This window comes from Paenibacillus nitricinens, from assembly GCF_052056485.1.
Lineage (GTDB): Bacteria > Bacillota > Bacilli > Paenibacillales > Paenibacillaceae > Paenibacillus_AQ > Paenibacillus_AQ nitricinens.
Genome location: NZ_CP183948.1, coordinates 5,248,111 through 5,478,796 on the forward strand (window position 1 = coordinate 5,248,111; position 230,686 = coordinate 5,478,796).

The 230,686-nt window shown below is 44.4% G+C and carries 190 protein-coding genes, 10 tRNA genes, 3 rRNA genes and 2 other annotated features (2 of these 205 running past the window's edge); of the genes, 28 read left to right on the forward strand and 175 right to left on the reverse strand.

Annotation, left to right across the window (positions count from 1 at the left end):
• Together ACN6KS_RS23460 and ACN6KS_RS23465 are read right to left on the reverse strand one after the other, a co-directional pair.
• Positions 1–255, reverse strand: the 5' end (the start) of a protein-coding gene (locus tag ACN6KS_RS23460) for a DUF4179 domain-containing protein (RefSeq protein WP_440960617.1). Its footprint begins 1,428 nt before the window's first position; 255 of the gene's 1,683 nt are visible here — the first part of the coding sequence; the start codon lies at positions 253–255; its stop codon lies beyond the left edge, outside the window.
• Positions 215–775 carry an RNA polymerase sigma factor gene (locus ACN6KS_RS23465; RefSeq protein ID WP_094872728.1) on the reverse strand — a complete coding sequence of 187 codons (561 nt, stop codon included), beginning with the start codon at positions 773–775 and terminating at the stop codon, positions 215–217. Before ACN6KS_RS23465 ends, ACN6KS_RS23460 begins: the two co-directional genes overlap by 41 nt.
• Before the next feature lie 303 nt (positions 776–1,078).
• Here ACN6KS_RS23465 and ACN6KS_RS23470 point away from each other — a divergent pair, with 303 nt between their 5' ends.
• Positions 1,079–1,552: a hypothetical protein gene (locus ACN6KS_RS23470; protein WP_094872726.1), complete on the forward strand. Its 474-nt coding sequence runs from the start codon at positions 1,079–1,081 to the stop codon at positions 1,550–1,552.
• Positions 1,553–1,597: 45 nt separating this feature from the next.
• Here the strand turns inward: ACN6KS_RS23470 and ACN6KS_RS23475 are convergent, their stop codons facing one another.
• The 4 genes from ACN6KS_RS23475 to ACN6KS_RS23490 form a co-directional block, all read right to left on the reverse strand.
• Entirely contained in the window at positions 1,598–2,509 is a 912-nt protein-coding gene (locus ACN6KS_RS23475; protein ID WP_094872724.1) for a methyl-accepting chemotaxis protein, read from the reverse strand.
• A 342-nt stretch (positions 2,510–2,851) separates the two neighbouring features.
• Entirely contained in the window at positions 2,852–3,226 is a 375-nt protein-coding gene (locus ACN6KS_RS23480; protein ID WP_094872723.1) for a hypothetical protein, read from the reverse strand.
• A gap of 92 nt (positions 3,227–3,318) precedes the next feature.
• Positions 3,319–3,498 carry a YfhD family protein gene (locus ACN6KS_RS23485; protein ID WP_042130382.1) on the reverse strand — a complete coding sequence of 60 codons (180 nt, stop codon included), beginning with the start codon at positions 3,496–3,498 and terminating at the stop codon, positions 3,319–3,321.
• Positions 3,499–3,537: 39 nt separating this feature from the next.
• Positions 3,538–3,897 carry a hypothetical protein gene (locus ACN6KS_RS23490; protein WP_094872721.1) on the reverse strand — a complete coding sequence of 120 codons (360 nt, stop codon included), beginning with the start codon at positions 3,895–3,897 and terminating at the stop codon, positions 3,538–3,540.
• 285 nt (positions 3,898–4,182) lie between these two features.
• Here ACN6KS_RS23490 and ACN6KS_RS23495 point away from each other — a divergent pair, with 285 nt between their 5' ends.
• Entirely contained in the window at positions 4,183–8,700 is a 4,518-nt protein-coding gene (locus ACN6KS_RS23495) for a S8 family serine peptidase (protein ID WP_440960618.1), read from the forward strand.
• Between the two features lie 489 nt (positions 8,701–9,189).
• Here ACN6KS_RS23495 and dnaJ read toward each other — a convergent pair whose 3' ends face one another.
• The 19 genes from dnaJ to gpr all read right to left on the reverse strand — a co-directional run bounded on the left by dnaJ (position 9,190) and on the right by gpr (position 31,598).
• The gene (gene dnaJ, locus ACN6KS_RS23500) at positions 9,190–10,314 is read right to left on the reverse strand and encodes a molecular chaperone DnaJ (RefSeq protein WP_094872718.1); all 1,125 of its coding nucleotides are present in this window, start codon (positions 10,312–10,314) and stop codon (positions 9,190–9,192) included.
• Between the two features lie 257 nt (positions 10,315–10,571).
• Positions 10,572–12,419 carry a molecular chaperone DnaK gene (dnaK, locus tag ACN6KS_RS23505; protein ID WP_440960619.1) on the reverse strand — a complete coding sequence of 616 codons (1,848 nt, stop codon included), beginning with the start codon at positions 12,417–12,419 and terminating at the stop codon, positions 10,572–10,574.
• A 115-nt stretch (positions 12,420–12,534) separates the two neighbouring features.
• Positions 12,535–13,116 (reverse strand): nucleotide exchange factor GrpE, encoded by a 582-nt coding sequence (grpE, locus tag ACN6KS_RS23510; RefSeq protein ID WP_094872714.1) that lies wholly within the window; start codon positions 13,114–13,116, stop codon positions 12,535–12,537.
• Positions 13,117–13,165: 49 nt separating this feature from the next.
• A complete protein-coding gene (gene hrcA / locus ACN6KS_RS23515) occupies positions 13,166–14,197 on the reverse strand; it encodes a heat-inducible transcriptional repressor HrcA (RefSeq protein ID WP_042191003.1) in 1,032 nt (343 codons plus the stop codon).
• 152 nt (positions 14,198–14,349) lie between these two features.
• Positions 14,350–14,805, reverse strand: a complete 456-nt coding sequence (locus tag ACN6KS_RS23520; RefSeq protein ID WP_179281691.1) for a copper amine oxidase N-terminal domain-containing protein — start codon at positions 14,803–14,805, stop codon at positions 14,350–14,352.
• Between the two features lie 205 nt (positions 14,806–15,010).
• Positions 15,011–15,502, reverse strand: coding sequence for an N-acetyltransferase (locus ACN6KS_RS23525; RefSeq protein WP_094872736.1), 492 nt, complete (start codon positions 15,500–15,502; stop codon positions 15,011–15,013).
• A gap of 93 nt (positions 15,503–15,595) precedes the next feature.
• The gene (gene hemW, locus ACN6KS_RS23530) at positions 15,596–16,768 is read right to left on the reverse strand and encodes a radical SAM family heme chaperone HemW (RefSeq protein ID WP_341135508.1); all 1,173 of its coding nucleotides are present in this window, start codon (positions 16,766–16,768) and stop codon (positions 15,596–15,598) included.
• Positions 16,769–16,977: 209 nt separating this feature from the next.
• Complete coding sequence (locus ACN6KS_RS23535) at positions 16,978–19,227, reverse strand: FAD-dependent oxidoreductase (RefSeq protein WP_440960620.1); 2,250 nt, start codon at positions 19,225–19,227, stop codon at positions 16,978–16,980.
• Positions 19,228–19,247: 20 nt separating this feature from the next.
• Positions 19,248–20,075, reverse strand: coding sequence for a carbohydrate ABC transporter permease (locus ACN6KS_RS23540; RefSeq protein ID WP_094872704.1), 828 nt, complete (start codon positions 20,073–20,075; stop codon positions 19,248–19,250).
• A gap of 62 nt (positions 20,076–20,137) precedes the next feature.
• Complete coding sequence (locus ACN6KS_RS23545; RefSeq protein WP_440960621.1) at positions 20,138–21,022, reverse strand: carbohydrate ABC transporter permease; 885 nt, start codon at positions 21,020–21,022, stop codon at positions 20,138–20,140.
• A 91-nt stretch (positions 21,023–21,113) separates the two neighbouring features.
• Positions 21,114–22,418, reverse strand: coding sequence for an ABC transporter substrate-binding protein (locus tag ACN6KS_RS23550; RefSeq protein WP_440960622.1), 1,305 nt, complete (start codon positions 22,416–22,418; stop codon positions 21,114–21,116).
• A gap of 95 nt (positions 22,419–22,513) precedes the next feature.
• Complete coding sequence (locus tag ACN6KS_RS23555; RefSeq protein ID WP_094872699.1) at positions 22,514–23,281, reverse strand: response regulator transcription factor; 768 nt, start codon at positions 23,279–23,281, stop codon at positions 22,514–22,516.
• On the reverse strand, positions 23,266–25,071 hold the full coding sequence (locus ACN6KS_RS23560; RefSeq protein ID WP_440960623.1) for a cache domain-containing sensor histidine kinase: 1,806 nt from the start codon (positions 25,069–25,071) through the stop codon (positions 23,266–23,268). Before ACN6KS_RS23560 ends, ACN6KS_RS23555 begins: the two co-directional genes overlap by 16 nt.
• Before the next feature lie 183 nt (positions 25,072–25,254).
• Positions 25,255–25,896 carry a nitroreductase family protein gene (locus ACN6KS_RS23565; RefSeq protein WP_341135513.1) on the reverse strand — a complete coding sequence of 214 codons (642 nt, stop codon included), beginning with the start codon at positions 25,894–25,896 and terminating at the stop codon, positions 25,255–25,257.
• 110 nt (positions 25,897–26,006) lie between these two features.
• On the reverse strand, positions 26,007–26,468 hold the full coding sequence (locus ACN6KS_RS23570; RefSeq protein ID WP_094872696.1) for an Rrf2 family transcriptional regulator: 462 nt from the start codon (positions 26,466–26,468) through the stop codon (positions 26,007–26,009).
• A 155-nt stretch (positions 26,469–26,623) separates the two neighbouring features.
• Complete coding sequence (gene lepA / locus ACN6KS_RS23575; protein ID WP_036677511.1) at positions 26,624–28,438, reverse strand: translation elongation factor 4; 1,815 nt, start codon at positions 28,436–28,438, stop codon at positions 26,624–26,626.
• 134 nt (positions 28,439–28,572) lie between these two features.
• Positions 28,573–29,058, reverse strand: a complete 486-nt coding sequence (locus ACN6KS_RS23580) for a hypothetical protein (RefSeq protein WP_094872694.1) — start codon at positions 29,056–29,058, stop codon at positions 28,573–28,575.
• 63 nt (positions 29,059–29,121) lie between these two features.
• Entirely contained in the window at positions 29,122–30,438 is a 1,317-nt protein-coding gene (locus tag ACN6KS_RS23585; RefSeq protein ID WP_094877372.1) for a stage II sporulation protein P, read from the reverse strand.
• 158 nt (positions 30,439–30,596) lie between these two features.
• The gene (gpr, locus tag ACN6KS_RS23590) at positions 30,597–31,598 is read right to left on the reverse strand and encodes a GPR endopeptidase (RefSeq protein WP_094872691.1); all 1,002 of its coding nucleotides are present in this window, start codon (positions 31,596–31,598) and stop codon (positions 30,597–30,599) included.
• A 311-nt stretch (positions 31,599–31,909) separates the two neighbouring features.
• On the opposite strand from gpr, the gene rpsT reads away from it, so the two are divergent.
• Positions 31,910–32,182: a 30S ribosomal protein S20 gene (gene rpsT, locus ACN6KS_RS23595; RefSeq protein WP_042130412.1), complete on the forward strand. Its 273-nt coding sequence runs from the start codon at positions 31,910–31,912 to the stop codon at positions 32,180–32,182.
• A gap of 222 nt (positions 32,183–32,404) precedes the next feature.
• Here the strand turns inward: rpsT and holA are convergent, their stop codons facing one another.
• The 5 genes from holA to ACN6KS_RS23620 form a co-directional block, all read right to left on the reverse strand.
• Entirely contained in the window at positions 32,405–33,424 is a 1,020-nt protein-coding gene (gene holA / locus ACN6KS_RS23600) for a DNA polymerase III subunit delta (protein ID WP_094872689.1), read from the reverse strand.
• Positions 33,425–33,702: 278 nt separating this feature from the next.
• On the reverse strand, positions 33,703–34,956 hold the full coding sequence (locus ACN6KS_RS23605; protein ID WP_341135514.1) for an anti-sigma factor family protein: 1,254 nt from the start codon (positions 34,954–34,956) through the stop codon (positions 33,703–33,705).
• Positions 34,953–35,501, reverse strand: a complete 549-nt coding sequence (locus ACN6KS_RS23610; RefSeq protein WP_036677530.1) for an RNA polymerase sigma factor — start codon at positions 35,499–35,501, stop codon at positions 34,953–34,955. Before ACN6KS_RS23610 ends, ACN6KS_RS23605 begins: the two co-directional genes overlap by 4 nt.
• Positions 35,502–35,885: 384 nt before the next feature.
• The gene (locus ACN6KS_RS23615) at positions 35,886–36,122 is read right to left on the reverse strand and encodes a hypothetical protein (RefSeq protein WP_042191032.1); all 237 of its coding nucleotides are present in this window, start codon (positions 36,120–36,122) and stop codon (positions 35,886–35,888) included.
• 237 nt (positions 36,123–36,359) lie between these two features.
• Positions 36,360–37,001 (reverse strand): bifunctional 2-keto-4-hydroxyglutarate aldolase/2-keto-3-deoxy-6-phosphogluconate aldolase, encoded by a 642-nt coding sequence (locus ACN6KS_RS23620; RefSeq protein WP_094872686.1) that lies wholly within the window; start codon positions 36,999–37,001, stop codon positions 36,360–36,362.
• 345 nt (positions 37,002–37,346) lie between these two features.
• Between ACN6KS_RS23620 and ACN6KS_RS23625 the strand changes: the two genes are divergently transcribed.
• The gene (locus tag ACN6KS_RS23625; RefSeq protein WP_440960624.1) at positions 37,347–38,297 is read left to right on the forward strand and encodes a sugar kinase; all 951 of its coding nucleotides are present in this window, start codon (positions 37,347–37,349) and stop codon (positions 38,295–38,297) included.
• A gap of 401 nt (positions 38,298–38,698) precedes the next feature.
• Here ACN6KS_RS23625 and ACN6KS_RS23630 read toward each other — a convergent pair whose 3' ends face one another.
• The 6 genes from ACN6KS_RS23630 to ACN6KS_RS23655 form a co-directional block, all read right to left on the reverse strand.
• Positions 38,699–39,715 carry a LacI family DNA-binding transcriptional regulator gene (locus ACN6KS_RS23630; protein ID WP_440960625.1) on the reverse strand — a complete coding sequence of 339 codons (1,017 nt, stop codon included), beginning with the start codon at positions 39,713–39,715 and terminating at the stop codon, positions 38,699–38,701.
• A gap of 72 nt (positions 39,716–39,787) precedes the next feature.
• Positions 39,788–40,906: a hypothetical protein gene (locus ACN6KS_RS23635; RefSeq protein WP_440960626.1), complete on the reverse strand. Its 1,119-nt coding sequence runs from the start codon at positions 40,904–40,906 to the stop codon at positions 39,788–39,790.
• Positions 40,903–41,442 (reverse strand): RNA polymerase sigma factor, encoded by a 540-nt coding sequence (locus ACN6KS_RS23640; protein ID WP_094872680.1) that lies wholly within the window; start codon positions 41,440–41,442, stop codon positions 40,903–40,905. The genes ACN6KS_RS23635 and ACN6KS_RS23640 overlap by 4 nt, the downstream gene beginning before the upstream one ends.
• 444 nt (positions 41,443–41,886) lie before the next feature.
• The gene (locus ACN6KS_RS23645; protein WP_440960627.1) at positions 41,887–44,565 is read right to left on the reverse strand and encodes a ComEC/Rec2 family competence protein; all 2,679 of its coding nucleotides are present in this window, start codon (positions 44,563–44,565) and stop codon (positions 41,887–41,889) included.
• Positions 44,566–44,682: 117 nt separating this feature from the next.
• Positions 44,683–45,201, reverse strand: a complete 519-nt coding sequence (locus ACN6KS_RS23650) for a deoxycytidylate deaminase (RefSeq protein ID WP_440960628.1) — start codon at positions 45,199–45,201, stop codon at positions 44,683–44,685.
• Positions 45,202–45,315: 114 nt separating this feature from the next.
• Entirely contained in the window at positions 45,316–45,954 is a 639-nt protein-coding gene (locus ACN6KS_RS23655) for a helix-hairpin-helix domain-containing protein (protein WP_440960629.1), read from the reverse strand.
• 186 nt (positions 45,955–46,140) lie between these two features.
• On the opposite strand from ACN6KS_RS23655, the gene comER reads away from it, so the two are divergent.
• Complete coding sequence (comER, locus tag ACN6KS_RS23660; RefSeq protein ID WP_280788901.1) at positions 46,141–46,986, forward strand: late competence protein ComER; 846 nt, start codon at positions 46,141–46,143, stop codon at positions 46,984–46,986.
• A gap of 65 nt (positions 46,987–47,051) precedes the next feature.
• Here comER and leuS read toward each other — a convergent pair whose 3' ends face one another.
• The 6 genes from leuS to ACN6KS_RS23690 form a co-directional block, all read right to left on the reverse strand.
• The gene (gene leuS / locus ACN6KS_RS23665; RefSeq protein WP_094872674.1) at positions 47,052–49,502 is read right to left on the reverse strand and encodes a leucine--tRNA ligase; all 2,451 of its coding nucleotides are present in this window, start codon (positions 49,500–49,502) and stop codon (positions 47,052–47,054) included.
• A gap of 517 nt (positions 49,503–50,019) precedes the next feature.
• Complete coding sequence (locus tag ACN6KS_RS23670; protein ID WP_042191048.1) at positions 50,020–51,087, reverse strand: AI-2E family transporter; 1,068 nt, start codon at positions 51,085–51,087, stop codon at positions 50,020–50,022.
• 374 nt (positions 51,088–51,461) lie between these two features.
• Entirely contained in the window at positions 51,462–51,671 is a 210-nt protein-coding gene (locus ACN6KS_RS23675) for a hypothetical protein (RefSeq protein WP_036677557.1), read from the reverse strand.
• Positions 51,672–51,685: 14 nt separating this feature from the next.
• Positions 51,686–52,207 (reverse strand): PRC-barrel domain-containing protein, encoded by a 522-nt coding sequence (locus tag ACN6KS_RS23680; RefSeq protein WP_042191050.1) that lies wholly within the window; start codon positions 52,205–52,207, stop codon positions 51,686–51,688.
• Between the two features lie 99 nt (positions 52,208–52,306).
• Complete coding sequence (locus ACN6KS_RS23685) at positions 52,307–53,452, reverse strand: cysteine desulfurase family protein (RefSeq protein WP_440960630.1); 1,146 nt, start codon at positions 53,450–53,452, stop codon at positions 52,307–52,309.
• 231 nt (positions 53,453–53,683) lie between these two features.
• A complete protein-coding gene (locus tag ACN6KS_RS23690) occupies positions 53,684–54,133 on the reverse strand; it encodes a DUF523 domain-containing protein (RefSeq protein ID WP_440960631.1) in 450 nt (149 codons plus the stop codon).
• A 125-nt stretch (positions 54,134–54,258) separates the two neighbouring features.
• Between ACN6KS_RS23690 and ACN6KS_RS23695 the strand changes: the two genes are divergently transcribed.
• Entirely contained in the window at positions 54,259–54,933 is a 675-nt protein-coding gene (locus ACN6KS_RS23695) for an SOS response-associated peptidase (RefSeq protein WP_440960632.1), read from the forward strand.
• 123 nt (positions 54,934–55,056) lie between these two features.
• Here the strand turns inward: ACN6KS_RS23695 and ACN6KS_RS23700 are convergent, their stop codons facing one another.
• Entirely contained in the window at positions 55,057–56,154 is a 1,098-nt protein-coding gene (locus ACN6KS_RS23700; RefSeq protein ID WP_440960633.1) for a glycosyltransferase family 4 protein, read from the reverse strand.
• Between the two features lie 25 nt (positions 56,155–56,179).
• A complete protein-coding gene (locus ACN6KS_RS23705) occupies positions 56,180–57,388 on the reverse strand; it encodes a glycosyltransferase family 2 protein (protein WP_440960634.1) in 1,209 nt (402 codons plus the stop codon).
• Positions 57,389–57,764: 376 nt separating this feature from the next.
• Between ACN6KS_RS23705 and ACN6KS_RS23710 the strand changes: the two genes are divergently transcribed.
• Positions 57,765–58,130: a hypothetical protein gene (locus ACN6KS_RS23710; RefSeq protein ID WP_094873693.1), complete on the forward strand. Its 366-nt coding sequence runs from the start codon at positions 57,765–57,767 to the stop codon at positions 58,128–58,130.
• Between the two features lie 33 nt (positions 58,131–58,163).
• A complete protein-coding gene (locus tag ACN6KS_RS23715) occupies positions 58,164–59,381 on the forward strand; it encodes a sialidase family protein (protein WP_440960635.1) in 1,218 nt (405 codons plus the stop codon).
• Positions 59,382–59,448: 67 nt separating this feature from the next.
• On the opposite strand, the gene cymR is transcribed toward ACN6KS_RS23715, so the two are convergent.
• Positions 59,449–59,868: a cysteine metabolism transcriptional regulator CymR gene (gene cymR / locus ACN6KS_RS23720; protein WP_042191066.1), complete on the reverse strand. Its 420-nt coding sequence runs from the start codon at positions 59,866–59,868 to the stop codon at positions 59,449–59,451.
• Between the two features lie 292 nt (positions 59,869–60,160).
• On the opposite strand from cymR, the gene mnmA reads away from it, so the two are divergent.
• Positions 60,161–61,282: a tRNA 2-thiouridine(34) synthase MnmA gene (gene mnmA, locus ACN6KS_RS23725; protein ID WP_341136120.1), complete on the forward strand. Its 1,122-nt coding sequence runs from the start codon at positions 60,161–60,163 to the stop codon at positions 61,280–61,282.
• 401 nt (positions 61,283–61,683) lie between these two features.
• On the opposite strand, the gene ACN6KS_RS23730 is transcribed toward mnmA, so the two are convergent.
• The 16 genes from ACN6KS_RS23730 to ACN6KS_RS23805 all read right to left on the reverse strand — a co-directional run bounded on the left by ACN6KS_RS23730 (position 61,684) and on the right by ACN6KS_RS23805 (position 79,773).
• Positions 61,684–63,531 carry an oligopeptide ABC transporter substrate-binding protein gene (locus tag ACN6KS_RS23730; RefSeq protein ID WP_280788895.1) on the reverse strand — a complete coding sequence of 616 codons (1,848 nt, stop codon included), beginning with the start codon at positions 63,529–63,531 and terminating at the stop codon, positions 61,684–61,686.
• Between the two features lie 19 nt (positions 63,532–63,550).
• Entirely contained in the window at positions 63,551–64,456 is a 906-nt protein-coding gene (locus ACN6KS_RS23735; protein ID WP_042191070.1) for an ABC transporter permease, read from the reverse strand.
• 27 nt (positions 64,457–64,483) lie between these two features.
• Complete coding sequence (gene opp4B / locus ACN6KS_RS23740) at positions 64,484–65,446, reverse strand: oligopeptide ABC transporter permease (protein ID WP_076284831.1); 963 nt, start codon at positions 65,444–65,446, stop codon at positions 64,484–64,486.
• A gap of 4 nt (positions 65,447–65,450) precedes the next feature.
• Entirely contained in the window at positions 65,451–66,386 is a 936-nt protein-coding gene (locus ACN6KS_RS23745; protein ID WP_440960636.1) for an ABC transporter ATP-binding protein, read from the reverse strand.
• Positions 66,373–67,389 (reverse strand): ABC transporter ATP-binding protein, encoded by a 1,017-nt coding sequence (locus ACN6KS_RS23750; RefSeq protein ID WP_094873685.1) that lies wholly within the window; start codon positions 67,387–67,389, stop codon positions 66,373–66,375. Before ACN6KS_RS23750 ends, ACN6KS_RS23745 begins: the two co-directional genes overlap by 14 nt.
• 377 nt (positions 67,390–67,766) lie before the next feature.
• Complete coding sequence (locus tag ACN6KS_RS23755; protein ID WP_094873683.1) at positions 67,767–69,071, reverse strand: replication-associated recombination protein A; 1,305 nt, start codon at positions 69,069–69,071, stop codon at positions 67,767–67,769.
• Positions 69,072–69,312: 241 nt separating this feature from the next.
• The gene (locus ACN6KS_RS23760; protein ID WP_042191081.1) at positions 69,313–69,594 is read right to left on the reverse strand and encodes a CD3324 family protein; all 282 of its coding nucleotides are present in this window, start codon (positions 69,592–69,594) and stop codon (positions 69,313–69,315) included.
• 391 nt (positions 69,595–69,985) lie between these two features.
• Positions 69,986–72,175, reverse strand: coding sequence for a HelD family protein (locus tag ACN6KS_RS23765; protein WP_440960637.1), 2,190 nt, complete (start codon positions 72,173–72,175; stop codon positions 69,986–69,988).
• A 130-nt stretch (positions 72,176–72,305) separates the two neighbouring features.
• Complete coding sequence (locus ACN6KS_RS23770) at positions 72,306–73,604, reverse strand: NCS2 family permease (protein WP_042191085.1); 1,299 nt, start codon at positions 73,602–73,604, stop codon at positions 72,306–72,308.
• Positions 73,605–73,841: 237 nt separating this feature from the next.
• Complete coding sequence (locus tag ACN6KS_RS23775) at positions 73,842–74,597, reverse strand: tRNA threonylcarbamoyladenosine dehydratase (RefSeq protein WP_094873679.1); 756 nt, start codon at positions 74,595–74,597, stop codon at positions 73,842–73,844.
• A 66-nt stretch (positions 74,598–74,663) separates the two neighbouring features.
• A complete protein-coding gene (aspS, locus tag ACN6KS_RS23780) occupies positions 74,664–76,442 on the reverse strand; it encodes an aspartate--tRNA ligase (RefSeq protein ID WP_440960638.1) in 1,779 nt (592 codons plus the stop codon).
• 81 nt (positions 76,443–76,523) lie between these two features.
• Positions 76,524–77,777, reverse strand: a complete 1,254-nt coding sequence (gene hisS, locus ACN6KS_RS23785) for a histidine--tRNA ligase (RefSeq protein WP_440960639.1) — start codon at positions 77,775–77,777, stop codon at positions 76,524–76,526.
• Positions 77,778–77,974: 197 nt separating this feature from the next.
• On the reverse strand, positions 77,975–78,100 hold the full coding sequence (locus ACN6KS_RS23790; protein WP_256990000.1) for a hypothetical protein: 126 nt from the start codon (positions 78,098–78,100) through the stop codon (positions 77,975–77,977).
• Positions 78,101–78,466: 366 nt separating this feature from the next.
• On the reverse strand, positions 78,467–78,916 hold the full coding sequence (locus tag ACN6KS_RS23795; RefSeq protein ID WP_094873673.1) for a hypothetical protein: 450 nt from the start codon (positions 78,914–78,916) through the stop codon (positions 78,467–78,469).
• 43 nt (positions 78,917–78,959) lie between these two features.
• The gene (locus ACN6KS_RS23800) at positions 78,960–79,469 is read right to left on the reverse strand and encodes a type 1 glutamine amidotransferase domain-containing protein (RefSeq protein WP_440960640.1); all 510 of its coding nucleotides are present in this window, start codon (positions 79,467–79,469) and stop codon (positions 78,960–78,962) included.
• A gap of 148 nt (positions 79,470–79,617) precedes the next feature.
• Positions 79,618–79,773 carry a hypothetical protein gene (locus ACN6KS_RS23805; RefSeq protein ID WP_440960641.1) on the reverse strand — a complete coding sequence of 52 codons (156 nt, stop codon included), beginning with the start codon at positions 79,771–79,773 and terminating at the stop codon, positions 79,618–79,620.
• Positions 79,774–80,051: 278 nt separating this feature from the next.
• On the opposite strand from ACN6KS_RS23805, the gene ACN6KS_RS23810 reads away from it, so the two are divergent.
• The 3 genes from ACN6KS_RS23810 to ACN6KS_RS23820 all read left to right on the forward strand — a co-directional run bounded on the left by ACN6KS_RS23810 (position 80,052) and on the right by ACN6KS_RS23820 (position 83,462).
• Complete coding sequence (locus tag ACN6KS_RS23810; RefSeq protein ID WP_094873669.1) at positions 80,052–80,744, forward strand: response regulator transcription factor; 693 nt, start codon at positions 80,052–80,054, stop codon at positions 80,742–80,744.
• 2 nt (positions 80,745–80,746) lie between these two features.
• Entirely contained in the window at positions 80,747–82,210 is a 1,464-nt protein-coding gene (locus tag ACN6KS_RS23815; protein ID WP_440960642.1) for a sensor histidine kinase, read from the forward strand.
• 487 nt (positions 82,211–82,697) lie between these two features.
• Positions 82,698–83,462, forward strand: a complete 765-nt coding sequence (locus ACN6KS_RS23820) for a TolB family protein (RefSeq protein ID WP_341135529.1) — start codon at positions 82,698–82,700, stop codon at positions 83,460–83,462.
• Between the two features lie 203 nt (positions 83,463–83,665).
• Here ACN6KS_RS23820 and dtd read toward each other — a convergent pair whose 3' ends face one another.
• Together dtd and ACN6KS_RS23830 are read right to left on the reverse strand one after the other, a co-directional pair.
• Positions 83,666–84,109, reverse strand: a complete 444-nt coding sequence (gene dtd, locus ACN6KS_RS23825) for a D-aminoacyl-tRNA deacylase (protein WP_094873663.1) — start codon at positions 84,107–84,109, stop codon at positions 83,666–83,668.
• Positions 84,110–84,129: 20 nt separating this feature from the next.
• Complete coding sequence (locus ACN6KS_RS23830) at positions 84,130–86,310, reverse strand: RelA/SpoT family protein (RefSeq protein WP_042132407.1); 2,181 nt, start codon at positions 86,308–86,310, stop codon at positions 84,130–84,132.
• A gap of 306 nt (positions 86,311–86,616) precedes the next feature.
• Here ACN6KS_RS23830 and uraA point away from each other — a divergent pair, with 306 nt between their 5' ends.
• The gene (gene uraA, locus ACN6KS_RS23835) at positions 86,617–87,930 is read left to right on the forward strand and encodes a uracil permease (RefSeq protein WP_094873661.1); all 1,314 of its coding nucleotides are present in this window, start codon (positions 86,617–86,619) and stop codon (positions 87,928–87,930) included.
• A gap of 208 nt (positions 87,931–88,138) precedes the next feature.
• Here uraA and ACN6KS_RS23840 read toward each other — a convergent pair whose 3' ends face one another.
• The 6 genes from ACN6KS_RS23840 to ACN6KS_RS23865 form a co-directional block, all read right to left on the reverse strand.
• Complete coding sequence (locus ACN6KS_RS23840) at positions 88,139–88,657, reverse strand: adenine phosphoribosyltransferase (RefSeq protein ID WP_094873659.1); 519 nt, start codon at positions 88,655–88,657, stop codon at positions 88,139–88,141.
• A gap of 71 nt (positions 88,658–88,728) precedes the next feature.
• A complete protein-coding gene (gene recJ, locus ACN6KS_RS23845) occupies positions 88,729–91,131 on the reverse strand; it encodes a single-stranded-DNA-specific exonuclease RecJ (protein WP_440960643.1) in 2,403 nt (800 codons plus the stop codon).
• Positions 91,132–91,160: 29 nt separating this feature from the next.
• The gene (locus ACN6KS_RS23850; protein ID WP_094874237.1) at positions 91,161–92,111 is read right to left on the reverse strand and encodes a cation diffusion facilitator family transporter; all 951 of its coding nucleotides are present in this window, start codon (positions 92,109–92,111) and stop codon (positions 91,161–91,163) included.
• A gap of 165 nt (positions 92,112–92,276) precedes the next feature.
• Positions 92,277–93,176, reverse strand: a complete 900-nt coding sequence (gene secF, locus ACN6KS_RS23855) for a protein translocase subunit SecF (protein ID WP_094874236.1) — start codon at positions 93,174–93,176, stop codon at positions 92,277–92,279.
• Complete coding sequence (gene secD / locus ACN6KS_RS23860) at positions 93,166–94,416, reverse strand: protein translocase subunit SecD (protein WP_060621905.1); 1,251 nt, start codon at positions 94,414–94,416, stop codon at positions 93,166–93,168. Before secD ends, secF begins: the two co-directional genes overlap by 11 nt.
• 227 nt (positions 94,417–94,643) lie before the next feature.
• On the reverse strand, positions 94,644–94,895 hold the full coding sequence (locus tag ACN6KS_RS23865) for a post-transcriptional regulator (protein WP_042191115.1): 252 nt from the start codon (positions 94,893–94,895) through the stop codon (positions 94,644–94,646).
• 196 nt (positions 94,896–95,091) lie between these two features.
• On the opposite strand from ACN6KS_RS23865, the gene spoVB reads away from it, so the two are divergent.
• Positions 95,092–96,687: a stage V sporulation protein B gene (gene spoVB / locus ACN6KS_RS23870; protein ID WP_440960644.1), complete on the forward strand. Its 1,596-nt coding sequence runs from the start codon at positions 95,092–95,094 to the stop codon at positions 96,685–96,687.
• A 5-nt stretch (positions 96,688–96,692) separates the two neighbouring features.
• On the opposite strand, the gene ACN6KS_RS23875 is transcribed toward spoVB, so the two are convergent.
• Entirely contained in the window at positions 96,693–97,457 is a 765-nt protein-coding gene (locus ACN6KS_RS23875; RefSeq protein ID WP_094874234.1) for a DUF421 domain-containing protein, read from the reverse strand.
• 225 nt (positions 97,458–97,682) lie between these two features.
• Between ACN6KS_RS23875 and ACN6KS_RS23880 the strand changes: the two genes are divergently transcribed.
• Both ACN6KS_RS23880 and ACN6KS_RS23885 read left to right on the forward strand, forming a co-directional pair.
• Positions 97,683–98,075, forward strand: a complete 393-nt coding sequence (locus ACN6KS_RS23880) for a TIGR04086 family membrane protein (protein WP_042191121.1) — start codon at positions 97,683–97,685, stop codon at positions 98,073–98,075.
• Positions 98,076–98,170: 95 nt separating this feature from the next.
• Positions 98,171–99,010 carry a phosphatase PAP2 family protein gene (locus tag ACN6KS_RS23885; RefSeq protein ID WP_256990033.1) on the forward strand — a complete coding sequence of 280 codons (840 nt, stop codon included), beginning with the start codon at positions 98,171–98,173 and terminating at the stop codon, positions 99,008–99,010.
• A gap of 94 nt (positions 99,011–99,104) precedes the next feature.
• Here ACN6KS_RS23885 and yajC read toward each other — a convergent pair whose 3' ends face one another.
• The 11 genes from yajC to ACN6KS_RS23940 all read right to left on the reverse strand — a co-directional run bounded on the left by yajC (position 99,105) and on the right by ACN6KS_RS23940 (position 111,328).
• The gene (yajC, locus tag ACN6KS_RS23890; RefSeq protein ID WP_042191123.1) at positions 99,105–99,413 is read right to left on the reverse strand and encodes a preprotein translocase subunit YajC; all 309 of its coding nucleotides are present in this window, start codon (positions 99,411–99,413) and stop codon (positions 99,105–99,107) included.
• 49 nt (positions 99,414–99,462) lie between these two features.
• Complete coding sequence (gene tgt, locus ACN6KS_RS23895; RefSeq protein WP_042130504.1) at positions 99,463–100,599, reverse strand: tRNA guanosine(34) transglycosylase Tgt; 1,137 nt, start codon at positions 100,597–100,599, stop codon at positions 99,463–99,465.
• A gap of 21 nt (positions 100,600–100,620) precedes the next feature.
• Complete coding sequence (queA, locus tag ACN6KS_RS23900) at positions 100,621–101,649, reverse strand: tRNA preQ1(34) S-adenosylmethionine ribosyltransferase-isomerase QueA (RefSeq protein WP_440960645.1); 1,029 nt, start codon at positions 101,647–101,649, stop codon at positions 100,621–100,623.
• Between the two features lie 9 nt (positions 101,650–101,658).
• A complete protein-coding gene (locus ACN6KS_RS23905; protein ID WP_440960646.1) occupies positions 101,659–103,761 on the reverse strand; it encodes a SpoIID/LytB domain-containing protein in 2,103 nt (700 codons plus the stop codon).
• 32 nt (positions 103,762–103,793) lie between these two features.
• Positions 103,794–104,801 (reverse strand): Holliday junction branch migration DNA helicase RuvB, encoded by a 1,008-nt coding sequence (gene ruvB, locus ACN6KS_RS23910; protein WP_042191128.1) that lies wholly within the window; start codon positions 104,799–104,801, stop codon positions 103,794–103,796.
• A gap of 35 nt (positions 104,802–104,836) precedes the next feature.
• A complete protein-coding gene (gene ruvA / locus ACN6KS_RS23915) occupies positions 104,837–105,454 on the reverse strand; it encodes a Holliday junction branch migration protein RuvA (RefSeq protein ID WP_094874232.1) in 618 nt (205 codons plus the stop codon).
• Positions 105,451–105,954, reverse strand: coding sequence for a crossover junction endodeoxyribonuclease RuvC (gene ruvC, locus ACN6KS_RS23920; protein ID WP_036677679.1), 504 nt, complete (start codon positions 105,952–105,954; stop codon positions 105,451–105,453). The genes ruvA and ruvC overlap by 4 nt, the downstream gene beginning before the upstream one ends.
• A gap of 255 nt (positions 105,955–106,209) precedes the next feature.
• Positions 106,210–106,929, reverse strand: a complete 720-nt coding sequence (locus ACN6KS_RS23925; protein WP_179281752.1) for a BofC C-terminal domain-containing protein — start codon at positions 106,927–106,929, stop codon at positions 106,210–106,212.
• Positions 106,930–107,040: 111 nt separating this feature from the next.
• Complete coding sequence (locus ACN6KS_RS23930) at positions 107,041–109,167, reverse strand: CocE/NonD family hydrolase (RefSeq protein WP_440960647.1); 2,127 nt, start codon at positions 109,165–109,167, stop codon at positions 107,041–107,043.
• 11 nt (positions 109,168–109,178) lie between these two features.
• Positions 109,179–110,339, reverse strand: a complete 1,161-nt coding sequence (locus ACN6KS_RS23935) for a dipeptidase (RefSeq protein WP_440960648.1) — start codon at positions 110,337–110,339, stop codon at positions 109,179–109,181.
• A gap of 14 nt (positions 110,340–110,353) precedes the next feature.
• Positions 110,354–111,328 (reverse strand): ornithine cyclodeaminase family protein, encoded by a 975-nt coding sequence (locus ACN6KS_RS23940; RefSeq protein ID WP_440960649.1) that lies wholly within the window; start codon positions 111,326–111,328, stop codon positions 110,354–110,356.
• Positions 111,329–111,517: 189 nt separating this feature from the next.
• Between ACN6KS_RS23940 and ACN6KS_RS23945 the strand changes: the two genes are divergently transcribed.
• The 3 genes from ACN6KS_RS23945 (at position 111,518) to ACN6KS_RS23955 (ending at position 115,179) form a co-directional block, all read left to right on the forward strand.
• Positions 111,518–112,453 carry an aldo/keto reductase gene (locus ACN6KS_RS23945; protein WP_440960650.1) on the forward strand — a complete coding sequence of 312 codons (936 nt, stop codon included), beginning with the start codon at positions 111,518–111,520 and terminating at the stop codon, positions 112,451–112,453.
• 396 nt (positions 112,454–112,849) lie between these two features.
• A complete protein-coding gene (gene fabV, locus ACN6KS_RS23950; RefSeq protein WP_280788879.1) occupies positions 112,850–114,040 on the forward strand; it encodes an enoyl-ACP reductase FabV in 1,191 nt (396 codons plus the stop codon).
• A gap of 218 nt (positions 114,041–114,258) precedes the next feature.
• On the forward strand, positions 114,259–115,179 hold the full coding sequence (locus tag ACN6KS_RS23955; RefSeq protein ID WP_440960651.1) for an aldo/keto reductase: 921 nt from the start codon (positions 114,259–114,261) through the stop codon (positions 115,177–115,179).
• Positions 115,180–115,297: 118 nt separating this feature from the next.
• Here ACN6KS_RS23955 and ACN6KS_RS23960 read toward each other — a convergent pair.
• From ACN6KS_RS23960 to ACN6KS_RS24160, 41 genes are all read right to left on the reverse strand, one after another.
• Positions 115,298–115,370: transfer RNA gene (locus tag ACN6KS_RS23960), tRNA-Lys, on the reverse strand.
• 80 nt (positions 115,371–115,450) lie between these two features.
• Positions 115,451–115,529 (reverse strand) — tRNA-Leu (locus tag ACN6KS_RS23965).
• A 19-nt stretch (positions 115,530–115,548) separates the two neighbouring features.
• A tRNA-Arg gene (locus tag ACN6KS_RS23970) sits at positions 115,549–115,625 on the reverse strand.
• Positions 115,626–115,635: 10 nt separating this feature from the next.
• A tRNA-Gly gene (locus tag ACN6KS_RS23975) sits at positions 115,636–115,710 on the reverse strand.
• A 36-nt stretch (positions 115,711–115,746) separates the two neighbouring features.
• Positions 115,747–115,819: transfer RNA gene (locus ACN6KS_RS23980), tRNA-Lys, on the reverse strand.
• A gap of 15 nt (positions 115,820–115,834) precedes the next feature.
• Positions 115,835–115,912, reverse strand: a tRNA-Asp gene (locus tag ACN6KS_RS23985).
• Positions 115,913–115,938: 26 nt separating this feature from the next.
• A tRNA-Met gene (locus ACN6KS_RS23990) sits at positions 115,939–116,015 on the reverse strand.
• A 44-nt stretch (positions 116,016–116,059) separates the two neighbouring features.
• Positions 116,060–116,135 (reverse strand) — tRNA-Val (locus tag ACN6KS_RS23995).
• A gap of 87 nt (positions 116,136–116,222) precedes the next feature.
• A tRNA-Glu gene (locus ACN6KS_RS24000) sits at positions 116,223–116,297 on the reverse strand.
• A 93-nt stretch (positions 116,298–116,390) separates the two neighbouring features.
• A complete protein-coding gene (locus ACN6KS_RS24005; protein WP_440960652.1) occupies positions 116,391–116,918 on the reverse strand; it encodes an AAA family ATPase in 528 nt (175 codons plus the stop codon).
• A gap of 133 nt (positions 116,919–117,051) precedes the next feature.
• A 5S ribosomal RNA gene (rrf, locus tag ACN6KS_RS24010) occupies positions 117,052–117,168 on the reverse strand.
• A gap of 146 nt (positions 117,169–117,314) precedes the next feature.
• Positions 117,315–120,243, reverse strand: a 23S ribosomal RNA gene (locus tag ACN6KS_RS24015).
• A gap of 262 nt (positions 120,244–120,505) precedes the next feature.
• A 16S ribosomal RNA gene (locus ACN6KS_RS24020) occupies positions 120,506–122,063 on the reverse strand.
• The 16S, 23S and 5S rRNA genes sit together here, the layout of an rRNA operon.
• A 439-nt stretch (positions 122,064–122,502) precedes the next feature.
• Positions 122,503–124,434: a LysM peptidoglycan-binding domain-containing protein gene (locus ACN6KS_RS24025; protein WP_440960653.1), complete on the reverse strand. Its 1,932-nt coding sequence runs from the start codon at positions 124,432–124,434 to the stop codon at positions 122,503–122,505.
• A 324-nt stretch (positions 124,435–124,758) separates the two neighbouring features.
• The gene (gene ilvE, locus ACN6KS_RS24030; protein WP_094873196.1) at positions 124,759–125,640 is read right to left on the reverse strand and encodes a branched-chain-amino-acid transaminase; all 882 of its coding nucleotides are present in this window, start codon (positions 125,638–125,640) and stop codon (positions 124,759–124,761) included.
• Between the two features lie 4 nt (positions 125,641–125,644).
• Positions 125,645–126,532, reverse strand: a complete 888-nt coding sequence (gene pheA / locus ACN6KS_RS24035) for a prephenate dehydratase (protein ID WP_094873197.1) — start codon at positions 126,530–126,532, stop codon at positions 125,645–125,647.
• Entirely contained in the window at positions 126,529–127,509 is a 981-nt protein-coding gene (gene thrB / locus ACN6KS_RS24040) for a homoserine kinase (RefSeq protein WP_341135543.1), read from the reverse strand. Before thrB ends, pheA begins: the two co-directional genes overlap by 4 nt.
• 59 nt (positions 127,510–127,568) lie before the next feature.
• Positions 127,569–128,855: a homoserine dehydrogenase gene (locus ACN6KS_RS24045; RefSeq protein ID WP_094873201.1), complete on the reverse strand. Its 1,287-nt coding sequence runs from the start codon at positions 128,853–128,855 to the stop codon at positions 127,569–127,571.
• A gap of 36 nt (positions 128,856–128,891) precedes the next feature.
• On the reverse strand, positions 128,892–129,329 hold the full coding sequence (locus ACN6KS_RS24050) for an ACT domain-containing protein (protein WP_060621882.1): 438 nt from the start codon (positions 129,327–129,329) through the stop codon (positions 128,892–128,894).
• Positions 129,330–129,486: 157 nt separating this feature from the next.
• On the reverse strand, positions 129,487–130,854 hold the full coding sequence (locus ACN6KS_RS24055; protein ID WP_440960654.1) for a hypothetical protein: 1,368 nt from the start codon (positions 130,852–130,854) through the stop codon (positions 129,487–129,489).
• A gap of 54 nt (positions 130,855–130,908) precedes the next feature.
• Positions 130,909–131,679, reverse strand: coding sequence for a hypothetical protein (locus ACN6KS_RS24060; protein ID WP_440960655.1), 771 nt, complete (start codon positions 131,677–131,679; stop codon positions 130,909–130,911).
• A gap of 14 nt (positions 131,680–131,693) precedes the next feature.
• The gene (locus ACN6KS_RS24065) at positions 131,694–132,440 is read right to left on the reverse strand and encodes a hypothetical protein (RefSeq protein ID WP_094873206.1); all 747 of its coding nucleotides are present in this window, start codon (positions 132,438–132,440) and stop codon (positions 131,694–131,696) included.
• An 11-nt stretch (positions 132,441–132,451) separates the two neighbouring features.
• Positions 132,452–133,771 carry an SPFH domain-containing protein gene (locus ACN6KS_RS24070; RefSeq protein ID WP_094873207.1) on the reverse strand — a complete coding sequence of 440 codons (1,320 nt, stop codon included), beginning with the start codon at positions 133,769–133,771 and terminating at the stop codon, positions 132,452–132,454.
• A 312-nt stretch (positions 133,772–134,083) separates the two neighbouring features.
• Positions 134,084–135,394: a GTPase ObgE gene (gene obgE / locus ACN6KS_RS24075; RefSeq protein ID WP_440960656.1), complete on the reverse strand. Its 1,311-nt coding sequence runs from the start codon at positions 135,392–135,394 to the stop codon at positions 134,084–134,086.
• Positions 135,395–135,409: 15 nt separating this feature from the next.
• Entirely contained in the window at positions 135,410–136,150 is a 741-nt protein-coding gene (locus ACN6KS_RS24080; RefSeq protein WP_076300740.1) for a Spo0B domain-containing protein, read from the reverse strand.
• A 282-nt stretch (positions 136,151–136,432) separates the two neighbouring features.
• Positions 136,433–136,744, reverse strand: coding sequence for a 50S ribosomal protein L27 (gene rpmA, locus ACN6KS_RS24085; protein ID WP_042130564.1), 312 nt, complete (start codon positions 136,742–136,744; stop codon positions 136,433–136,435).
• A gap of 17 nt (positions 136,745–136,761) precedes the next feature.
• Positions 136,762–137,097, reverse strand: a complete 336-nt coding sequence (locus tag ACN6KS_RS24090; protein ID WP_042130565.1) for a ribosomal-processing cysteine protease Prp — start codon at positions 137,095–137,097, stop codon at positions 136,762–136,764.
• 13 nt (positions 137,098–137,110) lie between these two features.
• Positions 137,111–137,422 (reverse strand): 50S ribosomal protein L21, encoded by a 312-nt coding sequence (gene rplU / locus ACN6KS_RS24095; RefSeq protein WP_042130566.1) that lies wholly within the window; start codon positions 137,420–137,422, stop codon positions 137,111–137,113.
• A 14-nt stretch (positions 137,423–137,436) separates the two neighbouring features.
• Positions 137,437–137,522, reverse strand: a sequence feature (ribosomal protein L21 leader region).
• Positions 137,455–137,604 (reverse strand): hypothetical protein, encoded by a 150-nt coding sequence (locus tag ACN6KS_RS24100; protein WP_280788310.1) that lies wholly within the window; start codon positions 137,602–137,604, stop codon positions 137,455–137,457. Its footprint overlaps the feature before it by 68 nt.
• A complete protein-coding gene (locus ACN6KS_RS24105; RefSeq protein WP_440962437.1) occupies positions 137,585–138,826 on the reverse strand; it encodes an Rne/Rng family ribonuclease in 1,242 nt (413 codons plus the stop codon). Before ACN6KS_RS24105 ends, ACN6KS_RS24100 begins: the two co-directional genes overlap by 20 nt.
• A 58-nt stretch (positions 138,827–138,884) precedes the next feature.
• Complete coding sequence (locus tag ACN6KS_RS24110) at positions 138,885–139,727, reverse strand: M50 family metallopeptidase (RefSeq protein ID WP_094873212.1); 843 nt, start codon at positions 139,725–139,727, stop codon at positions 138,885–138,887.
• The gene (locus ACN6KS_RS24115; protein WP_440960657.1) at positions 139,720–140,583 is read right to left on the reverse strand and encodes a peptidoglycan DD-metalloendopeptidase family protein; all 864 of its coding nucleotides are present in this window, start codon (positions 140,581–140,583) and stop codon (positions 139,720–139,722) included. The genes ACN6KS_RS24110 and ACN6KS_RS24115 overlap by 8 nt, the downstream gene beginning before the upstream one ends.
• A 176-nt stretch (positions 140,584–140,759) precedes the next feature.
• Entirely contained in the window at positions 140,760–141,554 is a 795-nt protein-coding gene (minD, locus tag ACN6KS_RS24120) for a septum site-determining protein MinD (protein WP_042130573.1), read from the reverse strand.
• A 5-nt stretch (positions 141,555–141,559) separates the two neighbouring features.
• On the reverse strand, positions 141,560–142,219 hold the full coding sequence (gene minC, locus ACN6KS_RS24125) for a septum site-determining protein MinC (protein WP_094873214.1): 660 nt from the start codon (positions 142,217–142,219) through the stop codon (positions 141,560–141,562).
• Positions 142,220–142,299: 80 nt separating this feature from the next.
• Positions 142,300–142,830 (reverse strand): rod shape-determining protein MreD, encoded by a 531-nt coding sequence (mreD, locus tag ACN6KS_RS24130; protein WP_094873215.1) that lies wholly within the window; start codon positions 142,828–142,830, stop codon positions 142,300–142,302.
• Positions 142,830–143,708: a rod shape-determining protein MreC gene (mreC, locus tag ACN6KS_RS24135; RefSeq protein ID WP_440960658.1), complete on the reverse strand. Its 879-nt coding sequence runs from the start codon at positions 143,706–143,708 to the stop codon at positions 142,830–142,832. The genes mreD and mreC overlap by 1 nt, the downstream gene beginning before the upstream one ends.
• 62 nt (positions 143,709–143,770) lie before the next feature.
• Positions 143,771–144,805, reverse strand: coding sequence for a rod shape-determining protein (locus tag ACN6KS_RS24140; protein WP_042130579.1), 1,035 nt, complete (start codon positions 144,803–144,805; stop codon positions 143,771–143,773).
• Between the two features lie 39 nt (positions 144,806–144,844).
• Positions 144,845–145,534 (reverse strand): RadC family protein, encoded by a 690-nt coding sequence (gene radC / locus ACN6KS_RS24145; RefSeq protein WP_042191176.1) that lies wholly within the window; start codon positions 145,532–145,534, stop codon positions 144,845–144,847.
• Positions 145,535–145,558: 24 nt separating this feature from the next.
• On the reverse strand, positions 145,559–146,155 hold the full coding sequence (locus tag ACN6KS_RS24150) for a Maf family protein (protein WP_094873218.1): 597 nt from the start codon (positions 146,153–146,155) through the stop codon (positions 145,559–145,561).
• A gap of 34 nt (positions 146,156–146,189) precedes the next feature.
• Positions 146,190–146,435, reverse strand: a complete 246-nt coding sequence (locus ACN6KS_RS24155; protein WP_042191180.1) for a DUF4321 domain-containing protein — start codon at positions 146,433–146,435, stop codon at positions 146,190–146,192.
• Between the two features lie 208 nt (positions 146,436–146,643).
• The gene (locus ACN6KS_RS24160) at positions 146,644–147,879 is read right to left on the reverse strand and encodes an SPOR domain-containing protein (RefSeq protein WP_440960659.1); all 1,236 of its coding nucleotides are present in this window, start codon (positions 147,877–147,879) and stop codon (positions 146,644–146,646) included.
• A gap of 216 nt (positions 147,880–148,095) precedes the next feature.
• On the opposite strand from ACN6KS_RS24160, the gene ACN6KS_RS24165 reads away from it, so the two are divergent.
• Complete coding sequence (locus tag ACN6KS_RS24165) at positions 148,096–149,082, forward strand: diaminopimelate dehydrogenase (RefSeq protein WP_440962438.1); 987 nt, start codon at positions 148,096–148,098, stop codon at positions 149,080–149,082.
• A gap of 93 nt (positions 149,083–149,175) precedes the next feature.
• Here the strand turns inward: ACN6KS_RS24165 and ACN6KS_RS24170 are convergent, their stop codons facing one another.
• The 44 genes from ACN6KS_RS24170 to ACN6KS_RS24385 form a co-directional block, all read right to left on the reverse strand.
• On the reverse strand, positions 149,176–150,360 hold the full coding sequence (locus ACN6KS_RS24170; RefSeq protein ID WP_094873222.1) for a glycosyltransferase: 1,185 nt from the start codon (positions 150,358–150,360) through the stop codon (positions 149,176–149,178).
• 336 nt (positions 150,361–150,696) lie between these two features.
• A complete protein-coding gene (locus ACN6KS_RS24175) occupies positions 150,697–151,854 on the reverse strand; it encodes a GGDEF domain-containing protein (RefSeq protein ID WP_440960660.1) in 1,158 nt (385 codons plus the stop codon).
• 36 nt (positions 151,855–151,890) lie between these two features.
• Positions 151,891–153,057: a GGDEF domain-containing protein gene (locus ACN6KS_RS24180; protein ID WP_094873225.1), complete on the reverse strand. Its 1,167-nt coding sequence runs from the start codon at positions 153,055–153,057 to the stop codon at positions 151,891–151,893.
• A gap of 232 nt (positions 153,058–153,289) precedes the next feature.
• The gene (murC, locus tag ACN6KS_RS24185) at positions 153,290–154,669 is read right to left on the reverse strand and encodes a UDP-N-acetylmuramate--L-alanine ligase (RefSeq protein WP_094873226.1); all 1,380 of its coding nucleotides are present in this window, start codon (positions 154,667–154,669) and stop codon (positions 153,290–153,292) included.
• Between the two features lie 6 nt (positions 154,670–154,675).
• Entirely contained in the window at positions 154,676–156,052 is a 1,377-nt protein-coding gene (locus ACN6KS_RS24190) for a bifunctional folylpolyglutamate synthase/dihydrofolate synthase (RefSeq protein ID WP_094873228.1), read from the reverse strand.
• Between the two features lie 5 nt (positions 156,053–156,057).
• Positions 156,058–158,757, reverse strand: a complete 2,700-nt coding sequence (locus tag ACN6KS_RS24195) for a valine--tRNA ligase (protein ID WP_094873229.1) — start codon at positions 158,755–158,757, stop codon at positions 156,058–156,060.
• A 62-nt stretch (positions 158,758–158,819) separates the two neighbouring features.
• Positions 158,820–159,103, reverse strand: a binding site (T-box leader).
• Between the two features lie 342 nt (positions 159,104–159,445).
• The gene (locus tag ACN6KS_RS24200; RefSeq protein ID WP_280788304.1) at positions 159,446–160,813 is read right to left on the reverse strand and encodes a LysM peptidoglycan-binding domain-containing protein; all 1,368 of its coding nucleotides are present in this window, start codon (positions 160,811–160,813) and stop codon (positions 159,446–159,448) included.
• Positions 160,814–161,171: 358 nt separating this feature from the next.
• Complete coding sequence (locus tag ACN6KS_RS24205) at positions 161,172–162,107, reverse strand: RluA family pseudouridine synthase (RefSeq protein ID WP_440960661.1); 936 nt, start codon at positions 162,105–162,107, stop codon at positions 161,172–161,174.
• Entirely contained in the window at positions 162,104–163,405 is a 1,302-nt protein-coding gene (gene hemL, locus ACN6KS_RS24210; RefSeq protein WP_440960662.1) for a glutamate-1-semialdehyde 2,1-aminomutase, read from the reverse strand. The genes ACN6KS_RS24205 and hemL overlap by 4 nt, the downstream gene beginning before the upstream one ends.
• A gap of 78 nt (positions 163,406–163,483) precedes the next feature.
• On the reverse strand, positions 163,484–164,482 hold the full coding sequence (gene hemB, locus ACN6KS_RS24215; protein ID WP_280788301.1) for a porphobilinogen synthase: 999 nt from the start codon (positions 164,480–164,482) through the stop codon (positions 163,484–163,486).
• A gap of 580 nt (positions 164,483–165,062) precedes the next feature.
• The gene (gene cobA, locus ACN6KS_RS24220) at positions 165,063–166,616 is read right to left on the reverse strand and encodes a uroporphyrinogen-III C-methyltransferase (protein ID WP_094873237.1); all 1,554 of its coding nucleotides are present in this window, start codon (positions 166,614–166,616) and stop codon (positions 165,063–165,065) included.
• A gap of 5 nt (positions 166,617–166,621) precedes the next feature.
• A complete protein-coding gene (gene hemC, locus ACN6KS_RS24225) occupies positions 166,622–167,575 on the reverse strand; it encodes a hydroxymethylbilane synthase (protein WP_440960663.1) in 954 nt (317 codons plus the stop codon).
• 503 nt (positions 167,576–168,078) lie between these two features.
• Positions 168,079–168,726, reverse strand: a complete 648-nt coding sequence (locus ACN6KS_RS24230) for a precorrin-2 dehydrogenase/sirohydrochlorin ferrochelatase family protein (RefSeq protein ID WP_280788299.1) — start codon at positions 168,724–168,726, stop codon at positions 168,079–168,081.
• A gap of 5 nt (positions 168,727–168,731) precedes the next feature.
• The gene (ccsA, locus tag ACN6KS_RS24235) at positions 168,732–169,559 is read right to left on the reverse strand and encodes a cytochrome c biogenesis protein CcsA (RefSeq protein ID WP_076286483.1); all 828 of its coding nucleotides are present in this window, start codon (positions 169,557–169,559) and stop codon (positions 168,732–168,734) included.
• Positions 169,560–169,564: 5 nt separating this feature from the next.
• On the reverse strand, positions 169,565–170,962 hold the full coding sequence (hemA, locus tag ACN6KS_RS24240) for a glutamyl-tRNA reductase (protein ID WP_094873480.1): 1,398 nt from the start codon (positions 170,960–170,962) through the stop codon (positions 169,565–169,567).
• A gap of 400 nt (positions 170,963–171,362) precedes the next feature.
• Positions 171,363–171,944, reverse strand: coding sequence for a YdcF family protein (locus tag ACN6KS_RS24245; protein WP_440960664.1), 582 nt, complete (start codon positions 171,942–171,944; stop codon positions 171,363–171,365).
• A 294-nt stretch (positions 171,945–172,238) separates the two neighbouring features.
• Positions 172,239–173,771, reverse strand: coding sequence for a lipopolysaccharide biosynthesis protein (locus tag ACN6KS_RS24250; protein ID WP_440960665.1), 1,533 nt, complete (start codon positions 173,769–173,771; stop codon positions 172,239–172,241).
• A gap of 452 nt (positions 173,772–174,223) precedes the next feature.
• Positions 174,224–175,327, reverse strand: coding sequence for a glycosyltransferase family 4 protein (locus ACN6KS_RS24255; RefSeq protein WP_440960666.1), 1,104 nt, complete (start codon positions 175,325–175,327; stop codon positions 174,224–174,226).
• A 59-nt stretch (positions 175,328–175,386) separates the two neighbouring features.
• A complete protein-coding gene (locus ACN6KS_RS24260) occupies positions 175,387–176,514 on the reverse strand; it encodes an O-antigen ligase family protein (RefSeq protein ID WP_440962439.1) in 1,128 nt (375 codons plus the stop codon).
• Positions 176,511–177,632, reverse strand: a complete 1,122-nt coding sequence (locus ACN6KS_RS24265) for a glycosyltransferase (protein ID WP_440960667.1) — start codon at positions 177,630–177,632, stop codon at positions 176,511–176,513. The genes ACN6KS_RS24260 and ACN6KS_RS24265 overlap by 4 nt, the downstream gene beginning before the upstream one ends.
• A gap of 192 nt (positions 177,633–177,824) precedes the next feature.
• Positions 177,825–178,919 carry a glycosyltransferase gene (locus tag ACN6KS_RS24270; RefSeq protein WP_440960668.1) on the reverse strand — a complete coding sequence of 365 codons (1,095 nt, stop codon included), beginning with the start codon at positions 178,917–178,919 and terminating at the stop codon, positions 177,825–177,827.
• A 666-nt stretch (positions 178,920–179,585) separates the two neighbouring features.
• The gene (locus ACN6KS_RS24275; protein WP_440960669.1) at positions 179,586–180,752 is read right to left on the reverse strand and encodes a nucleotide sugar dehydrogenase; all 1,167 of its coding nucleotides are present in this window, start codon (positions 180,750–180,752) and stop codon (positions 179,586–179,588) included.
• 26 nt (positions 180,753–180,778) lie between these two features.
• Positions 180,779–181,945 carry a glycosyltransferase family 2 protein gene (locus ACN6KS_RS24280; protein ID WP_440960670.1) on the reverse strand — a complete coding sequence of 389 codons (1,167 nt, stop codon included), beginning with the start codon at positions 181,943–181,945 and terminating at the stop codon, positions 180,779–180,781.
• A gap of 65 nt (positions 181,946–182,010) precedes the next feature.
• Positions 182,011–183,147: a DegT/DnrJ/EryC1/StrS family aminotransferase gene (locus ACN6KS_RS24285; protein ID WP_440960671.1), complete on the reverse strand. Its 1,137-nt coding sequence runs from the start codon at positions 183,145–183,147 to the stop codon at positions 182,011–182,013.
• A complete protein-coding gene (locus ACN6KS_RS24290) occupies positions 183,074–183,784 on the reverse strand; it encodes an acetyltransferase (protein WP_440960672.1) in 711 nt (236 codons plus the stop codon). Before ACN6KS_RS24290 ends, ACN6KS_RS24285 begins: the two co-directional genes overlap by 74 nt.
• A 30-nt stretch (positions 183,785–183,814) precedes the next feature.
• Positions 183,815–184,432 carry a sugar transferase gene (locus ACN6KS_RS24295; protein WP_440960673.1) on the reverse strand — a complete coding sequence of 206 codons (618 nt, stop codon included), beginning with the start codon at positions 184,430–184,432 and terminating at the stop codon, positions 183,815–183,817.
• 45 nt (positions 184,433–184,477) lie between these two features.
• Positions 184,478–185,485, reverse strand: coding sequence for a copper amine oxidase N-terminal domain-containing protein (locus tag ACN6KS_RS24300; RefSeq protein ID WP_440960674.1), 1,008 nt, complete (start codon positions 185,483–185,485; stop codon positions 184,478–184,480).
• 2 nt (positions 185,486–185,487) lie between these two features.
• Complete coding sequence (locus ACN6KS_RS24305) at positions 185,488–186,081, reverse strand: hypothetical protein (RefSeq protein ID WP_440960675.1); 594 nt, start codon at positions 186,079–186,081, stop codon at positions 185,488–185,490.
• Positions 186,082–186,106: 25 nt separating this feature from the next.
• Positions 186,107–187,939 carry a polysaccharide biosynthesis protein gene (locus tag ACN6KS_RS24310; protein ID WP_094873516.1) on the reverse strand — a complete coding sequence of 611 codons (1,833 nt, stop codon included), beginning with the start codon at positions 187,937–187,939 and terminating at the stop codon, positions 186,107–186,109.
• Positions 187,940–187,980: 41 nt separating this feature from the next.
• Positions 187,981–188,667: a CpsD/CapB family tyrosine-protein kinase gene (locus ACN6KS_RS24315; protein WP_060621833.1), complete on the reverse strand. Its 687-nt coding sequence runs from the start codon at positions 188,665–188,667 to the stop codon at positions 187,981–187,983.
• Positions 188,648–189,427 (reverse strand): YveK family protein, encoded by a 780-nt coding sequence (locus ACN6KS_RS24320; RefSeq protein ID WP_094873518.1) that lies wholly within the window; start codon positions 189,425–189,427, stop codon positions 188,648–188,650. Before ACN6KS_RS24320 ends, ACN6KS_RS24315 begins: the two co-directional genes overlap by 20 nt.
• 125 nt (positions 189,428–189,552) lie before the next feature.
• Positions 189,553–191,583 (reverse strand): S-layer homology domain-containing protein, encoded by a 2,031-nt coding sequence (locus ACN6KS_RS24325; RefSeq protein WP_440960676.1) that lies wholly within the window; start codon positions 191,581–191,583, stop codon positions 189,553–189,555.
• A gap of 136 nt (positions 191,584–191,719) precedes the next feature.
• Positions 191,720–192,502 carry a tyrosine-protein phosphatase gene (locus tag ACN6KS_RS24330; protein WP_440960677.1) on the reverse strand — a complete coding sequence of 261 codons (783 nt, stop codon included), beginning with the start codon at positions 192,500–192,502 and terminating at the stop codon, positions 191,720–191,722.
• 104 nt (positions 192,503–192,606) lie between these two features.
• Complete coding sequence (gene yihA / locus ACN6KS_RS24335) at positions 192,607–193,263, reverse strand: ribosome biogenesis GTP-binding protein YihA/YsxC (protein ID WP_440960678.1); 657 nt, start codon at positions 193,261–193,263, stop codon at positions 192,607–192,609.
• A gap of 12 nt (positions 193,264–193,275) precedes the next feature.
• Positions 193,276–195,639: an endopeptidase La gene (gene lon / locus ACN6KS_RS24340; protein WP_042191259.1), complete on the reverse strand. Its 2,364-nt coding sequence runs from the start codon at positions 195,637–195,639 to the stop codon at positions 193,276–193,278.
• Positions 195,640–195,932: 293 nt separating this feature from the next.
• On the reverse strand, positions 195,933–197,642 hold the full coding sequence (gene lonB / locus ACN6KS_RS24345; protein WP_094873524.1) for an ATP-dependent protease LonB: 1,710 nt from the start codon (positions 197,640–197,642) through the stop codon (positions 195,933–195,935).
• 881 nt (positions 197,643–198,523) lie between these two features.
• Positions 198,524–199,387: an IS3 family transposase gene (locus ACN6KS_RS24350; protein ID WP_440962363.1), complete on the reverse strand. Its 864-nt coding sequence runs from the start codon at positions 199,385–199,387 to the stop codon at positions 198,524–198,526.
• An 11-nt stretch (positions 199,388–199,398) separates the two neighbouring features.
• A complete protein-coding gene (locus ACN6KS_RS24355; RefSeq protein WP_440960679.1) occupies positions 199,399–199,716 on the reverse strand; it encodes a transposase in 318 nt (105 codons plus the stop codon).
• Positions 199,717–199,989: 273 nt separating this feature from the next.
• Complete coding sequence (locus ACN6KS_RS24360) at positions 199,990–200,670, reverse strand: hypothetical protein (RefSeq protein WP_440960680.1); 681 nt, start codon at positions 200,668–200,670, stop codon at positions 199,990–199,992.
• Positions 200,671–200,820: 150 nt separating this feature from the next.
• A complete protein-coding gene (gene ispG / locus ACN6KS_RS24365; RefSeq protein ID WP_060621818.1) occupies positions 200,821–201,948 on the reverse strand; it encodes a flavodoxin-dependent (E)-4-hydroxy-3-methylbut-2-enyl-diphosphate synthase in 1,128 nt (375 codons plus the stop codon).
• A 109-nt stretch (positions 201,949–202,057) separates the two neighbouring features.
• The gene (clpX, locus tag ACN6KS_RS24370; RefSeq protein WP_094873530.1) at positions 202,058–203,314 is read right to left on the reverse strand and encodes an ATP-dependent protease ATP-binding subunit ClpX; all 1,257 of its coding nucleotides are present in this window, start codon (positions 203,312–203,314) and stop codon (positions 202,058–202,060) included.
• A 12-nt stretch (positions 203,315–203,326) separates the two neighbouring features.
• Positions 203,327–203,917: an ATP-dependent Clp endopeptidase proteolytic subunit ClpP gene (gene clpP, locus ACN6KS_RS24375; protein WP_036685049.1), complete on the reverse strand. Its 591-nt coding sequence runs from the start codon at positions 203,915–203,917 to the stop codon at positions 203,327–203,329.
• 284 nt (positions 203,918–204,201) lie between these two features.
• Positions 204,202–205,536 (reverse strand): trigger factor, encoded by a 1,335-nt coding sequence (gene tig / locus ACN6KS_RS24380; protein WP_094873532.1) that lies wholly within the window; start codon positions 205,534–205,536, stop codon positions 204,202–204,204.
• A 98-nt stretch (positions 205,537–205,634) separates the two neighbouring features.
• The gene (locus tag ACN6KS_RS24385; protein ID WP_440960681.1) at positions 205,635–206,480 is read right to left on the reverse strand and encodes a hypothetical protein; all 846 of its coding nucleotides are present in this window, start codon (positions 206,478–206,480) and stop codon (positions 205,635–205,637) included.
• 280 nt (positions 206,481–206,760) lie between these two features.
• On the opposite strand from ACN6KS_RS24385, the gene ACN6KS_RS24390 reads away from it, so the two are divergent.
• Both ACN6KS_RS24390 and ACN6KS_RS24395 read left to right on the forward strand, forming a co-directional pair.
• Positions 206,761–206,834 (forward strand) — tRNA-Arg (locus ACN6KS_RS24390).
• A gap of 34 nt (positions 206,835–206,868) precedes the next feature.
• Positions 206,869–207,165 (forward strand): hypothetical protein, encoded by a 297-nt coding sequence (locus ACN6KS_RS24395; RefSeq protein ID WP_280788280.1) that lies wholly within the window; start codon positions 206,869–206,871, stop codon positions 207,163–207,165.
• 711 nt (positions 207,166–207,876) lie between these two features.
• Here the strand turns inward: ACN6KS_RS24395 and pstA are convergent.
• From pstA to uxuA, 6 genes are all read right to left on the reverse strand, one after another.
• The gene (pstA, locus tag ACN6KS_RS24400) at positions 207,877–208,752 is read right to left on the reverse strand and encodes a phosphate ABC transporter permease PstA (RefSeq protein WP_094874314.1); all 876 of its coding nucleotides are present in this window, start codon (positions 208,750–208,752) and stop codon (positions 207,877–207,879) included.
• Positions 208,749–209,696: a phosphate ABC transporter permease subunit PstC gene (pstC, locus tag ACN6KS_RS24405; RefSeq protein WP_094874313.1), complete on the reverse strand. Its 948-nt coding sequence runs from the start codon at positions 209,694–209,696 to the stop codon at positions 208,749–208,751. The genes pstA and pstC overlap by 4 nt, the downstream gene beginning before the upstream one ends.
• 82 nt (positions 209,697–209,778) lie before the next feature.
• Positions 209,779–210,639, reverse strand: coding sequence for a phosphate ABC transporter substrate-binding protein (locus tag ACN6KS_RS24410; protein ID WP_094874312.1), 861 nt, complete (start codon positions 210,637–210,639; stop codon positions 209,779–209,781).
• Between the two features lie 54 nt (positions 210,640–210,693).
• A complete protein-coding gene (locus tag ACN6KS_RS24415) occupies positions 210,694–212,130 on the reverse strand; it encodes a stalk domain-containing protein (RefSeq protein ID WP_094874311.1) in 1,437 nt (478 codons plus the stop codon).
• 244 nt (positions 212,131–212,374) lie between these two features.
• Positions 212,375–213,997: a mannitol dehydrogenase family protein gene (locus ACN6KS_RS24420; RefSeq protein WP_094874310.1), complete on the reverse strand. Its 1,623-nt coding sequence runs from the start codon at positions 213,995–213,997 to the stop codon at positions 212,375–212,377.
• Positions 213,998–215,074 carry a mannonate dehydratase gene (uxuA, locus tag ACN6KS_RS24425; protein ID WP_094874309.1) on the reverse strand — a complete coding sequence of 359 codons (1,077 nt, stop codon included), beginning with the start codon at positions 215,072–215,074 and terminating at the stop codon, positions 213,998–214,000.
• Positions 215,075–215,295: 221 nt separating this feature from the next.
• Between uxuA and ACN6KS_RS24430 the strand changes: the two genes are divergently transcribed.
• Entirely contained in the window at positions 215,296–215,949 is a 654-nt protein-coding gene (locus tag ACN6KS_RS24430; RefSeq protein ID WP_440960682.1) for a GntR family transcriptional regulator, read from the forward strand.
• Positions 215,950–216,058: 109 nt separating this feature from the next.
• Here ACN6KS_RS24430 and ACN6KS_RS24435 read toward each other — a convergent pair whose 3' ends face one another.
• On the reverse strand, positions 216,059–219,499 hold the full coding sequence (locus ACN6KS_RS24435; protein WP_440960683.1) for a glycoside hydrolase family 2 TIM barrel-domain containing protein: 3,441 nt from the start codon (positions 219,497–219,499) through the stop codon (positions 216,059–216,061).
• 96 nt (positions 219,500–219,595) lie between these two features.
• Complete coding sequence (locus tag ACN6KS_RS24440) at positions 219,596–221,686, reverse strand: alpha-glucuronidase family glycosyl hydrolase (RefSeq protein WP_440960684.1); 2,091 nt, start codon at positions 221,684–221,686, stop codon at positions 219,596–219,598.
• A 125-nt stretch (positions 221,687–221,811) separates the two neighbouring features.
• Between ACN6KS_RS24440 and ACN6KS_RS24445 the strand changes: the two genes are divergently transcribed.
• The 5 genes from ACN6KS_RS24445 (at position 221,812) to ACN6KS_RS24465 (ending at position 228,878) form a co-directional block, all read left to right on the forward strand.
• On the forward strand, positions 221,812–222,696 hold the full coding sequence (locus tag ACN6KS_RS24445; protein WP_440960685.1) for a helix-turn-helix domain-containing protein: 885 nt from the start codon (positions 221,812–221,814) through the stop codon (positions 222,694–222,696).
• Between the two features lie 263 nt (positions 222,697–222,959).
• Positions 222,960–223,691 (forward strand): ABC transporter ATP-binding protein, encoded by a 732-nt coding sequence (locus tag ACN6KS_RS24450; protein ID WP_373455907.1) that lies wholly within the window; start codon positions 222,960–222,962, stop codon positions 223,689–223,691.
• Complete coding sequence (locus ACN6KS_RS24455) at positions 223,688–224,743, forward strand: ABC transporter permease (protein ID WP_440960686.1); 1,056 nt, start codon at positions 223,688–223,690, stop codon at positions 224,741–224,743. Before ACN6KS_RS24450 ends, ACN6KS_RS24455 begins: the two co-directional genes overlap by 4 nt.
• Positions 224,744–224,761: 18 nt before the next feature.
• On the forward strand, positions 224,762–225,451 hold the full coding sequence (locus ACN6KS_RS24460) for a TetR/AcrR family transcriptional regulator (protein ID WP_094878465.1): 690 nt from the start codon (positions 224,762–224,764) through the stop codon (positions 225,449–225,451).
• Between the two features lie 82 nt (positions 225,452–225,533).
• Positions 225,534–228,878: a DEAD/DEAH box helicase gene (locus ACN6KS_RS24465; RefSeq protein ID WP_440960687.1), complete on the forward strand. Its 3,345-nt coding sequence runs from the start codon at positions 225,534–225,536 to the stop codon at positions 228,876–228,878.
• 60 nt (positions 228,879–228,938) lie between these two features.
• Here the strand turns inward: ACN6KS_RS24465 and ACN6KS_RS24470 are convergent, their stop codons facing one another.
• Positions 228,939–230,686, reverse strand: the 3' portion of a protein-coding gene (locus ACN6KS_RS24470; RefSeq protein WP_440960688.1) for an exosporium glycoprotein BclB-related protein. Its footprint extends 43 nt past the window's final position; only the last 1,748 of its 1,791 coding nucleotides appear in the window; the start codon falls outside the window, past its right edge; the stop codon is at positions 228,939–228,941.

The following is a 230,686-nucleotide window of genomic DNA, read 5'->3' on the forward strand; positions in this document are numbered from 1 at the left end:
GAGCATATTATCCCAATTATAATGTACTGCCGCATATACAGGTGCCGCTGCAATAAGCACTGAAAATGAAGCAACCACCGCTATTTTACTCCAGTTTCTCCCTCTATTCTCGCTACCATTGATCATCCGAGCTTGTATGGGAGTCATTGTACTCCCTTCTTGCTCTAAGCGTCCCCACATGCTTTCAAAATCCGGATAAGGCACGCCTTTATCTTCATTTAATCGATGCTCCAGCATATTTTCCAACTTTTTCAAAAGATTCGCCCTCCTTTAGTTCAACTTCAACCCCAGCCTCTTGCAGGATTCTCCTCATTACCGTTAACCCTTTATGCAGCCTTGATTTGGTCGTTCCAAGTGGAATGGACAGCATATCCGAAACTTCAGCCAGAGTGAAATCATGCATATACCTGAGCGTGATCACCATTCTAAGTTTGATAGGAAGCTGACTCATATATTGCGCCCACTCGATTTCCGTCTCACGCTGCTCAATCTGCTGCTCCACAGTTGTTACTACCGTTTTGTTAAAGAAATGCAGATTGTCCGTTATCTTTTGCTGCAAAGTTCGTTTTCGTTTCAAATGATTGAGGCAATGGTTAACCGTTATTTTCATAATCCAAGCTTTCAAATGCTCCACGTTCTCACGATTCGTGCGAAATACGGTAATGAACACATCCTGCGTCAAGTCCTCTGCATCCGCCGCGTCATGCAGCATATAGTAGCAGGTTCGATATACATCCTTGTTGTAGGTTTCGAATAACTCCCGGTTAGTCTCCAACTCATGCGCCCTCCTTTCTGTTCTGTGATATCTATATGACAACCAATCTTTGGAAAAGGTTCGTTTTTCCGAGCATAAACTATGGCTACCTTTTTTGACATAAAGGAATTAGATAAGATTATAAACCCTCATCTCAAAAAGTTAGATGTTAGAAGCTAGAAGCTGTCCATAAAAAATAGGAAATACATACAAGCTATTAATTTAATCTTGAATATAAATATTACAGTGACATTTTATAGTCACTTATTGCGAGATTCGCACATCCTTCTTACAACAAAAAACATATTAAATGGAGGAAAGATAATGACTCTTTTAACTACTGGCCCCATAGAAAACAATGTCAATTCAGAAAACAACACCAGACTAACACAACAGGCCACAGTCAAAATTGACAATTGGAGCGGTCAGGATGCATCTACAGTTTTAATTGAAGGCTATTACATGAATGAAGAAAGAGTTCAATATGTCTGTGATCTTCTAAAAGTGATGCCCAATCAAGTGATAACTAGAAACTATTTTGCAGACTTTGATGCCTTCGAGTTTTTTTTCACAACCGAAGATTTGCCAACCAACCCCATCCAAATATCATTCTGGGGAAAGGATAGCACGGAGAAACTAGTAGCTCCCCATCGACTGGTATCATCAGAATTATCAGGGTATGTTGGGGCGACTGGCGCTACCGGAGACATCACCAATCATCGATACATGATTCCTGTGTTGATTATTAACAAAATCGGCTACCTCCAACAAAAAATAGGGTCAGTCTCCCGTAAGTAGGAGATTGACCCTTTTTCTTATATCTCACAAATTACATACAACAGACTAAACAATATTCATAACCTCTCGCGCTTGTGTATCTAAATCCTGGGCTGAAGAAGAAATATTCTTGAAATCATCTAATGCGATTTGAATCTGCTGTTGACTATCTTCTATATTTTCTTGTACCTGGTTTGTTCCTTTGGAGATCTTTTCGATTTCCAGCGTGATCGCATCCACACTATCTTTCACTTGAATGATCGAATCCTGCACCATGGAAGATAGCTTCCTAACTTCTTTTGCCACCACATCAAAACCTCGCCCAAACTCCCCGGCATGTGCCGCTTCAATTGCTGCATTAAGCGCTAAGAGTTGCGTTTGCGAAGCAATATTACGAATCGTTTGTACAATACCCTGAATCGATACCGCTTGTTTCTCCAGATTCGCTAACGTCTGTGTATTTTCGATCGATACTTCGGCAATTTTGTCGACACTCCGTAGTAGTTCTTGACTGCGTTCAATCCCTTTCTCAGCTCTTTGATTCAGGTTGTCCGACATCTCTTGCATCCGCTGCACCACAACACTCATGTTATTTTGACGCTCCGTGATATTAGCCGCTATCTTGGATACGCCAATGACCTGTTCATTGTTTTCATCAAAGACTGGCATATATGTAGCTTCCAACCATACCGCATTTCCTTTTGCATCCATCCGTTCGATTTTATCCTGAAAACTTTTCCCTAAAAAAAGATCTTGCCAGAACAACTCATAGCCCGGGCTATTTACAAAATGAGAAAAGCAAAACTCTTTGTGGTGCATCCCATACATCTCTTCTTTGCTATACCCCATCGAACTAGCAAAAACTTCATTCACATAAGCCACTCGTCGATTAAGATCAAACCTGATAATCGCTAAATTTTTTTCTAAAGATCGGACAACAAGCTCATCGGTAACTCCTTGAGAGTGTACCATTCCCATATAATAATTCCTCCTGAATATCAATAAGTTATTCGCGTCATCTTGAAGTATATTTGATCAATTATACGCGCTTATTACGCAGAGAGTAATACATCATTTTTATTAAGCTGAAATTAATTCGTAATTAAAATAGACCAATGACGAGCGGGTATTACTCCTTTCTAATAGTTGATCCCTGAAATAATCCTAAGTGATGATACGCAGGGAAAACCTCCCTATAATTTCTACCAAATTAAGCCTTTTTCTAGATATTAGAGATTTAGATGTAATAACAAAAACCCCAGCCGTAATTCCAGCCAGGGTTCGAACCAGTGCCTATTCTTTTTATGTACATTTCCTTATTTATTTCTTGGGTCCGTAATCTCCCATTTTGATGCCCCACACCGAATCCTTCTGATGGGCAGCAGCCTCCTTTAAACTTGGAAGTCTTACATCCAGAGGAGAATGCCGTTCCAAATACATCACAAAGGCCTGGCGAAGCCCAATCTCAGCATCCAGTTTATTAAGTTCGTTCGGGTGTTTCTCCATCTCCGCTAATTCTACTTCCCAACGGTATAAATCGCTTGCCTCAGATCGTTCCAGCCGAACTTTTTCAGTTAGCTCCCGCAGCTCACGGTAGGCCTGTTTTACTTTTGAAGAGTACAGTTGCTTCTGATTCATAAAAGTTAAGAATGCGATAAGCAGTGCTAAACCTATCCATAAAATAACGTTGTCCATATTCTCCCCCCTGCTTGGGCTATTCTCTTAATTATACACACCAGTACGCAAAAATACCCCACAATGTGAGGTATCTGCCCTAACTTTAGCATCTATTCTTTTTTCATAATTTCATGCAGCTGACGTTTGTCTGCTTCTAGAGCCCGGGCCTGGGCTTCGATATCCTCCAGATCTGCCTCCGCTGCTGAAAACTCTACGTCCTCTGCCTTCGCCTCGTACAGCATTTTCATCTTCTCGGTCTTTGAGAATATTTGCGAGTTCTCTCTATCCATAGTATCGATCGTCTCCCTTCTTATTAAGAAAATTATTATTCAAATCATCCCGCCTGCTTCTTCAATTATGCGTAATGCTTGATCATGGGACTCCGAATTCAAGATCACCGTAAGTAAAATATCTCTACCCGTCGGTCCTCCATCTCCGCCATGACTCATCCCACTGGCGCTGGTATCAGCAGCAGCTAGTATGCCTGTGTGTGCACGCTCAGCAGTCATGGAGTCCATTCTGGCAACATTGCCTGTCACTGGGTTTACCCCTGAGCTAAAGCTCGTGCCTCCATATCTACTGAAGCGATCAACGGAAATTTCAATGGCCCGAAGTGCACGGAGCTTACGAGCAACACCCTCCGCTTCTTCAGGACTTTTAAAATAAGCCAAAATAGATCTTTCCGACATCTTATCCCCGCTCTCGCTTGAAATTCAGATATCTGTTGCATTCCTTTATATTGTCTTCATTTCACTTCTTTTATGCCCTTTTTTTCTCATACTCCACTTATTTACTGGGAATTCGACATTTTCCTCGACGCTTCCCTGCAATATAGTACTAAAGTTGTATATTCGATTTGAAGTTATAGCTGTAGAATAAATTTAATTTTCATAATTTTTTACATTTTATGTTGAGGAGGAGAATTACAGATACACACTGCAATATAAAAATTCATTTTGGGAGGATGAACTTATTTGAAACGTACCTTTAAACACTCTATTCAAAGAATTGGTATTGGGGCGGCGAGCTTCGGACTGGCTGTTTCTGTCCTTTTTCCATCCGCTGCATTTGCGAACTCATCCCTTGAATCATCAACTAACCTAGTTAATAATGTACAGTCTCAAAGTGCGACCCCTCATAACTACGCGGGTGTGCTCAAAGGTTCAGCACCAGTATCCGTAATTGTGGAATTAACTAATAAACCAGTCAGTGTGTATGAAAATGAGGCTAAAACTTCTTCTTTACGATCCTCAGTCTCCTTACAACGCAGTAAAATTATCTCGGAGCATAAAAGTTTTATTTCCTCAGCGCAGAAAATCGATGCCGATATCGGTTTTGAATACAGTGAGATTTTTAACGGATATTCCATTACTCTGCCAGCCAATCAAGTTAACAAGCTGTTAGAGCTTCCGGGCGTTGCAGCTGTTTATCCAAATGATGAAGTCCATGCGTTAGCAGACAGTGTTGAGTTAGCGACTTTGCCTGTTACACGTTCTTATTCGGACAGCGGCAATCTTATAGGTGCGGATAAACTACATGCATTAGGTTACACAGGGGAAGGGGTACAGGTAGCGGTTGTCGATACTGGCATCGATAAAAATCACCCTTTATTAAAGGATAATTATAAGGGGGGGTACGATGCCTATGATCAGGATAATGATCCGTCAGAAACACCTCCTGACGCTAACTTCCCTCCAAAAAATGGTAGCCCATATGAAACCTCGCATGGCACTCATGTAGCCGGTACAATATTGGATGTTGCACCTGAAGTGGATTTGTACGCGTATCGCGTACTTGGCCCTTACGGTTCCGGTCCAACAGCGGTTGTAATCGCGGGTATTGAGAAAGCGGTCGCTGATGGAGCCGATATCATTAACCTTTCCCTGGGCTCTGATGTCAACCAAAGTTATTCCGCAAGTTCAATCGCGATAGACAACGCCATAAAATCGGGCGTAAATGTTGTTGTTGCCGCCGGTAACGCTGGACCGGATGTAGGAACATTAGGCGAACCTGCTGGATCTCAACTTGCACTTAGTGTAGGTGCTTCTACTACCCCAGTGAATACCCCATTCTTTGATATTGGCGATGTTAAAAAAATTCCAGGGACATTAGCCACTTATTCCCCAGATTTAGTTGATAATATCGCCGGTAGTAAGATCGTTTACGCTGGTCTTGGAGCTACTTCCAATTACACAAATTTGGATGTCAAAGATAAGGTAGTCCTTGTCGATCGAGGTGAGCTGAGCTTCGGAGATAAATCTCTAAATGCCAAAGCAGCTGGAGCCAAGCTTGTCCTAATTGCTAATAATGCTGAAGGTGAACTCAGTCCCACCCTCGGTGCGCCCGGGAATTACATTCCTACCTACGGAATTACTCAAGAAGATGGCAAAGAGATAAAAACTCAGATGAAGGCTGCTAAAGATATAATCAGTTACTATATAGCGCTTGAAGTAAATCAGTTAGCTAATTTTAGCTCTATGGGTCCGGGGATGCCGGATTATCTAATCAAACCTGATGTTGTTGCGCCAGGGGTCAATATCAACTCGACGATACCTAGCTGGACTGGGGATTACGAACATGCTTATGGCTTAAAAAGCGGAACCAGTATGGCAACCCCACATGTTGTAGGAGCTGTCGCTTTGCTATTGAGTGAAAACTCTAACCTTAAGCCAAATGAAATTAAAGCACTGCTGATGAACAATGCGGATCCTATCTTCAAGCGTAATGGAGATGCTTACTCTTTGTATCAACAAGGTGCCGGATTAATTAATTTGGAGAAATCATCAAAAGCTGAATCTATTGCTAAAGTCGGGGAGAGCTTAATTAGTGGTCTTCCAGGTACTGTAGAAATCCCTTATTACACAGGTTCCTTGTCCTTTGGCCTGCTCCCAAAAGGGGCTAGCGTAACGAAATCAGTTTATGTAGAAAATTTTAATGAGAAAGGATCAACCTATACTCTGTCCACCAAATGGCTTACAGAAGCACCTGGTGACATTAGTATTAATATTGCACCAGACAGCGTTACCTCAGGTGTAGATCAATATGCACAATTTTCACTAAAGGTATCTGACACAGCAAAAGAGGGTGCATATGAAGGAATCCTGTTCCTAACCTCTGATACAGAAACTCTTCGCCTTCCCTTTAATGCACTTGTCGGCGATAAATTCAATTTAGAGCCTGTTAATCAACTTTCTTTTGAAAGTCCACAGATTTCTCCTAATGGCGATGGACGCTCAGACGACACCACCCTTACCTTCTCTGTCAATGAAGAACTGGATGGCATAAGTTTCGTAGCCTCTCCAATAGATGCTCCTGCAACAGTTTTAGGTGAAGTTTATTCTATTGATGAAAAGGTTTATCGTGGCGTATACGAGATTCCAAATTGGAATGGAACTTTAACAGACCTGGAGACTTCCGCCAAGTCTACTTTAGCAGATGGTCACTACTACATCACGCCTGTGCTTCCTAATGGGCAACTGCTCAAGAATCAAAAGATCAAGTTCACAATTGATACGGAGAAGCCAATCGTTTCCGGCATCACACTTGAGGAGTATGAACGTGAGGCGCCAACCGATCCTGGTGCAGCTCAAATCAGCGGTTTTATTGATGATGACCTCATGGCCTATTATATTTCTAATACACAACCTATTGGAAACTGGTTTACCGTGTACGCCGAAGGTAAACATTATGATGGGAATACTTATAAATTTGGCGGTGTGATTGCAAATAACGGTGCTTTTTCCATTGACGTTCCTGTTAACGAGGGACTTAATGAGTACAAAATCTATGTGGTTGATAAAGTAGGTAACGGCGCGGACGACGATGATTATGCTCAGCGACTGCTTTATAGCACAGGAGATGGTATTTTCAATGTAACTCCGTCTCTATCTGCAGCCACCATTGATGAGGGGCAACCGGTAACCATTGATCTTGGGTATTCCGTGACAGATGAGGTTTATGGCGTCTATGGGGCTTCATTCGCTGTCATTTACGATGATTCTCTCGAAACACCGGCGATCCAGCCAAGCGTACAACTGGCAACGTATCAAGAGGAGAATTTCTCTGGTATTCCACTTACAGAATTCTCACAAACCTATGATTTAGAAGACGGCCGCAAACTGACACAGTATAATGTCAATCTGTCAGGTGGTGCTTATCACGGCTCAGGTTCACTAGGCAAAATAACCTTCAAACCATCTACTGTGGGAAAATACGACTTTGAGCTGTACGATGTACAGGTCTTGAATGATGCTACAAAATCAACAATCGCATCCGGTTTGAGAACGGTAAGTGTAACTGTTAAGACAGCTGAAACGCCGACGCCGACACCTACACCAACAGAGTCACCAACAGCAACTCCGACATCAACACCATCAACTGATTCGTATGTACCTACAGCAACCAGTGCTCCTGCTTCTGGAACCACTTTAAAATCAGGGAAGCTGGTAGAGACCGCAGATCCAGCAGGCGGCAAGCCTTCAGCGGTATTCAACATCTTAGATACTGCATTAGCAAATTCGATCCAGAATGCAAAAGACAAGACTTCTGTACTTGATCTAAGCGATGTAAGCTTCAATAAATATAGCCAAGTGGTTATTTCTCTTACCCCGGCCCAAGCCGAGCAGTTAAAAAAATCGGAGAATACGCTCCGCCTAAACGGTAGTGGGTTCAATGTACTTATTCCAGCGGCGACTCTTCCGGATTTCATCAACAGCAACGGCTTGACCCTTACGATTAGCCTGACAGATGCGGGCAATACAGCAGTTTTAGCAGGTAGCTCAGCCGCAATAAATATCGGTTCTTCTATTCTCACCATCAAAAATGGTTGGACAACCGGAAAGCCGATCATCCTTCAGCTTAATCTAAAAGCCGCCAGTCTACATGATGCTCGAAAGACTGCTGCTTATGTAGAATCAAAAGATCGTAAATGGTCCTACCTGCAACCTGGTTCTATCAATAAAGATGGGATTCTACAGTTTAACGTTACTGGTGATGGTTCTTACAGCGCAGCATCCAGAAATATAAGCTTTAAAGATATTGGCACACACTGGGCTCAAACCGATATCGAGGTCCTTGCTGCCCATAGTATCATTGCTGGCAAAGGAGCCGATGGCAGCTTTAAGCCTGCCGACACCTTAAATCAGGCAGAGCTTCTAACGCTCTTCGACCGTCTACTTGGAAAAGGTGACACTTGGAATACTCGCATCAAAGAAAGCGGATCTCGTGATGTGCTGACCCGCGAGGAAGCAGCTCTTATCATTGCTAAGGCCCTTGGTGCAGATCTTACAATAGCCAAAACACCTTTAAGCTTTAAGGATGCCGACAGCATCGCTGCGGAAGCACGCAACGCTGTAGCCTATGCTGTAACCAAAGGTTATCTCAAAGGTGTTACTGCAGATAACTTCAATCCACAAGGTACTCTGACTCGTGCACAAGCAGCAACGATTCTGAGCCGTGTGCTCGAGGATCTACGTTCTTCGAACAACCTCTAGTTGCACTTTAAAAGAAAGAATCCCAGCAGGCATTGGCTGCTGGGATTCTTTCGTCTTTAGGTCATATTTCTTCCTTGCCGATCCGATGCCACTATCGGACTGTAGTCGCTATTCGCCTGAAAAGCACCAATAATAAACACTTTTTTGGGCAATAGCTGCACTGGACGATAAATTCGCTAATAACGCCGTCTGGGTCCGATAACCTGTGCAGATAATTCAAAGTAGATAGTTTGTTAAAAAACCTGGAACACAGCCGGGCTTTACTGGGGTCGGGTTACTGGCGCGGGGTGCGGGGTCCTGAAGTTCAGTCGTGTTTGCCGGGTTTGCGGGCTCGTAGATTTTCGCGGCTTCTAGCACCTTCTTAAAGGCGCTACATGAAATTGGTAAGTCGTCTCTACTAACCAAAAAAGCAGAGCAGCGATCCCCAAATAACGAGGGGATCGCTGCTCTGCTTTATTTTTATTTACTCAACTAATTAAATTAGAAATATCAGTCCCCGCGGAACGCACGCTTCACACGATCAAAGAAGGATTGCTCATGCTCATGAGTGTTTTCTCCATTTAGAGCGGCGAACTGTCGCAACAAATCTTTTTGCTCGTCATTCAGCTTGCTAGGTGTCACAACAATGACTCTAACATGCTGGTCGCCTTGACCAGATCCACGTAGACGTGGAACCCCTTTGCCTTTGAGACGGAAGAAAGTACCGGTCTGTGTTCCTGCAGGAATCTTCAGCTTCACTTTTTCCGTTAAGGTAGGAATCTCAATCTCATCGCCAAGTGCGGCCTGTGCAAACGTAAGTGGAACCTCGCACATAATATCATCGTTCTCACGCACGAAGAAATCATGCGATTTAACACGGATAACAATATACAAGTCTCCAGCAGGACCGCCACGTAAGCCGCCTTCGCCTTCACCAGTCATGCGCAGCTGCGCGCCGTCATCGACACCGGCAGGAATACGCACATGAATCTTACGTTGCTTCTTAACTTTACCCTGTCCGCTACAAGTCGTACATTTTTCTTTAATAATCTTACCTGTACCACTGCAATGCGAACATGGACGACGATTACGCATCTGTCCAAGTGGTGTATTCTGTACGAATTCCTGTTGCCCACTACCATGACAAGTGGAACAAGTCTCTGGTTTAGTACCCGGTTTAGCCCCGGAGCCGTAGCAGGTATCGCAAGTTTCTGTACGTGGGATAGTAATATCGGTTTCTTTACCGAATACCGCTTCCTTGAATTCAATGGTCATGGTGTACTGCAAATCTCCACCGCGCTGTGGTGCGTTAGGATCACGACGTCCGCCGCCGCCAAAGAACATATCAAAGATATCGCCTAGTCCTCCGAAGTCGCCGCCACCGCCGCCTCCGAAGCCGCCCATACCTTGGTTAGGATCAATATGGCCATATTGGTCATATCTAGCTCGCTGTTGTCCGTCGCTAAGAACATCGTAAGCTTCTTTTACTTCTTTAAACTTAGCTTCAGCATCATCTGCTTTATTCACGTCTGGGTGATATTGGCGCGCCAATTTCCGGTACGCTTTCTTCACCTCGTCGTCTGAAGCATCTCTACTGAGGCCAAGCACTTCATAATAATCGCGTTTATCTGCCACTGCTTTCACCTCCGTACGTTACATACTCAAATTCCTAATTCTCTGTCAAAGAAACCATTATACGATAAAACCCCAGGCTCTGACCATCCAGTTCCAGCAGATGTTTATTCTTACAATATCAGAAGGCGCATTCGCGAAGAGTGTGCAAACTGATATTACAAAAGGAAAGTCAAAACACGGGATGACCCGGTTTTGACCTTCCCTTCTTAACTATATAAGAATTTATCAGTTACGCCCTATACACTTATCGTCTAAGGTTACCCTTGATTCTTATCTTCGTCAACAACCTCATAATCAGCGTCAACTACATTGTCTTTCTTAGGAGCGCCTTCAGCAGCTCCAGCGCCACCTTCAGCACCTTGCTCTGCTTGAGCAGCTTGTTCGTACAGCTTCATGGACAACTGTTGTACAATCTCAGTCAATGCTTCTGTAGCTGCATTGATTTCTTCAAGATTGTCAGTTTCAAGAGCTGCTTTCACTTTATCTTTAGCTTCATTAGCTTTTTCAACTTCGGAAGCATCAGCTTTATCTCCAAGATCTTTGATCACTTTCTCAGTGGAATACACGAGTTGGTCAGCGCTGTTCTTCGCTTCTACCAATTCTTTACGCTTACGGTCTTCCTCAGCGTGAAGCTCGGCATCCTTCATCATTTGTTCTACTTCTGCGTCGCTCAGACCGCCGGAAGAAGTGATGGTGATCTTTTGGCTCTTGTTCGTGCCTTTATCAGTTGCAGACACATTCACAATACCGTTGGCGTCAATATCGAAAGAAACTTCGATTTGTGGTACACCGCGTTGTGCTGGTGGAATCTCGTTCAACATGAAGCGTCCCAATGTTTTGTTGCCATTTGCCATTTGACGTTCACCTTGCAGCACGTGAATCTCTACGCTAGGTTGGTTGTCAGCAAAGGTCGAGAATACTTGGGATTTACTTGTAGGAATCGTAGTGTTACGCTCGATCATCTTCGTAAACACGCCACCTGCAGTTTCAATACCGAGGGAAAGCGGAGTTACGTCGAGCAATACAACGTCTTTTACTTCACCAGTCAATACACCCGCTTGAACAGCAGCACCCAGTGCTACTACTTCATCTGGATTCACACCTTTGTGAGGCTCTTTACCAGTAAGTTTCTTGATAGCATCTTGTACCGCAGGGATACGAGTAGAACCGCCTACCAGAACGATTCTAGTAAGGTCTGCAGGCGTCATGCCAGCATCAGACAAGGCTTGACGAGTAGGTCCCAAAGTACGTTCAACTAGACCAGTAGTCAGCTCATCGAATTTAGCACGAGTAAGGTTGATCTCTAAGTGCTGTGGTACTCCGTCAACAACTGTGATGAACGGAAGAGATACAGTAGTTGTCAGTACGCCTGACAATTCTTTTTTCGCTTTTTCAGCAGCATCTTTCAAACGTTGTACAGCCGATTTATCTTTGCTCAGATCAATGCCTTGCTCTTTCTTAAATTCGGATACAAGGTAATCCATAACCACTTGGTCAAAGTCGTCGCCACCAAGTTTGTTGTCACCGCTTGTAGCTTTTACTTCGAAGAAACCATCGCCCAGTTCAAGGATAGATACGTCGAACGTACCGCCACCAAGGTCATAGACAAGGATCGTTTGATCTTCAGATTTCTCAAGACCGTAAGCCAAAGCTGCAGCAGTTGGCTCGTTCACAATACGTAGAACTTCCAAACCTGCAATTTTGCCTGCATCTTTAGTAGCTTGACGCTGGCTGTCATTGAAATAAGCAGGAACTGTGATAACAGCTTGAGTAACGGTTTGGCCAAGATATGCCTCTGCATCGGATTTCAGCTTTTGCAGAATCATTGCTGAAATTTCTTGTGGAGAGTATTCTTTACCATCGATGCTTTCTTTATGGTTCGTACCAATATGGCGTTTAATCGAGCTGATCGTACGATCAGGGTTAGTAATTGCCTGGCGTTTAGCTGTTTCACCGACGATACGTTCGCCGTCTTTCTTAAAACCTACCACCGAAGGGGTTGTACGCGCGCCCTCTGGGTTTGGAATTACAACGGCTTCGCCGCCTTCCATTACGGCAACGCAAGAGTTCGTGGTTCCTAAGTCAATACCGATAACTTTACTCACAATAATTTGCCTCCTCTAAAGGTATATGGAGCATTCGCTCATTAAAATAATAAAATATTTAAAAATTCGGTTGGTACCGATGGCGGACAGATACTGCCCGTCCTATATATACAGATTACATGCTGACTTTGACCATAGCAGGACGAAGGACTCTATCTTTCAGGAGATATCCCTTTTGGACCTCTTCCGTTACGATACCCTCTTCGTACTCCTCGCTCTCCACCTGCATAATAGCCTGATGGTATTCAGGATTAAAAGGCTGGCCTACTGTTTCCATAGCCGTAAGTCCCTCGGACTTCAATACCCCATCTAGCTGACGGAAAATCATATCAACACCCTTAACGAAAGCTTCGGACTCAGGGCTACTGGGAGTAGTGACTAACGCACGCTCGAAATTGTCCAGTACTGAAAGCAATTCAGTCACGAGCTTGGAGGTGGCATATTGAGCCAACTCTTCTTTCTCCTTCTGAGTACGACGACGGAAGTTATCAAAATCAGCCTGCGCACGCAGCGCACGTCCTTGATATTCGTCAGCGAGATCCTGCAGACGTTTTACCTCCGCACCTGTGCCTGAAGCACCTTCACTAATTTCTTCTGTCGTAAATGAGTTGGTTTCAGAAGCTACATTAGCCTCAAGTTCCTCATTTATCAAATCATCTTTGAATTCATTAGCATCTTGAACTTGTTCCTTTTTCAAGTTGTCTTCACCTCCTTAAAATCATTCACGTAATCAATGTTGACTCTGTTCACTTATACCAGTGTGCCAGCATCGCTGTCAAATCTCGGGATAAAATGCCCAAGATCCCCATCACTCTTGCATATTCCATTCGTGTCGGACCAAGGATACCTATGCTCCCCAGTGCCTGCCCATCAAGAGAATAAGTGGCGGTGATCAGACTGCAGTTAGCGAACGCTTCATGATTGTTCTCCGTCCCTATTCGGACCTGGATACCTGTGCCGCCTGTTGTAGGGGCCAGCATTTTGAGCAATGTAGGCGTCTCTTCCAGCAGATCAAGAATGCTTTTCACCTTATCAACATCCTTGAACTCAGGCTGTGTAAGCATATTCGTGGCTCCACTAAGATAGATACGCTGCTCTTGATCACTTTCCAGCGCAATGTCCAGCACTTGCATTAATTCTTCATAATGTGAGATGTGACGCTGCATTTCCTCGCCAAGCTCGGAATACAGCCGAGTCTTCAGCTTATAGAGTGGTACATTGACCAGCTTACTATTCAGTAGGTTAACCACTTTCTCCATCTCGGAAACGGATATCTCCGGTGGAATGTTCACCGTACGGTTCTCAACTTGACCCGTACTTGTAACAATAATCGCTACAGCGGTTTTATCATCTAGTGGTAACAACTGAAAATGACGCAATGATGTATGAAAAACCTCCGGTCCCAGAAGGATGGAAGTGTAATTCGTCATATTGGAAAGAATCATCGCCGCATGTTGGATTACCTGCTCCATCGCATTCAGCTTCTCGGCAAAAAAAGCGCGGATCGTGCCCATCTCTGCCGTTTCGGCGGAATTCCACGGTACCAGATGATCCACATAATATCGGTATCCTTTATGGGAAGGAATTCTCCCTGCCGATGTATGAGGCTGCTCGAGATAACCCAAATCCTCTAGGTCAGCCATTTCATTTCGAATGGTCGCAGGGCTGTACCCTACATCACCCCGTTTAGAAATGCTGCGAGATCCTACCGGTTCTGCGGATGAAATATAATCATCTACAATTGCATTTAGTATCATTCTCTGGCGATCAGTTAACATGTTATCCCCTCCTATCGGCTGTTGGCTCCGATTCGTTAGCACTCGACTCAGATGAGTGCTAACCACTAATACAAAAATACCAAACTGACATTGACATTGTCAAGTGAGTTCAGCATCTTAAGTACTACTTTGTAGTTTTAAATCATAATCGATTACTCCTGTGCTTCCAATACTCCGTCTGTAGTAATACTGGCAGTATAAGTTGAGCCGTCCCATATTACCGCATTCTGTATAGATTCTGCAACAAATCTTAGTGGAACAAGAATGGTTCCGTTCTGCAGAAAGGATTGACCATGTAAAGCTCTAGCCTTACCATTATATATGACCTCACTGCTGCCCAACTTTAGTTCAAACTCCTTATTGCCCTTCACTCCTGATACGGTTTTGGTTTGGTTATTCCACTCATAAGCTATCCCTAATTTTTCACAAATCGTTCTAATCGGAACATACACAACTCCGTTTATATACTGGGGTTGGACAGAAAAATCCACTTTCTCGTTATCAATATTAATGGTAATAGGTTTATCCGCGGCAAAAGCTTGTATTGGTATTACAAAAATAAGCAACAGAGTTAGCAAATATACCGCAGTTCTGTTTGTACGACTCATCCTAATTCCCTCCATTCGATTAAGTAACCAACATTCCAAGATTCATCATTACATTTATTCAAAAAAATCCCAATCTAAAGTATAAAGTAGCACCATCTTTCTGTCCATTCATATAATCCATTCTACAATAACAGAAAAAACACCCCCAATAGTCGGATAACAGACTAATGGAAGTGCATTATATTCATAATAAGCGACTACACGCTCAGTTCAGCATCTTAAGTACTGCTATTTCATCGCAGGCATGCTGCTTTTTACAATTCACGCAATCTGTCCATACCTTTTCGGGAAAAATCTCTTTCTCCACGACTTCGAATCCATTTCTTAGAAAGAAATCAACGGCGTAGGTTAGTGCCATGACTTTAGGGATTTTCTGGTTTCTGGCTTCCTCCACCAATTTCGCCAAAATCATAGAGCCTATACCTTTTCCCTTACCCTCGTCATTCAAGCCGATCGAGCGAATCTCAACGAGATCATTCCCGAGCTTAAAAAGCGAACCACAGCCTACGAATCTACCCTCGATTTCGGCAATCACAAATTGATCGATCTGGCGAGTCAGCGCCTGCCTGGAACGGGGCAACATGATCCCGCGCTGTGCGTATTCTTCTATCATCAGATACAACGGTTCAACATCTTCTATCACAGCGTTTCTGCAAATCACCTGTGCATCTCCTGCAGGAGACGAATGGCGGATCATTTCCGTTTTGGCAAGCACTTAAATTCACCCCTCTGTTGATAATATGAATAAATATACAACAGAGTGAATTACAATTCAAGAGGTATTTTAAAATTAAACCTCTGTCAGTGCGCCTACAAATTCTGCGAAAACATCATTCCCAAAAAGGATTCCTTGCTTGCTGAGTCGGTAAGTACCCTCTTCGTGCTCAAGCAGACCCGCGTGCAGCATCTTATGCAAGGATTTCGCAAATACATCCTCCATCGAACGCCCAAATTGCGCCTGAAAAGCCTCATTAGAGACACCATTATGCATTCGCAAGCCAACCATCATAAAGTCCTCCATCGCTTCTGCTTCAGTGATGGGGTATGCGTCTAATCGAGGCAGGCCTTTGCGTGTTGCTTCAATATAAGGATTTACGCCCTTAACATTAATATGCCGCTGGCGCCCCACATATCCATGTGCTCCTGCTCCAAGACCATAATAATCTTCATTACGCCAGTAAGTGATATTGTGACGACTCTCCTTGCCTGGTTTTGCGAAGTTACTGATTTCGTATTGATTATAGCCCGCTTCCTTCATCGATGACATCAACAAGAGGTACATTTGCAGTTCGTCTTCTTCATTAGGAAGCGGAAGTTTGTTCTTATTAAATAGGGTGTGAAAAAGAGTGTTCTCCTCCACCTTCAAGCTGTAAATAGAATAGTGGGGTAAATCTAGCTCGAGCGCCTTGCGAATACTTTCGCTCAGCATCTCGACTGTTTGGTTCGGTAAACCAAACATAAGGTCAACCGACAGGTTGTTAAGTCCGACTGCTCTAGCATTCTCTAAACTGCGATATACATCATCAACATTATGAATCCGGCCAATGCCCGTAAGGAGTTCGTTCTGAAACGCCTGAACACCAAAGCTCACCCGATTCACGCCGCCTTCTTTCATAACCGTCAACTTATCTAAATCCGTTGTTCCCGGATTCGCTTCCATGGAGAACTCGATATCTTTATCCCAGTTCGGGAAATGTGTTCGAACCGATTTTAGAAAATAAGCCATCTCATCCGGTTTCAGTACAGTTGGGGTTCCACCACCGACAAAGATTGTTTTGATGACACCCGGAGGGGTGATCTTGACGGTCTGCTCCATTTCCCGATCCAAAGCCTCCAGATAATCCATCACCGGCTGATCCTTGAGAACGTAGGAATTAAAATCACAATAAAAGCACTTATTGGTACAAAAAGGAATATGAATGTATACGGCCTCAGGGGGACGGCCGTTAGTATTCGTGGTCATTAGCTGTCTCCTTTATATAAAAATATCGTTTGATTAGTGTAATCTAAAAAACAAGAAAAGGGAAGCCTGACGGCTCCCCCTAAGGATGATCATTCATAAATGAACACTATTTTAAAATACAAAAAATATAAGTTTTTACGTTATCCTATATTTTGTGTTTCTCGTAAAAACAGATACCGTCCCTATAGGGACGGCTAAGCCATTTCTTCTTAATATATCCGCATTTCCACGAGTTCTGCACGTTCTCCTCCGTTAGTTTCATGAATAATGATCCGAACAGCGTCCGTAAGGACAGGCTTCACTAAACGATGTACGTTCTTCCGGCGATGATTGTCTTTGACGCGGAACATGACTTGCCACACGCCATCAATGAGCAACTCTACATCGTAAGCCTTTACCAGTTCAGGAATCACTAGAAATGGCGTTTCATGGTGATGTAAGTTAATAAGATCCTCATTAACATCATCGTTAAAAGTAAAATGAATTTCAGATACTGAAGCAGCATCCGGCAGACGCGCCTCTAACCACTCCGTTCTACCAGCAGTCATCGGCTCAGAAACCCAGCTATGTGGCCCTGCAAAAGGCCGGACATACCCGTCAGTGACTTTGGATGCAGCATACGCGGATGTTTCAACCGCAAAACAGAAATGCCTGCGTACAAGCTGTTTCATGCTCCACTCCATCACCGGCTGATCTGGCTGATGATCCTCCAGCGCTGAATCGACTACAGGTTTAACACCTCGCTCAAATGTAATAACACCTGTGATTGGGGTTTCTGAAATATGCAATTGAATATGCTCATTAGCTCGAATAATAGCGAAGATATTACATTCGCCGATTGAACTCCACTGCTCCTCTTGTACTGGAACATCAATCCATTGCTGATCCCCAGCTTGTAGTATTACAACTTCAACCTGTCTACACTCTGCTGGAACGTAATTTTCCGCACGCCCAGTCGTCCATAGCTCAACGGTCAGCTCTGACTGAGAACTTGCTGACACAAGCAGCTTCAACCCCAGGATATTACCTTCAACCGGAAACAAAATTCCTACGTCATGAGAAAGCTCATAAGCTTCAGCTGGACGATCCAGTAATATGCCTTTCATCGTACTGGACGCATGAATCTCACTATTTCTCGCGAGCTCTAAAGGATCTTCGTTACGCAATCCAATAATCGAAGCATCTTGCTTTAACATCACCTGTTGCAATTCATGTATATGCTGCTTGCGAATTTCACGAGGGGATACACCTTTGATGACGGATAATGCTGCACCTGTTCCAGCCGCTTCACCCATGATCGCACAGGTCGCCATGACGCGTGTTGTTCCAAAAGCCACATGAGATGCGCTGATATTCCGACCCGCGAAAAGTAGGTTCCGCACATTCTTCGAATAGAGTGAACTAAATGGAATATGATAGATCCCATCCGCATGCAGATGCTTCGAGCCGCTCTCTTGTGCGTACATCCCTTGCGGTGGATGCAAATCAATTGACCAACCTCCGAATCCAATCCGGTCTTCAAATTCACGCTGCGCGAGAATATCATTTTGCGTTAGAATCGTATCACCAACAAACCGTCTGTATTCACGTTTACCCGGAATCGAGCCAACCCACTCCAGCGTCATATTTTCGGCATCAAAATGACCTGAGTTTTTAATGTAATCCCAAATCCCATAAATAACTGAGGATAGCTCATCACGTATTCGTTCATTCTCATCCACCGTATCAAGCTCACCGCCCCACTCAATCCACCAGTAGTGACAGCCTGAATCTCCACTCCGAATGACCCGACGGATCGGGATCGACGTTGTCGTAATATCCTTCGCGAACGATGGTGCAACATAACGTACCGGTTTTCCTGTATCCTGTGTATAAAACAATAATGTACTGCCTAATGTAATGTTATCAGGCACTTCTGGTGCCCATTCCTCATTAAATTCATGGCGGGCTTCACGTCCTAATCGAAAATCAGCTCCTGCTAGAAAGCCTACCAAACCATCACCCGTACAATCGATGAACGCCTCACTCTCGAACGTAATCAACCGCTCAGATCCCATCATCCAACCGATCACACTGCGAATCGTACGATCCCCTGCCTCACCTTCCGCTTCCACTTCGCGTACATCGGTATTTAGAAACAAGCTGATATTCGACTCTGCCTTCACGGCTTCGAGTAAGGTTAGATCCCATAAGTATGGATTTCCCTCCGGGTTCCGGTATTGATTCTCGATGAATAACTCACCCATAATGCCTGTCTCACGTGCATATCGATTTACACCATGTCCTGTTGCACCACATACCCATACCCGAACCTCTGAACTCGAGTTACCACCAAGTACAGGACGATTCTGCACTAGCGATACTGTTAACCCAAGGCGCGCTGCAGCGATCGCCGCGTTCATCCCTGCAAGTCCCCCACCGACTATTGTTACATCGGATTTAACCGTTTCTGTTCTCATGTTAAGTATCCCTCCTAAAGTTAGCCTTTCACAGCCGAACTTGAAATCCCTTGAATAATGTATTTCTGACCCACAAAGAAGATAATAATCATTGGAATTATCGCAGCCGATGAAGCAGCCATCATCCCGTTGTAGTCCACATTGTTCTCAAGAATAAAATTCTGCAATCCAAGCGGAATGGTATATAGCTTAGGACTTTGCAAGAATACAAGCGCATTCTCATAATCATTCCATTGCCAGGAGAAATCGAGGATAGCAAACGTTGCTATTGCTGGCTTCGCTAATGGCAGAATTAAGCGAAAAAATATTTTGTAATGCCCCGCCCCATCCAAAAAAGCAGATTCCGTAATTTCCTTAGGAATGCTCATGAAGAACTGCCGAAGCATAAATACACCGAAGATCGAGAACATGGCTGGCAGGATGAGCGCCCAATGCGTATTGTAAATCCCCACCCAGTTAAACATGATAAACTTTGGAACAAAAAGCACCTGAGGTGGGACCATCATCATCGATAGATATATGACAAATAGTCCATCTCGCCCTTTGAACGACGTACGTGAAAATCCGTAAGCGGCAAGGGCAGATAGAAACACAGCCCCCACAGTTCCAATCATTGAAATCTTAAGAGAATTTAAATAATAAGGAACAAAATCATGGCTTCCTGTCCACACCCGGATATGATTGCTCCAGTTGAGAGATGAAGGCAGCCATTTGTTAAACACCTCGGCAGGTGTCTGAAAGGATGTGCTGAGCATCCATAGGAAAGGCACAATCATAAATAGTCCTAGAATAAACATGATGATCGTTACTGGCAGTTTCACCTTCATGTTTCCTGCATTTTCATTCATACCGCCTGCTCCTTTAATTTATGGTTTCAGGACCCCCGCAAAGCCCCACTTTATGGGGTCATTTAGTAATGAACCCAGCGCTTTTGGCCGATCCACTGAAAGACTGTAATGACGAGAATGACGGCGAACAAGAACCATGAAATGGCTGAAGCGTATCCCATATCGTAATAACTGAATGCTGTTTTATAAACGAATAGTGATAAGACCGTCGTACTTCCGCTAGGACCTCCAGCCGTAATGGCTTGAATAATCGAGAATGATTTCATCGTCATAATTAATCCGGTAATCATTAATAGGAAGGTTGTTGGACTAACAAGAGGCCATACAATTTTCCATGTTGTTTTGAATGTGCTTGCACCATCAATCCGAGCAGCTTCCAGCTGTTCTGTCGAAATTTCCTGTAGTGCTGCTAAATAGATGATCATATTGTAGCCAAGCATCAGCCAGATTTGTACGATATCAATGGCATACATTGCGGTTTCCGTATCCGCAAACCAGCCTGGCGGCGATGTTATGCCAATCCAGCGAAGCATTTCATTGATGGGTCCCTGTGAAGGCTGAAATAACAGCATCCAGACAAATGCAACGGCTACTCCACTGGAGATATACGGTAGGAAGAACATTCCACGTAATATGCCTTTAAGATACACACTGCGGTTTAGAAATAGCGCTACAATAAAGGCGAGCACCATCGATACTGGAACCGATATCAGGAATATCACCGTATATTTGATCGAGGCATAGAAATTATCGTCATGGAACAACCGTTTGAGATTATCCAGCCCAGTAAATTGCCAATTCGGATTTGAAAATTGATAATTCGTAAACATGAGAACAAAGGAATAGATTGCAGGAATAATAAAGAATAAGAGAATACCAATCATATTCGGAAGAATAAAGGTCATGCCGATCCAGCCTTGTCTGTCCATCCAGCTTCTCCGCTTCACGGTATCGCCGCCTTTCGTATGCTGAAAAATGGGTATACGAAAGAGAAGAACGAAGAAATCTTCCTCCTTCTCTTTTGTGCTAACTATTTCATTATTTCAATAACTCTTGCGAACGGGTTTGCATATTCTTCATCGTGGTTTCAATATCTTGCTTATTTAAGAAGTATTTTTCATACTCTTCTTTACGTGCATCAATGGCTTGTTGAGTTACATTTAGCTGGAAGGATGGGAATTTGCCGAATACAATTTTATTCATTGAATCTGTATCATATTTGTCTTCCACACCCTTCATGAGAAGGCTCATTGCTTCCTTACTATCTACACTCTTAGAGGCTGGAATACGACCACCGCTTGCCATTGGCAGCATACCGCCATCCGCATACCATTTTGCGAACTCCCAAGCTGCATCCAGGTTCTTGGATTTCGCATTAAGAGCAAGCATGTCACCCACACCGCACGAATATTTATAATCCTTTTGATCTTTATTCACTTTTGGAATCGCAGCGAACGCGATTTTGAAATCATGCGGATAGTCTTTCAAGTTGTTCGCATTTCGGAAAATAAACTCACCTGCTGCCAGCATTGCCGCTTTGCCTTGCAGGAACATGGTATCAACCGGCATCTTACTGGTCAGTTGCTCGCCATATTCCGGTGTGGATTTGTCCACGAACATCATGTTATGCAATATTTCCAGGTGTTCTTTCCATAGATCATTTCCAAAGTTTGAAGTACCATCCGCCTGTTTCACACCCATTCCAGCAAGCGTACCGTCCATCGTTGTTGAGAAGGAGGAATCTGCCTGCAATAATCCGTACACACCAGGCTTCGTCAGCTTCTTCGCATACTCCTCAAGATCTGACCAGGTCCAGTCCACCGCAGGAATCGGTAATCCTGCTGCATCCAGCATATCTTTGTTCAACCATACAAACGCCATATTTTTCTTTGTTGGAATCCCATAGTACTTATCATTGATTTTCCACATCGCTGCGTCCTCGCCGATCTGGCTGTCGATGTCATAATCTGTTTTCGTGCTTAGATCCAAGGCAACGCCTGCATCCATACGTTTCTGTAAATGAGCAAGATCGTAGTTCATGAAAAGGTCTATGTTTTGATTGGTCATCAAGGCAGTGTCCAGCTTTAAGTTTCCAGCATCGTCATTTACATTACGGATATACTCGACTTGAATGTCTGGATGATCTTTATTCCAGTTATCAATTACAGCTTGAGGCCCGGCTTCTGCAGGAACGGCCCCCCACATCGTAAGCTTTATTTTCTCCTTTGCTGTTTGTCCATTTGCACTGCCCTGCGCATCATTACTTCCACTAGTACCACAACCAGCCAGCATCGTACCTGCTAATAAGACAGAAAGCACTGCAGGAACCCACTTTTTCTTCATCGATATCTTCCCCCTTGGAAGGATTATGTGTTGTGCTCTACGTCTATAACTTTATCATCAGAGCGGATTCTGGGGGATGAACTACATTTGGGAAACTATAGAACGTTTTTTGGTTCTTTGCGAAATTCATTTGGCGTGACGCCACACCACTTTTTGAAAATTTTAATAAAATAATTATCGTTCTCAAAGCCCACCTGCTGACCAATCTCACTAATCGTTAGCTTCGTCTCGGCAAGCAGCATTTTTCCAGCCTGAATACGCCGCTCTTGGATATAATTCGTCAACGTTTTCCCTGTCTTTTTCTTGAATAAGTCACTTATATAGCTGGCATCCATTCGTATCAGCTCTGACATGGATTTGAGCGAGATGTCCTCAGAATAATGCTCTTCAATGTAAGCAATTATTTTGTTCATCTCCACATGGTCTGTCGGTCCCGTTTGTTGCTTCTCAGGAAACCATTTATCTGCCTTCTTCATCTTCACCATTCGCTCCAGCTCGGCATGAACCTTATCCATGGTCTGCTTCAAACCTTGTAGATCTAAAGATAGCTTCAGAATGTAGTCCGAAGCTCCAAATACGATTGCTTGCCGAGCGTATTCAAATTCACTCAATGCGGTCAACATTACAAATCGGCAGTCGAAGCCTTCCTCTCGCGCAACTTGAAGGAGCTTCACCCCATCCATCACTGGCATATTGATATCCGTCACTACCACATCAGGTCGAAGCTCACGAATCATTTGTAAGCCTACTTCTCCATTCTCCGCCTCACCTATAATTTCAAACGGAATTCCAGCCTTTAAGAATAACTTCCGTATACTTTTAACCGCGGGTTGTTCATCATCCACAATTAACGTTCTCCACATGTGAGCTTACCTCCATCGTAAGGTTTTGAAATAAGAAGTGGAAAATGGATAATCACTTCAGTTCCTGTGTCTGATGATACAATGTCCATGCCTGTCCGTTGATTCTTGAACAACAGCTCTAAGCTCTCCCTAATATTCTGAACACCGATTCCTTTTCGTTTCCGTGCAGCCTTATTCAGCTGTGCTCTCTCTATCCCCATGCCGTTATCTTTAACCTGCAGATATAGTTGTTGTCCAGTCACCTTAGCGGAAATATCAATTTTCCCTTGTTTCACAGACTGACCGAAGCCGTGAATCAAGCTATTTTCAATTAAGGGCTGAAGACAGAATTTAGGGATTAATGCGTATTGCAGCTCCTCGTTGATATCATATTGAATCTCAATCCCATGTCCGAAGCGTTGCCGCTGAATCTCCATGTAAGATTCAATCAGTACGATCTCATCCTTTAACAGAATCAAATCCACTTCCGTATTTAATGTTGTTTCCAATATTTTGCCTAGTGCAACACAAATTTCATAAATTTCATCATCATCTTTATCTAAGGCGATACTCTTTATCGTATTCAATGTATTTAGTAGGAAATGCGGGTTCATCTGCGAGAGCAACACCTGAAATCGAACGAATTGCTTCTGTTTTTCTTCAAGCTGAAGTCGCTGCAACAGCTCATTTAAATCATGAATCATTATATTGAAACTCTGAGTCAGCGCAAGAATCTCTCCCCGCCCTTGTTCGGGTAATTTCATTTTGAGATTCGTTTTAGCGGTCATCTCCATCTTCTTCTGCAGCTTCTTTAGCGGCACTGTAATCGTCGATGATATAAAATAAGTTAATAGAACAAATAGCAGTAGTATGACTCCAAATACAGCAAAAAATCGTTGCTTCTGCTTGTACACCTCAAGAAATAGCTGATCTAGCTGTACCTTTTTAACGACATAACCATTCAACTCTTCGATGTAGCTGTATGTGTATAAGCTTTTCTCCTTCGGATCGATGATGGATGCCGCACGCTCTGTCTGCCGCTGGTTGGCGCTCTTCACAATACTCTGCGCAATATCAGGTGAAAAGGTCTCATCCTTATCCGGATTAAGCATCACTCTCCCTGAGGCATCGAGCAGAAAAAAAGCCCCTTCCTGCTTACTCCCTAACGTTGATCTAGTAAACCACTCCTCATAATCGATACTTAGTCTTGCATAGGCATAAATGTTAAAACCATTATCACGCATAACCTCATAGAGACTAAGCATTTTCTTACTTGTTGTACTTTCCCGGACTACATTATTCTTGTCATTCGGATTCCATATATATCGATTCGCTCCTTCTCGCTTCAATGCTTGAACCCAATCCTCCGATTGGATTTCGTCGTAGCTCAAGGTTTCCCTCGGCATAAAGGAAGTGTATGCGTTTCCATGAAGGTCGATTAAAGTATAATATACCGTCGCTCCACTCATGAAGAATGTATTTTCAATCGCTCCAAACTTGTTTTCAACGAGCTTTTTTCTCGTGATTTCATCAGATTGCTCGGGATTCTTCATTATCGATAAAATCGTTGTATCTTGTTCAAGTAATGACCCAGTTTTCATAACGAGACTCATGAGATCAACAAAACCATTCTTAATCCCAATAAGCTGCTCTATGTTCTTCGTTTCCGCATTATCCTGAAGCATTTGTTCTGTCTCTTTGAAGTTATACAGAACGAGCATGGCAATGGGTGATAGTACTAACAGTAAGAAAGCTAACAAAATCCGATTCTTAAAGGTACTTGGCGTAAGCTTCAAATATAATCGCTTCAAACGAAAACTCCCCTTACATTTTTTGTGCATACACTTCGTTTGATAATTTTTCAAGCCGCAGCTCTCGCGCTATCTTTTTGTCTTCACCAAAAGCGGCTCTTCTCCCCTTTTATTCTAAACTTCTCCTGCTAAAAAAAATAGAGCCGGGATTACCTCCCAGCTCTACCTAATCTTATTCTTTTATTAGAACGTATTCCATTTCGTTACCTCATCCACGGATAGTCGAACCGTAGGACGCCCAGGCTTCGCAGCCTTACCCAGCGCTATCAACATAATATTCTCATAGCTTACGGGTACATTAAAGGCTTCGTTTAATTTCACTGCATCATAGCCACCCATTGCCACGGTATCATACCCCTTCGCACGTGCGGCAAGCATCAGTTGCATACTTACTAATCCACCATCAACATGAACGATCTTCTTCAAGGTTTCCTCGCTCATACTACGGTAGCCGTTATCTACTGAATTGATCATCATGGTCTTCACTTCATCTGTCATAAAACCCGCTTCAACCGAGCGTGAATAAATTTTTTCGCCTTCATTAAACCACTCCAAATCACCGAATACGGCAATAACCGCAGAGGCATCTGCAATCTGCTGCTGATTATAAGCGATAGGAAGTAGCTTATCCTTCAAATCCTGCTCATCAATAACCAGGAACCGCCAAGGCTGCAAGTTGCTAGAGGATGGCGATGTGATCGCTACTTTCAGAATATCTTCAATTTCTTCTTTCGAAATTTTGACGGCTGGATCATAATAACGTACAGAACGACGATCCTCTAATACCGTGAAAAATTCCTGTTGTTTCTCAACCTGTGTAGACATATAAATTACTCCTCCAATATTATCTTTACTGTGTCTAATTTATCACAGTTAAGACCTACGACCTTAACTGTGTTATATTACGCACAGTATATTCCTGATAAGTTAAACTGTCAATAGAGCTCATAAGTTCGCTCTAGCAAGTCCAGAATCGTATATCTCTGCAATGTATTGTATATACTTTGGTCCATTTCTTCAGTCAGCTCTTCAATAATAGACTTCATCTTAGTTCCAAATAAATGTTCCCCTGTTGCATCTAACATGATCTGACAACGTGTTTCTGCAATCTGAAGTGCATGGTATACTTCCCCGAGCAAAATGGTCTCCGCAGGACGGCTTAACTTATATCCGCCATCACGTCCTTCACGCGTTTCAAGGATGCCAGCACCTGCTAAGACAGATAGAATTCGTCGCAGAAGTGTCGCCTCGGATTGAATCGATCCCGCAATATCATTACTCGTGCACGTTGTATTCTCCTTGGCAAGGATCACCAACGCTTGAAGCGCTAAGCTAAATGTCTTATAGGTAGAGGGGCAGGATTTAATTTGCTTCTTGATAGATGACTGATCTTGCATATTCCCTTTTCCTCCTTCGGCAGTGCGATATTCCCCTGCATTTTATCGTAAACATTGCCTTGTCGCAAGCCTTCAAATAAGAAAACTCCCCCACCATTTCACCTTTCCGGTGGGTATACGGTGGGGGAGACTCCATCCTGGATGCTCCAGATTTGTTATTCGTCGATTTTCAGTACGGCCATGAATGCTTCTTGTGGTACCTCGACACTGCCGACTTGCTTCATGCGTTTCTTACCTTCTTTTTGTTTCTCAAGCAGCTTACGCTTACGCGAAATATCACCGCCGTAACATTTAGCAAGTACGTTTTTGCGCATCGCCTTAACGGTTTCACGCGCAACGACCTTCGTACCCACAGAGGCTTGAATCGGCACTTCGAACATTTGGCGAGGGATAATCCCACGTAGTTTCTCACAGATGATACGACCGCGGTTGTATGCACGATCACGGTGAACGATAAAGGACAAGGCATCAACCTGCTCATTGTTAAGCAAGATATCCATCTTGACCAGATTCGAACGACGGTACCCGCAAATTTCATAGTCGTAGGATGCATAACCTTTTGTACCTGATTTCAACTGATCAAAGAAATCATAAACGATTTCAGACAGTGGGATCTCGTAAGTAATCGTTACACGGTTAGTATCAAGATACTCCATATTTACGAACTCGCCACGTTTGTTCTGACACAGCTCCATTACAGTACCTACAAAGTCGTTAGGCACGATGATTGCTGCTTTAACGTAAGGCTCTTCAATGTAGTCAATCGTTCCGATTTCCGGATAATGTGACGGGTTGTCAATTTGAATCATTTCGCCATTGGTCAGCATGATTCGATAAATAACACTCGGTGCAGTTGTAATCAGCGGCAAATTGAACTCGCGCTCAATCCGCTCTTGAATGATCTCCATATGCAAGAGTCCAAGGAATCCGCAACGGAAACCAAATCCAAGCGCGCTCGAGCTTTCCGGCTCAAAGCTTAGCGAAGCATCATTCAGCTGGAGCTTCTCAAGTGCCTCACGAAGATCGTTATAATCGGAGGTCTCAATAGGATATAACCCGCAATATACCATCGGGTTGATCTTACGGTAGCCTGGTAGCGGCTCAGCAGTAGGATTCTTTGCGTCAGTGACAGTATCACCGACACGGGTATCTCCAACATGCTTGATCCCAGCTACGATAAATCCAACATCCCCGATGTTCAATTCATCGACAATGGTCATACGCGGCATAAATGCACCAACTTCAATGACCTCGAAGGTCTTCTCCGTTGCCATCATCTTAATCTTCGATCCCGCACGGATCTTCCCGTCCATTACGCGCACATAGACGATAACACCTTTGTAAGGATCGTAATGAGAGTCAAAGATCAACGCTTTAAGCGGCTCTTCTGAATTACCGGATGGCGCAGGAACCTGCTTCACCACCTGCTCCAGAATTTCCTTGATCCCGATACCGGCTTTGGCAGAGGCCATTACCGCTTCACTGGTATCCAGTCCGATAACATCCTCAATCTCCTGCTTTACCCGGTCTGGGTCAGCGTTTGGTAGATCAATTTTGTTGAGGACAGGCAGAATTTCCAGGTTGTTATCCAGCGCAAGATACACATTGGCAAGCGTCTGTGCTTCAATCCCTTGTGCCGCATCTACTACGAGCAACGCGCCTTCGCATGCTGCAAGACTGCGGGAAACCTCATAAGTGAAATCGACGTGCCCCGGTGTATCAATCAAGTTGAGATAGTATTCTACACCATCGTCTGCACGATAGGTTAAACGTACGGCTTGCAGCTTGATTGTGATACCGCGTTCGCGCTCCAGATCCATCTGATCGAGTACCTGTTCCTGCATTTCACGCGTGGTTAGTGCCCCCGTGTATTCCAAAATGCGGTCAGCTAGTGTCGATTTACCATGGTCTATATGTGCAATAATCGAGAAATTGCGAATTTGTTGTTGTCTTTTCTGAACGTCAGTCATTCCTTACCCCCACAGACAGCCTGATATTAATCCACTTATTATAACAGTACAAGCTTACTCCATCAATCCCGCCCTTACGTAAAACAGAAGAAACAGCTATTCACGTACCCGTGAAATAACTGTTTCTCCTGAAATCATTGTGATTCTTCCGCAGAATCGAACAATGAGACTACCCAGCGTATGCCCTTCTGAGAAGCCTGCTGCAAAAGGCCTGCCGTTTTATCCGCTATCACATCGACTGTCGGCTTTTGTTCCTCGGGAATCAGAATCTGCTCCGGAGTTTTCGTATTATCCCCATCTACCACTTGCTGAGGAAGATCTTCAGTTGGCGCAGGATTGCTATTCTGAGGCAATGGAGAAACAGGCGTATATGCACCTGTGATAGGGTCGATCACCATCGGAACATACACATAAGTCTGCCCACCTTGTGTAACCCCATTCTTAATCGGCTGAGATTGCATGCCCGTCACTTGACTGGTTGGCGTAGTCGATAGGTCGGTCCAGCCTGGCAGCAGCTTAGAGACGGTTGCGCCTCCGCTGCCACTGAACTGCATACCTAACAGTATGCCAACCCCTGCCCAAATACCGACCATAACCAGTTTTTTACCGAAACGAGACATGTAATCCACTCCTTCTTAAATACTTGGTAATAAGGTTGTTTATTCTAATGAAATATCTATAGCTTAAGAAGCTCCGTTCGACTTTTGAGGTGCTGTAGCATTTACCTTCTCCGAGTCATGACTGCTCCAGTACACATCCGCAATAGCATCTGCCAAAATATCAGCCGTACGCTTTAATTCCTCTGCTGTATTATCAATACCGCCCACTTCAATCAAGACACTATTAGGTGAGAGGGTTTGGTTGTACTCCCCGTTGTTTCCTTTACCCGCAGCTTTTCCCCATATTCCGCGAGATATTCCTGGGTAACTCTTTTCAATCGTTTGATGAATCTTGTTTGCAAACTCTTCGTTCTTCTTCCAATCTTTATTCGCATGTCCAATAATAAAATACACCTGAGCGTAACTTTTCCCATCAATCGTTGCAGTTGTTTTGCCGTGACGCTGTGAGTCGCGGTGAATGTCGATAAGTTCACTCATTTCTTGATTTGTGCTCATTGCTGATTTAACCAACATTCGGGAATACTTATAGGAAAAATTCCAGTTATAGTCGGCAATTTTAGTTGGAAAATCATCTTTGGCATGAACGGTACCAATTCCGCGTTGTTCCAATCTTTTCGTAATATATGATCCTACCAGCATTACATTTTTAGAAGAAACCGCCGAGCTTGGATTTTCGTTCGCTACGCCTAGTAGAGGGTTAAAGGCCTCCCGTGGATGTGAATGATAGATAAGGATCCGTTTAACCGAGGTGTCCTTGGGATTATCTGTCTCGCTTTGCGGATCACTCTTATCCGTACCTCCTGCAGCTGCTGATGGCTCAGGAGATGGAGCTATCGTCGCTTCAGGCTGCTGTGCTGGGGGATCTTCAGGCTTGTCCACTTCGTTTGGAGCAGACGGATCAACTTCTTCCCCGCCCTCAGCAAGTTCATCCGTTCCCGGATGATAATCAACAGGTGCTCCTGTAGAGCCGCCTGAGCCTTGTCGCAAAAGAAATGGATCATCCGCTGCCAAGCCTGGCACTTCACGAGAGACTAAACTCTTCGGATCACTTGGATTCACACTGGTCAGCAATTGAAATACAAAGGAAGTTACTTTTTCACCTGAAAAAGCGGAAGGCTCTTTCCCCTGCGGTAAATGCGGTACTTCCATCCCCAACAGCTCCATGAAAAATCCACTGGATAGCGAGGCCGCAAGCCCCTTCATAGATGGAATGGGTGAAGAGTTCAACTTCTGTCCGGCCAAACCGCCAGCTCCAAGCAGCATAAAAAACACTAGCGAACCTCCGGCGAGCAGCAGCATCGTTCTTCCCAGCGATAAAGCATCCAGCACTCTTCCACGTAAACGGCCGATGTTCCAAAGCTGAAACCATTTTTTATTCATTATATTTATGTCCTCCTCCAGCCCTCTGTAATCTCTTATACTCCAAATCTATGAGCGAAAGAGTAGTAGTAGAACCGTAAATGAGAGAATTGACATAAAGCCCGCACAGGATACTGTACATCAGCATCCCGCCGGACTGTGTGCTAGCTATGATTCAATTAGTGGGTATAAGCGCCAACATTCTCAGGATCGACCGCATCATGTAGCGCCGCATTAAGTCCACTCGCAACAATATTAGCGATGCCTTCAATAAATTCATCGATTTCCTTAGGGGTAACGATCAAATCATGTCCAAGCGGCTCCAGTACTTCCTTCACTAGTGACAGTCGCTCTTGCTCGGAAATATCGTCCAGCATCCCCATGATTTCCTTAGTATGACCCGCTCCTTTGCCAAAATGATTCTTCATCATCTCCAGCACATTATTTACAATGGTCGAAGCATAGCAAACGGTAGGAACACCGATAGCAACACAAGGAACACCCAGAATTTCCTGTGTTAATCCGCGCCGTTTATTGCCAATCCCCGAACCAGGGTGAATACCGATGTCGGCAATTTGAATTGTCGTATTGATCCGTTCCAGTGAACGGGATGCCAGCGCATCAATGGCAATGATGAGATCCGGCTTGGTACGATCCACGATCCCCTGTACAACTTCACTCGACTCGATACCGGTCAACCCTAACACCCCTGGAGCAATAGCACTTACCTTACGGTAGCCAGGAGAGACCTGATCCGGCACGAGCTCATAAAATTGCCGAGTAATGAGCGCATTCTCCACCACCAGCGGCCCCAATGAATCTGGAGTCACATTCCAGTTTCCCAGTCCAACGATCAGTACAGATGCATCCTTTCCAATCCCAATCCTAGTCAGGAAGTCCTCGAATTCGCGAGCAAAGACTTCAGCTACTTTTTGCTGCAAGCCAGTATCTCCACCGCGCAATGCCGGCACCTCAAGGGTGACATAATTCCCAATCGCGCGACCTATCGCCTGTGATCCGGCAGCGTTAGCCACACCAAGCCGGGTAACTTTTATCCCATCAGACTCTTCCACTTCTTCGTTTACACCAGGAATTGGCGTCCTTTGTGGCCCTTGAGCCATTTCCTTCGCCTCTAACGCCAAGTCCGTGCGTACCGAATATAGCTGCAGATCCGGTTCCATTGTTCCAGCCTCCTAAAAGTTTTGTAAGCATCGCTCCATTGAATTACTTCGAGCAAAACTTGCTTCGTAAGCGATACTTAGTTTTGTGAGCAGACGCTTCCCTTGAGTTACTTCAAACAAAAACTCAAATTGCAAGCTTCTGCCTATGCTCTTTTGTCGATAGTGTGCGAGAGAAAGCCCTTGTTTATGCAGGTTAAAATGGTTTAATTTGAAAGCTTTAAGTATTGCTTTTTACTACCGGTCATGCTAAACTATTTTAAGTTGTGAATCATTTGATAATGATTTCGAATGTCTTACAGGAGGTGAATGCAATGCCAAATATTAAATCCGCGGTTAAACGCGTAAACACGAACGAAAAACGCCGTGCACTGAACGCTTCCCAAAAATCCGCGCTTCGTACAGCTGTGAAAACTGCTGATGTAGCACTGACAGGTACGGAAGTTGAAACTGCTCAAGCTGCTTTCCAAGCTGCTTCCAAAAAGCTGGACAAGGCCGTAACTAAAGGTCTGGTTCATAAAAATGCGGCTGCCCGCAAAAAATCCCGCTTGGCGAAGAAATTGAACGCTCTTAAGGCTCAAGCCTAGGACGACATTCATAATGAGCAATTGAAGAACCTGACCGCTATGTTTCATACGGTTGGGTTTTTTTGTGCCTACTATTCTATAAATATAAGTAATAGTTTCCTCCTTGTAGACGTTAGTTGAATGAAAAAAACCACCTTAGAAAGGTAGTTTTCTTGAACGATCAACTTTTCTCTTTTTTCATTTCATAATAGTGATTCGTCATAAAGTTATCCACTACTTAGCTCAAGTACCTAGCCGTAACATAAACAACTCCAGACCAAGCACTTTATCTATAGCTCCTGTCTTCATTTTATAATCCAGATCAGCCAGTGCACTTAAAATTTGACGCAGACGTTCACTTGAGAACTTGTGGGCCTGCTCCCCTGCAAGCTTTACTGCATAAGGATGAAGTCCGATCTGTGAGGCAATCTGACCTTGCGAATAACTATGAGCTGATAAATCCTTCACCTGCAAAATAATCCGGAACTGCCGTGCAATCAGCGCAGCAATCTTAATGGGTTCTTCCCGCTGCTTCAACAGCTCATACAGCGTATCAAGCGCCTTATCTAGACGCAGGTTAGCGATATCCTCTACAAGCGTAAACACATTTTGTTCCGTTCCGCGATGCACCAGACTCTCTACTGCTTCTGCGTCTACGGTTCCGCCCTTACCAGCGAACAAACATAGCTTGTCCATTTCCGCGGATAAGCCCTGCAAACCTGTCCCCGCATTAGTGATAAGAATCTCTGCGGTACCAGATGCCATCGTACAACCTCGCTCACGAATCCCTTTCTCTACCCAGCGCAGCAGCTCTTCTGCCCCTAGCGGGTTGAAAGCTAATACCGTACCCGCCGTTTTAACGGTCTTCACAATTTTCTTACGCTCGTCCAGCTTGTCATTATTCACCATAAAGACAATCACACTGAAATCTACAGGATGCTGCAAATAATCACTTAAAATATCTATACGATGCTCAAGTTTGGCATTTTCTTTTCCCGCTGTAAATAAAGATGCGTCCCGCACCAGCAATAATTTACGTTCTACCATAAAAGGTACAGTCTCTGCTTCTTCTATCACAGCCTGCACCGGCGTCTCCGAGAGATCAAAGGGAATAACTGCGAAATCACGATCCTCTTTAGCAATTAGCTGGTCTTCCAGCAATGCCGCAAATTCATTCATTCGAAATTTTTCACTGCCGTACAAAAGGTACAGCGGCGAGATTTTCCCTTGTTTGATTTCTTTTATCGCCGTTTTGGCATCCATTCCGCCACTTCCTTTTCCATTCATCTAGCCCAATTTGCCCAGATTCCTATTGTAGCAAAAAAAACGACATAAATGCACATGCAAAAACGGAGAAACTCTGGCAGCCATGGCCAAAGCCCCTCCGTTTAAGCGGCGCATCTATATAAACGCCGGAGTGAGAAGCCCTAGAAACTTCCCATCCGACGGTCATACCGATGTTCTTCAAATCCTATACTTTCTAGTTCCTGTCCGGTTGCTATAGTATATTCTGAAACTCCGAAAAATGTTCCAGCCTCAATTTAATTTGTTGACATTGAAGACGGAGTCTTCGATGGTGTCGCCCCAGGTGTTGTAACCGGCGTTGAAGAAGCTGCTGACGCTTCCTGTACAGTGTACACCTTAGTGGTATTCACACCATCTTTCTCCGTCACATACGTAAACTGCGAGCTATCCGCCGACCATTCTCCAGAAATCCAATTTCCTTCTAATGGATAAGAAGTCACTGCAGTCCTATCTTCCACCGAACCTTCGGGTAAATTCTTATAAATAACAAGCTGTAATCCAACAAACTCAACGGCATAATGCCCATCAGGGGAAGTCCAAGTCTGCACATTAGAATCATTGGAATCACTAGAAATGTTAAAGCCCATAACCTCTCTCCTAAAATCATTCGCACTATCTAATGATTCCTCCGTAGGTGGCGCTGAATCAGCTGCGATTCCTTTATCTATAGAACCAGGTTGATCCTTCTTATCAGCCTTGAACTGATTATTACTGCCAGCACTAGTATCCGGAGTTTGAACTTTCGTTACAGTATCCGGCTTCGGCGTCATAATCTTCTCCGTAGGTTTGGGCTTCACATTATTTGTTGGTTCCGGTATCGATCTTCCTCCAGATCCAGCATTAGTTTCTGTTGGAGAAGTCGGCATCGACGCAGGGTCTACCGGCCCCATCGCTCTATCTAATGCAGCGTTATCCTCATTCACATCAGGAGCAGCTGGTAGAGCCCCCGAATCGATTCCGCTATTAGCAGGCGCAGCCTCATATGAATCAGCAGAAGTAGAGGCTTGCGATTCAATAGCCATATTATCAGCACTATCGCTGGTCGCTTTACTACTATCCTGCATCATTTGTTCTACCTCTGCCCCAGGCATTTTATCTGGCATATTAAAAATAGCGATCCCTAATATTACGGCAGCTGCGATAGCTCCAATGCCTGTCCGTGCTGCTATAGAAGTTCCCTTGGAAGGTTTACCGCGGGAGCTTTCACGTGAAAATGGAACTACAACTGGTTCCTCGGTTCTCACAGCGCTTTGTTCACGGCTGCTTCGATCCAATTCTGCAAGCTGAGGTAAAATAGAGTCAACCAGACTAAACGGGGGTTTCACGTCTGGCAACTGCTCCAATTCTTTGGAGAGAAGTGTCAGCCGCTCAAAGACTTCCGCGCAGGAAGGACAATTATCGATATGACGGAACATCTCAACAATCTCATCTTGGCTCAAGTCTTGGTCTATATAGCGGTGCATCCATTCCATCACCTCCGCGCATTTCATCCCGATACACCACCTTTCTGGTACTCCTGAAGTCTATTCTGCAGCTGCTGTCTGGCCCTAAACAGATATGATTTCACTGTATTCAAAGGCAAATCCAGGCAGTCTGCAATCTCGTTGTAAGAAAAATCTTGTAAATAGCGCAGGACGATGACTGTCCGATGATGCTCGGGCAATTGATCAATCGCTTCACGTATATCCTCAGCTAAATAAGAAGACAGAACCTCACGTTCCACATTGTGTTTATCCTGAAACACCATTTCATGCTCATCAATAGAAACTGTAGGTTTAGTTCTTCTGAATTTATCAATGCAAATATTGGTAACGATTCGCTGAACCCACGTTTTGAACTGGGCCTTTTCCTCATATGAACCGATTTTGGTATAAACCCGGATCAAGGCCTCCTGAGATGCATCCAGCGCATCTTGTTCATTATGCAAAATGTAGAAGGCGGTTTTATATACATGCCCTTCAATTTCTCGCAATAGGGTGATTAGAGCGTCGCGATCGCCCGCTTGAGCGGCTCTGATGAGTCCCTGCTCCACCACGAAGGTTCCCCCTCTCTATGCAATCTTACTGACGCGCAAGACTGCGAATTTGTTGCAACCCTGTAATTAATATTTTTAGAATACCAAACTTTTCTAAGAACGTCATGTTAAGCCATCTTTTATAAAGCGCTATCGCACATTTCATAGCATTTCACAGTCAATAATTCCTACTAAGCATACAGGGGAAACTTCAATCATTCAAATACTCTTTTGAATAACTTTATAACAAAAATGACACAAGTATAAACGCCTTCGGCATCGCAATATGGCCGGCAAGCGTTTAGGTAAGAAATATCTCCCATTTCCAAAAAAAACGGCTTATCCTCCTATCGGAAAAGAAGCCGTCAGTAAACAAGAAAGAACCTTAGAATCGAGCACATAACTCTATTTATATAACACAATCTTGCAGAGCATGAACACTGCGTAGTTGTCCCTAGTTTCATCATCCACAACATACGCCTCTCCATTCTCAAAAATATGAGGGTTATTGTAATTCCGCTCTAATCTATAGATCTGGCCCTCCGTCACCTTACAACCATGGAATGCCGACGCAATTTCTACGTATTCCGCATCCTCTTCATCAGCTGCAAGATACAGCTTTTTATCATGATAAGCAGGCATATACTCACTCCCGGTCCGATAATAAACCATTCCAATTCGTAGACGTCAGTCAAACATCATAACTCTTCTACTTTATAGTTTATTGCCTTTGTCCTCATTCTATACTTTATGAAAACATATAATGTAAGAAAATCCGAATGTCGGAAAATAAGTATACAAAAAGGTTGTACGGCTGACATGTGTCAGCTATACAACCTTCAATAAATCTATTTATTCGAAATTAAGAAACATACCTGATCAAATACCTTTTATCTCTTTAAATTTTGCCACATACTGAGCCGCAAGATCGGTAATCTGATCGTATCGTCCATCCTTCGCAGGTGCAGTCAAATTGCCCCCGATACCTACTGCTATACAGCCGTTGGCAATCCACTTTTCCATATTATTCAGATCCACGCCACCTGTTGGCATAATGTTCACATGTGGCATAGGGCCTTTAACCGCTTTCACATAATCCGGACCAAACGCACTGCCAGGGAACAGCTTAAGCACATCCACACCAAACTTCAATGCTTCCTTCATTTCATTTAATGTCATGCAGCCAGGCATGTACGGAATCCCATAAAGATTACACATTTTAGCTGTCTCCGCTTCAAAAGAGGGACTGACCACAAATTCCGAGCCTGCAAGAATGGCTATTCTCGCCGTTAATGGATCAAGTACAGTTCCTGCTCCAATCACTGCGCGATCTCCGTACTCCGCTACCAATCGTTTAATCGCCACATCCGCGTCCGGAGTAGTAAAAGTTACCTCAATATTATTCAAACCGCCTTCGATACAAGCAACGGACATTTTAAAAGCTTCCTCAGCACTATCAGCACGAATTACGGCTACAACTCCAACGGACGCCACATTCTGCAATACTTTCATTTTCTTCATCAGTAGACTCCCTTTCTCTTGGTACGATCGTAGATGAATATGAAATACTAATTTAGATAAACTTTTTTATTAAATTTACTAATTAAAACGATATAATCTATAATCAGATAGTAATAATAATAAGGTTAACAGTCAATACATTTTTATGGATATAGAGATATCAATTTGTTAAATCGACCAATAAACCCTTGTATTATACGGATTTGTTGGTCGATTATTTTCTTTTCCCCAAAACACCATACGAATTAAAAATCATTCTTTTATTGTACAAAACCGATTTATGTGATACTTTCAAATTATACATCATTGTACTGGGATAAATTCATTACCCTAGGAGGAACTCAAATGAGTAAACAGTTAGATGCCGTCACTTTCGGGGAGCCGATGGCGATGTTTTATGCGAATGAAACGGGTCCCCTGCATGAAGTGTTTTCGTTCTCCAAAGCGTTGGCAGGTGCCGAGAGCAATGTAGCTACAGGCTTATCGCGCTTAAATCATCCTACAGGTTATGTTACGAAGCTTGGCGAAGATAACTTTGGTCATTTCATTGCGCAAGCAATGAAGAAAGAAAACATTGATACCGCCAACATTACTTTTACTAAAGAAAATTCAACGGGTATGTTAATCAAATCAAAGGTTGTTACTGGCGATCCTAAAGTCGAATACTTCCGCAAAAATTCCGCGGCCTCCAAGCTTAGTCTGGTTGATTTTGACGAGGCATACTTTAATGCTGCAGGACATTTACACGTAACAAGTATCTCCGCCGCCTTATCCAAGAGCTGTCATGAATTCTCTGTTCATGCTATGGAGTTTATGAAGCGACAAGGAAAGACGGTCTCTCTCGATCCAAATCTGCGCCCTAGCTTATGGCCGGATACAGAAACAATGGTGAAGACGATCAATGATCTGGCTACACGCTGTGATTGGTTCCTTCCAGGACTCGGTGAAGGCAAGATTCTTACAGGTCTAAATACGCCAGAAGAGATTGCGGACTATTATCTGGCGCGTGGCGTCAGCTTAGTCGTCATCAAGCTCGGACCTGAAGGCGCTTACTATAAATCCGCTGAAGGAGAAGGTTATGTAGACGGGTTTAAGGTAGAGCAGGTCGTTGATACCGTAGGTGCAGGTGATGGGTTTGCTGTTGGTGTAATCAGCGCAATGTTGGAAAAGCTTCCGATTGTTGAGGCCGTCAAACGCGGCAATGCGATCGGTGCGTTAGCCGTCATGTCGCCTGGCGATATGGATGGACTTCCGACCCGTGAGGAGCTTGCGAAGTTTATGCAGCAGGAGGTTTAAGCACATAGATTTGAGTCAGCTTTCGCAACATAATCTCTGTAAACTTCTGTAATTCTCATAAATAGCTGAACGCAACCAAATCTACACAACATAGCTGTACTCTATACAACTATATCGAGTCAAAATCGTTTCTTCTCACCTTTAATTGCACTTTATACATTTAACAACCAGGTGAACATCGCTGTCAGCAATTTCCCGCAGAAATAACTGCACAAAATACAATTAAACTCTCAATTCAGGAAGCACAAACTAAAATAGTTGCAGAAAGTACAATTAACCATAAGAAGAAACAACAACGTTGCAGCCTTATAATCTAGCAGCTCGGGAGTTTTATTATTAAAAAATGCCGTCTCACAGTTGATCTGTGGAACGGCATTTTTTTGTGCTTCTATAGCTTGTAGTCAGTTATATAACTTCACAGATTGCCCTTGTTGCAAGGACGGCGGGAATCGATAGGTGATTGGAACGGAAGCACCCTTGTCCTCAATACAAGAGAGTATAATCTTAGCGGCTTGCATACCCATTTCGTATGCAGGCTGACGAATCGTTGTAATGACTGGATTATAAATTTGCGCGAATTCCGCATCATCTATACCGATGACAGACAATTGTTCCGGAATAGCGATCGCATTTCGATTCGCATATTTCAAAATCTCTGCTAGCGTGATATCGTTCGTAGCCAATAGCGCTGTCGGAGGGTCCGGCAATGCTAAAAGGCGCTTCAGTCCTGTAGCTAATTCTTCTTTTGGCACACTACAGATATATTCCTCACGCAGAGGTATGCCGGCTTCTTCCATCGCTTTTTTATAACCACTGATCCGCTCTTTACGAGGGGTAATCGCATGTTCACCTAATGGAAGGGATACGAGAGCGATTCGCTCATGTCCTTGCTGAGTCAGCTGCCCCACACCTATCTTGGCCGCCATTTCATTGTCGAGCAGCAAACTCTGCGTGGTGATTCCATCTACCAGACGATCCATAAACACTAGCGGAAAGTCAGACTCGATCAGCCGACTGTAAGCAGACGGATCGTTCCCTGTCGGAAAAATAATTAAACCGTCCACCTGTCGGGCGACTAAGGTTTCGACGTACTTACTTTCTTTTTCCGCATTCTCATCGGCATTGCATATGATTACTTGAATCCCGTGTTGCTGCAGCTCGTTCTCGATCGCCCGGATACATTGAATAGACAGCGAATAATCGATATTAGCAACGATGATTCCGACCATATGCGTCCGATTCTGTTTCAGACTGCGCGCAAGTCCATTCGGTTGATAATTGAGCTCCTCGATCACAGCCTCAATCCGATTCTTCGTCGCTTCACTCATATATTTAAAACGTTTGTTCAAAAATTGGGAGACTGTACTCTTCGACACTCCCGCTTTTTGAGCCACATCATCAATCGTTAACTTCTTCATCGCTTCGGCTCCACTCTTCTCAAAAGAAAATACTTTATCAAAAAGTATAGCTTTTATTGGGTGAATTATCTACTAAGGAGTCTGACTCATAAATTCGTGATACAGCTCATTTCGTTGCTCTTCTGATAAAAAGGCCCAATCTTCATCTATCCATCCTAGCCCACCCTTCACAATAATATCCGCTTTGCGCAGTACCCCATCCACTTCATAATCCATGGTTAATGTTTCTCCCTTAATCTCTTTAAACCCTTTGGTTGTTGCAGTTGATCGAATGCTTAAGGTCTCTAGATCATAAAGCACTGTTTTGTCTTGGTATGTCTTATCTACCGGGTATTCTAGGTAACTTATTACGAGATATTCATTCTCCTTATCCACAGCGAATAAATACTTGTAGCTTAACAGTGTTTCATCAAAGTTCGTAAGATCCGTCGGTACCACAGTTTCTCCAGCCATTGCTTTTTTAACATTAAGCATTGAAATTCTACCATTCTCCGGTTTGTCTGAACCTAAAGTTCGCGTGGAGGAACTCAGCAGGATATAATCTCCCGCTCCATAGAATCCATTCATATATTGATAAGTACTTGCACTTCCAGCATAAAGAGGAAATGTATAAATCCTAGTAGCCGAAGAAGCCGATAGCTCCGTCTGGTCCTTCGAGCTCAGGTAAAGGGTGAACGGTTCTGTAGGATGTGTGTACTTTGGCTTCTTGTAGTCAACCATCGGGGGTGGCGGCGACCAAAGGATTCCCGCTGTTGTCTCAACGGCATATGCTTTAGTCTTATCTCTGCTCATTGGCAAAGGCATGTAGTATTTCTTACCGCTAATCTCAAACTCTGCTGGACTTGTCGGAGGCTCTGACGCTTTGTCATTAGTAACAGGAGTAGAAGAAGGTAGTATCGCTGCGGCTTGTGACTGCACCGATGAAGATTGGACTGGACCATGACTCTTCCATGCGCCTATAGGCAAGTTAAGTGCACCTATCAACAAAATCATAGCCACACTGGTCAGTAACACACTTTTGTTTATTCGATAACGTCCGCGACTTTTATTTTTTAGCACAGCAGCCTGCTCAATCCGCATCATCAGCTCAGGTGTAAAGCCATCTTCAATAAAAGGTCTTTTGCCTGCTTGCGCATACCAATCAGTCTGTCCGATCATCACTGGATTACTATTATCAGCTTTGCCTTTCATTCTCTCTCCTCCTTCTGAATGGCTTGCTTAACCTTCTCCCTCGCTCGCGCGAGCCGAGATTTCACAGTCCCTTGTGGTACATTCAGTAAATCGGACATTTCGCCGATCGATAGTCCATACTGAATATCCAGTACAAGCACCTCTCTATTCTTATCTGGTAGGTTCATAATAATTTCCCAGATTCGGTTCGCATACTGATTGCCGAGCGCTTCTCTTTCTGCAGACGGAGCATTTACAGTAACAGGTTGATCTCCAAATGGTATGAATCTGCGCCAAAAGCTATTTTTGCTCCAGCTGAAGGCTGTATTTCTAGTAATCGTGAGCAGCCAGGTCTTCATCGACGATTGTCCCCGGTACTTCCCCACATTTTTATATGCCTTCAAAAATACTTCTTGGCTAATATCATTCGCTTGCTCACGGCTTCTAGTTAAGAAAAAAGCATAATTCCACACATCCGATCCATACGCCTCCATCATTTCCCGCAAGGTCATTTCGGACGCATACGCTTCTGCATATGGCATATCTTCGCTTAGCATGTTTCGTCTCACCCCTTGCCTAATATGACTTTCCAAACTTGAAAAAGTTCCCTATAAAATAAATAATTAGGTTTTACATTACTTAACAGTATATTCTCTATATCTGTCTATTAAAAAGCACCACCGATGAACGTCTAAACGTCATCGGTAGTGCTCGGATATCTGATAGGGCTGATCTGAATCTTGATTGTTGCTCTCTTTGTAAGTTTGTCGCCCGTAATCGGAGGATAATGATAAACCTTGCTTTTCTCCGGACTCAGATATATCTGTAAAAAGCGTTCTATTGCATTTCGTGCAATAGAAATTGATTTTTCAACGCCATAGAGAGTATCTGTTGCACTTCATGCAATAGATACTCTTAAAATCCACAGAAATAGGCGCTTTTCCTCATTTTGAGTGTACAAAGTACAACAGAATGAAGATCCCGCTATCTTGGAGTGCGTTCTATTGCACAAAATGCAATGCCTCCACCAACTTATATCGCACTTCAACCCCCTCTGCCCGCACCCGCATCTGTATTTCCCCCTGCTGATCCGTCCGGAAAATAGATGCTTGGTTATCTTGCAATCGCTCCAACACCTCAGCTTTCGGATGACCATACAGATTATTAACACCCGCTGAGATCACCGCTGCTGCAGGCTGCCAGAATTTTAACCAAGTTTCGCCAGTGGATGTCTTGCTCCCATGGTGAGCCACCTTCAACACATCAATGACAGGTCCAGTGCTAATCCCCTTTTGCTTAGCCTGCTCTACAATCTCCTCCTCGGCTTCCAAATCCATATCTCCGGTGAATAGAAAGTTCCTACCATTCATCTCTAAGCGAAAAGCTACCGAATCGTGGTTCTGCTCTTCCAGTAGAGGAATGCCATTCTGATAAGGATTACCCGACGCTTCTCCACCCCTTCCCTCCGGCCATAAAAAGGACAGCTTCGTCTTATCATCCGGGGAAAGGGTCTTTCCTTGATGCACAGCATACAACTGAACATCCCTCTCTAGCGCAGTCCGCATCATCCCCATATAAAACTCGCGATCAACTATTGTCCCATTAAAAAGCAATGCCGAAACCGGAATCTCTTCCAACACGGCTTGAAGTCCTCCGGCATGATCCTGATCTCCATGTGTCAAAATAATGACATCTAAACGGTGGATACCACGTTTTTTCAGCAGAGGAACCAGCACTTTAGCGCCAACCTCGAACGGACTTCGGCGAACGCGCCACTCTTCTTTTTGACCAAAGTTTAAGGTTCCGCCACCGTCCACTAGAATATGTGCTCCGCTCGATGTAGTGATGAGAATGCTGTCGCCTTGTCCAATATCCAGATAACTAATTGTACCTCTGCCTGCTTGACCGTCCGACTGATAACCCCAATACAGCAGCATCACCAGCCCTACTGCCAACAGTAGAACAATCGCCCCGCTCCAGCGTCCAACCTTGGAACCATCAATAGCAAACTGTGAATTCCCCACTCTCCCAAACCCACCGTGACTGTTCACAGGTAAACCAGCCTCCGTTAATGGTCTCGTCTCATCCTCCATATATTGCGGTGCAGAACGAGTTTCCTTTCTTAGCTTGGCAACATACAGCAGACCATACAATAAAACATAGTACACCTCGATCCACAGCAGTGAAGGTGAGCCCCAAATCAAAACTCCACCGGCAAATTTATTGATCCATTCCACAGCGAAAAAAGTAAAGTTATTCAGCAGCTCCGTAACATGCGCCAGTACGTATGCAGCATCTTCCCACAGTCGTCCAAGCAGTAGTGCAAGCGTCCCTAGCGGCAATACTACAAAGGTAATCAAAGGTACAAAGACCAAATTGGCGACAAAGGATAGTAGCGAAAACTGATTAAAATAATAAATCGTGAGCGGGAAAGAAACTAATTGGGCCACTAACGTCACAGAGACCGCACCTTTAAGCCAGCGTGGCAGTATGCTCAAAAGAGGATTCATAAGCGGAACGTAAACCATTAAGCCAAGGGTCACCAGAAAAGACAGCTGGAAGCTGACACTGAGCAGCATATAAGGATTCCAGATCAACATAACCAGTGCCGATGCCGCCAAAATATTCAGTCCATCCTTCAGCATCCCAACTCGTGCAGCGAGCAGGGCAATCATACTCATCAGCCCCGCACGCACAATGGACGGGCCCGCACCCGACAAGAGGACATATACAGGAACAAGTATGAAGGTGAGCGTTAGTGCCGTCTCTTTTGTCAGCCGTAAGCGCCTGAACAGAAATAAAAGAACACCTACATACACCGCTACATGCATACCTGAAATGGCGAGAATATGCGTCAAACCGAGCTGCGAGAACTGCTTAAAGGTATCCGGATCAAGATCATCCTGCATCCCAATGATTAAGCCCTTCATATACCCAGAGTGACGTTCTTGAAAAAGTTGATCGAGCTCTGCCCCAAGAGCCATCCGCGCGCTATCATTTAAGCGAAAAATCGTTAACAGACTCCATGAATCTGGCACGGTTACCCTTACATTTTCGGCCCCCTGCCCCTTCAATAGCCAATGAATCTTCTTCGTATGTAAATAGGCACGATAATTGAAGCCTCCAAAATTACGCGCTACTGCCGGCTCTTCCAGCACGCCATTAAGCAGCACCTCATCCCCTCTTCGCCACTTCGCAGCAACAGTAATTTCATGCTCGGCCAGAAGTTTGATCTGCACTGCGATTAACTCACCCTCTACCTTTTCATCCTGCTCTTCCACAGGATTAGATGCTTTTTCATCTCCCTCTGCAAGCAGGTTCATATGTGAGAGCTTCATTGTAAAATCAACCCGATCCCCATCCCGTTCCACAACGGAAATGATCATGCCTCTAGCTTCCACGGGACTCCCATTCAACTCTGCAATCGTGCTACCCAGCGCTTCAGGTATTCCGCTAATATTTCGAGCTTCGTTCCACTTCCAATATCCAGCCGCTAAAGAAATGGATAAACACAACACGGCTATGTATTTCCAGCTTACTGTTCCCCACACCCTAAGACTCACCAGTAAAAGTATTAATCCTGCCCACGCCAATAGCAGTCCGCTCCCTGAGCTTAAGCAAGCCGCTGCGCTTCCAGCCACCCAACATACTGTAAAGCTTAACAAGGGTCTTTCCTTCACGTGCCCATTCCCCTTTCACAATACTGGATACAAAAAAAGAACCTCTGCATACGCCATAAAAGCGCACGAGAGGTTCTTCCTCAAGCCATCTTATTAAATTGGTGTTATACAGATCAGCTATTCCGATACTTTGATCATCGTTTCACTTGGCGGCTCATAGTTCTCCAATTGGCGAAATATGATACCCTTGGCAGCCATCATCGCTTCAACCTTTTCCATATCCTTACGGTAAGGTCGGTAATACACAATTTCCACGATACCACTGTTCGCCAGCATATTGGCGCAGGTCCAGCAAGGCTCATCTGTCACATAGACGGTACTGCCTTCCCGATCGATCCGGTCTGTAAATAGCAAAAGATTCTGTTCCGCATGAATCGTGCGAATACAGCGCTGTTTCTTCACCATCGTCTGTACGCCATCCACGATTTCCATTTCATATTGCTCCGAGAGCATACAGCCTGCCTCTGAACAATCAGGTACGCCCATTGGCGCCCCGTTGTACGCTGTTCCTAGCAACTTCTTGCCTTGTACCAGCACAGCACCTACATGTCGGCGATTACAGCGTGAACGAGTGGAGACCATGCAGGCAATGTCCATGAAGTAAGTATCCCAGTCTTTACGATAAGCAGCAGTCATAATCAATCTCCATATCCTTCTAAATAGTTGTTAACTATTGTAACACATCCCCGCAAGTATTCACTAGGACAACGGTTGTAGCACATTCAACAGTACCTTCAATACCCTTATATCTTAAAATATTACTAAAGGCTTTAGCTTTTCCAGCATTTTGGGCCCGATCCCCTTCACCTTCCCCAAATCTGACAGACTACGAAAAGCCCCTTCACGGTTGCGGTACTCGATTATAGTCTGTGCCTTCTTCTCTCCGATGCCCGGGAGATCCATCAGCTCCTTAGCACCCGCAGTGTTCACATTTATTTTACCTTCCTGTGAAGCGACTGACGTGGTAACCTCAAGCGCCTCCAAAGCATTCTCTCCAGTAACCGTTGTCCCTTTTTCATCTACTGGAGTCGGGACAGTATGATCTGCTTGTGCAGTATCCTTCACCTTCTGAGCAGCATCAGACTTATCACTAACTTCAGCCTTTCCGGCACTATCAGTTTTCCCAGAAGCATCAGTCTTCCCAGTGGCTTCGGCCCCCACTGTAACTTTCCCAGCACTTTGCTTATCTACCTTCGTCTGCTGACTTCCCACACCGCCCTCTAAGGCTGAAGCTTCATCAGGCTCAGCGACTCCAACCGCTTGTTCCATGCTTCCATTCAAGGTCTCCCATCCGGCAATGCCGGAATCCCCCTTACTCCCAGCAGCCCATAACAGTCCGCTACCTAGTAAAGCTACAGCCACTCCGAGCACTATACTCCCTTTATTCAAAATGCACTCCCCCTCACGAAAATTCGTCCTATACTTTTTTGTGAATCTTCATACATTCCTTTAATTGGAATTCCCTTTAATAATTCATACAAAACCTGTCATTTGTCCAAGGCTATCCTGCATACATATAACGAAGAGAATTCATGTCAGTTAGTAAAAAGCAATGCTAGAAAGGAGGAACCACAGGTGAAAGTAGGATTTATCGGAACAGGCAGCATGGGCAGCCTGCTGATCGACGCCTTTCTTTCTTCCGGAGCGCTGGAACCGTGTGATGTGCTTGCCAGCAACCGCAGTCTGAATAAGCTGCTCGAGCTTGAGAAGCGTCACCCCGGCATTTCCATTTGCGGAAGCAATAGGGAGACAGCGTTAGGAAGTGATATCGTTTTTTTATGCGTAAAGCCGCTTGAATTTAAAACATTAACCAATGAGATCGGCTCATGTCTCCGGAGTGAGCAAATCGTCGTATCCATTACAAGTCCAGTTCAATTGCATCATCTGGAATCCGCTTTGCCGTCCAAAATCGCTAAGATTATCCCAAGCATTACGCACTGCGTCAAGAGTGGGACTTCACTGTGCATTTTTGGCAGCAGGCTTAATAAAGAAGACAGGCTTGTACTGCTACAGCTATTGTCTTTCATAGGTGTCCCCTTAGAAATCCAAGAGGCACATACCCGAATCGCTTCTGATTTCTCCAGCTGCGGACCTGCGTTCTTAAGCTATTTCATTGAGCGCTGGATTGAAGCAGCTGTTGAGGCCACTGGAATTGAAGAGACATTAATCAGCCGACTTGCTGGTGAAATGCTGCTGGGTACAGGAAAATTGCTGACAGAAGGTGAGTTTACCCCGCAAGAGCTTCAAGAACGGGTCGCTGTTCGCGGCGGCATTACCGCAGAAGCGTTAAACCACTTACGTACCAGTCTAGATGGTGTATTTGAACGCCTCATCACGACAACGCATGATAAATATGATGAGGATGTTATTAAGCTTGATGAACTATTCGGACATGACACTATTAATCAAGGTCCGAAATAACGTTAGAACAACAAAGCCCGCAGCACGGATTTCTCCGATGCTGCGGGCAGAATTGCGTTCTTCGCTTAACCCACTACAATATTTACAAGCTTGCCAGGAACCGCAATAATCTTGCGTACGGTTTTACCTTCTACAGCTGCACTTACATTAGGAAGTGCCAGCGCATGAGCTTGCATTTCTTCCTGACCCATATCCAGCGGAATCAATGCGCGTTGTACGATTTTACCATTCACCTGAATAACGATTTCAACCTCAGCATCAACTGTCCATGCTTCATCATAAGTTGGCCAAGCCACGTAGCTGATGCTTCCTTCATGACCAAGCAGTTGCCATAGCTCTTCAGCAATATGCGGTGCCAGTGGTGACAACATTTGCACAAAATGTTCGGCAGCTTCATGGGACAACGTTTCTTGCTTGTAGGCATCGTTAATGAAAATCATCAACTGGCTAATCGCCGTATTGAAACGCAGATGCTCGAAATCCTCAGTAACTTTCTTAATCGTTTTGTGCCAAGTACGTTTGAACTCTTCCGTTCCGCCATCTGCTGTGATTTTGGAATTGAGCTTACCTTCCTCATTCACGAACAGGCGCCATACACGGGACAAGAACCGGTGAACCCCTTCAACACCCTTTTCATTCCAAGGCTTGGTTGCTTCCAGAGGGCCCATAAACATTTCATAGACACGCAGTGTATCTGCACCAAAAGCTTCAACAATCTCATCAGGGTTGATGACATTTCCGCGTGATTTACTCATTTTTTCATTATTATTTCCAAGAATCATACCTTGGTTAACCAGCTTATGGAAAGGCTCTTTCGTTTCTACTACGCCGATATCATAAAGCACTTTGTGCCAGAAACGTGCATAGAGCAAGTGAAGCACGGCATGCTCGGCTCCACCAATGTACAGATCCACTGGAAGCCATGCTTTTTGCTTCTCTGGGGAGCACAGCTCTTGATCGTTCTTCGGATCAATGTAACGCAGGTAGTACCAGCAGCTGCCCGCCCATTGCGGCATGGTGTTGGTCTCACGGCGAGCCTTCATACCAGTCTCAGGATCGATCGTTTCCACCCAATCTGTTACATTGGCAAGTGGAGACTCCCCAGTACCCGATGGTTTGATCGCATCTACATCAGGCAGTACCAGCGGCAGCTGATCAACCGGAACAGTCTTCATTGTACCGTCTTCCAGATGCAAAATTGGAATCGGCTCTCCCCAGTAGCGTTGACGGCTGAACAGCCAATCACGCAGACGATAGGTTACTTTACCTTTACCTACGCCCTTCTCTTCCAGCCAAGCAATCATCTTCGCAATTGCTTCTTCATTCTTAAGGCCATTCAAGAAATCAGAATTGACATGCGGTCCGTCTCCGGAATATGCCTCTTCTTCAACGTTGCCACCTTGCACGACTTCCACGATATCCAGGCCGAATTGTTTAGCAAATTCCCAGTCGCGTGTATCGTGACCTGGAACCGCCATGATCGCACCCGTTCCATATCCGGCAAGTACATAATCTGCAATCCAGATCGGCGTCTTAGAACCATTCACAGGATTGATTGCATACGCACCCGTGAATACACCGCTCTTCTCTTTAGCCAAATCTGTACGTTCAAGATCGCTCTTATGAGAAGCTTTCACACGATATTCTGCAATCGCTGCGCGTTGTGCTTCTGTTGTAATGGCATCAACCAGTTCATGCTCTGGTGCTAATACGCAGTAGCTCGCTCCGAACAATGTATCTGGACGTGTTGTAAACACGGTCAGGCTAGCGTCGTGACCTTCAATTTCAAAGTTCACTTCTGCACCTGTGGATTTGCCGATCCAGTTGCGCTGCATATCCTTAATGCTTTCAGACCAATCCAGCTCTTCCAGATCTTCTAGCAGACGCTCAGCATATTCAGTAATTCTCAGAATCCACTGACGCATCGGTTTGCGGACAACCGGATGTCCTCCGCGCTCACTTTTACCGTCAATAACTTCCTCGTTGGCAAGTACTGTACCCAGTGCCTCGCACCAGTTAACAGGTACTTCTGCTACATAAGCCAAGCCTTTGTTGTACAACTGGATGAAAATCCACTGCGTCCATTTGTAATAATCTGGATCTGTAGTGCTGATCTCGCGATCCCAGTCGTAGGAGAAACCCAGCGATTTGATCTGACGACGGAAATTATCGATGTTCTTATCTGTAAAATCACGTGGATGCTGACCAGTATCCATGGCATACTGCTCTGCAGGAAGTCCAAAAGCATCCCAGCCCATCGGGTGCAGCACGTTAAAACCACGCATCCGTTTGTAACGGGATACGATATCCGTTGCTGTGTAGCCTTCTGGATGACCTACATGCAGTCCTGCACCTGAAGGGTACGGGAACATATCCAGTGCATAGAAATTCGGTTTGGTTGGATCTTCACCTGTCTTAAAACTTTTGTTCTCATCCCAGAACTTTTGCCACTTGGGCTCAATAGCCTGTGCCCGGTAACCGCCGGCAGGTATACTGTTTGTTTGATTGTCGCTCATTGTCTGCTCCTCCTTGGAGTGTTACTACTTAGATTTCTTAACCAAGCATAAACTGCCATCGGCATCCTTATAAGGACGGTAAGCGTTTATGCAAGAAATATAAGACATGAAGTATTTCGTGAAACCTATACCCTCTTATATTTACAAAAAAACCTCCCATCCCTAGCGTATTATCGCTAGGGACGAGAGGTTATAATTCCCGTGGTACCACCCTAGTTAGCGGCTGAATATACTTTATTCTGCCACTCACTTTGCACCCTTTAGCGGGGGTGAGGCGACGACGGTTCACCTAGGACATCCATTATATCTAGTGGATATCCTGAAACTTGCGCCGTTACTCCGAGGTGAGTTCACTCCGTTCCGTTAACCGGCTCGCACCTTAGTGCCGGCTCTCTGCAATAACGGTATAGAATTAATACTCCTCATCATCGATCAACTATATATACCGACTGTTCATCAGTAATATTCCCCAACATTATATACAAAACTGTTGACTATAGTCAATGTTTTACCCTATTTACACGGGTTTTCGTTTGATTAAATACGTCATAAAGTGTTGAATAACGACTTTCGCAGCCGCGAAGAACGGTACAGCAAGGATAAGTCCGATCATCCCCGCCAATTCACCGCCAACCAGAAGTGCAAAAATAATGAGCAGCGGATGCAAATGCAGCTTCTTTCCCACCACCTGAGGTGAGATTATGTTACTTTCCACGATTTGGCACACTGTGTTAACCACTGCAACCAACAGCACTAAACGGAAAGAAACCGTCGAAGCCATTACAATGGCTGGTGCAGCACCCAAAAAGGGACCCATATACGGAACAATATTGAACACTGCCACCACACTCGCAAACAATAAAGCATATGGCATTCCGATGATGGCATAACCGATATAAGCAAGCACACCTATAATAATGCAGACCAGAAACTGTCCACGAATGTAGTTGCCGAGTGCATCATCGATATCTTTTAACAAAGTTACAATCGACTTACGGCGTGCGCGGGGCAGACAAGACACCACCGTCCGCTCAAACACATCAAAATCCTTCAGAATATAGAACACTAGAAACGGTACAATGAAAGCATTGAACAGCACATTAATCGTTGTCCCTATATTATCGAGAAAATTAGAGATCCCTTCGGCGAGACGACTTTCCAGTTGAAAAAACCAGTTGTTCATCCCCATTTCGACCCCGGGCGGGATTAGTCTAGAATTCATATGTCGCATCAGCCCCTGAGCTTGCAGCGTCATCTCTGGCAAATGTTCATTCAACTCTTCAAGCTGCTCGATAAACATCGGGATAAGGTTAATTGCGATCACTGCAATCGCCGTTAGGAATACTGCATATATAAGTAGAACAGCTACACTACGCGGCATCTTCCGTCCGGCAAGCATACTAACGACGGGATTCAGCACGTAGGAAATAATCATAGCTGCCAGAAATGGAGCAAGGATTGCCTTCAAAAATACAAATATCCCCTGCAGCATTGGACGAAGCAACCAAACAAAATACAAAATGATCAAGGAGAGCAGCACTCCGATCATCCAGCGGAACCACTTACTTTGGGACCATTGCTCCATGAGTGTACCCTCCTGCGACTGTAGCCTGGACTAGCTTCGTAAATAAGTATATGTATGGCCGCAGCAAAATAACCATCAAGCACACAAAATAACCCCACAAAGTGAGGCCTGTGCTTCGATGCTGATTCAGGTACTTTGCGGGGAGCCCCAAAATAACCCCACAAAGTGGGGCTTTTTCTTCGATGCTGATTCAGGTACTTTGCGGGGAACCCCAAAATACCCCCACAAAGTGAGGCTTTTTCTTCGATGCTGATTCAGGTACTTTGCGGGGAGCCCCAAAAAAAGCGCCAATAACCCTGCAGCTGATTTCAACTGTAAGGAGATTGACGCTTTAAGTACCTAGATCATTCTTGCTTACAAAGCAAGATTCATAGTTAAGACGACGCATGAATTTGCGGGAAATCCTGAGTCATATCATCCCCGGAGAACAGATCGTCCAGAGAGCTGAGAGTGCCATCTTCTTCCACCTGATACACCGACATTTTCTCGCCGTTTACCGTCAATTCAATGAAACAGCCCCAGCAATAGAACTGGTGGGAACCAATCTTTCCGATATCTTTAGAGTTACAGTTTGGACACTTCATATAATACATTCCACCTATCCGTTAACAATATTAATGGCTTTTTGTAGCCGTTCTTCGCTCATTGCAGGAACCATTAAAGCATTCTCACCAATGGACATCTCATCAGAACAAGGCAGCCATTTGCGGCCTTCGATCAAATCAGTCACAAGCCCGTCACTGATTTCCAGCGCTCCTATTGTGTTTCCCAACTTTTGGTCAAAATAAACATCCGATATTCGTCCAAGTATAGTTCCAGTTGTAGTCAGTACTTTCAAATCCTTAAGTTTGTTCTTTCCTAATAGAAAAGTACAAGGTATATGATCGGCATCTGTCTTATCAATCGACTCTTTACTACGAATCATGACAGCATCCTCGCCGTAGGCCACAATATCTTTCCATGCCACAAATTTCACATGGCCGCCAAAAAAAGATTTGCTTTCCAGTTCAATACCCGTAATATTCCAGTTTGAATCGAGTAGGATATCGACAATCTTGCCGATTTCATTCCCCTCTTCAACTTCAAATACAGCCAAGCCGATCAGATCTTGAAGTCTCATGGCTGCCTCGGTCCCCTCACTTTGAGTGTACTTACGAGTTCTCAGAAAGCCAAAAGCCCGAATCGCCTCGATACAGATCGAAACCTAGAGTAACTAGTCTCATTTACGTAGGCGATTCAAAATGGTTTCAACTTTTCGAGCAACGTACTCGATTTCTTCAGTAGTATTACCCAAACCAATACTAAATCGAATCGCAGACTCTAAAATATTTTGAGGAAGTCCCATTGCTTTCAGAACATGAGATATTTCCAGGGATCCTGAGGTGCAAGCTGAACCGCTTGCTGCCGCAATTCCCTCCATATCCAGGTTCATCAGCATAATATCTGTCCCAGCCCCTGGGAAGCTCAAATTCAGAATACTAGGTAAAAAATGCTCGGTATTACCGTTAAGCGAGTAACGCTCCTGTCCAATCAGAGAATCCAGCTCCTCGAGTAGTCTACTGCGCAGGAGCTTCATATTCTGTTGACGTTCTGACAGACCCTCAACCGCTATTTCAACGGCTTTGGCAAACCCTGCTGCTCCGGCTAGATTCTCTGTTCCGGCACGTCTGCCGCGCTCCTGAAGGCCGCCATGAAGTCTTGGATGCAGTGGCGCTCCACTCCGAACATATAAACCACCGATCCCTTGAGGCCCGTTGATCTTATGAGCAGTAAAGCTCATGTAATCTACTGGAAGCTCCCGCAATGTAATTGGAAGGGCACCAAGAGCTTGTACAGCATCTACATGGAACAGAATACCCCGTTCTTTGGCAAGCTGACCAATCTCCTGGATGGGCTGAACGGTGCCGACCTCATTGTTGGCATACATTACGCTGATCAACACCGTGTCTTCCTGCAATACAGCCTCTACGTCTGTAACAGATACCCTGCCCGTCGAATCCACAGGAAGATAGGTAACTTTGAAGCCTTCCTTTTCTAGCTCTTCGCAGGTATGTAACACTGCATGATGCTCGATCTGGGTGGTGATAATATGTTTTCCTTTATGGGAAACTGCAGCTGCTGCTCCATAGAGCGCTAAATTATCGCTCTCGGTGCCGCCTCCAGTGAACACCCACTCGTCAGGTGAACAGCCCAAAAAGGCGGCGATATTATCGCGCGCCCCGTTCAATATTCTTTTAGCTGAACGCCCGAACTGATGTACACTAGATGCATTTCCGTATTGTTCTGTCATTATATTCAGCATGACCTTAGCCACCTCGGGATGAACCGGGGTTGATGCGGCGTGGTCCAAATAGATGGATTTCATATTCATTTCTCCGCTTCTAGAGTATAGGAAACTAGTTCTTCTAAGTATATAAGAAGGTATAAGTTTCACCTTATACATTATTCTTATAATTCTCGCTTAAAACGCTAACCGTCCTTAAAAGGACGCCGAAGACGTTTATACTTGCAACTATTAAATTATACCGCGCGAGAAGTTAGTTTTCCACAAGCGAAAGAACACAATATTGTAATCATTTCCCTATGAAAGCTAGGATTATAATAGCCAGTTCTCTTCAGAGGTTACCTCAATGCCATTTTTTCTAAGTAAAGCTGTAGTAACGCCATTTCCCGCTATTTTCTTACCTCTGAATTCCCCATTATAAATCATACTGCTGCCGCAAGAAGGACTGTTTTCTTTAAGCACTACCATCGTAGCTGATACCTCTTGGGCTTTTGCAAGCGTGATATAAGCACCCTCTAAATACATATCTGTAACATCTGCACCTGATCGATCCACTACTTTAGCCGTTCCTGCCAGCACATCCTCGCCATTCCCACCAATGATTTCAGCTGGTTCTCTAGGCGTTGCGAATCCTCCCAGCAATTCTGGACACACAGCAATAGCTTGATTCTCATTCAAAAGCTTCTGGATTTTCTCATCCAAATAATCCGTACCATTATATCTCACCTTCATGCCAGCTAGACAAGAGCTTACCAAAATCACCAATGAGCACCTCTTTCTTCATTCATTCCGCTTCGTTTATAATAAGAAATATTCCGAGCATAACATGATGAAATTAAGCTGTAAACGGAGTGAACTTCTAATCTACTGACTAGGGAGTGTAAATCATGTGCGGACGCTATACAATAACCGTCACTATGGAAGAGTTGATGGTCAGATATTTTGCGAATGATTCAACCATTATCCACTATGCCCCTAAATATAACGCTGCGCCCATGCAGCAAATTCCGGCAGTCATTCATACAGGCTCCAGCAATAAGCTTGGGGAACTGCGTTGGGGTCTGGTTCCTTCATGGGCAAAGGATGACAAAATCGGCAGTAAAATGATCAATGCACGGGCAGAATCACTACTGGAGAAGCCTTCTTTCAAGCGCTTAGTAAGCTCACGCCGCTGCATCATCCCATCTGACGGCTTCTACGAATGGAAGGTGCAGGGCAGCAGCAAACAACCCATGCGGATCGTGATGCGCGATGGAGGCATTTTCTCTATGGCCGGATTATATGATATTTGGATGGACCCTGAGGGTAATAAACTAAGTACCTGCACGATTATAACGACTACTCCGAACGAGCTTATGGCTGAAATCCATAATCGCATGCCGGTTATTTTGAAGCCTGAGGATGAGACAGAATGGCTGGATCGGGGCAATCAGGACACACTCTCTCTAATAAAGCTCCTGAAACCGTATGATCAACAACTAATGCGAGCCTATCCAGTTTCCACGGCTGTCGGAAATGTTAGGAATGATACTGAGGAATTAATTGAAGAAGCACAAGCATAAACGCCTTCGGCGTCCTTATGAGGATGGTAAGTGTTTATGCGAGAAATAGAGGATAATTTATAACGTAAGCATATAAATTTTTATATTAAAAAAACATCTTAACCCTGCGGCTTAACCGCAGAGTTAAGACCATCGACGCTCGATCTTAGACCGGCGTCTGATCAATTGATGAGCCATCTGGAGAAATCTATCCGTATACAGCCCGGAGGAAAGATTGTTTCGGATATGCCATTCGCCATTCATCCTAATTCTGTCCCGCAGTGCAGGATCATGCATTAAAGATAAAGCAGCATTCACAGCTTCATCCAGCTGCCCTCTTGTGTATATTTTTCCAGTATGATTATTAATGACAAGTCTCCGAATGCCATCCGAATCCGTAGTAAGAACAGGACAACGACACAACATCGCCTCGGCTACGGCGTACCCAAATCCCTCGAGAATAGAGGTGGAACAGAGCAATCCTCCTGAGTCACCAATAATGCTCATATAATCTGCCATTTGCCCATGAGGAACATTGGAATACGAAATCAAACGTGAAGAAATCCCTGTCTCGGCTACAAATTGTTCGAAACTCTCTTTTTGCTCCGGCTCAAACAACGTATCATCCTGAAAAATCCATAAATAAAGCTCGGGATGGATCGCCAGCAGCCGTTGTCCGATTTGTAGAAATTCTCTCCAGTTCTTATTCGTTTGAATTCGTCCCACCCAGCCGAGGATGGGAAAGCTTCTGGCGGGATAATTGGTATATCCAAACTGATCGCAATCGATCGGATTGTCAAAGCAATATTGAGAAATGGATGGGAATCCACCTTTGAAAAGCGTCTGCAAATGGGTCGTTTCTGGATAGAGCAGCGCATCGGTTAGCTTGTGAATCCGCTCATTAAAATTACTAATAACTTGCTCCGCTTCATCTAACGTCCCCAATCCCTGCACCTCAAAAACAAGCGGCCCCTTGTAACCAAACCCTCTGAACCTCTCCGCTAAGTAAATATCCGTACACACTACAATCAAGTCAAAAGCTTCTCGAGTGAGCAATCCCCTGATCTCGTCATCATTATTGGTAATATAGGTTTGGATATTAGGGATATTTTGCTGCCCTTTTCCAGGGTGTGTGTACAACAAATGACACTCTACACCGCGATCATGTAATGCTTGGCAGCGCACTCGGTTCAGGGTCTGCATGCCGCCGCTCGGGTTGAAGAAGGTGAACAAAATCTTCATTACGATCACTCATTCACATATTATTTTAGGAAAAATAAATCTTCAACAAATCATACAAATCTGTGCTTCGAAACAGCTCATTATAGTAGTGATCTTTAGTCGATGGAACATGTCTCTGTCGAAAACCAATCAAGCTATGGTCATCTGTATAATAATTGGAGATCGTGTCCCCACCGGTTGTAATCAAAGCCTCCAGCATGTATTCAATATCGAGTGCTCCTATGAAAATTTTGGGACCTAAAACTATCGTGTAAGGAGTGGACAAGTGCTCAAGCGCTCCACAAATCGCATGTGACTCCACAACTCCTGGCATATAAACGAACTCCGTTGCAGGATGAGGGATTGAACCTAATAGAACAGATGGTTGACCCGTAAGTGATAAATCCAGCACCCGGCACTCATAATTGCTATACGTCTGTTCATACAAATTCTCTATCCTCGCTATTTCCTCCACACCAGCATTTACTACAGGAAATAAAACGGTAATCATAGGACGAATCCCTCTACGGAATCGCGCCTGATGGCGGGTCAAGTGGTACGAATATCTCCATCTCCGATGATTTTCAGTGGAATGTAACTGTGCAGATACACTAAAGGTAGAGTCCACACGATAATTCACCAGCTCCACCGGGATAAAGCGAATATCACAATGTTCAGCAAGTCTCAGCCAGTAATCATAATCCTCCACCGGCTCCATTCCGTACCCCCCAACAAGCTTCGCAACCTGCGATTTGTACATGAAAGAAACACCAATAAGCGAGTAATCCAGCAATCTCTCTTTGGGCTGTGACTGGTAATTTCGCTGAGTAGCTAGCTGATGTTCGTTATGAATTAGGTTTCCCTCGTTATCTATACTTTGAAAAGAACTGTACACGATTCCTAGCTCCTGCGGCCCCTTCACTAGTGCCCCTCGAAGGATTTCGAGAAAACGGGGTTCATAAACATTATCGCTGGAGACCCAGCTCAAATACTGAATACTGGGTTCGCTAAATAAAAGATCAAAGCCCGTATTCAGCGCATATGCAATACCCCTGTTCTGTACATAAGAGATAATAGTTACCCTTGGATCCTCGGCAATTATAGATCTCACAAGCGGTTCCATTTCTGGCGCACCATCAATTACAATGATCAGTCGAAATTCGGTGAAGGTTTGGCTCAGAACAGACTCCAGAGCTTGCCGGAGGAATTCCGGCTTTTGGGTATACAAAGGCATAACTACTCCTACATCCGCCATTATTTTTACCTCTCTCTACATTGGAGTATAAAATTAGTATATTTAAATTCCACCTTTGTGCCTGTGTGAATGCCTCTAAGAGCTTTTATTGCGCCTAAAAAAGAAGCAACCACCCTGTTTCTATCGGTGATTGCTTCTTGATCTCCACATATCCATTGTTAGATCTGCCAAGACAGAGCACTGATCGCAGTCATCATTTCAGAATGCAACGCTCTTTGTTCTGATTAAAGGCTCCCTGGACTTCGAAATCATCTTCAAATCCCTTCAATAATACCTCTCATTTTTCCAATTTCCGCGATTTTTCTGATTCTCTTGTCCAAACACAACGAATCTCAATTCATATATATATAGCAAACTAATAGAAGAGGTGAAGCTCATGGCAACAACAACAGGCATCATTACGAACACAGGAACTACCCCCGCATCCAATCTGATCATTAACATCGACAATGACAACCTTAGTTTTTCATCTAACGTAGTCTATCACGTTTACGTATGGAATACCTTGGTTAGTAAGGCTTTAGTCTACTCCAGCTCATTGAATGTTAATGCTAACACCAGCCAGTTACTCGCTTTTAATATCGCAGGCAATTCAGCATATGAAGTCCAATTTCTCGTAACTGGAAACGCACCGGCAGACACGATTATTACGGTATTCGGAACGGATTCGTCAGGAAACGTCATCCCTCATCAAAGAGTGCTGCAATCCGAACTTACTTTCATTGCTCAGCTGAACCCGTAAGTAACGAAAACTCTATTACGAAAGGAGCTTTGTATGGTTAATATTCAACTTTCGCCGAGCACAAGCGCTCAATTCGAGCCCACCATCGCGGTAAATTGGCTAAATCCATCGGTGATGGTCACCGTAGCTGTAGATCTTCGAGCAGGTCCTCCCAATATAGGTTTGTACAAATCTATTGACGCAGGTGCCACTTGGACAACAACGTTATTACCGTTACCGGTAGGATTTGCTGGCATCGAAGCACCACATATTGATTATATTTTTCCGACCACCTTCGTAGTATTGGCTCATGCCTTCGATTCAGACGGTCTCAGCGGGTCGATCGTTTCCTACACATCTGTCGACAACGCCTCTTCATTCAGTCCACCAGTCATCGTGAATCAAGGATTTGGACAGTTTGTGAATGATGATCAGGTGGTCGTTGTCACCGATAAGGCTGGATCAAGTCCCTTTTTTGGAAATGTTTATACTGGTTATACGCATGATTACAACACACAATTCATACCAGGTAATACGATATTCTTCAATCGTTCCCTAGATAGCGGTAATACTTATTTCAGTCCCGCCCTGCTGTCTTCGGTCGAAGAATTTGAAGAATTCCCCGGTATAGCCATTACATTAAATGGGATTGTTGTCGTGGGATGGATCAATCAGCCTCCCGGTAATACTGATCTTAAAATTCGTACATCCCCAGACGGCGGGGTCACTTTTACACCTGAAACCATGGTAGACACCGTTGTAGTCCCACCAGATCCATTGCCGGGATATACATTTAGATGTCTGACATACCCTTCCCTCGCAGCGGATATTTCTAATGCACCGACGACGCAAGGTAATGTCTATGCTGTATGGCAAGATTTTCGAGAAGGTTATTCCGATATTTTTGTTGCTACTTCCACGAATTTCGGTGTAGATTGGGGTACACCAATTTCCATTACAGGCAGTCCAGCGGGCTCCCAAAACTTTTTCCCAGCCATCACCGTGTCCCCTGCGGATGGTGCAATATTCGTTACCTATTACACTAATCGAGTCAATCCCCTCAACCTTGATGTTTATCTAGCTACATCTAGAGATGGAGGGATGACGTATACAAACACCCGTATAACGACAACTTCCTTTGACGTCACCGGCATTCCCCTAATTGGTGACTACATCGGTAATGCCATTGTCCCCCAAACAGGCCGTCTAGTGAGCGTATGGACGGACACGCGAACTGGTACAGAGAACATCTGGTTTGGTGATAATCAATAAGCTCTAATAAACTTAAAAAAGCCCCCAAAAGGGGGGCTTTTTTTAAGTTTATTATTCCATGTGAAACCTAGATGTAGAACATATAGTTGTCCGCCAAGCTCTCTTCTTTATAATTAATCAAGTCATGAAGAGTCGTGGAATCTAGTACGTCAGCGATGCTATCGCGAATACGCAACCATAAATCGCGTTTTGCTGCATCATCTTCTTCAGTAAAATCTACTGGAGAAATTGGGCCCTCTAGCACACGAATGATGTCACCCGCTGTGATAGCACTAGCCTCACGAGATAAAATGTATCCACCGTACGCACCACGAATACTTTTTACAAGTCCCGCGTTACGAAGAGGGGCAATTAGCTGCTCCAGATAGTGTTCAGAAAGTCCATTTTTCTCAGCAATACTCTTAAGTGAGGTCGGTCCTTCACCAAATTTCAGTGCAAGCTCCATCATAATTGTTAGTCCGTAACGTCCTTTGGTTGATATTTTCAAAGGGGCACCTCTTTCGGTTTAGTTTCTAGTTATTGTATACTATTGATTCGGTAAGTCATGCGTTTGTCATATCAAGGTATTCCGATGATTACTCTTAGTTTATGTTATCATATTCGAAGTCACAAATGAAATGGAAAACGAAACATTTTGCGAGAATGTTCACCCCTGGTGGACATTTTTCTATTCCCAGCCTCTTAATTTAGGGTTTACTGTAGACAGGTATGTTATAATACTTTTTGAGCCGGGTGTTCCATGAATGACCGGTATTTTGGGTACAGAAATGGTGATTACGATGACAAAAGCAAAACAAGACACCCGTGTCGTCGTCGGCATGTCCGGAGGGGTCGATTCCTCCGTCACGGCGCTTCTGCTCAAGCAGCAGGGCTATGACGTCATCGGCATCTTCATGAAAAATTGGGACGATACCGACGAATTCGGAGTATGTACGGCCGAAAGCGATGCAGAGGATGTTCGCCGCGTCTGCGAGCAGATTGATATTCCTTACTATACCGTTAATTTCGAGAAGGAATACTTCGACAAAGTATTTTCTTATTTCCTCGATGAATATAAGGCCGGCCGGACGCCGAATCCAGACGTCATGTGCAACCGAGAAATTAAGTTCGGGGAGTTCCTGAACAAAGCCCTTCAGCTTGGCGCCGATTATGTAGCGACTGGACATTATGCACGTGTTATAGAAGAAGATGGTGTGTACAAGCTACTTCGTGGTGTAGACAACAATAAAGACCAGACCTATTTCTTGAATGCGCTGGGACAGTATCAACTCTCTAAAGCAATGTTCCCGATTGGTCATCTTCCGAAACCGGAAGTTCGGAGAATTGCCGAAGAAGCCGGACTTTATACTGCCAAGAAAAAAGACAGCACAGGCGTTTGCTTCATCGGTGAGCGTAACTTCCGCGAATTCCTCAGCCAGTATCTTCCAGCACAATCGGGTGATATGATAGATATAACCACTGGAGAAATCAAAGGCCGCCACGATGGACTGATGTACTATACATTAGGTCAACGCCAAGGCCTTGGCATTGGTGGCTCCGGTAATGGCGAACCTTGGTTTGTAGCCGAAAAAGACCTTAGCCGCAACATTCTTTATGTAGTTCAAGGAGACAAGCACCACAGCCTGTACTCCACTAGTCTGATTGCCTCCGGTGTAAACTGGATTAACGGACAAGAGCTAGGTCTTGAGCCGCTAAAATGCACCGCCAAATTCCGCTATCGCCAGCCTGATCAAGGCGTGACCCTTACAGCACGGGAAGACGGAACGATAAACGTAGACTTTGATGTTCCACAAAAAGCGATAACGCCTGGCCAAGCCGTTGTCTTCTACCTCGGGGAGCAATGTCTCGGTGGCGGTACGATCGAATATGCTGAAAAGGTTGTTCCTTCAGCGCAAGCTTAAATTGTATTCTATACAACTGCATCAACTCTAACATACGTAGACCTGAGAAATAGCTGTATTTGATACAGCTATTTTTTTGTTTTGAGAATCCCTTTACGATTTAGTTGTAGTATGTACAGTTAAAATCATCCGATATCCCTTATTTATCTTCACATCCGGAAAATAGATGTATGAAGTACAGTTATATTACCTTTGCAGTTCTAGAGTGAGGTTTTAGTTGTACAAAGTACAATTAGCCAGCTTCAGAGCGGAGAAATAGCTAAGAGACATTTAAAAAGAAAGATAAAAGATGAAAGATAAAAGATGAAAGATGAAACAAGAAACGAAACACCAAACAGAATACATAAAAAACAGCAGTTCAGGAAGCTCTCCCTGAACTGCTGTTCCGAGTTATTTCTTTATCACTGAGCTACTATAGCTTTGTCTGCAGAAACTGCGATGTCATTATAATAAAGTCCAGTTCCATCACCAATCGCAAAGTTAAGAACACGGTTATTTACCGGAGCTAATACTGCACGATAAAGCGTAGGGAAAACTGGGATCTCATTCACCATAAGCTGTTGCCATTCTTTATAGATCTCTTTACGTTTGTCTACATCAAATGCAGCTTCGGAAACCCCTTCGGCGAGCAAACGATCATTCTCTGCACTTGCATAACGAGGGAAGTTATAGATCGCATCTTTACCGTATAGACCTGATGGGTCGACGTCAATCCCTACACCCCAAGCGCCTTGGTACACATCAACTGTAGGATCATCCTCACCATTTTGACCAATGCGATCATAGAAGGTATTAAACTCTACCATTTCCAAAGTTACATTCAGACCAATCGCTTTCCAGGATTGTACATAATATTGAGCCAGCGGTTCAGCAATATCTCCACCAGTCATTGAAATGAAATTAATCTTCAGCTCACTGCCATCTGGATTCGTTCTAAATTCACCGTTAAGTTTGTAACCAGCGTCATCGAGGATCTTCTTAGCTGCTTCTGGATCATACGCTACACCTGGATTGGAAGCATCATGGAATTCAGGATGGGACGGCGGGATCAGCGTAGTCGCATTCCAGCGCAGACCGTTATAGAATTTTTTACCGACTGTATCATTATCTACAGCAGCCCACATGGCTTTACGCAGGTTCACATCAGCCATTTTAGCTTTAGGATCGGTAGCAACAACTTTTTTCTCTGCATCCCATTTCCCCAGTTTAAATCCAATATACGTATAAGCACGGTCAATCGCACCTAGGAATTCAACGTTTGACATTTTTGCATTATCCGGGAATTGATCAACAGGGAACGCATCCACCAAGTCAACGCCGCCAGATTTCAATTCTTGCACAATCGTTGTAGGGTTGATTACCTTTAGAATTACCTTATCCAGTTTAGGAGCTCCACGCCAGTAATCATCATTCTTAACGAATACTACAGATTCACCAGGAACAATGCTTTCCACTTTGAAAGCTCCAAAGCCAATCGGCTTTTGACGTAATTCAGGAGAAGAGGAAATTTTAGCAACATCCATACCACCAAAGATATGTTTGGCTAACGGATAAATCCATACCCCGCCTGTTAACAGAGAAGGTGTAGATTTCAGGTAAGTAATTTGCAGTTTCTTATCACCCAGTACTTTAATACCAGAAATGGTCTTGGCCTTACCAGAGTGGTACTCATCCATACCTTCAATATTGGTAAAGTCAGAACCGTAACGTGGACCATCATATTTCGGGTTACCAATAACTTCATGCGCGAACAACCAATCTTCTGCTGTTACTGGCTTGCCGTCCTGCCAGTTCACATTGTCGCGAATTGTAAAGGTAAAGGTACGTCCATCCTCCGAGACTTCATACGTTGCTGCACCATCATTTGTATATACATAGTCTTTATCCCATGTTAACAAGCCTTCATCAAACCAATTCAACACTTGTGCATCCGGATCTCCGGAATAGAAGTTCCAGTTCAAAGTACCTTCAAAAGGACTATCGGAAACGAGTCCAAAAGTAATCGAGCCTCCATCAATAGCTTCGCCTTGATTTGTCTTAACATTACTGAAATCTTTAATGTTATAAAGTCCGTCTTCTGCTTCTGGTGCTGTAGTAGCCTCTGCGGTTTCCGCAGGTGCACTGGCACTAGGGGCTGCTGTTGACTCAGCCGCTCCGTTGTTATTCTTGGAGCCACAGGCTGCAAGGACAAACAACATTACAAACATTAATGAAACTAGTAGTGCCTTAGAACGGATGGGTTTTCTCATTTAATCATTTCCTCCCTTATTATCCTTTTCTTTGTCTTGCGTCGGTCGCACGTTTAAGCGCTTGACCCACATTATTTATACTCAACATCAATACCAGGATCAGCAGTGATGCGGGTAACCAGATCCACCATCTGAACTCAAGCGTTTGCGGATTTCTCGCATAGCTTACTAGAGTACCCAGACTGGGTGTACTTTCTGGAAAACCAAAACCTAGAAAGGATAGGCCGGATTCCAATCCAATATTAGCTGCCAAATTCAAGGTCATCGTTACGATAATGATTGAGCTTAGGTTCGGCAGCACTTGTGAGAACATAATTTTAAGATTGGAAGAACCTAAGGTCTTCGATGCCTGAACGTAATCGAGTTCCTTCTCTTGTAGCGTTTTAGAACGAATTAACCTGGCAATCCCCATCCATAGAAAGGCAGTCATAATAAAGGAGAAGGTTAACGTATTGTATTTAGGAACTGCACTTACGAAAGCTATAACAATCATTAGAAAGGGTAGAATCATGAAAAAATCTACAACACGCATCGAAATATTATCTATCGTTCCCCCAAAATATCCAGAGAACAAACCTACTAGAATACCGATGATTCCCGTAAAAAAAGTAACCATAAAAGCAATCGACATGGAATTTCGTGTGCCTATAATTAATTGACCGAATACATCCCGCCCTCCATAATCGGTCCCCAGCCAGTGTACAGCCGAAGGCTTCTCATACAGTGCGAACAAGTCAACCGTAACAATCTCTTTTTGATCTAAAAATAAGGAAATCCCATAAACGGCGGCAATAATCGTAAATAGGAAAATCAGTGAGACCAAAGCCAGTTTATCCCGCACGATCTCACGCCAAACAATCCTGAAGCCTGATGGACTTTTATCTGTTTCCTGCAGCAGAGCTAACTCTGCGCTTGTCTTTGCCATTTTATTCACCTCAAAGTGTTCATCTTCTTATTTAATCCGGATACGCGGATCTACGATACTTAAGATAATGTCTGATAACAAGGCACCGACGATGGCAGCAACCCCATATAGAAGAACGAGAGCCGTTACTACGCTGAAATCCCGAATTGTTATCGAACTGAGGAACAACATACCCATACCCGGATAACTAAAGATACTTTCAACGAACACCGTTCCGCCGATCAGTCCAGTAATCTCATATCCGAAAAATGCAGCAATTGGCAGTAAGGAATTTCTCAATATATGTCGATTGTAGACGCGCGACTCTGAAGCACCTTTTGCTCTTGCGGTGAGGATAAAATCTTTTTGTTTCGTATCAATGATCTCATTCCGCAAATATTGTACCGTTCCTACCGTTGCAATTAGAGCCATTGATAAAGCAGGGAGTAGCAAATGGTATAACTTACTCCAGAAGTGGCTTAGCGTGCCCGGAACTTCTCCAGGACTAACACTGCCGCTAGTAGGAAACCAATGAAGATGAAATCCGAAGAGCCATACCATTAATAGAGCGAAAATAAACAATGGTGCGGCAAAGCCAATATAGGTGTATCCAGTAATGAGCCGGTCCAGCCATGAATCGTTATAACGACCGCTAGTAATACCAAGTGGAATAGCAATGAGGTATGTAAGAATCAGTGTGACAATCGCCAGCCAAAGTGTATTCATGAGGCGTTGACCGATAAGCTCTGATACAGGCATTTTGAAACGGAAGGATTGACCAAAATCCCCTTGTATCGCTTTAGTAATCCAATCCCAGTACTGGATGTACCATGGATCATTTAAGCCTAGCTTTTCTCTCATCGCATCGATAGCCGCAGGATCAATATTTGGATCAAGCATCCCTGATAACGCATCTCCCGGCATCGCCTTCGCCATTAGAAAAACAAGAATACTTAATAGAAATATTTGAGGGATCATAATAAGAATTCTACGAACAATAATCTTCCACATATTCTCAACCTTTCTCAGGCAAGGCTACCAGATGAGTCTCGGAAATAGATTTCAATGGATAAGGCATGCCTTGTTCATCAAAATAATTCCGGTGCGCTTGTTCATATTCCTGACTTACTGATTTTCTAAACTCCATCTGCTTCTCTCTTTGCTTAGGATCAATATCAGGAATCGCAGCAATTAGACGTTTGGTATAAATATGGCGAGGATTGTCAAAAATATCTTTAGCAGTCCCTTGCTCTACATGTCGTCCTTTATACATAATTCCGATGTGATCGCACATATGTCTGATGATTCCGAGATCATGACTGATAAATAGGAAGGTAAGATTCAGCTCTTTTTGTATATCCTGCATAAAATTGAGCACCTGTGCCTGTACAGAGACATCCAGCGCAGAGACAGGTTCATCCGCAATAATCAACTTCGGTTTGAGCGCAATAGCTCTTGCAATACCGATTCGCTGCCGCTGACCACCTGAGAATTCATGCGGATATTTCAGAATATTCTCAGGGCTTAATCCAACCTGCAACAGCAACTCCTGCACACGTCTTTTTTCTTCCCCCGGAGACATCTTTTCGAAATTACGTAAGGGTTCGGCAATAATATCCAGCACTCGTTTCTTAGGATTCAAGGAAGAGTACGGATCCTGAAAGATCATCTGAATGTCCTTGCGGATATTTTTTTGCTTACGTACACCCTTTGAAGCCAAATCCTGTCCTTCAAAAACCACACTGCCGCTAGTAATAGAATTGAGGCCGATAATTGCACGGCCAGTGGTTGTCTTCCCTGATCCGGATTCACCAACCAAGCCGTAGGTTTTGCCTGCTTCAATAGTAAAACTAACATTATCAACTGCCTTGACTACGCCAATTTCCCTTCGAAAAACGCCGCCGTGGATTGGAAAATGAACTGCTAAATTTTTAACCTCAAGAAGTCCCATTGTAGATTGCCTCCTCGTTAGTATCAGGGAAATGAAAGTTATTATGGCAGGTGCAGCGAACAAAATGCCCAGGGCCTACTTCATGCAGCTGCGGATTTTCCTCATGCTCCCATTCCGGAATCCAAGGTGTTCGGGCCGCGAAACGGCATCCTTTACGCGGAAGATTCTGTAATGGTGGAACAATCCCCTGAATCACGTGAAGTCTGGATTTCTCTTCTTTAACGGTTGGTATGGAGTTCAACAATGATCTTGTATACGGATGCTTCGGATTAGACGTTAACGTATAAATATCTGCGATTTCTACGATTTGCCCCGCGTACATTACCGCAACCCGGTCAGCCATTTCACTCACAACCCCTAGATCATGGGTAATTAAGATAATGCCTGCTTGCATATCGTTTTTTAATTTTTTTATAAGTTCAAGAATTTGCAATTGGATGGTTACATCTAGTGCCGTAGTCGGCTCATCGGCGATCAAAAGCTTGGGGCCATTGGCAATCGCTATAGCAATCACAACCCTCTGCCTCATGCCACCAGATAATTCGTGGGGGTACTGCTGATATGTATGTTCGGGACGGGAGATTCCAACCTTGGTCAAAAGATCAATGACCTTCTCTTTTCTTTGCTTCTTCGAAAGCTTGGAATCATGTAGGATGAGTACTTCTTCAATCTGTGAACCGATAATCATGAGCGGATTTAATGCGGATAAAGGATCTTGAAAAATCATAGACATTTCTTGACCGCGCAGCTTGTTGAGCGCAGCAGGAGACATAGTAACGATATCCTGACCTTTGTATTTGATTTGCCCGTCTATTTTAGCCCTTGTGTGCAATCCCATAATTGAAAAGGCCAGCGCACTTTTTCCAGAACCGGACTCTCCAACAATAGCAAGTATCTCATTTTTACGAACAGACAGGGTAACATCATCTACTGCAGCATAATAGTCATCTTCGATCCTGAACGATGTCGACAAATTTTTGATTTCTAGTAATTCTTCGCTCAAATTAATCCCCCTATCGGCAAGAATTCCAAAATTTACACAATGAAATATTATGTAAATTTTGATATAAACAGCATTCTTTTCATGAAACATATCAAAACATTGACTGTTATGATTATTAACACCATTAAGAATAGTACAAGTACTTCCATCGGAATTAAAACTTGTTTCTCCGTAACTTTGTAGTTCATTTTAATTAACTTATGGTAAATTATCAATCATTTCCTAAAAAAAATTTCAATGCATGTGATTAAAAGTAACGTAGACAACAAAAAAACGGCTCTAGGCCGCCTTTTTCTAGGAAAAAAATATTTTGTATGTCACCTTAAATTTATTTGCTTTTTAGCATTAAAATGGAAAATATCTTAGTTGCTGGTGGACTATTGTTCTCGTCGGAGTCTTTGATTGTGACGGATCTTAATTTCATTTCCTTGCTCGGTCGCTTGATAAAAAATACGCTGAGAAATTTCCTTAGGCAGATACTCCTGTTTCACATAATGCCCCGGAAAATTGTGCGGATATTGATATCCTTCATGCCCTAGTGCAGCAGCACCTTTATAGTGTGTATCACGTAAATGTAGCGGTACCTCGGCGGATTTAATCTCATCCATACTTGCCATTGCATTTGAAATAGCCGTATAGACGGCATTAGACTTTGGACTCTCCACTGCGAAAAGAATGGCTTGCGCAATGTTTAGCTTCGCTTCTGGCCAACCGTTATTTCTATAAGCTTCAAGCGCACTTACCGCTTGAACCATAGCCTGGGGATTAGCTAAGCCAATATCTTCACTGCTCGCTGCTATCAGGCGACGAATAAAAGTCATAGGGTCCATCCCCAATTTCTCTACCGCATATAGAAACCAGAACAAGGCGGCATCACTAGAACCTCGAATGCTTTTGTGAAAAGCAGACAGAACATCATACTGCGTCGATTCATCTGCCTTCACAATGGGGCGCCGAATCGACTCTTCCGCCACCTCCAGCGTGATATGCACACTCCCGTCTACCTCCGGAGCAGTAGTTAACGCTGCTAGTTCCAGAGCATTTAAAGCCCGCCGGATATCTCCATTAGCCATGGTAGCAATATGCAGCAATGCTTCTTCATCGACCTGAAGCTCCATGAATCCAAGCCCTCTATCCTTGTCTGCTAAAGCTCTGCGCATCGCGACCAGACTGTGTTCACTCGTTAGCGCCTCTAGCTGAAAAAGGGTAGAACGGCTCATAAGCGCTCCGTTTACGTAATGGAACGGGTTCTCCGTAGTTGCGCCAATAAATGTAATGGTACCTTTTTCTACTGCTGGCAATAGCGCGTCCTGACGTGAACTGTTAAACCGATGTACCTCGTCCAGAAAAAGAATCGTCTTAGAACCGTAAAGTGTTTTATTATTTTGAGCTCGTTCAATGACCTCCCGCACATCCTTCACAGAAGCCTCCACCGCATTCAGGCGTACGAATTCACCTTGTGTGTGATGAGAAATGATATGAGCTAATGTTGTTTTGCCACATCCAGGAGGTCCATAGAGTAAAATCGAAGAGACCTGGTCTGCCTCGATCGCTCTTCGCAACAGCTTCCCCCGGCCTATGATATGTTCTTGACCAATATATTCATCCAGATTCTCCGGTCTCATCCGGTCCGCAAGTAACCGTCCGCCCCCGTTGTCCTCTCCCATAGAAAATAAATCCATAACTCCACTTCCTTGCTATATTCTTATAAAAGACAATGTCATCTCCCATTATCATACCATAGACTTATTTTTCACCAAAAATAAAAAGAGCATGATCTCGTCTTAGAAAGGCGGGAGCCATGCTCTTTTTTCAAAATATAAGAAAGTATAGGTTTCACGCTATACTTTATCCTTATTATTTCTCGCATAACGCTTACCGTCCTTATAGGGACGCCAAAGGCGTTTATGCTTGAATGGTACGCTAGCAATTTATTGCCAGCCTCATTTTTGATATGATTTTTCGAATACTCTCTTCCGACAGATGATACTTCTTCTGAAGCTCTGCTACGGAATCGCCTTTTCGATGACAACTGAAAATTTCCTCATTGCGGTTTGCTATCTCTTTCCTCGAACCGCTGTTCTCGCCCCATCTAACCCGCTCTTCCGTTTTCTTCGGGATGTAGAGCAGTTCACCTTGGATGTATCCCTGAAGCTCTTTGAGCAAGCCAGGGGGGAGCACATCCTTCCCATTTACATAACTCAACTTGCATTTCCTCCTTCAACAGGTGTGTTCCTATGCGTCCGTCAACTACTGATAAAGTAATTTCCACGTCACCTGCCTCCTTTCTTCTCCTCATATTTGGAAAAATCCGTAATTTCATTATATAAAAACCTTTTGGTAGCGTCTACATTCGAATTAATTTTTCATTGTTCTTATGGATTTGTGTGGTACTGTCTATGTTAGTAATAAGGAGGCCTGACGGCCTCCTCGCTTTAAGCAGATTTCCGTCTTAGACGGAAACCACCTCGTATACTGAAATCATTTCAATCAGCCTCCTTCCAGAGTGTTCTTGCCCGGCCGGACACTTATTATTAAGCCATACCTATAGGTTAGTTACAAGACCAAGAACAGTTATAACCATTCTCCACCAGTCTTAATTGCCCTCAGAATCGCTTCCAGCCGCCGTTTGCACATAGGAAGGAACTTCCCCATTATGGAGCAGCCACAGCTCGTGAAGAGCACGTGTACAGCCCACATACATCAACTTTGCGTCCCATGCCGTTGCCCCGTAATGGTCTTGATCGGCATCTGCTAAAATGACCGCATCAAATTCCAAACCTTTAGATAAATACACAGGTAGTACCGATAATCCACCCTGATATTGCGTCATGCTACCGTCGATCAGATGAATATCTTCAAAATGCTGCTCCAGTTCAGCGTACAGCTCTGTAGCTTCACGCAGACTACGTGTTAGCACAGCCACCGTACGATATTCCCTTCCAGACAGGGACTTCAGTGCCGATTGTATAGTGTTCAAACGAGCATTTCGTTCAGCTACCCGTTCTCCGACTATTTCTCCGTCTCCGTAGGTGATCATCCGAACGGGGTCCCCACTACGAAAGACAGGAACAGCCAACAACGAACTTTCTACTCCCGAGGATAGAATTCCATTTGCGAAGTCTATAATTTCCATGGTTGAACGATAGCTGCGTGTCAGCGCATGATAAGCCGTGTTCTCAGGGGCAAATAAGGCCTGCATCTCTTCCCATGCGTATACGCCTTTATAGGCATGTATACCCTGCGACAGATCGCCTAGAATGGTAAAGGAATGTCCACGCACGTATAAATCCAGCACTGCAATTTGGAAGGGGGAGAAATCCTGGGCTTCATCGATCACCACATGATCAAAGCGAGTGCCGCCTTCGTTCCCATTCAAAAGATAATAAATATACAACAGAGGCGGTAAATCCTCTTCACGTATGATCCCTTTTTTCAGCCCTTTTGCCGTCTCCTTCAGCACAGCTGCTGGAATATTCTCAGGTGGATCCACCGGCCAATCTTCCGGGACTTTAGCCGCACGAAAGATTTGCTTGTAGATCGTCAGCGGATCATACTTAGGCCATTTTGCACTGTATGATTTTTCTCGCGCAGCACCTTTTTTCTTGCGATCCTTCATAGCTGCAGCTGACGGGCTCTTCTTCAGCTCCATCTCAATCCAGCGATGTATCCGTGCCATTACACGTTCCTTACGCTTTGCTGGCGGATAAGGAGCGTACTCCTCATTATGCCAGCGCAAGATCATGGAGCGGCGCAGTACAGCGCCTTCCCATGGGATAAAATCACCCTCAGGTACCGAGCTGCTTTCCAATAGCTTGATACTGGACTCTATTATTCCCATTAACACCGTTGATCCCTTGAAGCGCCCAGGCGTCTCTTCTGTAATCACAGGCATGCCGCCCGGAGTTTCGAACCAACGGTTCATCGTCTCCGTAGCATCTTGCTCTGGAAGCTCCAGACCTAGTACATTTGCAGCCCAATCCGGGAAGGTGCTCTGGGCAATATTTCCTACACCGAGTTCAGGCAGTACATCCGAAATATAATCCAGAAACATTCGGTTCGGTGCAAAAATAATCATTTTTTCTGCAGAGACCTGATCTTTGTATTGATACAGCAGAAAGGCTAACCGGTGTAGTGCAACTGTAGTTTTACCACTTCCCGCTACACCCTGAATGATCAATGCTGTATTTTTGGCGGCACGGATAATCTTGTCCTGTTCTTCCTGAATGGTCGATACGATATCACGGAGACGATTATCTTTGTTCTCACCCAGGCGATAGACGAGAAACTCATCTGACACCACAGGTGCGTCACTCTCCCGGTTGTACGTATCTGCGACCCGCTCCAGAATCTGCTTCCGGATCACCACGTTGCGCTTGAGGTATACCAGTCCTTCTATCAGTCCCTCAGGAGCTTCATAGGAGGCAGGCTCCGTACCACCGGTAAACGAATAGAACAGGCTTGCTACCGGTGCGCGCCAGTCTATGACTAGCGGACGGTCGCTTACCTGCTCGCGGTCTACGCCGATTTTGCCTATATAGAGTGCCTTCCGCTGCTTCTCATCATTGCCCTGAAAATCAAGCCGTCCGAAATAAGGCTCCTGCCGAAGCTTGGCAAGATCTTTGCGCTTCTGATCACGGTTCGCTTCTAACACCTGTTCCGTATAATCGTGTCCCGTGTACACCGGAGTCTGGTTAAGTTTCTCCAGTAAGGTGTCAATCTCAGTAAGCGCTTGATTCAGCCTGTCTTCTTCCTCTTGATAGGCACTTTGAAAGTTGTCTTCCAATTTCAGTTACCTCCTAAAAGTTTATCGAGCTTAAATTTTCATTCTCCTCATTCCCTCTTCTCACGCAAAAAGGATACCCATTGTAGCATAATCAGCACTAAAATACCAAATCTTTCAAGCGAACATACGACTACAGCACAGCTTGCAAAATAAAGTTAGCTACAAATAAACCCGCAATCCCATACAGCGCAGGAGGTACTTCCTTGCCCTTACCCACCGCAAGCTTCACGATCGGATACGTAATAAATCCAAAAGCCATACCATCTACGATGCTATAGGTGAATGGAATCATGACCATGATCAGGAAAGAAGGAAAGAGCTCTGTTAAATCTCCCAAGTCCATTTCACGCACATTCTGTACCATAAGCCCACCAATTACAATCAAGATCGGAGCGATAGCACTGTCTGGAATGTAGGAGAGCAGAGGGAGGAACAGGAATGTCGCCCCGAACAGCAGCCCTGCCACGAGTGAGGTCAGTCCCGAACGTCCGCCTGCAGCAATACCTGCATTAGATTCCGCAGCAGCTACTACAGGACTGCTTCCGAAGAGACCTGCAGCGATATTGGCAATAGAGAGTGCTCGTAAGCTACTCTTGAAGCGCTCAGGACGCCCTGCCATCATAGTCTGTGAGGCGACTAGCCCAATATTTTCAAATACAACAATTAAGAGCAGTAAGAAAACAGCAATCCAGAACACAAGGCTCACAATGCCGCTCCAGTCCATTCCCAGAAATAAGCTTTCATAACCCGTAAATACATGCCCTGATGCCTGCTTCTCAGGCGCGTGTGCCGCTCCCAGCAAGTAGGCTAGACCTGTACCAACCAGCATACTGATTAGTAAACCACCATTGGTCCCGCGGATAAACAGTACTAAAGCGAGTAATAAAGTTACACAGGAAGTGATAACTGCTGGATCACTAAAATGTCCTATAGCAACAAATGTGGTCTGATGCGCAATCACAATCCCGCTTTTTTGCAGTCCTATAAAGGTCAGAAAAAGCCCTATCCCGACTGTAATGGCATGCTGTAGGTTTTGAGGAATCGCCTCACTCAGAATACGATAGAGCGATGTGAAGGCCACGATAGCGAATAACACACCGGTTATTACGACTACAGTAAGCGCCTCTCTCCAACCTAAATTCATAGAATGTACAAGTGTGTATGTGAAAAATGCGTTTATCCCCATCCCTGGTACCACGATGATCGGTGTCTTCCCACCGAAAGCCATCAGTAGACAGCCTGTAATGGCAGTCAATAGTGTAGCCACCATTGCTGGTCTAAGCGGCATACCCGCGTCATGAAGAATGGTCGCATTCACCATCACAATGTATACTGAAGCAAAATACGAGAGGATCCCTGCAGCCCACTCCCGTTTCCAGTCATTCTCAGGTGCAAGCCCTACACTATTTCGCCAAAAATTTGATTTCATGTACTAAAACCTCCACTGATATTAAGTTCCGCAGGCGGATATTACCGGATAATAAGGCTTATAATCAACGGTTCATCCCGGTTTAACTATTATGCCTATTTGTGGTCTGCATCTTGCAGACCCGCCTGTTAACCACAACAAAAGGGCGTACGCAACTGGATTTCAGCTGGTCGCCCTTTTGGTCCATTTTACTACTACTATCGTTATAATTGAAACAGCTTCAGCTCAGCGATTCACTTACACGCTGACGCCTCCAGCCTCAAGCAAATCACGCACGGCAACACTGACCATGATCAGGCCTGCTACCGGCGGAACGAAGGCATTACTAGCTGGTGGTTGTTTCGCTTTACGTCGATCCGGCGCATTCTCCGGAACGATCTTGTCCGTAACATCCTGACGTGGCTTCATTGGCGGCTCCGTTGAGAAAACCACCTTCACGCCTTTCTTGATTCCTTCCTTACGCAGCTTCTGACGAATGACACGCGCAATAGGATCATAAGTTGTCTTGGAAATGTCGGCTACCTGGAATCTTGTAGGATCCATTTTGTTGGCAGCGCCCATGCTTGAGATCATTGGAATTCCACGGGACAGACATTCTTTGATCAAATGAACCTTATAAATAATCGTATCCGAAGCATCGAGTACATAGTCAGGTTTTAATTTGAACAATTCCTCATAGGTTTCTTCCGTATAGAACATGTTGAGCGCAATCGCTTCACAATCGGGGTTGATCAGCTTCACACGTTCTACCATCAGTTCAGCCTTTTTCTGCCCAACCGTGGTGGTGAGAGCATGAATCTGCCGATTCACATTAGTAATGTCTACCGAATCCTTATCAATCAGAATTAGTCTGCCGATGCCGGTACGAGCCAAAGCCTCAACAGCCATACCGCCAACACCGCCGATGCCTAGCACCGCTACCGTGCTGTTCTTCATTATTTCCAGACCTTCCGGCCCGATCGCCAGTTCCGTGCGTGAGAACTGATGTAGCATGAGGTACAGCCTCCTTCAAAAGCTTTGGCGAAGCAGAAATCTGCCTCGCCCGCTTCGATTAGTTAATTATTCTTTTTCTTTCTTCGGTTTAAGCGCCAGCTTAATGTGCAGCTGCTCCAATTGTGAACCATCTACTGGCGAAGGTGCATCCATAAGCAGGTCTGTTGCACTTGCCGTTTTCGGGAATGCGATGGTTTCACGCAGATTTGTACGACCGGTCAGTAGCATAACCAGACGATCTAAACCGAAAGCGATACCGCCGTGTGGAGGTGTACCATATTCGAACGCATCCATCAGGTAGCCGAACTTCTCATAAGCAACCTCTTTCGTAAATCCAAGGGCTTCGAACATTTTCTCCTGCACTTCGCGTTTGTAAATCCGCATGGAGCCTCCGCCTACTTCATAACCGTTCAGAACGATGTCATAAGCTTGTGCACGGATCGCACCTGGATCTGTGTCAAATAGATGCAGATCCTCTTCACGCGGACGAGTGAACGGATGGTGTTCTGCTACATAACGTTTCTGATCTTCGTCATATCCAAGGAGCGGGAAGTCTGTAACCCAAGCGAACTTGAACACATTATCGTCAATCAGACCGAGCTGACGTCCAATATTAACACGAAGGGCGCCTAGAACGTCTGCTACAACCTTTTTATTATCAGCGGAGAAGAGGAGAAGGTCGCCTTCTTCAGCGCCTGTACGCTCCTTCACAGCCGCAATTTCTTCTTCGGAGAAGAATTTCACAATCGGCCCTTTGAATTCGCCGTCTTTCACTTGAATCCATGCCAAACCTTTCGCGCCATAGCGAGCAGCATAAGGTCCGAGTTCATCGATTTCTTTACGAGTCCAAGTGCCACAGCCTTTAGCGTTTAGACATTTCACTTCGCCGCCTTTTTCGATTACAGAAGCGAATACCTTAACACCGCTAGTAGCAACAATATCGTTCATTTCTACAAGCTCTAATCCAAAACGCAGATCAGGTTTGTCAGAACCGTATTTGCCCATAGCCTCAGCATAAGTCAAACGTTGGAACGGAAGCTCGATATCTGCGCCTACAGTTTCCTTGAACAGACGCTGCATCAGCTTCTCCATCATACCAAGCAGTTCATCTTGTGACAGGAATGAAGTCTCAATGTCGACTTGAGTGAATTCAGGCTGACGGTCAGCACGCAAATCTTCATCACGGAAACAACGAGCAATTTGGTAATAGCGCTCAACGCCGCCCACCATCAATAATTGCTTGTAGATTTGTGGAGATTGCGGCAATGCGAAGAATTCGCCTTCATGCACACGGCTTGGTACCAGATAATCACGCGCGCCTTCCGGTGAGCTTTTAGTTAGGATCGGTGTTTCAACGTCGATGAATCCTTCACTGTCAAGGAAATCCCGGAAAATCTTAGAAGCTTTCGAGCGGAGCAGCAAGGTTCTTTGCATCTCTGGACGACGAAGGTCCAAATAACGATATTTGAGACGCAGAGACTCGTCTACTTCCACACCATCTTCGATGAAGAACGGAGGTGTCTTAGCTGCGTTCAGCACTTCGATATCCGTAATTTGCACTTCAATTTCACCTGTTGGCAGGTTGCGGTTAACGGTTTCCTCATCACGTTTAACAACTTTACCTTTAACAGCCAGAACGTATTCACTACGAACCTTATCAGCAATTTGTAAGGCTTCGCCAGAGTAGTCTGGGTTAAATACAACTTGCACAATACCGCTTCTGTCACGCAGATCAATAAATAGTACGCCCCCGAGGTCGCGGCGGGTCTGCACCCATCCGTTCAAGGTTACCGTCTGTCCAATATGTTCTGGTGTTAACTGTCCACACTGATGACTTCTTTGCATAATTTATCATTCCCCTTCATGGTTAAAAATACATTTTTAATCTTTCTCTATACAGTCACCCTAAGACGTTAGTCAGATGGTCTAAACTAGTGCCTGAACCAGCTCTTCCAGCTTCACGGTGCGCTGCTCCCCTGTGTTCATCGACTTCACGGTAATCACACCATTCTTCAGCTCATCTTCGCCAAGAATCGCAGTATAACGTGCCGACATACGGTCTGCCGATTTCATCTGTGCCTTCATTTTCCGGCCTAGGTAGTCACGTTCTGCTGAGTACCCTTGGCTACGCAGAATATATAGCTGCTTAGAGATTTCGATATCAGCTTCTTCACCGAGAGCTACAAAGTACACATCCAGTGGCTTCGCCGTCTCCAGCTCTACCTTCTGATCCTCCAAAATGAGGAGAATTCGTTCAAGTCCAATCCCAAAACCAATACCCGGTTGATCCGGTCCACCAATTTCTTCAACCAAACCGTTGTACCGGCCTCCGCCGCCCACGGTATCAATCGAACCAATACCTGCTGCTTTATATTCAAACGCTGTATGCGTGTAATAATCCAGTCCTCTTACAAGGCGAGGGTTAATGGTGTATTCCACACCCATGATATCAAGGTGCATCTTCACCTTCTCAAAATGAGCGGTGCACTCTTCGTCCAGACTATCCAAAATGGAAGGCGCATCTGTAAATTTATCTTGATCGACCTTACAATCCAGCACGCGAAGCGGATTACGCTCCATACGACGCTGACAGTCACTGCAAAGGGTATCCTTCATAGGTCTTAAGAAACCCAATAGTTTCTCCCGATAAGCTGCACGGCTAGGTGCGTTACCGACAGAATTGATTTCCACTCTTACATCCTTAAGGCCAAGATCCTTATAGAATTGATAGCCTAAGGATACTACTTCCGCATCAATAGCCGGATCCACAGCTCCAAAAGCCTCAATACCAAACTGATGGAATTGACGATATCTGCCTGCCTGTGGACGCTCATAACGGAACATAGGTCCGATATAATACAGCTTACTTACATCAGGTTCACCGTAAAGCTTGTTCTGAACATAAGCTCTAACGACACCCGCCGTTCCTTCTGGACGAAGCGCCAGATCACGATCGCCTTTATCCTTGAAAGTGTACATCTCGCCTTCTACAATATCCGTTGTTTCGCCTACTCCACGCTCGAATAACCCCGTGTGCTCGAACATCGGTGTACGGATTTCACGGTAATTGAAACGACGGCATAAATCTCTAGCCTTCCCCTCAATATACTGCCATTTCTCCACAGCTCCCGGAAGCACATCCTGCGTTCCTGTAGGTTTCTCGAATCTTTCTTTAGCCACAGTCTATCCCTCCTAAAAAATACCCCTCTAAATCTGCTCTCTTCATCACTTCATCAGGCTAAACAAAACAAAAAATCCCCCGCCCTGTTTATAAAAAACAGGGACGAGGGATTATCATAACCAATAATACACCCGTGGTACCACCCACATTCCGGACCAGAACCATTCTGAATCCGCTCAAAGCGGTTAACGCCCGCCTACGCATAACGGCTACTGATCGCGGCAATATGCATTGCCCACTTTCGCCGTACGTTCTCGGGGAGGTCATTCATTCGCTCATCAACAGAATCCTTGCAGCCAAGCAGAAACGATAGATCATCCATTGTACTGGATATCATCTGAATCTACAGGGGATTCCTCTCTGGCGTTGTGGGTCCTCGAATTACTTGTTCCCGTCATCAAAACCATATGATAAAATCGTATATTTTTAAATTCTACTGAACTACTGTGCTAAAGTCAAGGCAGGAAATGCGAAGCTGAATAAAAAATTCGACAACTTTCAACTTTTGACCTTTAACTTCAACTGTTACAAAAAAAATGACCTGCAGCCGAATGCTGCAGGTCCATCATCATATATTATTAAAAAGGGGGTCATGTCTTTATTATAAACACGCTTTATTAAGGAAACATGTATGTAATATTACGATTATATTACATTCATGAAAGCGGTTTATTTTAATAGATTGCTGTTAATCAAATTGCTCCACAAATGCCCCTTTGCCCCGAAGGGTTTCCACAACCTCATTATAATTCTCTTCTGCGACACTTAGGTCCATCACATAACGAAGTTCACTTAAATCCCCATCTTCGAGCTCACCATCTGCTACATCCGCACTAAGCTGGTCTTCATCCACGCTATAATGGGTCTCAGGTTCATCACGCGTTTCGGAGGCGGCAACACCAGGGGCCAACATAGCTCCAGCTGCCGGAGTGCTACCCGTTCCAAGCGTCCCTACTGTACCAGCGGCTAACGTCGTATTACTAAACGGGGCTATCGGAAACAGAATTCTACGATCTTCCCCAATAGGATCCGTGAGCGGCCATACCTCCAAGCCATCTACCTTATAACTAATCAATGCTATTTTAGCACCTTCTGCTTCATTTTCCGTTCTAAAATATGCTTGGATTTTTCTGGTCATTACCATTACCTCCTTAGATTATAAGACTCAGTGTTATAAATTGCTATTTCAGGACCTTCAAAATTTCACGAACGAAGGCAGGCTCATCTTTCGGGGTACGTGAAGTAATGTAATTACGATCAACTACCACTTCTTCATCTTTAAACTCCGCACCGGCGTTCACAACATCATCTTTCAACGGAGGATAACAGGTGATGGTACGTCCTTTGAGCAAGTCTGCACTGATCAGAATTTGGGGTCCGTGGCAAATAGAAGCGATAGGCTTACCAGCTTCGTTTGCTTCTTTCACAAACTTCAAAATATCTGCATTTTGCCGTAAATTTTCTGGGGAAGAGCCTCCAGGAATTACTATCGCGTCATAATTACCTGCTTCAACGTCAGCTATAGCTTTATCGGCTGCGTAGGAGACCTCCTTCTTTTTGCCCAGTAAGGTCTCACCTTTCTTTAAACCAATAATGTCAGCGTGATGTCCTGCCTTTATAACTTCATCGTAAGGGACCTTCATCTCAGAATCTTCAAAATCATTAGCTAGTAAAAATGCAACATTACTCATGTGATAAGTTCTCCTCTCTGCTTGTGCAAATGAATAGGTACTTATTGATCTTTCTTGTCGTCTATTACCCTTATCCCAATGATTTCTAACCTCTAATCAGAAAATATCCCCGGCTAACCGCATCAAAAAGCCGCCTCCACCACCCATTTCAGGTACGCGGTAAGCGATTACGGCTTCTTCCTTTAATCACCTGAGATTCAATTTCATCTTCCGGCTTTTTGGCTAATGCATAGGCTTCTACGGGACTCCCTATCGCTAGTACCGGGATACTTCTCCATACCCATGCCTTCTGTGAATGTCTCATTGCTAAGCTCCTTGCATCGTGCGGGATAACTATCTACCTTTAGTTTATCCAGCTCCAAGAGGGTCTATCCGCGCAAGTATCTACTTACAACACAACAGAAACAAGCAGACTTTTAGGCGCAGGACACTTGTAGCCATCAGAAAAAGGAGGCTTACTGGAATTTAGGCTATACTGTTTGATCTGGGTTTGTGCTCCCCCAATGGGTTCGCTTTTGCTGAGCGCAATATGTAGAATAGGCGTATCAAGACAACTGTAGCGAGGTGGAAATAATTAATAGCATGGATAAAAGAGTGCTAGTCGTAGACGATGAATACTCTATCGTGACAGCAATCGCCTATGCACTGCGGCGGGAAGGCTTTCAGGTCGAAACGGCCGCTGACGGCGAAGCCGCGCTTAGGCTTGCCGAATCGTTCCAGCCGCAAGTGTTCGTACTGGACGTCATGATGCCAGGGCTGTCTGGTTATGATGTGTGCCGTCGGCTGGAGAACCGGAGAGGGATTGGCATCCTGCTGCTCACGGTCAAGAACGACATTGTAGACAAAGTACTTGGTCTGGAGCTGGGGGCTGATGATTATATGACCAAGCCGTTCGATATTCGGGAGCTCGTCGCCCGAGTTAGAGCGCTGCACCGTCGTGTCGAGAAAAGCGTGGAACATGCTCCCTCCGACAGTCCAATCATGATTGGTGCGGTGACAGTGAATCCGTCACATCGAGACGTACAGGTGGCGGGTGAGAAGGTGGGGCTGACGCCCAAAGAATTCGAGCTGCTACACCTGCTCGTCCTCCATTCGGAACGGGTATACACGCGCGAGGAACTGCTGGATCTTGTCTGGGGGCTCGACTATGACGGGGGCACACGCACGGTCGACATTCATATACAGCGCATCCGTAGTAAGCTTGGCGACAAAGGTCAACATCTGCTCCAGACCGTATACGGAGTAGGTTACAAGGCCACCCGGGAGTCCGTATGAAGGTGAGCTTACGATGGAAGTTCTCCCTGCTGCTCGCTGGCCTCCTGTTGTTCACGGTGAGCGTACTTAGTGTGCTAGTACTACGCAGTATCCGTCACAACCAACGCATTGGACTAGAGCGTGAAATGGCGGAGATGACGAACCGCGCCGAATTGACGGTGAAGATGAGCTACTTGTCCGGGGAACAGGTTAGCTTGAAGGCATTCATGAAATATCGTGGCATGGATCTTTCCAATCGATTAGGGCAATCCAACGGACTGCATGTCCGCCTGTACGATGAGACCGGTGTCGAGATCGGGAATTCACTGCCTCTCGTTCCTTCCCCTGCTCTGCCGGATGCGCTGCAGTATGCACTCCAGGGCAAGATCGCTTATTCGGACGTTCAGGACGTGCTATATTATTTCACACCCCTCATGTTCGAGGAACAAATGATCGCTGTAGCCGAATTCCAGAAACCCGTGGGCGAGCTGCACGCCTTTTACCGGCAGACAAAAACAATGTTCCTCCTATCCGGCTCCATCGTTCTGTTAGCCAGCTTCCTGCTTGGCTTCCTCTATGTCTACCGACAATCTAAAGCTATAACTCGGCTCAAGCAGACGGCGAACAACATTGGAGCAGGAGCGTATATTGATCATGCACCGCTAGTCCGTAAGGATGAACTTGGCGACTTAAGCGAGGGCATTTATAGGATGAGCCGTGAGATCGAATCGAGCATGAAGAAGTTAGAAACGGAGAAAGCGAAGCTATCGCTTGTCGTAGACAAGCTGCAAGTGTTGGAGCAGCAACAGAAGCAATTCATTAATAATATTAGTCATGAACTTAAGACACCTCTCACTTCTATTACTGCATATGCCGATCTACTGGAGCTGTATCCAGATGATCCTTTACTGCTTCAGCAAGCGATTGAAAGCATTCGCAAGGAATCGTCTAGACTACACAAGCTAGTGGAAAACGCGCTGCGCCTTGCCTCACTCGAGAAGTACGAATTCGAATACCAGGCTGAAGCCGTGTCACTTGATATCGTGCTGGACGAGCTGGTCTCTCTGATGAAAGGCAAGGCCGACAAATTCGGACTAACCTTTCAGCTTCACACAGTACCAGCCACCATATGGGCGGAACGCGAGAGTTTAATACACATCTTCATTAATTTGCTGGACAACGCGATCAAATACAACGTCCCCGGTGGAAGCGTCAATATTCGATTGTATACCGAACAGAATCAGGCAAAGGTAGAAATTGTTGATACGGGAATTGGCATTCCTTCTGAATCCCAGGAACGTATTTTTGAACCCTTCTACACCGCGAACAAGGCGCGTTCAAAAGAAACGAGAGGAAGTGGCTTGGGACTTGCTCTCGTTCAGCAATGGGTGGAGAAGCAAAAAGGAATCATACAATTGAAACGGTCGGACACCACTGGAAGCATGTTTGAAGTACAGTTTCCTCTCTATCATCATGATTCTGTATAAGTCCCAACTTCTCCCTCTGCCAAGTCTCGATACGTTTACAACTTGGAAACAATTCGAAATATTGTGGAGACATCCTGTTGGTACACTCTTATCAGATTTATAACACAACTTAGAAGGAGATACATCAATCATGAAGATAAAACAAGTTGGGATCGTATTACTAGCGGTTGGGATCGCAGGTTGCAGCAGCACAACACAGAATAACGGCGGTGCAGCAACTAATAGCCCACCAGTTACAGTCATCGACAAGAACAAGCCGCAAAAGCCTGATTCGCAAACCGATAAATCAATCACCATGGATCAACTCGAGCGACTTGACGGCCTGTATGCGCAAGATTGGCTGAACGAGAACGAATTGTTAATTGCCCAGACGAATCCGGACGCAAAGAAGATTGATTCTGACTCCGGTCCGATGAAGCCTGCCCAGCTGTACATTTACAATTTGAAAACGAAACAGGTCAAGGCGCTGAAACCAAGCGAAGACCGCGTGCATGAGAGTCCGATAGTCTCGCCGGACGGCCAATATGTCTTTTTCCATGAAAATACCTCGTTCATGATGGACGGTGGCCGCGGTGTCCTTGTACATGTGCCAACCGGAACTAGCCGACTAGTCACGGATCAGGATAAGGGCGGACAGGAATGGGGCCAGTGGACAGACTCCAGTCATCTGATCGTCGGCAACGGTAAGGGTGCTATTCTACAGGTTGGGACAGACAGTAAAGACGAGGTATTGCTTAGCAAAGATAAAAACATCATATTCGATTATGCAGCAAAAACCGGAAATACGCTCTTCTACGTCAACCCTAGTCTTGATAACACATTGTCGGCCTACAATCTGGAGACGAAGAAAGAGACGATCGTGGACAAATCCGTCTGGAGAATGTCGCTGTCACCTGACGGCAATCAGTTGGCCATGCTGAAGAGTACGGGGGATACGGAACGCACGCTGTTCCTCATGAACTCGAACGACACCTCGCAGCAGACTAAGCTCACCGTGACGACTCAGATGTACGCCTTCGATTGGTCCCCGGATAGCTCGTACTTGGCGTTCGCCGTGTATAACAAGGACAAGGACGGCATGAACGGTGTCTACGTTGCGAATGCAAAGACCGGCAAGATCGAGCAGCTCGGAGATTTCCAGGATGTCGCAACCGTCGCCTGGAGCCCTTCTGGCAAGCAAATAATGGTCTCGACGAGCACATTTGTGGATAACAAGCCCAAGCTGACGACTTATCGGCTTATGTTGAAGTAAGTAGGTCAAATTTCAAAAAAATGACAGCGAAATGCCAAATTAAAATCACTATATTGATTACACCAACGGAGAACGGATATTACAATAACAAAAAAAGCGTCCAACATATTAGTCATGACTAATTATGTTGGACGCTTTTAAAATTTGATTTTTTTGATGTTAAGGTCCTAATAAATACAGAAGCAATTTTCGACAATTTCTTATTAACTGCGACTATCTAAAATAAGAGTAACCGGGCCCCAATTGGTCAGCGATACATCCATCATCGCTCCAAATACGCCCGTCTCTACCTGAAGTCCTCCAGCTCTAAGCTCTTGGTTAAAATAATCATAAAGTCGCTCGGCCTCCGCAGGTGCTGCTGCTCCCATGAAATTCGGCCGTCTCCCCTTACGGCAATCCCCGTAAAGAGTAAATTGGGACACTGAAAGAATAGCTCCCTCAGTCTCTGTAACACTGTAGTTCATTTTACCAGCATCATCTTCAAAAATACGTAGTCCTGCTATTTTATCCGCCAAATATTTGGCATCCTTTTCTGTATCTTCATGCGTAACGCCAACAAGCAGCATCAAACCTTTGCCAATCTCTCCGGTCACTGTCTCATCCACGGTTACTTTGGCGTCCTTACAACGCTGTACTACAACTCTCATCGTACTACTCGCTCCTTGCCCTATTGCATGATCCGATTCACTGTATATACATCCTTGACTCGTTTCACTTTATCTACAACGGATTGCAGATGCTCCGTGTTACGAATGAGAATGGTCATATGAATCATTGCCATTTTATTCTTGTCAGAGCGCCCAGTGACTGCAGAAATGTTCGTTTTACTCTCGGAAACTGCCTGCAGCACTTCATTGAGTAGTCCATTACGATCATGGCCTGTAATCTCAATATCCACACTGTAGTTCGCTTCCATCGTACCTTCCCATTCTACTTCAATCACTCTTGCCGCTTCTTCTCCATCACCTTCACCCGGAATGTTAGGACAATCCTGGCGATGTACAGATACACCCCGGCCCCGTGTAACATACCCTACAATATCGTCACCCGGCACCGGATTACAACATCGTGCAAAACGAACGAGCAAATTCTCAATTCCTTTAACACTTACGCCATTGGTGGGTTGATTACGTTTTTCGCCGGAAGACTTAATCTCTTTCATCTCTGAGGTGAGCTCTAAGTGATTAGCGGCTTCTTCCTGCTCTCTGCGCAGCTTCTCTGTCAAACGGGAAGCAATCTGCGATGCGGTAATTCCACCAAAGCCAACTGCAGATAACATATCCTCAACATCATTAAAAGCGAATTTCTTCGCAGCTTCTAATAGTTTCTCATCGGAAATCCACTCAGAAACCTCGACATTCAGACGCTTCAGCTCACGTTCAATCGCTTCGCGACCTTTTTCGACATTTTCCTCACGTTTTTCTTTTTTGAACCATTGCTTAATTTTGCTCCGTGCATGTGAGGATTGGGCAATCTTGAGCCAGTCGCGGCTTGGTCCGTAAGAATGCTTAGACGTCAGTATCTCAACGATATCGCCTGTCTTCAGCTTGTGATCCAGCGGCACGATTCGCCCGTTCACCTTAGAACCGATTGTGCGATTCCCCACTTCCGTATGAATACGGAAAGCGAAATCAAGCGGTACAGAGCCCGCAGGAAGCTCAATAACCTCGCCTTTAGGCGTAAATACGAACACGAGATCCGAGAAAAAATCCATTTTGAGTGATTTTACGAACTCTTCGGCATCCTTAGCCTCATGCTGCAGCTCCAATATTTCCCGAAAAAAAGGCATCCGATTCTCTGGATTCACATTATTGCTGGTTCCTTCTTTGTATGCCCAGTGCGCTGCGATCCCGTACTCAGCCGTGCGATGCATTTCCCAAGTGCGAATTTGCACTTCAGTTGGCTCTCCACCAGGACCTACCACTGTAGTATGCAAAGATTGATACATATTCGCTTTGGGCATAGCTATATAATCTTTGAATCGACCTGGCATTGGCTTCCAAAGGGTATGAATAATTCCGAGGGTTGCATAACAATCCTTGATATTATCCACAATGATACGGATGGCCAATAGGTCATAGATCTCATTAAACTGTTTGTTCTTCGTACTCATTTTGTTATAGACGCTGTAGATATGCTTCGGACGACCTGAAAGATCACCTTCAATGCCCATTTCATCCAGCTTGGCACGAATACGGCCAATTACACTGTCGATAAATTGCTCACGTTCTGCCCGCTTCTTATGCACCAGATTAGCAATGCGATAATACTGCTGCGGATTCAAGTAACGAAGCGCAATATCCTCCATCTCCCACTTAATCGCGGAAATCCCCAGTCGATCAGCCACAGGACAGAAAATCTCCAACGTTTCGTAAGAAATACGACGCTGGCTCTCTTCAGATTGATACTTTAACGTACGCATATTATGCAGTCGGTCCGCTAGTTTGATAACGATGACCCGGATATCCTGAGCCATTGCAATAAACATCTTACGGTAATTCTCGTTCTGCTGCTCTTCCTTTGAGCGAAAACGGATGCGTTCCAGCTTAGTTAAGCCATCCACAAGCATCGCGCAGGTATCGCCAAATTTCGCGCGGATTTGTTCCAATGAGACCGTCGTATCTTCCACAACATCATGCAAAAGCGCCGCAACAATAGATATAACATCCATTTGCATATTGACGACAATATCTGCCACCGCCAGCGGATGCAGAATGTATGGCTCCCCCGACTTGCGGATCTGCCCGTGATGAGCCTGATCGGCAAATTCATAAGCTTCCCGGATGCGGAGAAGATCTTTATCTTTTATATAGGCGCCAGCCTTATCAATTAATCGCTCTATGCCCATTCTCGTCGTATCCGTTTCCTTTCTATAATAAAATGAACCCGCAATCATTCTGAAATCTGCAGGTTCCAATCATTTCGCAAGCAACTTACGCTCTTGTTCAAAGTTGTCTATAATTATGACGCTTACGAAGGATTACGTCAACACTTGCCATCTCATGGTATTCAAGAAGTAAAAGATATGAAAATCGGACAAATTAATAACACTTGTGAAAATGTTGTTGTAAAAATGTCCCGTTCTATTTAATCTAGTAAAGGCGGATTTTCGCTGGACAACATCATATCCATTAAGAAAGAGGAGTGAACTCCATTGCAACGCGAAATTCAAGTTAATGAAAAACTTCCATGGGGCCCCGGTTTTCTATTAAGCCTACAGCATTTGTTCGCCATGTTTGGCAGTACAGTGCTAGTGCCTAACTTGTTCGGGGTTGACCCTGGCATGATTTTGCTGATGAACGGTATCGGCACACTGCTATACATTTGGATTTGCCGTGGTAAAATACCTGCCTACCTTGGCTCCAGCTTTGCATTTATCGCCCCCGTATTATCAGTACTTGCCGATCATAAAGATGATCATATGAAAGGGTACTCTCTTGCTTTGGGCGCTTTCATCATCACTGGTGTTATCTTTGTGCTCGTTGCTTTAATCATCCGTTATGCTGGAACAAAATGGATCGATGTTGTCTTTCCTCCAGCAGTAATGGGAGCTATCGTAGCAACGATCGGACTTGAACTTGTGCCTGTTGCCGCGCGAATGGCAGGACTTATTGCCCCTGAAGGTGTTGCAGTTGCAGACTGGACTCCAGATGGCAAAGCAATCACGCTTTCTATGGTGACACTGGGCGTAACCGTAATTGGAGCTGTACTCTTCCGAGGTTTCCCAAAGATCATTCACATCCTCATCGGTATCGTAACTGGTTATGGTTTAGCTTATATTATGAAAATGGTCGATACGGCTGCAATATCTAATGCGAATTTTTTAGCGCACCCTACCCTTGTTACTCCATCCTTCGATTGGAATGTTATCCTGACTATCATCCCAGTATCGCTAGTAGTAATCGTTGAACATATTGGACACTTACTTGTAACCAGCAATATTGTTGGCAGAGATCTGGCTAAAGACCCTGGACTTGATCGATCTCTGATGGGTAACGGGATATCTACAATTATCTCCGGTTTTATCGGTTCTACTCCAAATACAACCTACGGTGAGAACATCGGGGTTATGGCATTAACTAAAGTTTATTCTGTATATGTGATCGGTGGCGCAGCAGTGATTGCAATTCTGCTATCGTTCTCTGGTACTTTCTCCTCCGTTATCGCTAACATACCGACACCTGTAATGGGCGGCGTATCACTACTGTTGTTCGGTGTAATTGCCGCATCCGGTCTGCGAATCTTCGTAGAGCAAAAAGTTGATTTTTCCAAAGCTACTAACATGATTATGGCTACGTTGGTGCTTGTTGTCGGAATTAGTGGTACAACCCTTACTATGGGTAGCGTAAAACTCAGTGGTATGGCTCTAGCTACAATTGTTGGTATCGTTCTAGCCTTATTCTTCAAACTCATTGAAGTTCTTGGACTGTCAAATGAAGGTGGAGAAAGCGATAAAGCAGCTCACTAATTTATTTATGAATTAATCATTCAAAAAGACTGCTTCAGATCCATTTTATGGATTGAGCAGTCTTTTTTTTGTGTCTCTTTTGACCAAAAAATTGAAAAACAGCAACCCTCCGCAAGTAGTGACAGAGAATTGCTGTTGTTTGCACTTTTCCACATGATTCGATACATAAATCCCGATTTATTTCCCGGGAAAAGACAATTATATCGTATTAATCTTCGTAATCAACTAATGTCATAACTTCAATTCCAGAAAGCTTATTACGTCCAGCAAGCTCAACCAATTCAATCAAAAACGCTGCGCCTACCACTTTACCGCCAAGCTGCTCCACAAGGCTAACCGAAGTAGCTATAGTACCTCCTGTTGCTAACAAGTCATCAGCAATCAGTACATTTTGTCCAGGCTTAATGGCATCCGTGTGAACAGCAAGTGTATCTTTACCATATTCAAGATCATATCCAACCTCGATCGTCTCATACGGCAGTTTACCACTCTTACGAATTGGCACAAAACCTACACCCAATGCATATGCGAGAGGTGCGCCAACTACAAAACCACGTGCTTCCGGTCCAGCGATCACATCGATTTCTAAGTGGGATACAAGTGCTTTCAGGGCATCAATGGCCTGGCGATATGCATCACCGTCTTTTAGCAAAGTGGTGATGTCTTTAAAGCTAATACCTTCTTTTGGGAAATCAGGAATCACACGAATACTATCTTTAAAATCCAAATTTTTCATCTCCTAAAAGTTTTGTTAGCATAGGCTACTTTGAGTTCGGTTCGACAAAACTTACTTCGTAATTATGATACGCCTAAACGGCGTGATAACATCCAATCCTGCAGTTCAGACAAGCTACCTTCCATGAAATACTGCTCCATTTCCGCAATCTGCCCCAGTCTGACAAAATGTCTTGATGCTGTAAGGCTTTTAGCTGCAGGCTGCGTAATAAAGGTCACACTTCCTTGACTTCTTTCGATAAAATCAAGCTCCTCAAACACATCTAGCATATTACTTAGCATTCGAATACTTAATGAGGATTGTCGACTTAGCCGCAGCAGCACTTCATGTTCTGGCGTCGCAACAGCAGTGATCGAAGCCAGCAATTTATAGAGTATTTTAAAATGATCCCGTGTCGGAATGATAAGTCGTTCTCGGCCATCCTTTATAGAATGCAAAAGCGCAATATTATCAGCATTAGGAAAAGCCTTTAGTAATGCGTCAAGTTGTTCAGGAGTCTCCGGCATATCCAGTAGGCATAACAGTGAGACATGCCCTGATTCCTGAATCGAATCATCCTTAATAGCGGCGCTAATGCCAGCTTCTTTATCATATACCCAGAAGGACATTCCTATCAATTCAGTCTGCGGAGACGTACGTCCACTCTGACACACTGCTGCGGCACGATATGGGCCAGCACCACTATAGGGAAGCAGCAGCTCTCTAATATGCGCAGCCTGCCGTACAGCGTCAGCAGCACCACGAAGATCAAACAATTGAGCATCCTGGACTGATAAATCCTGTAGCAGAAGCTGTGGTTTCCTCGAGCCATTCCATTCGTTGATCGACAGTTCAGCCAGCACATTGATCGGGGTGCCCACAGGGAGCAGCTTAGCCAAATCCCCTTTACCAAAAGCTAAGGCTTCGATCGTGCTCTTTCCCTGTTGCAAGACGATTTTCAAGTGTTTTCCGTCTTGCCCCATGGTGCGTGTCTCTTTCACTGTAGCCCCGCGAATGATGAACTTTGGCAATGGATTCGACATCCCGAAAGGTGCAAGCCTTTCCAATTCAAGCGCGGTCTGTAGGGACAAATCAGAAATCGACACTTCTGCATCAGCAGAAGTAACAGGCACGAAATGCTCCGGTGTTAACACAGTAGCAGCGTATTCATTTAATGCCGCAGCGAAGGCTTCTAAGCCGTCCCGATGCAGGCTCATTCCCGCGGCTGCTGGATGACCACCGAAATGATCCATTAAGTCAGAACAAGAGGATAACGCCGCATATATATCAAGTCCAGGAATAGAGCGGGCAGAACCTTTGCACATGCCGGTCTCCGGATGAATATCCAGAATAATCACTGGCCGATAGTAACGCTCCAGTAGTTTGGAAGCCACTATACCTACCACACCCACATTCCAGCCTTGTTCAGCAAGAACTATGATGTCTGGTATTTCTCCACCCTGAGTCATCTGTTCCAGTTTTGCAGTGGCCTCCACTACAATTCTTTCTACAACCAATTGGCGTTCTTTATTAAGCAGATCAAGCTCCCCAGCCAGTTGCTCAGCCTCATCAGCATGCTCAGTTGTAAGCAACGCCACTGCCCGTCCAGCATGATCCAGACGACCACTCGCATTGATACGAGGCGCCATTCCAAAAGCGATATTAACCGCACTCACAGTACTCATGGTCACGCCGCTAACACCGAGTAAAGCACGGATACCTGGGAATCGAGAATTTCGCATACTGACCAAACCGTTTCGAACAATCTCACGATTCTCACCCAGCAGCGGCATTAAATCCGCTACAGTACCTATAGCAGCTATCTCTGCCCACTCATCTGGAGTTTCCTCCCCTAACATAGCCTGGGCGAGCTTATAAGCTACCCCTACACCCGCTAATCCCTTGAACGGGTAGGGGCAGTCGGGCAGCTTCGGATTGATTAACGTATAAGCCTCTGGGAGAAGCTCTGGAGGCTCATGGTGATCCGTAACAATCACATCAATCCCGAGTTCATTAGCGTAAGCAATCTGATGATAGGCGCTAATGCCAGTATCTACAGTAATGATCAAGGATACCCCCTGCTGTAAAGCCCAATCCAATGCATGATTATGCAGCCCGTAGCCCTCATTAGAACGGTGCGGGATATAAATATCAAAGGAAGCGCCCAAGTAACGCAGCAAATGAATCATTAATGCTGTACTGGACACACCGTCAGCGTCATAATCACCGTAAATCAGAATATGTTCTTCTTCTTTTAAAGCCTTTCTAATTCTGGGAACCGCTTCGGCCATCCCTTTTAGAAGGAACGGATCATTCGGAGCTTCCACACCGCCATCCATGAACGATAGAGCCTCATGTGGCGTATCAATTCCTCTAGTCACTAATAGTGAGGATAAGAGCGGAGAAATAGAAAGGCTCCGGGCCATATCCCTTACGACGTTGGGATCGGCTGCCGGAGATTGCCATCTTGTTTTTGAATAAAGCAATAGCGCTCACCTTTCTTTCACCTTGCGGACTACTGAAGCAGCGTCGGAATATCATTATCCGCCAATTCATAATTACTTTTGTATGGATAACCGGGATCATAAGGAACTACGTCCATATGTACCTCACCAACATGAACAAACCTGTGCTGCAGCAACTTTCTTGCACATTCTGAAATATCCTGTGCTTCCATCACCGTAATACGCGGATTTACACTGATCTTCACTTGCAGATTCACATAATTCCCTTGCTCAAGTGCCTTCAAATGTTCTACACGAATAACACCATGAACACGTTGTACGGTTTCAATAAAATTAGCTGCTTCCTCAGAAGGTAGCTCCTGCGCATTCTTAACACTAACAGTATTAACAATGAGCAGATAACCTTTACGTAGAATTAAGCATCCTGTTAAAAGTGCAGCAATAGGGTCCATGTAGAGTAGAGGATGCCAATAGGTCCCCCCCATTGATAACGATATCCCTACTAATACTGTGATAGAAGTATACAAACTGAAACGATGACTATTGGCATAAGCAGCGTGACTGCCATCCCCTATTTTTTTAAAGTACCGATATTGATATTGAAATACAGCTTCTTTAAGTACAATAGATAGCAAGACAGTTACAAGTGCAAGTTCTCCGCGAGTGGATGACTGTCCCTCGGTTAAGTCACGGATTGCAGAGAAGGCGATCTGCAGCCCCCCCATAAGAATTAATACCGAAAAAAGTATAGCTAAAAGCGGCTCCTTATTCCCTCGTCGCTCTTCTATCCGCTGCTTGCTCTTTCTGCTTTGTTCAGAGCGCCACGGGAGAATATCCGCCAATTTAGCTGCAGCATCTGCTCCCGAATATAATGCATCGCCCATTAATGCCTTGCTACCTGAAATATAGCCAAAACTCCCCTTAGCTACTGCCAAAGTAACATCGCTGATGATCCCTGTCCAAGCAACCGTCTTGCTTTGCGGTGATCGTTCTTTATTCATACGAGGCCCCCCTTACCACTAGCAAGTAATCTCATGATGATACAATACACATGACATACTACCCCAAAGATTTCGAAAGCCGCGTCGCATTTGACGCGGCTTTCTTAAATTATAAAGTTGATGTTTTTTTCATTCAAGTGTAGCCATGTTATTTTTCTTGAGACATTACCCTTTAGCCGGGCTTTTTACCTTTATCTTCTCACGCTTCTTAAGCAGTAACCAGAGCGGACTTGCAATAAAGATTGAGGAATACGCTCCGAAGAGCAATCCGATTACCATCGCAAGCGAGAACATCTTGATGGACTCTCCTCCAAGAATTAACAGGAAGAACGCCGCGATAAATACGGTAAATGCTGTGTAGAGAGAGCGCATAAGGGTCTGAGCCACACTCTTGTTCACAAGCTCTTTCAAATCTTCGTAAGTTTTCTGTTTACCAAAACGTAAATTCTCACGGATACGGTCAAAGATAACGATCGTATCATTGATGGAATAACCGATAATCGTAAGCACCGCTACGATGAACGTCAAATCCACTTCCAAGCGGAAAATGGAGAAGATAGCAACGACCATAAAAGCATCATGAAGCAATGCAACAATAGCTGCCAATGCAAACCGCCATTCAAAACGAATACTTACATAAATGATAATCCCTAGACAAGAAATGAGAACCGCATAGATCGCATTGCGTGCAAGTTCTTTAGACATTTCTGTATCCACAGTGTTAATCTCAAACGATGCTTTATCGTCAAGCTTCAAGATCTCTGTTTTAAGAGCTTCATCTTGTTGCTCATCGAGCACTTGATCATAACGAACGTTGACCCGTTCACTCCCTAACGTAATGCTTGGCTCACTTGAAATCCCGGATTTTTCAACTGCTGAATTAACCTCTTCCAATGTCAAATTCTTAGACAGAGAGATATCAACATTAGATCCCGCTTTGAAATCAACGCTATAATTCAATCCAAACGTTGCTAAGAAAATCAAACCTGCCACTGTAAGGGCGATGGAAAAAATATAGAAATATTTACTCAAATGTACGAAATCAAGCTCTTTCTTAAAGCGCACGGATATCACTCTCCTTAACACCGAAACTCTTCGGTTTGTTCAGCTTACCGGCTTTAACAAGCTGGCTAAGCAACCAGTGGGAGAAATAAAGATTCGTGGCAATACTCAGTACGATTTCTACGATCAGCACCAATGCGAAGCCTTTGACTGCACCTGTACCGAAGGCGAACATGACACCTGCCACAATAACAGTTGTGACATTGGAGTCCATTACTGTCCGGAAAGAGGATTTATTACCTGCTTTAACAGAGGAAAGCACACTTTTACCACTGCGCATTTCTTCCCTTATCCGTTCATTTGTAATGATATTGGCATCGACGGCCATCCCTATACCCAGAATAAATGCGGCTATACCAGGCAACGTCAATGTGAAGTCTGCAAAGACAAAGACTACAATTAGCAGCCATGTGTGCAAGATCAGTGCAAAACTAGCCAAGAGACCTGGCAAGCGATACATACCGATCATGAAGATAAGAATAATCAAAGAACCCAAAAGACCGGCTTTGATCGTTTGATCAAGCGATTGTTTACCAAGTGTTGCACCCACACTTTGGGAGTATTTCTCAGTAAGTTTCAGTGGCAACGCACCCAGATTAATAGTGTCAGCCAGTTCACGTGCTTCTTTAATTGTATACTGACCGGAAATAGACGCACTACCGTCGGTAAGTACTGCTTGTACCGTAGGGTCAGATAGCTTGTTCTCATCCAAATAAATTGCGAGATTCTTTCCTAAGAGTCGTTTCGTAATCTCTGCGAATTTATCCTTGTCCTTTATTTTGATACTGATGATTGGCTGATTCAGGTTATCCCGTCCAACCTCTGCCGCACCTTCAACAAAATCACTACCTACCAGTTCGATCTTGCTGTAAGTACCTTCAGCGTCACCTTCAGCAGCACTACGGAAAGTCAGAACTGCAGGCTCCTTCATCTTCTTACGAACCTCGGCTTCATCAGTAACGCCTGCAATTTTCAGACGAATACGGTCAGTACCTTCAGTTGTAACCTCTGGTTCACTGGTTCCGAGCGCATTGGCCCGTTTCTCCAAACTTTCTGCTGTTTTCAACAGTGAAGCTCGGGACAACGCTGCTCCCGCTTCCATAGGCTCTGCATGGTACAAAATCTCAAATCCGCCTTTCAGGTCAAGACCAAGTCTAACCTTGTCCAGCAGTCCAGGAGTAGTAAATGCCATGACGCCTGTCAAAACGAGCACGGTAATAATAAAGCCCATTAGTCTCTTCATGCTCTAGCTAGTTCCCCTTTCATTCACTCAATATTCCTATTATAGCTACACGTGAAATGACCGTCAATTCACAGCATAGTCATAGCTATACTCACACAAAGAAACGGCCGCCCCTGCCCATATCAGCAAGACATCCGTTTATATAGGAGATGTGAAGTTATTATTATTCTCTTACTTTACTGCTTTATAAGGCTTTTCGCAAAGAAAAGAAGCGAGATGTTTATTGTTCAGTTCAACCCCCGATAAGCTGCAAGAGTCAAATAAGTCATGTAACTATTGGCTTTTAAGGAATAAATATCATTTACCAGCTTATGCAAGGGGGGCATTCCGTCCTTATCATAATTACGACTGATACAATCCCAAATATCCTTGCTGGTTACATACTCATAGCCGAGGAGCCGGAATTCTTCAGCTTTGCTGCGGCACATGGCTTCGATTTCTTCGCTATGTTGATCATGATTCCACTGTTCCGATTCCACGTGATGACACCTCCAAAGAACGCTCGTGTTCGTATGCTTACCATAGGTATTCGACCCAAGTTCTCTGCTTTCCTCCTTCCGTCACAAAAAGTTACAACTACTAAAACAAGGCATGCCGGGACAGGGGTATAGCATATCCATAAGAATAGACAAGTTGGCCAGCGTTTCATTTCATTTGGGGAAGAAGGCGTGACCTTTGAGGAAACAGAGCTTTATACAAGGAACTTTAATCTTGCTTGCCGCCGGCATCATTAATCGAATGCTTGGATTTATACCCCGAATTGCTTTGCCACGCATCATTGGAGCAGAAGGTGTGGGTCTATATCAGCTCGCGTACCCATTCTTTATCGTGTTGGTTACTGTTATTACAGGCGGACTTCCCCTAGCAATTGCAAAGATGGTAGCCGAAGCAGAGGGAGAGAACCGCCCTGAGAAATCGCGGCAAATTTTACGGACTGGCCTTACTCTTAGTGTCGGACTAGGAATCTTCTTTACCATTGTTGCGCTGGTCAGTGCTTCATGGGTCTCCAATGTGATCTTAACAGACCACAGAGTTTATTATACTTTCATTGCCATGATCCCAATGATTGGAATTGTTGCTGTATCTGCAATATACCGCGGTTATTTTCAAGGTAGGCAGAACATGATTCCTTCTGCACTTTCTTCAGTTTTTGAGTCTATCGTGCGAATATTTTTTATGCTGTGGTTCTCTTGGCTGCTGTTACCCAAAGGAATCGCTTTTGCAGCTGCAGGGGCGATGCTAGGCGTAACGGTAGGAGAGATTGGCGGAATGTTAGCCATTCTGTGGCAATATTATGTCATCACGAAAAGGGATAAAAAAACAACCCCCATCCTAGAACAGCAAATGATTGAGAAGGAAGTTATACCTTCTGATCCAGATACCGTAAAATCAACTTCTCCCATACTAAGGCGTTTACTAGGTGTATCAATTCCTGTTACGGCAAGCCGGCTTGTCGGTTCTTTTTCCTATCTACTGGAATCTATAATTACCGTACGTAGTCTTGCACTAGCCGGAATCGCAACAGCCGCCGCGACTGCTCAATATGGGTCTTTACAGGGAATGGTTATTCCCTTACTGTTGCTTCCCGGAGCGTTAACTTCCTCTCTCGCGGTTTCTTTGGTTCCATCCTTGTCCGAGGCTGCCGCGAGAAAGGACCTGCCTACCATTCACAAACGAATGCATCAAGCGCTTCGACTAGCTCTTGTTACAGGGGCTCCCTTTGCTGTTCTTATGTATGTACTAGCAGTCCCACTATGCAACTTGTTATACGGAAATCCGGACACTGCTCCTATGCTAAAACTAATGGCCCCTTTCGCTTTGTTCATCTATGTTCAAGCCCCCTTACAAGCTGCACTTCAAGCAATGGACAGACCGGGAAGGGCACTCATCAATACTCTTATTGGGGCAGTAGTCAAAATCATTCTGATTATTATATTGGCTTCACAGCCAGAATACGGAATCTACGGCGCAATCATCGCCATTATTGTGAACAGCGTTCTTGTTACTCTTCTGCACGGGTACAGTGTAGTCAGTCTAATTTCATTATCCTTACGAATAACCGATACCATTAAAACCTTATGTGCAATGATCATTATGGGAGCAGGCGTGCGTTATGTATACATCTCCATTCCCATTGCAGAAGCACAATGGATTCAATTTTTATTTGCCTCTGCGGTAGGAATGGCCCTGTATTTCGGTCTCAGTCTATTAGCTGGCCTTATTTCCCTTCGTGATTTGGATCGACTGCCTTTCATTAAGCGTTGGCTTTAGAATGGTTATCGATTATCCAAACGGTCAACATAAACTCGGCCTTTATGGTCTATGGAGCAAAGAAAAACATCCCGAAAATCGGATACTCCCTTTTGGCGGATCTGAGTTCTTAGCCAGAACCTTGTTTTCCCTATCATCTCTAAATTTTGATCCTGGACCTTTCCATCCATAATCAGTGGAATAGGAAGCCCTTCATATCTGATTTTGTTCTTTGGCAGCTTAACTTTCTGACTGCTTACATCTGCTTCCTCTTCGGTCTTATTGTTCTCAGCAACTGAACTGCTATTGCCTGTCTGATTGGAAGATGACATTCCCTTGTCTTTCTCGAAAACGGTGAGCTGACCACTGGGCTCTAAAATCGCAAATTCCACATCAGCGGGACTAGCGATGTTCTGACCACGCAATTGTTGCAGCAGATCATCAATATTGTACCTTTGTTTACGCATTTCTCCCCGGTGCAGCTTGCCTCCAGAAATAAGTATGCTCGGTTTGCCGTCCATTAACAGCCGAATCTTTCTACTCTTAAGACTGAGCTGAGCAACCACAACTTGAATAATAACCAGTGTGGCCATCGGAACCAGACCTTCGTAAATCGGGCGATTAATATCCTCAATCACAAAAACAGCAATCTCAGCAATCATAATTGAGATCGTTAGATCAAATACAGATAGCTTACCGATTTCCCTCTTCCCCATGATACGCATGCACAGGAATATGAAGAAATACATCAGCACGGTCAAGAAAATATGGGTAGTGATATGCTGGGACATATAGCTTCGCTCCCCTCCACTCTCACCCGCAGACTTGTTTTCTCGGGCGGATTAATGTAACCCTATTCTGACCGCTCAGCACAGGGAACATTCGGAAGCTCACCTATTAATTAATGGTAAAAAGGCTGCAATGCCCATTCTTGTACTATTGGGGCAAGCCTTCCCATACAATGAATAATAACTTATGTAGATTATTTTTCTAAAAAAACTTTAGGAGGTTGTACCATGTATTTAATCCGGCGCCTGTTCTCATGGAGAATAGCCAATCCTGTATTGTCTGGCCTGTGTCGATCATTCCTTTGGATGCTGCTTGGCGCGTTTGTCCTCTCTCTTTTATTATGGGGCAGCGGTCTGAAGGAGCAGGATCTCTCAATGTACACTTATATAGTACACGGCATAGCCGCAGCATTCGGAGGACTAACCGCCGGTCGCAGAGCCACGAACAAAGGCTGGTATCAAGGAAGTCTTACAGGAATCTTTTACGGGATTATCGTTCTGTTAATTGGATTTCTAGCACTGGATAGCTCACCCTCTGGTGTTGACCTTCTTTGGGTTCTAGCTGCAGCAGCAATTGGTGCACTTGGTGGAATGTTTGGGGTTAATTTACAGAAAAGCTAAAATTATTATTCCATTAAATTCGAAACATTCCTTGGAAATATGTTAAACTGTGATCATCTGACTTCATAAAGAGAATCAAGGAGGCTTCGAATGCTTTGTTTTACCAATCAATGAATCATATTGTTTTGTACACAGTTGCATTAGTAGTGATATTAGTATGGATTGGCGCTCGTCGAAATCCAATCATGGCATTAGTTGAAATTGGGAAAGAGATGCTGCGATCCTATAAGTTTCTGCTACTGATGGTAGGCATGTTTGGTGTACTGGTCTTGAATAAATATGAACTACAAATTGAAGAAAAAATGCATCTTACCTCAGACTATACATCATTTGTATTTGGACTAGAGGGGCATTTTGTCCAAGCTGTTCAGGATATATTCTATAGTCCATGGCTAACGCCTATCATAGTTTTCTTCTACATTTTCATGCTTCAATCTGTACTGGCAGCTTCTCTAGGTGTCTATCTGTTAGATAAGAACCGTGTGATGCTGTACGCCACCTGCTATGCTATTATCATTAACTATGCTGTAGCTATTCCATTCTACCTATACTTCCCTGTAAATGAGGTATGGTCCTATGTACCTGCAGGCGTTAGATTTACTATGCTGGATGTATTTCCTAAGTTTGAGCAAGAGTACCGCCCTCTATCCGGTCTCAACAACTGCTTCCCGAGTCTACATACGTCCATTTCCGTTACGATGGCTTTACTGGCATTCCGTTCTGGAAACCGCCGGTGGATGGTCATTACGAGTATTTCCGCAGTCGTAATCGTCTTTGGTATATTTTATCTGGGCATTCATTGGCTTACAGATATGATAGGCGGCACTCTGCTAGCAGTCCTAGCTTCAACAGTTGGTGTACAGCTTGCCAAATTAACCTTACGGGGACGTGAAGAATCGCTCACAGTTCGCAGCCGAATAACGGATATGCGTTAAACCCTTAGATCACGATGAAAGATGAACGTCAAAAAAGCGGTGTCACTCTCTTAACGAGAAGACACCGCTTTTTATGTACTTATTAATAACGAAACTATACTTTCTCCTCCACATCCGTGGCAACGGAGTGACTAATGGAACCGCGATCAAAGGTCAGTTTAGTTACATCATTGACCCGTAGAACCACGATATCATCGGAAATCTCCATGATCGTACCGTGAAGACCACCAATAGTAACGATTTTATCGCCCTTTTTCAGAGACTTCAACATTGCATTACGTGTTTTGGTCTTCTTCTGTTGCGGACGAATCAGCAAGAAGTAGAATACTACAAACATAAGTACGAATGGACCTACGAGACCCAGTATACTACCTCCGCCTGTTGCTGCTGCATATTGAAACATATTTCTCCCCCCTTTCAAAGCACATTAAAACATGGACCTCAACGAAGCTTTAGAAGCCTTTAAGATTATCATATAATCCGTATTTAGCAAAAAACTCATCGCGAAAATCAAGCAGCCGATCTTCCTTGATGGCTTCGCGCACTTTACGCATCAAATCCAACAGGAAGTGCAAGTTATGGTATGTCGTCAATCTAAGTCCGAAGGTTTCATCGGCTTTGATTAGATGGCGCAAATAAGCGCGGGAATAATTCCGGCATGTATAGCAGTTGCACTCCGGATCAAGCGGCCCAAAATCGCGGGCATACTTTGCGTTGCGTACAACGAGTCTTCCCTGACTGGTCATCGTTGTTCCATTACGAGCAATACGGGTAGGCAGAACGCAGTCGAACATGTCCACTCCCCGGATTGATCCTTCCAACAGCGCATCCGGTGAACCAACGCCCATCAAATAGCGAGGTTTGCCTTGTGGCAGCAGGGGAACTGTATAATCCAGCACTTCATACATTAGCTGCTTGGACTCTCCGACGCTGAGCCCCCCAATAGCATACCCCGGGAAATCCATGGAAGTCAAATCTGCTGCGCTCTGACGGCGAAGATCCTCATACATACCACCTTGCACGATAGCAAATAGACCTTGATCATTTGGACGGGCGTGACTTTTCAGGCATCTTTCCGCCCAGCGTGTGGTACGCTCCAGTGATTTTTTCACGTAGTCATATTCCGCTGGGAATGGAGGACATTCATCGAATGCCATCATGATATCAGAACCAAGTGCGTTCTGAACTTCCATAGCTACTTCAGGAGACAAGAACTTCTTATCCCCATTTAGATGGGAACGGAAATGAACGCCTTCTTCGGTAATCTTGCGCATGTCACTAAGCGAGAATACTTGAAACCCGCCGCTATCCGTTAGAATGGGGCGGTCCCAGTTCATGAACTTATGCAGTCCGCCTGCTTCACGAACAATATCATGGCCCGGTCTCAGGAACAAATGGTACGTATTGCTCAAAATAATATGAGCATCCATCTCCTTCAGTTCTTCAGGACTCATTGTCTTGACTGTAGCTTGTGTGCCGACTGGCATAAATGCTGGTGTCTCAATCACACCATGTGGAGTATGGACTCTTCCAAGTCTTGCTCCGGATTGTTTGCACGTTTTGATGTGCTCATAAGTAATTGCTGCCATAAGTTAACCCATCCTCTTACCTTAGTAAATAAACATTGCATCTCCAAAGCTAAAAAACCGGTACTTCTGCTCTATCGCTTCTTCATAAGCAGCTAGAATATGTTCCCGACCTGCCAAAGCACTAACCAACATCACCAAAGTAGACTTCGGCAAATGAAAATTAGTAATTAACGCATTAACTACACTAAACTTATAGCCCGGATAGATGAAAATATCCGTCCAGCCACTACATTCCACTAATGGACCGCCTGCACATTGTCTTCCGACTGTTTCAAGTGTCCGACAAGAAGTCGTCCCTACCGCTATAATGCGACCACCTTGTTCCTTGGTAGCATTTATAGTATCTGCTGTTTCTTGAGACATTACAAAATACTCTGAATGCATAACATGCTCTTCAACCTTCTCAACAGACATCGGACGGAACGTTCCGAGACCTACATGAAGTGTAATATAAGCAATATTCACACCCTTGGCTTCAATCTGATCCAACAGTTCTTTGGTAAAATGAAGCCCTGCTGTAGGAGCAGCAGCTGATCCCTCATGCTTAGCATAAACGGTCTGATATCGTTCCCGATCATCAAGTGTTTCCTTAATATAAGGAGGCAGTGGCATTGTTCCCAGCCTGTCCAGAATCTCCTGGAAAATACCCTGATAAATGAACCGAAGCGTTCGTCCCCCCATATCAGCCTCATCCTCAATAACCGCACGAAGCTCATCACTAAAGATGATAACCGCTCCTGTCTTGAGCTTTTTACCTGGCTTTACAAGAGCTTCCCATCGATCGTCTCCCAGATTCTTAAGGAGAAGCACTTCAGCTTTAGCCCCCGTATCTTCTTTAGCCCCAAACAATCTGGCAGGAATGACTCTCGTATCATTCAGAACAAGCGTATCTCCCGGTTGAAAATAATTAATAATATCGGTAAAATGCCGGTGAGCCAGCTCCCCATCCTCCTTATTTACTAAGAGCAGTCTAGAAGAGCTACGGTCAGAGAGTGGTGTCTGGGCAATTAATTCTTCCGGTAAATTAAAATCATATGCGTCTACATTCATGGTCTGTCTTCATTCCTTAACTATAGTAACGTTCTGATAATAGTGTTGCAATATCTGCTTGTAATCATACCCGCTGTCAGCCATGCCTTTCACGCCCCATTGCGACATGCCTAGACCATGACCGTATCCTTGGCCAATGAACAGAAAGCCCGAACTGTTAGTAATCGCTCTGGCTGAGGAATCCCCCCCCATCACTACAGTTCCACTACCGTTCACATTAACCTTACCTGATGCAGAGAGTACACCTGCGCTCTGTGAACTTCCAATCGTGCTGGTAGCACCGTCAGCGCCTAATACAGTATAACTTCCGGCTGGTACAATATCAAACAATGTACTTGGCAATCCATTGAACGCAGAACGGAACATATCAGGATATTTCACATCCAGTGCCTGACCATTTGCTTTCACCTGAATCGCTCTTCCAGAAGGGCCGCGCTGAGTGACCTGCAAATTAAGGATGCTAGAAGGGAGCGTGCTAGTTGTTTTACCCTGCAAGCTTTTTAGAAGGTCGGCAGAGGTATATGGCCCTTTGATCCAGCTATAACTACCGGACTCATAGACTTTGTCTAGAACAACAGCATTCTCGCCCGGATTCAACTTGCCTACCGCACTTACACTACTTTCAACAGCAGGAAGGGGGCGCACATTGACATCTTTAGTGGTAGCTGTCGCTATATCCAGTCCCGCTGCTGTTTTATTTCCTGTCAATTTAATGTTATCCTCACGTGCATATCCAGAGGTTCCATTAGCGAGCAGTAAATAATACCACTTCTTAGCGGCCGCGGTAGCTGCGACATCCTCTTTGCTGGGAACGCTGGCAAACGCATCTCCACCATTGCCCCATACCTCCGATGGATCAGAGGTTACTCCACCACTGTTCGAGGAGAATACAGCCTCTATAACTTTACCACCACTCATCAATACTTCACCGGCAGTAGCATCCACTGCCTTAATAATAACTGGAGCCTCTGATCCGATTCCGTTATATACCTGACTCAATGTAGAATCTACTACATTCGCTACTTCGAAACGGTTGCCTTGCGCCATTGCATAGCTTCGGGCGGCGACAGCCTGAGCCTTTAGAGCTTCATCCGGCCAGCTGGAGGAAACCTCTCCTCCAACCACTGCATACAAATATTGTTCCAGTGGCACTTCATTGATAACCGCAAGGGAACCTCTCAAATTACTTAACTCCATATTTCCACGGTAGGTACGCTTGGATCTTTCTTCGAGCTGAATTCCAGCCTCACTGCCAACGGCCAAAAATTTAGCATCATTTCCGGAAACCATATAATGATTAGCCTGTGTCTCGCTGCTAAGGTCCAGCCCAGCATCCAAACGCATGATTAACCCAGGTGAAGTTGCAGCGGACATAGCAAGCTGTGGCAATGCTGCAGACACTGTGGTCTGAACAGCAGCCAAATCTTTGTCGTTTGCAGCTTCGCCTACCCATACCTCAAACTGGGCACTGCCATCACTTCCTGAAAGAAACACCTTCCAGGCATCAAAACCAGCAGCTGTAATACTACTCAGAGCAGTATCAGCTTCTTGTTCCGAAGAATAGCGACCCGCCGATAAATGCTTATCCCCTTTCACCGCAGGGGTTTGATCAGCAGGACTGCCGAGTCCTGCCTTTACTACACGGGCAAGCCCATCCTTGGCAGCAGCTTCACTGACATAGACACCAGTATACAACTGATACACATTGGTTCCATTTCTAGAAATCATATAAATTTGAGGCTTATCAGAGGTAGACTGAAGCTTTTTAGCCGCATCAGCAGCTGTTTTCCAGCTTGAAGTCTCCATAACCTTTACTCTATAACCATCCACACTAACACGTATTCTGCTCTGGGCAGGCACCAATAACAAAGGAGTGCTCCCTGGTTGGTTTGACATCAAAGTGAAGCTTTGTGTCGATTGCATAGTTACTACTGGCACGGTAGATTTATATTTACTACCAATATCGGCATAAAGGGCAACTCGAATCGTACTATTAGAATCGGCATGACTGGCGCCCGCAGGGATCAAGAGACTTCCCACAGCAATCGCAGCTGCCAGCAATCCTTTGCTTAGTGGAGCTATTCCTCCCCATTTCATCTTCGTATGCTTCATCCAGCATCCTCCTTTTAAATGTAGTTACTGACTCAGTGCTGCTCCGGAGGGAGCGGAAGGCCTAAGTGATGATAAGCGGCCGGGGTTACAATTCTTCCACGAGGGCTCCGCTGCAAGAACCCTATCTGCAGCAGGTAAGGCTCATAAACATCCTCAATCGTCTGACTTTCCTCACCAATTGTAGCAGCAATCGTATCCAGACCTACAGGACCGCCACGAAAGCTTGAAATCATTGCTCTTAACATCTTATGATCGATGCTATCCAACCCACGTGGGTCTACTTGCAGCATCTTCAGGGCTTCCCCGGAAATCTCCGGGGTTATAATCCCATCGCCGCGAACTTGAGCAAAATCACGAACTCGCTTCAGGAGCCGGTTCGCAATCCGCGGCGTTCCACGGGAACGAAGCGCTATCTCTTCCGCCGCATCTCCGACAATCTCAATCCCTAAAAGATCTGCATTTCGAGCAACAATGAAGCTTAGCTCATCTATGGTATAGAACTCCAAGCGGCTGACCACTCCGAAACGATCTCGTAGTGGCGCTGACAGCAGGCCAGCACGGGTGGTAGCACCTATAAGTGTAAAAGGCGGCAAATCCAATCGTACCGAACGGGCACTTGGCCCTTTGCCGATCATGATATCCAGCGCGAAGTCCTCCATCGCCGGATACATTACCTCCTCCACCGTCCGGTGTAAGCGGTGAATTTCATCAATGAACAGCACGTCGCCTTCCTGCAGGTTCGTCAGCAGGGCGGCTAAATCTCCCGGCCGCTCTATAGCAGGACCGGATGTTGTTCGTAAATTCACACCCAGCTCATTGGCGATAATGTTCGCAAGTGTTGTTTTACCGAGACCTGGAGGCCCGTAGAGCAGCACATGATCCAGCGCTTCACTTCTCATTTTGGCTGCTTCGATATATATTTTCAGGTTTTCTTTCACCTGATTCTGTCCGATATATTCTCCCAGATAACGAGGGCGTAAGCTTAATTCTACGGCTTGCTCGTCCATCATTAAATTAGCGGATATAATCCGGTCATCCATTCCTATCGCTCCCTTTCTTCAGGATGTGTTCGGTTTTACTTAGCAATATATAATAGCCCAAGTGCTTTCTTCATCAACACATCTACAGTCCCTGTCTCTGCGCCCTCTTTCTTCATAGCGAGCCATACACGGTCCAATTCACTTTCGGTATAGCCCAATCCCTTAAGGGCATCTCTAGCTTCTTGCCAAGCTAATCCATCCGCTCTTTCTTCCATTGGAACTGCAAATAATCCCGTTTGCATCGAAGCCATACTGAGTCCGTCCAGCTTGTCCTTCAAATCTAAGATCATCCGCTGCGCCGTCTTCTTGCCAATGCCCGGCAGTTTCGTTAAGAAGGTTATATTCTCTTGGTAAATTGCCGAGATCAACTGATCTGGAGTCCCACCTGTCAGTATTCCGAGCGCAACCTTCGGACCGATCCCGGATACCTCAATCAACTTGCGGAACAATTTTTGCTCCTCCCGAGTCGGGAACCCGAACAGAAGCGTCGCATCCTCACGTGTTTGATAATGAATATAGATCGTTACAGGTCCTTCTACTTTAGCAAAAGCATAAGGGTTCGGGCAGAATACCCGGTATCCTACGCCCTGCACATCCAGCACCACATATTCCGACTCTAAATGAACGACGGGTCCTCTTAAGAAATCTATCATTTTCGCAATACCTCATTTAATTTAGAATTAAGACTGCTCGAATGGGCATGACATACCGCTACCGCTAGTGCATCGGCCACATCATCCGGTTTAGGGATCGCCGATAATTTCAGCAACAGCTTCACCATTTCCTGTACCTGCCGCTTCTCAGCCTTACCATAACCAACTACTGCCTGCTTCACCATCATAGGTGTATATTCCGACACGGGTAAGCCACGCTGTACAGCAGCTAATATCGTCACTCCGCGGGCCTGAGCTACTGGCAATGCTGTTGTAACATTACGTGCGAAGAACAACTTCTCTATCGCTACAGCATCAGGTTTATATTTATCAATAAGCTGACCCATGCCTTCATAGACATGCAGCAGACGTTCTTCCTCAGGCGTATGAGCCTCGGTTTGGATACAACCATATTGGACTGGGGTCAATTTATGACCTTCCTTATCCACAAAGCCAAAACCGACAATCGCCAGCCCCGGATCAATTCCCAAAATGCGCAAACACGATCTCTCCTCTATAACAGGCAGTTTATTCCACCGTTTTCATCCATTACTCCGCTACGAAGCGAACATATGTATTCCTTCAAACCATTATAGCAAAAATACCTCTTCCGGGAGAAAAAAAGTTTACCCTCTGATGCGAAATGACAACTTTAGGCCTATAATGAGAACCTCAAAACTTCTTATATTTGCAAAGAAAAAGCTGCCCTATAGCCATTAATAATGACTTTAGGACAGCTGATATGCTTAAGGATGCTATTGCTTATTCTGCATGACATGTTCTGCAGCCTCACGCGCGTAGTCACTGAAGGTGGACAATACGCTATTGTACTCTTCAATATCTTGTACACGAATGCCCTCATGAAGCTCTTTCCAAATACTTTCCGGCAGAGAGGATTTCAAGGAACCCATATCCATTTGAAAAAAAGTCTTCAGCACCTTTTCCTGTACCGGAGGCCCTTTAAATAATTTCAAGTTCCCAAATGCATCGACTCCGATATAGGCTTCTTTTTTCGTCAGGGTCGATAGATCATTCACTTTTTGTTCCAGCCACAAATCTCCATCGCTGCTAATCCAACCGCTCCATGCAGAGTGTTCGTGAATTATCTTTTTAAGCTGAAGCGGGTTCTTTACACCTGGCAATGTCTGAACTTCTTCTCCAGATACATACGATATTTTTAAATGAACGGTTCTGCTGAGTCCGCTTTGAGCGATCGTCTGCAACAGTTGTTCGTTTTTTATGGTGCCCTTCTCTTTCTCCTCACCGCTGTCCACGCCTACTTTAAATACAGCTGCGGCCAACTCACTTTCGGCACTATCCGTCCAACTAGAATCCGTCAGCAGGCCACTGATTTCCTCAGGTACCTGCATGCTGCGCCAGGCCAGTACAGTAAGAGCTAAACAAGCTGCCCCTACCCAAAGCGCCTTTTTCCAACGTCTCCATCGCTGCCAAAGTTGTTTTTTTATGCGCGACACGTTAATCCCTTCATTCTGGTTTTTCCCTATTGTGACCTGAGAAGGGATCATTTATGCGCTTTTCTGTGAATAATCGATATTTTATTACAATTATAAGGTTGACCTTGCAGTTTAAGCGTTTGGAATAACCGGCAGCTTCACATGGCTTGGATATTTACTATTATGGTAAACGGTCTGCAGAACAGTAATTGCTTCTGTATCTTCATATGGATTATTACCTGTGTTCGTATTAGGGAAAGCAACGAATTTACTGGACGAGGTGATCGAGAACCGAACCCGGTGCCCCACTGCAAATCTATGGGCAATATTGGGCATGAAAATATCATATTCCTCTACTTGGCCAGGCGTGAGCAGTTCAGGTGCATCAAATCCATGACGATATTTAGCTCTAACAATATAGTTAGATAACCGGATAGAGTCGCCTTGTTCATTCACATCGCTAAGCGTAACTACCCAATCTGTATCCTTACCTGTACTAGCAGCGTAGATCACAGCTGACAATTCCCCAGCGATAGTCAATTCTTCCTTCAACACTTCACTGGTGTACACAAGGATATCATTCCGCAGCTCGTATTTCCGTAAATTTTCAGGCTCTCGCTCACCGCTATCATTCATCGGATCATTTGGGTTATAGACGTAAGTATCTTCGGGAGAGTGTTCCTCTGGTGCTGTGAGCAGCTTCCCATCACCTTGTCCTGAATTAGCCCGGCCCCCACTGGAAAGATAGAAAGGAGAAGTCACTGCTTCAGCAGGTGTCCAATCCTCCGATGTTCTCCACTGATTCTCGCCAACGACATAATAAGAGGCTCTAGGCTCCTGATCTATTCCATTCGGAATACCTTTCAAGAAACGGTCAAACCAGCGCAGGACAGAAACATCGTAATCATAAACCACTGCATCATTGCCAAAGCTTAACCCCTCATAGTCTCTGGCTCTGTTGGGTCCATGCTCCCATGCCCCCAGACGGATTTTCCGGTTCGGCACATCATGTTCAGTCAGCATTCTCCATGTCTCTGATACCCCAGGGCTGTCCCCGTCATACCAGCCTGAGATTACATACATAGGGACCTGTACCTGATCCCCGCGTTCCGTAAAGGTACAGTTTCTCCAGAAATCATCATACTCCGGATGCTGGCTCCACAGATCCCAAGGACCTGATGCTTTGCCGATCATTTGCTGTGGAATCTCCTTAATCGGTCTCGCATCGACGGCCGCTTCTGGGTTCACCGTTATGCCCCCAAAAATATCAAAATCCGTCCGGGTACCCACAGATTGTGCAAGCGTCCAAGACAAGAGCGGCCAAGAGCAAAGCGTTCCACCCTTACGCGCTGTATCTACAAACGGTGAGCCAACATTCACTTCATCCACCACAGCCTTCAAATTAGGGTGTCCACTGGTCGCCGCCGAGACAACAACAAAGCCGAGATAGGACGCGCCCCACATTCCAACATTGCCATCTGACCAATCCTGCGCGATAATCCAATCGATCGTATCGTAGCCATCATCCCGTTCATTATAAAAAGGAATCAATTCCCCTTCCGAATCCGCCCGACCTCTAACGTCCTGTGACACCACTGCATAACCTTTGTTAGCCCATCTCATAAAAATCTCTTTTTTTCCGTTACGGTCATAGCAGGTTCTCACAAGAATCGTCGGCAGCTTGGTTCCCGGCTGAATGCCCTCAGGAAGAAACACATCCGTAGCCAGTCTCACGCCATCACGCATCGGAATCAGATCCGTACCCAAATCATTCACACCATACTCGGGCTTGGACAAAAGGGGATCATCATAAACAACCAGAGGCGTCAGCTTCTCATATCCTGCTTTAACAATCAGCTCAATGCCATACCGGTTCGGCGTAAGAAAAGCAATAATCTCACCATCCAAGGTCACAATATCCAGTGCCGTCTCTTTTCGTAACGCCCATACTTGTGAAGTAAGCTCACGGCCATCCAATACAGCCTGATACTGAATATGCTTTTGATAAAGATCGCCATTACTTAGGACTACCTCATCATTGGCCCACTCTGCTTTAGCGTATGCGTCCATGTATTCGTGGATTTTTTGAAATGGAAGGACGGTCTTGAACTGGCTATCCAGCACATTGTATTGCATTTGTGTTCGTCTGCGTGGATCAACCTTAGCGAGCATAATTTGTTGTTCCGTGAAATGTATTTTCCCTGAATAAATGCCAGAACAGTAGAAGTTAAATGCAGTAGTGTTCAAGTATGTTGTCATCTATTTATCCCCTATCCCCAAATTTCTTCAAATACGCGCAGCCAGTTACCACCCATAATCTTTGCAATATCCTCATCCTTATAACCGCGAGCCACTAGACCTCTAGTAAAGTTGATAAAATAGCTATATTTTTCAAGCCCAGCAACGGTTTCAGTAGAAGGTCCGTCTCCTTTGGCAAATCCTAGCTTAGGTGCAATATGTTCTTTAAAATAAATCAATGACCAGAGCACATCGCTCATCGGCCAATCCGTTCCAATCCCGACATGATCCACGCCTACAAGCCGAATCACATATTCGATATGATCTAGCACATGATCAATGGTCGTATGGTTAGGATCTTCATGAACAAACCACGGCATAGCAAAAATACCGACGACTCCACCCGTCTTAGAGATCGCGATGATTTCCTCATCACTTTTGCAGCGCATATGCGGATAGATGGCCTCAACACCCGTGTGTGAAGCAATGACCGGAGTCTTAGAGTACTGGCAGGCATCGAGTGTTGTTTGTTTTCCGCAATGTCCCGTATCTACAATGATCCCGAGCTTGTTGAGGCGCTCAATGAATCTTTTTCCATAATTCGTAATTCCAGCGTTCGACTGTTCTGCACAGCCTGCACCGACCTGATTCTGATTGTTATAGGTTAATTGTAAAATTCTTAAGCCAAAATTATGTAACACATCTAATAGGTCCAGATTGGTACCTAGGCCATCCGTTTCTTGCGCCGTGATAATACCCGCCTTATGGCCATTACGCTTGGCTGCACGTATGTCCTCTGCGGTTAAAGCTTTCACTAACCAATCTGCGGAGTCGAACTGAAGCTGAACTTCAGCCATACTATTGATCATGCTTTCTAAGGACTCTAAATGAAGCTCCCGGTTACCCGCGGTAATTCCCGATTTATACCATTCACTTTTATACTCAGGAATCTCACCGCTGGCCGACAGCTTTGTGATCATTTTTGCTGGCATGCTGCTGTATATCATCGGCTCATCTTTATAGGGCTCACACAGCTCTTTTATTTTTTCAGACACAGACTCTGGAATTGCGTTTGGAGATAAGGGACCTTGAAATAGCAAATCAATATTAATGTTCTGCTCGTGCAAACGTACTGCCCGTTCTTCTTCCTGCTCCGTCAACTTGAAATCATACAAACCTTCATATGTACTCATCGTGTGGTCGCTCCTTAGAATGCAATTTCAATGCCTTTTTGTAATTTAACAGCTTCATTATAAATGAAGTTAGCCGCTGCTAAATCTTCTATCGCAAGTCCTAGTCCTTTAAAAAGAGTGATCTCATCAGCTGTAGCTCTGCCCTCAATATGCCCGCTGATCAGTTCACCGATTTCACCGATGATATGACCTGAATTAATCACGCCTTCCTTCAGCGGAATTAAATAATCCCCTGATTCATGATGTGCGGATTCCAATCGGTCAACATATAACTTAGCTAACCGAACGGTCTCCGAATCCAGCTCGCGATCCGCAGATCTGCACGCTCCAATAGCGTTGATATGTACTCCGTGCTTCAGCCATTCTCCTTTGAGCACAGGCTCTGTGGATGCTGTTACGGTACAAATGATATCTGCAGGGCTGACTGCCTCTTGAGCAGACTCCGCCACTATTATATCCACACCATATTTAGGGCTCATTTCTGCTTGAAAATCTCTTGCCTTTGCAGGTGTTCTATTCCAAACTCTGACCTCACGAATCGATCGAACCAGTAACATCGCTTCCAGATGGCTTTTGGCTTGTTCACCCGTGCCCAGAATGGCAAGCACCTCTGCATCTTCTCTGGCCAGATAACGAGTGGCTACTGCGCTAACAGCCGCTGTGCGAATTGCAGTAATCTTCTGTCCATCTACTACAGCTTTCAGAACACCGGTAGAAGAATCGAATAACGTAACAAGCCCTTGATGGGAAGGTAAACCTGAGCCATGATTACTTGGAAACACACTGATGATCTTGGCGCCTGCTACTTCTTCGCTCTGCAAAAAGCCCGGCATTAAGCCAATCAGATTGCCTTGGTGCAGCGGGAGTACTTGTCTTAAGCTTTGTATGGCTTGTCCTGCGGACAAATCCTTCAAAACGGATTCCATCACAGTGATGCAAGACTCCATTGCTAATAACTCAGCCACTTCATTTTGATTAATAACTAGCATAAGACAAACCTCCATTACTTCATTGTGGCAAGAAAACAAATATGGGAACACAAAATTATTCTTTATATCATAACTTATACGCTTTAAATATTCATGTATAAAGCTGGAATTCAGGAATTTGTTTAACCACTAGCTATTCGCTATACTTAATATAGTTCATATTCTATTTTAAGGAGCTGACGATTGATTATGTCTAGTAAAATAACTTTAGGTAGAACAAATTTGCAGGTACTCCCTCTTGGGCTGGGTGCCAATGCTGTTGGCGGGCATAATTTATTTCCCGGCTTAAATGATGAGACTGGTAAAGACATTGTTCGCAATGCTCTTGACCATGGGATCAATTTCATTGATACCGCCTTTATCTATGGTCCAGGTAGATCCGAGGAACTGATTGGAGAAGTGCTGAGAGAAAGAGGCGGTCGTGACAATGTGGTCATTGCTACTAAGGGCGCTCATAAGATTACTGGCGATAAGGTTACGATCGACAACTCTCCAGCTTTTCTAAGGCAGTCTGTGGAAGACAGCTTGAAACGCCTCCAGACCGATTATATCGATCTTTACTATATTCATTTCCCTGATGAAAGCACTCCTAAGGATGATGCTGTCGGCGAGCTTAAGAAACTGAAGGATGAAGGAAAAATCAGAGCGATTGGTGTCTCCAACTTCTCCATTGAACAGCTGAGAGAAGCCAACAAGGACGGCCATGTAGATGTACTCCAATCCCATTACAACCTGCTGCATCGTGATGCGGAAAAAGACCTGCTCCCTTACACGCAGGAGCATGGCATTTCTTTCGTTCCTTACTTCCCACTGGCGTCAGGACTTCTTGGCGGCAAGTATAAGCAAGGCGATACGTTCAGCGACAATAGAAAGAACAACCCAATGTTTCAAGGAGCGACCTTTGCCAAAAACCTGGAGAAGGTGGACAAGGTTCGCCAAATTGCCGATGCCAAAGGTGTTGAAGTCGCACATGTGGTGCTAGCCTGGTATTTGACCGTACCTTCCATCGACGCACTTATTCCCGGGGCTAAACGTCCGGAACAGATCGTATCGAATCTCCAGACTCTAAAAGTTCTGCTGAAACCAGATGAGATCAAAGCGATTGATTCAATCTTTAAGGCGTAATAGCGCCTTATATGTAAGTAATACGAAGGGGTTGTCCTAGAAGTCATGAAATGGCTACTGGGGCAGCCCCTTTTAGCTCCCACTAACGCCATCGCTATCGGATTCAGCCGACCTTAAAAGCAGCATTATTCCCCATTTGGCATCTTATCGGACCCCATAGCCGCTATTGGTCTAAAAAACATCCCATATAGACCCTTTTCTACGGATTAGCGCTACTGGAGTCCGAAAGCCTTAATAAATGATCAAGACTCGATAGCGCAGCTAGCCAACAAACAAAAATACAGGGCAGCGTATTCTTACCGAATATCCTAAATTCTTTGTATTAGTAAATATTGTTTGCTATACTTTCTCTGTGTATCAGTAGACTTTAATTTTTATACAAAGGGGAATTCCTTGATGATTATTCAACCTAAAACACGCGGATTTATATGCACAACAGCCCATCCAGAGGGATGCGCCAAACAAATAGAACAACAAATTGAATATGTAAAAGCACAAAAGAAAATTGAGGGACCTGCGAATGTACTCGTCATCGGTGCCTCTACCGGATACGGACTAGCTTCCAGAATTTCAGCTGCATTTGGTGCTGGCGCCAATACCATTGGTGTGTTCTTCGATAAAGCAGCGGAAGGTCAGCGCACCGCTTCTGCAGGCTGGTACAACTCCGCTGCCTTTGAACAACAAGCAGCAAAGCTTGGACTTAAATCACACAGCATAGTTGGCGATGCTTTCTCTGATGCTATTAAAGAGAAGACCATTGCATTGATTAAAGCTGAATATGGCACCATCGATTTAGTTATTTATAGTGTCGCTTCACCTCGTCGTACCCACCCGGTAACAGGGGAAACCTTCTCCTCCGTTATTAAACCAGTGGGAACAGCTTATTCGAATAAAACCTTAAACTTCCATACAGGCGAAGTATCCATGACCACCATTGAGCCTGCTAATGAAGAAGAAGTACGTCAGACAATCGCTGTAATGGGCGGCGAAGACTGGAGAATGTGGATCGATCAGCTTCAAGCAGCTGATGTCCTTGCAGATGGTGCTACTACCGTTGCTTACTCCTACATCGGGCCTGAAATCACTCATCCTATCTATCGGGACGGAACAATCGGCCAAGCCAAGCACGATCTGGAACAAACTGCGATTCAAATGAATGACCTTCTTTCATCAAAAGGCGGACGTGCCTTTGTGTCCGTTAATAAGGCGCTCGTAACTCAGTCCAGCTCAGCGATTCCTGTAGTGCCCCTTTATATCTCAGCCCTTTACGAAGTGATGAAGGAAAAAGGCCTGCACGAGAACTGTATTGAACAAATGTATCGCTTGTTCTCTGAGCACCTATACGGCGAAGGCAAGGCTACTGCTGACGGAAGCTGCTTGATCCGCATTGACGACTGGGAAATGCGTGAGGACGTTCAGACAGAGGTTATGAAACGTTGGGACGAGCTGACAACTGATAATGCAGGTGAGCTAGCAGATCTTGAAGGCTACCGCCAAGATTTCTTCAATCTGTTTGGCTTTAGAACAGATGGCGTAGACTACGAAGCAGATATTGATCCTAATGTCGACATTCCGAATATGTACTAGAATGATTCTGAGCACATCCATATAATAATTATGGATGTATAAAAAAAGAGGTTGTCTGCAAAAGTAGTGAATTCTACTGAGTTGGCAGCCTCTTTTTTTGCACTTTGCTTGCAGCCTACCTATACGTCGTAGGGCATATTGGCTTAGCCTCCCACTTTGTGATATGGTTTGATAGAATACTGCAAGTTCTAACTTACATTCTAAGGAGTGAATCCCTCATGGTTAAAAAAATTAGTGTAGCGAATGGTGCACTTGAGGTGTCCCAAATTTCGCTTGGCTGTATGCGGATTGCGGACTTGTCTGCAAAAGAGGCTGATACACATGTACATAGTGCGTTGGAGCTCGGAATAGACTTCTTTGATCATGCCGACATCTACGCAGGTGGTAAGGCCGAAGAAGTATTCGCAGGTGTACTAGAGAACAATCCTGGTATGCGTGATAAAATGATGATCCAAACCAAATGTGGAATCCGCGACGGTTTTTTTGATTTCTCCAAAGAGCATATCCTACAATCCGTCGAAGGCAGTCTTAAGCGCTTAAAGACCGATTATATCGATGTGCTTCTGCTTCACCGTCCTGACACGCTGTTCGAGCCGGAAGAAGTGGCTGAGGCTTTTGACATTCTGGAGAGCAAAGGTTTGGTCAAGCATTTTGGTGTCAGCAACCAAAACCCATTGCAAATCGAACTGCTCAAGAAAAATGTAAAGCAACCGTTGCTATTCAACCAGCTCCAATTAAGCATTATGTTCACGGGTATGATTGATACCGGTTTTAATGTGAATATGACCAACTCCGGTTCGGTTGTCCATGATGGCGGGATCTTGGAGTACAGCCGTCTACACGACATGACCATTCAGCCATGGTCGCCTTTCCAATATGGCTTTTTTGAAGGTGTATTCTTGGACAACGACAAGTTCCCTGAATTGAACGAGGTCATTAACCGTTTGGCAGCTGAAAAAGAGGTTACCAATACTGCTATTGCCATTGCCTGGATTCTCAGACATCCGGCAAATATGCAGCCTGTTGTAGGTACAACCAATACGCAGCGATTGCGGGATATTGCCAAAGCATCCGATATTACACTCACCAGACCAGAATGGTATGAAATTTACCGCGCTGCGGGTAATATCCTTCCATAAATATTAAAAGCCACGAAGTACGCTAATATCGCACTTCGTGGCTTTTTTTGTGACTATGATTGAAACCGTATAACTCTTATAAAAAAAGAAACGGCATCTCTGCCGTTTCTTTAAAGGATGGACTCTCAGGGGCTCGAACCCTGGACAAATAGATTAAGAGTCTACTGCTCTACCAACTGAGCTAAGAGTCCACAATATAATGATTTACCTTACTAAACTTGAAAAGCAAAAGCTCTTAGCTTAACGCATAAGAGCTTCGCTTGCTCATTGATACCGGCGAGAGGACTCGAACCTCCACGGTTTCCCTCTCGATTTTGAGTCGAGCGCGTCTGCCATTCCGCCACGCCGGCAAAGTATGAAGTTAAAATATGGCGCGCCCTGAGAGATTCGAACTCCCGGCCTTTTGATTCGTAGTCAAACGCTCTATCCAGCTGAGCTAAGGGCGCAAAATTTATATGGAGCGGACGACGGGAATCGAACCCGCGACCCTCGCCTTGGCAAGGCGATGCTCTACCGCTGAGCCACGTCCGCACACAGTATGTATTAGTGTCCGACTCACTTAAGAAGTGAGCCATGAAGGACTCGAACCTTCGACACCCTGATTAAAAGTCAGGTGCTCTACCAACTGAGCTAATGGCTCATGAAGCAAGAAAAATGGCGGAACCGACGAGATTCGAACTCGCGATCTCCTGCGTGACAGGCAGGCATGTTAGGCCAACTACACCACGGTTCCAAAAGATATAATTGCTTGATGAAAATTGGTTGCGGGGGCAGGATTTGAACCTGCGGCCTTCGGGTTATGAGCCCGACGAGCTACCGGGCTGCTCCACCCCGCGTCATTAAAAAATATTTAGCTATCCATTACAATAAGAAAGCTTCATGGTGGAGGCTGAGGGGATCGAACCCCCGACCCTCTGCTTGTAAGGCAGATGCTCTCCCAGCTGAGCTAAGCCTCCATGTAAAGAAGCAACTCAATTATCATAACACAATCTAAACTGTAATGCAACCTTTTATTTCTGAAGAAAAATTAGGTTTTAAAGAATTGGTGACCCGTATGGGATTCGAACCCATGTTACCTCCGTGAAAGGGAGGTGTCTTAACCCCTTGACCAACGGGCCTTATTGAAAACAAAATGTTTTGACAACAAAAAAGATTATATCATGTATTTCGAAGTATAGCAATACCTAAATTAATATATTTTCACTTTTCTCCTATAATAGCGTTAAAGTGATATCAAGCTTACTGGCTATCAACTCAACGACTTCTAAAGTAGTCAGGTTATTTGTGTCTAATTGATCTTTGAATACATCCTTATTAAGCCCTGTGAGGCATCTGTCGATCTGTTGAACGGTCCATGAGTCTTTTCCTTCACCTCTACCACCCAATCTCTTGAGCAGCGTCTCTCGTGAGGCACACAAAGTAAAATGGTGAACCTCTAATCCTTCATTTATTAGATTACCAGCAATGTCCATCCAATATTCTGGGTTGACTATGGTCATAGGCACGATAACCGTTCCCCTATATTCGCTAGCTATGTATTTTAACATGGAATGGTTAATTTCACGCCAAAGATAATAGTCTTGAAAGTCACTTTTTGTCATCACATCAGGAATGTTTTCCCTTATGTAATACCCTACATTCTCTGGATCGTATACAAAAGAATTAGGAATTCTGCGATGTAATTCATATGCAGTTTCTGTCTTTCCCGCACCAAAAGCTCCATTGATCCATATTATCATGATCTTTATCCCCCATGAATAATCTATTAGTGACTCTATTAAAGCACATTATCATAAAAACCCTTACAAGCAAATACTCTGTACAAGGCATAACAAAAAGACCACTGTCGATGACTCAACAGTGGTCTTGCGTGCTTGGCAACGTCCTACTCTCCCAGGACCCTTCGGTCCAAGTACCATCGGCGCTGGAGGGCTTAACGGTCGTGTTCGGGATGGGTACGCGTGGAACCCCTCCGCTATCGCCACCAAACGGGCATTTGCGGTACAAATGCATTATTCAGGTCTCAGCATCGCCAAATGCTGAAAACAAATTCATCATCATACAGCCACTAGGACCATATGGTTTAGAACTTGATTCCTGAAAACTGAATCCGAATCGAATTTGCGTTTTAAGTATAGGATAAGCCCTCGACCGATTAGTATTGGTCAGCTCCATGCATTACTGCACTTCCACCTCCAACCTATCTACCTCGTCGTCTTCAAGGGGTCTTACTAATTGGGAAATCTCATCTTGAGGGGGGCTTCACGCTTAGATGCTTTCAGCGCTTATCCCGTCCGTACGTAGCTACTCAGCCATGCTCCTGGCGGAACAACTGATGCACCAGCGGTACGTCCATCCCGGTCCTCTCGTACTAAGGACAGCTCCTCTCAAATTTCCTGCGCCCACGACAGATAGGGACCGAACTGTCTCACGACGTTCTGAACCCAGCTCGCGTACCGCTTTAATGGGCGAACAGCCCAACCCTTGGGACCTACTTCAGCCCCAGGATGCGATGAGCCGACATCGAGGTGCCAAACCTCCCCGTCGATGTGGACTCTTGGGGGAGATAAGCCTGTTATCCCCAGGGTAGCTTTTATCCGTTGAGCGATGGCCCTTCCATGCGGTACCACCGGATCACTAAGTCCGACTTTCGTCCCTGCTCGACTTGTAGGTCTCGCAGTCAAGCTCCCTTATGCCTTTGCACTCTTCGAATGATTTCCAACCATTCTGAGGGAACCTTGGAACGCCTCCGTTACTCTTTAGGAGGCGACCGCCCCAGTCAAACTGCCCGCCTGACACGGTCCCCGTACCGGATTACGGTACTAGGTTAGAACCTAGATACGATCAGGGTGGTATCCCAACGGCGCCTCCACCGAAGCTTGCGCTCCGATTTCTACGGCTCCCACCTATCCTGTACAGATCGTACCCAAATTCAATATCAAGCTGCAGTAAAGCTCCATGGGGTCTTTCCGTCTTGTCGCGGGTAACCTGCATCTTCACAGGTATTAAAATTTCACCGGATCTCTCGTTGAGACAGCGCCCAAGTCGTTACGCCATTCGTGCGGGTCAGAATTTACCTGACAAGGAATTTCGCTACCTTAGGACCGTTATAGTTACGGCCGCCGTTTACTGGGGCTTCGGTTCATAGCTTCGGGTTACCCCTAACCACTCCCCTTAACCTTCCAGCACCGGGCAGGCGTCAGCCCGTATACTTCGCCTTGCGGCTTCGCACAGACCTGTGTTTTTGCTAAACAGTCGCTTGGGCCTTTTCACTGCGGCCCCCTCGTGCTATTCACACTACCGGGGCACCCCTTCTCCCGAAGTTACGGGGTCATTTTGCCGAGTTCCTTAACGAGAGTTCTTCCGCGCGCCTTAGAATTCTCTTCTCGCCTACCTGTGTCGGTTTGCGGTACGGGCACCTTCTCCTGGCTAGAGGCTTTTCTTGGCAGTGTGAGATCATGACCTTCGCTACTGTAATTTTCGCTCCCCATCACAGCCCAGCCTTAACGATGTGCGGATTTGCCTACACATCAGCCTCACTGCTTAGACGGACATATCCATCAGTCCGCGTCACTACCCTCCTGCGTCACCCCATCGCTCATAGCGGATTACGGTGGTACAGTAATTTCAAACTGTTGTCCTTCGACTACGCCTTTCGGCCTCGCCTTAGGTCCCGACTTACCCTGAGCGGACGAGCCTTCCTCAGGAAACCTTGGGCTTTCGGCGGATCAGATTCTCACTGATCTTTTCGTTACTCATACCGGCATTCTCACTTGTATGCTGTCCAGCGCTCCTTACGGTACACCTTCAACCCACATACAACGCTCCCCTACCCCAGATACATATGTATCTAGCCATAGCTTCGGTGGTGTGTTTAGCCCCGTTACATTTTCGGCGCAGAGTCACTCGACCAGTGAGCTATTACGCACTCTTTCAATGGTGGCTGCTTCTAAGCCAACATCCTGGTTGTCTGTGCAACTCCACATCCTTTCCCACTTAACACACACTTGGGGACCTTAGCTGATGGTCTGGGCTGTTTCCCTTTTGACAATGGATCTTAGCACTCACTGTCTGACTCCCGGCAATAAGTATATGGCATTCGGAGTTTGACTGAGCTTGGTAATCCTTGCGGACCCCGCACCCAATCAGTGCTCTACCTCCACTACTCTTATACCGAGGCTAGCCCTAAAGCTATTTCGGGGAGAACCAGCTATCTCCGAGTTCGATTGGAATTTCTCCGCTACCCCCACCTCATCCCCGCATTTTTCAACATGCGTGGGTTCGGGCCTCCAGTGCGTGTTACCGCACCTTCACCCTGGACAGGGGTAGATCACACGGTTTCGGGTCTACGTCCACATACTAAATCGCCCTATTCAGACTTGCTTTCGCTGCGGCTCCGTCTTCTCGACTTAACCTTGCATGTTAAACGTAACTCGCCGGTTCATTCTACAAAAGGCACGCCATCACCCATAAATAGGGCTCTGACTTTTTGTAAGCACACGGTTTCAGGTTCTATTTCACTCCCCTTCCGGGGTGCTTTTCACCTTTCCCTCACGGTACTGTTTCACTATCGGTCGCCAGGTAGTATTTAGCCTTAGCAGATGGTCCTGCTGGATTCATACGGGGTTTCACGTGCCCCGCACTACTCGGGATCCGTCTCGGAGAGAACACAGTTTAGGCTACAGGGCTTTTACCTCTATCGCGGGCCTTTCCAGACCTCTTCACCTACCATATTCCTTTGTAACTCCATGTGAGACGTCCCACAACCCCTAAGAGCAAGCTCTTAGGTTTAGGCTGTTCCGCGTTCGCTCGCCGCTACTGACGGAATCACTATTGTTTTCTCTTCCTCAGGGTACTTAGATGTTTCAGTTCCCCTGGTCTGCCTCTACATCTCCTATGTGTTCAGAGATGAGTAACTGCGAATTACCACAGCTGGGTTTCCCCATTCGGACACCCCCGGATCAAAGCTTGCTTACAGCTCCCCGAGGCAGTTTCGTTGTTCGCCACGTCCTTCGTCGGCTCCTGGCGCCTAGGCATCCTCCGTGTGCTCTTATTAGCTTAACCTTGATTTTTCCGCAGGAAAATATCATACAATGACATTTCTCTTGGAATCATCTCACTAATAACATTTACTTGTTTTCACAAGTTGCTAAAAGATGTTCTAAAACGCAAATTCGTTTCGGTATCCAGTTTTCAAGGATCAAGTCTTACTTGAGAGCTTAAACTCTCAAAACTGAGCAACGAGTGAGTAACAGGCCTAAACCTGAGATTTGGAAGTTTAACTTCCGATTTGAATGTCTCCATTGCAGGAAACGATTCTCCATAGAAAGGAGGTGATCCAGCCGCACCTTCCGATACGGCTACCTTGTTACGACTTCACCCCAATCATCTACCCCACCTTCGGCGGCTGGCTCCCTTGCGGGTTACCCCACCGACTTCGGGTGTTGTAAACTCTCGTGGTGTGACGGGCGGTGTGTACAAGACCCGGGAACGTATTCACCGCGGCATGCTGATCCGCGATTACTAGCAATTCCGACTTCATGCAGGCGAGTTGCAGCCTGCAATCCGAACTGAGACCGGCTTTGATGGGATTGGCTTCACCTCGCGGCTTCGCTTCCCGTTGTACCGGCCATTGTAGTACGTGTGTAGCCCAGGTCATAAGGGGCATGATGATTTGACGTCATCCCCACCTTCCTCCGGTTTGTCACCGGCAGTCACTCTAGAGTGCCCAACATTACTTGCTGGCAACTAAAGTTAAGGGTTGCGCTCGTTGCGGGACTTAACCCAACATCTCACGACACGAGCTGACGACAACCATGCACCACCTGTCTCCTCTGTCCCGAAGGCCGCCACTATCTCTAGTGGATTCAGAGGGATGTCAAGACCTGGTAAGGTTCTTCGCGTTGCTTCGAATTAAACCACATACTCCACTGCTTGTGCGGGTCCCCGTCAATTCCTTTGAGTTTCAGTCTTGCGACCGTACTCCCCAGGCGGAGTGCTTACTGTGTTAACTTCGGCACCAAGGGTATCGAAACCCCTAACACCTAGCACTCATCGTTTACGGCGTGGACTACCAGGGTATCTAATCCTGTTTGCTCCCCACGCTTTCGCGCCTCAGCGTCAGTTACAGCCCAGAAAGTCGCCTTCGCCACTGGTGTTCCTCCACATATCTACGCATTTCACCGCTACACGTGGAATTCCACTTTCCTCTTCTGTACTCAAGTCACCCAGTTTCCAGTGCGACCTCAGGTTGAGCCCAAGGTTTAAACACCAGACTTAAATGACCGCCTGCGCGCGCTTTACGCCCAATAATTCCGGACAACGCTTGCCCCCTACGTATTACCGCGGCTGCTGGCACGTAGTTAGCCGGGGCTTTCTTCTCAGGTACCGTCACTCCGGTAGCAGTTACTCTACCGGACGTTCTTCCCTGGCAACAGAGCTTTACGATCCGAAAACCTTCATCACTCACGCGGCGTTGCTCCGTCAGACTTTCGTCCATTGCGGAAGATTCCCTACTGCTGCCTCCCGTAGGAGTCTGGGCCGTGTCTCAGTCCCAGTGTGGCCGTTCACCCTCTCAGGTCGGCTACGCATCGTCGCCTTGGTGGGCCGTTACCCCACCAACTAGCTAATGCGCCGCAGGCCCATCCCTCAGTGACAGATTGCTCCGTCTTTCATTCTTTCTTCAGGAGAAAAAAGAAATTATCCGGTATTAGCTACCGTTTCCGGTAGTTATCCCAGTCTAAAGGGCAGGTTGCCTACGTGTTACTCACCCGTCCGCCGCTAAGTCATTTTGAAAGCAAGCTTTCAAAATGACTCCGCTCGACTTGCATGTATTAGGCACGCCGCCAGCGTTCGTCCTGAGCCAGGATCAAACTCTCCAATTAGTATTGAAAAGAGCGATATGCTCATTTTGAAACATCTGACGAGAAAATTAATTCTCTAATTTTGGATTTCACTTTCGTGATTTCCTACTCACTCGTTGTTCAGTTTTCAAAGATCAAGTTCTCGTTGACGCCGTTTAATGTCTCAGCAGCAACTTTTATAATATATCATGTTTTCCGATGAATTGCAACACTTTTTTTTCAAAGTCTTTTGTAATTTCATTCGGATTAACATTCACCAACCGAAAGTTTATATCTCCTCTTTACGACTGGATTTATAATGTAACATATAACCCACTCTAAAAACAACCCCTAAATTCAAAAAAATAAGTACTTCTTCTTCACTCCTACATCTCGTTCACACCTTATCATAAAAAACGTGTAGATTCTAATAATCAGAACCTACACGTTAAATAGAAATTGGATGTTAGTTTAGACTGTATTAATTAGAAATCCACGGATTTCTGCGTTTCTTTGAGCTCTCTGTACGACCACCAGCATTGGAACGTTGAGACTTCACAACTGTTTTGTTTTTCTTACTGCTGTTTTGACTCGAGGTCTTTGCTTTTGATGCCGTTTCCTTCGTTGCAATTCCCTTGCTCTTGAGAGAAGCGCCAGAAGTGGATTCCTCACTCACTGTTCTAGCAACTTCGGGAACGTCCTGTACAAACGTTTCAGGATCTTGGATTTCCGGAACCCGATTATGCTGCGAATAATTACCAATACCTGGATACTGTGGATTAGACGGAATACTCGACATTATCGGCCCGCCAAAAGCTCCAAGTGGAGATGCTGGAACTATTCCCTGATTAGGTGTTCCTGCTCCATAAGCAGAGAATCCATTTGGGTTTCCATATGCAGGATAGGTATTATATACGGGCATTTCATATGAATAGGGTTGAACATGCATCCCTCCACACCCACAAGTAGTTGGCCAAGGAAGGTTCGATGACATCCCATACATCGGGTTCATTCCTGAAACATTAGCCTCCATATGGTTAGGTGCAGCGTTCGGATTCCATTGTTCTGGACTCATCATATTAGGCGCAGCGTTCGGATTCCATTGTTCTGGACTCATCATATTAGATGCAGCGTTCGGATTCCATTGTTCTGGACTCATCATATTAGGTGCAGCGTTCGGATTCCATTGTTCTGGACTCATCATATTAGGCGCAGCGTTCGGATTCCATTGTTCTGGACTCATCATATTAGGTGCAGCGTTCGGATTCCATTGTTCTGGACTCATCATATTAGGCGCAGCGTTCGGATTCCATTGTTCTGGACTCATCATATTAGGTGCAGCGTTCGGATTCCATTGTTCTGGGCTCATCATATTAGGTGCAGCGTTCGGATTCCATTGTTCTGGACTCATGTTAGGTGAATACATATTTTCTGAATAGTTGTATGGAGACATGCACTCAGGTCCATATGACGCCGGTTGAACATAACTTGGTGCCCAATTCATATTCATATTAGGGCTATTTTGATAGGAATCATAGAGATAAGGATTTCCTCCTAGGCCTGGATATCCCATATTGTCACAAGAATCTGCCTTTTCCTCTTGGTAAGCCAATGGCTTCATCTCAGCTTTTGCTGCCTCATGATGAGCTACAGGCTCTTGATTTGGAACTGTAATCTGAACGAATAAGCTCTGCATTTCAATTTCTTGCACAGGAGCAACTTCCATCTGCATATTCGGCGCAGGATTTGGTGCAGCATTTTGAGTATTAATAGGGGCGATGTTCATTGATGGGTGTGGTGCAGAATTATACAAAGGTGAGACATTGGGCGATGATTTAGGTGCAGGTTTAGTTTCCGCTTTAGCTTCGGGTTTATTTTCTGCTTTTGCCTCAGGCTTATTTTCTGCTTTTGCTTCCGGTTTAGTTTCTGGTTTGACCTCTGGTTTAGTTTCCGGTTTTGGTGCAGGAACTACTTCAGCAACTGGCTGTTCTTTTGGACCCGTATATTCCTTCCCGCCAACTTGTGTTTTCTCAGAAGCATTAGAAGGCATGTAGCCTGGCTGTACGGGTGAAGCGTTTGATGTTTTTTTAGGAATGTTGACTACTTCCCCTAACATCAATACATTCGGATTCTTTAGCTGGGGGTTTGCTTCAACCATATCCTTTAAGGGGATTCCCCAAGCCTTAGATAATTTCCATAAGGTATCTCCTTGTTTGACTGTATGCTTGTAGTAAACTTCACTGTTATCCGGTACGGATACAGGAGCCGTAGGTATTTTTACTTTTTCACCAAGTGCCAGCACATTCGGATTACTGATCTGTGGATTAGCTTCAATAATTTTTTGTAACGGCACTCCGTACTTTTGCGATAATGCATACAGACTATCGCCTTGTTTGACAATGTGTATTTTCACGTAGCATTAACCTCCTAAAAGTTTTGTGGAGTATTGCTTTCTTACAGCTACACAGCAAAACTGGCTTTGAAAGCAAACACCCTTTGGATGGAACATTGCTCTCTTACAAAGTTATATGCGGTACAGCCGCCTCCTTCGTTACTACATCTTATGCAGCCCATGGGCGAATGACATCCCTGAAATAAAAAAAATCCTTTCATGAGACATGAAAAGATTTACCAGAGACCTCCGGCCATCTTCTTCATATGCATGAAAGGATATCTAATGCCTATTCAATACTCATTACACGACTAGCACGTAAAGAGCACATTGTACGATTAACTGTTATTCCCAAACCTTGTAGCCATCTTTGTCAACAACGTTGCGGAACTCTTCAAGTAATTTCAAAGTGATTGGACCCGCTTGTCCTTCACCAATGATTCGGCCGTCAATTTCACGCGCAGCAATAACTTCAGCAGCAGTACCTGTGAAGAATACCTCGTCCGCTATGTAAACATCATGCATAGTGAACGGTTCTTCTTTTAGCTTAATACCCAATTTCTCACATAACTCGATGATCGCCAGACGTGTGATTCCTTCAAGCGCTCCCAAATAGCAAGGAGGAGTGAAGACCACACCATTTTTGATAATGAAAATATTATCACCAGATCCCTCAGTAACATATCCTTGGGCATTCATCATAATCGCTTCATCGGCTTCTGCCAGATTGGATTGAATTTTCACTAGAATATTATTGAGATAGTTAAGCGATTTAATCTTCGGATTCAGTGCATCCGGAATATTACGACGTTGGGATACAGAAACAGCACGAAGCCCGTTGATGTACGCTTCTTCTGGGTAAATAGCCAGTTGTTCAACGATAATGATTACGCTGGCTTTAGGACAACGACGTGGGTCAAGACCCAAGTTACCAGGACCACGGGATACGATCAGTCGAATATAGCCGTTACGCATGTCGTTAAGGCGAATCGTTTCAGCCATAGCTTCCAGCATCTCGTCATAAGTGAGCGGAATGTCCAGCATGATCGACTTCGCCGAATCATATAGTCTGTCCAAATGCTCTTTACATTTAAAAATATTACCGTTGTAGATACGAATACCTTCGAATATGCCGTCTCCATACAAAAAACCGTGATCAAAAACGGATACCTTTGCATTTTCCTTAGTTACGTGTTGTCCATCCAGATAGATCCATTGTTCAGCCATGAATTTACTGCACCTCCGCTTTCTCTTCCTCATAGGTGTATGTGGGATACGAGCCCAGAATCCGAACCTGACAGCCTAAAGCGCTAATCTCTTCAATCGCTCCTGGCAGCAGGACTGATTCTATCGGTTCCAGCACATCAATATAAAAATAATAAGTACCCAACTTCTTTTTCGTTGGTCGTGATTCAATACGCGATAAATTCAGCTTCCGCCAAGAAAAGGCAGCGAGGACCTGATGTAAAGCACCTGGAAAATCCTCCGGCAACGTTACAAGGACACTCGTCTTTACCCCATTGCTGCTCCGTGGAAGATCTGCCTTCTGCGGGCCAACAAGAACAAATCGTGTGTAGTTGTTATTGTGATCTGTAACTTTCCGATCTACAATCTCTAGCCCATGAGTAGCAGCGCCAAGAGCCGTACCTATTGCAGCCCAGCCCTTGCCAGGATTGTTCTTAACGATTTCGACAGCTTCCGAGGTACTTCCGACCGACTCCAGTTCAGCCCAAGGTGCATGCTTCCGAACAAATTGCATGCATTGTGCCATGGCAACCGGATGCGAAAGGATTTTTTTCATTCTAGTGAAATCCTTATTCCCGTCAGCATCTCTGAATTCCAGCGGGTGACCAATGAGATTCTGTATCGAAGGAAAGATCCATTCCGCCTGCATAGGCAGATCGACCTCATTAATGAGCCAATCAATGTGTAGACTAACTGAGCCTTCAATCGTGTTCTCAATCGGGATAACGCTGTAGTCAGTGGCGCCACCAGCCGTTGAGAGAAAGACATCGGAAATTAACTTGTGATGCACAATATTCACAGGTTCACCTTTAAACAAATGCAGCAGCGCTTCGTGAGATACCGAGCCCTGCGGCAATACCGCTATTGATTTCATAACCGTACTTCTCCTTTTATCATATCCAAAAATGAATCGTTTTGCATCTCGTTTCTTTCAAGAAGCTTTGATGTAACACCTGAAGTACAAGGCATAAGCCAGCAAGTCTGAGCAGAGATGCCGTGTTCTTGCATCGTATTTATCAGGAAAGCCTCAAGCTCTTGCTTACGAGTCTCATGGCGATCAACTAAACACAGCAGGGTAGGACCGGCACCGCTAAGTGCGATTCCTAAAGCACCGTGGTTAGGCGCTTCCGCGAGCAGCTTCTCCATGCCTGGAATAAGTGCTGCTCGATAGGGCTGATGCAGACGATCCTGCATCGCTCTGCTGATCAGGTCAAGCCGACCTGATGCAAAGGAGGCTGTCATTAAAGAGGTTCTGCTGATGTTGTACACAGCATCACTAACTGAGATTTCTGTTGGAAGCACTCCCCGTGCTTTTGTGGTCTCCAGCTCGAATTCAGGAATAACCACTAGAACCTCTAGATCTTGTGGAGGTTCTAGGCGAACGTAATCCGCATGATCACCGTCCCACACTGCGGTAATGATGCCACCAAACAAGGAAGCCCCTACATTGTCGGGATGCTTCTCAAGCTGGGTAGCCATATCAAACAGTTTGGCATCATCCAGTGGAGAACCGATCATCGTATTAGCAGCGACCATACCCCCGATGATGGCTGAAGCACTGCTGCCGAGCCCACGTGTAAGCGGAATCTCAGAGTACATCGATATAGATATTTCAGGCACCGTAACGCCTGCCTCTGCAAATACCATTTGAGCGACCTTATAGAGTAAATTACTCTTATCCTGAGCCACTCCCTTCATCTCATCACCATAAAGATGAAAAACAGTCTCCTTGGCTTCCTCCATCTCAATCCAGGCATACAGCGGCAAAGCCATGCCGAGAGTATCGAAGCCCGGACCAAGATTAGCTGTACTAGCAGGTACTTTAACCCTTGCTACTCCATAAGTACTCATAACAGGTGCAATCTCCTTATTCATTGTTTAAATATAAAAAGTATACCCTAGCTACAGTTCTAGCCTTCTACACGATAATGGCTCTTGATCCGGTGGATGACTTTCAGTTCCTTAAAGTGACGCAGCACTTTGTTCATACTCGCTTTACTCGCATTATGAGTAACAATAATAATTTCCGCGTCAGGATTATTTGGATTGGCTTGCTGAACTACCGAATCCAGACTCACATCGTACTCGGCAAACACTTGAGTAATCTTGGCCAATACGCCTGCTTTATCGTCAACGTGCAAAAGAAGGAAGTTCTTATAAAAAATATCCTCATCACTCTTAAGCTTTTTCTGCTTATAAGGTACGATCTGCTTCAATCCATTGACACCCAGCTTAAGGTTCTTGATAACAGCTACCAAATCAGCGACGACCGAGGTTGCAGTTGGCATAGCGCCCGCTCCCGCACCATAGAACATAGTCTCTCCGACAGCTTCACCATAAACATACACTGCGTTGAACACACCATTAACGGAAGCCAATGGATGACTTGCCCGAATCAAGGTTGGCTGAACACTGATACTGAATGCTTCATCCTGACGTTCAGCAATGCCTACCAGCTTAATTTCGTAACCGAGACGCTTTGCAAAAGCGATATCGGCTTTACTCACTTCTGAAATCCCGCTCACACTGACATCATGAAGCTCTACGTTAGTGCGGAAACCTAAGGTTCCGAGAATCGCCATTTTGCGGGCAGCATCCAGCCCTTCAACATCGGAAGTTGGATCAGACTCTGCATAACCCAGATCCTGCGCTTCTTTTAACACATCACTATAGGATGCGCCTTCTTGACTCATTTTGGTTAGTATGTAATTAGTTGTTCCATTCACAATCCCTATAATCTTCATGATCTTATCGGAAGAAAAGCCTTCGATAAGCGTCCGAATAATCGGAATACCACCCGCAACACTAGCCTCATAAAAGACATCACATTGCTTTTCTTGCGCCTTAGCCAGAATCTCTGAACCATGCAGCGCCATCAAATCTTTGTTCGCAGTGACGATATGCTTACCGTGGTCCAAAGCTTCAAGAATATATTCCTTTGTTCCATCGATACCGCCCATCACTTCAACGATTACATCAATCTCAGGGTCACGAATAACCTCCCATGGATCCGTTGTTATTTTGGCAGGATCAACTTCAATATCACGTGGCTTATTGGAATTATTCACCGCTATACGCTCAATGAGTATTGGAGAGCCAACTTGACTGCTTAAATCCTCCTGATTTCCTTCCACGATACGAACTACACCTGTACCAACTGTTCCCAGACCCAGCAATCCTACTTTAACCGGCTTCATCTGTATCCTCCTAAAAGTTTTACGTATATAACTTCTCTATCCCTGTCCAACGATTAGGGCGCGCTTCACTCCCGGAATATCCTTCAGACTATCCAGCATCTCTCCGAGCTCCTCATTCAAATGTGAGATTTCCACGGAGATCACCACATTCGCTCGTCCTTGTAGCGGAATACTCTGATGAATCGTCAGCACGTTAGCCCCATGCCCCGCCACAGATCCCAGAACCTTGGAGAGCATCCCGGATTCATGTTCTAAATCCATAGAGATCGTAACAATTCGCTCACGTTCTAACTGATGGATCAGGTGAATGCCATCCTTGTATTTATAAAAAGCACTTCGGCTTAATCCTACCTGTTCTACACCTTCATGTACGGTCTTCGCATCCCCAGCTTCAAGTAATTGCTTCACCTGCATAGTCTTAAGTACGGCATCAGGTAATATGTCCTCCCGGACCAAATAATAGCGTTCTTTCACGAACGTCCTCACCTCAAAGACTTTTGTGTTTTCTTAGTGGACATTATATCGGAAAAGACTTATAAAATGCAATAACTTTATATGTATACTCTGAGGCCAGGGGGTTCGGTGCAGCAAAAGCCCCGGATTCCCGGGGCATCAGGCAATCGTATGTACGCTAACTGTATGGAATCGTCGTCCCGCAATAATCACAGATCTTGTCCTGACCCGGCAGCACCCTGCTCTTAGCACCGCAGCTCGGACAAACGATAGACTTCGGCAGTTGGACAGGTGGCTTAGACCAGATCTCCGGCAATGACTGCCGCCCAGGTGATGATGGCTGCTGGTTCTGTGATGCCCCGTAGGGCTGTACCCGTTCAGGATGAACAAGATTGGGCGGTTGTTTATCGAAGAGCTTAACGCGTCCTTCATAATAGACAATATCAGAAGCAAGTAACCCCCATCTCACCAAATACCGTAGGTCTCTACGTACATCATCTTCACTTTGTTTGACGATATCAGCTAAATTTCCAATATGTCTAACATCATCCACTATGATCAGCATGAGATACTTCTTACACAGAAAATCAAAGTTCTCGGTTGCCAAGGTAGCCCGACTTGCGAAGCTGTCGGCCGGAATTATGAAGATCACGTAGAGGACCACCAGAATGATCAATAAAGTGGACCACTTAAAATCCCCTTTATAGGTCCCCACGGCGAAGAGGACGGATAGTTCCATAAAAGATCCCATACATACATGATAGAGCAATTTGTAGTTAAATGATTTTCGCTCATTCTTATAATGAGTGCTTACAAAACTAAGGATCGCAAGTACAAACCCAAGCGGAGCAAATAAATAGGCAACCGCTATGATGATTCGATCAAAAACTGTCCGGTCTCGCTTGTTACGGTAGCGAAGGTTATTCTCAGGCGCACGCACCAGTGCCTGTGTCCGTTTGGAATAAATGAGCTTCGGCGGCAATTTTACAAATGGATTGTCTACACGTCCTTCATAATAAACAATATCTGGAGAAAGTATCCCCTGATCTTTTAAATACTCCAAAACGTCTCGGACGTTCTCTTCACTGAATCCGCGAATATCGGACAGGCTACCGATATGCCTGATGCCGTCTACAAGAACCAATGCGATATAATCATTGCAAAGATAAGTGAATCCCTCTCTCCATCCTACGGCCCTCACCCTGAATTTGATTGCGGGTATCCTAAAAATGCTGTAGATGATTACCAGCCTGATCAAGAGTGCGAAATAATCGATTTGACCGAGCAGCTTGCTAATAATGAAATAGATCGCCAATTCTAAAAAGGCACCCATACATGCATGATAAAACAGGTTAATATTGCTTGCTTTGCGCTGTCTCTTGGAATGTGTAGATAATAATCGAATGACAGCCAGTATAAACCCCACTGGAGCAAATACATACGCAAACACAATAATCGTATAATCAAACGCCGTCCGCTCATATTCGTGCTTATATATCGGTTTGCCTGTTGTTGGTGGCTGCCTTCGTATATCCAATTTACTCATCTTCTATCTCCCCTAGTTAAGTTATATCTACAATGCTCAGGGAGAACCTTGGCATTAACTGTACGATATCATTGTTCCACAATAATCACAGCTCTTTGACTGACTAGGCTGAACCGTGTTCTGTGCTCCGCAGCCCGGACAACGGATGGACTTAGGCAGCAGCGGTGAGGACTGCGGCTGAGAATGAATCTGCTGACCCGAAGCTTGGGCTCCTAAGCCTGATGTCCTTCCAGAATGTACAAGATTAGGTGCTGCCATGGATGGATCTGGCGTCTGGCGCCCCTCGGAAAGTACAATATCAATATCCAGTAATCCTTTATTCTTGAGATACTGGACATCTCTCCGTACATCGCTTTCGCTTTGACCTATCCGTTCAGATATACTGCCGACATATCGGATATTTTTAATCAGAATCAGCTCTATATAAGAAGTGTTAAGCTTAGAAAGCGTATGTTTAGCTTTTGCTGTCACATTCGCAAGAATAAGTGCCGGAATCAAAAATATGACTGCAAGGAAAATCTGGATCGTTAACAATTCGGAAGTTCCAGTGTTTCCACTCATGGTATCCACAAACATTGCAATAGAGAGCTCAACAAATCCTCCGATAAATACATGCATGATCAGATTTAGATTAGTTGGTCTCCGATGATTTTTATAATGAGTTAGCATCAAACGTAACAATGCAAGAACGAGTCCAATGGGTGTGAATAGATAAGCTGCCGCAAGAATGAGATAATCAAACCCAGTCCGATCTAATTTAATTAGAGGAACCGCTGTACTCCCCGCTGGGCTCGGTGACGGCTCTTGTATGTTCAATCTGTTCATGTAGTTATTTCCTCCTATTTAAGGGCTGCTAATTCCCGATTTCGCCGTTCAAGTGTAGCCTTAATACTGTCGGCCATTTCGTTGATTTCAGCTTGCCAGTTCTCATGTGGCTCATTTGTCATAAGCAGAAGCTTCACATGATCATGCAACAGGGCGATCTGCTGATTCATGATGTCCTCAGTAGCATACAAAGATGGATCTGATATAGGATCACTGAACTTGAATTGATCTCGTAAATTATTGAGCACTTTTATAAGCTGTTCAGTTTCGGGATTCTTCCAGCTGCTTGCCAGCGCACTGATCTCGTTTATTTCACTCTGATGCTGCCGAAAAGCTTGCATAGACCTCTGCCTTTGCTGTTCTTCACTTCCGGCATTCCATCCATAAATCCCGATCACAGCCAGCGTGATTCCACCCATTAAAAGAATCAGCAGTTGAACGGCAGCATACCACAGAGGAGACAGCTCCAGTAGCCAATCGAAGACAATAGCCGATGCGAATACTCCAGCCGCATAAATCCCCGTGATGAATGCACCGCTGAGAAGAACGGGTGAGGTCCGCTGCACACTACCTGCAGTACGGAGCCAAAAAATACAATAGCCATACACCACACTCTCCGCCAGCAGAACAGCAACTAGCGAAGTCACGAATCGAAACAGTGATTCAGAGAAGCCTAACCCTATAAAGGAGAATACCGTTAGTATTATAGCAGCCACATAAATAATGGTGATGATACGAATATAGCTTTTGCCCTTGTTCATAACGTCCTCCTTCAGCCTGCTTTTGTTCCACACTCTGCACAAAATTTTTGTCCAGGATTCAGCTCATGCCCACAACCTCCGCATTTAATAACCAAGCTATCTCCACAGTGAGGGCAGAATTTCACCCCTGGTGATACCATTTCTCCACATTTACCACAGGCTTTAGGCATTTCTTTTCCACAAGACACACAGGAAGATGTACCCTCAGGATTATCTGCTCCGCAGGTTGGACAAGCACGATAAGGATTGCCACAACCAGGACAGAACTTGGCTCCTGCTTTCAATTCATGTCCACATTCCAAACAATTGATCTTGTTTCCGGACGATGCGCTTTGCTGAATGCTCTCCAGAGCATGCCCACAGCCACTGCAGAACCTTCCTTCAACAGAATTCATAACCCCACACTTCGAACAGGAGCGCTCTTGGCGCACAACTGTAGTCCCTGAATCAAAACTCATCCCTCGGGTCATACGATTCACCATATCCATAGCCGGTCCAGCGAACCCCATACCAAGTCCAAGCCCCATCCCGGTGTTCATCATGCCTACTCCAAGATTACCAGGATTACCTGCTGCTTTTTCCATCGTGTTAAAGCCACGCTCCTGCTGATAGTTGAAGCCGATAATATCCATTTCTGCTTTTTTAGCTAAAGCTTCCTTTAGTCGAATCGTTGCCGGATCATCATCAGGAATATTAATGGAATCAATATAGAAATTATTCAGCTCAAGTCCATTATCCAGAAAAGTTGATGCTAGCCGCCCCTGGATATGCTTTGAGATCTCTGCAACATAGGCATTAATCTCCAATATACTGATTTGCTTATGTACAAGGTAGGATGAGATCAGTTCATTTATATTCGACATAAGCAAGCCGCGGAAATAATTCACGAGCGTATCGTGATCAAACTGAGGAAGCGTTCCAACAAGCTGCAACAAAAATTTGCGCGGATTATCAACCTTTACACCAAACTGTCCGAAGGAACGAACAGAAATCATTATTTTGTATTTAGGATCCTGGAGTTGTAAAGGTGCGCTGGTTCCCCATTTAACATTCATCGAATTGGTCTTGTTCACATACCATACTTCTGCTGTGAACGGCGACTTCCCACCGAAAGGAAGGTTGACGATATTAGATAAAATAGGAATATTGGCGGTGCTCAGGGTGTGCCGCCCTGCCGTAAAGGAATCAAGCACTTGTCCGCCCTTGAATAGGATCGCTTCCTGAGATTCATTAACGATTAGCTGAGTCCACGTCCCTAGCTCTTGGTTAGGATATTTCCATGCGAAAATCCCCGGAGGACCGTCGTACTTCACCACTTCTATAATTGCCATCTGCTATTCCCTCTTTCATCATCTATGATATATGAATAACGTATGCGTTCCCGGATGGGAAATTGTGTATTTCGATATTTATTGTATACGATATATATCGTGTTTTGGGTTCTTTTCATGAAAAAAATATGCTCAATATGGAAACAAGTATAAACATCTTTGACGTCCTTATAAGGACGATAAGCGTTTAAGCGAGAAATATAAAACATATAGTATTGTGTGAAACTTATACTTTCTTATATTTAAAAAAAAGCGCGATTTGTGTCTTCCTTTACAGGAGAACACAAATCGCGCTTTGTAATCAGCTAAATATTAATAGTAACTACTATTCTCTACGAACTCGAATTCGAACTCACCAATACGGACAATAGTCCCCTCTACAGCTCCACGTTTACGAAGCTCTGCATCTACACCCATATGCCGTAAAGTCCGGGCGAGCTTTAGAATCGCATCATGTGTGCTAAGCTGCATACGTTTCAACATTTTCTCGATACGAGGGCTGTTGACCACATATGTTTCATTATCACGTGTAATGGTGAATGTGTTATCATCTTCTGCTTCTAGCTTATAAACCTTACGTTCAGTTGTTCCTGATACTTCTTCAACTATCGGTGCCACCGGAATACTATCAAGAATATCCGTTGCACGATATAACAGTTCCTGAACACCCTGACGGGTAAGCGAGGAGATTGGCATAATCTCAAGATCCGGACGCAGCTCAGCTACGCGTTCTCGGAAAGAGATGAGATTCTCCTCTGACTCTGGCATATCCATTTTATTCGCAGCCACGATCTGAGGTCGTTCAATTAGAGCCGCATTATATTGCTTCAGCTCGTCATTAATGAGAACCCAATCCTCGAAGGGATCACGCCCCTCTGAACCAGACATATCCACTACGTGAATAATGATCCGTGTACGTTCAACGTGACGCAGGAATTCATGACCAAGCCCTATGCCCTCACTAGCTCCCTCAATTAATCCTGGCAGATCCGCCATTACAAAGCTTCGTCCATCCCCAACATCTACTACACCTAAGTTCGGTGTAATCGTTGTGAAATGGTATGCACCAATCTTTGGTTGAGCTGCGGATACAACTGACAGTAGCGTAGATTTGCCCACACTCGGGAAGCCTACAAGTCCCACATCAGCCATAACCTTAAGTTCCATAACAATATACCGCTCTTGGCCCTCTTCGCCGTTCTCTGCTAGCTCTGGAGCCTTATTAGCCGCTGTTGCAAAACGAGCATTCCCACGACCCCCACGACCCCCACGGGCAACAACAACTTGCTGACCATGACGAGTCAAATCGGCGATGATCTCTTGAGTATCATCGTCAATTAACATGGTTCCAGGTGGAATTCGCACGATCATATGATCAGCGTTCGCCCCATGCTGACTTCTGTTACGTCCTTTAATCCCTTTGTCTGCTTTAAAATGGCGCTGATAACGGAAATCCATCAGCGTACGCAAGCCCTCATCTACGCGGAAGATAACGTCGCCACCACGGCCACCGTCACCACCTGCTGGGCCACCATCCGGTACATACTTTTCCCGACGAAACGCAACGATACCATCCCCGCCGTCTCCGCCCTTAACATAAATCTTAGCTTTATCTACGAACATTAATGTTCACCTTCCTCACATCTCAAGCGGCAAACGCAGCTCTACATAAGCCTTGCTGGGCTTAAACTGCTCCGCTTTCATGATTTTCCCTTGTACTATATTATAAATTTGCCCTTTGAGCTGCTCGGGATTGCCATGCTCTCCCTCACCTTCGAAGGAGATAAGAATGTCTCCTCCATCCTGAATAAAGCCAAGACGCAGCTTGCGCGTTTCACCCTGAGGAGCCAGTCCGTTATATTGATAAGCTCGTACGGTCTGCATGATCACTGAAGTCAGCTCATCTCCTGCTTCCCGGTTTAGCTTCTCCTCCAGTTGCAATCCTTCCTCCACTTGAACTTCCAGTTCCAGACTAGTCCGGTAAGTTCGGAAAGATTGGATATAGAAGACCAATGAAGGAATGCCCAGCTTAGCGATACGACTATCAAGCGCTATGCGTTCCTTTATTCTTTCCACACACTCCACGGATTTATCAGGCTTTCCAAGCTGAATATATCCGTAAAGAATCTGCAAATCATTCATCCAATCATGACGATGATGATTCAGTGTCCGAATCGCCGCCTGTTGCAGAGTGTTCTCTTGTATACGCAGTTCCCGTTCCCAATGACGCTGATTCCAAATCAAACTGAAAGCAACTGTTGCTGCTACCCAAATTCCAAGCAACAGACACGTCAAAAGGGAGGTATGCCAATACACGAGTCCTAAAGGAAGCATTACGGATAACATGACTGCCCAGATTGCACTTTTCCAGGATTTCATTCTTTCTCCCCGTCCCTCAGTTCGCAAAATTCATGACTTCGTTTAGATTATTATCCTCATCAATTACCATTTCCTAGTATAACACAGCAGTTCCCTGTAGTTCACCAGAGATAACCGTGAGATTTCACATATGTTTAAGGATGTTTATGCTTTCTTAAAACTCTGAAGGTATACATTTCTAAAGTGCTCAAAGAGGTATCCACAAACACTTCTGAATATTCTACAAAAAAGCCTCCGGCACTCATGCCGGAGGCTTCTACATGCAAATATGGTTCCGTAAGCTTACGCTTCCAGTGCCGCTGCTACCGGAGCGACATCAACTGGGTATACGCTCACTTTTTTGCGATCGCGGCCCCAACGTTCGAACTTCACTACGCCATCCACCAATGCGAACAACGTATCATCTTTACCGATGCCTACGTTAGTGCCTGGGTGAATTTTTGTTCCGCGTTGACGAACCAAGATGTTACCGCCGGTTACTGCTTGACCGTCAGCACGTTTCACGCCAAGACGTTTGGAATGGGAATCCCGTCCGTTTTTTGTGGAACCTACACCTTTTTTCGATGCGAACAATTGAAGATTCAATTTCAACATGTTGTCAACCTCCTTCTTTAAATATTCACTTGCTCTATTTGAAGATACTTTCCGTATGATTCTGCGATATCATTTAGCATCACGACCATGGATTCAAGCAGCAATTGCACCTTCGCGGAAGTATCGAAATCATCAATGGAACTTAATGTTCCACTTAGGAATCCGTTCTTCATGGACGTATCCATGGAGATTCCGGTCAAAGTCTCAATCGAATTGACGGTTCCAACCGTTACGGCCGAAACTCCGGCACATACGATATCTTCGCCACGCTTGGCATAACCCGCGTGCCCTTTTACCTCAAAGCCAACGATAGTTCCTAGATCCGAAGATCGTGTAATCCGTACGTTAATCATTCCACGCACCTTCTTACGCTTGAATCTTCTCGATAGTTACTTTCGTGTACGGTTGACGATGGCCTTGTTTCTTGTGGTAGTTCTTCTTAGGTTTGTATTTGTAAACTACAACCTTAGCGCCTTTACCATGTTTCTCGACTTTAGCTGTTACAGACGCGCCGCTTACGAGCGGAGTTCCTGCAGTCAGACCACCTTCGTTAGAAACAGCCAATACACGGTCAAAAGTTACACTTGCGCCGTCTTCAGCTTCCAACTTCTCAATGAACAAAACATCGCCCTCTTGGACTTTGTATTGTTTACCGCCAGTTTCGATAATTGCATACATTTTACTTGCACCTCCTCATGTCTCAGACTCGCCTAGTCTAGGTGGCAGATTCCCGTGGGAACTGCACTTATGTACCCGATCGGAGCGGTTACAGCATGTGCAGGACCGAATGAATCAAACACATACTTGAAGATATTATCATACTTCTCGCCCATCGTCAACTCATTCCATCCATTCTCCAACTTTCCCAGTCCCTCCGCAGCACTGACAAAGGATAGGTGCGAAGCTGGCTGAATCATGTCTTGCCTTCTTCCGGGTCATCTCGAGGAGTCCAAGTCTTGTCCAACCGAGAATATGGGTTTTGGTTCGATCCTTGCAGATCACTTTCTCCAGCCGCTCGGTAACCATTTTACGGTGTATTTCTTCTTCCATATCAATAAAATCAACGATAATAATTCCACCCGTATCTCGTAAACGGATCAGACGACCTATTTCCTCTGCTGCAAGCAAATTCGTATTCGTCACCGTCTCTTCAAGCGATGCTCCTCCAATATATTGCGCGGTGTTTACGTCAATAACGGTGAGTGCCTCCGTCTCATCCCAGATCATTGTCGCTCCGCCCTCCAGCGTAATCTTGCGGCTGAAGCTCTTGTGCAGCTGTTCCTGCACCCCATAAGCTGTAAAAATGGACTCCGGTGCATTATATAAACTCACAGGCTTGTACCAATCAGGTGCCATGTCATCCAGAAATGCCTTGGCTTCCTTAACTGCAACTGGAGAATCTATAATCAACTGATCACGCTGTGGATTAAAAGCATCTCTTATAAAGCGCTGAACAATACTAAGATCACGATGCAATAGAGCTGGGGCTTCTGCAGTTTGTGCCCGACGTGTAATGTTATCCCATTGCGCACGTAAAAATGAAAGATCACCTTCCACTGCTTCATGCGGCTCATCCTGAGAGACGGTCCGCATAATAACCCCCTCTTCTTTCATTCTCAGACGTTCACCAATTCCTTTGAGCCGGCTACGTTCTGCATCGCGGCTTATTTTTTTGGATACCCCAACATAATCGGCAAAAGGCATGTACACCATCCAGCGACCGGGCAATGTATAATGGGTCGTTACACGCGCACCTTTGCCTCCACTAGGCTCTTTTCTTACTTGTACAACAATATCCTGACCCGGCTGCAAAAGCGTCTCTATAGAAGGCTTCACATCCGGCTGTCTATCCAAATGAGGGTGCAATACATCATCAACATATAAAAAAGCATTCTTCTTCTGTCCAATGTCAACAAAAGCAGCCTGCATACCTGGAAGTACGTTAATCACACGGCCTTTATAATAACTTCCGACCAGCCCTTGCTGCTGATCGCGTTCAGCCGCGTACTCCACAAGCCTTCCGTTCTCCAGAAGAGCCATTCGGGTAATGTGCTGCGTGCAGTGAACGATCATCTGTTTCATGGCTTCACCTCTGGTTTCGTTCATTCATTCATCCCTTCTAACGTTCTGCATAATTACACTACATTCCGAAGTAGGTAGATATTAAGCGCTGTTCCGGCACAACAGCAACAACATTTCCTTCGCCGTTTAATACGTAGATAAAATGATATTGATTACGTTTAAATAGACGCAATATAGCATCTAAAGGTTTCGCAGATAAGGCAACAATTGGACGAGCCACACTTCCTGTCCGCAAATGATACTCATAAACTGCCTCCCTATTCATCAAAAATGCAACGAATCGGTACGGTAAATTCCGATGATCCGTGAGATTTGAATACAGTAAAAAAGCACCGATCATAACCATATTCAGCCTCAAGCCTCCGCCCGTTCCAAGAGGCAATAGCGCATAAACAATCACAAAAATGCTTGCAGCAACGCTCACACGCCCGCTCCATAGCAAAGTATAATAATAAGGAAGAAATAAACTAACTGTAGCCTGAAGTACTTTGCCTCCGTCAAGTGGCAGAACAGGCAAAAGATTAAAGAGCGCAATAATGGCATTGGCATTTATGAAATAGATTAAAAATTCCTGATTACCATAACCTGCTTGCTGAAGCCCAAGAGCCATAACAATCATGATTCCATTTTGCAGCGGACCGGCAAGTGCAATGCCAATCTCACGACTAGCGGTGAGCCGCCCATGATCCTCAATCACCGCAACTCCGCCAAACGGAAGAAGCTGAACCGATTTAACTGTAACGCCAACTAAAAGGGCAGCCACCACATGTCCTATTTCATGAATGAGGACGATCGTAAATAAAGTAATGAGCTCCAGAAATTGTCCTGTGAGTACAGAAAACAACATAATGATTACGAACAATGGATGTAGTGACAGATCGATCCCTAAGATCCTAATCAAACGATACCACTTCTGTAGGATCAATATAAGTCTTGTCTTTCATCACTGCAAAAAATAGCGTTGGAGCTGAGGAGCCCTCTTTCTCCAGCATCCACCCGAGTTCATCTCCACTCTGAATCCAGTCATCAATCTCCAGTTTAGTGCCATTTAAATGTCCGTATTCTGCTGTTATTCCTCCAGAATGTTGAACCGCAATCCGTATGCCACCATTCAATTCTTTGGAGATAGAAAGAACCCGTCCCATGTCTATACTCTTCACCGTCACATTTGAGGTTGAATCGATTTGAGGCATAATTTCTACACCTTTTAGCGTGGAAGCAAATGGCTTCACAATGCTTCCAGCTACCGGAGCACTAAGCTCATGTTGGGCTGCTGCCTTTTGAGCAGGTTCGTCTTTGTCACCAAATATCGGTATGAACGCCGGTGCACCATTAAAATTGTCCTCGTACCAGACCCGCACTGCTGTGAAATCCATATCATTACTCAAGTTATCACTAATAAAGGCTTGGACTTTATAGGACCATGGCTGGTGAACTGCAAAAACTCCCCACACCGCTCCAAACACAAGCACACTGGCTATAACCCTTCGAATAAAACCGGAAGAAAATTTAGAACCTCCTCCTCCTGGTTCCTCCCAGCCCCCACGTCTCTCTTTCCACATCACTTCTGGATCAGGCTCTATAGATGATTGCTCCTCATTCCGCTTAAATCCCGTACCCCACTCCTTGAAGCTCGTACTCTTTTCAGGCATAACGAGTAACGGAGGCACCTCCGCGGTTTCTATATCCGGGATTTCCTCCAGCAAACTACGAATACGCTCCTTGCGGCGATTCTTGATATCTGATTTGAGATCCATATTTATCCCTCCGGACGGGCTTGTTTTACTTCCATTTTATGAAGCACGGAAGTCTCTTTAGAACAAGCCCACCCAGGGTAGAGCACTTAATTGCCAATAAAAAATAAATCCCACCCATAGATTTCTCTAGTGGTGGGATCGTTAATGCTTCTATAGTAAGATTGCTTGGTGCAAAATTAAGCCATACCGAAAAATTTCTTAAATTTCTTAAATGCTCCCGGTTTCCGATCAAGCTGCATTAGCGGCACAGCATCACCTAAAATTCGACGTGCAATATTGCGGTAGGCAATAGCTGCTGACGAATCGGGATTCATAACTGTAGGCTCTCCACTATTTGCGGCTTTAATGACCAGTTCATCGTCTGGAACAATTCCGATAAGATCAATATTCAGCACCTGTAAAATATCCTCAATATCAAGCATATCCCCAGACTTTACAAGACCTGGGCGAATACGATTTACCACCAGCTTTGGCGATTCCACATGCGACTGTTCAAGCAGTCCGATAATACGATCGGCATCCCGCACAGCAGCATGCTCTGGTGTGGTAACCACGATCGCTTTATCCGCACCGGCAATCGCATTGCGGAAGCCATGTTCAATCCCTGCTGGACAATCAATCAAAATATATTCATATTCCTTCTTCAGTTCCAGAATAATATCTTTTACTTGTTCAGGAGTGACGGACGTTTTATCCTTCGTTTGAGCTGCGGGCAACATATACAACTCATCAAAGCGTTTGTCTTTAACGAGTGCTTGATTTAGGCGACAACGCCCCTCCGCTACATCCACAAGATCATAAATAATACGATTCTCAAGCCCCATTACTACATCCAGATTACGCAGTCCAATGTCGGTATCGACGAGACATACTTTTTTACCCTGCAGTGCAAGTGCGGTTCCAATATTGGCTGTTGTGGTTGTTTTGCCAACTCCGCCTTTGCCCGAGGTTACGACTATCGCTTCTCCCATGGAGGCTACACCCCTTTAAACACATTTAAATCCTGACGTACTTTGACTAAATTATGAATTTTATCGATTTGCATAGCTCCGTTCATTAAATATGCAAACTCCATACTGCTTTCTCGGGTTTCCCACTCATCGGGAGGACGACTGATAATATCAGCAATTCGCAGTTGTGTTGGAGACATTAATGAAGCAGCAATAATCGCCTCTTCATTTCCATCTACTCCAGCATGCGCCATACCTCTAAGTGATCCTAGAATATAGATATCGCCTGAACAGGTAATGGTTCCTCCTGGGTTCACATCCCCCAGATATAAAAGATTTCCATCATGGTGCAGCACCTGGCCGGAACGAAGAATCCCGCTCATTAGAAACAACGCGTCATTATCCTCACTGCCGGGCACTGGAAGCGCCTCTATGGAACGAATCAGTAGATTTCCCTGTCCCTTCAGAATCTCCAGCACAGCTTCCTTATCTTCCTCAGTTACGGGACGATTGCCCAGCTTAATATCTACATGGACAATCGGTCCAGTCAAAATATTTTGATGGCTGTGCTCCAGCTTATAGCGAAGCTCGCTCAGAAGATCTTCGAAGGGACACTTGTCGTCTAGCAGGAATATCAGGCCATCCTTGATGCCCTTAATCCTTACATGCTTGGATTTTACTGTCATATGCCTGGCCCCCTATCCTCATTCATTCGTGCCGGGCCCCTTAAATTCCTGCTTTATAAAGAAAGAAAATAGAAGCTTCTTTATGCCGCTTCTTCCGTACTCTTCTCTTTCTTGATCAGCTCAAGCTGGCGTCGTAACGGTATGTAGAGGATCAGAGCAATAGCAAAATGAAAGAGCATCGTTGGCAGCATATGATTCAAAATCGCCCAGCTATAGGGCTCCTGATTTAGATTGAATACACTATAAATACCAAATAACACACTATCCTCTAGCAAGCTTCCGAGCAGAATCACAGTCATCATAAGAGGCAGTGGAGCACGCGGAATCTGAAACAGAAGGCCGATTAAATAAGCCGACAGACCCATCGCAAAAGAATGTGCTCCTAGAATTCTGCCATAGAAAACCACATCATGTAATATTCCGAAAGTTAGACCCAGTATAAGCGCTGTATGACGATGATGATATACAGCCACGAACAATAGTACAACGAACACTAGATTCGGAATAATTCGCATCTGCCAAACATCTGGAATCAGCCAAGGCAGAATGGTTCCCTCCAGAATAAACAAGAGGAACAATAACAGAACAAGAACAGATCTGCGCATATTCACTATTCAGCACGCTCCTCCGTAAAAACAACAATCAGCTGCTTCCAGTCTTGAAATTCTGCTGAAGGCTTAATCACTGCTGTGGAGGTTAATCCAAATTTACCAACCTCAACACTTTCAACCGTACCGATGGTCAACCCCCGTGGATACAATCCCCCAATACCGGAAGAAACGATAACGTCCTTCGGCGCGATAGGATCACCTGGCGGGATCTTGTTCATCAATAACTTGTTTGTCTTCGGATCATAGCTTTCAATCATACCAAAGGTTTTGCCCTCTTTGGTAATAGCGGTTGCCGCAATTGGCGGCTGAGAATTAGGGTCATTCGTATCCATCATGGTCATCAGCTTCACCGTAGAGGTGAAATTGCTGACTTGACTAATCACACCCACCAAACCATCCACCGAAATCACAGACATATTTGGTCTCACGCCATCTTTGGCGCCTAAATCGATTACAATCGTACTATTACTAGGTTCTGTAGTCTGGCTAACCACCTGCGCAATATGGTATTGATATTTATACAATTCCTCCTGAGCTTTTGTGAACTTCAACTGTTCCTTCAATTGCTCATTTTCTACCTGAATGAAATTGTATTGCGCTTTATCACGTGCATATTGGGCGGCTAGAATCTTCAGCTGCTCATTTTCCTTAGAAAGATCTTTCAGATTTCCGATATCTTCAAACAAGCCCGCTACATATCCAGCGGGCTTGTAGAACATTTTTTGCACGAAACCAGTAGTATCTCTAAGAAAATTCTCCGGCCAGGACAAGGAACTCCTTGATGCCAAGCTGAAGCCCATCACCACAATGAACAGCACCAGTGTAATCAACAGAATAAACAGACGTTTATTGCTTAAGAGTTTAAACAGTTTCAACACCCTCTAACAACAGTATTTCTCCCATAACAGGGGTTGACGTACACAAGTGGCAATACATAGGCTTATCTCTTAGAGCGAAGACTGGAACTGCTGCGACTCTTGAACAAATGAATATTTTCAAGCGCCTTTCCTGTTCCAATAGCTACACAATCCAGAGGGTTCTCAGCGACAATAACTGGCATTCCAGTTTCACGCGCAAGCAGTTTATCCAGGTTACGAAGCAAGGCTCCTCCACCTGTCAAGACAATCCCGCGATCCATAATATCTGCTGCGAGCTCCGGTGGACATTTTTCCAAGGTTACTTTAACAGCTTCAATAATAGAATTCACTGTATCGGACAATGCTTCACAGATCTCATCAGAAGTAATTGTAAGCGTCTTTGGCAGACCTGTAACGAGATCGCGTCCGCGAATTTCCATAGTCTCAGCTTTCTCAAGTGGCAATGCAGAACCTACATCCATTTTAAGCTGTTCCGAAGTACGTTCACCAATCATCAGATTGTACTGACGTTTGATGTACTGAATGATGGACTCATCCGCTTCATCACCCGCAACACGTACGGAACGACTAGTAACAATACCGCCGAGTGAAATTACAGCAACTTCAGTGGTACCTCCGCCGATATCAACAACCATACTTCCTGTTGGCTCCCATACCGGTAGATCTGCACCAATCGCTGCAGCAAAAGGTTCCTCGATAATGTAAGCTTCGCGAGCACCAGCTTGTCTAGTAGCATCTTCTACGGCACGTTGCTCTACAGCAGTAATGCCGGATGGTACGCAGACCATTACATTAGGGTGACGTTGGAACATAGAACGTTGTTTCTGTGCTTGACGAATAAAATATTTTATCATCGTAGCCGTGGTGTCAAAATCAGCGATAACGCCATCCTTCATCGGACGGATCGCACGGATGTTTCCCGGTGTACGACCAATCATCTTCTTAGCGGATTCACCCACGGCTTCAATCGTCTTAGTGTCAGTGTTAATGGCTACAACGGAAGGCTCTCTTACAACGATCCCCTTACCGCGTACATAGACAAGCGTATTCGCTGTCCCCAAGTCAATTCCTAAATCTTTCGTAAAACTACCCAACATGCTAATTCTCCTTTTCCTAAGTAAATCTTCACATTTATATTACATATGTCCTTTTTCTTTCAAGCTCACAAAGCTGCTATCACCGATAATTAGATGATCTAACACGTCAATCCCGACAATCTCGCCTGCCTGAAGCAGTCTTGAGGTCAAGGAGATATCCTCCGGACTTGGCGTTGGATCACCACTAGGATGATTATGTGCGCATATGATAGAGGCACTACTACATTTTATTGCTGCTCGGAATACCTCACGAGGATGAACAATCGAAGCATTAAGACTGCCCATAGACAACGTTTCTTGTCCAATTACGTGATTCTTCGTATTCAGAAATAAGCAGACAAAATGCTCCTTCTGCAAATAACGCAATTGCTCGGTCAGAATCTCCGCAGCGTCCTCAGGACAACGGATAATGACCGGCATGTTAAACCTGGAGTTTGCGAGGCGCCTCCCAAGTTCGATGCCTGCTTTTAGTTGCACGGCCTTGGCAGGGCCGATACCTTTGATTTCGGTCAGTTCTTCGATGCTAAGGTCAACTAGCCCACGCAGGCCACCGATTTTCCCCAGCATCTGCTGTGCAATATGAATAGCCGATTCACGGCGTGTTCCCGTACGCAGCAGAATGGCTAACAACTCCGCTTGACTTAATGATTCCGCCCCATAATGCATCATGCGCTCTCTTGGTCGTTCTTCATGGGGGAGGTCCCGCAGCATTACTGATTGCGACTCCATCCCTATCCCTCTTTCCCAAGCTTCCTACCGGTTCAATACAGTTATACCGAACTCGGACAGCATTTCGCCAAGAAGCGACAGCGGCAATCCGACAACATTAAAATAACAGCCTTCAATTCGTTCCACCAAGGTGGAGCCAAGCCCTTGTATCGCATAAGAGCCAGCCTTATCAGCGGGCTCTCCCGTAGCTATATAAGCAATAATTTCATCCTCAGTCATTGCTCTCATCGTTACGGAAGTAACACGGTGCTCCACTATAGTCTTTCCATGCGGAAGTCCAATGCAGGCTACACCCGTGTATACCTTATGATTCCGGCCCTGAAGTCTGGTAAGCATCGATTTACTATCCAGCTCGTCCACCGGTTTGCCTAGTACAGTGTCATCTAGTACAACAATCGTATCACTACCAACGATTACTGTGTTACGCGCTCCTGCTGCAGCCACTACGGCCTCTGCTTTTCGCAGAGCCAAACTGCGCACAATTTGCTCCGGCGTAAAGTCCGGTGGTGTGCTTTCGTCAGCTTCGCTGGTAATGACCTCAAAAGGCAAGCCCAGTAATGACAAAAGCTCTCGTCGACGCGGTGAACCTGAGGCTAAAATAATGTGTTGTGAGTTGTCCACGTTGTAAACGTCCCTTCTTGATCAGTAACGAGAGTTACAGTCTTCGGTACAGCCATACAGCTGTAATAATACCAACGAGACTTAGCATGCACAATTTCAAATGAATAGTGATGTCATAGGTTATGATGTCCAAATCGGCTCGCGGAGACCACTTAAGCACAGTCGATGTTGTTAGAAAAGAAAGAGCCTTTACCGGCTGCAGCAGCTTGGCGATCCAGGCTCCAGCCAGCCAGCCTAGAATTAGAAATAACAGCAGTGTTCCTACATTTTTCTTCTTCATCTCAGTCTTCCCTCGCCATTTTTTGACACCCTAATTATTATACGGTGAAATTGTGATCAATACAAACGTAAAATCCCTTACGGTAATGTTTACCACCATTTGCACTAAAAGTTGCGGAGCGATACCATCCTCCGTATCCATTGGCGCACCAAAACAGCAAGCCCCCACATCTGGAGGCTTGCTGTTTTGAAAGTCAACAATTTATCAATTAATTCATTGAAGTTAACAGCTGTTTTTGGCTAGTCAAAAAGCTCAGCATTGATTCTTGCACTTCCCAAAGCAGGCCCTGAGCCTTGTTCTTGTTATATTCACTCCATGCAGATATCCCTTGGCTCATTGATTTCTCTAACGCTGCGCAAATAATTTTGGCTTCAGGAGATACGCCTTGTTCCAGCACTTTTACTGCTTCACTCCATTGCAGGTGGAGATCACTCATAGCGGGGGTATTTGCTGTCGTACTTGTTTGGCCAGCGCTTAGTAAAGAAGCAGATTGACTGCTTAGTTCACTGAGCAGCTGCCCGCTCACGGAGAAATAGTTCTTCACTTCCTCTGCATTACCGGTATAGACAAGCTGTTCTGCCCCGGGAAGTGCCACCTCTCTCACATACAGCTCAATCCCCTGATTCTTTAGTCCGCTGCTTAGTAGCTTGGCCTGTTCACGGTCGGATGACATTCCAGCGTACACACGATTGCCGTCGGCAGGATCCATACCCGCTGCCAATCCGGCGGTTAGCAGCTCCTGGCGAGCCTCTTCAGCGCCTGCAGGTGTACTGAATACTCCGTACTGCAACAGATAATAGCTTTGCGCGGCTACTTGAACTGGGATGGTGTTCTTCCCGGCATTTTCAGTACCCGCCACTGGTAAACCAGATGTACCTACACCTGCAGGATCTTTAGCTCCACTAGACTGAACCGAAGTAGCCGCCATATCTGCTGTCCCATTTCCAGCGTTGCTGTCCATATTCCCTCCGTAAAAAAAAGAAAGTGCAGCATAACCAAGCAGAACCCCTGTACCGATCGCTCCTGTAACAGAAAGAGCTAACTTCCACCAATACGAAGGACGCCGAGTATGATAGGAGCCTCCATAATTGCCCGTGGATACATTTTCTAATTCATCTCTGCTATCCGAAACCATATCTGACAGAAGATACGATTGCTGTGTATATTTAAAATCCTTATCCTGTTCGTCCCATTCTTCCTGCCGCGGATCTACAGTACCCGAGTAATAGTCATAGGAATCTTCCGGTGGTGCCTCATGCGTAGAACGAAAATCAGGCTCATAAAGCCACGTTTGCTGTGCTGGACCCACCTCTTTACGCAGTCCTTCAGCGTACTCTTCAGCTGTGCCCAACCCGCCATTTGACCAGCGCTCCACCACTTTAGGCTTTGGTTTAGGCTCGTCCTTGTTCACGTCAAATCGGAATGTCATTCTTCCGTTATTCAACAGTTACACCTCACCTCATCTAATCTATAAGTAAATATATGATAGACAATAGAGAGATATGCTATTTTTATGCCATAGGAATTATGAAAGATTATGCAGATTCAGTTTACATTACATGTACCTTTTATATACTATATAAAAAGAGCTAAAAGTGTACACTATACTAGGTAAACTAGAAATGATGCTTTAGTTCACTACTGATTAGGAGGGCTTCTTCTGAAACAAAAAATTCAAGCAGCTATTGTAGGCTACGGAAACTTAGGCAAAGGTGTACGTAAAGCTATCAACCAAAGTGAAGATATTGAGCTAGTTGCGATCTTTACGCGCAGAGAACCTGGGCAACTGGAAGCCGGAGAAGCCGGTGTGAAGTTCGAGCACATCTCTGCCGTCGAACAATATAAGGGTAAAGTGGATGTTATGATTCTATGCGGAGGATCGGCTACCGATCTGCCAGAACAAACACCGGCCATTGCCCGGATGTTTAATACCGTGGACAGCTTTGATACACATGCCAAAATCCCCGAGTTCTACGAGACCGTTGACGCCGCAGCTAAACAAGGCGGAACACTCAGCGTAATTTCTACTGGTTGGGATCCAGGCTTATTCTCAATGAATCGTCTGCTCGCAGAAGCCATTCTTCCACAAGGTAAAGAATACACCTTCTGGGGCAAAGGCGTTAGCCAAGGCCACTCCGATGCGATCCGCAGAGTAGATGGAGTTAAAGCCGGTGTACAATATACCGTTCCAGTACAAGAGGTTATTGAGGCCATTCGCGCTGGCGAAACACCAGAGCTTACCACTCGCCAAAAACACCTTAGAGAGTGTTTTGTAGTGGCTGAGGCAGGGGCAGATCAAGAACGCATTCGCGAAGAAATCGTGAATATGCCGAACTATTTTGCTGATTATGACACTACGGTTACTTTCATCACTGAAGAAGAACTAGCTGCTGAACATAGCGGTATTCCGCATGGTGGATTTGTTATTCGTAGTGGTGTAACAGGGGAAGGCACGAAGCAGATTGTTGAATTCGGCCTGAAGCTGGAGAGCAATCCAGAATTTACAGCCAGTGTTCTCGTGGCCTATGCCAGAGCACTTCAGCGTATGAGTCAACAAGGACAGAGCGGAGCACGTACAGTATTCGATATTCCACTTGGAATGTTATCTCCGAAATCTCCAGAAGAATTACGCCGCAACCTGCTGTAAAATCATACAAGAACGAAATAACCCGCGCAGGACTCTAGAAAGTCCTCGCGGGTTATTTATATACTGCAGGCAGAGCCTTCTCTGGCGCACCTTTTACACAAGACTAAGAATCTTATTCTTCACATAATTCACTTCGTAGTCCTTCAACAATGTGCGATGCGCCCGATCAGCAATAATCGTTGCTATCTCAGGATTCTTTAACAATGTTATTACGCTAGCAACAACATCAACTGAGGTATTAGCAAGCAAAATATTACGGTTATGCTCACAGTTCAATCGCTCGCATACTGTAGAACTAGTAACCACCGGCGTTTTGAGTGCCCATGATTCCAGAATGTTTCTGGAGACTTCACAACCTTCAAGGATAGGCACAAGAACCGCTTTAGCACGACGTATATAATCAGCAGACGGTTTCAAAGGTCCAGTGATAATGACCGATACATCATCCTTTATAAGCGTCAACACATCCGTATGAACCTCAGGGCTGGTAATGTAACACTTGATATCAGGCACTTGTTCTTTAATCAAAGGGTAGCTTTTCTTAAAGAAGCTTTGAGCAGCCTTAATCCCCTGTCTGGTGTTCATATTCCAGTGCAGAACCATTGAATTTTCTTTTGCAACAGGCTCAGTAAAAGTGTCATATTCATTCATTTTTATGAAATGAGGAACAACATGCACTTTACGGGCATCCGCAAAGGATAGAGATTTGAATGAAAGGGCATCCCATTCCGAGGTTGCCAAGAGAACACCCGTTTTATTCATTAGTCTTCGCTTATTCCGCCGAACCAAAGCCTCATTTAGTTTATAATAAGGATTACTGCTGCTCGGCTTCCCAATTTCTTTTCCAACAGCAAGCCCGCTCTCAAAACGATACGTATCTGTAATAACACTGGCCTCAGGAAGCAGATTACGAACCATATCAATGCAATTTCCCAGCAAGCTATGCGATATAAATACGTGTCTGTAATTATTCGATCTACAAAGTTCCATGATTGTACTCTTCATGTCTTTTTCCGCATGACTCCGATTAGTGAAATTCTGTAATATATGTAAGGGACGTAGCATAGATCTCCACGAGGTAATGCACCCGTTAATGTAATGAACCTTTAGTGCAGTTCCATCATTTGTAGATATATCCTTGAGCGTACTGGCATAGGTCAGCAAATCAATATCAAATTTCCCTAGCAAAATCTCGAGAATACTCCCTGTTCTCATTTCTCCTTCTAGATCCTCTGCGCTTTGATTCTGAGCTGAAAGGAACAGCATTCTTTCTCGCATGACTCTGGCTCCTTGAATTTTTTATATAAATCCTCTCTACTTATCACTGCAACTTTAGATGCAGTTCAATAGTAACTCATTTCACATAAAATTTTTGTCGATTTATAGGGAAACCTTTAAATTTTTTATATATTTTCATACTTTATTCGGAAATCATTGCGATAAACCTATATAAATCGCCATTTTTTTGAAGATTAAAGCAAAAAAACTATTTTTCCAGTAATACACGAACATGAATTTTCTATTCTGAAAATTTTAAACTCGTTAGGTATTCTGAACTATTCCTATGCAAACAAAAAAGCGTCTTCCTCATCTAATGACGAAAGAAAGACACTTTTATATTTCGTAGCTTCTAACAACGCAGTTCCGGCCCTTTCTCTTCGCTTTATACAATGCATTATCACAAAGTTTGTAGAGATTATTTAGAGACAAACGTTCGCCCGATTCTATCGTGATGACTCCAATACTTATCGTGTAGTGCAGCCGTATGCCATGAATCATTGAACCTATAACAGCTGTGCGCATTCCTTCAGCAATAACATCACTACTCTTCTCATCGGCTCTGTGCAGGAGCACTGCGAACTCTTCTCCCCCAAATCTTCCGACTAGATCACCATGTCCAAGCTGTTGCTCTATTTTAGACGCCAAATCAGTCAGTACTTGGTCCCCTGTATTATGGCCGTAATTATCATTTATGCTCTTAAAGTGATCGACATCCAGCAGTAAAAAAGAATAGGGCAGCTTCTTCATCGCTGAAGCAGCTATTAAAGGCTGAGCACGCAGAACGAACGACCTGCGATTCAAAATTCCGGTCAACTCATCATAAGTTGCTACCCGCTCCATTTCTGCAAAGGAATCCTCTCTATAAAGCAGCATCATTCCCGCGGTTCCTAGAAACATATACAAATAAATCCCGAGATAAAAGAATAAATCAAGAAATTGCGCAACCTGTGTATTGATTCCTAATACAGAATACAGCGGTTCCAAAGCTCTACCCGCCAACGATAAGATGACAAGACCATATAGCAGTCCCATTATTATTTGCAGCGAAGTCTCCATGACCTTCAGACATAGTATATAAGCAGGATAGGCTATAATCAGAACTCCGGCCAGACAAGCGACTGGAATAACGAGCGGATCCTCTGGCATCAACAAATACATAAGCACCACAACGAGAATGGATACTCCGAATAATATAGAATAATATCGCTCCACCATGCTCCCGAATACTCTGAGAAGCATTAGAAGCGCCAAGCTTTCGAGCGTGCCCCCAGCCAGAGCAAGAAGTGCTGTGATCGGTAGACTAAGTGGTGTATCTATAACATCCTTCAGTAATATGAGGATCAAGGCTGCTAGTTGCAAATATTTTGCTGTGATAAACAATGAAGAAGTCTGTTCCTGCGCATACCGCAAACGATACACCACGATAAGCAGCACCGTGAACGATTGCCACAAAAAGAGACACACCAGCAGTGTCTGGAGATCCAGATGCATATAAGTGAAGTTCACCTCCCCTAGTATTCCTGACTCTCAGTATACATATCGGTATCTGATGACTCTATTTCTTCCCTCTTGTTTGGCCTGATATAATGCCTTGTCGCTTAGCTTGTACAACTTATTTATCGAGATCTCCTGATCAGGCATGATCGTAATTACACCTATACTAACTGTGTACCCCTGTTGAACCTTATTAGTGGAAGTATTCATTATCGCCTCACGAAGCGCTTCAGCTTTCTGATCGCAGCTTTGCTCATCTGCCCCACAGAGTATGACTGCGAATTCCTCGCCCCCTAGTCTGCCAAACAAATCTCCATTTCCGAGATTATCTTTAATCGTCGATGCGAAGTCTTCCAGCACAATGTCACCGGTATCATGACCATAAGTATCGTTGACCTTTTTAAAATAATCCAAATCCAATAGTAAAAACGAGAAGTACTCCTGTGCTCGAAATGCCTTTTCAAGCTTTATCTCCGCTTCCTGAAGAAATGCTCCACGGTTTAGGATCCCTGTTAAATCATCATAACTGGCTATTCTTTTTAGTTTGACGAAGGAATGCTCATTGGAGAGAAGAATAAAACCGGCAGCCCCTACGATAAATAATAAATACATCCCCAAATAATACAAATATTGCGTAAGATTTATTGAGAACACATTCATTTCAGGCTCCCAAATCAATGCAACAAGCGCCCGCATCAGCATAATCGCTGCAAATACATAAAATAATACGCCTAATATTTTTTGAAGAGGGGTAGCCTTTTTATTCACAGTTAGATGATAAGCTGGATAAACTATAAATAGGATAGACCAAAGTGAAGTACAAGCGATGCGCAAGTTGGAATGATTAAAAAATAATGCGATGATACTAAAACTAATGGTGCTCAATACCGAAAGGATGATGTAATATCGCTTTATTCTTGGCCCCAATACTCCCATCATCAGCAGTAACGCTGTAATTTCTAGACAGCACCCTCCAAGGATCAGAGCATTGCTAAGCGGAATGGACAACGCATGAGGGAGATAATCCCATAATAAAATCGAACACCAAAAGAGTAGCTGCACTTCCTTTGATCGGATGAACAAGGTAGAGGCTGTATCTTTAACAGCGGTACTCCGATAATTGGTGATAAGCAGCAATATAAATAAATTTCCGAAAATAAACAAATAAATCAGTGTTCTAATTTCAAACAGGGAGCTCATACGTCACCACCTATGCGAAAATATCTCCACAAATATATGTTAAAAATTCAATCCTCTTCAACCAGCACTATAGCACTTTATAACTATATCAGTAAATACGTTAACAATACCAAAAAAACACTTCCCTCTAAGTTCCGTTCAGATAAACACAAGGATTATCTGAACGGAATTTTGGGGAAGTGCTATTGAATAGAGAATACAAATATCCTCGGATTTGCCTCAATTTGTAAACTTAATGCTTCTTCTTCAAACCGTCCGCCAGTGCGTATCCTACCTTCCAGATATCACCTGCGCCCATCGTAATCACCAGATCACCTGGAGCAATACGAGGGGTCAGATCAGCAAGCACATCTTCTTTAGTTGGCAGATGTCTCGCGCCCGCATTACTGTTCTTAACGATTAGCTCAACCAGCTTCGCAGAAGTAACACCTTCGATTTGTTTCTCTCCAGCCGGAGAGTAAATATCAGTGATGATGACTTCGTCGGCTTCGCTAAAGGCACGGCTGAAAGCATCTAACAGGAAGAAAGTACGTGTATAGCGCTGAGGCTGGAATACCGCAATAATCCGTTTCCCTGTTGCCTTGGCAGCACTGATCGTTGCCTGAATCTCTGTAGGGTGATGCGCATAATCATCAATGACCAGAATGTCATTGACTTCTCCGAGCACTTGAAAACGGCGCTTCGCACCATGGAATTTCACAATCGCTTCAGCAATTTTCTCAAAAGAAACCCCTGATTTCAAACAGGCGATTACCGCTGCCATTGAATTATAAAGATTGTACTGTCCGGGAACAGAGAGTTCAATCCGTCCAAGCACTTCTCCATTATGATTCATCGTGTACGATACTTGACGATCGCCTAGAATAATATCAGTGGCAATATAATCTGCAGTGTTCGACTTGATGCCATAAGTAATTACCTTACCTGTTACTTCAGGTAAAAGAGAAATCACATTCTCGTCGTCAGCGCATACTATAGCAGTTCCATCTTCGCGTGTTTGGTTCATGAACTGTACGTATGCAGCCTTAAGACGGTTAAAGTCCCCGTCGTAATTTTCTAAGTGATCCGCTTCAACATTCGTAACGATCCCAAGCCAAGGGTGATAGTGCAGGAAAGAGCCATCGCTCTCATCTGCTTCCGCTACTACAAACTCACCTTGTCCCGCCTTTGCATTCGTACCCACGTTCATAATTTCTCCGCCGATAATATACGTTGGATCAACATCGCACTCTTCCATCACAAGTGCAATCATGGAGGAGGTAGTAGTTTTTCCGTGTGCACCAGCAACGGCTACCCCTTTACGTTCATTCAATAAACGGGCTAACATTTGCGAACGATGCAGAATGGGAATCTTAAGACGCTCAGCTTCCACCCATTCCACGTTATCACTAGACAAAGCCGTAGAGTATACGACTAGATCCGCACCTTTTACTTGTTCTGCTGTATGCCCGATATAAATCTTGGCACCTTTAGCAATCAATTTTTCCGTTAATTCCTGGGCAGCCACATCGGAGCCCGTAACTGTATATCCCATTTCTAGCATTACCCGGGCAATCGCGCTCATTCCGTAGCCGCCGATCCCTATAAAATGCACACGTTCAGTAGTATCCAACAGTCGTCACCAGCCTTTTTCAGTATCGGGTTGCTGCAAAAGTGTACCGCGTACGTCAGAGATTAAATACAGCGTACCAGATACGACGGCAAGGTCATCCTCCGCTGTAATCGACTTCAGTAGCTGCAGCGCTTTTCCCCAATTATGTTCTACTATGATTGCCAAGTTTTCCTTGGCATATTTCTCCCGCAGACTTTCTGCGATAACTTGCAGATTCTCCGCGTCCATTTTGTTCTGGAAATCCGGTTCGGTCAGGATGAGCGTATCCACTATAGGCAGTATATGCTTAAAGTAGGATTCATGATGCTTATTTGACAGCATTCCCATAAGTAAATTTAATTTACCGTATTGGTAGAGCTGAGGCAGACTTTTTGCAAGACTCTCCGCACCTTCCGGATTATGTGCTCCATCCAGTACGATTCTTGGAGACTTGCTTACCTCTTCCAGTCTTCCAGCCCAAAATGCATGGCGCAAACCTTCAAGCACATCTTCATCCTCAAGCATAAAGGCCATATACTGACGCAGAACCTCAAGTACCATCATGGCAGCTGCCGCATTACTAATCTGGTGCTCGCCTTTCATTACGATCCCAAGTTCAAGCGAACGAAAGGGACCCTTAAAATGAAAAGTCTGCACATCCTCACGGATTTCATTAGCCTTATAGCTAAAATCTTCTCCGGCAAGATAAAGCGTAGAGCGGCAAGCCGCTGCTTTCTCTTTCAGAACTGCCACGACTTCCGGCTGAGTTACGCAGCTTACAACAGGTACGCCCGTCTTGATAATTCCGGCTTTCTCCATGGCAATCTTCTCTAGCGTATCTCCCAAAATATCCATGTGATCATGACCAACATTAGTAATCACAGAAACAATCGGAGTCACGATGTTCGTTACATCCAGCCTTCCCCCAAGCCCGGTCTCCCATACGACAACATCAGGACAAGAGACGCCCGCAAAAAATAGAATGGCCACAGCTGTAGTTACCTCGAACATCGTAGGTGAGCCAAACTCCGTTTCCGAAATTTCTTGGACTAGTGGACGTAATTGGTTAACCAGCTCGACAAGCGTTTCTTCAGAGATGTCCGTATTATTATATTGGAACCTGTTCGTGAACTTTGTAATATACGGAGATGTAAAGGTGCCTACTGAATAGCCGCTTTGTATAAGTGCACTAGTCAAAAAAGCACAAGTTGAACCTTTGCCATTCGTACCCGCCACATGAATAAACTTCAGACGACGGTGCGGATTCCCAAGCTTGTCCATCAACATCTCGATTCTATCTAAACCTGGCCGTATCCCAAAAGGGATTAGGCTCTTGATCCAAGCAACCGCTTCGGTGTATGTCGCAAGAGGGGCGGTACTTCCGCCCCGATTTAGGTCATCCATGTCTCTTATCCTCTCAGCTCTACGATGCGGGCAAGTACTTTCTCACGCTTAGCAGAATAATCTGCCTGTTTCGCCCGTTCCTCTTCGATAACTTTAGCAGGAGCTTTGGCCACGAAGCCTTGATTGCTCAGTTTTTTCTCTACGCGTTCTACTTCGCTGTTCAGCGCCTGTACTTCTTTTTCCAGACGAGCGATTTCTTGTTCAATATCAATGAGTCCCGACAATGGCAGAAGCAGTTCTGCTCCTGTTACTACAGCGGACATTACCTTATCCGGCGTTTCTGGATTCAGGCCAGCTTCGAAGGAAGACGTATTACAGAAGCGTCCAATATAGTTGTCGTTACGGGTGATAATACTCAGCGTCTCTTCATTACCCGCTTTGATGATCAATTCAACCTTTTTGCTCATCGGCACATTCACTTCAGCCCGGATATTACGAACGGCCCGGATTACATCCATCAGCAGGTTCATTTCCGCTACGGCTTGCGGATTCTCCAGAGCCGCATCATACTCCGGCCATGCAGCCAGGGTAATCGTCTCCCCTTCATGCGGAAGATGCTGCCATATTTCTTCCGAAATAAACGGCATAAACGGATGAATCAAGCGCATTGTGCGGTCTAGTACATAGGCAAGTACAGACTGTGTTTTCGCTTTGGCCGCGGCATCTGATCCGTAAAGTGACAGCTTCGCGAACTCAATATACCAGTCACATAGATCGTCCCAAATGAAGTTGTACAGCTGGCGACCGGTCTCACCGAACTCGTACGAGTCAATTAGACGCGTAATCTCACGAGAAGTTTCGTTCAGACGGTGCAAAATCCAGCGATCAGCAGTACTTAGCTCACCCGAAATGTCAATATTCTCAAAGCTTACGCCTTCCAAATTCATCAGCGCGAAGCGTGATGCATTCCAGATCTTATTGGCGAAATTACGCGCCTGCTCAACCTTTTCCCAGCGGAAGCGCAGATCCTGTCCAGCTGTGCTTCCGGTAGAAATCATGTAGCGCATTGCATCTGCGCCATACTTCTCGATGACTTCAAGGGGGTCTACACCGTTTCCGAGCGATTTGGACATTTTTTGACCTTCAGAATCCCGTACCAAACCATGCATCAATACATCTGAGAATGGTTTTTCTCCGGTGAATTCGAGGGCAGAGAAGATCATCCGTGCTACCCAGAAATAAATAATATCGTAGCCCGTTACGAGCACATCGTTCGGGTAGTAGCGTTTGAAATCCGCACTGTCCTCATCCGGCCATCCTAGTGTGGCAAAAGGCCAAAGATTAGAGCTGAACCAGGTATCCAGTACATCTTCGTCCTGTTTCAAGTCGGTTAAGCCACTGATCCGGCGCGCTTCTTCCTCGTCATTTGCTACAACCAATTCACCAGTAGACTCGGAATACCATGCCGGAATACGATGTCCCCACCACAGCTGACGGGAAATACACCAATCACGTACGTTCTCGATCCAGTTCAGGTAAGTTCTCTCGAAACGGTCCGGTACGAAGTTAACCCCGTTCCCATCCTTCTGTGCATTGATGGCAGCTTCAGCCAGCGGCTGCATCTTTACGAACCATTGTGTAGACAAGTACGGCTCAACAACCGCTCCAGAGCGCTCACTGTGTCCTACTTGATGCACATGATCTTCGATATTGATCAGGACGCCTTGCTCCTTCAGGTCAGCAGTAATGGCCTTACGACATACACTCCGGTCTTGACCTTGGTAAGGTCCTGCTTCTTCATTCATCGTACCGCTCTCATCCATTACGTTAATCTGCGGTAAGTTGTGACGTTGACCCATTTCGAAGTCATTCGGATCATGAGCGGGTGTAATCTTAACCGCACCACTACCAAACTCTTTGTCTACATAATCATCAGCGATAATCGGAATCTCACGGCCAATAATCGGCAGGATCAACGTTTTGCCGATTAGATCTTTGTAACGATCGTCTTCCGGATGAACAGCAACCGCTGTATCACCCAGCATCGTCTCCGGACGTGTAGTCGCCACTGTGATAAATCCGCTACCGTCTTTGAGCGGGTAACGCAGGTGATACAAGTGACCATTAACTTCTTTATATTCAACCTCGATATCCGACAATGCTGTACGAGCCGCCGGATCCCAGTTGATAATACGTTTGCCGCGGTAGATCAGGCCTTTATTATAGAGCTTAACGAATACCTCGCGTACAGCTTTCGATAACCCTTCATCCAGGGTAAAACGTTCGCGGGAATAGTCAAGGGAAAGCCCCATCTTAGCCCACTGCTCATGAATGGTGTTCGCATATTTATCTTTCCACTCCCACACCTGCTCCAGGAACTTCTCGCGGCCGAGATCATGTCTAGAAATTCCCTGCTCACGCAGCTTTTGCTCTACCTTTGTCTGCGTTGCGATACCGGCATGGTCCGTACCTGGTAGCCACAACGTGTCGAAGCCCTGCATCCGTTTCGTACGAATCAGGATATCCTGAAGCGTAAAATCAAGCGCATGACCAATGTGCAGCATTCCCGTTACGTTTGGCGGCGGGATTACAATGCTGTATGCTTTTGCATCTGGACGCCCGCCTGCACGGAAATATCCACCCTCTGTCCAGTAGGAATACCACTTGGTTTCTGCCGATTTCGGATCATACGTGGTTGGCATTTCATTCTTAGAATCATTTGCAGCGGCAGCCTCTGCCGCTGTTAGATTATTTGGGTCAGCCATTCTCTGATACCTCCACTTGGTTACTTGTAGTTGGTTTCTAAAAAACAAAAAGACCCCTCGTCTCAAAGGACGAAAGGCCATTCTTTCGCGGTACCACCTTTGTTTCGCGCCAATGAAAAATAAACCTGCACTTCTCTCACCTTACGGTTCAGAAGCTTAGCGCGACACTCGTACAGATAACGGCTGCTACCGGCCACATCCTAACTTATCTTTCATATCCATGAAGACAAGCTCAGAAGGGCGACTCCGGGGCGACTTCGGTGGCTGTATCCTACGGAATGTCACAGCACTTGCATTCCGCTCTCTGAAGGGCTGACCGCCTACTCTTCCCGTTCCCAGTCTTTACTTAGATATTGCTTACTCCATAATACATTTTGAGTCTTCCCTAGTCAACCTGAATAGGCTTCTACAGCGGGACTTTGAGCGGAATTTCGACTTATAGCGGGCATATGTCGAAATTTCATTCGATTCCTCACACTGCATTGATTAGATACCCCGTATTCTAACGTTCTCCGGTCACACAAGAATAAACGCCTTCGACGTCCTTTTACGGACGGTAAGCGTTTATTCGAGAAATATAAGGATAATGTATAATGTGAAACTTATATATTCTTATATTTTGACAAAAATCCCGATCTACTAACAGACCGGGATTCATCTATTCATGTGAATATGCATTGTAATTCATTTATGGAATGTACAACACTTGCCCTTCTTCTACACTCTGCCCGGACAATCGATTATACATTCCCAGCTCCCGCGCACTTAGCTGATACTTCTCTGCGATTGTATCCAACGTTTCTTCACGCTGTACGATGCAAAGGCGAACCTTACGGAATAGGTTAGCGCCATCTGCTCCGGTAATGAATCTGCTCTTCCACTCCGTATTATTTCCGGCCTCGGGAATGATCGCTGCAGCCGATGCATTTCCTTCAGATAGGAGAGCCTCTTGTTCTTTACGAGAACGACTAGAGCTGAGTAATGAAGAGAAGGTGAGATGTTCTTTGGCTGGAGCCTCCGCTTCTTGCTTGCTTCCTAGCGCAATCTTAAGATCTTGTTTCTCCTCGGTATGTGGCACAGTCTCCTGAGAAACTAAGCCTTCGTTCGTATTCTCACTGATCGGCTGCGCATTCTCTTCTTGTGTGTGAAGCTCATGGTTTGCTACGTTTTCAGAAGCAAATACAGCGATATCTTTGTCTGCGTCGGTAATCGCTGCTGGAACAGCGGTTTCTCTTGAAGCAAAAGTATATTCCGCTTCTTGCTCCTGATCCGCTTGACTCGCCTGGCTAACATGATCCAGCGGAGTGGCCTCAGCTTCATTCTGTGACTCCGCTTTAAACCAGTAATCCGCTATTCCGGCTTTGGAATCCTCTGTTTCCAAATCCAGACTATGCGTCCTAGCTTTCGCGCCCTTGTCCTTCTCATGAGCGGATGAGAAATTCACTATAGGGGACGATTGACCAGTTCCACTTGAGACCAATGATTCTTCTGTTTCCTGTTCATTCGCTTCAGCGTGCTCATGTTCTTCTACAGCAACCTCCGATGCATCCTCACCAAAGGTCCACTGAGAATTTTCATAAAGTGCGTCATTGTCATGTTCTTGATGCTCCGCTGTTGCTTCTACCCTGTCATCACTGAGAGGGGAATAAGCCACTGTGTACTCTTCCTGCTGCCAGGCCGGCTGTGGTTGAGGTTCCGCACCACCGATTCCCCGCAGGGATAATACGCCTGTTATATTCACAGTACGCATCGTGAGCAGATCAATATCAAAATTCTCGATCTCCACCCCAATATCTTCAATCGAGCTGACGCGTGTAAGCGGAACAGTGATTTCAACGGGAATGGCGTGCTCCAGACGTTGTGTCCGGTCATCTTCACTCCGGTAGAGTCCGGTAAGCAACAGCTGACCATATAACTCGGCACGATCCTCCCGCTGAATCACCTGGATTTCCGGAAGTAGTTCAACCTCCTCCAGCTCAGCTATTCCCGGAAGCTCTTCCGATAGGTGAATGCGTTCATAAATATCAAACCGCAAGCCGTGGGACTGATCAAACACGGGATATGTCCTCCTTCTTGGCATAATCTAACCCTGAGACAGGCCCAGAGCATAAGCCCAAAATGTTACTCCCCACATGTATATGCTTCAAAAAGAAAGGCATGACAACTTTGGTAGCCCTAACCGGACAGGATGCTATTAATTTCCTGAATTCAGGGGCTATTTGAACCTATCTGACGACCAATAGATGCACTACTCCGCATGAACAAAGTATTATATGCTGCTTTTGCTATTAGGACATGGATAGATGCTTCTTTCTGAAAAAACAGAAAATTATATACTCTACGAAAAATAGATAAAAAAAACCGTGAAACCAGCATTTGCTGATTCCACGGTTCTCAGGTTTATAACGTTACCGTCAAGGCGCTTCAGACAGCAGCTCCCGCAGCTGCAGCATATCCTCCGGCCACGGATCGCTCACTTCGAGCATTTCACCGCTCCAAGGGTGGCGGAAAGACAGCAGCTCGCCATGGAGCGCATGTCGGCCACTAGCGCTGGAAGCCCAGACCGGGCCGCCGTATAGCGCATCCCCATACAAGGGATGACCCATATGGCTGAGATGGACGCGAATCTGATGCGTCCTTCCGGTCTCAAGCTGCACATGCACCAGGCTCCCGCCATGCAGTACTTCGCGTCCGAGGATTCGAGTCACGGCGGATTGCCCGCCCGGTGAGACTCTTCTCCGCGCCGCATGATGACGATCGCGTCCAATCGGCGCATCGATCACTTTAAGCGCAGATGGCACTATGCCTTCTACGATCGCGGCGTAAAGCCGCGAGATGCTTTTTTCACGCATATTCTCGTCTAGGACAAGCTGAGCGAATTCATTCTTGGCGTACATCACCGGGCCAGTTGTATCCTTGTCGAGGCGGTGAATATGCCTTACAGCTACACTATCACCGGAAGCAACATAATGCGCAGCTACAAGGTGATCCAGCGTTACACCTAAGCCACTGCCATCCGGATGAACCGACATGCCTGCCGGCTTATGGGCAACCAGACAAAAATCATCCTCATACAGCACTTCAAGCGCTTCCCATACGGGTTCAATGCCCGCTTCACGATCCGGAAAAAGTGCCAGTCGAAGTCGATCTCCCTTCCACTGAATCCCCCCCTCGCGGCGCAGACGCAGATGAAGCTTCTCAGGCATGCCTACGGTTTCCAGCAGCCACTTATCAATCGCAGCTTCAGCATCCTCGGCTCCAGTAATGATTCTGCCGGGTGTTACTTCCAGCCACTCTCCACGTCTTGTCCAAGCTCCGCCACCGGTTCGTTCTCCGGCTCCAGTACTCAAAGGGCCTTCAGGGCATTATAGTGGCCCTCAATGGTATCATCAATATCCTGCTCACTATGCGCAGCCGACACGAACATGCCTTCAAACTGTGAAGGTGGCACGCTGATGCCTTGGCTCAGCATATGACCAAAATAACGACGGAAAAGATCCGTGTTGCTTGTCTTGGCCGTCTCAAAATTCGTTACAGGTCCTTCCGTGAAGAACGGACAGACCATCGAACCCACGCGGTTAATCGTCAGCGGAACACCAGTTTCGATTGCATTCTTTTTCAATCCCGCTTCCAGACGCGCACCTAATTGCTCCAGACGATCATAAACTTCCGGTGTCAGCAGCTTCAGCGTAGTGAGTCCTGCCGCCATTGCTAATGGATTACCACTAAGTGTGCCAGCCTGATAGATCGGTCCCGTAGGAGCGATTTGCTCCATGATCTCTCTTTTGCCGCCATAAGCGCCTACTGGAAGTCCTCCACCGATGACTTTACCGAAGCAGGTAATATCCGGAGTAATGTTAAACAAGCCTTGCGCACAGCCACGGTTGACACGGAAGCCTGTCATTACCTCATCAAAAATAAGCAAAGATCCGTGGTCTGAAGTTAATTTGCGAAGTCCTTCTAGAAATCCCGGAAATGGTGGTACAACACCCATATTGCCGGCAATCGGCTCTACGATCACTGCGGCAATCTCACTGCCGAAACGTTCGAAAGCAATCTGAGTGGATTCCAAGTCATTGTATGGAACAGTAATCGTATTGACTGCCACACCTTCGGGAACACCTGGGCTATCCGGCAAACCTAATGTGGCTACCCCGGAACCCGCCTTAATAAGCAGACTATCTGCGTGACCGTGATACGAGCCTTCGAACTTCAAGATTTTGCTGCGTCCCGTGTAACCACGTGCCAAACGAATCGCACTCATCGTTGCTTCCGTTCCGGAGTTGACCATACGCACGATATCTACTGAGGCTACACGTTCAACAACCGTTTTTGCCATTTCAGTTTCAAGTAAAGTTGGTGCACCAAAGCTTGTCCCTTTTACCGCCGTCTCCTGCAAGGCCTTTACAACCTCAGGATGCGCATGGCCCATAATTAGCGGTCCCCACGAGCATACATAGTCGATAAAGCTGTTGCCGTCGATATCATAAATACGCGATCCGATCCCATGATCCACATAAACCGGAGTCAATCCTACGGATTTGAACGCCCGTACAGGGCTGTTTACCCCACCGGGAATATATTGTTTTGCTTCATCAAAAGCCTTGCGGGACGCTTCCTCTTTACGCGCCATTGGCTCATTACTCATCTATCTTCACTCCTGTTCTGTTCTTGATCACACAAGTATAAGGCAACTGCCTATGCAGCGATATCGTTGTGAAAGAGATTAACCACGCAGCCAGCGTGCAGCATCTTTTGCAAAATAAGTAATAATAATATCCGCTCCAGCCCGTTTCATGCCCGTCAGCATTTCCAGTACAACGGCTTGCTCGTCAATCCAGCCTTGCAGTGCCGCTGCTTTTACCATGGAATATTCGCCACTCACATTGTAAGCCACGAGAGGTAAATCGAACTGGTCACGGATCGTACGAATCACGTCCAAGTAAGCCAGAGCCGGCTTCACCATCAACATATCTGCACCTTCCAGCACATCGGATTCTGCTTCACGGAGCGCTTCGCGCAGATTGGCAGGGTCCATTTGATACGTTTTGCGATTCCCGAACTGTGGTGCTGAATCCGCAGCTTCGCGGAAAGGGCCATAAAATGCCGAAGCATATTTGACCGAATACGACATAATCGGCACATGCTCAAAGCCATTCTCATCCAGTCCCGCACGAATCGCGTGTACGAATCCATCCATCATATTCGAAGGGGCGATAATATCTGCTCCAGCTTTAGCTTGGGATACCGCCGTACGAGTCAGCAGGTCCAGTGAAGCGTCGTTAATGACATCACCATGCACGACGCCGTTCACCGTATGCGTATGCACCATTCCGCAATGTCCGTGATCCGTAAATTCACAAAGGCAGGTATCTGCAACGACCAATAGCTCAGGGTACCATTGCTTAATCAAGCGCGTAGCCTCTTGCACAATTCCATCCTCTGCAAAACCGGAAGAACCGATAGCATCCTTCGTTTCAGGAATCCCGAATAACAACACAGCCGGAATGCCTAGGGCGGCAATCTCGTCCACTTCTGCTTTTAAAGTATCCAGCGAAAAATGATACACGCCCGGCATCGAGCTAATCTCATTCTTCACACCTGTTCCATAAGTCACAAATATCGGCTGCACAAAATCCAGCACATTCAGTACCGTCTCCCGCACCATACCGCGAATTCCTGCTGAACCGCGTAAACGGCGGTGACGTGTAATTGGAAAGCTCATTGGTTCATCCTCCTGAAAAATAAAATATATAACTAAACCCTCGATCGTTGACTAACTGCGGCATAGTTGTAGTTTGTGCAGTTATTTTGAAGTTTTATCGTAACTGTAAGTTTTAGTTGCACTCTCTACAGTTATTTATTACAAAAGAGCGAAAACCCTTGTTTTAGCGCATATTTAATTGCACATATTACAACTAAAATGGATTTTCGCTAATATTCAGGGAATTTAAGTGTATAAAGTGCAACTAAACCTCAATCTGACCTCATGCTAACAGACCTCATAACCAGTCTCGTAACCAGATTAAAAAGCTATATTTCCACTAGGTTGCATATTAATCCAAGTACCCAATATCTAACATATCAGTTAGAGCTACGTGAACTTTATACGTACATAGACTTACTCACCCATACACACCAGTTAGTTTACAACTCAGCCGTCCATCATACTCTGAGTTTCAACAGTAACTACGTTCGGAGGCCAAGCTCATGCTACTTAAGTTACTTACAATAGCAGTGTGAGACTTCCTAGATAGATACAACTTCAGACGATGTTATAAAGCCGATGTTCGATTCGCGTCCATTCAAGCTTTTTGAAGTTGAGTCTCCGCATTCCAGCGGCAGAGCTCCTGAACCAGACTATTAATCGTTGCTTCTTCAGGTAGCAGACCCGGAGTAAGTCCCGCTTCCACGGCAGTCTGCTCGGTTAATGGCCCGATGCAGGCTATCTTAACATTAGCTAGCAGTGGAAGTGGATCTTCGAGCCCCATTCGTTTCAGAATGTGGATGAAATTGCGCACCGTTGAAGAGCTGGTAAAGGTTACTGCGTGAACACGCCCTTCCTCCAATAGCTTCAACAGCTCGTCGTCATCCTCACCCGTCACAACCGTCTCATAGGTATCGACGTCTGTGACTTGAAGGCCAAGCTCTCTCAGCTTGTCCGGCAGCCAGTCGCGCCCCAGATCGCCGCGCGGCAACAGCACGTTCTGCCCCGGCAGCAGCCGGGGACCGAACGTCTCAATCAGACCTTCCGCCTGAAACTTCGCCGGAAGTTCTTCAGCAATCACCCCGCGCTGCGCCAGCGCGGCTGCTGTGCCTGGCCCCACCGCTGCAATCCTTGCGCGGTGAAGCCCCCGAATGTCCGCCCCCTGCTCCGCCAAGTGGCGCCAAAAAAACTCCACGCCGTTCGGGCTAGTGAAGAATACCCAGTCGTACGATTCCAGCGCGCCAAACGCCGCTGCAATCTTCTCCTTCTTCTCTGCGCCATCCGGCATGATCGTCTCGATCACCGGGAACTCGTAGGGTTCCCCGCCGAGTTCCTCAATCCTATCCACCAGCTCGCTCGCTTGGCTGCGAGCCCGTGTCACCACGATGCGTTTGCCGAATAACGGCATCGCCTCGGCCCACTTTAGCTGCTCACGCTGCAGCACTACGTCGCCGACGACAATCACGGCCGGCGGCTGAAAATCCGCCGCCTTCACCTTCGCCTCAATATCGGCGAGGGTTCCCGTCAGCGTCTCCTGATCTGCGCGGGTACCCCAGCGCACCAGCGCCACTGGTGTTTCTGGCGGACGCCCATGCTTGATCAGCTGGGCGCTGATATATCCTATTTTAGCTACGCCCATCAGGAACACTAACGTCCCTGTGGCATTCGTTACTTTATCCCAATGAATGGAATGGTCCAGTTTATCCGGACTCTCATGTCCGGTGATAATCGACAGGGAAGAAGCATGATCGCGGTGCGTGACAGGTATACCCGCATAAGCAGGTACGCTGATCGCCGACGTGATGCCCGGTACGATTTCGTAATAGATCCCATTTTTGCGCAGCAGCTCCGCTTCTTCACCTACGCGGCCAAAAATCGTAGGGTCCCCACCCTTCAGCCGCACCACTGTTTTCCCCTGTAAAGCCAGATCAACTAACAATTGATTAATCTCTTCCTGCTTCATCGTGTGGCGATCCGGCAGCTTGCCAACATAAATCTTCTCGCCGCCGGGCTTCATGCTTTTCAGCAATCTAGGACTTGCCAGCCGATCGTACACCAGCACGTCGCTTTTTCGAATACATTCGAGGCCTTTTACAGTAATCAGCTTTGCGTCCCCGGGACCTGCACCTACCAAATAAACCTTCCCCGTCAATCCCCTCATCCCCTAACGTCTGACAGTATCTTCTCCGCTCCTCTTGCGATCAGCTTCTTAGCGACTTCTTCGCCGAGCTGTACCGGGTCTATCCCAGTGCAAGTTTCTTTCAAAATCGTTGAACCGTCAGGTGTTCCCACCATCCCGGTTAAGGAGATTATTTGGCGCTTAGCGGTAGTAGCTTCCGCGGCTGCATCAAGCACCGCATGAGCACCAATCGGCACTTGGCAGCCGCCATTCAGCACGCCAAGGAACGTGCGCTCCGCCGCCACCGTCAACGCTGTATCGGCATCGTTGTATAGCGCCAGCAGCTTCCGCAGGTCTGCGTCATCTGCGCGGCACTCGATGCCGAGTGCGCCCTGCCCTACAGCGGGCAGGCAAACTTCCGGCGGCAGGTAGGCGCTCACGCGATCCTGCCAGCCCATGCGCGACAGCCCCGCTGCAGCAAGCAGGATCGCGTCGTATTCCCCGCTATCCAGCTTGCCCAGCCGCGAGTCAATGTTGCCGCGCACGGGCTCAATGACCAGATCAGGCCGCAGCGCAGCTAGCTGGCTGGAACGGCGTAGGCTGCTTGTGCCTACGCGTGCGCCTGGAGGCAGCTCGTCCAGCGAGACGCCTCCGTTAGAGATCAGTGCATCGCGCGGATCAACGCGCTTCGGCACAGCGCCGTTGATCAGCCCCTCCGGCAGCTCGGAGGGCATGTCCTTCATGCTGTGCACCGCCATGTCGATTTCTTTTTCCAGCATGGCCTGTTCTATTTCCTTCACGAACAACCCTTTACCGCCTACCTTGGACAAGGTGACATCTAGGATACGGTCCCCTTTGGTAACAATCTTTTTCACCTCAAAAGTGAATCCAAAACCATGCTCCTCGCTCAATCGCTCCAGATCGGCAATCACATGCCCCGTTTGCGTCAACGCAAGCGCGCTCTGTCTACTCCCCACAATAATCTTACGCATTGTCCATTCCTCCTGATTACGTCTGCCTCTTACTCTTCACCGTAGACCGTATATAGTAATCCAAACTAACCAAAAGCTACTTCGCACTATTAAATGGCATATCTGCCATTTATTTGGCTCCTTCGGCGGTTATTACTCAATTCCGAGGCATTAATGCCTCTCTTTTCGCTGGTATGGCCGTTTTTGGGCAATTCCGAGGCATTATTGCCTCTTTTTTCGCTGATATGAGCGTTTTTAGGTAATTCCGAGGCATTAATGCCTCTCTTTCACTGGTATGGCCGTTTTTGGGTAATTCCGAGGCATTTTTGCCCTACTTTCGAACATTTCAGCTACTCCAGCCCATTTCAACGGTACTTATACCGCTCATTCGAACATTCCAGCCACTTCAGCCCAATACAACGGTACTCATACCACTATCCGAACTATCTCAACCAGTAGCCTATTTTTACTCATATCATTAATCTAACCTAATTTTGTAATCCTCACAGTGTCCACGCGCACTTTTACTCCGCCCGATGACTAGCAATCCAAACATCCATATCCTCCGGGCTCCACGCAATAAAGCTACCGTTCCTCATCTCATTCAACACATCGAGCGCCCCAAGCTTCCGCAAAAGCCTTCCACGAACTTCAGCAGAAGATTCTTTTTCCTTAATCCGGGTTCGCATGGTATGTACAAAATCTAAATATGGCTCATACGCTGCATCCAGCGCCTCTTCAAGCACACTTTTAATCTTCGCAGCCGCAAGCGGACCAGCACCCGAAGTAGATACAGCTACCGTCAAACGCCCCCTACGTACAACTCCGGGCGTAATAAAATCCCCCGCTTCCGCATGGCTAGCCACATTCACAGGAATGCCAAGTCGCCTAGACTCCTGCGCAACCTCTTCATTAACCGTTCTATCGTTAGTGGCTGCATATACGAGAAAGGCCCCACGGAGATCTCCGGGAGCATAAGGGCGGTCATGCCAGGTCATGAGACCCTTTTTCACTAGAGAGGCAAGCGTATCTGTCAAAGAGGGACTAATCATCTTAACCACCGCTCCAGCTTCCAGCAGCCCACTCACCTTCCGTTCAGCCACGGCACCACCGCCAATAACCACAACCTGTTGCTTTTCACAATCCAGCATTATGGGCAAATACCGAGTCATGCTCTTCACTCCCCGCTCCAGCCGTGAAAACCAGACAAAGAATTCAACAAAAAATTCAAGATAGTAAAAGCATATCCTAAAATCGCCCAGCGAGCCATACTTACTCCACTTTTCCGCCCGGATTTCTTAAAGATAATATAAAATATGTAAATTCCAAGGCCAATCAGTGTCGTTAGTACTTTTAAATCCTTCAATAATAGTGTCCGTCCCTCAGAAACAATAGATAAACTAGCCACCACCAGAGAGATTGCCAGCAAAGGAGTCCCCACCAGAATAGCGGTGTAAGAATATTTATCTGTAGTCTCTAAGTTTGGTAAACGACGAATTCGGTCACTCCATTGCTTACTTTTGAGTCTGGTGTGCAGAAATAAGTACAATATGGCAAATACCGTCCCAAGTGTCAGTGCAGCAAAACTCAAATTGGCCAAAATCACATGCATTGTCAACCAACCATACACCGAGCTCCAAGTCTCAAGCGTATGCCCCCCCGCCGTCAGCCACACCCGATTTAGCAGAAAAACACAGAATCCAGCCACACTAAGCAGCAGAATCGTAAACTCGCCTCCACGTGTAAAAGCCACCGCAAGCGAAGTCAGAACAATACTAAATGCAAACCAGAACAAGAAATCATAAGGTGTAAAAATGGGCAGCCCCTTCTCCTGAGAGAAACGAATCCCGAGTCCTGCAGCTTGCAAAAGACCCACAACAACAAGAAGCCCCGTGCCTAACCGCTTCCCACTCGGGTTGCGATAAAGGCAATCCGAGAAAACAAACAGCAGGCTCAGGGCATATAGCAGCAGAGCGGCATCATATATTCCGTTCAGCAGTTGCATATCACTCACCTACCCAACAGGCCTGCCGGAGCAAGCACCGTCTTAGGCACAGAAAAATCGCCGCTACCGGCAGTACGTTCTGTGGAGCTAGACTGCTTAACCGGGGCGGAATCTCCGCCATCTGAATTGGATTCGAGCTGTTCCTGTAGCGCAAAGATTTTGGAGAAATAATCAAGCGCTTCATTCCCCTGCTTGCCACCGGACATCTCTTTAATTACATTGATTGGATCATGCATCATCTGGTTCACAATGCTTTTGGTCAAGCGACGGATCACCTTGCGCTGATGCTCGTCCAGCTCAGGCAGCTTATTGAACAGGCTCTCCATCGTTTCCTCATGAATTGCATTCGACTTATCCTGAAGCGCCCGGATTACTGGTCTCACGCCAAGCGTCTTAAGCCACAGCTGGAACTCATCCATTTCCTCACCGATCATCACTTCAATCTTCGCAGCTTCACTCCGGCGCATTTCCAGGTTACTCTCCACAATGCCCTCCAGATCGTCAATATCATACAAAAAAACATCTGGCACATTAGCCGCTGCAGGATCAATATCACGGGGTACAGCGATATCAATCATAAAAAGCGGCCGCGAAGGGCGACGCTTCATAGCATTCGCTACCTGATCTGCCGAAAGTACATAACCGTCAGCTCCCGTTGAGCTGATCACGATATCTACCTCATTAAGAGCTTTTAGCGCATCTTCAATCGTGCTCGGCTTACCCGAGAACTTCTCTGCCAGTTCAATCGCACGCGACAGCGTACGGTTAGCGACAATCACCTCAGCCGCACCACTACTATATAGATGCTTAACAGTGAGCTCACTCATTTTGCCGGCGCCGAGAATCAACACTCTTTTACCAGTGAACATGCCAAAAATCCGCTTGCCCAGCTCCACTGCCGCATAACTGACAGATACTGCGCTTTCGCCGATTGACGTTTCACTATGTGCTCTTTTGCCGAGTGTCACCGCTTGTTTAAATAGCCGATTGAACCAAGTTCCCGTTACACCCTCAGCCTGAGCCGTGAGAAAAGAACTTCGCACCTGTCCCAGGATCTGCGTCTCGCCAATCACCATGGAATCCAGGCCGCAGGTCACGCGGAACAAATGCGCAATCGCCTGCTCGTCTTCATATATATACATATGCTGTGCAAATTGCTCGTTTTTCACTCCAAACCACTGCTCCATAAAGCCGCGGAGGAAATACCCTCCCATATGGAGACGGTCCATGACCACATAAATTTCCGTACGGTTGCAGGTGGCTACTACGACCCCTTCCAGCACACCCTTCGTCTTCATCAGTTGATGGAGCGCTGCCGGAAGATCACTCTCCGCAAAAGCAAACTGTTCCCTTACCTCCACGGGAGCCGTACGATAATTCAGGCCAACGACGACGATGTGCATCGATAGTTCACCATCCTAGTCTCTATTCATTACTGTGTACAGTTATATTAAAGAATATTTTTACATAATATTCACTTTCACAACATCTAAAAACACTGTGTTAAGTATATCACACGAAAATACGACTTTTTACAGATTTTTTGAACGCTTTATGAAATCCAGATAATAATTATTATAAATAAAAAACCGTAGGTTCGCTACGGTTAGGATGGGTTATTTTGTGATTAATTATTAGTTAGGTAGGGGAAAAGTGGGAATTTAATAGCACTAACTCATAATTACCCGGGTTATTCAATTTTTATAGATGCTACTTCTGCGCACCTTTTACAAAATGTGAAGATAAGTGGTAAACCATACGTTACGATAATTATCTAAATGAAAGAATCCATCCTGTAGGAAGCTAACGAAACCAGTTCTTTATCTGATCAAGAGTGCTTTTTGCCTCCGGTCCATTGTAACCGAAGGTGTTGCCGATCATCTTGACATACTCGTTGAACGTAGTTTCCCGACTCTTTCGGTCACTCCACCAGCGCTTAGCGTTATATCCTGAGGCAGATGATACATACGTAAGCTCAATATCCGATTTTTTGTACACACGACCAAAAAGAAATTTCACCCTCCGCATGTGAAATTCCGAGGAAACGACAATTGCAGATTGAAAATCGTATTCCTTCATTATAGGGAGTGTGAACTCTGCATTCTGATAGGTGCTTTCCGCCTCATTTTCGGTATAGATAACACCCTGCGGTATACCGAGATTAAGGGCGGTTCGGAGCATGTCACCTGATGAACTCGTTGACTCCTTGGCATTGGAAAGAATTATATAAGGAGCGTATCCAGCTTTATATAACTCAGCTGCCTGTTCTACACGGCCTTGGCCTCCGCTAAGTACGATGATTACATCGGCTTGTTTGGGAGATTCAGATAAAACTAAGAAGCTGCCTGCACTAAAGAGTCCAATAATCAACAATAGTAAGCACATGAAAAGGACAAAATTCCTATTAATTAATTTACCTTTTCTTTTCTTAATAGATAAGTTACTCATAAATCACTTATGCGATTCGTTACTAAGAATTTGTTGCCACCATTTAGCATTGTGAATATACCATGGATCGTTTGAGCAATCCCTTTCTTAATATTAGAAGTCGGTTTCCATCTCCCATATTTAAAGTTTCGCAAGATCAATAGCGTAGTGTTTACCATGTCAATCAATCAATCAATTACGAATTCAAATCATCAGTTTTTTCTTACAAAGCATGGGCATGAATAAATAAAATTAGATTAATTTCGGTTTTTTCCTTCTAGTTATTGTTTTTACAACGGAGATTAAATACTTAAATTCCGCTGTTTTCCAAAAAACTAAAAGAAAGATAGTGTTAGGTACAATAGCACAAATTATGCCTTTAAGTAAAAATGAACTAATTGTCTCTCCTTTGATATAATAACATATTAACCATGTTACTCCTCCCCCCAGTAACATTATCATAGTATAAATTGCATATTTCAAAAAATAAGAACTAATTGATTTTTTAAAACCGTACTTATATAAGATGTATGGTTCCACCCAAAAACAAGTTGTAAGAGTACTGATTATCGTGCCAATAAATATTCCATAAATACCTATTTTATTCACAAGAATTAATGAAGCAATTAAATTAATACTAGCCTCAAATAATGGTTTATATCGATCATTCCAATACAGTCCTAATGCATCTCTAAACGTTAGGACACTCTTTCTCATCCCAGTTAAATAAAAACTAACAATTATTATTAAGACTAATGAAATAGGAAATGAAAACTCATTTCCTAACCAAATTTCAATAAAAGGATTGAATAATATTGCTAAGCAAATAGCCGCAAATCCATGGATCCAAAATCCAATAAGATTTAAACACTTAAATATATTATAAGATTTCACTTCCGATTCTGACGCACCAAGATTTCCAATGCTTGCGGTAACTGATTGAAACACCATTCCAAATATAGTATTGAGGGCGTTAATAATGAGAAGATAATTAGAATATAATCCAACTAATCCCACACCAAGAAACTTAGAAATCAACAAACTATCTGTACCATTAACAACTACACCACCAAATTTATGAAATAACATCGCTTTTATATTGCGGATAATTGTTTTTTTAGTTTCATTATCTAGACGCTCAGTAGTCTGGCCTTTGATAAAGGGGTATAAAATATCCGCCTTTCTGGATATAAACAAATTTTCAAATAATGTGAAAAATATTTGCAATCCCAGAAAAAGAATATAATTCCTTGTAATCAAAAGAATTATCATCTGCATAATGTTTAAAATAATATAAAATAGATATTGATAAAATGTAGCGATATACCTTTTCTGATCAGCAATAATGAGAGACCGTTTATAAGAAAAAAAATAAGAAATAGTGGAATTTATAACAAACATTAAATAGATCAATTGTATATTAGGTATTGGAGGGATATCCTTTATTAAATAAGAAAGGAACGGCGTGAGAGCCGTACCTAAAATGGCTACTATTATTCCAATAGTAATATAAGACTGCTTATATAATCTCATTAATGCTTTTATTTGACTCTGGTTCCGCTCGGAAAGCGGTTTGTAAAGACTATATACTATAGCAGTCCCAACACCTAGCTCAGCAAATGATAATACAGACAGTATGTTAACAAAAAGACCATTTAAACCTAAATAATCAGAACTTAGTGTTTTTACAAATACCATACGTGCAAAAAAACTAATCAGTAATGCACTTGCTTGCCCTAGAAGGGCGAATTTTATATTTTTCAATGAATTAAATGTTCTTGACATTCCCTCACCCTAAGAATTCAGAATTATTTATGGTACGAATACATGCATCATCAGTTTTTTTTGTAAATATCCCGATACTAATTTATCTTTAGTTATCAAGTGAATTAGTAATTTACTTTTATTATTAAACTATTATATGGGCTATGTATATTATTGCTTCATCGCTACTCAATATAGGTTAGATATTTTGCGATTAATGTAAAAATCTAACATCTATAAACTAATTAGGAGGTCTTAATAATTCAAAACTTACGCGAATCTCGGGAAAAACTCCATTTTTAATCGCTCTTTCATTCTATAATCTTTACTTTCCCATGCAGTATGGTGAAGCGCCAAACATTTAAGATCATACACTAACAGGAATTCATTTAAGTACCTAAAATGATAGATTGAACAACATCGTTGATAAGTAAAGCAATAGAAACTCTCAACATTAAACTATTCGAAACCAACTACTTCTCACCAATTACATTTAATATTCTATCAGCCACGCTACTCCAAGAATATCTATATATATATTCTTTTTTCTTACTCAATACATTTGTTTTAATATTTTCGTTATTTAACAAATCATACATTTTCATAGCTAAACACTCAGCATCATCATCATCTATTAAATATCCATTTTCTCCATCTTGAATGAACTCTTTCATTTCAAAGCTATTTCTGCCTATGCAAGGCAGACCATATACCAAAGCTTCTACAAATACTAATCCATAAGCTTCAAATCTTGATGGCATACAAAATATATCACATTTATTGAAATACTCACTTAATTGAACAGAATCCAAATCACCCAAATAGTGTATATTTTTATTTTCTTCATTTAATTCCTTCGCTTTATATCCAGCAACAAATAATTCTACTTCTTTGTCGTATTTAACATTCAATATATTAATCGCGTCAACAACCAAATCCCCTCCCTTTCGATGGAAATCCCTACCAACAAACAACACTTTTTTATTAGATTTAACTTCCGATTTGATTAAATTAATATCTAAGTTAATCCCCCCTCCGACATAATGAATATTCCCCTCAGGAAATCCTCCTTGTTTTACAAGATATTCAGCCAACCATTTACTCATTGTAAAAATACCTTTACCATTTTTGAGAATACGTAATTGCTCGCTATTTTGTCTCAATAAATCAACTGTTGGTACATTGTTAAAGTTCGAAAATTTCCCAACACTGGGTGAATTATCTCTTATATAGAGAATGGAATCTATCGTCAAATCAGTATAATAATATGCATTTTCACAAATACCAAAATCCTCAATTAATAACTTTGGTGTATTCACATTATTCTTCAAAGCTGCATCTAATTTATTTTGTCTGAATCTTGTAGTTAGTTTTCTAAAGGGTGTATTTATTTTTATTTTTCTATCTCTAATGCGAAGATTTAACAATGTCAAAAAAAAAGTCTGAAATTTAGTATACGTTAAATCAATTTCTTCTAAATCCACTTTTTTATTCAGTGCGGTAAATAAGGAATGTGTTGTTCCTGACCATGCCTTCTTTTTGTTCGTGTTCCATCTGCAAATATATTGCAATTTCATATTCTATCAAACTCCCTTACATTGAGGATCTTCACACGATAATATCTTAATTATTAATCTTAATTCTTGTCATTCAGTTTAAAATCATTAGACACCATCAGTCCAACGCATATAATTATCCACATATTTATACTGAGAATTAAATCATTTTCTAAAAAAATCAAATCAAAACTTGCCCTTAACATTAAGGGTAATATAAAAGATGCAGATATTCTCACAATATCATGATCTAACTTTCCAAAGAAACTCATCCATAATGTATACATAAAAAATAAAAATAAAATAAGTAAAACTACCCCACCTTGTAAAAGTAAACTTATGAATATATTGTGAGTTGATGCCAATATCCCGTTACTCACTAAAATATTGTTAGAAAATCCATATCCTAAAAAAACAGATTCTTTTATAAATTGATATGAAATATCCCAAATAATATCTCTTCCTGAGAAGAAATTTTTATTAAAATATTCCCTTGAAATATTGTTTATATCAACTCCGAGTGGAATATGTTTCAGAGAAATATAAGCAATTGGAATTAACAATATCAAACTTGTCAAAACAAAAAAGATTAATTTATATGCTTTTTTTGAATATTTAATTTTTTCTAATAATTTATAAATAATTAAGAATAAAATTATCGTCAAAATAGAGCTTCTTGTGGAATTTATAAACAATAAGAATATCGTAATAATACTAACATAATATATTTTTTTTGTTTTAATCATCAAAAAAAACATATACATCAAGATCGTTTTATAAAAAACAATATATACACCATTTATTTTAAATAAAAATTCATTTACCAATACAAATATAATCAGTATATAAAATAATCCACTGAATATATTCGCAAGCCTTTTAAGACCATTATTATTCAAAACTGACTGCGATAGTATTGTAACAAAAAACAAAATAACTATTTGCTCTATGTAGACATATAAACTCTGTTTCGAAAAATTGATTGTAAGTACTAATAGTCCACCAATTGAGTATGTACACCAAGCCAAAAACAACTTAGACATTTTAATGCGGCTTAAATTTGTAAAAAAATAAAAAAAAGATAGGGATAATAAAGTTAATATTGATAATAGTCCTATCATTCTTGTGCCAGGAAAGGCATATAAAATAGTAGACATTAGAAGTATGGAAAATATCGTTATGTTTATATTTAACAATCTATTCCTCATTGTTTTACCCACTCTTTATTCGCTCCGCTAATTATATTAAAAAGTTCTATTTCCTTCCCACTTGTAGTTGTAGCAAAATATTTATAGTTTTTTGGGTATGGTATTTCCTTTTTTAATCTTTCATACAGGACGCCCAAGTCTAAATTAGAATTATCATTGTCGATAAATGCAACATTACTAAAATCATCCAATACCTCATGACATATTGGAATGTCAGAAGTAATTGTCGGTATCCCGAAACTTGCAAATTCGCATGTCATTAATCCCTGAGAGTCCCAACGTGTTGGAAGCAAACCACAATAAGACTTGTTAAGATAATCAACTATTTCTTGATGTGATAATTCTTTTTCAATCCATTCAAGATTTTCACTTCTTTTGTAATGATTAAAAAAGGTCCCTTTCCCAATAACTAAGAATTTGAATTGCGGATTGTTTTTTGCTAGATTATTCACTATATCTATTCCATATTTAGAATCATCTAAATTATTCCGAATAGTAATAAAATCATATATTTTAGGAGAAGTTTCATTGTAATTATTAAGTTCAAAAGGTCTCCCAATAGAATTATAAATAATATAATGATTGTCACTTATCAATTCCCTATTTATCCCAGTAAATAATAAAAATTGTTCACACATCCAATTACTAACAAATATAAAATGCGTTTTATATGACAAGTTAATGAATAATTTTCTCCATAAAAACAATTTAATTTCATCTTTTACATCTCTTTCCAACCGATGACGGAATTTTGATTGTTGAACAAATGAATATTTAGTAGATAATATCTTATTTACCTTAAAAACTTCATTTCCATGGAATATAAATACTATCTTTTTATACTTATGTTGAAATTGTTTTATGAATTTGTAATGATGACTTATATGTGGTGCATGACATATTAATAAATCATAATCATTATTTATAAGATTAGTTTTATAACTATCGTATGAGTATACATTTATTCCATCTTTGCAATAGTCTACGTCAGTTCCAAAGTTTAATACATCCACCTGAATTTCATTTTCAGAGTAATGCAGATTTCTTACATGAAAAAACATCCCATTTGTAGACCCTTCCAGGTCTGGATAATTCGAACAAGTAACTAGTATTTTCATGCTGACTCCTTTAATTTTTATCATGGTGATTTTGTCCATTATTTCGAAAGAACATTCAACTTTTTCAACATTAATTCATATAAATCATAATATGTTTTGAATAGATGTTTTTTATGGAGGATTATATTATACTCAGTCATCTATGATCAACATTGAAAATTCGAAAAACTCTAGAAGCACCAGATCATAAATTCATAGAAGAGCATTTTTTATGATATCGACTTCCGTACCGCATGTATTATCAGCGAAATACTTTTTGTTTTTCGTAACAGATTTTCTATTTAATAGATTTTCCAATACAGGCACAAGATCTAAATTTGTATTTTCATTATTAATTAAGTATATATTTTCGAATTCAGCGCAAATATCTCGGCATAAAGATATATCAGATGTAATTAATGGTATACCAAATGTAGCCATTTCGCACATCATTAATCCCTGTGCATCCGCCCTAGTTGGCATTAGCGCGCATTTTGACTGATTCATGTAAGTAATAATTTCAGAGTGAGTTAGTGTCTTATCAATCCATGTAATATTCTCCTCCTTATCATAGTAATTAAAAAACTCTCCTCTTCCAATTATTAAAAACTTCATACTTTTATTATATTTAGCGAGTTGATGCACTAAATCTATACAATACTTAGAACCATCCAAAAAACTTCGTACTGTAATAAAATCATATCTCATTTCGGATTCAGGATTATAATCATTTTCTTCAAATGCCTTTCCAACACTGTTATGAATAATTGAATATCTATCTTGAAGGACTTTAGGATGGATTTTTGTCCATTTAATAAACTCATCATACATCCATCTACTGACAAAAACGAAATGAGATTTATATGCTATCTTTGGGAGATAGTCATGCCATATTTTCAATTTAAGAGTGTCATATATATCTTGTATGGTTTTCTTTAAAAAGATGGTTTTTTTTTGATAGGGATACGGGTTCGGATAGATTGCATTAATTCGAATGACTTCATGACCATGATAAAAAAATAAAATACTATCAAATTTTCTCTCAAACATTCTTAAAAACTTATAATGATTTTTCACATTTGGGGCATGACAAACTAGCAGATCATACTTTTCTAACGAGTTTTTCTTGTAGTCTTCCAAAGTAATAACTGGAATATTATCGATAATATAATTTTCTATAGCGCTAAAACTCAATACCGTAACATCTATATTTTTTTGTAAGTAATATAGATTACGTGTGTGAACATACATAAGCGTGACACTTCCGTCTAATTTTGGATAATCCTGAACTAACACCAGTAATTTCATTAGTCACCTCAGCGCATCAGCTTTATTTTTGCTAATCAATCTTGTTTCTAGATCCTCAACTAGTGCAGGATAGTTCTATTTTAATACAATTCCGAAAATAACAATCTTAGCATTCCTCACTATCTTATTTGCAAGTATCAATTACTTTTTTAATGCCTACATTAGGCTACAAATAAACCTACACCATCAATAGTTCTTCTACCAGCGTGAATGATTTTGAAAGAGTAACCTAAGATCTTTCATTAGGTATAATTTATATGAATTCCATTAAGGTATTCATTATTTTAATAATCATTAATATTTATAAAAAAACATATCACACTCGATCAACATTGATATACGATATGATAACTCATACCAACACTCTTGAATCCATTTCTTCTTTAATCAAACTAAAATTTATATTCTCTATCTTCAATTACAAATTCCTCAAGATTTTCATTATCAATAATTAAATAATTTTTCTAATTCTATAATAGATGGAACAAGTGATTGATTTTCTATGTAGAATAAGCCTGTTTTCACTTCATATTTCAAACGGACCCATCTTCACAACTAGGAAAACAATTATCAACTGTGATACTAAGATACATATTATTTAAGAACTCTTTAACCTAAATTTTATCCAAACGAATTAACTCATCAACTATCTTCATCAGTTCATTGTTAATCTCTACTAAACAAATCTCTTGTAAATACCTTATCTCCAACATCCTCTAATTCATCTGAAATTCTATTTGCCACAATAACATCTGAAATTTTTTTGAAATCTCTTAAATCTTTGATCACTTTCGAATTATAAAAACTGTCTTCCTTCATTGCTGGCTCATAAACTACAACTTCAATCCCCTTTGCCTTAATACGCTTCATTACGCCTTGTATAGAAGATTGTCTAAAATTATCAGAATCAGTTTTCATTGTTAATCTATAAATTCCTACAATTTCGGGATTCCCGGATAATATTCTCTCGGCAATATGATCTTTCCTAGTTCTATTAGAATCAACAATTGCCCCCATAATATTATTAGGCACATCGATATAATTAGCTAATAACTGTTTCGTATCTTTGGGTAAGCAGTATCCACCATATCCAAAAGAAGGATTGTTATAGTGATTACCGATACGTGGATCAAGGCATACTCCTTCAATAATTTGTCTTGTATCCAATCCTCTTATCTCTGCATAGGTATCGAGTTCATTAAAATAGGCAATCCTCAAAGCAAGATATGTATTAGCAAATAGTTTAATCGCTTCAGCTTCTACTGAATCGGTAAATAAAACGGTAATCTCTTCCTTAATCGCTCCTTGTACTAAGCAACTTGCAAACTTCTCTGCTCTTTCCGAGCGTTCACCTATTACTATACGCGATGGAAATAAGTTATCATAAAGCGCTTTACCCTCTCTTAAGAATTCTGGTGAAAAGATAATATTATCTGTTTCAAACATTTCTCTTACTTTGTTTGTATAACCAACTGGTACTGTTGATTTGATAACCATAACTGCCTCTGGATTTATGGACAATACATTGGCAATAACTGCTTCAACACTTCTTGTATTAAAATAGTTCTTATCTGGATCATAGTTAGTTGGTGTAGCGATAATAACATAATCTGCATCTTTAAATGCTATATAACTATCAGTAGTTGCTCTTAAATTCAAATTTTTATTCGCCAAATATTCTTCAATCTCATTATCAATAACGGGTGAGATTCTTTTATTAATCATATCAACTTTATCTTGAATAATATCTAAAGCGATTATTTCATTATGTTGAGCTAATAGTATTGCATTTGATAGACCAACATAGCCTGCTCCTGCTACAGTTATCTTCATTTCCATTCACCTCGCCTAATTAAGTCTTACCTTGTACTCTCAGCTTTCTCCCAAAATGGTTTGGCTTTCCCAGTCAATATTTTATACACTCCCACCCACTGAGCAAGTATTGTTACACAATAATAGTAAATTAAAGTAAATAGTTTATTATTTGTTTTAGTTACAGCTTTAATTAAGGCTAATAAATAAAATAATATCTGCCCTACAAATGTAAACAGAAAAAAGATTGAACTTGTTATTAAAAGTGCATTAGTCAGCAATACTATCAGATGCGAACACCACAATAAATATCTACATGTCCTATGACCAAAGTAAAAGTATGAAAACCACTTATACTTAAAAATATTAAGTATTCTTAAATCAGGTAATATATGATTTAGGATAATTCGGTTCATACGAACTTTCCGTCCAAATTCATCCTCGATTACCTCGCCAGCTTTTTCATACGCAATTGCGTCATGATTACAAATAGCTCTCTTACCATTTAATGCATAAAAGGGTGGCATCGCACTGTCATGACATTGTATCGGATTAAAATCATAATAATCAGAAGTTCTGCAGGCATAAATTGCACCATTTCCAGCTGTTATTGTCTGTATTCTTCCTTCAAGTTCGCGAATTGCCAGATCACTATCCCAATAACTTGCTTCTGAACTACTAACATCATTCACTTCATTATTCACTATGGATAGTTTTCCAGTAACATATGCAATCTTCTGTGAAGTAAAAGCAGCCATAAGTTCTTTAATTGCATCCTTCTTCATAATTGAATTAGCATCAGTCATAACTAAATATTCTGTTCTAACTTTCTTATGGGCTTCGTTCTGGGCGTTGGTCTTTCCTTTTCGAGCATTAACTTCATACAATCTAATATTCTTTTCTTTGTGAGTTTTAATGAAATTCTTTACAATTTGATTCGTATTGTCCGTACTGTTATCTGAAGAAATTAAGAACTCTATTTTATCCTCTGGATAGTCGAGCTCTAATATATTATTCAGCTTATCGAGAATAACCTTCTCTTCATTATGAGCAACAATCATTAAAGTTACAGTTGGTTGATGTGAATAATTTTTTATTAATTTCCTACTCTTATAGAACATACCTATTAACCGTAATGATACTGGATAACCAATCATTGCCCATACAATAATAAATCCACTTGTGTAAAATAGAATCTTTAATAATAATTCCATTATCATAGCTCCTTAAATCGTAAACTCACTTAAACTTCCATCAGAAAATAAGGAATTTACTATGATTAATAAATGTTTATCAAATTTTCTTTTATAATACTAATTACTTGTTCGCATTGCTCTTGAGTCATTGCACTTCCAGAAGGAAGACAAATACCAGTTCTAAACAATCCTTCAGATATATTATTAGCATGTGAAAAAAAAGGATAATCCTTAAGTAATGGTTGTAAATGCATAGGTTTCCATACGGGACGAGATTCAATATTAGCCTTCTCAAGGAGCACTATGATATCTTCTGGAGTAACTACTTCGCTGGATGAAAGATTTAAAACTGATAGCCAATGGTTAGGCTTTCCATTATTAGATATTGGCATAAATGACAACGGGAGATCGCTCAAAGATTCTCTATATAAATTATTAATTGTTCTACGTTTTTGAATAAAGGAATCTAAGGCCTCTAACTGTCCTCGCCCGATTCCAGCGCAGATATTGGACATTCTGTAATTATAGCCAACCTCTTTATGTTCATAATGTCTTGAAGTTTCTTTCGATTGAGTGGCCCAAAAACGCATTTTCTTTATAGCTTCTTCATCATTGGAAACTACCATACCGCCACCTGATGTGGTAATAATCTTGTTACCATTGAATGAAAAAATACCAATATGTCCAAATGAACCGCATTTCTTACCTTTGTATGTTGCACCAAGAGCTTCAGCAGCGTCTTCTATGACAGGAACACCATAGTGTTCACAAATTGGAAGTAGCGAATCATAATCCGCACTTTGACCATACAAATCTACTATAATAACTGCCTTAGGCATTATATTTTCTTTTTTAGCCCACTCAAATGCTTTCTCTAAAGCGATAGGAGACATATTCCAAGTTTCCGGTTCAGAGTCAATAAATACAGGATTAGCATATTGATATAGAATAGGGTTACAGCTTCCCGCAAAGGTTAGATCAGAGCAAAATACATAGTCACCTGGACCAACACCAAAATACTTCAGTGCCAAATGAATTCCTGCTGTGCCAGAGGATAAAGCCAGTCCATGGTCTACGCCCACGTACTCGCATAATTCTTCTTCAAATTTATCTACATTTGTCCCCAGGGGAGCAATCCAATTAGTATCAAATGCTTCTTGTATGTACCTCATTTCGTTCCCACTCATGTGAGGAGGGGATAAAAAAATCCTTTCCGACATCGCTTTTCATCTCCAAGTTTTTCTTTATTTTTGCAGGCACTCCTGCCACCATTACATTATCAGGTATATTTTTTATTACGATCGTTCCGGCAGCTACGATTACGTTAAATCCGATAGTTAAATTATTTAACACTTTAGAACCTACACCCAGCCAACTACAGCTTTTCACATGAACAGTTCCACACACGTTAACACCGGGAGAGATGTGCACCCCATTTTCTAATATACAATCATGGTCAATTGAAGATGAAGTATTTAAAATGCAACCTTTTCCGACTCTAGCACTAGCATTGACTACTACTCCAGCCATAATGACACTGCCTCTTTCTATCTGACTGAATCTGCTTATGGTACAAGATGGATGAATGATACTCGGAATTTCAAAGCCTGCACGCTCTAACCTATCTAGCCAAATCATTCTTGTTATATTGTTTCCTATGGCCACGAATGCTGCTGGATAATCTTCTTTATGATCCATATAACTGTCAAATCCACCTAATATAGACTTTCCTAATACATCAGTAAGCTCTATATTATTATCTAAGAAGGCTATTTCTTCCCAATTCCCAGTACTCATCGCTGCATCAGCAACTACCTTACCATGCCCACCGGCTCCTAAAATCAATAACTTAGACAACCTATATTCACCCAGCTTCCACTCTTTCTACTAGACATCTAGAGTACTTCCAGAGAACATCGGCATTGTGTCATTTTGAGAATTATTAATTCCCTCTCTTACAAGAACATTTTTAATCGTTCTAAAAACGATCTTCACATCTAGCATGAAACTAATATGATCAACGTACCAAACATCATATCTAAATTTTTCTTCCCAACTGATTGTATTTCTACCGTTCACTTGCGCCCAGCCAGAAATACCAGGAACAACTTCATGTCTGCGATTTTGTTCTTGCGTGTAATGTTCAAGATATTGCACTAATAATGGACGTGGGCCAATGAAGCTCATATCCCCCTTTAAAATATTAAAAAGTTGTGGTAATTCATCTATACTACATTTTCTTAAAAAGGAACCTACTTTAGTCATTCTCAGTATGTCAGGTAAGAGATTACCTTCTTGATCAGTCTCTAATGACATTGTTCTAAACTTGTAAACGGTAAATATCTTTTCATTCTTACCAGGCCGCTTTTGACGAAACAGAATCGGTCCTTTAGAATTTATTTTTATAGCTATTGTTGCTGCTAACATGATAGGAGAAGCTAAAAAAATCAATAAAAATGCAATGACCCAATCAATTCCTTTTTTCACAACCAAGTAAGGCTTCATCCATTCCTCAACCTCGCATATGTATTAATGAAGAAACAGCGAATATTAATTCGCCATTCCCTCTGCCCATTTTTTTCCCAACTCAAGCTGTGTTTCAAATTCACTTCTATATTGACTAATAATTGCGGTACTATATCCGTTACTGTTCAGTTTTTGTTCAGTATCAGCTACTATACTATTGAAGCTAGCAGAAAATGAGGATAATTGTTGTGCCCCTTTAGCCTTAATGCTTTTCTTACTCGCCTCATCTTTTGCTCCAAGATACTCAACCAAAATGCTTGTTAAAGTCGATTCGCTTTGATTTCTAAGCGCAGTAAGCTTGGCTTCCGTTTCACTAGTAATAGTTTCATAAGATACCTTTCCAGTCCCCGCAGCACCACCTCCTGCTACACCACCTGTTGTACCGGTTGGTGCTGGTGTCGCTACTGGGGATGGGTCCTTAGTGCCACCTTGTTCTTGATAAGCCTTTGAAGCGGCAATAATGGTCTTCGTCTTCTGATCCCAGCTAATGTTATGACCTACAGATTCCGATAAAAAACGTATAGGTACATATAAAGAACCATTCAAGATGAAGCTAAATTGGCCTGCAGGCAGTGCCTTGGTTGCACCGTTAAATACATAACTCGCCTTAACTTGATTGAGTAAAAGATTCTTAGATACTGCTGAAGCACTATTCCCGTTGGTTGCATTCATTAGATACTCTTTAATCACAACTAGCTCTGAACTGCTAGGCTCTGCTACATTAACCTTAACGTTCTTAGCATCCCAAGCTACACTCTTTTGTAATGCATATGACATAAAGCGTAATGGAACATAAGTTGTATTATTGTACATGAATACATATTGACCTGTAGGCGTCCCAATACTTGCTCCATCAAAAACCATCTTCACATTCATGCTTTGTACTTTGACTGTAGCTGCTGCTGCCGCCTTAGTTGTTGCATTTGGGACCGCTGCTGCTGATACGGAAATAGGAGCGGATGCCGTTAAGGGTGCTAACCCTATTGAAGCTATTAACGATAGAGCTATGACTGGTAGCGTTGCTTTAGACATACTTATTCACTTCCCTTTTCTTTCGCTTTTAATTGCTCTTCCTCTTTAAGGACTTGATCACGTGTCTTCCCTTGACTCACGCCGTACTTCTTAGCTACCTGTGAAAGCTCATTATATTGTTCTTCAGAAACTTTACCGAGGATGATACTGCGTGCTTCCCGCTTCTCATCAAGCGTTAGACCACCCTTAGCTAGATCTTTTAGCCGATTGATATCCGATACACTTAGTTGACCGAGTACAATAGCAGCTACATCTGCTTTATCCTTCATCGTTACATTCTCTTGAATTTCTTTAGCTTTATCTGTTGAAACCTGTGCCGTATATCCTTCTGAAGAGCCCTCTTTCGAATCTGTTGATGGAGCAGGTGTTGCAGACGCTACAGGATCGACTTTACCATCCACTACTGCATCTTCAGGTGTAGTTCCTTGATCTTGACCACCATTAACTTGATCCTCAGACTCCAGATCAAAACCATCCACCATAGAATTCATCAACTTATCGACCGCATAATTCGCAGCGAACAAACCACCAACACCCAGAACTACAATGACTGATAGCGTCCATAAAAGGATCTTTTTCCATCGTTTATTAAACACTTGCATATCCCCCTTTATGAATGAATTAGCTAATAGCAACTTGGGCAACGGGCTGCATCGGTACAATTTGATTGATTATTTCGCGTATAACTTCAGGTTCTTCAGCGAGAACACGTTCCAAACGTTTAAATTCCAGTTCTAGCTGATTCAGACTGATTACATTAGGTCTACCGATAAATATTCTTCCATGATCTGTAGAACCTAAATTTTCTTCATCCGTCAACAGCTCTTCATACAACTTCTCACCCTCACGAATACCGGAGAATTGAATATCAATATCCTTATAAGGTTCATAACCTGAGAGTGTAATCAAATCTTCAGCTAAGGTTAGAATCTTTACCGGTTCACCCATATCCAGAATGAATACTTCTCCACCTTTGGCAAAAGAGCCCGACTGGATTACAAGCTGCACAGCTTCTGGAATCGTCATAAAATAACGAACCATCTCTGGATGAGTAACCGTAACCGGACCACCTACAGCAATCTGCTGTTTAAAGGCCGGGATCACACTTCCACGACTGCCAAGCACGTTTCCAAAACGCACAGCTGAGAACTTCGTTCTACTCGTGGTATGCAAACTCTGCACATACATTTCTGCAATTCGCTTTGTTGCACCCATCACACTTGTTGGGTTAACCGCTTTATCTGAAGAGATCATTACAAATCTCTCCGCACCATATTTATCTGCACAATCCGCAACATTTCTTGTTCCAAACACATTATTCTTAATCGCCTCGGAAGGGTTGCGCTCCATTAATGGAACGTGTTTATGTGCTGCCGCATGAAAGACAACATGTGGATTATGACTACTGAATATGTCCATCATCCGACTGCGGTCCTGTACATCTGCGATTACGGTAACAATATTCAGATCAGGAAATTGCTTACGAAGCTCCATTTCAATCGTATAAATGCTATTCTCGCCGTGTCCAAGCAGCATTAACTTGTCCGGGCCGAATGGCGCAATCTGCCGGCAGAGTTCTGAACCAATCGATCCACCAGCCCCCGTAACTAACACAGTCTTGTGGTGGACATACCCTAGGATACTGTTCAAATCCGCTACAATTGGCTCACGGCCTAGTAAATCTTCAACACTAACATCTCGTAGTTTCTTCACGGATATTTTCCCCGCGATCAGATCGTTAAGTGCGGGTATAATCTTAAGCTTAGCACCGGTCTTCTTTGCAAGATTAATAATTTCAGAGATTTCAGTACGTGAAACTGAGGGCATGGCGATAATAATCTCATGAATTTCCCGTTCTTTCACAATAGCGGGGATCGCGTAACGATTCCCTAACACGGGCACACCCAGTATAGACATATGATATTTATTGATACTATCATCAATGAAACCTACCAGCTTCGTATGAGCAAAAGACGGACCCATCATTTCCCGAGCAATTAGTATTCCACAATCCCCTGCACCTACAATTAGTGTTTGGGTCTTAGTGTCTTTGTAATTAATTCGGTCATTATGGAGTACTCTCCACAAAAACCGAACCCCACCTACTAATAAAAGAATGGTCTCCATCGACCTAACTTCTATTGCAAGGGGGACTCTATCTGGCAAAATCAGATAAGCTAGGGCAAATGAAAACAAAGACCCTACTACAATGGCTTTAGAAACCGATATAATCTCACCAATGCTGGCATATTGCCACATTCTTCGGTAGAGACCAAAATATATCAAACTTCCCCCGAATGCAAATGTTGCAATCAAGCCAAATTGCAGCATCTGTGCACCGTATTCCTGAAGAGCGTGGTTAGGATACCGAAATAAATAGGATGTCACAATGCTGAACCATATGATTGCTAGGTCAATGAGGAATAATAGAACCACTCTAGATTTCGCTGTCATTTTCAGTGCCTCCAAAAACAACATTATTGTTTAAGAACCTATCAATTTCCATAGTAGTAGTAATAGTAACCTTCGCTGGCTTTACGTTTTACATTATTGAGCACCACGCCAAGCATTTTTGCACCTACACGATCAAGGTTAGCTTTAGCTTTTACAGCAATATCCCGCTTTACCTTGCCATAGCTGACAACCATAATGACACCATCACTCTTGGAAGCCATGATCTGCGCATCTGTAACCGCCAATAACGGTGGAGTATCAATAAGAATGACATCATAACGCTGGCGCAAGTCCTGTAAAAGAGTGCTCATCCGATTAGAAGCCATCATTTCTGCTGGATTTGGAGGAATCGGACCTGAGGTCATGATGGAAAGATTGGAAACACCAGAATCTTGGACAGTATCCTCAAGAACCGCCTGCTGAGACAGTAGTGAAGAAAGCCCAAATCGGTTACTAAGCGAAAAAGTCTTATGTGCTGTAGGCTTCCGCAAATCCGCGTCAATCAACAATACCTTCTTATCTGCTTGAGCATAAGCCGCCGCCAAGTTAGCAGAAACCGTTGATTTACCTTCTTCCGGTCCGGACGAAGTTACCATAATCACTTGAATAGTCTCATCCACAGAAGAAAAATCAATATTCGTGCGTAGCGCACGAAACGCTTCAGATACAGGGGAGCGAGGATTCGTAACGGTAATCAGATGACGTTGTTTATTTGGCAGCTGTGACATGTTCGAGTTCGCCCGCCTTTCTGGATGTTTGCGTCTGTGCCTGTGTTATGCCTTGTTTATTTTCTTCTGAACCCAATCTTGTAATCATTGCTATCGTTGGCAGACCAAGATATCTCTCAATATCGGCTTCAGTCTTCAGCGTATCGTCCATGTATTCCAGCAAGAAAGCAATCCCTAAACCAATCATCAAGGAAACGATGAAAGCTATAGCCATATTCATTAAGACATTCGGTTCTACCGGTCCTGGCTCGATAAGTGGATTCACTTTGGCCTCATTCAGAATCGATACATTCTCCACATTAAATAGGTTAGGAATCTCATCCTTGAATACAAGTGAAATGGCATTCACGATTTCAGCGGCTCGCTGATACGAATTATCTCGAACGACAAGTGTCATCACCTGCGTATTATTGACAGAGCTCACATTAACCTTCTTCAACAGCTCTTCTGCAGTAATATTGAACTGCGGATAATCTCTCGTAACAATATCAAGGATGGCTGGAGTCTTAATAATTTCCTTATACGTATTAATTAATTGAATATTAGTATTAATCTGGTTCAAATCAAGCTGTGCTGCTGCCGATTGTGTCGGTGTCTGGTTAACGATAATCTTAGTGGATGCTTCGTACACCGGATTCTTAATATACAGACTGTACACACCAGCAACACCGCACACCAAAACAACTATGCTAACAATCAGCCATAGTCTCTTCCTGACGATCTGAAAATAATCGCGAAGATCCAATTCTTGTGATGACAAGTGTAATTACCTCCAAGCTATTTCTGAAATATTTCGTTACTATATTACAGTACTTCCCTATTGGCAAAAAATTGCCTCCTCTCACCTACATGAGAGGAGGCTGTATACTATACTTTTTTATTTACTTACTTGAAGTTAATGGTACGGTAGATAATTACTGCTGCTTCAGCACGAGTTGCCGTATCGTTCGGGTTGAACTTACCAGCATTTCCGATAACCAAGTTATGATCTGCTGCAAATGCTACGCCATCTCTCAAAGATGCGCTGATCTTAGCAGCATCGGAGAATTGGCTAATTGCCGTTACATTCGTTGTTGCAGCTGGATGAATAGATTTCACTGCGCGGGAGATCATCGTTGCCATCTCTGCACGTGTGATAGTTGCATTAGGATCGAACTTGTCCGCACTGCGGCCAGTAATGATTCCTTTTTCTGCTGCAACCGCTACATAAGGTGCATACCAAGCAGATGAACTTACATCATTAAAGCTTTGTACAGCAGAGTTATTCTCCAGATTAAGCGCACGAATCAGCATTTTAGCGAACTCTGCACGAGTTACATTGCTCTTCGGTGCGAATTTGCCTTCGCCTACGCCTTCAATCGCACCTTTTGCAGCTACGACTTGAATTTGTTTGCCAGCCCATGCTTGTACACTAGCAATATCCGTAAAGTTCACTTTATTCTCAAGCACTGCATAGGATGAGAATGTATCACGTGGTTCTACGATGAACTCTCCATCAAGCACTCCACCTTGGAATTGCAGGCTTCCGTATACAAGCTTCGCTACGGACAGCAATTCTTTATCAAGACCATCAGTATTCTTAAGTGGAAGTTTAATGGTGATTGGTTGTTTGAATGTGCTAGTCGCTACACCATCCACACTGAGTCCGAACTCGTATACATCCGAAGCCAATTTCAGTTTGGTAACAGAAGTTACAACTTCTGGTTTAGCGGTAGTTACTGTCAATGCAATAGCTGTGCTGAACTGACTTACAGGAATCGTTACGGTTACACCATTAAAGGTTACTGCGATATTCGCAATGCCGTTCGTCTTAGCTGCTTCAACAATAGCTTTGGACAACGGAACTTCAACAGTAGGCGCAGTGATCGTACCAAGATTCAATGTCAGCGTGAGGGCAGTACCTTCTTTACCGGCAGCTTTAGCTGCAGCAGCAAGATTAGCCAAGGCATTGATTGTATCGGTATCTACCAATTTCACAGTTGCTTTACCATCTACTACTTGTACCAGTTTAGATACATCATAAGTAGCCGCAGCTGCCAATTTCTGATCCACAGTTAATACAGGTGGAGTCGTTATGGAGCCGGAGCCGGAACCGGAACCCGGAGTAGTAGGATCAGTAGTTGGTGTAGATGTCTTAAGATACGCGTTGTAGTAAGCTTTCGCCAGAACTAGCGCAGCTGCTTTTTCATTCTTAAGTGTTGATTCAACATTATTCTTGGTTGCTGAAATCATATCTTTAGTAATCTTAAGTTCTGCTAGAGACGCTCTCAAGGAATAGTTGGCAGAACCAATGGTGCTATCGAGAACAATACCCTTCACTTTATTCGCGAGTTCACTGTTCGGATGAGCAATAAGATCAATCAGATCAGTTTCTGATTTTCCTTTTAGCAAGTTAATTAGCTTCTGTTCAACGCCGTTTGAACCAAAGATGAAGCTGTAAACTTCTTCAACCGAAAGATCTGTAACACCAGCTTGTTTACCGATTTCCTTCAGTAGCGCTTGATAAGCCTCATAATTAGGGGACTTCAGAATATCTGTAACTGCGGATAAATCCGGAGTATAGATAGACGATACTACTTCTAAATAGAAATCAAACAATGTAGATTTTTGTCCATCGCTGAGTTCAAGTTGAGCCAAAACAGGCGCGAAATCTTTTTCCAGTTGCTCACGTGAAAGACCTTGAAGCTCAGTACGGAAATCACGAAGCGTCTGCTTATCAGCATCAGTAAGCGTGCTATAAAGCTTCGTTGCGCGCTCCTTCAAGCTTGCAAAATCCACGCTAGTTGCAGCGTATGCTGTTCCAACGATCCCAAACTGAGCTGCCAATCCTTTGCTGCTAAGCGGAAGTCCTGCTACTGCAACCGCTGCCATGCTAACTGCTAATGTCGATACTACTAGTTTCTTTTTCAAAGTCACTAAATATCCACCTCTTTATATGTATTTAAATTCTCGTGTTACTATAGTCCTAGACTATTTCACCTTATGTCTACACTATTACGTATATCAACGATTCACCCAATAAAACCCATTCTACCACTATTAGGTAGATTAGTCAGCCCTTTCGGGAAAAAATCCCAAACAATTTGTGTCGATTCCTCCTTTTTTGTACGTGATTACCATGATTAACCTCACCATTTGCCACAATTTGCTGAGAGTTCTCGCGCATATAGTCGCGCATCTCAGGACCTAATTCTTTCTCTAAAACCACATAAGCAGCATTTAATCCAAAAGGACGATGAACACTGTCATGTGCATCAGAGGCCAACACATGTACTGCATTTCTACGACATAACTCCAGGGATAGCTTCTGAAGTTTACTCCCGAAGACGCCTGCAAGACTTTGTGCGGTTACCTGACCGAGTGATCCCAGTTCTATCAATCTTTCTAACTTAGAAGGATCGACAGCTACTTCAGCATTACGCTCCGGATGGGCGATGACCGGAACGAACCCTTGAATGATCAATTCGTGACAGATTTCTTCCATGTTGCGTGGGACTCGTGAAGAAGGCATTTCTAGCAAAATATACCGCGAGTCTGCAAGACTTAGCAGTTGCCCCCGCTCCAGATCATCCAGTAAATCTCCGTACACTCTGATTTCCTGACCCGGAAGAACAAGCAGTGGATTGCCATGCTGACGAAGTTTCTCATTCATCAGATCCACCGCTTCTCTTATACTAGCGGAGTTATTCATATATTGACCGTTGGCGTGATGTGGTGTGGCAATGACGGATGTAATTCCGTCCCTATAGGCGTCTTGCGCCATGGCGAGAGCGGATTCCCAATCAGTAGCTCCGTCATCCATAAAGGGTAAGATGTGGCAATGGATATCTTTCATATGTTATCTATCGGTCCCTTCCCATAGAAAATTTAGTTTTACCCACAAAAAAATACAACCATTCCCAAATGGAATGGTTGCTTGATTGTAAATGAGTTCTTGTCTTAGGCTTCAGTAGGTTCCTCTTGCTGAGGTTCATTTCCATCTATTTCAGCATCCTCAGAATCTGGAGAGGAGAGAACATACCCGTCGATCAATCCCCAAAGTTCTTCTTTACCAAGGCCAATCTCTGAAGAGAATGGAATGAAATTATCCCCTGGCAGCACGCCAAGCTCCTGCTTCATGATCTTGATATGCTTTTGCCAGCGAGTCTTCGGAATCTTATCCGCCTTAGTCGCTACTACACACATAGGAAGATCATAATGCTTCAACCAGTCGAACATCATCTTATCATTGCTGGTCGGTGGATGACGCAGATCCACGATGAGCAGAACAAGCTTCAACGTATCACGCTCAGATAGATATTTTTCCACCATCTTGCCCCATGTCGCACGTTGTGTCTTCGACACTTTTGCATATCCGTAACCTGGAAAGTCAACAAAATACATGCTGCCTTCATTGATACGGTAATAGTTCATATGCTGGGTCTTACCTGGGGTGGAGCTTGTCCGAGCCAGATTCTTGCGGTTAATCATTCGGTTAATGAGGGATGACTTCCCTACATTGGAGCGCCCTGCCAGAGCAATCTCTGGCAAAGCATCATCAGGGTATTGATCAGGGCCAACGGCACTGATTATAAATTCGGCAATATTAACTTTCATAGGACTTCCTTTCTAATGCACACTACTCGGTGGCTCACTGCTAATTTCATTATGATGCTCAACTAACGCATGATGCAAGACCTGATCCATGTTAGATACTGGTATGAACTCCACATCATTACGCACGCTCTCTGGAATTTCTTTCAGATCACGTTCATTGTCTTTGGGAAGAAGGATCTTTTTATATCCGGCACGGTGTGCAGCTAAAGACTTCTCTTTCAGTCCACCGATCGGCAATACACGTCCACGCAGGGTGATCTCACCAGTCATGGCCACATCCTTCGATACATAACGCTTCGTAAGTGCGGAGATTAGAGCGGTAGCTATCGTAATCCCTGCAGACGGGCCATCCTTCGGAATTGCACCTTCAGGAATGTGGATATGAATATCAATCTTCTCATAAAAATCAGGCTGGAGCCCCAGCTCCTCCGCCTTCGAACGTGTATAACTGAAAGCGGCCTGCGCTGACTCCTTCATTACATCGCCCAGTTGTCCAGTAAGTGTCAGCTTGCCCGTTCCCTGCACAACAGTCACTTCGATCAGCAGCGTATCGCCACCAACCTCAGTCCAGGCCAGTCCAGTTACTGTGCCAATCTGATCTTCAAGCTCTGCCATACCGTAACGGTATTTCGATGCCCCCAGGTAATCCTTGATGTCATCCGGCAGAATGACTACACTTTCTTTTTCCTTGGACACAATCTGTTTCGCGGCTTTGCGGCATAACGCTGCAATCTGCTGCTCCAAATTACGCACACCGGATTCACGAGTATATTCGCGCACGATACGTAGTAAACTGTCGTCTTCGATGATCAGCTGATCTTCTGCAAGACCATGATTCTTCTTCTGCTTCGGCAAAAGATAACGGCTACCGATCTGCAATTTCTCCAGTTCCGTATAACCCGGTATAAAAAGCATTTCCATCCGATCAAGTAGCGGACGCGGAATGTTATGCACTACATTCGCTGTAGTAACAAACATAACGTTCGATAAATCAAACGGCAATTCTACGAAATGGTCACTGAACGTATTGTTCTGTTCCGGGTCCAGTACCTCAAGCAATGCGGAGGATGGGTCACCACGGAAATCTGCAGCCATTTTATCAATCTCATCTAGCAGGATAACCGGATTAATCGTTCCCGCCGTCTTCATCCCTTGAATGATTCGGCCTGGCATCGCCCCCACATAAGTCCGGCGATGACCACGAATCTCCGCTTCATCACGCACACCGCCAAGCGAAATGCGAACGAACTTACGATTGAGTGAACGGGCGATGGAACGAGCGAGTGAGGTTTTACCCACACCTGGAGGCCCTACAAGACATAGGATCGGACCTTTTAGCTTCTTCACCAACTGCTGAACAGCTAAATACTCCAATACCCGCTCCTTTGGTTTCTCCAAACCGTAGTGGTCCTCATCGAGTACTTGCTCTGCCTTCTTAATGTCGAGGTCATCTTCTGTCTGTTCATTCCAAGGAAGACCCAGCAGCCAATCCACATAGTTGCGAATGACGCCACCTTCCGCTGAGCTCACTGGCATTTTTTCCAGACGATCGATTTCCTTCTCCATCTTCTCTTTCACGCGTTCCGGCAAATTCTTCTCTTCCATTAAATTCCGCAGCTCTTCCGCTTCTCCCACCCGGCCTTCCTTCTCGCCGAGTTCTTTCTGGATCGCTTTCATTTGCTCGCGCAAATAATATTCCTTCTGCGTCTTCTCCATCTGCTTCTTCACACGCTGATTGATCTTGCGTTCAAGCTCCAGCACTTCACGCTCATTATTAAGAATATCAAGAAGCTTCTCTAGCCGTTTACTGACATCAATCGTCTCTAGAATTTCTTGCTTATCCTTAATTTTTAGCGATAAATGACTCGTAATAACATCCGCAAGACGACCGGGCTCCTCAATATCGGATACAGCAGCCAGTGTCTCTGGTGTCACTTTTTTGGATAACGTTATATAGTGTTCGAACTGATTAAGTACTGTACGCATCAGCGCGTCACACTCTTGATCGCCATCTTCCTCTTCTGGTAGCTCGCGCGCCATAACTTCATAATACTCATCATTATCGATATAATTAATAATTTCGGCTCGTTCTACACCCTCAACCAGTACACGAATCGTACCGTTTGGCAGCTTCAGCATTTGCCGCACATTCGCGACAGTACCGACCCGAAAAATATCGTCCTGACCAGGCTCTTCAATATTCACTTCCGACTGTGAACACAGAAGAATTAAATTATCTTCAACCATAGCTTTTTCTAGTGCCCGAACTGACTTCTCACGGCCCACATCCAAGTGAAGAACCATGCTTGGGTACACAAGAAGACCTCTTAGCGGTAATAAAGGAAAACGACGACCTTTTGTTTTATTTGTCATCATCGCTTTCGCACCTCCCATGGCTCTCAATTAATCTCATATGAATTCATTCTAACAAAAGCAGCCCCAAAACACCAACAAAGTACTTGCAATTTAAGAATAAACAACCTTATTATCCTTAAAAAACAGCAACGTTTCTCAAAGAAATGTAAGGATTATGGAAAGTGTGAATTTATACTTTAAAAAAGGAAGCAGCAGACACGCCTGCGGCTCCCTTTATATTCCAGCGGCAAGTCTCGATTTACTTATCGAAACTATAACACACCCTAGCTTACATTCCAGGTAATATTTAAAGCTTAACCCTTTGCAGACTCTCCAGCGGCATCGGCCTTCAGAAGCGAAGGTGCTGCAGAGAATAGCTCACCAGCTACTGCAGGAAGCCTTACATCTGCTGTATCAGCACCAAACAGATGACGGAAGACCTCATCCACCGTTTCCATAGGAATGACGCGTAGTGGGGCGAGGTCAGCGAATAGGGACTGCCAGTTTTCTTTTGGAATAAGCACCGTAGTAGCTCCCGCCTGAAAAGCAGCCTCCACCTTCGCAATTACACCACCAACAGGCTTCACACGGCCATGTATACCTATCTCACCAGTGATCGCTACGGTATTATCCACGGGAAGACCACGAATGGCGGAGACAATAGCCACTGCCATCGCAACCCCTGCTGAAGGTCCGTCAATGGGGGTTCCACCTGGAAAGTTCACATGCAGATCATAACGGTCCGGCTCCAGATTCATGGTGCGCAGTACGGTCAATACGTTCTCCACGGAGCCTTTAGCCATGCTCTTTCTCCGAATTGTACGAGAACCTCCGCCAATCTCTTCCTCATCTACCACTCCGGTTACGTTCAGTCTACCTTGACCGTTCTGCGCAGGTGCTGCGGATACTTCGATCTCGAGCAAGGTGCCCATTCCCGGTCCATACACTGCAAGTCCGTTAACCAATCCGATCTGAGGCGCGGAAGGAATTTTGCGCTCTGTTCGAAGTGGCAGCTGGCTACTGCCTGCTACCCATTCTACATCAGCAGCATTAAGCGTATCTCTCTGCTCCGTTAGCGCTAATCCAGCTGCGAGCTGAATCATATTGACTGCCTCCCGGCCATTTGTTGCATATTGCTGCACAACAGTGACTGCATCCGGGCTTGGTTTCAGTCCGATCTTCTGTATCGCGTCACGCGCGATGACCGCAATCTCATCCGGCAATAGCGGACGGAAATAAATCTCCATGCAGCGTGAACGCAGTGCTGGAGAGATCTCATCCGGGGAACGCGTAGTCGCGCCAACTAAACGGAAATCAGCAGGTAATCCATTTTGAAAAATATCATGAATATAAGCCGGAGTATTATTGTCCTCCGAATTATAATACGCGCTCTCTAGCAGCACCTTCCGGTCCTCCAGCACCTTTAGCAGCTTGTTCATCTGAATGGGGTGAAGCTCACCGATCTCATCCAAAAAAAGAATCCCGCCATGTGCTTTTGTCACCGCGCCCGGCTTCGGTTGCGGCACGCCTGCCACACCCATAGCTCCGGCACCCTGATAGATAGGATCATGCACCGATCCGATTAACGGGTCAGCAATACCTCGCTCATCAAAACGAGCGGTTGTCGCATCGATTTCAGTGAATTTGGCATCGTTTTTAAAAGGGGATAGCGGATTGCGCTTTGCCTCTTCCATGACCACCCGTGCCGCTGCAGTCTTGCCGACTCCCGGCGGACCATAAATAATCACATGCTGCGGATTAGCACTGCATAATGCGGCCTTCAGGGCGCGCAGCCCGTCTTTTTGCCCGACAATATCTCCAATAGAAGCCGGCCTAGTTTTCTCCGACAAGGGTTTGGTTAATGAAATCATACGCATTTTCCGTAGTTTATCCAGTTCCTTACGCGACTCTCGGTCTACCGCCGTCTTGTTTGTCTTCTGACCCCGCAGCAGATTCCAAAAGTATACGCCGATAACCAGCGCGAAAAAGAGCTGCACGATCATCACAACTATACTTAATTCCATAGGTCATCCTCCTGTTTCGTTCAGTCTACCTTTCCACCTTTGGCTACTATTAGGTAGTATAGCCGTTTCGGTAATTAGTAAACGCACAAATGAGGATTTGTTGAATTGTTGGTGTAGGACAGTCGATGGAGTCCTGAGATTTAGTAACAAACTTGTTTGAATGGGGGGAAGTAACTTGATTAGTCTGGGTTCCTCGGTAATGATAATTATCTTAATAAACTGAACTCACTAAGTACGCAAAGTAACCTTATTAATTTATTTCGCTAAATATCTACTCATTTGCTCAGTTATGACCCAATTAGTAAGAACTATAGGGAAAACCTCCCTATAGTTTGAAGAAAGTAGTCCCAATGAAGGGCTTATAGGGAATTTCTCCCCATATTACGTTGATTCAAGTAAAAACAGCTACTTATAGTGAATTTATAAGGAGGTTTTCCATATAAACTCACTTTTCGAGCAAAATCGGTCTATTTATAGGGAGATTTTCCCTATAACAGGAATGCGGTCATAGTTACCTTTGAAGTGAGCATCTGTACACCGATTCACCTTGCAAATCGTATTCACAATGTACACCGAATGCCTACTTTAGCGAATTGGATTGCTACTTGTATCGAATCTAATTAGATACTGTAACTGTAGTATTTGTCTATATGGGTAAAGTAACTTGATTAGTCTTGGCCCCTCAGTAACGGAAATTATCTTAATACAATAAACTCACTAAGTACGCAAAGTAACCTTGTTGAAATATTTCGGTAAATATCTATTCGTTTGCTCGGTTATGACCCCGAACTATAGGGAAGAACTCCCTATAGTTTGAGAAGGGCGATCCCAATGAGGGGCTCATAGGGAATTCTGGACCTCTGTCAAGAAAGTAGACATCATTAAACTGCCTTTCTCTTATTAAATTGCGCAGCAAACCGTACCGGCGAAAGATAGCCTAACGAGCTGTGGATTCGTTTCCGATTGTAAAAAAACTCAAGATAACTATAAATCTCGTCGTATGCTTGTTGTTTCGTTTTAAAGCGTGGGCTACAGTAAATAAGCTCCTTTTTCAGAATGCTGTGAAAGGATTCTATGCATGCATTGTCGTAGCAATTTCCTTTGCGACTCATGCTACTTTTCATCTTGCATGTTTTAAGTTGCTCTTGGTAATCCTCAGATGCATATTGACTTCCACGGTCAGAATGGTGCAATAACCCCTTCTTGGGTTTCTTGGCTACATAAGCATCTTGTAGGGCTCCTAGTACTAAGTCGGTTGTCATGCGGTCCTGAAGGCGCCAGCCTACAATCTCACGCGTACACAGGTCAAGCACACTTGCGAGATAAAGACGTCCCTCTCTGCACGGAATGTAGGTAATGTCGGTAACCCAAACCTGGTTAGGCTTTTTTACTTTAAACTGCTGATTCAAAAGATTGGGTGCGATTGGAAAGTTATGGTTAGAATCGGTCGTTTGGATTTTGAATTTCTTACAAACACAGGAACGCAGACTGAGCTCTTTCATATACAAGCCAACGGTTCTCTCGGTAACCTTGTAGCCCTCATGCCGCAATTTTTTTGTAATCTTAGGGGCACCATAGCGTCGATAGTTATCGTGATAGTGATACGTAATTCGCCCCATTAACTCACGCTTTCGCAACTCTTGCTTGCTCGGCATAGAGGTTTTCCACTTATAGTATCCGCTCCGAGAAACTTCCATAACCTTGCACATCTTCTCCAAGATGAACTCGGAGCGATGATCCTCAATAAACTGGAATCTTAGTTCCTTGGTTTGCTGAAGATGTGCACTGCTTTTTTTACAATTGTGAGTTCTTCCTCAACATCTGCAATCCTTTTATCTTTCATCTGAATCTCATGTTCTTTTTCTCTAAGCAGCTGTTCCATCTCTCGGAATCGTTCCAAGGTAACAATAGGTTCATTTTTGAACTCGCGATATTTAGCCTTCCACCCATGCAAAGTCTTTGCTGGAATGTTCAACTCTAACGAGATATCCTCCACCGACTTTGTCTGCTCTTGCAAATATTTAACAGTGTTTCTCTTAAATTCTTCATCATACCGTTGCCGCTGTTCACCCATGTGAACACCTCCTTAGATATCTTCATTATCTTAATCTCTTAACGAGGTGTCCACTTTTAATTCTAGTTTCATTCCTCCCTATAATTCGTCGGCTTTACGTACAAACAGCTACTTTTAGCGAATTTATAGGGAGGTTTTCCGTATAATCTCACTTTTCGAGCAAAATCGGTCTATTTATAGGGAGATTTTCCCTATAACAGGCATACAATCATAGTTACTTTTGAAGTGCAGCTCTTTCTCACAATACACTCATCCCTAACTACTCCCCTTAACTTATGCTAAACAATCCCAGTAAAATAAGACATCTCGAGCTAACTCATAACCTACATTTCTAACGCCATTTTCCCTTTTTACGGCTTTCAGCCAGCCTTTCTCGCATAATCTCATAAGCATCAATCGTACCGTTTTAGGATCTAGCGCGAAATAATCTGCTATATCTTTAAGTCGAACTACACCCGCTTTTCCAACTATATATCGGATAATTTCTTTCTCCGTGAGAGTTGCTCCACCACTCGGTGCACTTACAATTTGGTAGCGGCTTAACGCCAATCTTAGCAACGTAATACATAACTCAGGGCGCTGTTCCACATCGTCAAAGGCAAATGAAATTACTTGGTAACCCATTCCGTACAGAAACGTCTCACGATTTAGCTCATTACAATACTTCAGCCTATCCATGTCCCTCACATGCGCTGCATACCCTTTGATCTCGAACAAGAGCTTGATAGGTCCTGGCAAGAAAGCAAAGTCAGCAAAATAAGATCGCCCGCGCCAATCCAGCACCTCATACTCCGGATGTAGATCAGCGAAATCCCCACGAAGCGCCCACCATACATTCTGTAAAAACATCTCTTCGGCATGACGATGCCCTCTCTCTAGCCTTCCTCGTCTTTCCCCAGTCCTGTTTGCTAGATGTTTCTCAATAAACGCTTCATGCGCTTGTTCATAGTTCATTCGATGTTCCCCCTTATTCATTCGTCCTTCCCCACACTAATTAACTCCACGCAAAAAAAACGCCCGTTCCCACCACCGGATATACCGGGGTGTAACAGGGCGTTCTTCGCCACTTATTATGAATTGAATCATTAATTCGTAAAATACCAGTTACTTCGATTGCACCGGAGGTGCAAGGTTAGCATGAGCGCGGCCTGGGATTTCACCAGTCTCCTCATACGCTACAACGATCGCATCAATTTCCTTCTTCAGCTCGTTCACTAGTTCCGCTTCAGGCACCTTACGAATCATCTGACCGTAACGGAACAACAAACCTTCCCCACGGGCACCAGCAATACCAATATCTGCTTCACGCGCCTCACCAGGGCCATTAACGGCACAGCCGAGCACGGATACTTTAATAGGCACCTTAAGCTTCGAAATGTATTCTTCCACCTCATTAGCGATGGAGAAAAGATCGATATCGAGTCGTCCGCAAGTCGGACAAGAAATGAGTGTAGCCGCGTTAGAGATCAGACCGAAGGTCTTCAGCAGCTCGCGTGCCACCTTAACTTCTTCCACCGGATCAGCGCTAAGCGAGATACGCAGGGTGCTGCCGATGCCCATAGAGAGCAGTGCACCGATACCTGCGGAGCTTTTTACTGTACCGGCAAACAAGGTGCCGGATTCTGTAATCCCGAGGTGCAGCGGATAAGGAATGACTTCCGCAGCCTGACGGTAAGCCTCGATGGCCATTGGCACATCGGATGCTTTTAAGGAAACGATAATGTCGTGGAAATCCAGCTCTTCCAGAATGCCAATATGGTACAGCGCACTTTCTACCATAGCTTCTGGAGTCGGGTATCCGTATTTCTCCAAGAGATGATTCTCCAAAGAACCGGCGTTTACACCAATCCGAATCGGAATTCCTTTTTCTTTACAAGCTTTAACTACTGCTTCTACCTTCTCCCGACGACCGATATTCCCCGGATTAATCCGGACTTTATCGATGCCGTTCTCAATAGCCATCAGCGCGAGCTTATAGTTAAAATGAATATCCGCTACGAGTGGGATATGAATCTGCTTCTTGATCTCCTTAATCGCGGCGGCTGCCTCTTCATTGTTGACAGTAACGCGTACCAGTTGGCAGCCTGCTTCCTCAAGCCGTAAAATTTCGGCTACAGTAGCCTCCACATCAGCTGTTTTGGTTGTACACATGCTTTGAATCGCAACCTCGTTGTTTCCCCCAATAATGAGCCCGCCAACATTGACAGGACGGGTTTGGTGTCTCAAGAACATGATTTTTCTCCCCCATAACGCCAAAGCTCCACCCCTTCGCAACCGCTAGTGAAGCGGGATAAGCGGAAGAAAGGTGGAGACAGTGACATGTATTGTTAAGGTAAGCGACTTACGCGCTTTCCTCTTTCTTCTTGTCTTTCTTAAGGTTCAATTCAGGCAAAGCCTTCTCTTGAACGACCTGCTCCGTGATCACACAATCCTTAATATCATCACGTGAAGGCACTTCATACATCACATCAAGCATGATGCTCTCAATAATCGCGCGCAGTCCACGGGCTCCCGTATTGCGTTTGATCGCTTCCTTGGCAATCGCTTCGAGTGCCAGCGGTTCGAACTTCAGCGCTACGTTATCCATTTCCAGCAGCTTGATATATTGTTTAGTGAGTGCATTCTTAGGCTCGGAAAGGATACGCACCAGCGTATTCTCATCAAGCGGCTCCAAAGTCGAGATCACTGGCAGACGGCCTACAAATTCAGGGATTAGTCCGAATTTGAGCAAGTCTTCAGGCAATACCATCGACAAATATTCGCCAGGCCCCAGATCCTTCTGTCCTTCAACCGCTGCGTTGAAGCCAATGACTTTTTTACCGATACGGCGTTTAATCATTTGCTCCAGACCGTCAAAGGCACCGCCCACGATGAACAAGATGTTCGTCGTGTCGATTTGAATAAACTCCTGATGAGGATGCTTACGTCCACCTTGTGGAGGTACAGAAGCAACTGTTCCTTCCAGAATCTTCAAAAGCGCCTGCTGTACACCTTCACCGGATACGTCACGGGTAATGGACGGGTTCTCGGATTTACGTGCCACTTTATCAATCTCATCAATATAGATAATGCCGCGTTCGGCTTTCTCCACATCATAATCTGCCGCTTGAATCAGCTTAAGCAGAATGTTCTCAACATCCTCGCCGACATAACCAGCCTCCGTTAAGGAAGTAGCATCAGCAATCGCAAATGGAACGTTGATAATCTTCGCCATCGTCTGTGCGAGCAAAGTTTTACCCGAACCGGTTGGACCAAGCAAAAGAATATTACTCTTCGTCAGTTCAACATCTTCGATCTTACTCTGGCTGTTCACACGCTTATAGTGATTGTAAACCGCAACAGACAGCGATTTCTTCGCTTGCTCTTGACCGATTACATATTGATCCAAAATATCGCGGATTTCCTTTGGTTTCGGAATATCCTTCAGATCAAGCTCTTCTTCATGACCGAGCTCTTCTTCCACGATTTCCGTGCAAAGCTCGATACATTCGTCACATATATAAACGCCCGGTCCTGCTACAAGCTTACGAACCTGCTCTTGTGATTTGCCGCAAAAAGAACATTTCAATTGCCCTTTTTCATCATTAAATTTAAACATCTAACCACCCCTTTAAGATTTCATCGGTGAAGAAAGAACCTGGTCAATAAGCCCATATTCCTTGGCTTCTTCCGCACTCATGAAGTTATCGCGGTCTGTGTCCCGTTCGATTTTTTCAAGGGGCTGACCTGTGCGATCTACATAAATTTGATTCAACTTCTGTTTCGTCTTGAGGATCCAGTCGGTATGAATCCAAATGTCAGACGCTTGACCTTGAACACCGCCGAGCGGTTGATGAATCATAACTTCGCTGTTAGTCAGCGCGTATCTTTTGCCCGGAGCCCCAGCTGTCAGAAGGAGCGATCCCATGCTTGCCGCCATCCCTACACAAATGGTTGAAACATCCGGTTTGATGTATTGCATCGTATCGTATATACCCATGCCGGCTGTTACTGAACCACCGGGTGAGTTGAGGTACAAGTGAATGTCCTTCTCGGGATCATCTGCTGCAAGGAACAGCAGTTGAGCAATAACCAGATTGGCGACATCATCGTCAATCGCACTGCTTAAGAAAATAATGCGATCCTTGAGCAATCTGGAATAGATATCGTATGAACGTTCTCCACGACTTGTTGATTCCACAACCATTGGTACCAGACTCATGCCACCAACCTCTTTTCTCTATACAGATTAGTCTTATCGTTTCAAAAATATTTTAACACGTTCACGGCCCGATGTCATTTTTTCACTACAGCAGACCTGTCCACTGCTTGTGATAGTGACGTCATCACGCCAATTTCCTTAATACCATACGCTCATACGGATACCTATGTAATCACATATATCTGTGCCCGAGGATAAAAATAAGGCACGTAACGAAACTTACGTGCCTTATCATATCTGTATGGAGGCCGATTGCTCGGCCGTTCTAGGTAGTTTAAAAAATCTTACTCAGCTTTAGCGTCTTCAGCAGCTGGTGCTTCTTCTACTGCTTCAACTTCTACACTATTGCTAACAAGGAAATCAATGGTTTTGCGCAAAGAAAGTTCTTCGTTCAAGCTGCTCAGTGAACCGTTAGCTGCCAAGATGCTGCGAATTTCTTCTGGAGTACGTTTGTAAGCTTCAGCCATAGTAGCCAACTCTTCGTTAACTTCTTCTTCAGAAACTTCAATGTTCTCTTGTTTAGCGATAACTTCCAGTACCAGGTTGTTGCGAACGCGTTTTTCAGCATCGCCTTTCATTTGGTTCTGCAAGTCTTCACGAGTTTGACCGGAGAAGCTAAGGAACATATCCATGTTCATACCTTGTTGACGAAGACGAGTGTCGAAGTCACGAACCATGTTCTCAACTTCGCTGTTGATCATGGCTTCAGGGATCTCAACTTCAGCGTTTGCTGCTGCTTTATCAACAACTGCGTTCTCGCGAAGGCCTTTCAGTTCATCCTGTTTACGGGATTCGAGCTGAGCTTTCAGATCTGCTTTGTACTCTTCCAAAGTTTCGAATTCACTTACATCTTTAGCGAACTCATCATCGAGTGCAGGAAGTTGTTTGCGTTTGATTTCGTGCAGTTTCACTTTGAATACTGCTTTCTTACCCGCAAGGTTCTCTGCATGGTATTCATCAGGGAAAGTAACTTCAACATCTTTGAAATCTCCAGTGGACATTCCCACTACTTGCTCTTCAAATCCAGGAATGAAGGAGTTGCTGCCAAGTTCAAGAGAATGACGCTCAGCTTTTCCGCCTTCGAACGGTACGTCATCAACATATCCGTCAAAATCGATCACAGCGATGTCGCCGTTAGCTGCTGCTTCTTCTTCAACTACTACGAGTTCAGCATGACGCTCTTGCAGACGAGCAAGCTCAGCGCTCAGCTCTTCTTCAGTCACTTCAGCTTTTTGTACTGGAACTTCCAGACCTTTGTAATCGCCGAGCTTCACTTCAGGTTTAACCGTGATCTTCGCTTTGAAGATAAAGGATTGACCTTTAGCAAATTGCTCAATATCAACTTCAGGACGGTCTACAGGGAAGATGTCAGTTTGTTCAACGGCTTCACCATAAGCTTCAGGAAGAAGAATGTCGATTGCATCTTGGTACAAGCTTTCTACACCAAAACGGGATTCAAAGATCGGGCGTGGCACTTTACCTTTACGGAAGCCTGGTACGTTAGCTTTCTTAACGACTTTGTTAAAAGCTTTATCAAGTGCTGCTGCAACGCGTTCTGCGTCAACTTCTACTTCAAGAACTCCAAGGTTCTTCTCTATTTTTTCCCATGTTGCTTTCATATTATACTTTTCCCTCCAAAATATAGGTTCACAAGTTTACTTCAAAAAATGATACAATCCACGCACAGAATAACCATTATATTATATACAACATTACTTTATTTATCAAGTAGAGAAGTCTTTACAAAACCCTTGAGCGCACGATATGCCCCTTCAAATTGAAAGCGCATGCCGTCGGTAATGCCGTACATTCCGCGAGTCTCCTCCTCTTGCCGTGTACCGTTTAAACTCTCAGATACAAACTGGTGTAACGCCCCCGCCCAAATATCTAGTAGCGCGTCTTCCCCATCCAGTATTTTCCGATACTCTTCCGATCCATAAATCGACATGACGAACTGGCCCCAGAGCTCCTGTGCAAAATAATACAGCGTAGGCTCGTGTACCTCCGCCTGCTCGGCTACCCGCTCGAGCACCTGACTCACCTGTGATGGAAAATCCTCTGTCTGCAGCGGCACACTTTCAATCTCTACAATTGCTGTTTCGTGACCACGAATCAGATTCACTGTTCCCTGCATCCCACGCCGCCGAAGGGTCTGCAGGGTCCGAAATTGCAGCAGCGGGTGAACATTATCCCCCTGCAGCCATGCCGTCAGCGCCTCATCGACTCCGCCGCCTTCCAGATATGAAAGCTGCTCTAGTGCTAGGATTGTCGCCTCTGACAGCGGCTCATTCATTATCCGCTGCAGCAGCTTTTGAGGATACCCCGCATCCTCAGTCATTTTGGATTTGGCCAAGAGACGGGCCATATCTTCTTCCCTTAAATCTTCGTCTTCGGGGTGAACGGCTCCTTCTGCATCTCCATTCTGAGAGGCATAAGGGAAAGCTGTTTCGAGCCATTCCAGCAGAGACCGCCATTCCTCGTAATTCCGCTCTTCCTGTCCTTGACACTGCAACAAAAAACGCAGCAGCTCCATCGCTTCCCCGTATCGTTCACTCTCCAGCATCACCGTAAGCTGGATTTGATAATAGTCCAGTGTCTTGGGAAACAGGACGATATTCTCTTTTGTGGCGGGGGAATCTGAATCTTTAATGAGGGCACCTCCTTATAGCTAATTATGTGAATTGAATTCTAAAACGTCATAAATGTTATTAAGACCTTAAGCTTCATCCGAAACTTAATAATTGTAGATTATAGCATACCCCGTACTCTTTTTAAAAAACAGCTTGAAAAACATCGGCATACATGATATGATAAATCCTGCTTGCTTTTCAGCCAGCAATCATGTCCCGGTAGCTCAGCTGGATAGAGCATGCGCCTTCTAAGCGCACGGTCAGGGGTTCGAATCCCTTCCGGGACGTCAGAGTAACAGCCTTCCTTCGGGGAGGCTGTTTTTGCGTTCAGGGGATGCGAAGCACGGAGGTTCGTCGGAGTATAGGCATCGAAAGCATACGCTTCGCAGTCAGCCCTTTGGGGCTGTATCCCGCTCTGGACCCGTTAACAACCTTCCTTCGGGGAGGCTGTTTCTGCGTTCAGGGAGAAAGACATTCGACACGAGTGCTAGAAAAACAGGAGCTGAAATCATCGTTCTTCAGACGAGACTTAATAAAAACCAGACAGTTAGGTTCGTTGAACAGTTTGTGCTAGGTGGCCAGGCTAGTGCGGATACAGTTGATGCTTCTCGGAGTTAATTGCGGTGCGTATAGGATGGGTACGTTCAGGGCACTAGGTTTATAGAGTAACTTCGGCAATTGTTCTGGTGCGGATACAGTTGACGTTTCTCGGAGTTACTTGAAGTGCGTGTAGGCTGGGTACGTTCAGGTACTTTCTAGTGTAGAACTCTCCTAGGATCAGATCGAAAAGGATTATATTATCCTAGCTAGACTGTAACTATAGGGAAATCCTCCCTATAAAATTGCCTAGAATCGCTAAAAATCAAGCTTTATAGGAATTTCTACCCTTAATAATACTCAAAATCCCTATCTATGATCAAAACATAGATATTATAGGGAGGATTACCCTATATAAGCATTAGAGACCATAGAGCGTCGAATTATAGGGAGATATTCCCTCTATGCGAATACTCAACAAACAATCCATAAGCAATCAAGCAATCCCCGAATCGGTCAGCATTCGCATGTCCCCATTAACACCCCCGAATCCACCAACACTCCGCAAGTTTTCATTTACAATTCATGAGCAACTCGCCAATTTCACTAGGTTGAGCGTAATCATTCAATCACAGAAGATCTGCATATCCAAAATTAACGTAGCTAGTTTTCTCTCCATTAAAAAGCTCCCAGATAAAATCTCAAAAAGCTGTTCTAAGCGAACGCTAACATTCCCTTAGAGCAGCTTTTCGAAATAAAAGCCTACAGGTTTCCCCCGTAGACCCCAGTTCATTATTTGCGGCGATTGCTAAGCCACAGCGGAAATCGAAATGCAAAATTGATAAACAGAACTACAAATACAAGTACCGCTGCCGACTTATCAGCAATTTGACGCGCATCTTCTACAATCGCCTCGGATTGTACATACCAAAGGTGTACGGCCAGCGTCTCACCCGGGGAGAACAGATTGAAATCCCACATTTCGCCCGAGGTACTGAGACCAGCGGTAAGGATAATAACCGCAGACTCCCCGAAGGCGCGTCCAGCAACGAGACAAATCCCAGTAACAATGGCAGACATTGCAACGGGTAGAACTACCGTGCGGATCACGTGGAACTTAGTCATCCCAAGCGCATAACCAGCCTCGCGGATGTCCCCAGGTACAGCACGTACCGCTTCCTCTGTCACTCGCGCAAGCATAGGTAGATTCAGCAGCGCCAAGCTGACGCCTCCGCCAAGAATCGTCAGACCGACATCGAAATATTCTGCAAAAATTGCAAGTCCGAGCATACCGAACACAATCGATGGAACCGATGACAGAGATTCTACGCAAATACGTAGTGCCCCTGTAAATTTATTATCTGGGGCATACTCAGCCATATAGATTCCCGCACCCAAACCAATGGGAACGGAAATAATCAGCGAGATGAACAAAATGTAAAAGGAGTTAAACAACACCGGGCCAATCCCACCACCTGCGTCAATCTCTTCAGGCTGTTTAATCAGGAAATCGGGCCGAAGTGCCGGTAAACCTTTACTAAGAATCGTGAAGAGCAGCCAGAAGATCAGCAGCATGACTAAAGCCCCAAGGGTATAAAACCCTATGGTCGCAATTTTATTGTTTCTTTGAGCACGCGCTGTATGCTTTGTACTTGCGAATCCGTTCACGCTGCATCCCTCCTTTTTCTACCCAGCACGCGGATGATCAGAATTAATACAAATGATATTACTAGCAAAAGAAATGCCATCATATGTAATGCATAGTTCCAGGTAGAGTCAAACTCTACATTGGAGATTTGCATAACGATGTTACTAGTCAGCACCGATGCTGGCGTGAATAACGTCTTCGCCAATTGCGGTGTATTCCCGATAACCATAACTACAGCCATCGTCTCACCTACAGCACGAGTCATACCTAGAATAACCGCAGAGATAATCCCCCGGCTGGCCGCAGGCAGGATTACACGCATGATGACCTGTAATCGGGTAGATCCAAGAGCATATGCTGCATCCCGATATTTGCGCGGCACAGAGACAATGGCATCATCACTGATTCGGCAAATGGTTGGCAGTACCATTAAGGCGAGCACAAGTGCAGCGGCTAACAAGCCATCGCCTAAGCTCTCCCCGCTAATTCTGCGTAAGAAAGGAAGTAATACCGTTAAGCCTATATATCCGTAAACAATTGAAGGAATACCTACCAATAAATCCAGCACTGGACGAATAAAGGTCTTCATCCATTTTGGGGCAATCTCTGCACAAAGTACTGCCATCCCTACCGAGATAGGAACTGCGATCAGCAGCGTTAATGCAGTTAGTGAAAGTGTATTTACAATGAAGGCAGCCGCTCCAAAAGAATCCTCTTCCGGCGTCCAGTTAAAGGAAAAGAAAAAGTCCGCAGGCGAGAGATGGCCGAACAGAAGCATAGCCGTTTTGCCGATAAATAGAATTACAAGTCCAAGCACAAAGCAAAGCGCAAGAATGCTGAATAAAAAATAAAACTTAAATAATTTGTTACTAAACAAATGTCTACCGTGACGTTTGGAGTTAGCGCTAACCTGCGTTACGCTCTCTTTTCCCCTAGTTGCCAAGCCGTGGACTGGTGCCCCCATACTTTCCCTCCTGTAAGCGGCCACCCCCGTATCAAGATCGGAGCTGGCCGCTGTTACCGTTCAATATGATCTTCAGATGATATTAGCCCTTCATTGCTGCGATCGGAATAAATTTAAGCTTTTTCAGGGAACCTTGTTGGAACTTCTTGCTTTGTACGTATTCGATAAATTCTTTTGTTGCGCCAGTAGGTTGGCCTTTAGTCATGTAGTAACCATAAGCCCAGATCTTATAAGATCCATTGATTACGTTGTCTGTAGTAGCAGCTACACCGTTGTGTTTAACAGCTTTTACGTCGCCACTTACATATACAAGGTCGATATAACCGATGGAGTTAGGAGTTGTTCCAACGGCAGTCTTCATGTCACCGGATGAACCTGTTTCTTTATAGTTTTTAGCTTTTTTAACGATATCTCCGCCATCCAAAGCTTTAGCTTGATAGTTAACGCGTGTACCAGAACCGAATGAACGAGTGATAACCACGATGTCAGCATCTGCACCGCCTACTTCTTTCCAGTTCGTGATTTTACCTGCATAAATGCCTTTAAGCTGTTCAGTTGTAAGGTTATCTACGCCAACATTTTTGTTCACGATTGTAGCAAAAGGAATAACAGCTACTTTGTTTGCTACCTGTCCGTCAAAAGCTTTGAAGCCTGGTACGTCCATGCTAGCATCCCAGTCGCAAGCGCCGATATCAGCGATGCCTTTTTTAACAGCTTGAGGTCCAGTTACTGAACCTTTACCGGAGGCTGCGATTTTTACTTTAGGGTGCAGCTTCTGGAATTCTTTTGCCGCTTGAAGCGTCAATGGAAGAAGTGCGGTCGAACCGTTAACTGTGATTTTACCTTTAAGTGAATCGGCTGCTGCTGCAACCCCTGCGAAAGATGCGGTTACCGCAATTACAGCCGTTAGAGCCGTTACTGTTAGCTTTTTGAAAATCTTCATTTGTATTATTTCTCCTCTCGGCTCTACGCCGTTAAAATATAATTAAGAAATTTATTATTTCGACAGTTGCAATGCTTTACCGCCTTGAACCACCCATACACCGCCGTCACTTACGATAGCAAGCTTGCTTCCATCCTTCGAAACAGCTACTTCAGATACATCTTCAGTGGAGCGGAACAGTTCAGTCTTAGCTCCATTGTTATCAATGGAATAGACTACTGTGCTTCCATCTGCCGCTGAACCTGCTACAACCAAGCCGTTCTTAACGCCAGTAGACCAAGTTACTTCAACATCAAGTGCAATGTTGCTGCTTGTTCCGTCTGCTTTTACAACCTTCAATGTGTTAGCTGCATTACCCTCAGCATCTGCACTCAGGTAAACGACGCTACCATCTGCAGAAATTTCAGGGTACAGTTTGTTATCCGGTGTAGTTGTCAGTGCAGCGGGTTTAGCATCTTTCGTAGCCAGGTCAAGCTTGTAAAGCTGCTCTCCAGCAGAGCTGAAGTCGACAGTAAGGGAATCTTCTGTGCTGTCTGCATCGTTTTTAGCAACACCCGTCAGGTTAACGATATAAACGGCGCTCTTTTCGTCAGCGGAAATGCGCAGTTCGGATTTATTTTCTACTTTGTCCGCCAATACGGATTTAACTTCACCAGTGTCTACTGAGATTTTTGCGATTTTCTCTTGCTTGTCACCTTGGACGAAGTAAATATTTTTACCATCATTTGACCAAACCAGATCCGTTTTTACACTATTGTCCGTACCAAGCAGCTTAGTAGCTCCGCTAGACAGGTTAATTAGATTCAACAAACCCGTCTCATCATTGAAAGCTCCCCATTGCCCATCCGGCGACACTGCAAAATCCACTGCACTGTCATTGGATGAAAATACTTCGTAGTTACCTGGCTCAGTGCTGAACTTGATAAGTTGAGCAGATTCAGCATCACTTTTGTTCGCAATCAGACTTCCAGCTGCTGTCCAGTGCAAAGTATCAAACAATCCTTCAGGACGGGCAAAGCTTAGAATCGTGCTAGCATCAGCATCCAGTTCTCCACCTAATGCATAAACTAACTTAGAAAGCTCTACATAGGTTTTACCGTTATAAAATACTGGAGCAACTGTGAACGTCTCGGAATTACCATCTACTTGATAGCTCTTTGAGCCTGTTTTGAGCTTCACATTATGTAATCCCTTGCTGTCATTAAGTTCAAACCCGCCAGCTCCAAGTACTAACTTAGCTCCAATTTCACCAGTTACCTGATTCAGCGAGTACAGCTTGTAACCACTGCTATTAATGGTGTTAAACACAATCGGCGTACCATTTACATTCCAAGTAGCTGTACCTTCTTTAACTGCTGTTTTTGCAGCGGTTTGATTGGTAGCTACAGATTTTACATTACTGCCGATGCTAGCTGCAGATACACTCCCAACGCTTACTGTTGCAAGAAGTGCTGAAGCCAACGTTGCGCTAATCCATTTACTGTTTTTCAATTAGATTCACCCTTTTCGTATAGGTAACTGCTAATGTCATTTTCGTCTACAATTGTCAACTCTGTTGCAGAGGAATGTAATGGAAATATTAACTATAATTATTTTTTTGAAAAAGTAGGTATATTAGCGTACTAGACTGCTAAATTCAGATAAACCAAATGGACTAGACACGAAAAAGCCTCATGGGGGAAAACTCTGCGGTGTGCAGTAGCTTTTACTCCATGAGGCTTTTTGTAAATGTGATCTACACTAACTCTTCATTTAAATGTTGTTCCAACGTTCTCCTAACATCTCCTGGGCCTTTCAGCATCTCATAGAAGTAACTTTCAATCTTGCTACCCAGACCGATTTCATATAAAGGTACACCAAAAATCTTCTCATTTTCTAGAATCCTATGCACATTAGAGGTCGAATCTCCCAAAGTCACTCCTTGCAGATGCGCTTGAAGTAACTCCATTAACGGATCAGGACTCAGCTCAAAAGCGTTCCCTTGGTCATCCACTCCGATCAAATAGCGGCACCAGGCAGCAATTGCTAGTGGAATCGCCGTCAATTCAGCTGGATGAAGATCTTCGCGTTGTACATAGGATTTGATTGTTTCCCCATAACGAATGCCTACCTTCTGCGACGTATCTGTCGCAATTCGCTGCGGGGTGTCCGGAATAAATGGATTCGCCAAGCGCTCTTGCAGTACTTCATCCAAGAACTGCTGTGGACGTAGAATGATAGGATCTACAACTACAGGCAATCCTTCCTTATACCCAATCCGCTCGACTAATGTACGTAGGGTCTGATCCTGCATCTCATCCGAAATCTGTGTATAGCCTAGTAGACAGCCAGTGACCGCTAATGCAGTATGCAAGGGGTTTAGACAGGTGGTAACTTTCATCGTTTCTACCCTGTTCACGGTCTCACGATCTGTGAATATAATGCCGGCTTCTTCTAGTAAAGGTCGCCCATTCGTAAACTTATCCTCAATGACCAGATATTCGCTAACTTCTGCATTAACAAAAGGTGCGGTATGAGCGTTTCTCGAGGTAATAAGTATATCCATACCGCCAATCCCTTGCTCCTGTAAAGCCTTACGTACTTCCTCGGATGGACGTGGTGTGATTTTATCGATCATCGACAAGGGGAATGTTATGCGACTCTCGTCTTCGAGGTACGCAACAAAACCTTCCTCCACAAGCCCTTTCGAAGCCCATGCCTTGGCGATTGTAATCACGCTATTTTTCAGCATATCCCCATTGTACGAACAGTTATCCATACTGACAAAAGTCATCGGATACTGGCCTTTTAGATATCGACGGTACGCTAGAGAAGCGATAACACTCATGCTGTGGGAAGGCTGCTCCGGCCCTTGCTCCATATCATGCTTCACGATATTCAGGTACATTCCATCAGCACCGGTCAAGGTATAACCTTTCTCTGTAATGGTGAAGCTGGCCATCTGCAGACTCGGATTTTCAAAAATTTCAACTAAACGACAGTAATCCTGCGCTCGATTCTTGTTTGCCATAATAGCTTCGGTAATGCTGCTAATGACCTTTTTCGTAAACTCGCCACTCGCATTCATTAGTACGAGAAGTGTCAAATGATCATGAGGCTTATAAATCTTGTCAATCAGCTCGTAGTCAGAGGAGGTAGCGGCGATAATACCTGTGTCTGCTTTTCCAAGCTCCAACAGCTTCTGGTGAGCATTCGCAACAAATCCCCGAAAAATATTTCCCGCTCCAAAATGAATCCATTCCGGCCTAACGCGTGTATTCTCCGCCACCTGCTCATAATCAAAGTGAGGAAGCTCCACGTTAGCGTCCTTCCACGCCTCTGCACATGATTCAATGCTCTCTCTTGTCAGAAGCAGCATTCACTTCACCCCCGTCGTATTGTTGAGACTATCCCACACACCAAGTAAATACATGATCCCCATTGCTCTATCGTACAGCCCGTATCCCGGGCGGCAAGTCTTCTCTTCCCCCCACAAATGACGACCATGATCTGGACGCACATACCCCGTATATCCATTCTCATGATACGCTTTAACAACCTCTGCCACATCCACACTGCCATCCCGTCCACGATGAGACACCTCAATAAAATCACCGTTCTCAAAAACCTTAACATTTCGAATATGGGCAAAATGAATACGATTACAAAATTCCCGAATCATAGCTGGCAGATCGTTCTTCGGATTCGTACCGAGCGACCCAGTGCAGAAGGTTAATCCATTATACGGACTATCTACTGCGTCAAGTAAACGACGGATCGTATCACGGCTGCGGACAATGCGGGGCAAGCCAAAGATCGGCCAAGCAGGATCATCGGGATGAATAGCCATTTTGATGTCGACTTCTTCACAGACAGGAATAATGCGCTTCAGAAAATAGACCAAGTTCTCGAACAGCTTCTCTTCCGTTACATCTATATAGGCGGCGAATAGCTCATCGAGCTTCGCAAGACGCTCTGGCTCCCAGCCAGGCATTGTAAATTCGCCGGCCCCCTCGAGAATACGATTCACCATGTCGCGCGGGTTCTCATTAATGGCTGCATTTTCATAAAAAAGTGCATTCGAGCCATCCGGCAATTCCTTGTACAGCTCCGTCCGAGTCCAGTCAAAGATCGGCATGAAATTGTAACAGATCACTTTAGTACCGACCTTGGCTAGCTTCCGTATGGTGTCTATGTAAATATCGATATATTTATCACGCGTCGGGAGTCCAATCTTGATATCATCATGGACGTTCACACTCTCTACTACGGCAGTGCTAAACCCTTTGCTCGTAATTTGATCCGCAACCTTTTGAATGTCATCCATTTCCCACACTTCGCCCGCTACCTTATGATGTAGTGACCAGACAATACCCATTACCCCCGGAATTTGCCGGATATGATCAAGCGTAATGTTGTCATTGCCTTCTCCATACCATCTCCATGTCATGTTCATCTAGATAAAACCTCCTCTAATTTCAAACGTCGTGATCTTGTATACAAGATAATATATTCAAATATTAGATTTAAGCAATAGCTTTTGTCAATGATATTAATTCACTTATTGAAAACTTGTATACAAGATAAAAAGAATATATAATTAAATCACTTTCTAATATCAGGATCCCGTTTCAGATATCCGAATTCCAAAATCAATGGCAATGGAGACGTTAACTCATGTCCACCAAAAATGAAATTTTGAACTTGTTGAAGCACGAAATTCGTAATCTAACCCTAAAGCCTGGAACCATTCTAAGTGAGACCGTGTTGTCTGAGCGGTTCCAGATATCCAGGACACCTTTACGTGATGTGCTAAAACAGCTATCCCTAGAGTCCTATATTGATGTGTATCCAAAGAAAGGAAATCTTGTTTCGTACATTGATTTGGAATCTGTCGAGCAGATGATCTATTTAAGAAGTGTTCTAGAAAAGGATATTATCAAAGGTCTATCCGGTAGTCTTACTCTAAAAGGTATCCTCGAGCTTAAGCAAATCTTAGAAGAACAAAGAAATGCCATACATCAAGAACATGCCATTGAGCACTTTTTTGCTTTGGATGATGCCTATCATAAGACGTTATTCACATTAGCAGGACATGAATTTTTGTGGGAGCAAATTAAGTTCTCCCATGTGCATTATGAAAGATATCGACGCCTGCATACCCTAAAGCAAGAAAAGCTGGAGAAAAATTTGAGCGAGCATCACTTGATCCTGGATTGTATGACAAACCATGAACCAGACAAAGTAGATGAGCTAGTCCAGCATCATTTGCGTGAGGATATGAACTCCTTATACTTACTGGAGAATTTTGCGGATTATATTAAAGCGTAATCACTTACTTAAAAACTTACTTAAAATAAACTGACCGCCCCACGCAGCCACCTTCATGGCTTTGGAGACGGTCTTTTTTCTCATTTATCGTAGTAGTTGAAGCAACCGATCACTCAAACCGAAACCAACCGAAATCGAACTGACTTCCAGGCAAGAAGATAAAGGTTACCTTCTGTTCCCCTGTCACTTTCTCCAGCTCAAATACTCGCTCTACATATCCATCTGACTCTGTAAATTCGATCAGTTGATTATTAGACTCTTCACCCTTTTCGAAGCGAAGATGAATGGTGTTCTTATCGATCGGGGATCTCCCACAAATGACCAGCTTAGAAGTACCTTCTGTCATAAAATCCATCTGCTCGAACACGAGAGATACGTTATTCCCAATCCCTTCAACACCCTGCTCCGCGATGGTGAACGTATCACCATAAATACGATCACCATCTACAGCCCTATGCTGCTCGAACGCTCGGTTCTTTTTCACAAATGAAAAGCCTTTTATGTGCACTTTCTTCTGCAATACGAAACAAACAGAGCTGATGCCAGTGAGTCTCTTGGATAATAGATAGGCTGCCTCCTGATATACATTCCATTGCGACTCCTTCTGATAGATAACATCTGCCAAAAGCTCACTGTTCTCTTCGTCCGGCATGCCTTCCCAAATCTGGAGCTCATAGGCTTCGCTAGACAATGCGAATAGGGGAATCGTTATCAAATCCGATCCATAAGGTCCAAAGTCGATCTCGCGATAAGCAACCTGGGTCTCACCATCTCGACTCGTAGCTACGCCTCGTTCATTTCCATTTCCGACTTCGCCCTTAACCTCATCATATAGACCGCCAGATATAAATCCATACGGATCCTTGTAAGCCGTCCCAAGACCAGTAGCTGTAAATTCCAACTGTGAAATCAGCTTTGTCTTTTCTGTACCGTTCTTACTCATACAGCGAACGCGGAAACTCCCATCTCCTAATGCCGTGATCTTGGCTTCATTTCCAAACGATACGATCCGAGCTAGATTGGACTCAATCCCAGCATCATTTACAATCCTCCACTCCACTTCAGAATAGGAAGTTTCTACAGGGTAAAGGTTTGCGTGTACAATCATTTCTCTTCTATTTTCATTAAACTGTTGTCCAGAATGACTTATAATTTCTATTTTTCGCAAAGGAATTTCTTCTACATTTCCCGTTACACATGGCATCTCTAGGTTTCTAGTGTTAGCTGAAATGCCTATTCCACGATCTTCCACAGGAAGCGATTGAAGCTGTAGCTTACTACCTGCTAAATCTTTCGAGGTAACCTCAACCGTTATCGTACCTGCTTCTAATTCCGCAGCAACAATCGCCATAAGCTTACCGCTGAACAAACGTCTACCCGTTCCTTTGTATGGATCATAGTCCGTGCTATCTCCATTGTCTAAACCGATCAAACGGCCTGCTCCGCTTACCTGAACCTGAACGCGATTGTTTGCATTCTCAACGGCGTTACCGCGCTCATCCTCCATCGTAATTTCAATGAAGATTAAATCTGTGCCGTTCGCAAGGAGTGTACCCTTATCAGCCTTTAAGCAGATTCGACTCGCATCACCGAAAGATTTCCTGATGTCAACTGCAATGATTTGGCCAGCCTCATCGTAAGCGATTGCCTTGAGCTCGCCTGGTTCATAAGGAAGCTTCCACCAGCCCGCTAACTGCGTTCCATGCACATGATCGATTTCATAGGTCCCAACACTCTTACCATTGAACTGCAATTCTATCTTGGGAGCATTCGAGCAGACTCGAACATCGATCATTTGACCGGGATTGAAATCCCAATAGGGAAAAATATGCACCATGGGATGTTCCTTGTAATTTGTCCAAGCCGATTGATAGATGTAATAGGAATCCTTTTTAAAGGTCGCTGTATCCATCTGCCCGAAATACGAATTCTTCGTATGATACGGTGTTGGTTCACCAATATAGTCAAAGCCAGTCCATATGAATTGTCCCAATGAGAAGGCTGCATCGCGCTCTGCAATAATACAGGCTTCTGCTGACTTTGCTCCCCAGCTTGTAGAGCTATTACCTAGCGCAGAGCACTGCTCGTCGTCGTCAGCCAGGATGGATTGCTCGAATGGGAAATGGTATATTCCCCTGCTCTGTACAATAGAAGCGGTCTCACTACCATAGATAATCCAGTCAGGATGTTCCGCGTGATGCTGATGATAATATTTTTCCGCATAATTGTAGCCTGCCACCTTTACGATGTCCGCACATTTCTGAGCATTCTCCCAAGGCATATAGTTCGATCCAAGGGTCACTTTCCCGTTGCCTCTCGGATCATATTGAAGCACGGCTTCCATCAACATGCTCGTCAATTCTTGCCCTCGCTTGTCAGCATGCGTATCATAAATTTCATTACCAATACACCACATGAGCAAGCTTGGATGATTACGATCTCGCATGACCCAGCTTCTCACATCTTTTAACGCCCAGTCCTTAAAAAATCTTGCGTAATCATATGGGGTCTTCGATCGCTCCCACATATCAAAGGCTTCCGAAACCACAAGCAGCCCCATTTCGTCCGCCAGATCCATAAGCTCTGCAGCAGGCATATTATGAGCGGTACGTATCGCATTTACGCCCATGTCCTTTAAGATCTCAAGTCTTCTTCGCAATGCCGCTGTATGAAACGCCGCACCCAATGCGCCAAGATCATGATGTTCACAAACACCATTCAATTTGATCTTTTGCCCATTCAGTAGCATCCCCTCTTGCGGATTTAATACAATCGTTCGAAAGCCTAAACACTGTGTTACATCTTCTATTGTTGTCCACACTTCATCAGAATTCTGGTCAGATGCCTTATGCTGCAATTCTGTTTTTAGCTGATATAAATGGGGAGCATCGGGACTCCATAATAAAGGATTCTCTACAGTCAGTACCTGACTTATACGTGAGGCATCTTGTGTTAGCTCTGCTGCCGAGATCTTCTCAACACAGGTCTTTATCACTCGATCCTTATGCAGAATGGTTTGGGAAAGCCGCATATCTCCTGTAATGCTCACATCGGTGTCGATCTCCACTTGCCAAACGTCATTCTTTTGTACCGCATGAATGTAAATTCCATCTGTCACAATATGATTACAATCTCTTGTCTTGAGCCATACATTCCGATAGATACCCGCTCCTGAATACCATCTACTATTCGGACTCCGGTGCACGACCTTCACAAGAATTTCGTTCTCCCCGTCTATTAGACTATCCGTAATCTCATATTCAAAGGAAGAATAGCCGTATTTCCACTCTCCAACCCATTGATTATTCACATAGATCGCAGAGTCCATATAAACTCCATCAAAGCATAACAGTAACTGCTTATCATTCTTCGCATTCATAAAAGACTTACGATACCATCCAATACTATTCTCATACAAATCTAATGTGTTATAAATCAACCAATCATGAGGGAGATCTACGGGATGGAAATCCAAGGACTCAGCATTCGTCACATTTAAAGTGCTCTTAGCAAATTCCCAGCCCTCATTAAATAATCTTTTATAATTCAATGTGTATCTTCCTTTCTTCTCATAGAATTATGAAACAAAGGGATGGAGCAAGAGAAGGAGTGGCCCTGCTGGGCACACTCCTACTAATGCTAATATTTAGTATATTGTGCGTTGATGCTGGTCTGGAATACCGCTTTTTCGATAGAAATACGTATTGATGATATCTCTCCACTCGCGGGCATGTAGTACCTGTTCGTGCAGACGGTCTGCCACCTGCCCGTACCTGCTGCCGTCCATTTCCCCCTCAAGGGATTGCCACTTCTCTTTCAGCCCTGCTGCCCGGTCCACGCCATCAAAATGCGTATCATAAATATGCTGGATGACCGTTTTACCAGATTTAAGAGTATGCGTATACGGTACATGATGAAAGAACAGTAATAGCTCATCTGGACAAGTAGCTACCGATTCATACATATCTACATTCGCTCCTTGATACTGAGCAACATATCCCGTACCCGTCTTTATTGTCCGGTCTACGCCAATCCCTTGTAAGTCTGCAAAATGATACGTTCCCCATTTCGAGTACTCATATCCATCCACACTTGGACCGTAATGATGATCTGGATTGACCATCCAGCCTACGCCAAGCGGCGAAGTATAAGATTCATAGATAGGCCAAGAGGTTAACAAGATCTCACGAATCGTATCTATTAACTGCTCATCCTCTGCACCGAATGTGAGCATAATCCATTCCTTCGCGATTTGCTCTGCACTTAATTCCGGATACCAAGCGAGACGACCGTAACCATACAGATTGGCCTGCGCTAATAAATGCCCCGTCCAGTTATGATCATTGCCAATATTTGAAACAGCAGCGAAGCCGCTATACTTATAACCATACATAGATCCATCAACAACCCGCTTCACCGATGACTCCGAATCTGTTGCGTAAGTATTAAAATCAAGAACTTCCTTCCATTGAGGGACGAGGTAACAGACATGACGCTGTTGGCCTGTATATTCCTGCGTAATTTGGAACTCAATCATCATATTCGTATGCTCCATGGCACCGAACAGCGGAGATACACCTTCACGTACTTGGAAATCCATTGGACCATTCTTCACCTGTAAAATAACATTCTCCATAAACTGGCCATCCAGCGGTTTAAAGTGACCATATGCCGCTCGTGCACGATCGGTGGAGCGATCCCGCCAATCCTGTTTGCAATTGTAAACGAAGCAGCGCCAGATGACGATTCCCCCGAAGGGCAATAAAGCTTCAGCCAGCATGTTCGAACCTTCTGCATGATCACGATCATAAGTGAATGGACCTGGACGATTCTCTGAATCAGCTTTTACGAGGAAACCGCCGAAATCTGGAATCAATTTATAAATTTCTACCGCCTTTGCCTTCCACCATTGGCGTACATCAGAATCTAACGGATCAGCTGTATTCAATCCACCGATTTCGATCGGGCTAGCATAGTTAATACTTAGAAACAGCTTGACCCCGTAGTTACGGAAGATATCGGCAATCCGCGCGATCTCAGGAAGATAGCGCTCCGTAATAAACATCGTTTCAAACCGATGTACATTGACATTGTTTATAGCAATCGCATTGATTCCTATCGAAGCGAGCATTCTCGCATAATCTTGCAATCGATCAAAGTCCTTAGTGATTTCGTTGTCTGAGTAAAATATGGACTTCCCTGCGTAACCACGTTCGATGCTTCCATCGATGTTATCCCATTGATTCATCATGCGGAGAAGATTTACAGGATTGTCCATCACATCCAACGCTTCGATAGATTGACCTGTTCCAAGCAAGCGTAGGAATGCAAATACACCGTACAATAATCCCACGGGTGTGGAAGCACCAATTGCAATACAGTCCTTCTCCGTGTTTGTTCGAATGGCATAACCTTCTGATCCAATGGCTGTCCTTGTAGCCTCGCTAAAGGTATGCGTAATCAACGAATGATTACTATCAAACGTACCGATCACAATACAGCCCTGCATATTTTTATCCCGAGATTCAGCAATGGTAACTTCTTTATCGAGCATTCCTTGTATGCCGCGTATTAGTTCTTGCACAGCACTTTTGATCACTGGATGATCCTGTTCGGAGATCAAAATGTTTTTGCACCAAGCAGCATAGCACTCTCTTACTGCACTAGATTGAATATATGGATATTCGAGCCAAGCTTTATACCCTGCGTGTTGTAATTCCATCTTTTGTTCTGCCATAATTCAGTGTCCTCCATTAGTGAGTAAGACTTTTTAATCTAGGTGTTGCTGACTGTGCAATGGTTCTCTTATACTTTTGTAAACGATAGGTTATCCGCATCCCTACTAATAGGAGGAACACGAATGTGACGTACCATGAGCAGCAGGACTTACAACCGTTCCAGCTCTATTTTGTATATAAAAGAACAAGTACAAATACAGACGACTATCAAGGTACATTCCATGCTCATCAGGGTGTTGAAATTCTTATTATTCATGAAGGTAAAGGGACGCTCATTATTGATCAAAATAGCTATGAAATAAAGCCAGGAATGATTTGTATTTTCCAGCCGTATCAACTGCATCATATTCAAATTGAAATCTATGAGGCGGTTCCGTTCGTACGTTCGATTGTGCATTATGAACCCAGCCTATTTAAAGCTTATTTTGAGAAGTGGCCCGTCCTACAAAGCTTTTTCCATCATATTCACAGCGGCAATTCTTCCTCACCCCGATGGTATGAACAGCAGGATCTGCAATCGCTGATAGCTCTTCTGAAGGATCTGGATAAAGCGCTTCCAAGTTTGACTAAAAATGATTTCATGGAAGAGGTCTCATTATTTCTCATCACGTTCCTGCGTACTTTAAAGCCGCTTTGGGATACACAGCAGAAGCCGGCCTCCATGGAACAATTGCTTCGTAAACCACATCAGGCAGAACGTATTATGGAATGGCTGCAGTTGCATTACAAGAAACCTTTGCGGCTCGATCAAATGAGCAAGGATCTACATCTTTCCCCCCATCATTTATCCCACTTATTCAAGGAATGTACAGGCAGCAGTATTTCCGATTATTTAACGGTCAAAAGAATGCAGGAAGCCGTTCATCTTCTGACTTCAAGCAAATACACGGTTGCACACATCGCCGAGGAAGTAGGTATCACAAATTGCTCTCATTTTTGCAAATTGTTCAAAACCCATTTCGGCATAACGCCAAATCAATTTCGGAAGCAATGGCATTTGCATCATTGAGTTGTCGAACATCCCCAGCTGTATTCCTTGTTAACATCATATCAAGTTGGTTCGTGAGCAGGTATTCACATCTTGTGCAAAAATGCCGCTACTTTGCGATTTATACCTGATTGTCAGTTGATTTCAAGTAGCGGAAATCTAGCACTTTACATTTATTGGATTCCGGAGCACACTAATGAGTGAGCGCTCACTCATTAGTGTTGTGCAGAGTACTCAGTAACACCACTTTGTATCCCAGACTATTCAGAATCGAGGAGATGAATATGGGTTCGGAAGTTCCAGTCATTTCAGTGAGCCATGTTAGTAAAGCCTTTGGAGACAAACAGGTGCTCGAAGATATTTCACTTCAAGTGGAGCGTGCCGAAACCTTCGGCATACTGGGGCCCTCTGGCTCCGGGAAAACAACGCTAGTAAAGCTGCTTACAGGTATCGATGAGGTGACCTCAGGTGAGGTAAAGGTGCTTGGTGTCACTATGCCTAAGTTATCCATGCTGCAGCAAATTGGATACATGGCTCAATCTGATGCCCTATATACGGAACTCAGCGCAAAAGAAAATCTGGAGTTCTTCGCTGCGCTATATGGACTAAAAGGTGCAGAGCGCGGCAAACGCATCAAAGCTGTTATGGAACTAGTAGATCTTCAGGAGCATCTGCGCAAAAGAGTAGATCAATACTCCGGCGGAATGAAACGCCGCCTATCCCTGGCGATTGCGCTGCTCCATGAGCCTCCGCTACTTCTTCTTGATGAACCGACAGTAGGTATCGATCCTGTACTCCGACTATCCATCTGGAAAGAACTAAAAGCTCTTAATCGGAAAGGTACCACGATTGTACTAACTACACACGTCATGGATGAAGCTGAGAAATGTGATCGCCTTGGAATGATCCGTGATGGCAAGCTGCTTGCCGCCGACACACCCGCCGGACTGCTTGAAGCCACAGGCTCAGCTTCTATTGAGGAAGCCTTTCTATATTATGGAGGTGTCCGTTCATGAGAATCCGAGCGATCACCTTACGGATTTTGCGACAATTTATTCATGATAAAAGAACGATGGCCTTAATGTTCATTGCACCGCTCATCGTTCTAAGTTTAATGAGCTTGGTATTCAACGGGGATGCCTATGAGCCTAAAATCGGGATATCCGGGGTACCACTAAATATCTCCGCAGTGTTAAAAGAAGAAAACGCTACAATTAAAGAGTATGCCAGCGAAGAGCTAGGGAAAAGTGCTCTAGTAGAAGGAAAGATTGACGCTTTGATCACTTTGGACGGAAAGGCTGGGGAATCAGGAGTCATCCCCCAAGTGCTGTTAGAAGGCAGCAATCCGACCGCCAATAAAGCGGTGATCCTGACGCTTCAACAATTATCACAAAAGCTTCTTCCTGATACAGAGAAACAGCTGCAATTACAACCTCAGATTAGCTATCTATACGGTTCTGAGAATATGAAGACCATTGACCGCTTCGGTCCGATTATGATTGGTGTATTTATTTTCTTTTTCGTATTCCTGATTGCCGGCGTTTCTTTCCTGCGAGAACGGACTACAGGCACCCTTGAACGCCTACTTTCTACTCCCTTAAAAAGATGGGAGATTGTTCTCGGCTATGTATGTGGTTTCGGCATTTTCACCGTATTCCAAGCCCTGTTGATCTCGTGGTTTTCCATTCAGATCCTTGGCATTATGATGATAGGCAGCTTTGGTTATGTCATGCTCCTCACTATGCTGCTGTCGATGACAGCGCTGACGCTGGGTACGCTATTGTCTGCTTTTGCTGCTAACGAGCTACAGATGATTCAGTTCATTCCGCTCATTATCGTGCCACAGGTCTTCCTCAGTGGACTGTTCCCACTCGATACCCTACCGTTGTGGCTACAGCGCGTTGGCTACGCAACGCCAATTTATTATGGATCAGAAGCGCTTATGAACATCATGATCCGCGGCAAAGGATGGAGTGCCATCGCTCTAGATGTGTATGTGCTGATCGGATTTTCATTATTATTCATGCTTCTGAATGTATTGGCACTGCGCAAGCACCGCAAAATGTAGCGAATTTGGAGGGCAATAATGAAGAAAAATGATTCTTCGGAACAAAATATAGATGAACAGTGGATAGAAGAACTGCTGGCCTTACGTGAAGACGAAAAGCTGACACCGAAACAGATTTCCATCCTGCATGCGGCGATTGAGGTATTTTCCGAAAAAGGATACGCTGCTGCTGCGACTAGTGAAATTGCTCAAAAGGCAGGCGTGGCCGAGGGAACGATTTTCCGATATTACAAAACCAAAAAAGATTTGCTGCTGTCCATCATAGGCCCCACCATGAGTCGGATGCTCGCTCCCTTTGTATTGCGTAATTTTAACGGGGTACTCGATGTTCCCTATAACAGTTTCGAGGAATTCCTACGGGCGTTTATTATCAACCGTCTGGAGTTTATCCGCAGGAATTTTAAAATTCTAAAGATTCTGATACAGGAAATCCCTTTCCAACCGGTGCTCAGAGAACAGTTCGCAGAAAATATTCTAAGTAAGGTGCTGGAGCGCGTCATCGAAATCGTTGAACACTTCAAAGCAAAAGGTGAAGTCATCGAATTACCTACACCCGCTATTCTACGCTTTACTATTTCATCCGTTGTAGGATATGTGCTTAATCGCCTGCTGCTGCAGCCGGAGAAGGACTGGAACGACGAGGAAGAAATTAACCTGACGATCCGTTTTATTATGCACGGGATTAGTGGAGTAGCAGCCCCTATTTGATGCGCACGCCCGTTCTGTTATCATAAAGACTATATAATAATCGGACTTTTCGAAGAACAAGTTACGAGGAAGGAATTATGTTATGGGCTTTAGTGTGACAGAACGGGTAATTAAGCTGCTGTGCGGCAAGTCTGTTTTTGAAAAAGGATTGGCTTATTACCAATCTGGAAGCATTGATATAATAGATATTGAAGAACGTAATGAATCCATCCCAGATCTGCCCCGATCTCGTTATGAAGCGCTTGTTCAAGGGGGCATTGGCTACGAAGTCACTGTTGTCATCGATATCGATGGTGATGTCACGGCAGAGTGTACTTGTCCTGCTTACTCGCATGGAGGGCCTTTCTGCAAACATATCGCAGCCGTACTGATCAGCATCGATGCCCTTGAAGCTGCTGGAGAACGGCCAGATCATACTGGAACTTCTAGCCCATCTTCTATTGAGGATACTGGAGTCTTAACCCCACGTATTTCTACGGATTCTACGCGAGACATGGGAGGAAGGTCCAGAGACCAGCATCTTGTGAGCAACCTGCTAGGCATGTTCAGTAACCATAAGCCACGTCCGAGCGGTACTGGGGCTTTTGTAGATAATAGGATTCCATTAAATGTCGAGTTCATCTGCAAGCCATTCACTTACAGCTATAGCACTACCATGCTGGGAATAGAAATGAAAATCGGCTCAAAACGACCCTATGTCGTTCATAGAATAAGAGGTTTTCTGGAACGTGTACATCGTGGAGAAACCTTCGAATTCTCGAAGCATTTCGTCTATGACCCTGCCATTCACAGCTTTCGGAAGGAAGATAACATCGTTCTTCAGAAGCTAATTGAAATTGTCTTAAATGAAAAAATGTATCGCGATAACGTCACTAACTATTCTCCATATGGTGGCAACCTGGGGGGAGATCGCCTGCTGGCTATCCCTCCTTTTTTCTGGGGGACGCTTCAGCCCGCTCTTTCAGAAGTTTCGTCGGTATATCTGCAACAAGAAGAGGTGTTGTACGAAGGTATTCATATGTCTAATGAAGCACCACCCCTTAGCTTTGCGTTCGAACAAGCCGAAGGCGAAGGATACCATCTGGATATTCAAGGACTTGAGCAGATCTCAGTTCTGGAAGACTACGGACTCGTGCTGTCTGAAGGTAAGCTGTTGAAGCTATCTGCTCAGGAATGCATGCGTCTATCTGAGATGAAAAAAATGTTGGAATCCTCTCGTCGAGACGGCATCGATATTGCCCCCGAACAAATGGAGCCCTTTATGGACAAGGTTATCCCTGGTCTGAAAAAACTGGGAAATGTGCATATCGCCGACTCTATCGCTGATCGGATTGTGCAACATAAGCTTATCGCGAGGCTCTATCTGGACCGTGTGAGAGATCGGCTGCTCGCCGGGCTAGAGTTTCAGTATGGTGATATTATCATCAATCCTTTGGATGAAAAAGCCCATGTTCGCGGTACGGACTTGATTCTTATACGCGACGGTGAAGGAGAGGCCCGAATTTTAGAGATGATGGAGCATGAATCCTTCGCCAAAACCGAAGGCGGGTATATTATGACGGATGAGGAAGGTGAGTACGATTTTTTGTATCACACGATTCCGTTGCTTGAGCCACTACTCACGGTCTATGCGACCACCGCTGTCAAAGAAAGATTGTTCACGGGAACCACGCCACCCAAGGTAAGCATTAGTTGGAATGAGAAAACCGATTGGCTTGATTTTAAATTCGACATGGGTGGTATTCCCGAATCTGAGATTGTGATGGTCTTAAAATCACTTCAGGATAAGCGTAAATACTACCGATTGCCTGAAGGGGCACTGCTACCACTGGAGAGCGAGGAGCTCCAAGAAATCATCACCTTTATGAACGAGATGGGCATTCGAGAAGGTGAGATTAAAGGTGCGCAATTCTCTTTACCCGTCGTTCGCGGGTTACATCTAACCTCTTCCGATTCTCAAAGTGACTCCGTCAAACTGAGCAGATCCTTTAAACGTTTACTTGCGAATATGCACAATCCTGAGAATCTTGATTTCCCTATACCAGAGAGTCTAGCTCCTGTGCTCCGGGATTATCAGCAGTATGGATTCCAGTGGCTGAAGACGCTTGCCCACTATCGTTTTGGCGGTATTTTAGCGGATGATATGGGTCTTGGCAAAACGCTGCAGAGTATCGCTTTTCTGCTCTCCGAGCTTCCGGATATTCGTCAGAGTGGTCTGCCCGCTCTTATTGTCGCTCCTGCCTCTCTCACCTACAACTGGCATAATGAGCTTAAAAAGTTCACGCCTGAGATCAAGGCTGTTATTGCAGATGGAAGCTTAACGGAACGCGGTCGAATTTTAAAAAATGCAGCGAAGGCAGATGTAATCATTACCTCTTACCCACTGCTTCGAAGAGATGTTCAGTTGTATGCTAAGAAATCTTTTCATACCCTGATTCTCGATGAAGCGCAAACCATAAAGAACCATACTACTCAGACCGCCCAAGCTGTAATGGCTCTTCAGGCCCGGCATCGTTTTGCACTTACTGGAACTCCTGTTGAGAATGCGTTAGAAGATCTTTGGTCTATCTTTGGCACTGTGTTTCCTGGGCTCTTTCCAGGTAAGAAGGCTTTTCACGATTTGCCGAGGGAAACTATCGCGAAACGGGCACGTCCCTTTTTGCTGCGGCGCTTAAAGAGTGATGTATTAAAAGAATTGCCTGAGAAAATCGAATCACTCCAAGCCTGTGAGCTGTTCCCTGAGCAGAAGAAGTTATATGTCGCTTATCTCGCACGTTTGAAAAAAGAGGCGCTTAAGCATTTGACCCAGGATAGTTTCGGTAATAATAATCGCATTAAAATCCTTGCTGGTCTCACTCGTCTGCGCCAGCTATGTTGTCACCCAGCTCTATTTGTGGATGGGTATGAAGGAAGCTCTGCCAAGTTCGAGCAGCTGTTTGAAATCATAGAGGAATGCCGCAGTTCGGGTAAACGAATGCTAGTATTCTCCCAGTTCACAGAAATGCTCGGTTTGATTGGACGTGAACTCGGATATCAAGGGATTCCATATTTTTATCTAGATGGCCAAACGCCTGTGTCTCAGCGAGTAGATTTATGTAATCAGTTTAATGAAGGAGAGCGAGATATTTTCCTGATCTCCTTAAAAGCTGGTGGAACCGGACTCAACTTAACAGGGGCAGACACTGTAATCCTATACGATCTATGGTGGAATCCTGCCGTCGAGCAGCAAGCAGCGGATCGGGCACATCGAATCGGGCAGAAAAAAGTAGTGCAAGTGATCCGGCTCGTCACCCAAGGTACTGTGGAAGACAAAATGTATGAGCTACAACAGAAGAAAAAGAACTTGATCGATGAGGTAATTCAGCCAGGTCAGGAAGGGTTATCTACCCTTACAGAACAAGACATTCGTGAAATTCTGATGATCTAAATAAAGGGATATCCTGTAGCCGTACGGCTTTTGGGATATCCCAATTTCAGATTCATCGGATTAAGCGATTGTAACTCCTCCGCTAGCATAGCCAGCAATGGTTGTCGCAACGTCAAGCCCGGCCGTTACCGTTGAAGTGAAGACCAGGAGCAATCGTTCTCCTACCGTAACTGGAATACTTAAGCCTGTGGTAGTACCACTGCTAATCGTGCCAAGTGAAAGTACACCTGTAAATGCAGGACTTAATGTGACTAAGGCTCCAGGTACTGCTGTGAAGGTATTGTTAGGCGTAGAAGAACTATATAATTGAGCAGTGATTGTTACTGTGGACCCCAATAAAGATAGTGCAGCTGTTGTACTGAAATAGGCTGCCATAGACGTAATCGTTCCGGCACGAGGAACTGAGAAGGCAAAGTTCAATAAGGTCCCGGCCGCTCCTGTAAGATCAATAGTGCCCCCTGTAATAGCAATGTTTGTTGCGTTGCTGCCGAAGCCGACTGCGCTTGAAGTATTCAGAAGACCTCCCAAAACTGTGGTCATAGCTACTGGCAGACCAGAAGCATACGGAATAATTGCACCTGAACCTGTGGCGCCCGTTGCTCCAGTGGCTCCCGCTGTTCCTGTTGCTCCGGTGGCTCCCGCTGTTCCTGTCGCTCCGGTGGCTCCCGCTGTTCCTGTTGCTCCGGTGGCTCCCGCTGTTCCCGTTGCTCCGGTCGCTCCCACACTTCCTGTTGCTCCAGTGGCTCCCGCTGTTCCCGTTACTCCGGTCGCTCCCGCTGTTCCTGTTGCTCCAGTGGCTCCTGCTATTCCTGTTGCTCCGGTCGCTCCCGCTGGTCCTGTTGCTCCGGTCGCTCCCGCTGGTCCTGTTGCTCCGGTCGCTCCCGCTGGTCCTGTCGCTCCCGCTGTTCCTGTCGCTCCGGTGGCTCCCGCTGGTCCTGTTGCTCCGGTCGCTCCCGCTGTTCCTGTTGCTCCCGCTGGTCCTGTTGCTCCAGTGGCTCCCGCTGTTCCCGTGGCTCCTGTTGCTCCGGTGGCTCCCGCTGTTCCTGTTGCTCCGGTGGCTCCCGCTGTTCCTGTCGCTCCGGTCGCTCCCGCTGTTCCTGTTGCTCCAGTGGCTCCCGCTGTTCCTGTTGCTCCGGTCGCTCCCGCTGGTCCTGTTGCTCCAGTGACTCCCGCTGTTCCCGTTGCTCCGGTGGCTCCCGCTGTTCCTGTTGCTCCAGTGACTCCCGCTGTTCCCGTTGCTCCGGTGGCTCCCGCACTTCCTGTCGCTCCGGTGGCTCCCGCACTTCCTGTCGCTCCGGTGGCTCCCGCACTTCCTGTCGCTCCGGTGGCTCCCGCACTTCCTGTCGCTCCGGTGGCTCCCGCTGTTCCGGTGGCTCCCGCTGTTCCTGTTGCTCCGGTCGCTCCCGCTGTTCCTGTTGCTCCGGTGGCTCCCGCTGTTCCTGTTGCTCCGGTGGCTCCTGTATCTCCGGTTGCACCAGTGGCTCCTCTAATCCCTATATTTTCACCATACAATTCAGAGTAGACAAGCCGATGAGCAGTCACTAATTGGCCAGTGCTACTTTTTCCCCAAACTGAGACTTGAATTGGATCATCTACTAGAGTTGGTGTTGTGAATATAAATTCGAATGAATCAAAATTTGCATAATAGTCATTCGTTTGTACTTCATTAGGTCCCACCGTATGAAGTTCACTAACATATAGTGTTCTTGTACCGTTCATATAATAGCCTTCGATTTGAACTATCGACGCAGTGACATCGCTCTGGTTGACCAGTTTAATAGTAACAAGCTGAGTAGGTCTTTCACCGC

Bases quoted from the DNA above. Each gene is read 5' to 3' on its own strand.
- ACN6KS_RS24005 (WP_440960652.1), bottom strand. From the start codon at position 116,918: ATGATAATATGGATCAATGGAGCTTTTGGTGCGGGAAAGACAGAAACT.
- hemW (WP_341135508.1), bottom strand. From the start codon at position 16,768: ATGACCACGAATACTAACGGCCGTCCCCCTGAGGCCGTATACATTCAT.
- rpsT (WP_042130412.1), top strand. From the start codon at position 31,910: ATGCCAAATATTAAATCCGCGGTTAAACGCGTAAACACGAACGAAAAA.
- ACN6KS_RS23525 (WP_094872736.1), bottom strand. From the start codon at position 15,502: ATGATCCGCCATTCGTCTCCTGCAGGAGATGCACAGGTGATTTGCAGA.
- ACN6KS_RS23700 (WP_440960633.1), bottom strand. From the start codon at position 56,154: ATGAAGATTTTGTTCACCTTCTTCAACCCGAGCGGCGGCATGCAGACC.
- ACN6KS_RS23755 (WP_094873683.1), bottom strand. From the start codon at position 69,071: ATGGATTTATTTTCTATGGGAGAGGACAACGGGGGCGGACGGTTACTT.
- ACN6KS_RS23540 (WP_094872704.1), bottom strand. From the start codon at position 20,075: ATGAATGAAAATGCAGGAAACATGAAGGTGAAACTGCCAGTAACGATC.
- ACN6KS_RS24440 (WP_440960684.1), bottom strand. From the start codon at position 221,686: ATGGCAGAACAAAAGATGGAATTACAACACGCAGGGTATAAAGCTTGG.
- minD (WP_042130573.1), bottom strand. From the start codon at position 141,554: ATGGGAGAAGCGATAGTCGTAACCTCGGGCAAAGGCGGAGTTGGCAAA.
- opp4B (WP_076284831.1), bottom strand. From the start codon at position 65,446: ATGTGGAAGATTATTGTTCGTAGAATTCTTATTATGATCCCTCAAATA.
- ACN6KS_RS23480 (WP_094872723.1), bottom strand. From the start codon at position 3,226: ATGGACAACGTTATTTTATGGATAGGTTTAGCACTGCTTATCGCATTC.
- ACN6KS_RS23490 (WP_094872721.1), bottom strand. From the start codon at position 3,897: ATGTCGGAAAGATCTATTTTGGCTTATTTTAAAAGTCCTGAAGAAGCG.
- hemC (WP_440960663.1), bottom strand. From the start codon at position 167,575: ATGCGTAAGATTATTGTGGGGAGTAGACAGAGCGCGCTTGCGTTGACG.
- radC (WP_042191176.1), bottom strand. From the start codon at position 145,534: ATGGAGTCGCAATCAGTAATGCTGCGGGACCTCCCCCATGAAGAACGA.
- ACN6KS_RS24420 (WP_094874310.1), bottom strand. From the start codon at position 213,997: ATGCTGCTTCTGACAAGAGAGAGCATTGAATCATGTGCAGAGGCGTGG.
- ACN6KS_RS24265 (WP_440960667.1), bottom strand. From the start codon at position 177,632: ATGAAAATACTAGTTACTTGTTCGAATTATCCAGACCTGGAAGGGTCT.
- hemB (WP_280788301.1), bottom strand. From the start codon at position 164,482: ATGAGCTTTCCAATTACACGTCACCGCCGTTTACGCGGTTCAGCAGGA.
- ACN6KS_RS24285 (WP_440960671.1), bottom strand. From the start codon at position 183,147: ATGTCGGAAAGGATTTTTTTATCCCCTCCTCACATGAGTGGGAACGAA.
- ACN6KS_RS23535 (WP_440960620.1), bottom strand. From the start codon at position 19,227: ATGAGAACAGAAACGGTTAAATCCGATGTAACAATAGTCGGTGGGGGA.
- gpr (WP_094872691.1), bottom strand. From the start codon at position 31,598: ATGGAACCGGATCTGCAGCTATATTCGGTACGCACGGACTTGGCGTTA.
- ilvE (WP_094873196.1), bottom strand. From the start codon at position 125,640: ATGGCTGAACAATGGATCTATCTGGATGGACAACACGTAACTAAGGAA.
- ACN6KS_RS23605 (WP_341135514.1), bottom strand. From the start codon at position 34,956: ATGAAATGCGCGGAGGTGATGGAATGGATGCACCGCTATATAGACCAA.
- ACN6KS_RS23705 (WP_440960634.1), bottom strand. From the start codon at position 57,388: ATGGCGGATGTAGGAGTAGTTATGCCTTTGTATACCCAAAAGCCGGAA.
- ACN6KS_RS24080 (WP_076300740.1), bottom strand. From the start codon at position 136,150: ATGAAATCCTGGAAAAGTGCAATCTGGGCAGTCATGTTATCCGTAATG.
- ACN6KS_RS24280 (WP_440960670.1), bottom strand. From the start codon at position 181,945: ATGGAATTATTATTAAAGATTCTATTTTACACAAGTGGATTTATTATT.
- ACN6KS_RS23880 (WP_042191121.1), top strand. From the start codon at position 97,683: ATGTATTTAATCCGGCGCCTGTTCTCATGGAGAATAGCCAATCCTGTA.
- mnmA (WP_341136120.1), top strand. From the start codon at position 60,161: ATGACAAAAGCAAAACAAGACACCCGTGTCGTCGTCGGCATGTCCGGA.
- tig (WP_094873532.1), bottom strand. From the start codon at position 205,536: ATGAAAGCAACATGGGAAAAAATAGAGAAGAACCTTGGAGTTCTTGAA.
- ACN6KS_RS23620 (WP_094872686.1), bottom strand. From the start codon at position 37,001: ATGAAGAAAATGAAAGTATTGCAGAATGTGGCGTCCGTTGGAGTTGTA.
- ACN6KS_RS23640 (WP_094872680.1), bottom strand. From the start codon at position 41,442: ATGCTAAGCGAAGATATGCCATATGCAGAAGCGTATGCGTCCGAAATG.
- ACN6KS_RS23585 (WP_094877372.1), bottom strand. From the start codon at position 30,438: ATGAATAAAAAATGGTTTCAGCTTTGGAACATCGGCCGTTTACGTGGA.
- ACN6KS_RS24310 (WP_094873516.1), bottom strand. From the start codon at position 187,939: ATGACAGCGAAATCTAGAGTGGTTCTATTATTCCTCATTGACCTAGCA.
- ACN6KS_RS23675 (WP_036677557.1), bottom strand. From the start codon at position 51,671: ATGAAGTGTCCAAACTGTAACTCTAAAGATATCGGAAAGATTGGTTCC.
- leuS (WP_094872674.1), bottom strand. From the start codon at position 49,502: ATGAGCGACAATCAAACAAACAGTATACCTGCCGGCGGTTACCGGGCA.
- ACN6KS_RS24300 (WP_440960674.1), bottom strand. From the start codon at position 185,485: ATGTCTAAAGCAACGCTACCAGTCATAGCTCTATCGTTAATAGCTTCA.
- ACN6KS_RS23550 (WP_440960622.1), bottom strand. From the start codon at position 22,418: ATGAAGAAAAAGTGGGTTCCTGCAGTGCTTTCTGTCTTATTAGCAGGT.
- ACN6KS_RS23650 (WP_440960628.1), bottom strand. From the start codon at position 45,201: ATGACTGCTGCTTATCGTAAAGACTGGGATACTTACTTCATGGACATT.
- rplU (WP_042130566.1), bottom strand. From the start codon at position 137,422: ATGTATGCAATTATCGAAACTGGCGGTAAACAATACAAAGTCCAAGAG.
- ACN6KS_RS24170 (WP_094873222.1), bottom strand. From the start codon at position 150,360: ATGCGAGAAAGAATGCTGTTCCTTTCAGCTCAGAATCAAAGCGCAGAG.
- ACN6KS_RS23905 (WP_440960646.1), bottom strand. From the start codon at position 103,761: ATGAAGCATACGAAGATGAAATGGGGAGGAATAGCTCCACTAAGCAAA.
- ACN6KS_RS23775 (WP_094873679.1), bottom strand. From the start codon at position 74,597: ATGCTACATCAGTTCTCACGCACGGAACTGGCGATCGGGCCGGAAGGT.
- ACN6KS_RS24155 (WP_042191180.1), bottom strand. From the start codon at position 146,435: ATGAAGAAGAAAAATGTAGGAACACTGCTGTTATTTCTAATTCTAGGC.
- ACN6KS_RS23570 (WP_094872696.1), bottom strand. From the start codon at position 26,468: ATGCAAGATCAGTCATCTATCAAGAAGCAAATTAAATCCTGCCCCTCT.
- ACN6KS_RS23715 (WP_440960635.1), top strand. From the start codon at position 58,164: ATGGTTAATATTCAACTTTCGCCGAGCACAAGCGCTCAATTCGAGCCC.
- obgE (WP_440960656.1), bottom strand. From the start codon at position 135,394: ATGTTCGTAGATAAAGCTAAGATTTATGTTAAGGGCGGAGACGGCGGG.
- ACN6KS_RS23635 (WP_440960626.1), bottom strand. From the start codon at position 40,906: ATGAAAGGCAAAGCTGATAATAGTAATCCAGTGATGATCGGACAGACT.
- ACN6KS_RS23830 (WP_042132407.1), bottom strand. From the start codon at position 86,310: ATGGGCATAGAGCGATTAATTGATAAGGCTGGCGCCTATATAAAAGAT.
- ACN6KS_RS23790 (WP_256990000.1), bottom strand. From the start codon at position 78,100: ATGGATGATCTATCGTTTCTGCTTGGCTGCAAGGATTCTGTTGATGAG.
- ACN6KS_RS24175 (WP_440960660.1), bottom strand. From the start codon at position 151,854: ATGCATCTGGATCTCCAGACACTGCTGGTGTGTCTCTTTTTGTGGCAA.
- ACN6KS_RS23745 (WP_440960636.1), bottom strand. From the start codon at position 66,386: ATGGGACTTCTTGAGGTTAAAAATTTAGCAGTTCATTTTCCAATCCAC.
- ACN6KS_RS24355 (WP_440960679.1), bottom strand. From the start codon at position 199,716: ATGGGTGAACAGCGGCAACGGTATGATGAAGAATTTAAGAGAAACACT.
- yihA (WP_440960678.1), bottom strand. From the start codon at position 193,263: ATGAAAGTTAATATTGCCGAATTTATAATCAGTGCCGTTGGCCCTGAT.
- ACN6KS_RS24450 (WP_373455907.1), top strand. From the start codon at position 222,960: ATGGGTTCGGAAGTTCCAGTCATTTCAGTGAGCCATGTTAGTAAAGCC.
- ACN6KS_RS23935 (WP_440960648.1), bottom strand. From the start codon at position 110,339: ATGAGTACATATGAAGGTTTGTATGATTTCAAGTTGACGGAGCAGGAA.
- ACN6KS_RS23940 (WP_440960649.1), bottom strand. From the start codon at position 111,328: ATGCTAGTTATTAATCAAAATGAAGTGGCTGAGTTATTAGCAATGGAG.
- ACN6KS_RS23850 (WP_094874237.1), bottom strand. From the start codon at position 92,111: ATGAATAAAGAACGATCACCGCAAAGCAAGACGGTTGCTTGGACAGGG.
- ACN6KS_RS23615 (WP_042191032.1), bottom strand. From the start codon at position 36,122: ATGCCTGCTTATCATGATAAAAAGCTGTATCTTGCAGCTGATGAAGAG.
- ACN6KS_RS23795 (WP_094873673.1), bottom strand. From the start codon at position 78,916: ATGACCAGAAAAATCCAAGCATATTTTAGAACGGAAAATGAAGCAGAA.
- ACN6KS_RS24180 (WP_094873225.1), bottom strand. From the start codon at position 153,057: ATGAGCTCCCTGTTTGAAATTAGAACACTGATTTATTTGTTTATTTTC.
- ACN6KS_RS24045 (WP_094873201.1), bottom strand. From the start codon at position 128,855: ATGAAGCCGGTTAAAGTAGGATTGCTGGGTCTGGGAACAGTTGGTACA.
- ACN6KS_RS24260 (WP_440962439.1), bottom strand. From the start codon at position 176,514: ATGAGGAATAGATTGTTAAATATAAACATAACGATATTTTCCATACTT.
- aspS (WP_440960638.1), bottom strand. From the start codon at position 76,442: ATGCAAAGAAGTCATCAGTGTGGACAGTTAACACCAGAACATATTGGA.
- ACN6KS_RS24330 (WP_440960677.1), bottom strand. From the start codon at position 192,502: ATGAAAGATATCCATTGCCACATCTTACCCTTTATGGATGACGGAGCT.
- ACN6KS_RS23625 (WP_440960624.1), top strand. From the start codon at position 37,347: ATGAGTAAACAGTTAGATGCCGTCACTTTCGGGGAGCCGATGGCGATG.
- ACN6KS_RS24070 (WP_094873207.1), bottom strand. From the start codon at position 133,771: ATGGCAATTATAGAAGTGGTGAAGTACGACGGTCCTCCGGGGATTTTC.
- thrB (WP_341135543.1), bottom strand. From the start codon at position 127,509: ATGAGTACTTATGGAGTAGCAAGGGTTAAAGTACCTGCTAGTACAGCT.
- ACN6KS_RS23565 (WP_341135513.1), bottom strand. From the start codon at position 25,896: ATGTCTACACAGGTTGAGAAACAACAGGAATTTTTCACGGTATTAGAG.
- ACN6KS_RS24275 (WP_440960669.1), bottom strand. From the start codon at position 180,752: ATGAAGATAACTGTAGCAGGAGCAGGCTATGTTGGTCTATCAAATGCA.
- ACN6KS_RS23945 (WP_440960650.1), top strand. From the start codon at position 111,518: ATGTCTAGTAAAATAACTTTAGGTAGAACAAATTTGCAGGTACTCCCT.
- ACN6KS_RS24105 (WP_440962437.1), bottom strand. From the start codon at position 138,826: ATGAAACAGATGATCGTTCACTGCACGCAGCACATTACCCGAATGGCT.
- fabV (WP_280788879.1), top strand. From the start codon at position 112,850: ATGATTATTCAACCTAAAACACGCGGATTTATATGCACAACAGCCCAT.
- pstC (WP_094874313.1), bottom strand. From the start codon at position 209,696: ATGGGGGCACCAGTCCACGGCTTGGCAACTAGGGGAAAAGAGAGCGTA.
- ACN6KS_RS24115 (WP_440960657.1), bottom strand. From the start codon at position 140,583: ATGGATCTCAAATCAGATATCAAGAATCGCCGCAAGGAGCGTATTCGT.
- yajC (WP_042191123.1), bottom strand. From the start codon at position 99,413: ATGTTTCAATATGCAGCAGCAACAGGCGGAGGTAGTATACTGGGTCTC.
- tgt (WP_042130504.1), bottom strand. From the start codon at position 100,599: ATGGCAGCAATTACTTATGAGCACATCAAAACGTGCAAACAATCCGGA.
- ACN6KS_RS24065 (WP_094873206.1), bottom strand. From the start codon at position 132,440: ATGAACAAGGGCAAAAGCTATATTCGTATCATCACCATTATTTATGTG.
- ACN6KS_RS24270 (WP_440960668.1), bottom strand. From the start codon at position 178,919: ATGAAATTACTGGTGTTAGTTCAGGATTATCCAAAATTAGACGGAAGT.
- ACN6KS_RS24055 (WP_440960654.1), bottom strand. From the start codon at position 130,854: ATGAGTAAATTGGATATACGAAGGCAGCCACCAACAACAGGCAAACCG.
- ACN6KS_RS24245 (WP_440960664.1), bottom strand. From the start codon at position 171,944: ATGTGCTTACTATTGTTGATTATTGGACTCTTTAGTGCAGGCAGCTTC.
- dtd (WP_094873663.1), bottom strand. From the start codon at position 84,109: ATGAGAGTTGTAGTACAGCGTTGTAAGGACGCCAAAGTAACCGTGGAT.
- ruvB (WP_042191128.1), bottom strand. From the start codon at position 104,801: ATGGATGACCGGATTATATCCGCTAATTTAATGATGGACGAGCAAGCC.
- ACN6KS_RS24465 (WP_440960687.1), top strand. From the start codon at position 225,534: ATGGGCTTTAGTGTGACAGAACGGGTAATTAAGCTGCTGTGCGGCAAG.
- ACN6KS_RS24410 (WP_094874312.1), bottom strand. From the start codon at position 210,639: ATGAAGATTTTCAAAAAGCTAACAGTAACGGCTCTAACGGCTGTAATT.
- ACN6KS_RS23680 (WP_042191050.1), bottom strand. From the start codon at position 52,207: ATGAGACTTCAAGATCTGATCGGCTTGGCTGTATTTGAAGTTGAAGAG.
- ACN6KS_RS24430 (WP_440960682.1), top strand. From the start codon at position 215,296: ATGTCCACCAAAAATGAAATTTTGAACTTGTTGAAGCACGAAATTCGT.
- minC (WP_094873214.1), bottom strand. From the start codon at position 142,219: ATGACAGTAAAATCCAAGCATGTAAGGATTAAGGGCATCAAGGATGGC.
- ACN6KS_RS24385 (WP_440960681.1), bottom strand. From the start codon at position 206,480: ATGCTGGAGAGTGAACGATACGGGGAAGCGATGGAGCTGCTGCGTTTT.
- hrcA (WP_042191003.1), bottom strand. From the start codon at position 14,197: ATGTTAACTGATCGCCAGAGAATGATACTAAATGCAATTGTAGATGAT.
- ruvA (WP_094874232.1), bottom strand. From the start codon at position 105,454: ATGATAGATTTCTTAAGAGGACCCGTCGTTCATTTAGAGTCGGAATAT.
- ACN6KS_RS23475 (WP_094872724.1), bottom strand. From the start codon at position 2,509: ATGGGAATGGTACACTCTCAAGGAGTTACCGATGAGCTTGTTGTCCGA.
- ACN6KS_RS24255 (WP_440960666.1), bottom strand. From the start codon at position 175,327: ATGAAATTGCAATATATTTGCAGATGGAACACGAACAAAAAGAAGGCA.
- ACN6KS_RS23580 (WP_094872694.1), bottom strand. From the start codon at position 29,058: ATGTCTCGTTTCGGTAAAAAACTGGTTATGGTCGGTATTTGGGCAGGG.
- ACN6KS_RS24455 (WP_440960686.1), top strand. From the start codon at position 223,688: ATGAGAATCCGAGCGATCACCTTACGGATTTTGCGACAATTTATTCAT.
- lonB (WP_094873524.1), bottom strand. From the start codon at position 197,642: ATGGAATTAAGTATAGTTGTGATGATCGTGCAGCTCTTTTTCGCGCTG.
- ACN6KS_RS23520 (WP_179281691.1), bottom strand. From the start codon at position 14,805: ATGAGTCGTACAAACAGAACTGCGGTATATTTGCTAACTCTGTTGCTT.
- ACN6KS_RS24190 (WP_094873228.1), bottom strand. From the start codon at position 156,052: ATGGATGACCTAAATCGGGGCGGAAGTACCGCCCCTCTTGCGACATAC.
- ACN6KS_RS24060 (WP_440960655.1), bottom strand. From the start codon at position 131,679: ATGAACAGATTGAACATACAAGAGCCGTCACCGAGCCCAGCGGGGAGT.
- ACN6KS_RS23485 (WP_042130382.1), bottom strand. From the start codon at position 3,498: ATGGATAGAGAGAACTCGCAAATATTCTCAAAGACCGAGAAGATGAAA.
- ACN6KS_RS23770 (WP_042191085.1), bottom strand. From the start codon at position 73,604: ATGAAATCAAATTTTTGGCGAAATAGTGTAGGGCTTGCACCTGAGAAT.
- ACN6KS_RS24315 (WP_060621833.1), bottom strand. From the start codon at position 188,667: ATGTCACAGCTGCCAAATAAACAACGTCATCTGATTACCGTTACGAAT.
- ACN6KS_RS23930 (WP_440960647.1), bottom strand. From the start codon at position 109,167: ATGACAACATACTTGAACACTACTGCATTTAACTTCTACTGTTCTGGC.
- ACN6KS_RS24195 (WP_094873229.1), bottom strand. From the start codon at position 158,757: ATGGCTGACCCAAATAATCTAACAGCGGCAGAGGCTGCCGCTGCAAAT.
- ACN6KS_RS23695 (WP_440960632.1), top strand. From the start codon at position 54,259: ATGTGCGGACGCTATACAATAACCGTCACTATGGAAGAGTTGATGGTC.
- hemL (WP_440960662.1), bottom strand. From the start codon at position 163,405: ATGAGTAATGAGCCAATGGCGCGTAAAGAGGAAGCGTCCCGCAAGGCT.
- ACN6KS_RS24460 (WP_094878465.1), top strand. From the start codon at position 224,762: ATGAAGAAAAATGATTCTTCGGAACAAAATATAGATGAACAGTGGATA.
- clpX (WP_094873530.1), bottom strand. From the start codon at position 203,314: ATGTTTAAATTTAATGATGAAAAAGGGCAATTGAAATGTTCTTTTTGC.
- ACN6KS_RS23685 (WP_440960630.1), bottom strand. From the start codon at position 53,452: ATGAAATCCATCTATTTGGACCACGCCGCATCAACCCCGGTTCATCCC.
- ACN6KS_RS23670 (WP_042191048.1), bottom strand. From the start codon at position 51,087: ATGGAGCAATGGTCCCAAAGTAAGTGGTTCCGCTGGATGATCGGAGTG.
- uxuA (WP_094874309.1), bottom strand. From the start codon at position 215,074: ATGAACATGACATGGAGATGGTATGGAGAAGGCAATGACAACATTACG.
- secD (WP_060621905.1), bottom strand. From the start codon at position 94,416: ATGAAGAGACTAATGGGCTTTATTATTACCGTGCTCGTTTTGACAGGC.
- ispG (WP_060621818.1), bottom strand. From the start codon at position 201,948: ATGTTCTTGAGACACCAAACCCGTCCTGTCAATGTTGGCGGGCTCATT.
- ACN6KS_RS23875 (WP_094874234.1), bottom strand. From the start codon at position 97,457: ATGTCCCAGCATATCACTACCCATATTTTCTTGACCGTGCTGATGTAT.
- ACN6KS_RS24360 (WP_440960680.1), bottom strand. From the start codon at position 200,670: ATGAACTATGAACAAGCGCATGAAGCGTTTATTGAGAAACATCTAGCA.
- ACN6KS_RS23730 (WP_280788895.1), bottom strand. From the start codon at position 63,531: ATGAGAAAACCCATCCGTTCTAAGGCACTACTAGTTTCATTAATGTTT.
- ACN6KS_RS23710 (WP_094873693.1), top strand. From the start codon at position 57,765: ATGGCAACAACAACAGGCATCATTACGAACACAGGAACTACCCCCGCA.
- ACN6KS_RS23735 (WP_042191070.1), bottom strand. From the start codon at position 64,456: ATGGCAAAGACAAGCGCAGAGTTAGCTCTGCTGCAGGAAACAGATAAA.
- ACN6KS_RS24090 (WP_042130565.1), bottom strand. From the start codon at position 137,097: ATGATTAACGTACGGATTACACGATCTTCGGATCTAGGAACTATCGTT.
- ACN6KS_RS23555 (WP_094872699.1), bottom strand. From the start codon at position 23,281: ATGTGGAGAACGTTAATTGTGGATGATGAACAACCCGCGGTTAAAAGT.
- ccsA (WP_076286483.1), bottom strand. From the start codon at position 169,559: ATGCAACTGCTGAACGGAATATATGATGCCGCTCTGCTGCTATATGCC.
- queA (WP_440960645.1), bottom strand. From the start codon at position 101,649: ATGAATGTAGACGCATATGATTTTAATTTACCGGAAGAATTAATTGCC.
- lepA (WP_036677511.1), bottom strand. From the start codon at position 28,438: ATGACTGACGTTCAGAAAAGACAACAACAAATTCGCAATTTCTCGATT.
- holA (WP_094872689.1), bottom strand. From the start codon at position 33,424: ATGGATGCCAAAACGGCGATAAAAGAAATCAAACAAGGGAAAATCTCG.
- ACN6KS_RS23810 (WP_094873669.1), top strand. From the start codon at position 80,052: ATGGATAAAAGAGTGCTAGTCGTAGACGATGAATACTCTATCGTGACA.
- ACN6KS_RS24250 (WP_440960665.1), bottom strand. From the start codon at position 173,771: ATGTCAAGAACATTTAATTCATTGAAAAATATAAAATTCGCCCTTCTA.
- ACN6KS_RS24295 (WP_440960673.1), bottom strand. From the start codon at position 184,432: ATGAAGCCTTACTTGGTTGTGAAAAAAGGAATTGATTGGGTCATTGCA.
- ACN6KS_RS24140 (WP_042130579.1), bottom strand. From the start codon at position 144,805: ATGTTGGGTAGTTTTACGAAAGATTTAGGAATTGACTTGGGGACAGCG.
- ACN6KS_RS23955 (WP_440960651.1), top strand. From the start codon at position 114,259: ATGGTTAAAAAAATTAGTGTAGCGAATGGTGCACTTGAGGTGTCCCAA.
- ACN6KS_RS23630 (WP_440960625.1), bottom strand. From the start codon at position 39,715: ATGAAGAAGTTAACGATTGATGATGTGGCTCAAAAAGCGGGAGTGTCG.
- hemA (WP_094873480.1), bottom strand. From the start codon at position 170,962: ATGCACATCGTCGTCGTTGGCCTGAATTATCGTACGGCTCCCGTGGAG.
- clpP (WP_036685049.1), bottom strand. From the start codon at position 203,917: ATGAGTCTGGTACCAATGGTTGTGGAATCAACAAGTCGTGGAGAACGT.
- ACN6KS_RS24230 (WP_280788299.1), bottom strand. From the start codon at position 168,726: ATGACTCGGTATTTGCCCATAATGCTGGATTGTGAAAAGCAACAGGTT.
- ACN6KS_RS23805 (WP_440960641.1), bottom strand. From the start codon at position 79,773: ATGAGACATTCACAGAAGGCATGGGTATGGAGAAGTATCCCGGTACTA.
- rpmA (WP_042130564.1), bottom strand. From the start codon at position 136,744: ATGTTGAAATTGAATCTTCAATTGTTCGCATCGAAAAAAGGTGTAGGT.
- ACN6KS_RS23800 (WP_440960640.1), bottom strand. From the start codon at position 79,469: ATGAGTAATGTTGCATTTTTACTAGCTAATGATTTTGAAGATTCTGAG.
- lon (WP_042191259.1), bottom strand. From the start codon at position 195,639: ATGATGACAAATAAAACAAAAGGTCGTCGTTTTCCTTTATTACCGCTA.
- pheA (WP_094873197.1), bottom strand. From the start codon at position 126,532: ATGAAATCAATAGCGGTATTGCCGCAGGGCTCGGTATCTCACGAAGCG.
- ACN6KS_RS23470 (WP_094872726.1), top strand. From the start codon at position 1,079: ATGACTCTTTTAACTACTGGCCCCATAGAAAACAATGTCAATTCAGAA.